At 43.8% G+C, this 230,686-nt stretch carries 175 protein-coding genes, 8 tRNA genes and 2 riboswitches (2 of these 185 only partly in view); of the genes, 53 read left to right on the top strand and 130 right to left on the bottom strand.

Annotated elements, in window-relative coordinates:
- From rpsR to orn, 7 genes are all read right to left on the bottom strand, one after another.
- Nucleotides 1-130: the 5' portion of a 30S ribosomal protein S18 gene (rpsR, locus tag GDK41_RS15280; protein ID WP_002962753.1), read on the bottom strand. 98 nt of this gene lie to the left of the window's left edge; only the first 130 of its 228 coding nucleotides appear in the window; it begins with the start codon at nt 128-130; its stop codon lies off the left edge, out of view.
- A gap of 11 nt (nt 131-141) precedes the next feature.
- Nucleotides 142-468 (bottom strand): primosomal replication protein N, encoded by a 327-nt coding sequence (gene priB, locus GDK41_RS15285; RefSeq protein ID WP_152087217.1) that lies wholly within the window; start codon nt 466-468, stop codon nt 142-144.
- Nucleotides 469-500: 32 nt separating this feature from the next.
- Complete coding sequence (rpsF, locus tag GDK41_RS15290; protein WP_070986357.1) at nt 501-842, bottom strand: 30S ribosomal protein S6; 342 nt, start codon at nt 840-842, stop codon at nt 501-503.
- A 184-nt stretch (nt 843-1,026) separates the two neighbouring features.
- Nucleotides 1,027-1,102: transfer RNA gene (locus tag GDK41_RS15295), tRNA-Gly, on the bottom strand.
- A gap of 166 nt (nt 1,103-1,268) precedes the next feature.
- Nucleotides 1,269-1,344 (bottom strand) — tRNA-Gly (locus GDK41_RS15300).
- A 166-nt stretch (nt 1,345-1,510) separates the two neighbouring features.
- A tRNA-Gly gene (locus GDK41_RS15305) sits at nt 1,511-1,586 on the bottom strand.
- 100 nt (nt 1,587-1,686) lie between these two features.
- Nucleotides 1,687-2,232 (bottom strand): oligoribonuclease, encoded by a 546-nt coding sequence (orn, locus tag GDK41_RS15310; protein ID WP_152087218.1) that lies wholly within the window; start codon nt 2,230-2,232, stop codon nt 1,687-1,689.
- 204 nt (nt 2,233-2,436) lie between these two features.
- Between orn and rsgA the strand changes: the two genes are divergently transcribed.
- Both rsgA and asd read left to right on the top strand, forming a co-directional pair.
- Entirely contained in the window at nt 2,437-3,495 is a 1,059-nt protein-coding gene (rsgA, locus tag GDK41_RS15315) for a small ribosomal subunit biogenesis GTPase RsgA (RefSeq protein WP_152087219.1), read from the top strand.
- 42 nt (nt 3,496-3,537) lie between these two features.
- Nucleotides 3,538-4,404 (top strand): archaetidylserine decarboxylase, encoded by an 867-nt coding sequence (gene asd, locus GDK41_RS15320; protein ID WP_152087220.1) that lies wholly within the window; start codon nt 3,538-3,540, stop codon nt 4,402-4,404.
- 59 nt (nt 4,405-4,463) lie between these two features.
- On the opposite strand, the gene GDK41_RS15325 is transcribed toward asd, so the two are convergent.
- The 8 genes from GDK41_RS15325 to GDK41_RS15360 all read right to left on the bottom strand — a co-directional run bounded on the left by GDK41_RS15325 (nt 4,464) and on the right by GDK41_RS15360 (nt 11,962).
- A complete protein-coding gene (locus GDK41_RS15325) occupies nt 4,464-5,204 on the bottom strand; it encodes a HesA/MoeB/ThiF family protein (RefSeq protein WP_152087221.1) in 741 nt (246 codons plus the stop codon).
- Between the two features lie 2 nt (nt 5,205-5,206).
- Nucleotides 5,207-6,727 (bottom strand): bifunctional hydroxymethylpyrimidine kinase/phosphomethylpyrimidine kinase, encoded by a 1,521-nt coding sequence (gene thiD / locus GDK41_RS15330; RefSeq protein ID WP_152087222.1) that lies wholly within the window; start codon nt 6,725-6,727, stop codon nt 5,207-5,209.
- Nucleotides 6,728-6,748: 21 nt separating this feature from the next.
- Complete coding sequence (locus GDK41_RS15335) at nt 6,749-7,543, bottom strand: thiazole synthase (RefSeq protein ID WP_152087223.1); 795 nt, start codon at nt 7,541-7,543, stop codon at nt 6,749-6,751.
- A gap of 3 nt (nt 7,544-7,546) precedes the next feature.
- Complete coding sequence (gene thiS, locus GDK41_RS15340) at nt 7,547-7,741, bottom strand: sulfur carrier protein ThiS (protein WP_152087224.1); 195 nt, start codon at nt 7,739-7,741, stop codon at nt 7,547-7,549.
- A complete protein-coding gene (locus GDK41_RS15345; RefSeq protein WP_152087225.1) occupies nt 7,738-8,763 on the bottom strand; it encodes an FAD-dependent oxidoreductase in 1,026 nt (341 codons plus the stop codon). The genes thiS and GDK41_RS15345 overlap by 4 nt, the downstream gene beginning before the upstream one ends.
- 102 nt (nt 8,764-8,865) lie before the next feature.
- Nucleotides 8,866-10,818: a phosphomethylpyrimidine synthase ThiC gene (gene thiC, locus GDK41_RS15350; RefSeq protein WP_152087226.1), complete on the bottom strand. Its 1,953-nt coding sequence runs from the start codon at nt 10,816-10,818 to the stop codon at nt 8,866-8,868.
- A gap of 121 nt (nt 10,819-10,939) precedes the next feature.
- A riboswitch (TPP riboswitch) is annotated at nt 10,940-11,039 on the bottom strand.
- Between the two features lie 29 nt (nt 11,040-11,068).
- Nucleotides 11,069-11,416 carry an META domain-containing protein gene (locus GDK41_RS15355; RefSeq protein WP_232056475.1) on the bottom strand — a complete coding sequence of 116 codons (348 nt, stop codon included), beginning with the start codon at nt 11,414-11,416 and terminating at the stop codon, nt 11,069-11,071.
- A gap of 156 nt (nt 11,417-11,572) precedes the next feature.
- A complete protein-coding gene (locus GDK41_RS15360; RefSeq protein ID WP_152087228.1) occupies nt 11,573-11,962 on the bottom strand; it encodes an acyl-CoA thioesterase in 390 nt (129 codons plus the stop codon).
- A gap of 127 nt (nt 11,963-12,089) precedes the next feature.
- Here GDK41_RS15360 and GDK41_RS15365 point away from each other — a divergent pair, with 127 nt between their 5' ends.
- A complete protein-coding gene (locus GDK41_RS15365) occupies nt 12,090-14,165 on the top strand; it encodes a TonB-dependent receptor (protein WP_152087229.1) in 2,076 nt (691 codons plus the stop codon).
- A gap of 221 nt (nt 14,166-14,386) precedes the next feature.
- Here GDK41_RS15365 and speD read toward each other — a convergent pair whose 3' ends face one another.
- From speD to rpe, 11 genes are all read right to left on the bottom strand, one after another.
- The gene (gene speD, locus GDK41_RS15370) at nt 14,387-15,196 is read right to left on the bottom strand and encodes an adenosylmethionine decarboxylase (RefSeq protein ID WP_152087230.1); all 810 of its coding nucleotides are present in this window, start codon (nt 15,194-15,196) and stop codon (nt 14,387-14,389) included.
- An 85-nt stretch (nt 15,197-15,281) separates the two neighbouring features.
- Nucleotides 15,282-15,695: an OsmC family protein gene (locus tag GDK41_RS15375; protein ID WP_152087231.1), complete on the bottom strand. Its 414-nt coding sequence runs from the start codon at nt 15,693-15,695 to the stop codon at nt 15,282-15,284.
- Between the two features lie 74 nt (nt 15,696-15,769).
- Nucleotides 15,770-16,105: a DUF3802 family protein gene (locus GDK41_RS15380; RefSeq protein ID WP_105166728.1), complete on the bottom strand. Its 336-nt coding sequence runs from the start codon at nt 16,103-16,105 to the stop codon at nt 15,770-15,772.
- 181 nt (nt 16,106-16,286) lie between these two features.
- On the bottom strand, nt 16,287-17,759 hold the full coding sequence (astD, locus tag GDK41_RS15385; protein WP_152087232.1) for a succinylglutamate-semialdehyde dehydrogenase: 1,473 nt from the start codon (nt 17,757-17,759) through the stop codon (nt 16,287-16,289).
- 16 nt (nt 17,760-17,775) lie between these two features.
- On the bottom strand, nt 17,776-18,792 hold the full coding sequence (gene astA / locus GDK41_RS15390) for an arginine N-succinyltransferase (protein ID WP_152087233.1): 1,017 nt from the start codon (nt 18,790-18,792) through the stop codon (nt 17,776-17,778).
- A gap of 70 nt (nt 18,793-18,862) precedes the next feature.
- Nucleotides 18,863-20,074: an aspartate aminotransferase family protein gene (locus GDK41_RS15395; RefSeq protein ID WP_152087234.1), complete on the bottom strand. Its 1,212-nt coding sequence runs from the start codon at nt 20,072-20,074 to the stop codon at nt 18,863-18,865.
- Nucleotides 20,075-20,382: 308 nt separating this feature from the next.
- On the bottom strand, nt 20,383-21,558 hold the full coding sequence (locus GDK41_RS15400; RefSeq protein ID WP_152087235.1) for an HDOD domain-containing protein: 1,176 nt from the start codon (nt 21,556-21,558) through the stop codon (nt 20,383-20,385).
- Between the two features lie 38 nt (nt 21,559-21,596).
- Nucleotides 21,597-22,178 (bottom strand): anthranilate synthase component II, encoded by a 582-nt coding sequence (locus tag GDK41_RS15405; RefSeq protein ID WP_152087236.1) that lies wholly within the window; start codon nt 22,176-22,178, stop codon nt 21,597-21,599.
- Nucleotides 22,179-22,232: 54 nt separating this feature from the next.
- A complete protein-coding gene (gene trpS, locus GDK41_RS15410; RefSeq protein WP_152087237.1) occupies nt 22,233-23,237 on the bottom strand; it encodes a tryptophan--tRNA ligase in 1,005 nt (334 codons plus the stop codon).
- A 25-nt stretch (nt 23,238-23,262) separates the two neighbouring features.
- The gene (locus GDK41_RS15415) at nt 23,263-23,928 is read right to left on the bottom strand and encodes an HAD family hydrolase (protein WP_152087238.1); all 666 of its coding nucleotides are present in this window, start codon (nt 23,926-23,928) and stop codon (nt 23,263-23,265) included.
- Between the two features lie 3 nt (nt 23,929-23,931).
- On the bottom strand, nt 23,932-24,612 hold the full coding sequence (gene rpe, locus GDK41_RS15420) for a ribulose-phosphate 3-epimerase (RefSeq protein WP_152087239.1): 681 nt from the start codon (nt 24,610-24,612) through the stop codon (nt 23,932-23,934).
- 197 nt (nt 24,613-24,809) lie between these two features.
- On the opposite strand from rpe, the gene GDK41_RS15425 reads away from it, so the two are divergent.
- Together GDK41_RS15425 and GDK41_RS15430 are read left to right on the top strand one after the other, a co-directional pair.
- Entirely contained in the window at nt 24,810-25,112 is a 303-nt protein-coding gene (locus tag GDK41_RS15425) for a hypothetical protein (protein ID WP_232056476.1), read from the top strand.
- A gap of 5 nt (nt 25,113-25,117) precedes the next feature.
- Nucleotides 25,118-25,297 carry a DUF2970 domain-containing protein gene (locus GDK41_RS15430; protein WP_152087240.1) on the top strand — a complete coding sequence of 60 codons (180 nt, stop codon included), beginning with the start codon at nt 25,118-25,120 and terminating at the stop codon, nt 25,295-25,297.
- Here GDK41_RS15430 and GDK41_RS15435 read toward each other — a convergent pair.
- The 9 genes from GDK41_RS15435 to GDK41_RS15475 all read right to left on the bottom strand — a co-directional run bounded on the left by GDK41_RS15435 (nt 25,282) and on the right by GDK41_RS15475 (nt 34,288).
- Nucleotides 25,282-26,133 carry a Dam family site-specific DNA-(adenine-N6)-methyltransferase gene (locus tag GDK41_RS15435; protein ID WP_152087241.1) on the bottom strand — a complete coding sequence of 284 codons (852 nt, stop codon included), beginning with the start codon at nt 26,131-26,133 and terminating at the stop codon, nt 25,282-25,284. The genes GDK41_RS15430 and GDK41_RS15435 overlap by 16 nt on opposite strands.
- A 52-nt stretch (nt 26,134-26,185) precedes the next feature.
- Complete coding sequence (locus GDK41_RS15440; protein WP_152087242.1) at nt 26,186-27,652, bottom strand: AAA family ATPase; 1,467 nt, start codon at nt 27,650-27,652, stop codon at nt 26,186-26,188.
- Nucleotides 27,652-28,722 (bottom strand): 3-dehydroquinate synthase, encoded by a 1,071-nt coding sequence (gene aroB / locus GDK41_RS15445; RefSeq protein WP_152087243.1) that lies wholly within the window; start codon nt 28,720-28,722, stop codon nt 27,652-27,654. The genes GDK41_RS15440 and aroB overlap by 1 nt, the downstream gene beginning before the upstream one ends.
- 23 nt (nt 28,723-28,745) lie before the next feature.
- Nucleotides 28,746-29,264 (bottom strand): shikimate kinase AroK, encoded by a 519-nt coding sequence (gene aroK / locus GDK41_RS15450; RefSeq protein ID WP_152087244.1) that lies wholly within the window; start codon nt 29,262-29,264, stop codon nt 28,746-28,748.
- A 162-nt stretch (nt 29,265-29,426) separates the two neighbouring features.
- Nucleotides 29,427-31,460 (bottom strand): type IV pilus secretin PilQ, encoded by a 2,034-nt coding sequence (pilQ, locus tag GDK41_RS15455; protein WP_152087607.1) that lies wholly within the window; start codon nt 31,458-31,460, stop codon nt 29,427-29,429.
- Nucleotides 31,461-31,479: 19 nt separating this feature from the next.
- Nucleotides 31,480-32,022, bottom strand: a complete 543-nt coding sequence (locus tag GDK41_RS15460; protein WP_152087245.1) for a pilus assembly protein PilP — start codon at nt 32,020-32,022, stop codon at nt 31,480-31,482.
- Entirely contained in the window at nt 32,019-32,624 is a 606-nt protein-coding gene (locus GDK41_RS15465; protein ID WP_152087246.1) for a type 4a pilus biogenesis protein PilO, read from the bottom strand. The genes GDK41_RS15460 and GDK41_RS15465 overlap by 4 nt, the downstream gene beginning before the upstream one ends.
- Nucleotides 32,625-32,648: 24 nt before the next feature.
- Complete coding sequence (locus GDK41_RS15470) at nt 32,649-33,221, bottom strand: PilN domain-containing protein (protein WP_152087247.1); 573 nt, start codon at nt 33,219-33,221, stop codon at nt 32,649-32,651.
- A complete protein-coding gene (locus tag GDK41_RS15475; protein WP_152087248.1) occupies nt 33,209-34,288 on the bottom strand; it encodes a pilus assembly protein PilM in 1,080 nt (359 codons plus the stop codon). Before GDK41_RS15475 ends, GDK41_RS15470 begins: the two co-directional genes overlap by 13 nt.
- Before the next feature lie 132 nt (nt 34,289-34,420).
- Between GDK41_RS15475 and GDK41_RS15480 the strand changes: the two genes are divergently transcribed.
- The gene (locus GDK41_RS15480) at nt 34,421-36,865 is read left to right on the top strand and encodes a penicillin-binding protein 1A (protein WP_152087249.1); all 2,445 of its coding nucleotides are present in this window, start codon (nt 34,421-34,423) and stop codon (nt 36,863-36,865) included.
- A 140-nt stretch (nt 36,866-37,005) separates the two neighbouring features.
- Here the strand turns inward: GDK41_RS15480 and metL are convergent, their stop codons facing one another.
- Entirely contained in the window at nt 37,006-39,354 is a 2,349-nt protein-coding gene (gene metL, locus GDK41_RS15485; protein WP_152087250.1) for a bifunctional aspartate kinase/homoserine dehydrogenase II, read from the bottom strand.
- 4 nt (nt 39,355-39,358) lie between these two features.
- Nucleotides 39,359-40,582 (bottom strand): cystathionine gamma-synthase, encoded by a 1,224-nt coding sequence (gene metB / locus GDK41_RS15490; RefSeq protein ID WP_152087251.1) that lies wholly within the window; start codon nt 40,580-40,582, stop codon nt 39,359-39,361.
- 287 nt (nt 40,583-40,869) lie between these two features.
- On the opposite strand from metB, the gene metJ reads away from it, so the two are divergent.
- Nucleotides 40,870-41,190 (top strand): met regulon transcriptional regulator MetJ, encoded by a 321-nt coding sequence (metJ, locus tag GDK41_RS15495; RefSeq protein ID WP_105166708.1) that lies wholly within the window; start codon nt 40,870-40,872, stop codon nt 41,188-41,190.
- A gap of 78 nt (nt 41,191-41,268) precedes the next feature.
- Here metJ and GDK41_RS15500 read toward each other — a convergent pair whose 3' ends face one another.
- From GDK41_RS15500 to rpsJ, 12 genes are all read right to left on the bottom strand, one after another.
- Nucleotides 41,269-42,222: a sulfite exporter TauE/SafE family protein gene (locus GDK41_RS15500; protein WP_152087252.1), complete on the bottom strand. Its 954-nt coding sequence runs from the start codon at nt 42,220-42,222 to the stop codon at nt 41,269-41,271.
- Between the two features lie 633 nt (nt 42,223-42,855).
- The gene (gene rpsQ / locus GDK41_RS15505) at nt 42,856-43,113 is read right to left on the bottom strand and encodes a 30S ribosomal protein S17 (RefSeq protein WP_152087253.1); all 258 of its coding nucleotides are present in this window, start codon (nt 43,111-43,113) and stop codon (nt 42,856-42,858) included.
- On the bottom strand, nt 43,113-43,304 hold the full coding sequence (gene rpmC / locus GDK41_RS15510; protein ID WP_070986408.1) for a 50S ribosomal protein L29: 192 nt from the start codon (nt 43,302-43,304) through the stop codon (nt 43,113-43,115). The genes rpsQ and rpmC overlap by 1 nt, the downstream gene beginning before the upstream one ends.
- Nucleotides 43,304-43,717, bottom strand: a complete 414-nt coding sequence (gene rplP / locus GDK41_RS15515; RefSeq protein WP_070986409.1) for a 50S ribosomal protein L16 — start codon at nt 43,715-43,717, stop codon at nt 43,304-43,306. The genes rpmC and rplP overlap by 1 nt, the downstream gene beginning before the upstream one ends.
- A 13-nt stretch (nt 43,718-43,730) precedes the next feature.
- Nucleotides 43,731-44,432, bottom strand: a complete 702-nt coding sequence (gene rpsC / locus GDK41_RS15520) for a 30S ribosomal protein S3 (protein ID WP_070986410.1) — start codon at nt 44,430-44,432, stop codon at nt 43,731-43,733.
- Nucleotides 44,433-44,444: 12 nt separating this feature from the next.
- A complete protein-coding gene (gene rplV / locus GDK41_RS15525) occupies nt 44,445-44,777 on the bottom strand; it encodes a 50S ribosomal protein L22 (RefSeq protein ID WP_058031283.1) in 333 nt (110 codons plus the stop codon).
- 12 nt (nt 44,778-44,789) lie between these two features.
- The gene (gene rpsS, locus GDK41_RS15530; RefSeq protein ID WP_010561269.1) at nt 44,790-45,068 is read right to left on the bottom strand and encodes a 30S ribosomal protein S19; all 279 of its coding nucleotides are present in this window, start codon (nt 45,066-45,068) and stop codon (nt 44,790-44,792) included.
- A gap of 16 nt (nt 45,069-45,084) precedes the next feature.
- Nucleotides 45,085-45,909: a 50S ribosomal protein L2 gene (gene rplB / locus GDK41_RS15535; RefSeq protein ID WP_070986411.1), complete on the bottom strand. Its 825-nt coding sequence runs from the start codon at nt 45,907-45,909 to the stop codon at nt 45,085-45,087.
- Nucleotides 45,910-45,926: 17 nt separating this feature from the next.
- Nucleotides 45,927-46,229 (bottom strand): 50S ribosomal protein L23, encoded by a 303-nt coding sequence (gene rplW / locus GDK41_RS15540; RefSeq protein WP_070986412.1) that lies wholly within the window; start codon nt 46,227-46,229, stop codon nt 45,927-45,929.
- Nucleotides 46,226-46,828, bottom strand: a complete 603-nt coding sequence (rplD, locus tag GDK41_RS15545) for a 50S ribosomal protein L4 (RefSeq protein ID WP_070991184.1) — start codon at nt 46,826-46,828, stop codon at nt 46,226-46,228. Before rplD ends, rplW begins: the two co-directional genes overlap by 4 nt.
- 17 nt (nt 46,829-46,845) lie before the next feature.
- Nucleotides 46,846-47,481: a 50S ribosomal protein L3 gene (gene rplC, locus GDK41_RS15550; protein WP_152087254.1), complete on the bottom strand. Its 636-nt coding sequence runs from the start codon at nt 47,479-47,481 to the stop codon at nt 46,846-46,848.
- A 27-nt stretch (nt 47,482-47,508) separates the two neighbouring features.
- Entirely contained in the window at nt 47,509-47,820 is a 312-nt protein-coding gene (rpsJ, locus tag GDK41_RS15555) for a 30S ribosomal protein S10 (RefSeq protein WP_005495349.1), read from the bottom strand.
- Nucleotides 47,821-48,232: 412 nt separating this feature from the next.
- On the opposite strand from rpsJ, the gene plsB reads away from it, so the two are divergent.
- Nucleotides 48,233-50,659 carry a glycerol-3-phosphate 1-O-acyltransferase PlsB gene (plsB, locus tag GDK41_RS15560; RefSeq protein WP_152087255.1) on the top strand — a complete coding sequence of 809 codons (2,427 nt, stop codon included), beginning with the start codon at nt 48,233-48,235 and terminating at the stop codon, nt 50,657-50,659.
- 46 nt (nt 50,660-50,705) lie between these two features.
- Here plsB and tesB read toward each other — a convergent pair whose 3' ends face one another.
- Nucleotides 50,706-51,569 carry an acyl-CoA thioesterase II gene (tesB, locus tag GDK41_RS15565; protein ID WP_152087256.1) on the bottom strand — a complete coding sequence of 288 codons (864 nt, stop codon included), beginning with the start codon at nt 51,567-51,569 and terminating at the stop codon, nt 50,706-50,708.
- A gap of 148 nt (nt 51,570-51,717) precedes the next feature.
- Between tesB and GDK41_RS15570 the strand changes: the two genes are divergently transcribed.
- Entirely contained in the window at nt 51,718-52,167 is a 450-nt protein-coding gene (locus GDK41_RS15570; protein WP_152087257.1) for an EVE domain-containing protein, read from the top strand.
- Here the strand turns inward: GDK41_RS15570 and GDK41_RS15575 are convergent.
- Nucleotides 52,164-52,385 carry a hypothetical protein gene (locus GDK41_RS15575; protein WP_152087608.1) on the bottom strand — a complete coding sequence of 74 codons (222 nt, stop codon included), beginning with the start codon at nt 52,383-52,385 and terminating at the stop codon, nt 52,164-52,166. The genes GDK41_RS15570 and GDK41_RS15575 overlap by 4 nt on opposite strands.
- Nucleotides 52,382-53,446 (bottom strand): potassium channel family protein, encoded by a 1,065-nt coding sequence (locus GDK41_RS15580; protein ID WP_152087258.1) that lies wholly within the window; start codon nt 53,444-53,446, stop codon nt 52,382-52,384. Before GDK41_RS15580 ends, GDK41_RS15575 begins: the two co-directional genes overlap by 4 nt.
- A gap of 203 nt (nt 53,447-53,649) precedes the next feature.
- On the opposite strand from GDK41_RS15580, the gene GDK41_RS15585 reads away from it, so the two are divergent.
- The 5 genes from GDK41_RS15585 (at nt 53,650) to GDK41_RS15605 (ending at nt 60,938) form a co-directional block, all read left to right on the top strand.
- A complete protein-coding gene (locus tag GDK41_RS15585; protein ID WP_152087259.1) occupies nt 53,650-54,597 on the top strand; it encodes a chemotaxis protein CheV in 948 nt (315 codons plus the stop codon).
- A gap of 149 nt (nt 54,598-54,746) precedes the next feature.
- A complete protein-coding gene (uvrD, locus tag GDK41_RS15590; protein WP_152087260.1) occupies nt 54,747-56,912 on the top strand; it encodes a DNA helicase II in 2,166 nt (721 codons plus the stop codon).
- Nucleotides 56,890-58,965 (top strand): GNAT family N-acetyltransferase, encoded by a 2,076-nt coding sequence (locus GDK41_RS15595; protein WP_152087261.1) that lies wholly within the window; start codon nt 56,890-56,892, stop codon nt 58,963-58,965. Before uvrD ends, GDK41_RS15595 begins: the two co-directional genes overlap by 23 nt.
- On the top strand, nt 58,931-60,046 hold the full coding sequence (locus GDK41_RS15600; protein WP_232056477.1) for an ABC transporter substrate-binding protein: 1,116 nt from the start codon (nt 58,931-58,933) through the stop codon (nt 60,044-60,046). Before GDK41_RS15595 ends, GDK41_RS15600 begins: the two co-directional genes overlap by 35 nt.
- Before the next feature lie 43 nt (nt 60,047-60,089).
- Nucleotides 60,090-60,938 carry a CZB domain-containing protein gene (locus tag GDK41_RS15605; RefSeq protein ID WP_152087262.1) on the top strand — a complete coding sequence of 283 codons (849 nt, stop codon included), beginning with the start codon at nt 60,090-60,092 and terminating at the stop codon, nt 60,936-60,938.
- A gap of 65 nt (nt 60,939-61,003) precedes the next feature.
- Here GDK41_RS15605 and typA read toward each other — a convergent pair whose 3' ends face one another.
- Nucleotides 61,004-62,827, bottom strand: a complete 1,824-nt coding sequence (gene typA, locus GDK41_RS15610) for a translational GTPase TypA (protein WP_152087263.1) — start codon at nt 62,825-62,827, stop codon at nt 61,004-61,006.
- 645 nt (nt 62,828-63,472) lie between these two features.
- On the opposite strand from typA, the gene glnA reads away from it, so the two are divergent.
- The 5 genes from glnA (at nt 63,473) to GDK41_RS15635 (ending at nt 68,643) form a co-directional block, all read left to right on the top strand.
- Nucleotides 63,473-64,879 (top strand): glutamate--ammonia ligase, encoded by a 1,407-nt coding sequence (gene glnA, locus GDK41_RS15615; RefSeq protein WP_152087264.1) that lies wholly within the window; start codon nt 63,473-63,475, stop codon nt 64,877-64,879.
- Between the two features lie 116 nt (nt 64,880-64,995).
- On the top strand, nt 64,996-65,505 hold the full coding sequence (locus GDK41_RS15620) for a DUF4124 domain-containing protein (RefSeq protein ID WP_152087265.1): 510 nt from the start codon (nt 64,996-64,998) through the stop codon (nt 65,503-65,505).
- Between the two features lie 65 nt (nt 65,506-65,570).
- Nucleotides 65,571-66,677, top strand: a complete 1,107-nt coding sequence (glnL, locus tag GDK41_RS15625; protein WP_152087266.1) for a nitrogen regulation protein NR(II) — start codon at nt 65,571-65,573, stop codon at nt 66,675-66,677.
- Entirely contained in the window at nt 66,655-68,049 is a 1,395-nt protein-coding gene (gene ntrC, locus GDK41_RS15630) for a nitrogen regulation protein NR(I) (protein WP_152087267.1), read from the top strand. The genes glnL and ntrC overlap by 23 nt, the downstream gene beginning before the upstream one ends.
- A gap of 135 nt (nt 68,050-68,184) precedes the next feature.
- Nucleotides 68,185-68,643, top strand: a complete 459-nt coding sequence (locus GDK41_RS15635) for a cyclic nucleotide-binding domain-containing protein (RefSeq protein ID WP_152087268.1) — start codon at nt 68,185-68,187, stop codon at nt 68,641-68,643.
- Between the two features lie 268 nt (nt 68,644-68,911).
- Here the strand turns inward: GDK41_RS15635 and GDK41_RS15640 are convergent, their stop codons facing one another.
- The 16 genes from GDK41_RS15640 to acnB all read right to left on the bottom strand — a co-directional run bounded on the left by GDK41_RS15640 (nt 68,912) and on the right by acnB (nt 126,993).
- A complete protein-coding gene (locus GDK41_RS15640) occupies nt 68,912-70,153 on the bottom strand; it encodes a cysteine desulfurase-like protein (RefSeq protein WP_152087269.1) in 1,242 nt (413 codons plus the stop codon).
- A 9-nt stretch (nt 70,154-70,162) separates the two neighbouring features.
- Nucleotides 70,163-70,795 carry a 2OG-Fe dioxygenase family protein gene (locus GDK41_RS15645; protein ID WP_152087270.1) on the bottom strand — a complete coding sequence of 211 codons (633 nt, stop codon included), beginning with the start codon at nt 70,793-70,795 and terminating at the stop codon, nt 70,163-70,165.
- Nucleotides 70,796-70,982: 187 nt separating this feature from the next.
- Entirely contained in the window at nt 70,983-71,702 is a 720-nt protein-coding gene (locus GDK41_RS15650) for a LytR/AlgR family response regulator transcription factor (RefSeq protein ID WP_152087271.1), read from the bottom strand.
- The gene (locus GDK41_RS15655; RefSeq protein ID WP_152087272.1) at nt 71,695-72,819 is read right to left on the bottom strand and encodes a sensor histidine kinase; all 1,125 of its coding nucleotides are present in this window, start codon (nt 72,817-72,819) and stop codon (nt 71,695-71,697) included. The genes GDK41_RS15650 and GDK41_RS15655 overlap by 8 nt, the downstream gene beginning before the upstream one ends.
- A complete protein-coding gene (locus tag GDK41_RS15660) occupies nt 72,812-74,053 on the bottom strand; it encodes an ABC transporter permease (RefSeq protein WP_152087273.1) in 1,242 nt (413 codons plus the stop codon). The genes GDK41_RS15655 and GDK41_RS15660 overlap by 8 nt, the downstream gene beginning before the upstream one ends.
- A complete protein-coding gene (locus GDK41_RS15665; protein WP_152087274.1) occupies nt 74,046-74,777 on the bottom strand; it encodes an ABC transporter ATP-binding protein in 732 nt (243 codons plus the stop codon). The genes GDK41_RS15660 and GDK41_RS15665 overlap by 8 nt, the downstream gene beginning before the upstream one ends.
- Before the next feature lie 8 nt (nt 74,778-74,785).
- Nucleotides 74,786-75,937, bottom strand: coding sequence for an efflux RND transporter periplasmic adaptor subunit (locus GDK41_RS15670; RefSeq protein ID WP_152087275.1), 1,152 nt, complete (start codon nt 75,935-75,937; stop codon nt 74,786-74,788).
- An 11-nt stretch (nt 75,938-75,948) separates the two neighbouring features.
- Nucleotides 75,949-76,659 (bottom strand): YIP1 family protein, encoded by a 711-nt coding sequence (locus GDK41_RS15675; protein ID WP_152087276.1) that lies wholly within the window; start codon nt 76,657-76,659, stop codon nt 75,949-75,951.
- Nucleotides 76,656-76,952, bottom strand: coding sequence for a superinfection immunity protein (locus tag GDK41_RS15680; protein ID WP_232056478.1), 297 nt, complete (start codon nt 76,950-76,952; stop codon nt 76,656-76,658). Before GDK41_RS15680 ends, GDK41_RS15675 begins: the two co-directional genes overlap by 4 nt.
- A gap of 113 nt (nt 76,953-77,065) precedes the next feature.
- Nucleotides 77,066-81,910, bottom strand: a complete 4,845-nt coding sequence (locus tag GDK41_RS15685; protein WP_152087277.1) for an FkbM family methyltransferase — start codon at nt 81,908-81,910, stop codon at nt 77,066-77,068.
- A 15-nt stretch (nt 81,911-81,925) separates the two neighbouring features.
- Nucleotides 81,926-82,699: an ABC transporter permease gene (locus GDK41_RS15690; protein ID WP_152087278.1), complete on the bottom strand. Its 774-nt coding sequence runs from the start codon at nt 82,697-82,699 to the stop codon at nt 81,926-81,928.
- Nucleotides 82,700-82,701: 2 nt separating this feature from the next.
- Nucleotides 82,702-83,592, bottom strand: a complete 891-nt coding sequence (locus GDK41_RS15695; protein ID WP_172971630.1) for an ABC transporter ATP-binding protein — start codon at nt 83,590-83,592, stop codon at nt 82,702-82,704.
- Entirely contained in the window at nt 83,589-85,214 is a 1,626-nt protein-coding gene (locus GDK41_RS15700; protein WP_152087280.1) for an MBL fold metallo-hydrolase, read from the bottom strand. The genes GDK41_RS15695 and GDK41_RS15700 overlap by 4 nt, the downstream gene beginning before the upstream one ends.
- 25 nt (nt 85,215-85,239) lie before the next feature.
- The gene (locus GDK41_RS15705; RefSeq protein ID WP_152087281.1) at nt 85,240-102,009 is read right to left on the bottom strand and encodes a non-ribosomal peptide synthetase; all 16,770 of its coding nucleotides are present in this window, start codon (nt 102,007-102,009) and stop codon (nt 85,240-85,242) included.
- 21 nt (nt 102,010-102,030) lie between these two features.
- The gene (locus tag GDK41_RS15710) at nt 102,031-123,648 is read right to left on the bottom strand and encodes a non-ribosomal peptide synthetase (RefSeq protein ID WP_152087282.1); all 21,618 of its coding nucleotides are present in this window, start codon (nt 123,646-123,648) and stop codon (nt 102,031-102,033) included.
- A 747-nt stretch (nt 123,649-124,395) separates the two neighbouring features.
- Nucleotides 124,396-126,993 (bottom strand): bifunctional aconitate hydratase 2/2-methylisocitrate dehydratase, encoded by a 2,598-nt coding sequence (gene acnB, locus GDK41_RS15715; protein WP_152087283.1) that lies wholly within the window; start codon nt 126,991-126,993, stop codon nt 124,396-124,398.
- Nucleotides 126,994-127,324: 331 nt separating this feature from the next.
- Here acnB and GDK41_RS20260 point away from each other — a divergent pair, with 331 nt between their 5' ends.
- Entirely contained in the window at nt 127,325-127,471 is a 147-nt protein-coding gene (locus GDK41_RS20260; protein ID WP_172971631.1) for a hypothetical protein, read from the top strand.
- A gap of 88 nt (nt 127,472-127,559) precedes the next feature.
- Here the strand turns inward: GDK41_RS20260 and GDK41_RS15720 are convergent, their stop codons facing one another.
- From GDK41_RS15720 to GDK41_RS15770, 11 genes are all read right to left on the bottom strand, one after another.
- On the bottom strand, nt 127,560-127,877 hold the full coding sequence (locus tag GDK41_RS15720) for a hypothetical protein (RefSeq protein WP_152087284.1): 318 nt from the start codon (nt 127,875-127,877) through the stop codon (nt 127,560-127,562).
- Nucleotides 127,878-128,513, bottom strand: a complete 636-nt coding sequence (locus tag GDK41_RS15725) for a DUF4178 domain-containing protein (protein WP_152087285.1) — start codon at nt 128,511-128,513, stop codon at nt 127,878-127,880.
- 59 nt (nt 128,514-128,572) lie between these two features.
- Nucleotides 128,573-129,265, bottom strand: coding sequence for a PspA/IM30 family protein (locus GDK41_RS15730; protein ID WP_152087286.1), 693 nt, complete (start codon nt 129,263-129,265; stop codon nt 128,573-128,575).
- Nucleotides 129,266-129,290: 25 nt separating this feature from the next.
- On the bottom strand, nt 129,291-129,704 hold the full coding sequence (locus GDK41_RS15735) for a YjfI family protein (RefSeq protein WP_152087287.1): 414 nt from the start codon (nt 129,702-129,704) through the stop codon (nt 129,291-129,293).
- A gap of 75 nt (nt 129,705-129,779) precedes the next feature.
- Nucleotides 129,780-131,432, bottom strand: coding sequence for a polyamine aminopropyltransferase (locus GDK41_RS15740; RefSeq protein ID WP_152087611.1), 1,653 nt, complete (start codon nt 131,430-131,432; stop codon nt 129,780-129,782).
- 71 nt (nt 131,433-131,503) lie between these two features.
- The gene (locus GDK41_RS15745) at nt 131,504-132,403 is read right to left on the bottom strand and encodes a DUF350 domain-containing protein (RefSeq protein WP_152087288.1); all 900 of its coding nucleotides are present in this window, start codon (nt 132,401-132,403) and stop codon (nt 131,504-131,506) included.
- Nucleotides 132,404-132,439: 36 nt separating this feature from the next.
- Complete coding sequence (locus tag GDK41_RS15750; RefSeq protein WP_152087289.1) at nt 132,440-133,375, bottom strand: CHAD domain-containing protein; 936 nt, start codon at nt 133,373-133,375, stop codon at nt 132,440-132,442.
- Nucleotides 133,376-133,801: 426 nt separating this feature from the next.
- Complete coding sequence (locus GDK41_RS15755) at nt 133,802-134,317, bottom strand: DUF2489 domain-containing protein (RefSeq protein WP_152087290.1); 516 nt, start codon at nt 134,315-134,317, stop codon at nt 133,802-133,804.
- The gene (gene yihI, locus GDK41_RS15760; protein WP_152087291.1) at nt 134,317-134,904 is read right to left on the bottom strand and encodes a Der GTPase-activating protein YihI; all 588 of its coding nucleotides are present in this window, start codon (nt 134,902-134,904) and stop codon (nt 134,317-134,319) included. The genes GDK41_RS15755 and yihI overlap by 1 nt, the downstream gene beginning before the upstream one ends.
- A complete protein-coding gene (locus tag GDK41_RS15765) occupies nt 134,901-135,578 on the bottom strand; it encodes a class I SAM-dependent methyltransferase (RefSeq protein ID WP_152087292.1) in 678 nt (225 codons plus the stop codon). The genes yihI and GDK41_RS15765 overlap by 4 nt, the downstream gene beginning before the upstream one ends.
- A 645-nt stretch (nt 135,579-136,223) precedes the next feature.
- Nucleotides 136,224-136,856 (bottom strand): c-type cytochrome, encoded by a 633-nt coding sequence (locus GDK41_RS15770; RefSeq protein ID WP_152087293.1) that lies wholly within the window; start codon nt 136,854-136,856, stop codon nt 136,224-136,226.
- Nucleotides 136,857-137,169: 313 nt separating this feature from the next.
- On the opposite strand from GDK41_RS15770, the gene yihA reads away from it, so the two are divergent.
- On the top strand, nt 137,170-137,823 hold the full coding sequence (gene yihA / locus GDK41_RS15775; protein ID WP_152087294.1) for a ribosome biogenesis GTP-binding protein YihA/YsxC: 654 nt from the start codon (nt 137,170-137,172) through the stop codon (nt 137,821-137,823).
- Between the two features lie 6 nt (nt 137,824-137,829).
- On the opposite strand, the gene GDK41_RS15780 is transcribed toward yihA, so the two are convergent.
- From GDK41_RS15780 to polA, 3 genes are all read right to left on the bottom strand, one after another.
- Nucleotides 137,830-138,357, bottom strand: a complete 528-nt coding sequence (locus GDK41_RS15780) for a DUF1285 domain-containing protein (protein WP_152087295.1) — start codon at nt 138,355-138,357, stop codon at nt 137,830-137,832.
- On the bottom strand, nt 138,341-138,913 hold the full coding sequence (locus tag GDK41_RS15785; protein ID WP_152087296.1) for a YceI family protein: 573 nt from the start codon (nt 138,911-138,913) through the stop codon (nt 138,341-138,343). Before GDK41_RS15785 ends, GDK41_RS15780 begins: the two co-directional genes overlap by 17 nt.
- A gap of 352 nt (nt 138,914-139,265) precedes the next feature.
- Nucleotides 139,266-142,031, bottom strand: coding sequence for a DNA polymerase I (gene polA, locus GDK41_RS15790; protein ID WP_152087297.1), 2,766 nt, complete (start codon nt 142,029-142,031; stop codon nt 139,266-139,268).
- A 430-nt stretch (nt 142,032-142,461) separates the two neighbouring features.
- Between polA and elbB the strand changes: the two genes are divergently transcribed.
- The 3 genes from elbB to GDK41_RS15805 all read left to right on the top strand — a co-directional run bounded on the left by elbB (nt 142,462) and on the right by GDK41_RS15805 (nt 146,403).
- Nucleotides 142,462-143,112, top strand: a complete 651-nt coding sequence (gene elbB, locus GDK41_RS15795; RefSeq protein ID WP_152087298.1) for an isoprenoid biosynthesis glyoxalase ElbB — start codon at nt 142,462-142,464, stop codon at nt 143,110-143,112.
- A gap of 164 nt (nt 143,113-143,276) precedes the next feature.
- Entirely contained in the window at nt 143,277-143,669 is a 393-nt protein-coding gene (locus tag GDK41_RS15800; protein ID WP_152087299.1) for a c-type cytochrome, read from the top strand.
- A 160-nt stretch (nt 143,670-143,829) separates the two neighbouring features.
- Nucleotides 143,830-146,403: a bifunctional diguanylate cyclase/phosphodiesterase gene (locus GDK41_RS15805; RefSeq protein WP_152087300.1), complete on the top strand. Its 2,574-nt coding sequence runs from the start codon at nt 143,830-143,832 to the stop codon at nt 146,401-146,403.
- Here the strand turns inward: GDK41_RS15805 and rep are convergent.
- The gene (gene rep / locus GDK41_RS15810) at nt 146,392-148,407 is read right to left on the bottom strand and encodes a DNA helicase Rep (protein ID WP_152087301.1); all 2,016 of its coding nucleotides are present in this window, start codon (nt 148,405-148,407) and stop codon (nt 146,392-146,394) included. The two genes, GDK41_RS15805 and rep, sit on opposite strands and share 12 nt — an antisense overlap.
- 117 nt (nt 148,408-148,524) lie before the next feature.
- Here rep and ubiK point away from each other — a divergent pair, with 117 nt between their 5' ends.
- On the top strand, nt 148,525-148,788 hold the full coding sequence (gene ubiK / locus GDK41_RS15815) for a ubiquinone biosynthesis accessory factor UbiK (protein ID WP_152087302.1): 264 nt from the start codon (nt 148,525-148,527) through the stop codon (nt 148,786-148,788).
- Between the two features lie 6 nt (nt 148,789-148,794).
- On the opposite strand, the gene can is transcribed toward ubiK, so the two are convergent.
- The 8 genes from can to ilvG form a co-directional block, all read right to left on the bottom strand.
- The gene (can, locus tag GDK41_RS15820) at nt 148,795-149,448 is read right to left on the bottom strand and encodes a carbonate dehydratase (RefSeq protein ID WP_152087303.1); all 654 of its coding nucleotides are present in this window, start codon (nt 149,446-149,448) and stop codon (nt 148,795-148,797) included.
- Complete coding sequence (locus GDK41_RS15825) at nt 149,436-150,638, bottom strand: methyltransferase (protein ID WP_152087304.1); 1,203 nt, start codon at nt 150,636-150,638, stop codon at nt 149,436-149,438. The genes can and GDK41_RS15825 overlap by 13 nt, the downstream gene beginning before the upstream one ends.
- Nucleotides 150,639-150,671: 33 nt before the next feature.
- Nucleotides 150,672-151,757: an ABC transporter substrate-binding protein gene (locus GDK41_RS15830; RefSeq protein ID WP_152087305.1), complete on the bottom strand. Its 1,086-nt coding sequence runs from the start codon at nt 151,755-151,757 to the stop codon at nt 150,672-150,674.
- 64 nt (nt 151,758-151,821) lie between these two features.
- The gene (gene ilvA / locus GDK41_RS15835) at nt 151,822-153,363 is read right to left on the bottom strand and encodes a threonine ammonia-lyase, biosynthetic (RefSeq protein ID WP_152087306.1); all 1,542 of its coding nucleotides are present in this window, start codon (nt 153,361-153,363) and stop codon (nt 151,822-151,824) included.
- A gap of 2 nt (nt 153,364-153,365) precedes the next feature.
- On the bottom strand, nt 153,366-155,222 hold the full coding sequence (gene ilvD, locus GDK41_RS15840; protein WP_152087307.1) for a dihydroxy-acid dehydratase: 1,857 nt from the start codon (nt 155,220-155,222) through the stop codon (nt 153,366-153,368).
- Nucleotides 155,223-155,319: 97 nt separating this feature from the next.
- Entirely contained in the window at nt 155,320-156,243 is a 924-nt protein-coding gene (locus GDK41_RS15845) for a branched-chain amino acid transaminase (RefSeq protein WP_152087308.1), read from the bottom strand.
- Between the two features lie 39 nt (nt 156,244-156,282).
- Nucleotides 156,283-156,525, bottom strand: coding sequence for an acetolactate synthase 2 small subunit (gene ilvM / locus GDK41_RS15850; RefSeq protein ID WP_152087309.1), 243 nt, complete (start codon nt 156,523-156,525; stop codon nt 156,283-156,285).
- On the bottom strand, nt 156,522-158,171 hold the full coding sequence (ilvG, locus tag GDK41_RS15855) for an acetolactate synthase 2 catalytic subunit (protein ID WP_152087310.1): 1,650 nt from the start codon (nt 158,169-158,171) through the stop codon (nt 156,522-156,524). The genes ilvM and ilvG overlap by 4 nt, the downstream gene beginning before the upstream one ends.
- A gap of 518 nt (nt 158,172-158,689) precedes the next feature.
- On the opposite strand from ilvG, the gene GDK41_RS15860 reads away from it, so the two are divergent.
- A complete protein-coding gene (locus tag GDK41_RS15860; protein ID WP_232056479.1) occupies nt 158,690-159,574 on the top strand; it encodes a TraB/GumN family protein in 885 nt (294 codons plus the stop codon).
- A 29-nt stretch (nt 159,575-159,603) separates the two neighbouring features.
- Here the strand turns inward: GDK41_RS15860 and GDK41_RS15865 are convergent, their stop codons facing one another.
- A complete protein-coding gene (locus tag GDK41_RS15865) occupies nt 159,604-161,253 on the bottom strand; it encodes a response regulator (protein ID WP_232056480.1) in 1,650 nt (549 codons plus the stop codon).
- Nucleotides 161,254-161,482: 229 nt separating this feature from the next.
- A riboswitch (Lysine riboswitch) is annotated at nt 161,483-161,686 on the top strand.
- 113 nt (nt 161,687-161,799) lie between these two features.
- Between GDK41_RS15865 and dapA the strand changes: the two genes are divergently transcribed.
- From dapA to GDK41_RS15890, 5 genes are all read left to right on the top strand, one after another.
- A complete protein-coding gene (dapA, locus tag GDK41_RS15870; RefSeq protein WP_152087312.1) occupies nt 161,800-162,684 on the top strand; it encodes a 4-hydroxy-tetrahydrodipicolinate synthase in 885 nt (294 codons plus the stop codon).
- Between the two features lie 10 nt (nt 162,685-162,694).
- Nucleotides 162,695-163,435: a 2,3,4,5-tetrahydropyridine-2,6-dicarboxylate N-succinyltransferase gene (locus GDK41_RS15875; RefSeq protein ID WP_152087313.1), complete on the top strand. Its 741-nt coding sequence runs from the start codon at nt 162,695-162,697 to the stop codon at nt 163,433-163,435.
- On the top strand, nt 163,435-164,640 hold the full coding sequence (locus tag GDK41_RS15880; protein ID WP_152087314.1) for a PLP-dependent decarboxylase: 1,206 nt from the start codon (nt 163,435-163,437) through the stop codon (nt 164,638-164,640). Before GDK41_RS15875 ends, GDK41_RS15880 begins: the two co-directional genes overlap by 1 nt.
- A gap of 7 nt (nt 164,641-164,647) precedes the next feature.
- Nucleotides 164,648-165,760: a succinylglutamate desuccinylase/aspartoacylase family protein gene (locus GDK41_RS15885; protein WP_152087315.1), complete on the top strand. Its 1,113-nt coding sequence runs from the start codon at nt 164,648-164,650 to the stop codon at nt 165,758-165,760.
- Between the two features lie 221 nt (nt 165,761-165,981).
- Entirely contained in the window at nt 165,982-166,971 is a 990-nt protein-coding gene (locus tag GDK41_RS15890) for a phospholipase A (RefSeq protein WP_232056481.1), read from the top strand.
- Nucleotides 166,972-167,004: 33 nt separating this feature from the next.
- Here the strand turns inward: GDK41_RS15890 and GDK41_RS15895 are convergent, their stop codons facing one another.
- Complete coding sequence (locus GDK41_RS15895; RefSeq protein ID WP_232056482.1) at nt 167,005-168,150, bottom strand: FAD-dependent monooxygenase; 1,146 nt, start codon at nt 168,148-168,150, stop codon at nt 167,005-167,007.
- Between the two features lie 70 nt (nt 168,151-168,220).
- Here GDK41_RS15895 and GDK41_RS15900 point away from each other — a divergent pair, with 70 nt between their 5' ends.
- On the top strand, nt 168,221-169,111 hold the full coding sequence (locus GDK41_RS15900) for a LysR family transcriptional regulator (protein ID WP_152087318.1): 891 nt from the start codon (nt 168,221-168,223) through the stop codon (nt 169,109-169,111).
- A 52-nt stretch (nt 169,112-169,163) separates the two neighbouring features.
- On the opposite strand, the gene GDK41_RS15905 is transcribed toward GDK41_RS15900, so the two are convergent.
- Nucleotides 169,164-170,420: a malic enzyme-like NAD(P)-binding protein gene (locus tag GDK41_RS15905; protein WP_152087319.1), complete on the bottom strand. Its 1,257-nt coding sequence runs from the start codon at nt 170,418-170,420 to the stop codon at nt 169,164-169,166.
- Nucleotides 170,421-171,051: 631 nt separating this feature from the next.
- Entirely contained in the window at nt 171,052-171,267 is a 216-nt protein-coding gene (gene rpmE / locus GDK41_RS15910) for a 50S ribosomal protein L31 (RefSeq protein ID WP_152087320.1), read from the bottom strand.
- Between the two features lie 230 nt (nt 171,268-171,497).
- Here rpmE and priA point away from each other — a divergent pair, with 230 nt between their 5' ends.
- From priA to GDK41_RS15935, 5 genes are all read left to right on the top strand, one after another.
- Nucleotides 171,498-173,669 (top strand): primosomal protein N', encoded by a 2,172-nt coding sequence (gene priA, locus GDK41_RS15915; RefSeq protein ID WP_152087321.1) that lies wholly within the window; start codon nt 171,498-171,500, stop codon nt 173,667-173,669.
- Between the two features lie 7 nt (nt 173,670-173,676).
- Nucleotides 173,677-174,204: an SPOR domain-containing protein gene (locus GDK41_RS15920; RefSeq protein WP_152087322.1), complete on the top strand. Its 528-nt coding sequence runs from the start codon at nt 173,677-173,679 to the stop codon at nt 174,202-174,204.
- A gap of 78 nt (nt 174,205-174,282) precedes the next feature.
- Nucleotides 174,283-174,801, top strand: coding sequence for an ATP-dependent protease subunit HslV (gene hslV / locus GDK41_RS15925; protein ID WP_152087323.1), 519 nt, complete (start codon nt 174,283-174,285; stop codon nt 174,799-174,801).
- A gap of 11 nt (nt 174,802-174,812) precedes the next feature.
- Nucleotides 174,813-176,141, top strand: coding sequence for an HslU--HslV peptidase ATPase subunit (gene hslU / locus GDK41_RS15930; protein ID WP_152087324.1), 1,329 nt, complete (start codon nt 174,813-174,815; stop codon nt 176,139-176,141).
- Between the two features lie 208 nt (nt 176,142-176,349).
- Nucleotides 176,350-176,721: a gamma-butyrobetaine hydroxylase-like domain-containing protein gene (locus GDK41_RS15935; RefSeq protein ID WP_152087325.1), complete on the top strand. Its 372-nt coding sequence runs from the start codon at nt 176,350-176,352 to the stop codon at nt 176,719-176,721.
- Between the two features lie 27 nt (nt 176,722-176,748).
- Here the strand turns inward: GDK41_RS15935 and GDK41_RS15940 are convergent, their stop codons facing one another.
- From GDK41_RS15940 to deoC, 20 genes are all read right to left on the bottom strand, one after another.
- Entirely contained in the window at nt 176,749-177,549 is an 801-nt protein-coding gene (locus GDK41_RS15940) for a VOC family protein (protein ID WP_152087326.1), read from the bottom strand.
- 188 nt (nt 177,550-177,737) lie between these two features.
- Nucleotides 177,738-178,403, bottom strand: coding sequence for a DUF799 domain-containing protein (locus tag GDK41_RS15945; RefSeq protein ID WP_442960190.1), 666 nt, complete (start codon nt 178,401-178,403; stop codon nt 177,738-177,740).
- On the bottom strand, nt 178,396-178,755 hold the full coding sequence (locus GDK41_RS15950) for a DUF4810 domain-containing protein (RefSeq protein WP_152087328.1): 360 nt from the start codon (nt 178,753-178,755) through the stop codon (nt 178,396-178,398). The genes GDK41_RS15945 and GDK41_RS15950 overlap by 8 nt, the downstream gene beginning before the upstream one ends.
- A 12-nt stretch (nt 178,756-178,767) precedes the next feature.
- Entirely contained in the window at nt 178,768-179,439 is a 672-nt protein-coding gene (locus GDK41_RS15955) for a CsgG/HfaB family protein (RefSeq protein ID WP_152087329.1), read from the bottom strand.
- Nucleotides 179,440-179,676: 237 nt separating this feature from the next.
- A complete protein-coding gene (locus tag GDK41_RS15960; protein WP_152087330.1) occupies nt 179,677-180,342 on the bottom strand; it encodes a CsgG/HfaB family protein in 666 nt (221 codons plus the stop codon).
- A gap of 479 nt (nt 180,343-180,821) precedes the next feature.
- Complete coding sequence (gene tuf, locus GDK41_RS15965; protein ID WP_152087331.1) at nt 180,822-182,006, bottom strand: elongation factor Tu; 1,185 nt, start codon at nt 182,004-182,006, stop codon at nt 180,822-180,824.
- Between the two features lie 60 nt (nt 182,007-182,066).
- Entirely contained in the window at nt 182,067-184,181 is a 2,115-nt protein-coding gene (fusA, locus tag GDK41_RS15970) for an elongation factor G (protein ID WP_152087332.1), read from the bottom strand.
- Nucleotides 184,182-184,208: 27 nt separating this feature from the next.
- The gene (gene rpsG / locus GDK41_RS15975) at nt 184,209-184,679 is read right to left on the bottom strand and encodes a 30S ribosomal protein S7 (RefSeq protein WP_152087333.1); all 471 of its coding nucleotides are present in this window, start codon (nt 184,677-184,679) and stop codon (nt 184,209-184,211) included.
- Nucleotides 184,680-184,781: 102 nt separating this feature from the next.
- Nucleotides 184,782-185,156, bottom strand: coding sequence for a 30S ribosomal protein S12 (gene rpsL, locus GDK41_RS15980; RefSeq protein WP_010367657.1), 375 nt, complete (start codon nt 185,154-185,156; stop codon nt 184,782-184,784).
- 556 nt (nt 185,157-185,712) lie between these two features.
- Entirely contained in the window at nt 185,713-189,894 is a 4,182-nt protein-coding gene (gene rpoC / locus GDK41_RS15985) for a DNA-directed RNA polymerase subunit beta' (protein WP_152087334.1), read from the bottom strand.
- 118 nt (nt 189,895-190,012) lie between these two features.
- Nucleotides 190,013-194,038, bottom strand: a complete 4,026-nt coding sequence (rpoB, locus tag GDK41_RS15990) for a DNA-directed RNA polymerase subunit beta (protein ID WP_152087335.1) — start codon at nt 194,036-194,038, stop codon at nt 190,013-190,015.
- A gap of 268 nt (nt 194,039-194,306) precedes the next feature.
- On the bottom strand, nt 194,307-194,669 hold the full coding sequence (gene rplL / locus GDK41_RS15995; protein WP_070982798.1) for a 50S ribosomal protein L7/L12: 363 nt from the start codon (nt 194,667-194,669) through the stop codon (nt 194,307-194,309).
- A 71-nt stretch (nt 194,670-194,740) separates the two neighbouring features.
- Nucleotides 194,741-195,235 (bottom strand): 50S ribosomal protein L10, encoded by a 495-nt coding sequence (rplJ, locus tag GDK41_RS16000; protein ID WP_152087336.1) that lies wholly within the window; start codon nt 195,233-195,235, stop codon nt 194,741-194,743.
- A gap of 336 nt (nt 195,236-195,571) precedes the next feature.
- Nucleotides 195,572-196,273 carry a 50S ribosomal protein L1 gene (gene rplA, locus GDK41_RS16005; protein ID WP_152087337.1) on the bottom strand — a complete coding sequence of 234 codons (702 nt, stop codon included), beginning with the start codon at nt 196,271-196,273 and terminating at the stop codon, nt 195,572-195,574.
- A 5-nt stretch (nt 196,274-196,278) separates the two neighbouring features.
- Nucleotides 196,279-196,707, bottom strand: coding sequence for a 50S ribosomal protein L11 (rplK, locus tag GDK41_RS16010; protein ID WP_152087338.1), 429 nt, complete (start codon nt 196,705-196,707; stop codon nt 196,279-196,281).
- Nucleotides 196,708-196,883: 176 nt separating this feature from the next.
- Nucleotides 196,884-197,441 carry a transcription termination/antitermination protein NusG gene (gene nusG / locus GDK41_RS16015; RefSeq protein ID WP_152087339.1) on the bottom strand — a complete coding sequence of 186 codons (558 nt, stop codon included), beginning with the start codon at nt 197,439-197,441 and terminating at the stop codon, nt 196,884-196,886.
- Nucleotides 197,442-197,445: 4 nt separating this feature from the next.
- Nucleotides 197,446-197,823, bottom strand: coding sequence for a preprotein translocase subunit SecE (gene secE, locus GDK41_RS16020; protein ID WP_152087340.1), 378 nt, complete (start codon nt 197,821-197,823; stop codon nt 197,446-197,448).
- Nucleotides 197,824-197,954: 131 nt separating this feature from the next.
- A tRNA-Trp gene (locus GDK41_RS16025) sits at nt 197,955-198,031 on the bottom strand.
- Nucleotides 198,032-198,151: 120 nt separating this feature from the next.
- Nucleotides 198,152-198,667: a hypothetical protein gene (locus tag GDK41_RS16030; protein WP_152087341.1), complete on the bottom strand. Its 516-nt coding sequence runs from the start codon at nt 198,665-198,667 to the stop codon at nt 198,152-198,154.
- Nucleotides 198,639-199,388 carry a deoxyribose-phosphate aldolase gene (gene deoC, locus GDK41_RS16035; protein ID WP_152087342.1) on the bottom strand — a complete coding sequence of 250 codons (750 nt, stop codon included), beginning with the start codon at nt 199,386-199,388 and terminating at the stop codon, nt 198,639-198,641. The genes GDK41_RS16030 and deoC overlap by 29 nt, the downstream gene beginning before the upstream one ends.
- 330 nt (nt 199,389-199,718) lie before the next feature.
- On the opposite strand from deoC, the gene cysG reads away from it, so the two are divergent.
- The 6 genes from cysG to cysQ are packed head-to-tail and all read left to right on the top strand — an operon-like array spanning nt 199,719 to nt 206,637.
- Nucleotides 199,719-201,140, top strand: a complete 1,422-nt coding sequence (gene cysG / locus GDK41_RS16040; protein WP_152087343.1) for a siroheme synthase CysG — start codon at nt 199,719-199,721, stop codon at nt 201,138-201,140.
- A 41-nt stretch (nt 201,141-201,181) separates the two neighbouring features.
- Nucleotides 201,182-202,081: a sulfate adenylyltransferase subunit CysD gene (gene cysD / locus GDK41_RS16045; protein ID WP_152087344.1), complete on the top strand. Its 900-nt coding sequence runs from the start codon at nt 201,182-201,184 to the stop codon at nt 202,079-202,081.
- Complete coding sequence (cysN, locus tag GDK41_RS16050; protein WP_152087345.1) at nt 202,081-203,496, top strand: sulfate adenylyltransferase subunit CysN; 1,416 nt, start codon at nt 202,081-202,083, stop codon at nt 203,494-203,496. The genes cysD and cysN overlap by 1 nt, the downstream gene beginning before the upstream one ends.
- A 33-nt stretch (nt 203,497-203,529) precedes the next feature.
- Nucleotides 203,530-205,254, top strand: coding sequence for an SLC13 family permease (locus GDK41_RS16055; RefSeq protein ID WP_152087346.1), 1,725 nt, complete (start codon nt 203,530-203,532; stop codon nt 205,252-205,254).
- A gap of 12 nt (nt 205,255-205,266) precedes the next feature.
- Nucleotides 205,267-205,863, top strand: a complete 597-nt coding sequence (cysC, locus tag GDK41_RS16060) for an adenylyl-sulfate kinase (RefSeq protein WP_152087347.1) — start codon at nt 205,267-205,269, stop codon at nt 205,861-205,863.
- 3 nt (nt 205,864-205,866) lie between these two features.
- Nucleotides 205,867-206,637 (top strand): 3'(2'),5'-bisphosphate nucleotidase CysQ, encoded by a 771-nt coding sequence (gene cysQ, locus GDK41_RS16065; protein ID WP_152087348.1) that lies wholly within the window; start codon nt 205,867-205,869, stop codon nt 206,635-206,637.
- 56 nt (nt 206,638-206,693) lie between these two features.
- Here cysQ and GDK41_RS16070 read toward each other — a convergent pair whose 3' ends face one another.
- Nucleotides 206,694-208,022 carry a tetratricopeptide repeat protein gene (locus GDK41_RS16070; protein WP_152087349.1) on the bottom strand — a complete coding sequence of 443 codons (1,329 nt, stop codon included), beginning with the start codon at nt 208,020-208,022 and terminating at the stop codon, nt 206,694-206,696.
- 156 nt (nt 208,023-208,178) lie between these two features.
- On the opposite strand from GDK41_RS16070, the gene GDK41_RS16075 reads away from it, so the two are divergent.
- Nucleotides 208,179-208,943, top strand: a complete 765-nt coding sequence (locus tag GDK41_RS16075; protein ID WP_152087350.1) for a substrate-binding periplasmic protein — start codon at nt 208,179-208,181, stop codon at nt 208,941-208,943.
- Here the strand turns inward: GDK41_RS16075 and GDK41_RS16080 are convergent, their stop codons facing one another.
- The gene (locus GDK41_RS16080) at nt 208,944-209,783 is read right to left on the bottom strand and encodes an arylamine N-acetyltransferase family protein (protein WP_152087351.1); all 840 of its coding nucleotides are present in this window, start codon (nt 209,781-209,783) and stop codon (nt 208,944-208,946) included.
- A 143-nt stretch (nt 209,784-209,926) separates the two neighbouring features.
- On the opposite strand from GDK41_RS16080, the gene GDK41_RS16085 reads away from it, so the two are divergent.
- Nucleotides 209,927-210,484: a GNAT family N-acetyltransferase gene (locus GDK41_RS16085; protein WP_152087352.1), complete on the top strand. Its 558-nt coding sequence runs from the start codon at nt 209,927-209,929 to the stop codon at nt 210,482-210,484.
- 368 nt (nt 210,485-210,852) lie between these two features.
- Here GDK41_RS16085 and tuf (GDK41_RS16090) read toward each other — a convergent pair whose 3' ends face one another.
- The 8 genes from tuf (GDK41_RS16090) to murB all read right to left on the bottom strand — a co-directional run bounded on the left by tuf (GDK41_RS16090) (nt 210,853) and on the right by murB (nt 215,399).
- Complete coding sequence (gene tuf / locus GDK41_RS16090; protein ID WP_152087331.1) at nt 210,853-212,037, bottom strand: elongation factor Tu; 1,185 nt, start codon at nt 212,035-212,037, stop codon at nt 210,853-210,855.
- 126 nt (nt 212,038-212,163) lie between these two features.
- A tRNA-Thr gene (locus tag GDK41_RS16095) sits at nt 212,164-212,239 on the bottom strand.
- A gap of 12 nt (nt 212,240-212,251) precedes the next feature.
- Nucleotides 212,252-212,326: transfer RNA gene (locus GDK41_RS16100), tRNA-Gly, on the bottom strand.
- 44 nt (nt 212,327-212,370) lie between these two features.
- Nucleotides 212,371-212,455, bottom strand: a tRNA-Tyr gene (locus GDK41_RS16105).
- A 47-nt stretch (nt 212,456-212,502) separates the two neighbouring features.
- A tRNA-Thr gene (locus GDK41_RS16110) sits at nt 212,503-212,578 on the bottom strand.
- Between the two features lie 121 nt (nt 212,579-212,699).
- Nucleotides 212,700-213,404, bottom strand: coding sequence for a type III pantothenate kinase (locus GDK41_RS16115; protein ID WP_152087353.1), 705 nt, complete (start codon nt 213,402-213,404; stop codon nt 212,700-212,702).
- Nucleotides 213,404-214,393, bottom strand: coding sequence for a bifunctional biotin--[acetyl-CoA-carboxylase] ligase/biotin operon repressor BirA (birA, locus tag GDK41_RS16120; protein WP_232056483.1), 990 nt, complete (start codon nt 214,391-214,393; stop codon nt 213,404-213,406). The genes GDK41_RS16115 and birA overlap by 1 nt, the downstream gene beginning before the upstream one ends.
- Complete coding sequence (murB, locus tag GDK41_RS16125; protein ID WP_152087355.1) at nt 214,386-215,399, bottom strand: UDP-N-acetylmuramate dehydrogenase; 1,014 nt, start codon at nt 215,397-215,399, stop codon at nt 214,386-214,388. Before murB ends, birA begins: the two co-directional genes overlap by 8 nt.
- 131 nt (nt 215,400-215,530) lie before the next feature.
- On the opposite strand from murB, the gene GDK41_RS16130 reads away from it, so the two are divergent.
- On the top strand, nt 215,531-217,375 hold the full coding sequence (locus GDK41_RS16130; protein WP_152087356.1) for a M1 family metallopeptidase: 1,845 nt from the start codon (nt 215,531-215,533) through the stop codon (nt 217,373-217,375).
- A gap of 26 nt (nt 217,376-217,401) precedes the next feature.
- On the opposite strand, the gene GDK41_RS16135 is transcribed toward GDK41_RS16130, so the two are convergent.
- Nucleotides 217,402-218,019 carry a DUF2057 family protein gene (locus GDK41_RS16135; protein ID WP_152087357.1) on the bottom strand — a complete coding sequence of 206 codons (618 nt, stop codon included), beginning with the start codon at nt 218,017-218,019 and terminating at the stop codon, nt 217,402-217,404.
- A 145-nt stretch (nt 218,020-218,164) separates the two neighbouring features.
- Here GDK41_RS16135 and GDK41_RS16140 point away from each other — a divergent pair, with 145 nt between their 5' ends.
- The 4 genes from GDK41_RS16140 (at nt 218,165) to GDK41_RS16155 (ending at nt 225,156) form a co-directional block, all read left to right on the top strand.
- Entirely contained in the window at nt 218,165-218,536 is a 372-nt protein-coding gene (locus tag GDK41_RS16140) for a histidine triad nucleotide-binding protein (RefSeq protein WP_152087358.1), read from the top strand.
- 228 nt (nt 218,537-218,764) lie between these two features.
- Complete coding sequence (locus tag GDK41_RS16145) at nt 218,765-219,421, top strand: helix-turn-helix transcriptional regulator (RefSeq protein WP_152087359.1); 657 nt, start codon at nt 218,765-218,767, stop codon at nt 219,419-219,421.
- Between the two features lie 108 nt (nt 219,422-219,529).
- Entirely contained in the window at nt 219,530-221,689 is a 2,160-nt protein-coding gene (locus GDK41_RS16150; protein WP_152087360.1) for an ATP-binding protein, read from the top strand.
- A 176-nt stretch (nt 221,690-221,865) separates the two neighbouring features.
- Nucleotides 221,866-225,156, top strand: a complete 3,291-nt coding sequence (locus GDK41_RS16155; protein WP_152087361.1) for a methyl-accepting chemotaxis protein — start codon at nt 221,866-221,868, stop codon at nt 225,154-225,156.
- A gap of 75 nt (nt 225,157-225,231) precedes the next feature.
- On the opposite strand, the gene GDK41_RS16160 is transcribed toward GDK41_RS16155, so the two are convergent.
- Nucleotides 225,232-226,326, bottom strand: coding sequence for a methionine aminotransferase (locus GDK41_RS16160; RefSeq protein ID WP_232056572.1), 1,095 nt, complete (start codon nt 226,324-226,326; stop codon nt 225,232-225,234).
- 156 nt (nt 226,327-226,482) lie between these two features.
- Here GDK41_RS16160 and GDK41_RS16165 point away from each other — a divergent pair, with 156 nt between their 5' ends.
- From GDK41_RS16165 to GDK41_RS16175, 3 genes are read left to right on the top strand one after another with little or no spacing between them, the layout of a single operon-like run.
- Nucleotides 226,483-227,097: a methylthioribulose 1-phosphate dehydratase gene (locus GDK41_RS16165; protein ID WP_152087363.1), complete on the top strand. Its 615-nt coding sequence runs from the start codon at nt 226,483-226,485 to the stop codon at nt 227,095-227,097.
- Complete coding sequence (gene mtnC / locus GDK41_RS16170) at nt 227,094-227,777, top strand: acireductone synthase (RefSeq protein WP_152087364.1); 684 nt, start codon at nt 227,094-227,096, stop codon at nt 227,775-227,777. The genes GDK41_RS16165 and mtnC overlap by 4 nt, the downstream gene beginning before the upstream one ends.
- Nucleotides 227,774-228,316 carry a 1,2-dihydroxy-3-keto-5-methylthiopentene dioxygenase gene (locus tag GDK41_RS16175; protein WP_152087365.1) on the top strand — a complete coding sequence of 181 codons (543 nt, stop codon included), beginning with the start codon at nt 227,774-227,776 and terminating at the stop codon, nt 228,314-228,316. The genes mtnC and GDK41_RS16175 overlap by 4 nt, the downstream gene beginning before the upstream one ends.
- A gap of 88 nt (nt 228,317-228,404) precedes the next feature.
- On the opposite strand, the gene GDK41_RS16180 is transcribed toward GDK41_RS16175, so the two are convergent.
- Both GDK41_RS16180 and mtnA read right to left on the bottom strand, forming a co-directional pair.
- Nucleotides 228,405-230,333: a S9 family peptidase gene (locus GDK41_RS16180; RefSeq protein ID WP_232056484.1), complete on the bottom strand. Its 1,929-nt coding sequence runs from the start codon at nt 230,331-230,333 to the stop codon at nt 228,405-228,407.
- 109 nt (nt 230,334-230,442) lie between these two features.
- Nucleotides 230,443-230,686, bottom strand: partial view of an S-methyl-5-thioribose-1-phosphate isomerase gene (mtnA, locus tag GDK41_RS16185; protein WP_152087367.1) — the 3' portion only. The gene runs 773 nt beyond the window's last position; only the last 244 of its 1,017 coding nucleotides appear in the window; the start codon falls outside the window, past its right edge; the stop codon is at nt 230,443-230,445.

Genomic DNA, 230,686 nt, shown 5'->3' on the forward strand with positions numbered 1-230,686 from the left:
TACGGCTAGGTACGATTTTGCCACTTTCTGTTACATAGTTTCTAAGAGTAGCGAGATCTTTGTAATCGATTTGTTGTACGCCTTCCGCTTTAAAACGGCAGAACTTACGACGTCTGAAATAACGTGCCATGAGTAATTTCCTCAATTAATTCTTTCAATATGTTGTGCGTGTAGTACCAGTTGACTCAAACCATTTCGGTTCTCGTGACGGTTTAAAAAACCTCTAACTTGTACTGCTTGCCCAACGTATAAATGCTGTGTTTGAGACTGGAACTGTTTCCCACTGGCGACCACTTGAAGACGGACATAACTATGACGGTTAAGATCTGCCTCTACTTGCATTGATTTGTGCTCAAGCACAAAAATACAATGTGGTATACCTGCTGGGCTTTGATTAAATTTGGGTGTTTTACAAATCACGCCCGAAAGCACATATTGATTTGTATACAGGTCAGCCTGTTGTTGCACCGCAAACCCTCAATGTCCAGAATCAATAACGATTAAGCAGTAGCTGCTTCTTTTTTCTCTTCTCTTACAAGAGGAGATGCTTCAGTTACAGCAGTTTTAGTACGCATAACTAAGTTACGTAGTACTGCATCGTTGTAGCGGAAAGAAGTCTCAAGCTCGTTGATTACTTCAGTTGGTGCTTCAACGTTCATAAGAACATAGTGTGCTTTGTGAAGCTTTTCGATTGGGTATGCCAATTGACGACGGCCCCAGTCTTCTAAACGGTGGATAGTACCGCCAGCTTCAGTGATAGAACCAGTATAACGCTCGATCATACCAGGTACTTGCTCACTTTGATCTGGGTGAACCATGAATACGATTTCGTAATGACGCATGGATATTCCTTACGGTTAATATAGCCTTTTCCCGTTTCGGCCAGTCGGGTGAAGGCAAGGAACTAAATGTGATAGCCGAAAGAGCGCGTATTTTACGTAGAGTTGGATTATTAAGCAATTAAAATTTTTGATATGAAGTAGGAATTTTAAAAAGAATTGATAAACAAGAGATTTGTTTTGGGATTGGAGCGGCACACGAGGTTCGAACTCGTGACCTCGACCTTGGCAAGGTCGCGCTCTACCAGCTGAGCTAGTGCCGCATTCCAGATTAGCCCGAGTTTTCCGCTGTGCGAGACCTAAAGGTCGCGTATAACGTTTTAACAGCTGAGCTACTGCTGCATTTCAGATTTGCCCGAACATTATCGTTAGATATTAAACTAACTAATTTGCTACTGAGCTAAGTCTCACTTGATAGTACTGAAAGGTTGGAGCGGCACACGAGGTTCGAACTCGTGACCTCGACCTTGGCAAGGTCGCGCTCTACCAGCTGAGCTAGTGCCGCATTCCAGATTAGCTCAAGTTTTCCGCTGTGCGAGACCTAAAGGTCGCGTATAACGTTTTAGCAGCTGAGCTAGTGCTGCATTTCAGATTTGCCCGAACATTATCGTTAGATATTAAACTAACTAATTTGCTACTGAGCTAAGTCTCATTTAATAGTACAGAAAGATTGGAGCGGCACACGAGGTTCGAACTCGTGACCTCGACCTTGGCAAGGTCGCGCTCTACCAGCTGAGCTAGTGCCGCATACAATTCTTCTAAGCTTTAGATTAAAAAACCCCGCAAGGCTTCTCGTCTTAAGCGGGGCAGGATTCTACAACATAGAAAATGCTTTGCAAGTATTTTTTTAAATATTGAAAAACTTTTCTTGGTAGATTTTCAGCTCCATAATGGAATCTTTGATGTCGTCCAGCGCTAAGTGTGAACTTTTCTTTTTCACTTCATCCAACAACTCTGGTTTCCAACGGCGAGCCAACTCTTTTACCGTACTAACATCAAGGTTACGGTAGTGAAAGTATGCCTCAAGTTCAGGCATATACTTATTTAGAAAGCGCCTATCTTGGCCAATCGAGTTGCCACACATTGGTGACTTAGCCGGAGGTAACCAACCTTTTAAAAAGTCTAGCGTTTGTTTGACTGCATCTTCTTCTGTAAATTTACTTGCTTTACAGCGTGCAGTAAGCCCTGAACGGCCATGTTGGTTGGTACACCACTCATCCATATTATCCAGCAACTCATCACTTTGATGAATGGCAATAACAGGGCCTTCAGCCAATATGTTCAAATCACAGTCGGTTATTACTGTGGCGATTTCGAGGATTTTATCTGTCTTCGGTTCTAGCCCCGTCATTTCGAGGTCAAGCCAGATCAAGTTAGATTCATTAAACGACATAGACTACCTTAGCGGTACTTTCCTTTAGATCCAATGCAATTAGATATATCATATTAGCTTCACCAGTTGACCTAAAGCTTTTTTTTAAAAAGCGGGGCATTTAATTGAGTTATAGACCAATTACATGCAGCTCACAAAACAAACAGTACAGGAATAGGCTAATTTAAACAAATTATCTTATTTTTGGCCGGTAGACCAAAAAATATGGCAAAAAAGAAAAAACTAAGTAAAGGCCAATCCAGACGGATCAGTGCCAATCACCAAAAGCGTTTGCATAAAGCAAAACAGCAAGAGGCTAACCAACAAGAAACCGCTTGGCAAAGCGATAACTTAGGAGCTATAGAGCCTGCCGTAGTGATCAGCCGTTTTGGCCAACACGCAGATATTGAAACATCACAAGGCGACATACTGCGTTGCAATATTAGGCGCACCATAAAAAGCTTGGTGTGCGGTGACGAAGTATTTTTCCGTCGCGCCAAGGTTAGCGATGGTGACTTAGCAGGTGTCATTGAGACCACCGAAGAGCGCCGTTCTCAATTAACGCGCCCTGATTTTTATGATGGCGTTAAAGTTGTTGCAGCCAACATTGATCAAATATTAATGGTATCTGCCGTACTGCCTGAGTTTACTCCCCATATAATTGACCGCTATCTGGTGGCCTGTGAGGACATGGGCATAGAGCCTATTCTCGTTCTCAATAAAGTCGATTTACTCGATGATGAAAGCCGACAATACATAGATGAAGTTTTAGATATATACCGAGAGCTCGGCTATCAAGTACTGTTAGTGAGTAACAAAACGGGTGAAGGTATTGATGTTTTGAAACAAACACTCGCAGGAAAAAACAATATCTTCGTCGGTCAATCAGGTGTTGGCAAATCAACTTTGGTTAATACCGTGCTACCTAATGCGGAAATTCTAACGAAAGAAGTGTCAGAAAATAGTGGTTTGGGGCAACATACAACAACGGTGTCTCGACTCCACCACTTGCCCAGTGGCGGCAATTTAATCGACTCCCCCGGGATCCGAGAGTTTGGTCTATGGCATTTAGAAGTTGAGCGCGTTACATGGTGCTTTAAAGAATTTAGAGCGTTTATTGGTGGTTGCCGTTTTAGGGATTGTAAACACCTGAATGACCCAGGATGCCTATTGGTAGAAGCAGTAAACGAAGGTAAGATCAGTGAATTGCGCTTTGATAGCTACCATCGCATACTTGAATCCATGGCAGATGGCAGAGCAGGCGCTCGCGCTCCTCGTGTTTAATTTTATGCTACTATCAGCAAAATTTTTTAGGAAAATAAAAAAGTGAACTTGGATAAATTTAAAATTGCCATGCAATATGCGCTGCCTAAACATGGGCTGTCGCGACTCGTTGGGAAACTCGCAGCAGCAGAAGCCGGCGCACTTACAACGCAATTAATTAAATTATTTATCAAGCAATACAAAATTGATATGAGCGAGGCGCTTCACGAAAACCCCGCCCATTACAAAACTTTTAATGAGTTTTTTACCCGTCCCTTAAAGCCGGGTATCCGCCCTCTCGCTGAAGATAATAATATTATTGCCCATCCGGTTGATGGCGCAATTAGCCAGTTAGGCGATGTTGTTGATGGTCAGATCATTCAAGCGAAGGGTCATGACTATAGTTTACAGACACTTTTAGGTGGTAAAGAAGAAGACTTTTTACCGTTTAGCGGCGGCAAGTTTGCGACTATTTACCTAGCCCCAAAAGATTATCATCGCATTCACATGCCGATAGATGGCACACTTAAGCGCATGATTTACGTGCCTGGTGACTTATTCTCGGTAAACCCGTTGACCGCACAGAATGTACCAAATTTATTTGCACGTAACGAACGTGTGGTTGCCATCTTTGATACCGAAATAGGCCCTCTGGCAATGGTATTGGTTGGTGCTACAATCGTTGCTAGTATTGAAACAATTTGGGCAGGCACTGTTACGCCACCAGCGGGGAAAGATGTGTTTAGTTGGGATTACCCAGCGACAGGTACTAATGCTATTACCTTGAAAAAAGGGGAAGAAATGGGCCGCTTTAAACTGGGCTCCACCGTGATCTTAGCGTGGGGTGCTAACCAAGCTGAGTTTTTGGAAAGTGAGCAACCGGAAACAGTGACACGCATGGGCACGGCGTTTGCCACCATAAACTCATAACGCAACTTTCCTAATAAGGGCTAATATAATTCATTGGCCCTTATACAATGAAACTCAACTTAAGCGCATACCGCACAGCGACAGTCTTTGCCGACTTTCCAAATATTCTGGCTTAATGTTAAACCATCAACACTGGCAAAAAAACTGCCATTGTGATGGCCTAAAATTGTATTCATTGCCAACAGCGCTTGCTGGGCACCAATTACCCCCAGAAGCGGGCTTAACACACCAAAATTATCACAGTTTGGATACTCAACTTTGTCGTTACTTGGAAAAATACAAGCATAACAAGGTCCACTTTCTCGAAAATCAAAGCACATGATTTGACCAGACGTTGCCATCGCAGCGCCAGAGATCAGCACTTTTTTATGTGTCATACAGTAACGGTTTAACAAATAACGGGTCTCGAAGTTGTCGCTACAATCAAGCACGATATCGGCATTTTTTAGCACAGCTTCCACATTGTCAGAGGTCAGTTTGGTACACACCGGATTGAGCCCAATGCTGTTATTAAGACTCGCCAACACTTTACTTGCAGCTTGGCTTTTTCGTTGCCCTATATGACTGACTTTATACAAAATCTGCCTTTGTAAATTCGACAACTCAACTTCATCATCATCAATAAAAGTGAGTGTACCTGCGCCACTGGCTGCCAAATAAAATAGTGCGGGGCTGCCCAAACCTCCACAGCCAACCACTGCTATGTGGCTACTTTTGAGCTTGAGCTGCCCTTGCTCTCCCACTTCTTTGAGTAACAAGTGACGGCTGTACCTCAGCCGCTCTTTATCATCTAACGCCATTGTTATGCACTCTTTAAACACGCTTGCAGCTGCTCGATTGCTTTGACATGGTTATCAGACTCAGTGATCGCCCTCACCACTGCAATACTGCCTACGCCTGTTTTTACCACTTCAGAGGCCACTGACAAATCAATTCCCCCAATTGCTACCGTTGGATAATGCTCAGCCATTAAAGGCACAAAGTGTGACAGTTTTTCTAAGCCTTGGATCTGCCCAGTCATATCTTTGGTGGCCGTTGGGTAAATCGCGCCAAATGCAAGGTAACTAGGTCGATAATTATGTGCTCTGAGCATTTCGTAAAAACCGTGCGTAGACACACCGAGTCTAAGCCCAGCTTCCTGAATGGCTTTTAAATTGGCTTCACTGAGATCTTCTTGTCCCAAGTGAACACCATAAGCACCATACTTAATCGCTAATTGCCAGTAGTCATTAATAAATACACGCGCTTGGTATTTTCGGCCTAAAGTAATGGCCGTCTGAATCTCGGCTTCAAGCGTCTCGGAGTCGGCATTTTTAACCCTAAGCTGTACTGTCTGTACACCTGCCAATAAACACTTTTCAACCCAATCAACACTATCAACAACGGCATAAAGACCGAGTTCACCACCGGTGTCAGCGAAACCCGCTGCAAAGTTAAATGGATTGGGCTGTGCAAAATCCAGCTCATCTGCAAGCCAACTGCCCGCTTCTATCACTTGTGGATAATACGCTAAGTTGGTAGGAAAACCTGTTTGTGCAACGGGGCCAATGCCTTCACCATAGCGAATTGCTTCATGCAAGCCTTGATTTATATAGGCTTTCGCCAATATAAAAGCGTCTTTTAATGGGTAACCTTTTGCTAAACACGCAGCGATCGCAGACGATAAACTACAGCCCGTACCATGCGTATGTGGGGTATTTATCGCTTCATTCCCAAGCCAATACTCTTGCCCTTGCCAAAGACAAAAGTCTACACAGTACCCTTTCGGATAATCCCAATGCCCGCCCTTTACTACGACAGATTTCACCCCCATTTCAACTAACTTTTGCGCAGCCTCTCGAACTGCATCAGGGCCTATTAAATACACCCCTGTTAAAAGCTGAATTTCATGGGTATTGGGTGTTATCACATCAACAAGCGGTAGCAAGTGTGTTTTTAGTGCATCAACCGTGTCTTCTTCAGTTAACTTATCGCCACTGGTTGCAATTGCAACCGGGTCATACACAACTATCGGAGGTTGCCCCCACTTTTGCTTATAGTGGTTAAGATGCTCAGCGATGAGTTGAATTTGCTGAACATTGGCCAACATACCAATTTTTATTACATGTGCAGGCATGTCTGTTGCCAAAGCTTGCAGTTGTGATTCGATGACATCTGTTGCCACCGAATTAATCGCCTCAACGCCGAGGCTATTTTGAGCAGTTAATGCGGTAATGGCCGTGCAAGCGTGCACGCCAAAGCTTTGCATCGCTTTTATATCCGCTTGAATACCAGCACCGCCACCCGAGTCTGATCCTGCAATACTCCAAACTACCTGTGCCATTTCAGACTCCTCATTTATTTGTTAGTTACTTTGATGCCAAAACGGCATACCCATCGTGGGTGTTGAAGGTGCTGCAACCTCTTTTTCAGGCATAGCTTGTGCAACATAGGCCGCGCGCCCTGCTCGTACTGCATGGTTAAATGCATTGGCCATTTTTACCGGACACCCTGCGCCCGCAATCGCCGAATTTAGTAATACCGCATCGTAGCCAATTTCAAGCGCTTGACAGGCATGTGAAGGTAAACCAAGTCCAGCATCAACAATAAGTGTCATATCTGGCAAACGCTGACGGATCATCGATAAATTATATGGGTTTAACAAGCCTTTACCAGTACCAATAGGTGCTCCCCAAGGCATTAATACTTCACACCCCAATGCGGCTAAACGCTGACACAATACTAAATCATCGGTACAGTAAGGGAGCACTTTAAAACCATCTTGTAACAGTATTTCCGTTGCCTCTAAAAGCGCAACCGGATCTGGTTGCAAATTATATTCGTCTCCAATCAACTCTAGTTTGATCCAATTCGTAGCGAATACTTCTCTGCACATCTGTGCCAATGTTACCGCCTCTTTAACGCTGTGGCATCCTGCTGTATTTGGAAGCACAGTCAACCCGGTATCTTTGATCAGTTGCCAAAAATCGCCCCCTGCAGAGACCGTGTTTTGACGGCGTAAAGACACCGTCACAATTTGCGATTGTGAGGCACAGATAGCTTCTTGCATAATCTGTGGGGATGGGTACAACGCAGAGCCAATCAACAAACGACTCTCAAAGCTTTCTCCATAAATATTAAGTGGTTTATCAGCTTTCATAACTTACCCACCTTGAATGGGTGATAGCAACTCTATACTATCCCCTTCACTCAATATCGTTGATTGGCACTGACTGCGTGGCACAAACTGACCATTTAAAGCCACTGCATAGGGCTCTTTTGCATCCGTTGCACTGATAAAAGCTTGCAGGCTTTGTGCATTACACTCCATCACCTGACCATTAAATGTTATTTTCACAATAACTCCTTACTAAGCGCTTGCTTAACTACCGCAGGGGCAAGCAAATAACCATGACGGTACAAGCCGTTAATGCTGATCACATTGCCCTTAACTGACACTTGTGGTCGATTGTCACTAAAAGCAGGTCTAAGTCCCGCCTTAATTGCCATAACGCGCGCTTCTGCAAAGCCACTATGAACTGTATAGGCCGCAGATAATAACTCTAAGGTTGAACGTACCGTTATTGGCCCATCATCTTGCGATTCAATTTCTGTTGCTCCAATCACAAACTCATTGTTCGGTTTTGGGGCAACATAAATAGGATAGCGAGGGTGCATCAGCCGCACAGGCCGATTAAGCACTACCTCTGGTGCATACACTCGTACCACTTCGCCTCGTACGCCACGTAAACCAGCAAGCTGCTTTTTAGCACCAATACCTCGACAGTCAATGATCCAATCAAATACCTGTCCATTAACTTGCGCTCTGCTGCGCTCATCATGCTGTACCTCTACAGACTGACCAAAGTAAAACTGACACTCTGTTTGTTTAAGATGCTCAAAACTGGCCTTATAAAAGGCCTGATTGTCTAACTGCCCTTCACTTGGCAAGTAGATCCCTTGGTGAAAACGTCCTGCCAGCTCAGGCTCAAGCTGGGCAATTTCTTGACTAAACACATGTTGTGCTTGATGCCCAGCGAGCGGTTTTAAGCGTTGCTCAAAGCTACGCAAATCACCCATATCTTGTTGATGTGCAACAATAAGCGTGCCTGTCTGTTGGTACATGACAGGCAAAGCAAGGGGTGCAAGTAACTTTGGCCATAATGCCATGGCTTCAACGCCAAGCGCGGCAATATCAACCTCACAGATAACTGACTCTGCCATCGGGGCAAGCATTGCCGCGGCAAGGGCCCCAGCACCATTGTTATCTGGCGTTTGCGCCGTTTCAAAAATGCTCAGTTGATATTGTTCATGCAGCATCAATGCAGCAATCCGACCCACTAGACCAAACCCGAGTATCGCTACCTTCGGCTTTTTCATGCTAACCATCTACCATATGCAATTGTTAGTTAAAAGGTGATGCCACATAAAGGCCACATCACCCAATTCACTTAGTGCACAGCGCACCAAGTACAAATAACCTTAAATTGCTTTGTGATACAGCTCAGAGCCTGATTGCTTGAACTCTTCAGACTTGGCTTGCATCTGGGCTTCTACATCGACCATTTTGATCTCAATTGCATCACCCACGTTATTTGGATCAATTCCTTTTGCTTCAAGATCTTTGGCATAATCCCGAACCTCTTGCGTGATCTTCATTGAACAGAATTTAGGACCACACATAGAGCAAAAATGCGCAACTTTACCTGATTCTTGCGGTAAGGTCTCATCGTGATATTCACGGGCACGCTCGGGGTCAAGACCTAAATTAAATTGGTCGTGCCAGCGGAATTCAAAACGTGCTTTTGACAAGGCATTATCACGGACTTGCGCGCCAGGGTGGCCTTTTGCTAAATCTGCTGCATGAGCCGCGATTTTATAGGTGATCAAGCCTTCTTTTACGTCTTCTTTATTTGGTAAGCCTAAATGCTCTTTGGGTGTCACATAACACAGCATCGCACAGCCATACCACGCAATTTGTGCCGCCCCAATACCCGATGTGAAATGGTCGTAACCTGGAGCAATATCGGTAGTCAGTGGGCCAAGGGTATAAAATGGCGCTTCATGACAGTGCTCTAACTGCTCTTTCATGTTTTGTTCAATCATGTGCATTGGTACGTGACCTGGGCCTTCGATGAATACTTGCACATCATGCTTCCAAGCAAGCTTGGTTAGCTCACCCAATGTACGTAATTCAGAGAACTGAGCTTCATCGTTCGCATCAGCAATTGACCCTGGACGTAAGCCATCCCCAAGCGAGAAGCACACATCGTATTGCTTCATGATCTCGCAGATATCTTCAAAGTGAGTGTATAGGAAGTTTTCTTTGTGGTGTGCCAAACACCATTTTGCCATGATCGAGCCACCACGAGAGACAATACCTGTCACGCGTTTTGCGGTCATGGGCACATAGCGTAGCAGTACACCCGCATGAATCGTAAAGTAGTCAACCCCCTGTTCCGCTTGTTCAATAAGCGTATCTCGGAAAATTTCCCACGTGAGATCTTCAGCAACACCATTAACTTTTTCAAGCGCTTGGTAAATTGGTACGGTACCGATTGGCACCGGAGAGTTACGCACTACCCATTCACGGGTTTCGTGAATGTATCGACCCGTCGACAAGTCCATCACCGTATCGGCCCCCCAGCGCGTAGACCAAACCAGCTTTTCTACTTCTTCTTCAATAGACGACGTAACCGAAGAATTACCAATATTGGCGTTTACTTTTACTAAAAAGTTACGGCCAACAATCATCGGTTCAGATTCTGGGTGATTAATATTGTTTGGTAAAATAGCGCGACCACGGGCTATTTCATCACGCACAAATTCAGGGGTAATAAACTCTGGAATTGAAGCCCCAAAAGATTGCCCTTTATGCTGCTGAGCGAGGATCTCTTCTTTGAGCTTAGCACGCCCCATATTCTCACGAATAGCAACATATTCCATTTCTGGGGTCACTATCCCTTGTCGCGCGTAGTGCATTTGCGTAACATTTTTACCCGCTTTTGCACGACGGATTTTGGGTAAGTGTTCAAAACGAATATGGTCCAGTCCCTCATCCGCCATGCGCTGTTGAGAAAATTTAGATGTAACCGAGTCAAGCCATTCAGTATCATCGCGCGCGTCAATCCACTCTTTACGCAACTTGGGTAAGCCCTCACGCACATTCAATTTAAAGTCGGGATCTGTATATGGACCAGATGTGTCGTATACCCGAACGGGTTCGTTTTTTTCATAAACAGGGTTATCTTCTGTGCCACCTACAAAACTATCTGATAGGGTGATCTCACGCATACCAACGCGCACACCAGCGTGCTCACCCTCTACGTATACTTTATGAGAACTAGGAAAAGGTTGACCTGTGAGGTTATAAATAAACTCAGATGCCGCGGCACGTGTTTCACGGCGAGATGGTTTGCTACTATTGTTTGACATGACTTGCCTCATTGTTATTTAAGGGGTCTTGTCAGATCTCCAAAAGGAGCGAGATGAGGTTAGCCTCAGATGATCGAGTTTTATGTAATATAAAACTTTGCAGCCTACAAACGTTGATTTGTAATACAGGCAGCTTGTTCCCTACGCAGGTTTTAACCTGATCAGGTTCACGGATCCCGCAAAATGCGATCTCAGCCCAAAGGGCACTCCGACAAGTAACGAATTGGCAACGAGTGTACTGGAGAAGAAGTTAACCTGCAACTTGAAAACGTAACTCAGGTTGACCTTTTAAAATAAGTGAGTTTTCAATCATTAATATAGGTACTCCACGTTTTAGCATGTTAAGCAGCATCTGTTCTTGCTGGTTGGTGTTTTCATCGCAGAGTTTGCGTGTCATCCCCATATGAGACACTGTCAGGGCACTATTACTGACTACCCCTTCGCCAAAAAATCGATTACATCCGCCGTTGCCGGCAACCTGCATTGCTTCTATGAACTCGATAGAAACGGGGTTACTGCCAACTAACTTGCCATCAATATGAGTCAGCTGCCATTTGGTATATTTAAGCTGTGTATCACCCACTTTTACAGTTGCCATACAGCCAGCTAAAAGTGCGCTAATCACGCAAGATAAAATAAAGGATTTCATGTCACATTATTGTTTACTAAACTCGTATAATTATACACATTTAACGGGATTTAGCGGCAATAAATAGCCATTTTGAATCAAAAAAGCGAATTTTTAACGCTATTTTTAAGAAAACAAACTCTCTATTTCCTTACATGGGAACGGACGTCCTTTTTCATTAACAGATGTACCTGTTACTGCAGCATCTAACATGAGCTTTTCATCTGACTTTCTAATCAATTTTTGTACAAAAACAAACTTCAGCTTGCTTTGTTGTTGTATTTCAACTTGCACATAAAACTCATCACCGGGCTTCAATGAAGCTTTAAAGTTCATTTCTGAGCGGATCACCACAAGGTTAATTTTTTCTTGAGCCAGTGCGGCAAAATCAACCCCTTTAGAGTGCAAAAATTCATGTCTCGCATGTTCTAAATAGTTAAAATAGACCCCATTGTTTACAATGCCCTGTAAATCACATTCATAATCACGAACCTTAAAATCTACGCTAAATACCACTTACGTCCCTCTAAACAAAGTAATCAGTTAATAATTGACAAGTTATATCATATTTAAGCGCTATTTAGGTTTTAACCTAGCAGCCATTTGCTAAAATGTGCGCAACTTCAACGATAACAACCAAACTATGAATTCAAAATACTCTCTACTCAGTGCGACGATAATATCCCTACTTTCTTATCCTGCCACAGCCAATGAAGCGGCGATTGAAACCATTGAGGTCACGGGCGACTTTAAAAGAGAAAATATTCAAACCCTAAGTGCTAGTGCTGTAGTTATGGGTGATGATGCTATCACCGCTCGGGGCGCAAATCACCTAGAGCAAATGCTAAATAGTGCAGCCAATACAAACTTTACAGCAGGCGCATCACGTGGACGCTTTGTCCAGATCCGAGGTATCGGACTTCGCTCTCAGTTTGTAGACCCCATTCATCCAAGTGTTGGTATGTTAGTAGACAATATCGATTACTCTGGCTTAGGCGGTAGCGCAATACTCTTTGATGCTGAGCAAGTCGCTGTGTATCGTGGACCTCAAGGCACACGCTTTGGAGCGGATGCCATGGCCGGGATGATAGATGTGAAGACTCAAGCTGCAACTGGCGATCCTGCCTTGAATCTCAAGCTTGGTATCGGTAACCACCAAAGTAAAGAAGCCGGTATTGCGATCGGTGGAGCAGTAACTGAAAGTACTGCAGCTCGAGGGAGTTATTACTTGCAGCAATCTGATGGCTATACAGACAACATCTATTTAAACTCCAACACGCAAAAGTTAGATGAACAGGTTGCCAGAGTAAAACTACATACTAATTGGAATAACTCACTCAGTACTGAGTTTGTTGCCCACCACATCAATATTGGTAATGGTTACGATGCGTTTTCGCTCTATAACAACCGCCAAAGTAGCGCTGATCAACCCGGTCAGGATGCACAACAGAGCAATGCTTTTGCGCTGACCACTCACTATACTGGTGCGCCACTGTTTGACGTATCGGTGTTGATCAGTCGCTTAGGTGGTGACACGCTGTACAGCTATGATGAAGATTGGACCTGCAATGACGTTACACGTCCTACGGTGTGTGCTGCAGGCCTTCATCCTGATGGCTACAGCTCTACAGACTCTTATCAGCGAGAGCATGAAAGAGGCACATTTGAGCTCACTTTTTCAGATAAACAAGAAAACTGGGTCGGCGGCCTTTCAGCTAAACGTAAGCAAGTTGAACTTACTCGTGTATATACTTGGCAAAACCAAGACTTTAACTCTCACTACGATGTCAGTCATCTAGCATTCTTTGGTCAGAAAATCACACACTTGTCTGACAAAACAGAGCTCATAACTGGACTGCGTGCAGAGCATTACAACACTGACTACTATGATACGAATGCCATTAATGGCGATACCAAGGATTGGATGTGGGGGGCAAAAGTAGCTCTAGAACACTATGTGGTGCCAAGAACGATGATATATACCAGCCTATCGCGAGGGTACAAAATTGGTGGTATCAATGGAGAGGCACTAGCGAGGGCCAAAGATGAAAATCTAACTGTCCAAACAACACAATATAACTTTGCACCTGAATACTTATGGAACGCTGAATTTGGTGTTAAAGGCAGTTCTGAAGACAATCGCCATACCGTTAGAGTCAGTGCTTTTTATATGCACAGAGACGATATGCAGGTTAAACGTTCTTTAGAGTTTGACCGAAAGTTTTTAGAGTTTATCGATAATGCATCAAAAGGCAGAAACTACGGTATCGAGGTAGAGGGTCAATTTCAGTATAACGACCGCTTAAACCTTAACTACAGTGTTGGCTATCTAGATACTAAAGTAGAGGGTGAATTTACTAACCTAAATTTAGATGGTCGAGAGCAAGCTCAAGCTCCAAAATACCAATATTCTTTCGGGGCGAATTATTTTATAACAGAGCAATTAGTTGCGACACTGTCTTTTGATGGTAAGGATGATTACTACCATTCTATAAACCACGATGCTAAAGCAGACAGTAGCAACTTAATCAATGCAAGCTTAAGCTACTATGCCGAGCAATGGTCTCTCACTGCATGGGGCAGAAACTTGGCCGATAAAGACATTGCGGTTCGTGGTTTTAGCTTCCCAAATAATCCATTGAACGGCTATACAACTCAAACCTACGTGCAATATGGTGAGCCTCGCGTTGTAGGATTAACATTTAAATATGAAATCTAAACAAAAGTGATAAAAAAAGCGCTTCATAGAGCGCTTTTTTTATAAACCAATATTGAAGTTATACCAATTGCATTAAATTGGTGATCAGATATTGCGACAGATAAATGACTTAGTAACAAGGCAAATATTTCACTATGTAGTTATTCTACATGAGAAATATTTAACGCAGTTAATGAGTTATTTAGCTCGCTAGAATGATCAATGTATTAATAAAATTGGTATTAATCAACCTCTGGCAGGTTACGCCCATAAAATACTTCTTGTATTTCACGATTCAAACGAGCGCGGATCTCAGCTTCTTCGTCTTCACTCAGATCGTCCGTGGTGATACCAAACAAATAGGTATTTAAATCCGTCTCTTTTAACATCATCTTAGTGTGGAACAAGTTTTCTTGATACACATTCACATCCAGCATTTGATACGCTTCTTTTGTATCTTCTGTCATATAATTCTGAATTGAATGAATAGCATGATCTATGTAATGTTTCACACCTGTAACGTCACGAGTAAATCCACGAACACGGTAATCAATAGTAACAACATCTGATTCCAAAGAGTGGATCAAGAAATTAAGTGCTTTAAGTGGCGAAATAATACCACATGTTGACACTTCAATATCTGCGCGGAACGTACAAATTCCATCATTCGGGTGCGCTTCCGGGTAAGTATGCACGCAAATGTGGCTCTTATCTAAGTGCGCAACAACAGACTCAGGTAACGGCCCTGGGGTTTCATTGCTATCGAAAGTCTGTTGTTCAACAGGCTCTTCGGATACCAAAATAGTTACACTTGCCCCTTGCGGCTCGTAATCTTGACGCGCAATATTCAATACGTTTGCACCAATAATATCAACAACGTCTTTTAAAATATCAGTTAAACGATCAGCGCTATATTGCTCATCAATATACTCTAAATATTCTTTACGTTGTTGTTCTGTTTTGGCGTAACAGATATCGTAAATGCTAAAGCTTAAACTCTTCGTTAAGTTGTTAAAGCCATGGAGTTTAATTTTATCAAAGGGCTTGTTCACGATAGGCCAACCTTCAAACTATAAATCTGCGTAGCAGAACCAAAAGTTCGCGGATTTTATACGAAAATCACGCTATGAAAAAGGGTTATTTTCCCTGACTTTCAACAACCTCATGGCTGTGAGTAATTTCTACTGATTTATCAAGCATTAATGCAACCGAACAGTACTTTTCTGCTGAAAGTTGAACGGCACGAGCTAAGTGCTTTTCAGAGACATTTCGGCCCGTAACAACAAAGTGTAGATTCATTTTAGTAAAGACTCTAGGTGCACTTTCAGCTCGTTCACTAGAGAGCTTGACCTCTACACTGTCAAAGTCCTGTTTTGCTTTCTTTAAGATGCTCACCACATCAACTGAAGAGCAACATCCAGCCGACATTAATACCATTTCCATTGGACTTGGCGCAGCACTATCAGAACCTGCGTCAAATACTACGTTATGTCCCGACTCAGAGCGACCAATAAAGGTATCTCCTTCTACCCACTTTACATCTGCTTGCATAGTTACCTCTTAAGAAACAATAACACCGCCGATGGGCGGTGTTATTGTCGATCATCATTATTAAACGTAAGTCGTCAAACGGCCGAATCAAACATGTTTTTAACTAGACCGGCAAATTCTTCGATAAATTCTCGTTGCTCTACCGTAACACGTTGCTCGGTCACGCTAGAAAGCACTTCTTGTAAGTCATAAACAATGCCATCAACTTCTCGGACAATCAAGCTACGTTGCTCAGTTGTCAGCTCACTATGTTGCTCACAGATACGTATTACATTTTCTGCGATGACATCTTCAATTAATTCCATTACTTTAGGAGCGCCAGGCTTTATCTCGCCGGGTTTTTCAAACAAGGCTAAATTTTGCGTAAGATACATGACTAGTTCGTCATAACCTTGTTTATCTAAAACCATCTTTTACCCACCTACGACTTTAAACTCACCTGTTATTGATTTAAGCAGAAACTCACTGCTAATGCTACTTTTGTCGCTTAGCTGAATACAAAAAAAGCAGCCTAAGCTGCTTTTTATAAGAACAAAGTATTAACTTTATAAGCCGATAGACGAACAAAGCTAACCCTTTGTATGTTAAACCTTAATCAATATTAAGACCTGGGCTCAACGTACCTGGCAACGTTACTTTTTCAAGTTCAACTGAGGCAACTGGATATGCACAGTAATCAGCAGCATAGTAAGCACTTGCTCTGTGATTACCTGACGCGCCTATACCACCAAATGGTGCTGCGCTTGATGCACCCGTGATTGGTCTGTTCCAATTCACGATACCTGCACGAATACGACGAAGGAAGTGATCATAATCTGCTTCACTATCGCCAAGTAAGCCTGCAGATAAACCAAAACTGGTGTCATTGGCTTTTTCAATAGCTGCATCAAAATCGCTATAGCGGAACACTTTTAATAATGGACCAAAATGCTCCTCATCCGGAAAATCAGTAATATTTGAACACTCAATGATCCCCGGTGTAACAAATCCAGTTCCTGTTGTGTGGCTCAGTTCAATTAAAGACTCACCACCTAGCGATTGTAATTGCTTTTGAGCGGCAACCATACCCGCAGCGGCCGCTTCTGAGATCATTGAGCCCATAAACGGTTGCTCAGCGTCATCAAAGTTACCCACTTTGATAGCTTTTGTCGCACGGATAAGATGTTCTAGGATTGCATCGCCTTGTGCGTCAGCCGGTAAAAACAACTTACGAGCACAAGTACAGCGTTGGCCACTTGAAATAAATGCCGATTGAATAATGTCATGTACAACCGCTTTAGTGTCTGAGGCATCTTTAACAATTAGAGGGTTATTTCCACCCATTTCTAAAGCAAGTATTTTACCCGGTTGACCTGCATACTGCTCATGCAATAAATGGCCAGTACGAGACGACCCTGTAAAGAACAGACCATCAATACCTTTGTGAGATGCCAGTGCTTTACCTGTTTCCACCTCACCTTGAACTAGGTTTATAACCCCGGCAGGCAGACCCGCTTGTTGCCAAAGCTTTAAAGTTAACTCAGCAACATATGGAGTCAATTCTGATGGCTTAAAGATAACCGTATTACCCGCTAATAGCGCAGGAACAATATGGCCATTCGGCAAGTGACCAGGGAAGTTATAAGGGCCAAATACAGCAACTACCCCATGCGCTTTGTGACGAATAACCGCACGCCCCACCGGCATAGGATTTTCAACAGTTCCTGTTCTTTCATGATAAGCTTTTTCTGAAATCGCAATTTTACCCACCATTGCGCCCGCTTCTGTACGGGTCTCCCAAAGTGGTTTACCGGTTTCTTTTGCAATCGCTATCGCCAGTTCTTCCGCATTTTCTTTCAATGCGTCGGCAAAACGTTTTACTATTTCCAAGCGCGCAGCAAAATCTAAATCGCTCCAAGTATAAAAAGCATTTCGTGCAGCTTTAACAGCAGCGTCTACTTGCTCTGCCGTCGCAGAGTTTGCACGCCAGATCACCTCATTGTTTGCTGGGTTTACTGATTTAAACTCGCTGCCAAGGCCTGCAGCCCATTCACCGTTTATCAGTTGAGCAGGATGTGTTGTCATAATTAATACCTACAAATTAAAGTGTTGCGATGCTAACTGAGTCACCACTAACAATGTTCAAAGCACTTGCTAATTCAGCCGAAATAACGATTTCATCACTAGCTGGATCAACTTGAAGTTCGGCAACTGTTGCCCGATAACCCGCAAGTTTATCATTTGCGACCATGACAGGGGAACCGCCTTGTGGTTGGCCAATGGTGACTTGCTTGTGTTGTACCGAGCGAACCGTACGAATGTTATCCACTTTGGCTTCCACGGTTGGGCCAGCATCAAAAATATCGACATAACCATTGAAGGTGAACCCTTCACTTTTTAGTAGCTCGATAGCAGGTCGGGTATTATTGTGCACTTGACCAATCACAGCTTGCGCGTCTTTACTCAGCAAATTCACATAAATCGGGTACTTAGGCATTAACTCAGCAATAAAAACTTTCTGTCCAATGCCAGTCAAATAATCTGCCGTTGGAAAGTCCATTGAAAAGAAATGCTCTTCTAACCATTGCCAAAATGGGCTTTTGCCATTTTCATCAGACACCCCACGCATTTCTGCAATCACCGTATCTGCAAAACGGTGCTGATGTTGCTTTATGAACATAAAACGTGACTTAGATAGCAGTTTTCCGTTTAGACCTTTGCGATAGCCATCTTTCAAAAATAATGTACACAGCTCAGTCGCTCCCGTGTAGTCATTACATAAAGTCAAGATATCCACAGCTTTATATACATCTAAAGTACGTGACGAGTGGATCACCTTACTTAGGTGGTAGTGATAGAAAGCATCATCTAAACCAACCGCAGCTTCGATTGCGCTAGTACCAACAACCTCTCCGGTTTCGTTGTCTTCGAGTACAAAAAGGTAACCTTCATCAAAAGGAATATCTGTCTCTTTCAAAAACGAAGCCTCTGAGCGGGCAATTTTATTTTGTAATAACTCTTCATTCACAGGAAGTGAAGTAAAGCCATGCCCCGATTCATGGGCAATATTTAAAAGCGCAGCATAGTCGCTTTTTTGGATTGGGCGAAGGATCATCATGAGCCCGCTTACTCCTCAATTATAAACCTAGACGGTAAATTAAGGCTCACAAAAGTGAGCCTTGCCAAGATTAATCGTTATTTGCTACCACACTAGCAACCGCTTTTTCAAAGCGTGCCATGCCTTCACGAATGTCAGCTTCAGGGATCACAAGAGATGGAGTAAAGCGCACGACATCAGCACCAGCAACTAGTGACATAACGCCTTCTTTAATACCTGCCACCAAAAACTCTTTAGCACGGCCTTTGTATTTATCTGCCATTACGCCACCTAATAATAGGCCTTTGCCTCTCACTTCGCTAAATACTTTATATTTGTCGTTGATTTCGTTTAACAGCTCACGGAACAGTGCTTCTCTGATTTTTACGCCTTCTAGCACCTCTGCACTATTAACGGTATCAAACGCTGCTTCAGCAACAGCACATGCTAACGGGTTGCCACCATACGTAGAGCCATGCGTACCAACTTTTAAGTGCTTCGCAATATCAGTTGTGGTGATCATTGCCCCAATAGGAAAGCCACCGCCAAGCGCTTTCGCGGTAGTCAAGATATCAGGTGTTACACCTAAACCTTGATATGCATAAAGATCACCGGTACGACCAACACCTGTTTGTACTTCATCGAAGATTAATAGCGCATTATGCTTAGTACAAAGCTCACGAACCCCTTTCACAAAATCTGCGTCAGGAGAAATGATACCGCCTTCACCTTGCAATGGTTCCATCATCACAGCACAAGTGCTGTCTGAAATTAGCGCTTCAAAAGCAGCTAAATCATTGTAGTCACAATGAACGATATCACCTGGCTTTGGACCAAAACCATCAGAGTAAGCAGCCTGACCACCCACAGTTACAGTAAAGAATGTACGACCGTGGAAACCTTTGTTAAAAGAAATAATCTGTGATTTATGCTCGCCATGGTTATCTAAAGCAAAGCGACGTGCTAGCTTCAATGCCGCTTCGTTTGCTTCAGCGCCCGAATTTGCAAAATAAACTTTATCTGCAAATGTAGCGTCAACTAGCTTTTTAGCTAAACGTAATGCTGGTTCGTTAGTCATTACATTAGATAAATGCCAAATTTTTTCGCCTTGCTCTTTAAGAGCAGAGACTAACGCTGGGTGACAATGCCCTAAGCAGTTAACTGCAATACCACCTGCAAAGTCGATGTATTCATGGCCTTCTTGATCCCATACGCGAGATCCCTCACCCTTTACTGGAATAACAGCAGAAGGTGCATAATTAGGCACCATTACTTGATCGAACAATTCACGATTAATAGTCATTTTAACTCCTCATTGATTTGAGTAGGGCACCGTTGAAAAGGCGTGATGAAGCCTTTACTTATTACACTGGGCGTAATAAAAAATATCACTTGGTGCAAAATTCATTCACTTATTATTTCAGAAAAAAAGCTGAAAGTCTCATAGAAAACTTTCATAGAGCCCTTGATATTCAAGGGATTGAGATAATTTTGCATGACCGGTGAATAACTATTTGAACAAAAAAAACGATAGAGCACTGCCGCAGGGTGTAGAGCCCTGCCCTGCAATTTCTCGGTTGAATGATTAGTCGTAAAAAATTTGTGTGAATATTACAAAATAGTCAACTGCATGCCGTGGAATGAGCACGTAGCGAGCACTTTTTGTTCCTCTTTCGTTAACCCTAAGTAAGAAAACCAAAGTGATGTTTCATCTTCCTCAATAAAATGGTTTTCTTTTAATAATAAATAAAGCGCATATCCATGAGCCTTTTTCAGAACCACGGTAAGCGGTAAAGGATCGCTTAATTTTTTATTCGAGTTTGGTAGATAAGTAGCCGCAAACTCTTCCATCGCAGCATTGAAGGGTAAGTAACGAAACGCCATTTTCTCGACTATTTGCTGCGTAACCGAGGCCGAGTGCTCTAGCAAAAGATTACGTAAAAATAGCGGATCAGGGGAAAGCTCAAGTAAGGCTGTATGAAGATCCTTATGGCCTTTATTTCTTGCCTTTAATACACGGTCTTGCCATACAGCCTCATAACTCCTTAAGTATAAACGAGTTAATGCTGCTTTACCTATATCTAGCATCATTCCTAACGTGTAGGCATGTTGCTCTTTTGCACCATTAAGCTCTGCAAGCACTTTTGCCGCTAAAGCTGTCGCCATACTCAACTCCCTTAACTTGCGCTTTAACAGTTGAAATGGCTCAGTTGAGTGAGGTAACCAATGACGCATTGCATAGGTCGGGATGACCCACTGTAAATTTTCAAGTCCCAGATACCGAAGTGCTAACGCTGGCGTATCGACTTTGACCGTAGTGCCCATCGTACTTTTTTTACGGTACTGCGGCATATTAACTAGGGACACAAGCTCTCGTCCCAACCATGATAAGTCATTAACCAGAGGTTCAAGTCGGCCTACCGAAGCAGACTTAACGGCCAACAAATCGAAAATAGCAGGTACACCATCTTCAATACCCATTACTTCATAGTACAAACAATCAATATCATTGATCTGCTTTGCAATGCTCGTTTCTATGGCTTGATGAATATGTTCGCTGGCTTTAGCAATATATTTGTGGTGACTGGTGCTGCTTTCTTTGCGCTTTGCGGATGCAGCAATTTCGACTTCTAGCAAGGTTCTCTGCGGTACCTTTTCGCCAAGGTTCATCTCCAAAGTATGAATGTATCCAAGCTGCTTCTGAGCAAAACTATGACTAATCAGCAAATCATGGGCACGCTCACATAGTGCCTGTGCCATCCTTAAGTCTAAATTTTTCTCAGTCATAAGCCCACTTATACTAAACCATTTACATTACCGAAAGATTAGAAGCGACGAATAAAGTTATCAAGTAAGTTCAAGCCATGTTGCGTTAAAATGGCTTCAGGATGGAACTGTACTCCCTCCAACGCCAGATCAGTATGGCACATTCCCATAATCTCATCCACATTCGACGCACTGGTTTGCGTCCAAGCAGTAACTTCCAAACACTCGGGAAGAGTCTGTTTATCGACTACAAGTGAGTGATATCGACAAACTGTTAAGGGGTCTGGTAGTCCTTCAAACACCCCCTTTGCGGTGTGTTTTATCTGAGATGTCTTGCCATGCATTACGGTATGCGCTCTTATCACTTTTGCACCCAGAGCTTGGGCAATAGCTTGATGCCCTAGACAAATTCCCAATATGGGAATCACTCCTTTGAATTGCTCAATAACAGATAAAGAAATTCCCGCTTCGTTTGGAGAGCATGGCCCTGGAGAGATCACGATATGCTCAGGGTTTAGCGCTTTTATTTCAGCTAAACTAATTGCATCATTGCGCTTTACTAAAACTTCTTGATCCAAACGTTGGAAATACTGCACTAAGTTATAAGTAAATGAGTCATAGTTATCGATCATTAATAACATAGAAATTTCCATAAAAAAGCCAGGCCTATGCCTGGCTAACTGCTATATGTCAGTTTACGGGCGAGGAATAAACCCTACCGCATCATAAACTGCTTTTAATGTTTTCTCAGCTCTTGCGCTCGCCTTTTCAGCACCTTGTTTCATGATACTATCAAGTAACGTTTGATCTTCACGGATCACCTTAAAGCGCTGCTGGATAGGTTCAATCATTGCAACCACGGCATCGGCAGTATCTTTTTTCAAGTGACCATACATTTTATCTTCATATTCAGGTACTAGCTGCTCAATAGAACGCTTTGTTGCAACTGACAGCAAAGTAAGTAAATTAGACACACCCGGTTTTTCATCACGATCAAAATAAATACGTGCCTGTTCGTCTGAGTCTGTCACCGCTTTTTTCAGCTTTTTCTCAATTTTCTTCGGCTCATCCAAAAGCATAATAAACGCATTTGGGTTGTCATCTGACTTAGACATTTTTTTCAACGGATCTTGAAGACTCATCACGCGAGCCCCAAGCTCAGGTATGTATGGCTCTGGAATTTTAAATACATCACCATAAAGATTATTAAAACGCGTAGCGATATCTCTAGTCAGCTCTAAATGCTGCTTCTGATCTTCACCAACAGGTACTTGATCTGCTTGGTATAGTAAAATATCTGCAGCCTGTAACACCGGATATGCAAACAATCCTACATTCACGTTATTAGCATGCTTTGACGACTTATCTTTAAACTGCGTCATACGGTTGAGCTCACCCATTTGTGCATAACAGTTTAAAACCCATCCAAGTTGAGCATGCTCAGGCACTTGAGATTGCACAAATAAAGCGGCTTTGTCTGGATCGATACCGCATGCTGTGTAAAGCGCGATACCGTCTAACACGCGTTCACGCAAAGCCTGTGGGTCTTGTCGAACGGTGATAGCATGTAAGTCAACCAGCATAAAGAAACTTTCATGATCTTCTTGTAAGTTAAGCCACTGGTTAATGGCGCCTACATAATTGCCTATCGTCATACCACCGGTTGGCTGAATGCCACTTAACACTACTGGTTTAGTCATGATGTTCCTTTATTAAAATATTGTATTATCGCTGAGTTAAAATAGGGATTATATCTAAGAAATTGTCACAGAGGTACTGCGGATTATAATCTTGCAAATTTACCCCTTGATGATAACCGTAGGTTAATGCCACTGCGTCAATATTAGCGTTTTGCGCAGCTAAGATATCACTCTTTGAATCACCGACCATTATCACTTCAGATGGTTTTAATTCCATTAGTTCACAAGCTTTGATTAAAGGCGCTGCAGCTGGTTTCTTGAGCCCATCATCTCCACAAACAACAGCATCAAAATACGCACTGAGCTTTAATTGTTCTAAAAGGGGCTCTGTGAACACTCTGTCTTTATTGGTGATCAGTGCCTTTGAAAAGCTGCTTAGTGACGCTAGGCCTATTTCAACATTTGGATAGAGGTTTGCATATTGCCCAGCTAGTTGCGCATAGTGCTCCCTAAAAGTCGCCGTTGCAAGGTCAATTAATGTTTGAGGCAGCTCAGGGTTAAGATCCATACCACCACTCAAACCACGCTTGACCAGCATATCAATGCCATTACCAACCCATGAGCACACTTGTGCATAGCTCACAATAGGAAACGCAACCTCGGTCAAAGTGAGATTCAGTGCGGTGTACATATCTTGAGCACTGTTTACCAGCGTTCCATCCAAATCAAATAAGACTCCTTTGTAACGCATTACCTATCTTACCTTCGCTAATTCTTCACGCATTTGCGTTATCACAGCTTTATAGTCTGGCTGATTAAAGATTGCAGAACCTGCTACAAACATGTCAGCGCCCGCAGCAGCAATTTGTGAGATATTATCAACTTTTACACCGCCATCGACTTCTAAGCGAATATCTTTGCCACTTTGATCAATCAAGGTTCTAACCTGCCTCAGCTTATCTAGTGTATGGGGAATAAAACTCTGTCCACCAAAACCTGGGTTAACCGACATCAACAAAATAACATCTAGCTTATCCATTACGTGGTCTAAATAGTGCAGTGGCGTAGCAGGGTTAAAAACTAAACCAGCTTGACAACCATTGTCTCGGATCAGACTAATTGTTCGATCAATATGCTCACTTGCTTCAGGGTGAAAGGTAATAATGTTAGCGCCCGCTTTTGCAAAATCCGGAATAAGTGAATCCACAGGCTTTACCATTAAATGTACATCAATTGGCGCATTAATACCGTAGTCTCTCAGAGCCTTACAGACCATAGGTCCAAATGTTAAATTAGGAACATAATGGTTATCCATTACATCAAAATGAACAACATCAGCACCCGCCTCAATCACTTTCTCTACATCCTCACCTAACCGCGCTAAGTCAGCAGACAAAATAGACGGTGCGATTAAATAGTCTAATTTTTTTTGCACAATAAAACCTCTGTTACTCGGTATTTTTAACACTACTTTACCGCATTTTAGGTAAGCGACACAGTGCTATGCTCTCTCAAATTAAGAACTATTCACTTTTTCTCCATTGCATCGGCGGTAAGCCTAATTTTTAGTTTGTTTAGTGAACAATTATTGTGTATTATTTGATGACAACCGTTAGGGTGAGGAGTAACACTATGGCTATGTTAGGTCAGTCGAAAACACGGATGCTTGTACTAAGTTCAGTTATGGTTATGTTAGCAGGCATTACATTCCATGACGAAGCTGCAATGGCACTAACCAAATTTGAGAATTGTACTTGTAAAACCACACAAAATAATGCACCGCAATTGTGTGGATCAGATTCTGATATCAATTGGTACTCATGGTTTATGGGTGAAAGTGGCAGTGCTCAATTTCATTACCTCGATCTATTGGAGCTTTTGTTGGGCTCTGGTAAGCAAAGCGATAGCGGCTTCACATCTAATTCTAGCATCTAATCACCATGAAGTTACTTCGAGTATTGCAAAGCGTTTTAGCGGCACTGTTCGGCGTGCAAAGTGAGCAAAAGTACCATGACGATTTTAGTAAGCCTGAGGTTGCTCCCTACTTAGTCGTCGGTATCATCTTGGTTGCAGCGCTAGTCGTTACTTTAGCCTTATTTGTCAATTACCTCGCACAATGACCTGTGTGCTTATGATACATAGCCATTAGCTCATTCACCTTATTTCTTCCAGCCCCCTTTGGACTGATAGTACGCTTAACCTGAATAACGTCTAAATGTGCCTGACTATATATTTTTCGCGTCCAAACTGTATCGTGGTTGGAAATAAGTACGGGTGTCCTATGCTCGAATGCGGTTTGCTCCGCTAAATTAGCAAGGTTCGCTTGATCATCTAAATCAAACCCACCCTTCGCGTAAGACGTAAATGAAGCAGTCTTACTTAAGGGAACATATGGAGGGTCGCAATATACAACAGCATTATTGGGGATGTTACGAAAAACATCGGTATAACTTTTACAAGTAAAAGTGGCTCTTTGCGCCTTACAAGCAAAAGCGTATAACTCTTTTTCGGGGAAATATGGACGTTTGTATTTTCCAAAGGGAACATTAAAAATGCCCTTCAAATTATATCTACACAACCCATTATAACCATGACGATTCATGTACAAAAATAAAATCGCACGCTCATAAATGTCTACACTCTCATTAAACTGTAAACGGTATGCGTAGTACGCATCAGGATGATTGTTTAGCTCAACAAACAGTTTCTTTGCGTCACTTACAAATTCTTCAGGCTGACGCTTAAGCTCGTTGTATAAATTGATCAAGTCTGCATTGATATCATTTAAATAATAATATTTAAAGTTAGTATTGAGAAATACCGACCCTGCACCAACAAACGGCTCAACTAACGTGTCTGCATCTTGACTTGCAGCCTTTAAGCGGCGGGCAATATCTTCAACCAAACTGTATTTTCCACCAGCCCATTTCAGGAAGGCGCGAGTCTTTTGCTGCATGTTGATTCTATTTATAAAAAATGTGGGCCGATTTTACACTAAAAGTCCATAATTACCGAGTCGGTGGACTAATTTCCTGTTTTATTTTATCTACTTTCTTAAAAAATGGCTGAGCATTTAATATTTGCTCTGGCAGCGCTAATTTGGCTTCTTGGGCCAACTCTAGAGTCGCAAAAGGCCCTAAAATAACTATCCACCACGCATGATCACTTCGGTTAGCTTCATATATTTTTACATTTCTCAGCCTATGCTGATCAATAAATTCTTTAGCAACCGCTTTATCTTTCACAGCCAATAACTGCAGCGCCCACTCGCTATCGTCTCGAGTCATGAGCCACGCACCATCATTCATTACTGGATCTGTACGACTAGGTGATAATCCATTTCCCTCATCCGTATCTTTATCACTCTGCGCCTCTTGTGCTGTGTCAGGCACCACTAACTCAACATTTTGCTGTACTTCTTGAGTGGATTGCTCAATGACTTTTTCTGACACTGAAGAAGCTGTATTTTGGCTTTCTTCAGGCTGATTGGTTTCTGCTGGTATGCTATTTTTTGCTAACGCGGATACGATGGCTGCAATGTCATGCTGTTGTGAACGATGGTTTTGCTTTTCAATCGGCAGCTCGTTACCTTCAGGGCTTTGTATTTGGGTATCATTAATAGTTGAGGAAGGCGTAGAAGTGCTTACTGCAGGGCCACTTTTGAGCGTTTCTGTTGCTTGCTCTGTACTTAGCACCTGAGCCGTAGGTAATACAGTATCTACTTGCGCATCTTGCTCCTCGCTCGGAAGTAAAGCAATTAGCTCCTTTTGATAGATAAAGGCAACCATCAATATCGCCAAAGTCACTGCCAGAAGAACGATATGCCAAGAGAGTCTCGACGTTTTCTCGGTATCCCCTCGCAAGTTTACTTGCTGATCACTTTGCCACTGCAGTAACACCGCAGGATTACCTTCACAACCACTGAGAAAAGCTTGAAATATAGGATCCTCAATAGGTGGAAGTTGAGCAAAAAACATTTCCATAAGACGACGTGACTCAACCATTGATAGTGGTTCAATATGAATGTCTAATGCATGTCTGAGCATATTTGGCGCCTGCGCAGTTGCCAATATATACAATGTTTCAGGGCACTTTTTTGATAGAATATACAGCTGCTCAATCATCTCATCAGATAAGTGTCGAGCACCATCTAATACCCACAAACATGGCCCACACGGGGCTTGCTGGTATAAATTATAAAAGTTCTGACTGAGAGATTGTTGCTGGTCAACTAAAGGACCACGAAAACTATTTTGGAGCAACTGTGCCGTTAGATCTGAGTCTTTCGTAGATGCAGAGAGTTGCACATATGCTTTGTTAAAATCAGGGTATTTATCAGTAATGAAAGATTCGGCGATGTAGCTTTTGCCTAAGCCGGAAGAACCCACTAAACAGATCAGGTTTTGTCCGTACTCAAATTGTAACGCTATACGATCCACCAATGCGGATCTACTCGGTAAGATTTGTGACTGCATTAGCGGCCTATTAGCAAACTCACTGTGTCATCAGATACATCGTCCACCAACGCACAAGACCCCAAGGAAGTTGGTAAAATAAAGCGAATGCGTCCCTTTTTATTCTTTTTATCTTTTCTCATATGCAACAAGAACTGCTCGGCATTCATCTGTGCTGGCACTTCTATTGGTAATCGATAACTTGCAATCAGCGCTTCGACTCGAGCCACTTCTTCGTTAGTCAGGGCTTCTCTAGTGGCTGCTAACCTAGCAGCTAATACCATTCCTGCGGCAACAGCTTCACCATGTAGCCAATTGCCATACCCCATTTGTGCTTCAATAGCATGCCCAAAAGTATGACCTAAATTTAATAATGCACGAACACCAGCTTCTTTTTCATCTTGCCCAACAATGTCAGCTTTAATTTGACAACACCGGAAAATGACCTGCATTAACACATCTTGCTGTAACTCTGTCAGCTCATGATGATGCTCTTCCAAAAATGTTAAGAAGTGCTCATCGTAAATAAGACCATACTTTATGACTTCAGCCATACCTGCTGCAAACTCTCTAGCAGGCAAAGTAGTTAAGCTATTTGTATCTATGAGTACCGCTTTAGGTTGGTAAAAAGCACCTATCATGTTTTTACCTAAAGGGTGATTAACTGCCGTTTTTCCACCGACTGAAGAGTCGACTTGAGACAATAAAGTAGTTGGTATTTGGATAAAGGGAACACCACGTTGATAACATGCTGCAACAAACCCTGTTAAGTCACCAATCACGCCACCGCCTAATGCGATTAAACAGGTATCTCGTCCACAATTATTTTCTAACAGGAAGGCGCTCACTTGTTCGAAATAAGTCAGCGTTTTGTATTGCTCACCATCTGGAAGAATAAAGTGCAAGGGCTCATAATCTCTAAGCGCACTCAGTAGGTTTTCCAGATACAGCGGTGCTACTGTATGGTTAGTAATGATGACAGGACGACACTGCCCGATGTGTTTGGTGAGTCGCCCTACATCCGCTAATAAATTTTGACCTATGTAGATAGGATAGCTTCGCTCGTTTAAATCTACCTTCAACTCAAGCATCTATCCCTCCTAGGTAATCAAAATTAAAAATCTAGCTTTTCTATAATTTGATTTGCTACAACCTTTGCACTTTGCTCGTCGGTGCGCACTACAAAATCTGCAACTTCTTTGTACAGAGGCTCTCTCTCCTCTGCTAAACGCTCTAATACATCTCGTGGCGCTTCTTCTGTTTGTAACAGAGGACGACGCTTATCACGTTGAGTACGAGCAACTTGTTTTTCAATTGGCGTTTCTAAGTAAACAACAATGCCGCGTGCCGACAATTTATTGCGCACTTCTTTGCTCACTACAGAACCACCACCTGTTGCTAAAACTATACCTTGCATTTCTGTAAGGTCCGAAATTACGCCTTCTTCACGCACTCGGAAACCTTCTTCGCCTTCAAGATCAAACACCCACGCAATATCTGCGCCTGTACGGCGTTCAATTTCTTGATCCGAGTCGAAAAATTCAAGGTGTAATTGGTCAGCTAGGTGACGACCAATTGTGCTCTTACCAGCCCCCATAGGGCCTACTAGAAATATATTACGTTTCTCAGCCATATCTTTTTAGTACTAACGAACTCTAAAATTTGAAATAAAACCCCGCCTAACGACCTGGCCCCAAAATTAAGGAGGGGATTATCTCAGTAATCCACGAACGATTTCAAGTCAAATAGTATAAAAAGCAACTACAGTACGTAAATTCGTTCAACTATTCACTTATTACTGACTGTCAATCATGATTTTGGGGGTCACGAAAATCAGTAATTCCTTTTTCTCATTTATTTCTCGGGTGTTTCTAAACATTGCACCTAGGTATGGAATATCACCCAAAAGTGGAATTTTACTCACAGCACTCGTAATTTCTTGCTGATAAATACCACCTAAGACGACGGTTTGACCATTATCTACCAATACTTGTGTCTGGATCTGCTGAGTATTGATAGCCACCGCAGGACCATTAGGAGTTTGTACATTATCTCCTCGAGTATCCTGTGTGATCACTAAGTCTAATATAATTTTGTTGTCAGGTGTAATTTGTGGCGTCACTTCTAGGCTCAAAACTGCTTTTTTAAAGCTCACCGAAGTCGCACCACTAGAAGCAGCTTCCACATAAGGTATCTCTGTACCCTGCTCAATTCTCGCTTTCTTTTGATTCGCTGTGGTAATACTTGGCGTGGCTATAATTTCACCTTTATTCTCTTGCTCAAGCGCCGAAAGCTCTAAATCTATCAACGTACCGTCAGCAAGTTTTGCGATGTGCATGCCTATTGTGCCCGCCGACGTACCTGAAACAGGCAAGTTCACATTTAAGCGATTAGCTAAATCAGGGATCTGGCCATTGGATAACTGCTGAGCACCCGCTAGGTTGCCTGAAATCGCATCCGTTCCTTGCTGATCACCAAAGCCCCAACGGACTCCTAAATCTTCTTGTACGTTATCTTTAACGGTGACCATACGTGACTCAATACGAACTTGCTTAACTGGAACATCCAGTGTTTCAACCATGCGCCTAATACTTTCGATGCTACGTGCACTGTCCTTAATAAGCAGCGTATTTGTGCGTTTATCAACTGACACACTGCCACGTTCGCTCACAATACTGTTAATGTCAGTTTTCAACAAATCCGCGAACTCTTCTGCTTTTGCGTAATTAAGCTGAATGTACTCACTATAAAGAGGCTCTAGCTCCTCAACTTGCTTACGAGCTTGAAGCTCCTTTGCCTCACGTGCAGCAAGCTCTTCTGATGGGGCAACCATCAAGATTGAGCCATCCATCCGCTTATCAAGCCCTTTAATGCGCAAAACGACATCCAACGCTTGATCCCAAGGCACACCATCTAAGCGCAAGGTAATATTGCCAGATACTGAGTCGCTGGTTACTAAATTGAAATTGTTTGTATCTGCGATAATTTGCAATACTGAACGTATCGGAATATCTTGAAAATTTAAGGTAATGGGCTGGCCTTGATAGTTTTTGCTTATACCAAAACTAGGCTCTTCGTCGTCTTTTTCTACTGTCAAAGTGAAGATATTACCAAGTTGTTGGTAGGTGTATTTAAATGCCTCATTAGGCTCTATAACAAGACGGCTTTTACCATCTTCACGAAAGGTTTCGATACGACTAACAACAGTCCCAAAATCAAGCACATCTAACTCATAGAGCAAGTCGTCCGGAATATCAATGTGGTGAAAGTCAGCATAGATCTTACCCCCACGTTCTTGTACATCTATTGCAGCTTGTGGCGTATTTAAAAATGCTAATACCTTAGCTTCGCCCTTATCGCCACGTCTAAAATCAATAGACTGAATTTGGTTTTGTTGCAGGTTGGTATTATCTCCCTCCCCTGAAGGCAACGGGTTATCAGACACCTGCAAGTAGGCGATGTTGTTTTTGACGTATGATTTATAAAGCTTTAGCTGCTCCATATTGATCGTAACAATCACACCATCGGCGGTTAACTGGCTTTCTATGTTAGTGATACCAGCTTTGTTAACTTTCAGAGCTTTAAGACTTTCTTCAAATTCTACAGCTGGGAAAAACATTTCGATCCTTGCCGGATCTGTCAGCGCTTTAACTTGTGGCTCCGCACTTAGCTGCTCGTCAAACACCAACTCCAACTGAGTTTCCCCCTCAGGAACTGGGTTATAACGCACATCATATAGCATAGGCAAAGCCTGAACCCAGCCTGTCATCACAAGCAATGTGCTATAAATGACCCCTTTAATACCGAAACTACTCCAAGCATGGGACATACTTTCACTACCTTTATTTTTATTCACTCACGCCACTCCCTTGTGCTTCTCGGATCTCGACTCTAGATAGACGTTCTTTCCAACAACCACTGCCATCAGGGATTAGTTCTAATAATTCAATATACCCTGGTTGTACCTTAATCACTTCACCATGGTAAAGCCCCATGTATTGGCCTCTTCTTACTTTATACAGACCTTGGTCAGATGCTTTAACCAAAGCCCACGTTACATTTTTGGTCGCTATTGTGCCTTTCATAGAGAGCGTATCTATTGGATACTTTTCGAGAGGATCTCGTGCTCTATCAGGATCTGGATGTAAACAATTTTGAACCTGTATCATTTTACTTTCTATAACCTCTGGCTCAGGCGCTACAAATGGGCTCCTGAGATTATGCGCCGTATAGGCAAAGTGCGTAAAATCACGCATTTGCGGAACAGGTTCAACTTGCGGTGTTGCACTGGCTTGAATTTGATCAATAAACTCCTTTTGCTCAGCGGTATCATCATTACAGCCGAGCAACACACTTAAACTGAGCACCACGTACAGGTAACGCTTTGTCATGACTCATCACCTTGACCATAACGGTAAGTTTTTGCCACAACGCTAAATATCAAAGCACTATTCCCCGCATTTTCGATGCGAAAGTCATGTAAACTGACGATACGTGGCAGTTGGGCAACTTTACTAACAAACTCACCAAACTCATGGTATGTTCCTACCACTTCTAACTTAATTGGTAACTCAGTGTAAAATTCTTTCTTATTTTCAGGCAACCAACCTATTTTTAAGAAAGTTAAGCCACTCGAAGTCCCTACGTACGTCAAATCATCTAACAAACCAGGCGTTTCATTCGATGATGGAAGCTGACGTAAAAGTAAAGAAAACTGCGCTTCCATATCTTTCATTTGCTGACGATATAGATCCAAGTTATTCGCTCGAGCATATTTAATCCTATAGCTGGTGCGTAATTGTGTTTCTTGTTGCACCACTCGCTCGTACCTTTCTATCGAGTTCGACACCAACAAACTGTAACCCACTACAAAAGTAATGATGACAACTAGCACGCAACACATGAACTTAACCACAAATGGCCATTCACCAATATTGTCTAGCTCAATCTCATTCCAATCAATGTTTTGTATAGATTTTAAATCAAAGTTCACGTTGCCATCTCGCAAGTACCAAATTTAATTATCACGCTCAGCCACCTGTATTTCACGAAACGGCTTAACATAAAAATGCATTGTAAAGTCACTCAGTAAACGGGCGTTTTGCTCACCAGTGACAATGCCCTGAATTGTTGGCCGCTCTAATAAATATGAGCTCTCAACTGAGCGCAACATTTGTGATAAACGATTATTAGATTCGCTACGTCCAATAACCTTGATCAAGTCCTCTTTACGTTCAAGACTTGTCAAATAGACCCCCGCAGGCACAACCCTAACAACTTCATCAATGATTTGAGTGCCAAGATTTCTATTACTTTGTAGCTCTTCAATAAGGCTTATCCGCCTTTGCAGACTGTCTTTTTGCTGACTCAAGTCATTGATCTCAACAATTCGGCTATCTAGTTTACCCACCTCGCGATTTAAGTAGTCATTCTTTATCTGTTGCCCTTGTGTCAAGCTATCGTAAAAAGAACCAATCAGGTACAAAATAAATAATACAGCGACAATATTAGCGGCAATAATCGAAAGAAATTTTTTCTGTGATGCCTGGCGCCGCTGCTCTCGCCAAGGTAGCAAGTTTATATGTGGCACGATGAAAAGCTCCTCAATGCTAAACCGGTAGCAATCGCAAACTGCGGTTTATGTCGCTCCAAAACATTGCGATCGACTTTAGGTGCAATTTCCATATCGGCAAATGGGTCTGCAACAATAGTATGAATTCCTAATTCTTCAATCAAAAGTCTATCTAAGCCTTCAACCAGCGCGGTTCCTCCAGTTAATACAATATAGTCAATTTGTTCTTTACCACTACTTGTTATAAACATTTGTACTGCTCGGCGAACTTGCTGTAATAGAGCTGTTTGAAACGGTGCTAGCACCTCGAATATGTAGTTAGGAGGCAGATCGCCCGTTGTTTTAGCTATCTCAGCTTCATCAAAAGATTTATTGTAATAAGCCACAATACTATTTGTATACTGCTCACCACCAAATACCTGATCGCGCGTGTAAATTGTTTTACCAGACAGTACCACGCTTACTAGACTAATGGCCGCGCCAATATCGATAATCGCCACAGTTTTATCAAATGCATCAGCAGGTAACTGACCATATAACACGGTTAACGCTCGACTTAATGCATAGTTCTCAACATCAACCACCTTGGCTTGATAACCGCCTTCTTCCAAAGCCCCAACCCTCGCTTCCACACTTTCAGTGCGAGCAGCTGATAGCAATACGTTGACCTTGGATGGATCCGCTTCATTCACAGACATCTTCTCAAAATCAATGCTCACTTCATCCAGTGAATAAGGTATCAGGCTATCCGCTTCTATTGCTATTTGCGACTCAAGTTCAGCATCTGTTAATGCCACATCCATGAATATAACTTTCGTGATCACACTTTGCCCAGAGACCGCAACTGCGCCAAACTGAGTCAACCTTGGGATACGCTTTTTAATTTTACCAATGACTCGGCCAATCGCTTCGATATCTTGAATTGTTCGCTCAGCAATTGCTCCTTTGGGCACAAGCTCTATCGCAACGGCCTCAACACGATAACCTGCAGAGGATTGCGACAGCAATACAGCCTTGACACAATGTGAGCCAATATCAATACCGATCATCATCGGGGCTTGCTTTTGAAAAAGGTTACTGAGCATGCGTTTGGTCTTTATCCTTTGTTTTAACTTTTAATAAGTTATAATTATAACGCGAAAGTTATTAATCGATTTTTATTCAAGATATACTAGCAGTGTCTACCTATAATTGGGAGTCTAACTAGGGAACATTCCGTGACTTTATTAAGAAGAGCAATACAATTTTTCATCGCAACAGGCGTTTTAGCCCTGCTAACGTTAATCAGTCTTTATTATTATGTCAAACCGGATATACCCAGTGTTGAAGTGTTGCGCGATGTGCAACTACAAACTCCAATGCAAGTATTTACTCAAGATGGCAAGTTAATAAACCAATTCGGCGAGAAACGTCGTATCCCAGTAAAAATAGACGACATTCCAAAACCTCTACTACAGGCCTTCCTTGCAACAGAAGATAACCGCTTTTATGAACATTTTGGCGTTGATCCAATTGGGATAATCCGCTCGGCAATGGTTCTAATTAGTACGGGGCAAAAAAAGCAAGGCGCTAGTACCATTACTATGCAGCTGGCTCGTAACTTCTTTCTGACTCGCGAAAAAGCGTATATCCGCAAAGTGAAAGAGATATTTATCGCATTGCATATTGAGCAACTGCTCACAAAAGATGAAATCTTTGAACTTTACCTAAATAAAATTGAACTTGGCAACCGAGCTTTTGGTATTGGCGCCGCAGCTCAAGTCTATTATGGTAAAAGCTTATCAGAACTGACTTTGGCGCAAATGGCGATGATTGCAGGTTTACCCAAAGCGCCTTCTGCCTTGAATCCTATCCGTAATCCAACACGCGCTAAACTACGCAGAAACGTGGTGCTCAGCCGTATGCTAAAAGAAAGATATATCTCACAAGCGCAATATGACGAAGCTCGCTTGGCACCTATCACCGCTAAATTCCATGGCGCAGAAATCGAACTGTACGCACCTTATATCGCCGAGATGGTAAGAAGCTACATGGTAGAGACCTATGGTGAAGATAAGGCCTATAACAGTGGCTTTAAAGTCTTTACTACGGTGGAATCTCATATCCAAGCAGCAGCACAGACAGCGCTCATAAATAATTTGCACAGCTATGATATGCGACATGGCTTTAGAGGCCCAGAACGCGTTTTATGGACAGCTGAAGAGCCCTCACTCAGTACCCAAGCTATTTTAGATAAGCTTCATGAAGTAAAAGAGCTTGAACCACTTAATGCCGCTGTGATCGTTGATGTTGCAGAGCGCAGTGCAACAGCGTTACTAAAATCAGGAGACTATATCTCTTTGCCATGGGATGGACTGAAATGGGCGCGAGCATACATTTCAGATACACGCCAAGCGATGCCACCTCAAACCGCATCTGAAATACTCTCACCTGGTATGCAAGTATGGGTTCGCCAAAAATCAGACTCTTGGCAGCTCAGCCAATATCCAAGGCCAGCAAGTGCTTTAGTTTCTATGGATCCAAAAAACGGTCGAATTAAAGCGCTAGTTGGAGGATATAGCTTTGCCCAAAGTCAATATAACCGTGCAACACAAGCTAAGCGCCAGGTTGGGTCTAACATCAAACCTTTCATTTACTCTGCCGCGTTTGAACACGGTTATACGCTTGCAACCATAATTAATGACGCTCCGATAAATCAATGGGACAAGAGCGTTGGTGTGGCTTGGCGTCCTAAAAATAGTCCAGAAATATATAATGGGCCTATCCGCATTCGTCGCGCATTAGCCCAATCTAAAAACGTCGTTTCTGTGCGCCTATTAAAGGGAGTTGGATTAGCTCGCACAGCCGATCACTTACTCAAGTTCGGCTTTGCAGATGAAGATATCAACCGCAGTGAATCCCTCGCGTTAGGCAGTGCAGCAATTACACCATTAGAAATGGCCCGTGGTATGAGCACATTTGCCAATGGCGGCCATTTGATCGAACCCTACTTTATCAATGAGCTTCAAGATGCTTTTGGTAATACTTTAGGGCAGGCACAACCTTTAATCGCTTGTGATGAAGAGCAGTTAGAAACACAACCACAAAAGTGCGCGCCACAAGTCGTATCACAGCAAAATGCCTTTTTAGTAGCCAGTGCTATGCATAGCGCTATTTGGGGAGGCGGCAGCTGGAAACATAAAACAGGGTGGACAGGGACTGGGTGGCGTGCACAAGCACTCAAGCGTCGCGACTTGGTCGGTAAGACGGGCACAACCAACGATTCAGTTGATACATGGTTTAGTGGTTTTAATCGCGATGTTTTGACAACCGTATGGGTTGGCTTTGACGACGCTGGCAAACCTTTAGGGCGGGCAGCGTACAATACCAACCTTGGTAGCAATCAAATCGTTGGCGCAGAGTCTGGTGCAACAACAGCACAACCCGCATGGGTTGAATTTATGAACGTGGCACTTGAGAATCAGCCTGATGCGCCCATTGAGCCTCCACCTGGGTTGATCTCAACACGGATAGATTTAAAGACGGGGTTACTCAGTAACAAAAATGACCATACCAGTCGTTTTGAGTACTTTATCTCTGGAACCGCTCCTACAAAGTATGCACTAGATGAAAACAACGGCACACCTTTTGATGATGAGCCCTTACAAGATGAGCTGTTCTGATGGTTTTTATATAAAATCAATGGTACTGGAAAGTACCTCACCAGAAAGAATGGCGCCAGTCACTCATGAGGGATGGGTGACCTGTTTTTGAAAACAAAAAAGAAGGCGATTTCCTAATCGCCTTCTTTTATAACCTTTCTCTATTTTAGCCTCTGAACTAACCAATAAAGATCAGAGTGTATACCTGCAGAAGTGACTTCTTTTCCCGCTCCAGGGCCTTGCAATACCAACGGGTTATTATCATACCAAAGACTTTTTATCACAAAGATATTGTCGCCTGGGGTTAAATTTGCAATGGCAGAGGACTTGTCCACAAAAGCTATCCCAACTTTAGCGGTCACATTACCATTTTCATGCAAGGTTAACGCCCCCGTATAACGTAGTACTTTGCCTTGCCCTACCGCACACTCATGCTGCTGATTATAAAATGCATCTAGTGTATCTCGACGCGTTAAAAATTCGTCCCAACTACCTTGCGCTAACTCAGCTGGCATCAACGGCTCTAATTGTATATCTTTTACATCCAAGTTAAGACCGATATCTCTGGCAAGTATCAACAGCTTGCGCTGCATATCCCGACCTGATAAGTCCTCTCTTGGATCAGGTTCCGTATAACCCATTTTTTGCGCCGCCAACACCAGCTCTGAGAACGGCTTACTACCATCAAAACTACTGCATAACCAAGACAATGTGCCCGAGAACACTCCCTCAATATGCGTTATCTTGTCACCGCTGTGCTGTAAATCAGCTAAAGCAAAGTTGACAGGCAAGCCCGCACCAACACTGGTATTATATCGCCAGTATAGCTCTCGCTCATTAAGCTGCTCACGAAGTGTTTGATACCATTGACTGTCAGCCGTGCCTGCATATTTATTGGCACTAATCAAATGACAATCCTGCTTGACAAAGCTGGGGTATAATTTACTGAACGATTCACTCGCAGTAATATCAACAACAACTTTATGCTCGTAGTCTAACTCAGCAATGCGCTCGATCAGTTCATCATTTTCATAGGCGACGGCTTCATTCTGCCATTGCTGCTGCCAATTATTTAAAGCAATACCACTGGCACAAAACAGCATTTCCTTTGAACGTACTAATGCAACTATTTTCACATCAAGCTGATCGTGTAGACGCGAAACTTGCTTGCGGCACTGTTCAACAAAAACTTCTCCGACATTGCCTAAACCGGCAATGATAACGCCAAGCTCCCGGCCTTTATTGATCAGCTTGTCATGGAGCAGTGCTAGGGTATCACTATCGATTGCTTGATCGGTTAAGAACAGTGCATATTTAGAGGCCGTGTGACTAAAACGCACTACAACATCTTGCCTACTCAAAATTTGACGCGCCTGGCTCTGTAAATACAGAATATCCGCGCTAGGTGCAACAATCGCACAACCTTGCAGGGCACTTTCCACAATATTCGCGCGCCCTGATAACGCTTGTAATACCGTGTGCGTGTTCGCTGCAGGCACAAGCAGATAAGCTTCTCCATCGGTCTCAAAATGATGGATACTATGCTGGATAAGCTGACTCAACTCCCCTACTTCACCTTGCCCCAATCCATCTACGCGTATTAGATCAAGCTCATTAAAAGTGGTGATAAAACGCTTTTCTTTGCTATACCCCTCTTTTACGACCTCAGTGGGTGATGCCTCAGGCTCAAAACTACTGCGCACTTGCAACTTAATCGCTGTATTTTTTAATGGCGATAAGGTTTTTGCATGTAATACTGGATTACCTAAACGTGCCAACAAATTAGCTTGTGAGCGACACACTTTACTATATTTGATTGCACTTGCTACTTTTCGTGGATCGGTGCTGTATACACCTTGCGTGTCCGTCCAAATAGACACAGCGCTCGCATCGATGTAATTTGCAAGTAAAGTCGCACTATAATCACTGCCATTGCGACCAAGTGTAACAGTTTGGCCCGCCATATTTGACGCGATGAACCCAGTGACGATATAAATCATTGGTTCGCTCAACAGCTCATTGCAGGTTTGCTTATTTTGCTGATGCAACAACTGACCATGGTGTAACTTAAATAAATTGCGAGCATCAATATTCAAAGCTTTAGTACCCAGCTGTGTTAAGTAGCTCGCTAAGATCCGTGCCGACCACACTTCACCATGTGCCAACAAACTCGCTTCATGTAAGGTATTATGTTTACAGGCTTCACCGATCGCTTGCAATTCTTGTCGCAAGCACCCAAGCAAAGCACGCTGTTCATCTGCGTTCAGTAAGGCACAGATCAACTCAATTTGATGATTCTCAATTTGTAGCAAGATATCACTAAATCCTTGATTATCATCTTGCTGATAACTGTCCCAAAGTTTAACAAGTGTATTTGTTGTTTTTCCTGCGGCTGATACAACAACACAATCTTTAGCTTGGCACTGACTCAACACTATTTGTGCAACAGCTTGATAACGAGCAGCAGAGCTAAGACTCGAGCCACCAAATTTATGAACTACTTTTGTCATTCTCTTACCATAAGGCCGTGTGAGCCGGCGTTAGTTTAAATGTTTTACCATCGTCTGATGCGCTGCCGCTGCCCGCTTGTAGCTGAACAAATGCCTGCTCCAAATCACTAAGTAAATCTTGCACATCTTCAATACCTACAGAGATGCGGATCAGCGTATCACCTACCCCTGCCTCTAAACGAGCCTGCGGCTCCATACCAGCATGGGTCATTGTCGCTGGATGACAAATTAAACTTTCAACTCCGCCGAGTGATTCGGCCAAAGAAAACTGTTTTAGGCTCGTCAAAAATTTAGCAGACTCATTTAATCCGCCTTTAATATCGAAGCTCACCATACCACCAAAGCCCTCTTGTTGTTGTTTTGCAAGCGCATGTTGAGGGTGAGATGTGAGCCCTGGGTAATACACTTGACTAACATAAGGAGACTGTTCAAGGTATGTTGCAATAGTCATTGCATTTTCTTGGTGTTGCTTCAAGCGGACATTTAATGTCCGCAACCCTCTTAGAGTTAAATAGCTGTCAAAAGGCGCACCTGTTATACCAATATTGTTGGCCCACCAAGCTAGTTCTTCACCCAGTTCAGCTGTTTTAGCGATCACAGCTCCACCTACAACATCTGAATGACCATTTATATACTTTGTCGTTGAGTGCACAACAATATCTACACCAAATTTAATTGGGTTTTGCAGTGCAGGTGAAAGAAACGTATTGTCTGCAGCAACCAAAGCTCCCACTTCTTTTGCAGCCTCAGTGACCGCTTTGATATCTGTTAACCTTAAAATAGGGTTGCTTGGTGTTTCTATCCAAACGAGCTTAGGTTTTATTGTTTTTATTTGCTCGTAACTTGCAGCTTGTGTAAGGTCAAGTACTTCTACTTTTAGCAACCCGCGCTTCTGTAAAGATGTAAATAGACGATAACTGCCACCATAGCAGTCATGAGGGATCACCAAGGTATCATCGTGATTCAACAGCTGTGTTACCAAATGTACTGCTGACATACCCGTTGCCGTAATTATCCCTCTTTCACCCCCTTCAAGCTGCGCAAGAGTTTGCGCTAAAGTGTCTCTATTAGGGTTACCGCTACGACCATAGTCATAGGCACGCTTAGTATCGAAATCGGCGAACGAATAGGTCGTCGACAAATATAGTGGAGGCACAACAGCACCATGATGCTTGTCAGCTTCGATACCATGACGCACTGCAATCGTCGATTTTTTACATTGACTCATTTCATCACCTAGATAATTGGATGTTTAGACGTCTAAAAGGTTAGATGATATGAAAAAGGAAGTCAAAACATTTATACTTCTAAATGGCTATTTAACTAGTATTTGACTATCTTTTTTAAACCGATAAAATTTCGCCACCTAACTAAATTAGTATTGCTAATAAGACTGCACTTTTGAATAAACTATAGCGATAGACTTATCAATATAGTTTATCGTGGAAAGTTCACTGATTAAGTTTACGAGTACAGTCTTATTGGCATTTCAAACACTGAGGCAACAACAATATTATGGCTAAATGGAATGGTGAATATATTCACCCTTACGCTGAGCACGGTAAGAAATCTGAACAAGTAAAAAAAATTACCGTCTCTATCCCGTTAAATGTACTTAAGGTTTTAACTGACGAACGCACGCGTCGCCAAGTTAATAACTTACGTCATGCAACCAATAGTGAGCTATTATGTGAAGCCTTTTTGCATGCATTTACAGGTCAACCATTACCCAGTGATGAAGACTTACGTAAGGATAATCCTGAAAAGGTACCTGAGGAAGTGCGTAAGATAATGGAAGATATGGGACTAGAAGTGCCAGTGATCAACGAAGAGTAACATACCTAAATACAGCCATGAATGTTACTCATGGCTGACTTACCTAATATGTTACCCGCTCTTCTCTAAGAAAGATGCTTATAAGTTACGTTTGTTTATCAATACCGTTTTTATTTTTAATGACAAAGCTGCGGCCACATAGATTAATAAACAACTAAGTAGAATGATTTTGACAGGATGAAGAGGTAATAATAGAAGCGTGCTGACCGACTCTACTAAAATCACCAAAATCACAAAACTTAAGATATATGATGCTTTCAACCTTGTTAATAGATAGCCACCTAATGGCGCTCCTAAAGCCACAACTGGTGCAGCAAAAAACCAACTGTTAATCACAAATTCTGATGGCTGTTTACCTAGAATAAAAAACAAAACCGCACCAAGCTGGGCATTCAAAGCCATGAATGTCACTGTTGTGGGTATCATTTTCCTAGCATGGATCCCAAACAGCAGTACAAAATAAAAGAATAATACAGTATCAGCCCCCGAGCCTAAGTAACCGGTTATCATTCCACCTGAAAAAGTGAGTAGTGAAAAAATAAGGTGTTGTTTTCTCTTACTGAGGTCAAGAACAAGCGTTTTTTTATCATGTATGAGTAAAGTAGCAACCAGTAACAAAAAGCAACTAAATGAGTACTTCAGTAATATTCCGTCTGTAACTGAAAAGGTCACGGCGCATAACTGACCTACAAAGGCATAGCGCATACCTCGAGCAATCGAAGTCCAGTCGATAAAAACCCGCCTACTAATAAAGTAGAGAGCGGCAAAAGCCATTCCGACCGATTGTATAAAAAGAGAAAAAACGCGCGCCTCATCAGCGCTTACTTGCAATACCTTGGTGAATACTGGGAACGCGACAGCTCCACCACCTAACGGTGTAGAGCCTGCGACAAAAGAGCCAAAAAGCATAGTCAGGCTGGTTTTCCAGCTAGATAACAACGCTGTCATATCCCACAACAATAAAAATGCAATTAACCAGACACCAGCGCCAAAGAGCAAAGTCAGCCAAAAAAGATTGCTGCGGTAGCGCATAATAAGAACATCTCTTTAAAAGTTGGTATATATACTCTGCGCCTAATCTAATCAATCAAGCACGAAATTGAGTATATTTTACACTAGCACTACCAATAACCACACATATAGTTTCACGTTATGCCCATTCCTTAAATAGATGTTCTATTTTTCGATATGGAAACCTTACGATAACTAAGCCCTATTTCGTTATTAATAAAAACTTTTAACGTAACTAACGCCAAATTGAATACCAATTCACTTATACCAATTGCATTAAATTGGTGATCAGATATTGCGACAGATAAATGGCTTAGTAACAAGGCAAATATTTCGCTATGTAGTTATTCTACATGAGAAATATTTAACGCAGTTAATGAGTTATTTAGCTCGCTAGAATGATCAATGTATTAATAAAATTGGTATTAATTAAGTGATCTCTTTTTAGGCGATAAAATATATCGGTAGCAAGACAAAAATATCGCTATGCAGTTGTTCTACATGAGCAGTTTTTAACGCAGCTTGTGTTAGGCTTTATCCCTCAAAATGATTCTAGGTTATTACGAACTGGCCTAATCCCCTTAAAACGCAAAAAGCCCCGACCCAAGGGCCGAGGCTTTTGAAAACAAAGTTTAATCTAGTATAAAACTAAAATTAAGCTTGCTTTGGACGTGAAACTACTTCAACTAAAGTCCATGATTTCTTTTTAGAAATCGGCGCACATTCACTGATAGTAACTGTATCGCCTGCTTTAGCTGTGTTGCTTTCGTCGTGTGCGTGCAACTTAGTTGTACGCTTGATGAATTTACCGTAGATCGGGTGCTTCACCTGACGCTCGATTGCAACAACGATAGATTTGTCCATCTTGTCGCTTAGTACACGACCTTGAAGAGTACGGATCTTATCGCTCATTATGCACCTGCCTTCTGGTTGATAACCGTTTTAACACGCGCAATATTGCGGCGTACTTTTTTCAGCTCGTGAGTTTGAGCTAGCTGACCAGTGCTCACTTGCATGCGCAGGTTGAACTGCTCACGTAGTAGCTCTAGAAGTTCAGCATTTAGCTCTTCTACGCTTTTGTCTTTAAGTTCGCTAGCTTTCATCACATTACCGTCCGAGTTACAAATGTTGTTTTGAAAGGTAATTTACGAGCAGCTAGGTTGAATGCTTCACGAGCAAGCTCTTCAGAAACACCTTCCATCTCGTAAAGTACTTTGCCTGGCTGGATTTCAGCAACCCAGTACTCAACAGAGCCTTTACCTTTACCCATACGAACTTCAAGCGGCTTTTCAGTGATTGGCTTATCTGGGAATACACGGATCCAGATTTTACCTTGACGCTTGATGTGACGTGTCATAGCACGACGAGCTGCTTCGATTTGACGAGCAGTCATACGACCACGACCTGTTGCTTTCAAGCCGAAAGAACCGAAGCTTACTTTGTTACCGCTGTTTGCAAGACCACGGTTGCGGCCTTTATGCACTTTACGGAATTTTGTACGTTTTGGCTGTAACATTAATCGCTACCTCTTACTTAGCACTTTTTTTGGCTTTCTTCGGCGCACGTTTAGCTGGCTTCTCTTGCTCTTGAACTAGTGGTAAACCACCAATTACTTCGCCTTTGAAGATCCAAACTTTAACACCGATGATACCGTAAGTGGTTAACGCTTCAGAAGTTGCATAATCGATATCAGCACGTAGAGTATGTAGAGGTACACGACCTTCACGATACCACTCAGAACGTGCGATTTCAGCGCCGCCTAAACGACCGCTTACTTCAACTTTGATACCTTTAGCACCAATGCGCATTGCATTTTGTACCGAACGCTTCATAGCGCGACGGAACATAACACGACGCTCAAGCTGAGATGCGATGCCATCTGCAACTAATTGTGCATCTAGCTCTGGTTTACGTACTTCAGAAATGTTGATCTGAGCAGGTACACCCGCAATCTTTGTTACAGCTTGACGAAGCTTTTCTACGTCTTCGCCTTTTTTACCGATAACAACACCAGGACGAGCTGTGTGAATTGTTACACGGATTGATTTAGCTGGACGCTCGATAACGATTTTAGACACAGAAGCTGCTTTCAATTCCTTAGTAAGGTATTGACGCACTTTGTGATCGCCAAAAAGCTGTGCAGAGAAATCTTTTGTATTCGCGTACCAGGTAGAAACCCAAGGTTTAGAGATACCTAGGCGAATACCAGTAGGATGAACTTTTTGTCCCATTACTTATATCTCCTAGCTATCCGAAACCACAACAGTGATGTGGCTTGTACGCTTAAGGATGCGGTCAGCGCGTCCTTTAGCACGTGGCATGATACGTTTCATTGTAGGACCATCGTCCACAAAAATCGTAGCTACACGTAGCTCATCAATGTCAGCACCTTCGTTGTGCTCTGCGTTCGCAATAGCAGACTCAAGTACTTTTTTAACTAATACAGCCGCTTTCTTTGGGCTGTACGCCAGGATTTCTAGAGCGCGATCTACCGGTAGTCCGCGGATCTGATCAGCTACTAGACGTGCTTTTTGCGCCGAACCAGAGGCGAATTTGTGTTTAGCTAATGCTTCCATCATACCCTCCGATTAACGTTTTTTAGCTTTCTTATCCGCAGCGTGACCGCGGTAAGTACGTGTAGGTGCAAATTCACCTAGTTTGTGACCGATCATTTCGTCCGAAACAAATACAGGGACGTGCTGACGACCATTATGGACTGCGATGGTCAATCCGATCATATTAGGGATGATCATTGAACGACGGCTCCAAGTCTTGATAGGCTTCTTGTCACCGCTTTCCAACGCCTTCTCTACCTTCTTCAGCAAGTGTAGGTCAATGAATGGACCCTTCTTGAGAGAACGTGGCATGGCAATTCCTCAACTATTACTTAGTACGACGACGTACGATTAATTTATCTGTACGCTTGTTCTTACGTGTTTTAGCACCTTTGGTAGGCTTGCCCCATGGAGACACAGGGTGACGACCACCAGAAGTACGACCTTCACCACCACCGTGTGGGTGATCAACCGGGTTCATGGCAACACCACGAACTGTCGGACGAATACCACGCCAGCGGTTAGCACCAGCTTTACCTAGTGAACGAAGCATATGCTCAGCATTGCCTACTTCACCTAAGGTAGCGCGACAGTCAGACTCAACTTTACGAACTTCGCCTGAACGAAGACGTAGAGTCACGTATTGACCTTCACGTGCTAGGATTTGAACGTATGCACCAGCAGAACGTGCGATTTGAGCACCTTTACCTGGCTTTAATTCTACGTTGTGTACAGTCGAACCTACAGGCATATTACGCATTGGCAATGTGTTACCAGCTTTGATTGGTGCGTCAACACCAGACTGGATTTGATCGCCTGCTTTTAAACCTTTAGGTGCAATGATGTAACGACGCTCACCGTCTGCATATAATACAAGAGCGATGTTTGCGCTACGGTTTGGATCGTACTCTAGACGCTCAACAGTGGCTGGAATGCCATCTTTAGTGCGTTTAAAGTCAATTACACGGTAGTGCTGCTTGTGACCACCACCGATGTGACGAACCGTGATACGACCGTTATTGTTACGACCACCTGATTTAGAGTTTTTCTCTAATAGCGGAGCGTAAGGCTTACCCTTGTGTAGATCAGGGTTAACCACTTTAACGACGTGACGACGACCCGCAGAAGTTGGTTTACACTTTTGAAGTGCCATAATTCTAACTCCCCTTATTACTCGGCGCCGCCGACAAAGTCTAGCTCGCTACCTTCTTTAAGAGTAACGTAGGCTTTTTTCCAGTCTGAACGACGACCGAAACGCATACCAGTACGCTTTGTTTTACCCTTAACATTCAAAGTACGAACACCAGTTACTTCTACTTCAAAAAGCTTCTCAACTGCTGCTTTAACTTCAGCTTTAGTTGCGTCTTTAGCTACTTTGAAAACGATCGTGTTGTTTTCTTCAGCAGCAATCGTGCTTTTTTCAGAGATGTGTGGAGCAAGAATCACTTTTAAAAGACGTTCTTCACGGATCATGCTAGCGCCTCCTCAAGTTGCTTAACAGCACCTGCAGTAATAAGTACCTTATCGAAAGCGATTAGGCTTACTGGGTCAATGCCAGCTACATCACGCGTGTCAACCTTGTACAGGTTACGTGCAGAAAGGAATAGATTCTCATCTACTTCTTCAGTCACGATAAGCACGTCTTTAAGCTCAAGCTCTTTAAGCTTAGCTACTAGCTCTTTAGTTTTAGGTGCTTCTAAACCGAAGTTTTCAACAACCACTAAACGCTCTTGACGAACAAGCTCAGACAAGATGCTCTTAATCGCACCGCGATACATCTTACGGTTAACTTTTTGGCTGTGATCTTGCGGCTTAGCTGCAAAGCTCACACCACCGCTGCGCCAGATTGGGCTGCGGATTGTACCAGCACGAGCACGGCCAGTACCTTTTTGAGCGAATGGCTTCTTACCACCGCCTCTTACTTCAGAACGTGTCTTCTGAGCACGAGTACCTTGACGAGCACCTGCTGCATAAGCAACAACTACCTGGTGTACTAATGCTTCGTTAAACTCACGTCCAAAAGTAGCTTCGGAAACTTCAAGCGCGCCAGCGCCTTTAATTGCTAATTCCATCACTAAATCTCCAGGACTTATGCTTTAACAGCTGGTTTAACGACTACGTCACCGCCGATAGCGCCAGGTACTGCACCTTTAACTAAAAGCAGGTTACGCTCAGCGTCAACACGTACTAGTTCTAGGTTCTGAGTAGTAGTTTGCACATTACCCATTTGACCAGCCATTTTCTTACCTTTAAACACCTTACCAGGTGATTGGTTTTGACCGATTGAACCAGGAGCACGGTGAGACAAAGAGTTACCGTGTGTAGCGTCTTGCATGCTGAAGTTCCAGCGCTTAACACCACCTTGGAAACCTTTACCTTTTGAAGTACCAGTAACGTCTACTTTGTTTACATCGTTGAATAGTTCAACAGTAAGCTCAGCACCTACTTCAAAATCGCCTTCACCACCATTTAGGCGGAATTCCCACAGGCCACGACCCGCTTCAACACCCGCTTTAGCGAAGTGACCCGCTGCAGCTTTGTTTACACGGCTTGCTTTTTTCTCGCCTGCAGTAACTTGAAGCGCTTCATAACCGTCTGTTGCTTCAGATTTGATCTGAGTAACACGGTTAGGCGTCGCTTCGATAACTGTCACAGGGATAGATACACCATCTTCAGTGAAGATACGTGTCATACCCACTTTACGACCGACTAGACCTAATGCCATTTTCCTAAAACCTCTCTAATCTTCCGATTAACCCAGGCTGATTTGAACATCAACACCAGCAGCAAGGTCTAGGCGCATTAGAGCGTCTACTGTCTTGTCTGTTGGTTCTACGATGTCGATCAGACGTTTGTGGGTGCGGATTTCATACTGATCACGCGCATCTTTGTTTACGTGCGGAGAGATCAATACAGTAAAACGTTCAAAGCGCGTAGGAAGTGGGATTGGACCACGTACCTGAGCACCAGTGCGTTTCGCAGTTTCCACGATTTCCGCCGTTGATTGGTCAATCAAACGGTGGTCAAAAGCTTTTAGGCGAATACGAATGCGTTGATTTGACATTCTTAAACCTCAATTAAAAGAGCATTTAAAAAGAGCATAAAAAAACATCCAGGTCGAATTAAAACTAATTCGCTGGTTGCTTCCTTATTTCTACCATTGAATTCCAAATCGGAATTCCTGTTTGTTGGCTTGAAATCCAAGCCCTATATTTAATCTTTCTGACTACACTGTAGTAAGAAAGTCCGCACATTATAATGATATTGGTGATAAATGCAACAACTAATACTACGTTATTTTTGGTATGGATTGCTAAGCTACGTGTAGCTACGATTTTTGTGGGCCATGGTCCTACAAGTTGTTGTACTTATTCTTTGCATCTTTAACCTAGTTAGTAGCTCATCCAAAATGCTATAAATGGTCAGTCCAGTTAAAGCTTGGTATGCTATTGCAAAATTTTAAATATGGTGTTGTCATGAGAATCGTTTCTCGTATATTAAATCTATTCGCCCAGTGGGCTAATCTATTATTTGTCAAAACAAAATTACTACCAGACAACCCAGTAACACAGTTCAGCCTAAATCCCGAACAGCCTACTTTTTATGTTACTAGGCTTAATTCTCGTGCCGACCTTGCTGCATTAGATGCCGTTTGTAAAAAGCTGGGATTACCAAGAGCAACTCAACCACAACTCCTGGCTGGTAAAGAAATTGACCGCTTTATTGGTTTGCAAAATCCTACCCCTTTGTTTGCAAAAGTTGCAAAACCTAGCAACGCCCTTGCCACTGGTAAAGCGATCTTTACTGCCTTAAACAGTGATCCCAAGGCTCAGGCTCAAATTGTACCTGTTACCATTTTATGGGGTCGCAATCCAGGTAAAGAAAAACCAGGCATTGGCACGTTATTTTCGCATTCATTAACCCCCAGTTGGCTCCGGAAATTTTTTGTTGTACTGTTTTCGGGACGCGATAATTTAGTACGCTTTAGCCAACCTATCGATCTCAATCAATTAATCAACGACAAATCGGACGTAGAGGAATTGCCTCAAAAACTAGTGCGTGTTGCACGTGTGCACTTTCGCCGCCAGAAACTTGCCGCTACAGGCCCTAAACTGCCTTCTAGGGATCAGTTATTTAGCTCTTTACTCGCAGCACCCGCAATAAAAAAGGCGATTGCTGATGAGGCAAAAAGTAAAGGATTAAGTTATGAAGAGGCACGTCTCAATGCACAAGAGCTGCTTGAAGAAATTGCCGCAAACTACTCCGATGCGATGGTTCGCGTTGGCGATCGTATTCTGACCTGGCTTTGGAATAAACTCTACAATGGTATTGAGGTCAAATATGCAGAGCGAGTTCATCAATTAGCAGATAAGGGTCATGAAATAATTTACGTACCTTGTCATCGCAGTCATATGGACTATCTGTTGTTAACCTATGTTATCTATCATCAAGGACTTGTACCACCGCATATAGCCGCTGGAGTCAATCTTAATTTCTTCCCTGCTGGGGGGGTTTTCCGTCGTTCTGGAGCATTCTTTATTCGTCGTTCGTTTGCTGGCAACAAGCTTTACTCAGCCGTATTCAAAGAATATTTAAGTCAACTGTTTATCAAAGGCTACTCAGTAAAGTTTTACACTGAAGGAGGACGCAGTCGAACGGGACGTTTGCTGCCACCTAAAACGGGCATGCTGGCAATGACAATTCAGTCTATGCTGCGCGGTATCGACCGCCCGATCTCAATAGTGCCTGTGTATATTGGTTACGAGCATGTGATGGAAATTAATACCTACTTAAAAGAGTTGGCTGGCAATCACAAAAAGAATGAATCAATCTTTGCCGTCTTTAAAGCTATCAAGAATCTCAAAAATTACGGGCGTGGCTATCTAAACTTTGGCGAACCAATCAATGTTAATCAGTATTTAAACGAGCACCAAAGTAATTGGCGAGAGGCTATTCACCCTACAGACATTCAAAAGCCTCTGTGGCTGAACACCCAAGTGGCAGAGCTTGCTGATACAGTCATGATCAATATCAACAGTGCTGCAGCGCTCAATGCAATTAATCTATTAGCGACAATATTATTGAGTAATAGTCAATTCGCACTCAGTAAACGTAAGCTGTTAGAGCAGATGTCTTTTTATCTCACCCTACAACGCAGTGCCAAATATAATGAACAAGTCACAGTACCGGAAGATTCTGCTGAGCAGTTGCTTAGTCATGCATTAAAACTCAATAAGCTTGATGTATTATCAGATGAACTAGGGGAAATAATCGCCATCAAAGAAAAAGAGCGAACCTTGTTCAATTACTACCGTAACAACATTGTTCACCTATTCGCTGTGCCTAGCATCATCGCTCAGCAGCTATTCAATCGCTTTAGCGTAACAGTACAAGAGTACCAACAATTATTTGATGTAATTTACCCACTATTTGCCAAAGAGTGGTTCCTTACACCGATGCGCGAAGACTATATTACAGACATCTTAACATGCTTCGCACAGCAAGGGCTGATTGAGTTTGACGGTAAAACAGCTCACGTTATTAAAGGCAGTACAGGTCTAGCGCAATTAGAAATGCTAGGCAAAGTTAGTCAGTTAACACTCGAGCGTTATGCAATAACCGCCAGTTTAATACTAAAGAAACATGGCTGTACCCGCAAAACTCTTGAATCTGAAACTGAAGTCATTGCAAATCGACTCGGCACATTGCATGGCATTAAAAGCCCTGAGTTTTTTGATAAGAAAGTCCTCGTTGCATTTATCAATAGCCTCAAAGAGCAAGGGTTTATCAACGTGTCTGATGAGCAGTGCATTCACGCGCAAGAGAAGTTAAAAGTGCTACAGCAACACCTCAATGACTTATTGCCAGCACGCATTGGTGAGTCAATTCAAGATGCGCTCTGAGCAACCAAGAAGTAAAAGATGCCGCCGATAACTCGGCGGCTTAATTTTACTCGCCGCGCTGGCGCATCACCCCTTCTTGTATAGTTGAAGCAACGAGTTCACCTTGACGATTAAAAAACTGCCCGCGCACTAAACCACGGCCATTAGATGCACTAGGGCTATCTACGCTATATAAAATCCATTCATCCATTCGAAACGGTCTGTGAAACCACATAGCATGATCTATGGTAGCAACCTGCATACTTGGATGCAAAAACGATAGACCATGTGGCTGCAACGCCGTTGGCAAAAATTCAAAATCTGATGCATACGCCAACAAATAATTGTGTATACGCCTGTCATCAGGCAAGGGACCATTGCTTTTAAACCAAACATGGCGCTGCGGCTCTGTTATCTCTGGCTGGAATGGGTTTTGAAATTCTACTGGGCGCGTTTCAAGCGGCATATCACAGGTGAACTTATTACGCAGTTTTTCAGGGATCAATGCTTTATTTTCACGATAGAAGTCGATGGAAGACTTTAACTCTTCCGGCCCTGGCACATTAGGCATAGTGCTTTGATGTGACACCCCCGGTTCATCACCTTGAAAAGAGGCGGTCATATAAAAGATAGGCTTTCCATATTGAATTGCCCGTACCCGTCGAGTACTAAAACTGCGTCCGTCACGGATCACCTCTACATCATATACAATCGGCTTTTTTGCATCCCCCGGGCGCAAAAAATAGGAGTGTAATGAGTTCACATAACGACCCTCTGGCAAGGTGTATTTTGCCGCAGAAAGAGCTTGCCCCATCACCTGCCCACCAAATACCTGTGGAAACCCTAAATCTTGGCTTTGCCCTCGGTAAATACCTTGCTCTATCTCTTCAAGTTTTAAAAGCGATAGTAGATCAGTAAGAACCTGACTCATCGGGCCCCCTTATTTTCATCAGCTTAATTCAATAATCATAGTATAATAGTCAGCGCGATGAGTCACCTTCACACAAGCGGTAGCAACAATTATGTAGAAGCGTCGATTTACAGCTATTTCAGTATTAACAACAGCACGCAGGTAAAGCATGGCATATTGGTTATTTAAAACAGAACCCGACACATTCTCCATTGACGATCTTAGAGATGCAGGAAAACAAGGTGCTTTTTGGGAAGGGGTGAGAAATTACCAAGCCCGCAACTTTTTGCGTGATCAAGTTAAGTTGCATGACTTCGTTTTTATTTATCATTCGAGTTGTAAAATACCAGCCATTGTTGGTGTCGCTAAAGTCATAAAATCAGCGCAACCCGATCCGTACCAATTTGACAGCAAAAGTGACTACTTTGATGCTAAATCACGCACTGATGATCCGAGGTGGTACGGTGTAACGCTTGAGTATGTGAAACATGTCAGGCCAATCACCCTATCGTCTATTAAGGCAAACGTAAACATTACGGAGCTTGCTTTAAAAAAGGCAGGTAGACTTTCAATTATGCCAGTAAGCGGTCAAGAATGGCGATTACTTTGCCAAGATTAACGACGAGAACGTCGCTTACCTCTGCGTGGCTTGTGTGGATGGATACCTTCTTTAGGTATCATAGAAAAATATAACAGCAGCGCCAGCCATGAAAAAAGTAATGTGCCAAGTAGCCATCCATTCTTTTCATGGCCTTTTGTCCGTTTACTATTGAGGATCATTGCAAACGGAGCTAAATAAGCGCATACGCCAATAAATAATAAAATCAGCTCACTCATGATAAGCTTTGCCATGCAACTTCATCTGGTAATACCCGTTCAGTAGCAATGTAATGAAGAATGTCCCCCGCATTTACTGGGTAGTCCAAGGGCGGGTTTAATTCCATCGCTTGCGCACTCAAATCATGCGCAACACCCAACAAAATTGCATCATGTTTTTCTTTAAAATAATGAAATAATGCGCCAAATTGACACGTTTTTATACCAGAGGGTAACCGTAAACTAAATTGCGTATCGCCATGCAAAGTTGACAGTAACTCTTCTTGCACTCGACTAGAACCTGGGTCTTGCATCGCCCTAACCAAAATTTCTGCTGACTTACTAGACGAGCACTCCACATTTTGGCAATGAGCACGTAGCAAACTCACCTTGCTCTCATCCACAAAATGAGCACTAATGTGTGCCCCAGCTTGAACCATAGGACTTAGCTTTAAAGCGGTCGTAAATGTTTGATCGTCATCTTGCCCATCAATGATAATTTTATCCGCTTGAGCGATACCTATGCGAGCCAATTCTTCGTCATCTGTGAAACTTGATAACTTAGCAAAATCAACCTGAGAATAGCTCAATAAAGGATGCTCTATATCGTCAACGACAGCCAAAACGATACGTCTGTCTTGACGTTTTACATCTGCTAAAATGTAGTCAATCATCTTCTTGGTTCGAGTGGGATGCCAGCCAAAAATAATGATATGGTTACGTAAATGGTAAAAGTCTTTATCGCCAGTCATTGATCTTCTTATCCAAAATGTCATAAATTGACCCGCTTTGCCGAGTAAAATACCAAACAAAGCTAGCCCAAACGGGATCTGCACCAACGCAACAACCCAGCGGCCCAATTCCGTGGTTGCACTAAAATCACCATAGCCAACAGTAGAGGTGGTCACTATATAATAATAAATAAATGTGTTGGGTTCTATTAAGGCCTGCTCTCCTGCATAGTTCAGCAACCCCCAAACTAATGTTAAATGGCCAAGAGTCACGGTACTTAACAGTTGCCAACTTGCCTTATCCACATGCGCCTGCAACAGTACCAGTAAACGTTTAAATATGATTGGCATAGTATAATGCTGTTTATGATTCTATAACGTTACCTTACTTGATATCTATATGCTTGAAAACCTCATTAATTCAAACTACTTGGCAAACTAATAAGTAAAAACATCAGTACATTTGCTCTGGCGCTTACCTATTTTGCAAAGCTCGTATTTTGTTGCAACTTCAGTATACTGATGCATAATGCTTAGAAATAGGAAGGTGTCGTATGGCTGGCGTATTAGCTTCGGTAGATCAAAGAACGCAACTGGTTGGTGAAAACCGATTAGAGCTTTTATTGTTTCATCTACATAGCCGCCATTTTTTTGCGCTTAATGTCTTTAAAGTTAAAGAAGTCGTAAAACTACCACACCTAAATATCATGCCAAACGCTCACCCTAAAGTGTGTGGTGTGACCACGATTCGGGGAGAGTCGATCCCTGTTATTGATCTGCGCCGTGCGATTTGTATGCCTGAATGTGAGCGTGATGCAGACTGCAATTTAGTGATCACAGAATACAACCGCTCAGTACAGGCCTTCTTAGTTGGTAAAGTTGATCAAATCGTTAATACCACTTGGCAAGATATCATGCCAACTCCAAGCTCCGTCGGTAAGAACCACTATCTGACAGCTTTGACCAAAATCAAACGCGATAGCATCGAGCACATTGTTGAGATCATTGACGTCGAAAAAGTGCTTGCTGAAATTGTCGCCTACGATGTCGTTATCTCTGAAGATGTATTAGATAAAAGCATTATTGATGAGTTTCATGGGCGCAAGATTTTACATGCGGACGATTCACCTACTGCACGCCGTCAAGTTTCAGACACACTGGCACAACTAGGCATTGAAATCATTCCAGCAACAGATGGGCAAGAAGCGCTTAATGTGCTTAAACACTGGGCCGATGAAGGAATAGATGTAAATAAAGAGCTACTGGCGGTGATCACGGATGCTGAGATGCCCTCTATGGATGGATACCGACTCACCTATGAAATACGCAATGATAGCCGTTTAAAAGACTTATATGTGATCTTAAACACGTCGCTCAGCGGTAGCTTTAATAATGCCATGGTCGAAAAAGTGGGCTGTAACGCATTTTTATCTAAATTTCAGCCTGATCTGCTGGTTGAAGAAATACAAAACCGACTCAAAGCAGTACTAGACAAGGAATAACTGGTTATTTGTACAGTTAAACTTTGGTTTTTTATTCTTTAAAATCAAAGCGATAAATTTGTGTTGCACGCTTTTTAAAGCGCACAACTGGGCAACCCCCCCCTAACACAGGTATACTTTGCGTTCATTTTACTGAAATAGGCGTGGTAATGGACGTTTCTGAATTAATCGATGGCTTAAACGACAAACAACGTGAGGCAGTGGCTGCCCCGTTGCAAAATATGTTGGTTCTAGCGGGTGCTGGCTCGGGTAAAACCCGCGTCTTAGTGCACCGTATTGCTTGGTTAATGCAGGTAGAACATGCCTCAGCTTACAGTATCTTTGCTGTTACGTTTACAAACAAAGCAGCTAAAGAAATGCGAACTCGCGTAGAAGAAACATTACGCTCACCAGTAGGTGGCATGTGGATTGGCACTTTCCATGGCTTGTCGCATCGAATTTTACGCGCGCACCACCGTGAAGCGAACTTACCAGAAGCATTTCAGATTTTAGACACCGACGACCAAGTTCGTATGATCCGCCGCCTGCTGAAAGCGATGAATATTGATGAAAAGAAATGGCCAGCAAAACAAATCGCATGGTATATCAGCGCCCGGAAAGATGAAGGCCAACGTCCAAAAGATATTCAAGCCTATGATGTGAATGAACAACTATTACTGCGTGTGTACACAGCGTACCAAGATGCATGCGATCGAGCTGGGTTAGTCGACTTTGCTGAGATCCTACTACGCTGTTATGAGTTGCTACAACGACAACCCACCCTACTACGTCACTATCAACAGCGTTTTCGACACATGCTGGTCGACGAGTTCCAAGATACCAATAGCATTCAATATCGCTGGTTAAAACTCCTCGCGGGTCAGGAGAATACCATGATGATTGTTGGCGATGACGATCAGAGTATTTACGGTTGGCGTGGCGCAAAAATTGAAAATATCAAACGCTTCCTAGACGATTTCTCAGCTGAAACCATTCGCCTTGAACAAAACTATCGTTCAACCGCTACCATCCTAAAAGCATCAAATGCGCTTATTCAAAATAATGCTGAGCGTATGGGTAAAAGCTTGTGGACCGACGGCAACCAAGGTGAGCCTATCTCCATTTATGCCGCTTTTAATGAATTAGATGAAGCACGCTTTGTGGTAAGTAAAATTCGTACTTGGCTAAACGGCGGAAACGCCCTACAAGATTGTGCCATTTTATACAGAAACAATGCGCAATCTCGGGTACTTGAAGAGGCGATGTTACAAGAAGGCTTAAAGTATCGTATTTATGGCGGTATGCGATTTTTTGAACGCCAAGAAATAAAAGACGCACTCGCTTATCTACGTTTGCTCAGCAACCGCCAAGACGATGCCGCGTTTGAACGTGTGATCAACACACCTGCACGTGGCATTGGCGACAAGACCCTAAGCCACATTCGCGATTGTGCGCGCCATGAATCAATGCCGCTATGGTATGCTGCAAAAGCCGTGATAGAGCAAAAACATTTAGCTGGCAGAGCGGCAACCGCTGTGTCGCGCTTTATTGAGCTAATTGAGCAGCTGGATGACAAGCTCACTGAACTAGAATTATCAGAGCAAGCAAAAACAACCATTGAACTATCCGGTTTGATGGCCATGTACCAAGCAGAAAAAGGCGAAAAAGGCCGTGCTCGCGTAGAAAACTTGGAAGAACTGATCAGCGCCTGTGGTCAATACGAGCCGCCCATTGACGAAGACTTCAGTTCGCCATTACAAGGCTTTTTGGCTTATACCTCATTGGAGTCTGGCGAAGGACAGGCTGACGAACATGAAGATGCCGTACAAATGATGACCTTACACTCAGCAAAAGGCCTAGAATTTCCATTGGTATTTATGGTGGGGGTTGAAGAAGGTATGTTCCCTTCTCAACAAAGCCACGAAGAGTCAGGCCGCCTCGAAGAAGAGCGCCGCCTATGCTACGTAGGAATGACGCGGGCAATGGATAAACTGTATATTAGCCATGCTGAAAGCCGTCGCCTTTATGGCCAAGAAAAACATCATAGCCCTTCACGCTTTTTGCGAGAGTTACCACAAGAGTGTGTGGAAGAAATACGCATAAAAACGCAAGTCTCTAGACCCGCTAATAGTGGTCGCTTCGGTGCCTCTGTTACCCATGCGGCTTTTGAAGAAAGTGGCTATAACCTAGGACAACGTGTTCTACACGCAAAGTTTGGCGCAGGTACGGTATTAAACTACGAAGGCAGTGGCGCGCAATCTCGAATTCAGGTGAACTTTGATGATGTTGGCAGTAAATGGTTGGTAACAACGTATGCCCGTTTGCAAAGCCTCTAGCTTAGCGCCATTATTTGATGAGTTAGCTCATAACCAACATCGTCAACTTTTTTTACTGTGCGGCGAACATGACTGGGCCATTGAACAAGCTCAACGTTTGTTTACACCATCAACATCAGACTGCTTAGCGCTATCGAAGCATCCAAAGTTGGCCTGTGCATGCTGGCCCGAACACCTACACCAGATCCTTGGCCAAGAGTTTAAACTGGCTCTTTATGATGGATATGCTGGCATCGAACCAAATAAGCTGGCCGCGCTCAGTGGCACGGTTAAAGCGGGCGGACTTTTAATATTAATCCTTCCTGAGCTTAGTGACTTATCCCACTGGCAAGATCCGAGCCTTGCCATGTGGTGCTCTTATGGTTTTTCTGCGCAACAGAGTCCATTTTTGCAGCGTTGGCAAGCATTGCTCGCAACGCTAGATACCTCAATTCTCTCTCAGCGCGATGGCTTATCCTTGTCTTTGAAGGGATACGCTTCACAAAAACACATCGACTTTAGCGAGCAGCGCAATACGCTTGCCCAGCTTAAGAGGCAGCTAGAAAGCAAGAAGTCACAGCCCATTTTACTCAGTGCCGACCGTGGGCGCGGAAAATCGGCAGTTCTTGGTATGTTAGCAGCAGCAATGCATGAACAAACTTTCGTTATTTGTGCTTTGCAATACAGGGCGGTAAAAAACAGCTTTAAGCATCTAGCCGAACAGCTAGATATCACATATCAAGGCAATGAAAAACAAGTGGCCAATTTGCGTTTTATGCCACCCGATCAACTCTTAACAACGCCGTTAAGCGACCAGATATTACTTATCGACGAAGCCGCAGCGATCCCCGTCCCCGTGCTAATTGCACTAGTAAAAAAGGCAAAACGTTGCGTTTTTTCCAGTACTATCATTGGCTATGAGGGAAATGGACGGGGCTATACCCTTAGATTTAAACGCTATCTGTCTCAGCACTACCCTAACTTTCTATCGTTACAAATGCGTCAGCCGATCCGTTATCAGCTGCATGACCCACTAGAAGCACATATAAACCAATTATTTGCTTTAGATTGTCAATATCCAACCCCACAAGCGCTTGGCGAGTTAACTTATTCACGCCTTACGGTGAAAGAGCTAGCGCTCAATGAACCTTTGTTACATCAGGCTTTTTCGCTTCTCGTACTCGCGCATTATCAAACTACGGTAAACGATCTGCGGCAACTACTCGATAGTCCTTCACAAGCTATTTTCGTGATCAGAAACTCGCAACAACTGTTAGGTCTTAGCCTTGTTAATCTTGAAGGGCAGATTGGACATGAGCTACATAACGATATTGCCCAAGGCAAGCGCCGCCCAAAAGGGCACTTACTGCCTCAGCAACTGTTTGCATCGCAAGGTGACTCACAATTTTTAAACACGAAAATCGCCCGTATAGTGCGCATTGCGATTGCCCCAAATGTGCATAATCAAGGCCTAGGCACACAACTACTCAACTATGTAGAACAGCAGTTGGCTCAATCGGTAGATTATTTTGGCAGTAGTTTTGGCGCAACGCAAAAGTTACTTAATTTTTGGCAAAAGAGTGGCTACAAAGTGGTTCGGCTGGGGTATAAACAAGATAAAGCCAGTGGTGAATATGCCGCAATGGTAATAAAAAGTACGAGCAAAAACGACTCTCACCTTGATAGGCTTTGCCAACATTTTAGGATGAACTTTACCTATCAGCTAAGCAACCTCTACCAGCAACTACCTTGGCAATTAGTAAAATGTATTCTCGTTAGCATGCCAAACCAACACATCCCCAAGCATATAGAAGTGCAGTTAGACTATATGGTGAACAAAAATACGATGCTGGAGCAAGATAGTGCAACAGTATGGCAAATATTGCTTGCTTGTCCGACATTATTAAATGGATTATCAGACAGTTCACAGCAATTAGGTATTAGGCTATTATTACAAAATAATACTAAAGAGCTGCTTAAAGCAGAGTTACCTTCAAGCACCAATAAAGTGTTTGCTGCAGCCTTCAAAGCCCTGGTACATGAAATACATGAACAGCTTCAACTGCTACATTAAACTATTTTTTGCTGCCGCACTCTCTCTATTGAGTGTAAATGGATATGCAGATCAGCAACCAATAAAACTAGGTATGTCAATTGCGTTAAGCGGGCCAGCTCAGGAAATAGGTAAGCAACTACGCGACGGTGCATTATTGCATTTTGAAACCATCAATCAACAAGGTGGCATTGTAGGGCGAGCCATTGATCTACAGATTCGCGATGATGGGTATGAGCCAAACCGTACAGTACTCAACACTCGGCAATTCATTTACGAAAAAAAGGTTGATGCTCTTTTTGGCTACATGGGCACCCCCACCACTGCGGCAATACGCCCACTACTGGAACACAGTAAAACGCCTTTGCTTATGCCATTTACTGGGGCTGACTTTTTGCATAAAGCCGCTAACTATCGAGTTTTTAACTTAAGAGCGAGTTATCAAGATGAAGCAAACGAGCATGTTACCTATTTAATTAACGAGAAAAAAAATCACCAAATCGCACTGCTTATTCAGGCTGATGAGTTTGGCATCACGGTAGAGAAAAGTTTAACAATCGCACTTGCCAAAAAAAGCTTAAAGCCTAGTACCATTGCGCGCTTTAGACGTAATACAAACGATGTGCATAAAGCCTACGAGCAGATACGCAATAGTAATGCCACAGCCGTTATCATGATTGGCACCTACGACCCCTTAGCAACGTTTGTTAAATTGGCGGATGACGTGGAAGAAAAGCTCGAATTTACCAGCGTATCATTTGTTTCCAGTAAAGAGCTGTTTGCTCGGGTTAACTCTAAACATCCAATAATGGTAACCGAAGTCGTCCCAAACCCCTTGTTATGCCAAGCCATGTTATGTAAAACATTTCGTCGCATGGTTAAGCTCAAACCACACTTAAAAGTCGATCACATTTTATTTGAGGGCTACCTTAACGCACTGGTCTTTACACGTGCAGCAGCACAGTGCAAAGAGTCATACTCGGTGCAATGCTTACTCGATAAGTTACCTTGGGTTCTTGAGCATGACCGTGACTTGAAAATGCTTTTTAAACTCTCAAAACAGCAAAAGAAATTGCCGGTATATCGTTCATATTCACCATAATGTTCTATTCTTTAACAATACCATTGTGCTTGTTGAGGAAAATATGGATTTAATCAACTTTCGAGTCGGACAAAAAACCATTTCACTGAAAATTTTGGACATTCTGCTTACAGAGCGCTATGAGGGAAACCTAACATCTTTACCCAACGGTAACCCCAGTTTTTTAGGTGTAAAAGATTATATGGGCACCCCAACACCCATTTTTGATCTAAGTATTATCTTAAACAATCAATCATCTTACGAAATAAATACCGCATTGGTAGAGCTTTTACGTAGCAAAGAAGAAGAACACAAAAGCTGGTTACATGCGCTAGAGAGAAGTGTGATGAAAGGTGATGCTTTTGATAAAGCAAGAGACCCAAAACAATGTGCATTTGGACAGTGGCTTGATAATTTTAAAACTGAAAATGAAGATTTGAAAGCCATACTACATCGCTTTGAAGAGCCGCATAATCGCCTACATTCACTGGCAGACAAATTGCTTTTATTATGCGAGCAAGATAAGCAACAAGAAGCCATTGTAATGCTGGAAAAAGAGCGCTCAACAACCTATGTCAAACTAATGCGCTTGTTTGAGTCTGCAAGAGAGCAAATTAGCCTAGACCATAAGCCAATCATTGTATTTACTACACAAGATGGACAAAAGCCTCACATCGGCCTGTTAGTGGATCAAGTTGAAGACAACATGCATTGTGAAGAAGAAGAAATTAAATCTCTCAGTGAAATTACCAACATTGGTTTTGAAATAGACCCACAAACCAGAAAAATGATGCAAGGATTAATTAAGCGCGGAGATACGCATACGGTGTTAATTGATCCGAGTGCGATATTTAGACCCGAACATTTGCAAGGTTATGAGCCAGAAGAAACCGAAAGCTACGGCTTGTTTTAAATTTATATTTTGCGAGCAAACAAAAACGCCGCTGTCACAGCGGCGTTTTTTTTATTCTAACCAAATTAGTCTTTTGCTTGACGACTTGCGCGCTTACGCTCACTTTCAGTTAGTAACTTCTTACGAATACGGATATTCTCAGGAGTTACTTCAACTAGTTCATCATCATCAATGAATTCAAGTGCTTGCTCAAGTGACATTTTAATAGGCGGCACAAGTGTTTGTGCTTCATCTGTACCTGATGCACGTACGTTTGTTAACTGCTTACCTTTCAAAGCGTTTACCGTTAGGTCGTTATCACGGCTATGAATACCAATAACCATACCTTCGTAGACTTCTACACCGTGACCGATGAAAAGTTTACCACGTTCTTGTAGGTTAAATAGTGCGTTAGTCAGTGCCTTACCCGTTGCATTGGCGATCAATACACCATTCTTACGTTTACCGATTGAGCCACCTTTATGAGGACCGTAATGATCAAAAGTGTGATACATCAAGCCAGAACCTGAAGTCAACGTCATGAAATCAGTTTGGAAACCAATTAAACCACGGCTAGGCATCATGAAGTCTAAACGTACACGGCCTTTACCATCAGGGGCCATATCCGTCATTTCAGCTTTACGCAGACCAAGCTGTTCCATGATAGAACCTTGGTGCTCTTCTTGTACGTCAACCGTTACTGTCTCGAATGGTTCTTCTAATTGACCATCAACGTCACGTAAAATTACTTCAGGACGTGAAACTGCCAATTCATAGCCTTCACGACGCATGTTTTCGATCAAAATACCTAAGTGCAATTCACCACGACCAGATACGCGGAAGCTATCAGGGTTATCCGTCTCTTCAACACGAAGTGCAACGTTGTGTACTAGCTCATTTTGCAAACGCTCAAGAATATTACGTGAAGTCACGAATTTACCTTCTTGACCTGCAAATGGTGAAGTGTTCACAGAGAACGTCATGGTTACTGTTGGTTCGTCAACAGACAATGCTGGCAATGCTTCAACCGTATTCACATCACAAATTGTGTCTGAAATTTTCAGCTCACCTAAACCAGTAATAGCGATGATGTCGCCAGCCTGTGCTTGCTGTGCTTCGTGACGGTCTAGACCAAGATATGTTAATACCTGACCTACTTTACCGTTACGTGTTTTACCATCAGCGCCTACCACAGTTACCTGTTGGTTTACTTTAACAGTACCGCGCTTGATACGGCCTACACCAATAACACCAATGTAAGAGTTATAGTCAAGTTGCGAAATCTGCATCTGGAAGCCACCATCAGGATCGGCATCTGGCGCAGCTACTTGCTCAACAATCGCTTCAAACATTGGTTGCATATTGTCTGAAGGCTCGTCTAGGTCAAGCGTGGCCCAACCATTGATAGCAGATGCGTAAATCACTTGGAAGTCCAATTGATCATCCGTTGCACCTAAGTTATCAAATAGGTCAAATACCTGATCCATAACCCAATCAGGGCGTGCACCTGGCTTATCAATTTTGTTGATAACAACAATAGGCTTAAGACCTAACGCGAATGCCTTTTGCGTTACGAAACGCGTTTGTGGCATAGGGCCTTCTTGTGCATCAACCAGTAGCAATACTGAGTCAACCATTGAAAGAACACGTTCTACTTCACCACCGAAGTCAGCGTGTCCCGGAGTGTCTACGATGTTAATGTGGTAATCGTTCCACTCAATCGCGGTGTTTTTAGCTAGGATGGTGATACCGCGCTCTTTTTCGATATCGTTTGAATCCATTACACGCTCTTCGTTACCGCCGCGTGTCTCTAGCGTACCTGATTGCTCAAGCAACTTATCAACTAGGGTTGTTTTACCGTGGTCTACGTGGGCGATAATCGCGATATTACGTAATTTTTCAATGCTCATGTTTATAACTCAGATAATTACTCAAAAGAGTGGGTTAATCCTATACACCTAATTGTGCAAAACAGTCTATAAATTGACCGCTAGGATTTATAAAGTGGCGTATTATCCCCTAATAACGTCATAGATGAAAGTTTATGCAGCATTATTTTTTTGTTACGAGCTGCAAATTACCTATTTTTAGGCATTATTAACAATATTAAGCAGCTTTTCTGGGATAGTTAGGGGTTTATAGTACGATGTTAAATAAGGAAAATCGCTATAGAGTACATGAAAGTGAAGACTGCGCTGTAATTAAATCGAAGCGCTTAATTGTCACCTTGATATTTCATAAATAAATCATCAATACCGCTTAGAATACAACAACACTCAGATCATAATAACTCATCTATTTTACATGCCACACAATGCGCCAAATAATGACGTGTCGCAATGAAAAAGCACTCAAGTCAGCTATACTCAAAGCGCACCATAGGTGTGCATATGCGGATCATTTTGGTGCACCATAGCAGTGCGAGTGATAACATCAAAAAAACAAAGTGTTATTTTTCAATATATTGCAAAATTGGCACATATTAAGCTTACAAAAACCGCAATCGCATTAAGTTAATGCAGCAAGCATAAAAAACCCAACGAGTCGGAGGACACATGTCACAATCGGTTTTAGATTTTATCAAAGAAAATGACGTTAAATTCGTAGATTTACGTTTTACAGATACCAAAGGTAAAGAGCAGCACGTTTCTATTCCTCATCATCAAGCCGATGAAGACTTCTTCGAAGACGGTAAAATGTTTGATGGCTCTTCAATTGCTGGTTGGAAAGGCATTAACGAATCTGACATGGTATTAATGCCAGACGCTGCATCAGCAAAGCTTGACCCATTCGCTGAAGAAACAACCATGATCGTTCGTTGTGACGTTGTTGAGCCAAACACTCACCAAGGCTATGAGCGCGACCCTCGCTCTGTTGCTAAACGTGCTGAAGAATATATGCGCTCAACGGGCATCGCTGACACCGTATTGTTTGGTCCAGAGCCTGAATTCTTCCTATTTGATGATGTTAAGTTCAAAACTGACATGTCTGGCTCTATGTACAAAATTGATGCACAAGAAGCATCTTGGAACTCAGATAGAGACTATGAAGGTGGTAACACTGGTCACCGTCCTGGCGTTAAAGGTGGTTACTTTCCAGTTGCCCCCGTTGATTCATCACAAGACTGGCGTTCTGCGACCTGTTTAGTACTTGAAGAGCTTGGTCAAGTTGTTGAAGCACACCACCACGAAGTGGCAACGGCGGGTCAAAACGAAATCGCTACGCGCTTTAATACCATGGTATTAAAAGCAGACGAAATTCAAGAAATGAAATACGTTATTCACAACATGGCGCACCTTTACGGTAAAACGGCAACTTTCATGCCTAAGCCAATCGTGGGTGATAACGGTTCTGGTATGCACTGTCACCAGTCTTTAGCTAAAGATGGCAAAAACATCTTCGCAGGCGACAAGTACGGCGGCCTTTCTGAAGAAGCGCTTTACTACATCGGTGGTATCATCAAGCATGCTAAAGCAATCAATGCATTTGCTAACGCGTCAACTAACTCATACAAGCGTTTAGTACCAGGCTTTGAAGCCCCTGTTATGCTTGCATACTCTGCACGTAACCGTTCAGCTTCTATTCGTATTCCTGTAGTACCTTCAGAGAAAGCTCGTCGTATCGAAGTGCGCTTCCCTGATCCAACAGCAAACCCATACCTTGCATTCTCAGCAATGTTAATGGCTGGCCTTGACGGTATCAAAAACAAGATCCACCCTGGCGATGCGATGGACAAAGATTTATACGACTTACCAGCTGAAGAAGCTGCTGAGATCCCAACTGTTGCGTCTTCACTAGACGAAGCATTGGCATGTCTTGACGCAGACCGTGAGTTCTTAACTCAAGGCGGCGTATTCACTGACGACTTAATCGATGCTTACATTAAGCTTAAGTCTCAAGAAGTGGAAAAACTGAACATGACAACTCACCCTGTTGAGTTTGAAATGTACTACAGCGTTTAATCGCGCAAATTAAATCATATGTGTTCTCAAGCCCGCTTAAGCGGGCTTTTTTGTAGTAAAACAACATGTTTAATACTAAAGTATAGCTGTGTTAAATAAATTAAGGGACGCTGAAGATGAGACGTATTTTGTTGGTATCATGCCTTGTACTAACTTTTTGCGCCATGGCTTCGCAGCCAAAAGTTTACCGATGGAAAGATGAAAACGGTAACTGGGTATTTTCAGATGTGCCCCGTCAAGGCTCAGAGCGAGTCAACCTCAATAAGCCCATCAGTATACCCACAGCAGATACATCCGTCTTAAGCACCACAAAAGAAAAAAAAGCGATAGCATACGAAGTTAAAATATCCTCCCCTGGGAGCGAGCAAACACTCAGAGAAAACACAGGTACCGTGTATGTGACTGGTCAAGTAAAGCCTGTATTTAGCAAAGGTCTCACCGTACAATTATCTTTAGATGGCAAAATTGTCAGTGATAGACAAACCAACACCACCTTTGCACTGAAAAATGTTGATCGAGGCGAGCATAAACTCATTATGTATTTATTCGACGAGCACGGCGCAAGAATTGCAACTAGTCCCGCAAGTACATTTTATTTACACCGAGCAAACCGCATTAATCCATAGCTCAGGGTATATACACGTGATATAGTGCACCAACTTGGTGCAAAAAAAGTAGTAGGTGATCCATCATGGTACAAAGTACCCACCCATTTTTAAATGCGCTTTGGCATAACTTATCAACTTGCGTATTCTTACTCGACAGCAAATTTGTAATTCAATATGCCAACAACAGCTGCAGCGAACTCGTTGGCTTGGGCCTAAAACGCCTAATCGGATTACCAATTAATGATATCTTCAGCCATCATCATATTGACTTTGAACGCCTCGCTCAATACGCCTTAAACGATGGTGTTGACTGCCAACAGCATAGAGTTGACGTGGTGTTTATCGATAATCGCGCAGCCACGCTTAACCTGCATGCTAGGCGCTTAAACCATCAAGATGATGCCTATATTTTACTCGAGTGCCGCCGCATCGATGATGAAGTACGCTTTGACCAAGCATCAAATCAAATGCATCAATACCAAGCTGCACGCACTTTGATCCGTGGACTTGCACATGAAATAAAAAATCCTTTAGGCGGGATCAGAGGAGCGGCGCAATTATTGCAGTACGAGACCTGCCAGCAAGAACGCGATCAATGCGCACAGCTGATAATAGAACAAGCAGACCGATTAACCGAGTTGGTAGATAAATTACTGGGTCCAAATCAGTTACCAAATAGAGCACCATGTAATATCCATCAAACGCTCGAGTCGGTCATAAAACTCAGTATGTTAGATAACGCGAGTCAAATAGCGTTGCTAAAAGACTACGACCCTAGCATACCCGACATTGTTATCGATCAGTCTAAAATTCAGCAGGTTGTATTAAACATTGTGAGAAATGCACAACAAGCGTTAGAACACACTGTTGAGGGCTGTATTACATTAACCACGCGGATTAAACATCGCATGCGCCGTGGTGAGAGGTTAATGAAAAAGGCGTTGCTCATTCAAATTACCGATAATGGTCCGGGTATCGCAGAAGAGTTAAAAGATACTTTGTTCTATCCGATGATCACCAACAAAGATGGTGGCTCAGGACTAGGCTTATCCATTGCGCAAACCATTGTTGAACAACATGGTGGCTTGATCGATTACGATAGTTGGCCTGGACATACCGAATTTAATATTTACTTGCCGTTTGACAACAGCGGCACGGGAGCAAGTAATGAAAACAGTCTGGCTCGTTGATGATGATGCCTCAATCAGGTTTGTATTAGATAAAGCACTGTCGCGTGCAGGTTTCACCACTGAAAGTTTTGCCAATGCGCAAGATGTATTAACAGCGTTATCTTATAGCCAGCCCGCAGTATTGATCTCTGACGTGCGCATGCCCGGTATGGACGGTATGGCTCTGCTTGATGAAATCTCTACGCAATATCCAAACCTGCCGGTGATCATCATTACTGCTCACTCGGACTTAGATTCTGCCGTTAACGCCTTCCAAAAAGGGGCATTTGAGTATTTGGCTAAACCATTTGATTTAAACGAAGCGACGGCGCTCGTCGAACGTGCCTATCAAGCAAGTCAGCAAGCACGCAAAACTAAACGCCAGGTGCAAGAGCAAAATCATCCAGATATCATAGGTGAAGCCCCTGCAATGCAAGAAGTCTTTCGCGCGATTGGAAAGCTCTCAGCCTCCAGCATGAGTGTGTTGATCAATGGTGAATCAGGCACGGGTAAAGAGTTAGTCGCTGGTGCATTACATAATCACAGCCCAAGAAAAGAAAAAGAGTTTATTGCCCTTAATATGGCAGCCATTCCAAAAGACCTTGTTGAATCAGAACTATTTGGCCACGAAAAAGGCGCCTTCACTGGCGCTGATAGCATGCGCCGAGGGCGTTTTGAGCAAGCCAACGGTGGCACCTTATTTTTAGACGAAATCGGGGATATGCCACTCGATGTGCAAACGCGTTTATTGCGAGTACTTGCAGATGGTGAGTTCTATCGCGTTGGGGGGCACCAAAGTGTCAAAGTAGATGTGCGTATTATTGCCGCCACACACCAAGACTTAGAAACGCTGGTTAAAAAAGGCCAATTCCGTGAAGATCTCTTTCACCGGCTAAATGTTGTGCGCTTAAAGCTACCAGCGCTGCGCGAGAGAACCGAAGATATTCCAAAACTAGCGCAACACTTTTTGGCTCGCAGTGCCAAAGAACTGCAGGCAGACTCTAAAATCCTAAGTAATGAAGCAATTGAAGTCATGCGCCTTTATCATTGGCCTGGTAATGTACGTCAGTTAGAAAATACCTGCCGCTGGTTAACTGTTATGGCACCAGGGGAGCTGATCAGTGCCCATGATTTGCCCGAAGAGCTATCAGTACATACCCCTAGTGAAGAGGCCCAAGGGGATTGGCTGGACGCTTTCCAACAATGGTTAAACCTGGAACTTAAACAAGGTAAAGAGAATATTTGGCCAGCTGTACAAGCCCAACTAGAAGTGCGCCTGATCAAAACCGCCCTCAATGCTTGTCATGGCCATAAGCAAGATGCTGCACTTAAAATTGGCTGGGGTCGAAATACCCTAACCAGAAAGCTTAAAGAGCGCAATATCCACGAATAACAACAGCTAGGCTGCATAAACTGTGCAGCCACATTTATCTTATATCGTTAATATCTATCAGATATCGCGTTAAAGGTATTGATCGAAAGTGAAAAAGTCGACACTATTTGGCTAAATAGTTCATAAGTCTACATCATGAAATTACTTGAAAATGTGCCGCTGTTCAAACAAATGGAAATCATTAATAGACTGGCGTTTTTTAATGACTTTACGATTTCAGAAAGGCAAGTATTGCTAGAGTCTTTCAGTCACTTGTACCTGGTACATAGCGGGCGTTATGCTTTTAAACGCTTTGAGTTAGATAATCGATTATTTATTGTTCTCAGTGGCGAGCTTATTATCTTTAATAAGAACGAACTGTTAGAACTTGGCCGTATTACCCCTGGAGAATTTATTGGTGAAGGCGCGTTTATTTGTAAACGTGAGCATTCAATCAGCGCCAAAGCGATCAAAGACAGCATTTTGCTGGCGATAACCCCTGATGCTATGACCCGCCTACCAAACGTCATTCGTGAAAAGGTCAAAGATAAAATCATTGAGGGAATGAGTTTACGTATTAATAAACTCAGTGGTTTTATTGAAGACAATATGTAATTAACCTCAGCTGCACATAAGAGAATTTGCCCAATAAAGCTATTTCACTCACTCTCTTCGTTATTTTCATTTGTAATAGCTCGCTATTACTTCACGAAAATGCCTTGATAGTGAGCGAAATATCGTCATTGGATATTGAAGGGGTTGCAATATCTCTCTTCTGAGCTATCAAAACTCTTATCCGCAGCTGAGGTTAATTAATCAGTTTTGACAATGAAGGACAAAAGGCCGAATAAATTCGACCTTTTTGGTTACAAACTTGCGATCTTTACGATTCTGCTAATAATTGCTCAAAAGCATTAAACAGTCGTTCTAGCTCTTCTATCGTGTTGTAATGCATACAGCCGATACGCACAACGCCGCCTTTATCCATCACGCCCAATTGCTCGCATAAGCCTTGTGCATAAAAGTTGCCATCCCAGACACACATATGCTGTTTGCCTAAAAACTCAGACACAGCTCTGGGTGCCAAACCTACAAATGTAAGTGCGAACGTAGGCGTACGCTCTGCCAAGCGCGCTTTATCAGCAATACCAAATAGTGAGATCTGCGGAAACTGTTCAAGACGCGTTAGGAAGTATTCACTCAACGCCATTTCATGCTGCTTGGTTTTCACAAACGCGGTGGTTAAACGCTCACGTCGCGGCGTGTCTTCGCTCATACCACTGAGTGAAGCAATATAGTCAATCGCTGCAATTACACCCGCTAAGCCTTCAAAGCTTTGTGTACCCGTCTCCCAACGACCTGGGATAACATCTTTAGCAGGCTCCACCTTGTATGGCGTAAACCCTTCTAAGTGCTCGCGCTTGCCATAAACAATCCCCACATGTGGACCAAAGAACTTATAGGCTGAGCATGCTAAAAAGTCACAATCAAGCGCTTGTACATCGACAAGTTCATGCGGCGCATAGTGCACAGCGTCCACATAAACCAGCGCACCAACTTGGTGCGCAAGTTCCACTATTTGCTTGATGTCATTAATCGAGCCGGTGGTGTTTGAGGCGTAAGTGACCGCCACCAATTTTGTGTTATTGTTCAGCAAGCTTTTATAGTGCGCCAAATCAAGTGTGCAATCATCTTCATTAATTCGCACAGCGTGCACACTGGCACCTTTATCTTCTGCAGCTTGTCGCCACGAAGAGACATTCGAATAGTGATCTGCATTGGTCACGATAACCTCGTCACCCGTTTGCCAATCACGAGAAATTGCGCGACTAAAGCTAAAAGTTAAACTCGTCATATTCGCACCGAACACAATCTGCTCTTTGCACGGTGCATTTAATAAATCAGCCACTGCTTGACGTGCATCATTCATCAAGTTGACCGTTTTATCACTTGAGAAAAAAGCACCACCTAAATTTGAGTTGTAATAACCCAAGTAGGCCGACATAGCGCTCAGTACAGACTGTGGCACCTGCGCCCCACCCGGCCCATCTAAAAACAGAGGTGCCTGACCATTTACTCGCTGCATAAGTGCCGGGAATTGACGTCTTACTTGTATAAGATCCATAGCATACTCTTAAGCTGTAAATACAAAGCAATCTAGGTAGCCGACTTTATCAGCATCTAGCTTGTTCATTGGCGTAGCGTTATGCCAAACCTGGCGGTCATTGATCAAGGCAAATAGGCCATCTTTGATCTCCATTTTAAAGCATGGCTCTGACTCTTTGTTTTCGTAAACAAGTAGCTCACCACCTGCGATATTTTCGTGAGACACCCCACATACACAAACATGATCAAAGCCATCTTGGTGAATACCTTCAGGCGCAGGAGGCGTATCTGATTCAATCGCTAACATGCGAAACTGATGCACTTCAATATTGCGCTCATCGCCAATGCCTGTCATTTGTTTGAATTCACTTAGTAAATGCTTAAAGCCATCGCTGTTGAGTAAGTCGGTGTCGAGATTTTCATATACTCGCTCAACATTACCTTGAAAGGTATTTATTGAATCATCTTGAACAAATGCTTTGGTTGGCTGCACTGAAACCGTGTTATCTGCAAATTTTAAAACCGAATAACGGCGCTTTCTAAATGCACCATCTGCGTAAGGGTTGTCAGGAAGTTGATTAAATGAGGGCTTAACTGCTTCGATATGCGCTTGTTGGATAAAACGCAGTTGAAGCAGATTCTGGTTGTTTACTGCTGTCATTTCGCTGCCGCCTATTAATGTAAAATTAGCGACAATTCTAATCGAAATGGAAATAAATACTGCCTAATTTACCCGTCATTTGTCATAAAAATTAAATTACTAAACTAAAAAAATACCGAAAACAGGCAATCTAATCCAAGCTACAACCTTTCTCCCGAGAGTACCAATAGATAATCCCAAAAACAGTTTAAAACGCCCCGAATAGCTTGTCACCATGTAAACGTTTCAGCTCTTTTACCTGCCGGCGACTTATACTCACCTGAACTGTCGATTGCATCGTCGCAATCATCGTCGACGAGGAGCTTGCCTCAAAGCGCACCACTTTATCTAAACGAATAATTTCAGAGCGATTAGCTTTAAAGTATTTGTTATTGTCAAGGCGTTGCTCAATACGGCTAATGGGGGAGCGTAGGTAAGTTTTTCCGTAAGTCGTGTAAAGCGCAACATCATTGCCTACGACCTCAAACCTTTCCACCTGATCTAACCGTGTCATACGCTGAACTTCGCTAAATTTAAGTAATAATTGATAGTTATCAGGTAATGGGGGATCTCCTCGTTCAGTAAAGTCACACCGCTCAATTGCTTGCTTTAAACGCTCGACGCGCACCGGCTTAACCAAATAGTCGACCGCTTTTAAATCGAATGCATCAACAGCATACTGTGCGTAGGCTGTACAAAATATAAACTGTGTTTTGCCTCTCAATTGCACCGCGGCTTGGATCCCCGATATATTTGGCATATGAATATCTAAAAAAACCAAGTCAGGTTCAAGTTCATCGAAGTTATCGATAAGCCCTTGCGCGTTTTCATACTCGGCAATAATTTGTATATCATCAAAGTTGGCAAGTAACCTTTTCAAGTCTGCTCTTGCCAATCTTTCATCGTCAACGACTACCGTTTTAATCACGATTTAGCTCCAAGGTTACTATGAAATTCTGATGTTGCTTTGTATATGTTAAATATCCGGAATTACCATAGAGTAAACGCATTCTTCGCTTTAGATTCTTCAACCCAGTCCCCGTACCATGGACGTTACTCACATTGGCAATTGGGTTTTCAATCGTTAATTGCCAACGGCGCTCATTAATATGCTTCGCAGTCACCGTTATAGCCCCTTGCACATTAAAACCCACTCCATACTTAATTGCATTTTCGAGCAAGCACAACAAGGTAAAAGTGGGTAAGCTATACTGCCAACAACTCGGCGCTATATCCATTGTGAGATTTAACTGTTCATCAAATCTAATTTTCTCAATGTCGACATATCGTTTCGCGATTTTCCACTCATCTTGCAAGCTTGATATAGGCGCCCTATCAAACTGCAATTGATCACGAAACAGCTCAGCCAAACATAAAAGCATTTCTTCGGCTTGTTCTTTATCTTCATGAATAAGCGCACGAATAGAGTTGAATGAGTTAAACAAAAAGTGGGGGTTAAGTTGATTAAGCAATAAAGTACTCTGTAAGTGTTTTAATTGCTGAATCATTGTTTTTCGATCCGCATAAACACACGCCAAGCTATAACAGACACTCCAGGCAACAAACAGTAAAACGTAGTTTGAAATTGGCAACATCAAAGTAAAGAGCCACTGCTGCAACCCCATTGAACTTGATAATAAACTCATGTTCATCTGCTGCCACATCGACAATAGCAATGAATTCCACATCATGCCATGCCCTGTGGTCAGGCCTACTTGCAGCAGTGATACAAGAATAATTAATATCACACTACTCAATGAACTCAGTGCACTGATAGGCTTTTGGAATACGTATACATGAATAAAAGGCCTTAGCAATAAGTGAGAAAGAAGCAAAAAATGTAAGGCGTCCGTTATTGCAAGTAGCCACAACTTAACACTTTGCCCGGTTAGCTGCTCGTCAACCAACGTATAGCCATGTTGCACATACACAAAGGCCACAACAATACCGACAATCCCTTGCAATACAAAGTATTCTTTAGAAGCCTGCAATAAAGACATCGCCTTGCTTGCCAGCAACACAATGTCTTGTCTAACTCTATTCATACCTAAGGGCGTCTATCGGGTCGAGCCTAGATGCTTTAATCGCTGGCGCTAAACCAAAAAATACGCCGACAAAAGTGGTAAAACCAAATGACAACCAGATAGCCCAAGCAGGCACTAAATCGAGCGCAGAAGAGGAAGGTAACAATATTGCAAACATCGCGGCAGCTGACAGGCCGATCAGTAACCCGACCACGCCACCAAGAATAGACAACATCAATGATTCGATTAAAAATTGCATCATGATAAATTGTGGTGTCGCGCCCAATGACTTAACGATACCAATTTCTTTGGTTCGTTCCGTCACCGATACCAGCATAATATTCATAACACCAATGCCGCCCACAAAAAGGCTTAAACCAACAACACCGGAGGTCACCATCAACACCATATTTACGATGCTATCAAACTTCTCCTGCATCTTTTCTGCTGTGATAAACTCGAAAGTATCTTGCTCACCGGGTTGCACGCCCATACGATAACGAACTAATTCACTGATTTGCCCTTTAATCGCATCAAAGTGAACGCCTTCTTTTGGTCGAAATAGAATGGTTAAATTATTAGAAATCGAATCCCCATAAATCGACCTCAAGGTATTGAGTGGCACAATAATATAATTATCTTGGTCAAACCCAAACAAAGACCCGCGTCGCTCACCCACCCCAATTACTCGCAGCCAATCGTCATTGAGGCGCACAAAATGCCCCACAGGGTCTTTTGGCAAGTTAAGATTTTTCAACACAGTAGCGCCTAAAAATACAACACGTCTGCGATACTGATCATCACTTGGTGACAAGAACCGTCCAAATTCAGGGTACACCTTGACCACTCTTTGATACACACTGTCAGTACCTATCAATTGCGTTGAGATACTCTTTCCTGAATATTCTATATTTGCAGAAAACTCAGTCGGTTGCATAGACGGTGATATATCTCTTATAAAATCAGCTTTATTTTTCAACCAGATATAATCATCATAATTAAGTTCTTTTTGCTGACCAAGTAGCCTCTGTTGTTCTGACGTTTTCGCTGTCAAAGTCACCATATCGCTGGCAAAATCATTGAGCTGATTACCAATCATCGAACTCATACCATTCATAACAGCAACCACGGTTACTACCGCAGCAACACCAATCACAATGCCTAAGGTCGTTAATATACTCCTCAGCCCATTACTGTATATCGATATCGCGGATGCTTTTAAACACTGCCAAAGCATATTCAGAAACTTAAACATATAACACCGCCTTTTCAGAATTAGCTTGAGGCACCATCGTCAACGTATCTTGAGACACTTCGCCATCAACAATACGAATCGTTCTTTGACAATGCTCGGCTATGTGCTGCTCATGTGTCACAAGTACAATGGTGTGTCCCTCTTGGTGCAATTCATCAAACAACTGCATAATTTCATCGGTCGTTTTGCTATCAAGGTTACCCGTTGGCTCATCGCCCAATAGTATTGTTGGTCTAGTAACCAAAGCACGCGCAATCGCTATTCGCTGCCGTTGTCCACCAGATAGCTGGTTTGGTAATAAGTTCGCTTTATGCGCTAAACCAACTCGCTCCAAAGCATAAAATGCCGCTTCCTTGCGCGCGTTATCAGACATCCCTCTATAAATCAGAGGCTGCATTACATTTGCCAAAGCCGTCACTTTAGGTAGAAGATTAAAGCTTTGAAAAATAAACCCTATCTCTTTATTCCGAACGCTTGCTAGCCGGCTCTGACTCAATCCCGCAACATGCTCATCATTTAAAATATATTCACCTTTAGAGGGTGAATCTAAGCAACCCAAAATGTTCATTAATGTTGACTTGCCAGAGCCTGATGGTCCGATAATTGCGTTGTAGCTATTTTCATAAATTTCTAAATCGATACCATTTAACGCGTAGAATACTTCATCGCCAAGCTGGTATGATTTACAAATATTTTGTAATTGAATGACCGCCCTGCCGTTCATGTTCTCTCCTATAAACTGCTGGTATTCACGCGCACATTATCTCGCAATGAATAAAGTGTTCGCCCAGGACCGGTAATAACAAGTTGATCTTGATCTAAACCTTCTAACACAACTTGCTGTGTATCGTTTGAAATCCCCAAACTAACAGGTTGACGCATCGCTCGGTCATCTTTCACAGTCCAAACATAGTGATCTGACTCATCAGCCGCGTTTTGCTGCACTGCAGCGATGGGAATATGGATCGCTGGATTCGAGTGATTGTGAATGATCTCTGCACGGCAACTCATACCAGCAAACAGTTTTTGTTCGTGCTCACCAAGCTCAAGCTTCAACAACATCACTAAGCCTCGGTTTTTATCAATACGCTTTGCAAGCGGGCTTATTTCAGCAACCTTTGCCATGATCGGCTTTTGAGGTTGCGTTGCCGAGAAAACCTTAACCTGTTGACCTAGTTGAATATTGCCAATGTCAGCTTCATCTACACGCAACTCAACTTCTAAAGAGTCAGGGTCGGCCAACTCTAACAATGCAGAACCAATAATATTTGTCGTACCGGCTACCACGGTTTCACCTTTTTTCACGCCAACCTGCGTGATCACCCCTGAAATTGGCGCCCTAAACTCTGTTTTTGCCAACTCTTGCTTTGCCTCTTTTAATGATGCTTGAGCTTGTCCTAACCCTTGCTTGGCAACTTGTATATCAAACTTGGCTATTTGCAGTTCGGTACTCAATTCATCAATTAAGTCTTGCCCAACCAAGTTCTTTGCAAACAACTCGTTGTAACGCTTAAGTTTGCGCTCAGTATTTCGATAGACTTCCTGGTTGCGTTTTAACGATATTTGCTCAGAGCGTACTTGCGCCTCGGCACGGTTTGCTCGTGCACTAAACGCACTATCATCCAAGCGAATTAACAAATCTCCGGCTTCTACATGCTGACCTTCTCTTACTAACACTTCTATAACTCGCCCTGTCACTTCAGAACGAATTTGCACATTAGAGCCATAAACAAAGTTACCTGAGGCAAGGATGCTTTGCTCCAGCACGCCTTTTTGAGTTGCTGTCACTACCACATCGAGCGTTTCTGATTTTTGTGATTTTTTAACCCCAACCAAAACCGCGATGCCAATTACGATACCCAATCCAATTATTAGCTTCTTCATAATTTTTCCCTTTAAATCAACAGTAACCAAGTGATAAATATGGCTAAGTAAGGGGCTGATGCTAATGCAACCGACTTAGAGTAAGAAAACTGACACCAAATATGCAGCCCAACAGCAGCCAAAGCTATTTGCCAGAGGTAGAAGATATCGAGATATTCTGCCCATTGATAAAGCACATCAGTGCTGTTAAGCCCGAGGAACAACTGATTAAGAGATGAATAACCAGCTAGGTTCAGTTCCAGCTCATGTGATGGTGTTACAAAGAACAACAATAAAAAGCCAAGATATTTCACAACAATGGGCAGCTGAGTACACAAGGTAAATAGAAACCAATCATTGAACTCTATTTTGCGATCTGCGCTGTTGCCAATAACCATGTAATAACCAGCTAAGGCCAACGACGCTAACAAAGTCATTATCATAGAGATAATGCCACCTGAAACGCCTGAATACTCAGCAAACTTTCTGAAAACTCGACCCAGTTCTTCTCGCTCACTCTGAGATAACTCACCTGCTGCCGCGAGTTGCTTGTTAACCACCCAATCAGGGTCAATTGCACCAAAAAACACCAAGTTACTGATCATATACATTGCGAATATCAGTAAAAACACAAGCCAGCTTAGGTGGCGAGAGTCTGTTAACTTACGAAATACATCACTGGGGGATACGTAAATTAGCATTAAAGCTTGTGGCGCTTGTAACGCTGAAGATGGCGTTCTCATTGCTGCCCCCCATTGCTTTGTGCGTCTTCATTGTCTTTTTTCAAACTACTTTTAATTTTACCGGTAAATGCCCAAACAATAAGTGCCCCCCAAACCGCCCATGACAAACCAGCAGGAATGTTTGTAACGAAGATCTTTACAAGGCTCTTACGGTTAAAAAATGCCGCTAAAATAGTCGGTAAAAACCATACCGCTAAAAATATAGCGAGGAATGCAGCTGCATTTGCAGGGTTCATTGAACTGATCGTATTGGTGATCAAATCTATTTGTTCTTTAAAATCAAAATCCATCATCGTTCTCCTAATAATGTGTAAGTATGATTTAACCAAGCCGTCAGCTGCATCTCAAAAAAAGATGGCTAACGGTCATATGCTGGTGTGAGCGGTCAAATCATGACTTTTATCGCCTATAGCGACTCCAAGCTTTTTATAAACTCATCGGCAAAATGCAAGGCATCTTGCTGTTTGATAAGCTGCGTGTCGTACTTAACGTTTACGTGTAACTGGCCTTCAATATCCAAACACTCTATTGCTATGTCGACTTGTCCACATTGCTGAATTAAACCTTGGAGTGTTGCTTTATATGGGCCCAAGTTGAACTCGGGGCTGTGCATTCCTTGCGCAAATGCATACTCAATATGAGCCTGAGACATATGCGATTGGTGTAACGCAAAGGTTGTTTGCGCAAGAGCAGCTCTGCCCGATGTTGGTTGCTTACAAAATTGTCTAACTAAAGTAGAAAAAGGGATCTCTCTATATTGCAGGCTTGCATATACCTCCTTGGATGTGTCCTCTAAAACCTGTGCCCAGCTTGTTGTATTATCAATGTGCAGTGTGACTGGCACTTGGTTTACAAAGTTGCCAATACTGTGATGCTCATTGCCTTGACGAAGTGATACTGGTGTACCGACCACCATTTTCTCATCGCCACAATATTGATTTAAAAACCTAAAGTAGGCTGCTAACAAGAACACGTACGCACTTTGATCACTGCTACGTATTTTTTCATTCAAGATGGCTGAACTTTCTCGTGACAAAGACACGACAAACCCTGCACCATCTAAGCTTTGTCTTTCACTATTATCATGAACGGGTAATGACAGTAACGGTGCATCGGATAATCGAGTCTGCCAATGTTGCATCGCTTCATTGATAAACGACGGTTCTAGTCTTGTGAGTCGCTGAGAAAACGCGCTTTGAACACCGCTTTCATGCGTGATAGCTTGTCCTGACAATACCTGCTTTAATCGCTCTATCAGCAGTTCCATACTCTGTAAATCAACCGACAAATGATGCATTACAAGCAGTATATCCGTGCACCGTTGTGTGCTTAGCGTATGTAAGTGAACTAGCGGTCCTTGCTTTATATTAATTGCAGCTACCGCGGCCTTCTGCACATACCCGCTGATATCTCGCTCTGTCCAGGTGCGCGCATCATGATGCTGAACTAACACACTCTGCTCTACATTTACAGCCTTGGTCTCTCGCCCTGCCTGCTTATAACCTGTAGATAAATTAGGTGCACTGTCAATTACTTGCCTCACTGCTCGTTCAATCGTTTCAATACATACATTGCCCTGCAATTGGAGGTGTACAGGTACGTTGTAAGCTGATGTCGCGGGATTCAATAACGCAGAAAAGTATAAGCCTTGTAATGTTGGCGCTATATCAGGCACAGCCACTTCATTAAACTCGCTCTTGGCACACGAATTCAACTGCTCATGACTTTGCAATTCATGCTCAAGTTTATCAGCTAAGGTGCGCAGCGTATTAAACTTAATCCCATCAAATAACGATAGTTTCACACCAAACTTCTGATAAATAAGCTCTAAAACGCGTACCAATAATAATGAGCGACCACCCAGTGACGTAAACTCATCATCAATACTGCTTGGCGATACACCTAATGCAGTCGCCCAAATTTCACCGAGTGTCTGTTGCAATTCGCTAGCGCCTTTAATCTTCACTTTGGACCCATCCAGTGCAGGCCACGCTTGTTCAACCAATTGCGTCAGATCTGAAGTTCGCTCGAAAAGCACGTTCAACGCTTGTAGCGGCAAGCCTTGAGGCTTTGAGGTTGGCTTTTGTTGAGTCGTGTCACTGAGTGAAGTTTCAGCACGATGCTGCGGATTAAAACTTAAATTAAGCAGTTTTTCACTTGCCACCTCAAGCGGGCTTTGTGTGTTAGTTTGACCGCAGATTTGAGCTACATCATCATAAAACTGCCTTAGTGGTAAGTTGCGCTCAGTCGTGCACCACTGTAAACATACATTGTTACAGCCATGCTCAGCAGCACTGTGCGCAATTGCGCGTAAAAACTGATGCTCAATCCCCTTATTAAGTGCTCGGCAACTCAATAAAATATTTTCGACTTCACAGCTATCACCAACAAAGCGGTAAAGCGCCACACCAACTAGGCCATAGTCACCAAATTTATCAGAGGCACTCAAAGTGAGGACAACATCACCTTGGCGTTGTTTGTGGATCAGTTCGTTCACAGAGTAACTTTGCTTATTGGCATTGAATTGATTTGTTCTGCTTGTAAGCTGGCTCACTCGCTCTATCTGCTGATCAGTAACAGTACAGATCTCAACAGTCACTGCGAGTTCCCGAATAAAGTCAGCGTAGGTTTTACTGTTCTTAAGAGCCGCATCTCGCTGGCCCTGATCAATGTAAAGCTGATGACGTGTGGCATCAAACTCACTGCCATCTGAGTCATTAAACAGCCAATGCTGATTGATCAATTGCAACGCTTCGTTCTCACTTGCAGGAAATTGCAAACATAGCGTTTGTGGATGATGCGCAGCAACCTCTGCACATTCAGCTTCATTGTCATCAATAAAAATAAAGGAGTTGGCGCTAAGAGAAAGAGCTTGCTCGATATCAGTAATATTTTGCGACTTAGCCTGCCAATTCACCTTTTTAATAATAAAGTCGTCTGGAGACAAAAGCATATCTGGATGCTGCTGCAATGCATCAACCACATCCTTCTCTATATTTTTACTACATAGCGCAAGTAACACACCTTGCTGCTTTTGTTTTAATAAGCGGCTTTGCAGTGCTTTGTGTTGCGCATTGACTGTAATACCTTCAATCCCAAGCTCACCAACAACACCATTCCAAAGCGTATTATCGGCATCGACCACTATCACCTTGTGAGGTTGTTTTTGCGATAAACTCAGGTGCTTTAGGCTCGTACTTGCTGCCGCTGCATACCAGGACTGACTAAAAGGGATCATCGCCTCAGTTACAACGTTATCACTAAACTCCTGTATCTGTGGGTAGATATCCTTTAAATCGCTAGGCAGTACAACGTTCACTCGCTTTGGTGTAATTAATTTCTGTGCCCATGCATTGACTGCATCACCAATCGGCTCTTTGGCTTGAGTAGGTGTTAGTAACAGCGTGAGTGGCACTTGAGATTGCGATGAATAACTATTAAGTACTTGCTCAAAGTCTGCAAAATCCAGCTCAATACCATACTGTTCATATGGCTTGCGCTTTGATGGCGTCGCCTGATGGGCTTCGCGTTTGGCTGTCACGGTATAAAGGCCGGTATTTGATAACTCAGACTCCACTTCAACTAATACAGAAAAGCCATTTTGCTCTAATATGTTAAGCGCCGCTTTTAGGTTATCTCCCTGTTCATCGTGCACTTCTAGACAGATCTGTCTGACTTTAGAAAAGTCATCCTTTGTCATCGCTTGCAAAATACCCAGCTCTGCTTTTTCAGCGTCAATTTTTAACAAACCAATTTGGTCTATATTTTGCTCTTTAATAAACGCTGAAAGTCCAATTAAATCACAATCAATATCTTGCTTTTCTAACCTATCTTTTAGCATTTGCTCTGTAAGGTCATTCAAAAATGACTCATCGTCGCTTTTGGTAATGCGCTTAACTTGGTTGTAGATAACATGACGCACAGCTTCAGTGTCTGCTTCACCATCAGTAAAAAACCCCGAAAACACCGATGTTTTTGGATAGAAAGTAAAACATGCATGACCGTGATGACCTGAAACACCACTTTGATATACATTGACATTTCCTCGACCAGCCACATTGGCAGCTAAACATTGCGCTGCCATAGGAGAAGGCTCAAAGGCGTGAACAGTAACATTGTTCGCTTGATTGATAGCATATAAAGAGAACATCCCGATGTTTGCACCTACATCAATAACAACATCGTTATCCTCTATAATCACACCGTTTCTGGCGTAGCACCTATCGATGAATATTTCTTTGTACAAATAATCCGTTTCATACTCGTTAATTTGCGCAACCTGCAATCCATTTGGTAGATAATGGGTGGCCAAGTTGTCAGGCTCTTGGCTGAGTAAATGACGCTTTATCAGGTCTTCTGGACGAACAACCAGCACGTTCATTAGGCTACTGGTCGAGTGAATACTCGGGTCTAACAAAAAGTGCTGCCAGTGCCTATATTCATAAAGCGCTACACCAACACGTAAAGGAGAATCAGCGCTAAGTGCGTTAAACGCTTCAGCAATAGGCTGCAACGTAAACGAACCACCAATGTTCATTGATTGCACAGCTTTGCTATCAACAGCGACAAAAGATAAACCACTCATCAGGCTGACTAACTCGCCTGTGCGCGCATAAATACTTAAGTCTGCGCTAAGTGTTGTATTGGTACTTTGTATATTTGCAAACTCTACTTTTAAAGGCGCAGTAAACGGCTCATTAGTAAGCCAAACCTTATCTATATGACTCAATACCATAGTGGTTTTTAACGACTCACTATTACGTACCAACAAACTATGAATACAGGCATCAAGTAGCTGAGTTTGCGTCAGCAGCTGCGTTTGCGAATCAACAATGCAAGTATCTGGCTGCTGCGTTAGAAGGTGCACACTTCGATAGCCGTCAGTAAACTTGTTGCCAATAGCCTCAAGTTGTTGATACTGCTGCTCTGCAAGAGCATGTTTACTGTCATGCCAAGGCTGCTTTTGCATCCCTACAGGTACAAAAGAATCTCGCTGCGCATGTAAACATGCTTGATTATTGTGTGCCAATGAAACCGTTATATCTTGCAAAGCGCAATCAACAACAGTGCTTGATAGATCATGTTCAAGGCATAAACTAGGAAAGCGTACATCTCGTAGGCATGTTCCTTGTGTATTGTCCGTGTCATTCGCACTTGCTTTTAACACAAAATATGCACCAGGGACTACAGACTCTCCGTTCACCATGTGCCCTGAAAATATCTCATCTGGCGTTATTCTATTGTTAATCACTGCTTTGCTCCTAAATTAATGCTGTGACAATAAGCCCAGCTTCTGAGCTCGGCGTGTTGCTAAAGAAAACATGAAGTAACCCAATAGGAAGTACAAAACACCGCTTGCAAAAGCGAAAATATGTTCGTTTCCTAATGAGATTAAGTTACCCGACATCATTTGCTTGATTTGTGAGGCGCTTGAGGTCAAAGGCAAGAAATAACCTGCGATCTTGCTGGTTTCATTCCAGCTCTCCCAAGGCAAGGTAATAAGAAATAAAAGCACCAACTGAAGTATTCCTATCAACCCCATTGCTCGCTTAGCCAATAACGTGATAGAACCGACCAACATACCTAGACCTATACCACCAAGAACACACGCCACTATTGGTACAAGCGCCTCAGCAGGAAATTGCAAATCAACGCCGGTGCCTATAACAACCGCAGCGAGCGTCACTAATGTCAGCACAATACTGACACCTAGGTTGGCAATCGCACGGATAAAAATAAGGACTGGTAAATTCACTCTCGCTATTAGTAGTTGCTCCAATGTTCCCGTATCAGACTCTTTTTGCAGCTCACCACTGACGCCAGCAAAAACAGACACAACCAACGTCCAAGTAACATATAGAATAACGATGGACTGCAGCCTATCTCCAAATTTTTCGGCTCCTCCGGCAAGATATTCCGCACCCAAAAACAGCCCAAAAAACATGAACAACATGACGAAAATTAATGCAAAAGCATCGACTGGATAACGTAAAAACATTCTCCAAGCACGCAAAGTTTCGATTCTTAATAACTGAAACATAGTTAGCTCCTTGCATAGCTCAAAAAGACTTTTTCAAAGTCAGGAGCTACTCTTGTTAGGCTAATTACCGGACGGGGTTTAGCTAAATTCATCACCTCATATATGTGCTCATCTGCGATACCCGATACGCTTCGTTGCGACACATCTACACTCAAAGCAGACAATTGAGCTTTCAGCGTTTCATCTATGTCTACACCCAACTCTAACTGATAAAAATCTTTTACATTTTCATTGAGTAACTTTGGCTTAATGTTGTCTGCAACGAGTTGACCCTTAGTGATAATGGCAACGCGATCTGATAACTTTTCCGCCACAGATAACTCATGCGTCGTGATTAGTATGCTCGTGCCCTGCTCTTTTAATTTATTAATGGACTCCACCAATGCTTGGGTATTGTCAAAGTCTATGCCCAAAGTAGGTTCGTCTAAGAGCAAAACTTGTGGGTTATGTACCATTGCAACGCACACAGCTAACCGTTGCTGCATGCCTCGCGATAACTTCTGAACATATTGCTCAGCCTTATCTGATAGATTAAACATCTGCAAAAGCTCCTCGGCCCGTTGCCGAGCTGCTTTTGCACTCAAACCACGCAGTACGCCAAAATACTCCAAGTTTTCCATCGCACTCATACGCCAATACAAGTTGCGGTGCCCTTCTAAAAGAGCACTTACTTGCAGCTTGCCAGCACTTTTCACCCCATTTATTGAGATACTGCCTTCGTCTGGTTCAATCAGACCCGCTAAGATTTTTATCATGGTGGTTTTGCCGGCCCCATTGAGACCGAGAAAGCCAAGTATCTCACCATCTTCAATCGTCAATGAGACGTCAGACACCGCGTTAACGGTGCCCTCCGAACTTTTATAGCGTTTACTGATATTTTCAGCTTTAATCACGACGCTTGACTCCACTGCTGTTTTTCATGAATGTCGATACGCTCAACACCGTTTAGACGTCGAACCTCAATACCTCTGTGCTTGCACGTTGCCATTAGCTTATTTGATTCAATAATTGGCAACGATTCTGCTTCATACTCAATACTTGAGATGTAAGTTAACCAAGGCTCCATACCCATTGCGTATACATACACATTCGATGGGTTAAACTGATTTACAATCCCAAGCGCTCTTTCATAATCAGAGCCATTTAAGCGACGAGACTGATCCATTTTGCGCTCCACAGGCTTGCTATATAACGGGCCATATAACCATGACATCGGCGCCCCCTTACATTCCATACCGATAAAGATGTGATCAATCTCTCCCACCATGCCGTGAACATGCTCATACATCTTCGGTTCAATATTGTTTGAATCAGCGGCACATAAAATTTTCTTGCCTTGTAATTCAAAGAAAAATGCCAACTTACTCTTAATGTGTAAGTCACCGTGCTCACCAAAGAATGGTAGCCCCAAAATACGTCCTCCCGGTACTGCAAAATCTTCCAGTTCATCCAACTCAATAACGTTGTTGAACCCTACAGCATTGAGTAAAAGCTTCATTGATGGGTCTTGTAATGAGCCGCCATTATTTTTAGGAACTAAAATGGTGCCAATCTTATGGCGGATCTGAAGTAACGTCTCGAACATCACGTGATCTTGGTGATTGTGAGTCAACACAACGTAATCAAGTTTTTCAGGTAAGTTCTCGTAGGTATAACGCGGACTTGCGCCTTCAAAATCGTAGGCTATCACCGGATCTGTCATGATGCTGATCTCATCAGTTTGGATCAGAATGGTTGCGTGACCATAGTAGTCAACCCGCACACCTGACTCTGGCAGAGGCGTTGCTTTTTGCTCTTTTTGTTCTACGAAGAACGACTTAAGTAGCTCGTTTTCTTGAGCTGATAAATCAAAGCGCTCTGTGATCTCTTCAATAATATCGGTAGAGCCTGCCTCATAACGCATCTTGAATAAGCGATCGACTAACGGATCGTTGTACGCCAAAGGAAGGTGTAACTCGCCCTCTAGAGGGAAGCGAGGCGTACTCAATACAAAAGGACGGTCATCAGCATGAATAAACGACAAACTGATACTTTGTAGCTCAGGACGATACAATGAGCTGTTGTACAATAGCGGCTCAATGAAACGGATAGACGCATGATGATTGAGGTCATAACCGATTTCTACAAATCCCTTTAGGTTCTCAGGTACTTTTTCATACAACTCTTCAATTGAGAAGCCTTTCGCCTCATCTTCAAGCAGCTGATTTACTTCTTTAATTGAATCACATAGTGCAATAAGGTCACCTAGGTCCGTTTTAGTCTTATCGACATGCTTGCTCACTAAATCAATACTGCCCGAGAAATCCATGAATGGACCACCACGCATAGCAGGGTTCTTGGCTGCTGCTTTATGTAGGTGTGGCGCTTGTAAGAATGACTCCAAAATACGCAAGTGTAATTTACTGGTTAAACAGCCTGCTGTTGCTGGTTGCAACATGTACGGCCATGCATACCATTGGTTCCAAAGCGGCTCAACTTTAATGTTAGAACGTAGAAATACAGTATTTGCTTTCATGATAATTTCCTTTCTTTTAAGATAATTAGTTAATTTTTGATTCAATATTGTTTACTAGCTCTGTCAGTGACTGAGCCAATGAAGTTACGCGTGGGTACGCCATGATTGAGAAGTGATCTCCATCAACATAAGCGCACTTAAACGGCTGATCAGAACGTTGCGCCCAACGCTCAATCGCTTTTGATAAAACAGGGTGTGTCTTGCTTTGCTCAACAAACACACCAAAGATTTGAGGCACGGAGCCTGTTGGAATATAGCTATCAAGCGCTTGCTGATTAGCATGTAAAACACGCTCTTCGGTGTTAGACATATGCGCTGCATCTTGAACCATCGGCGTGTCGCTATTTGGCGATATAAACTCGCTGGTGACATAACTATCAACCAAACCAACCCACTCAACCGCATAGCCTTTTGCTATTAGCTTTTGTGCCACAGCGAAAGCTATCACTCCCCCCATTGACCAACCCAGCATTCTGATTGGCTGTACAACAGAGCGTGCTAGCAATGATTGAGCGTAGTAGTCGCTTAATTGCTCAATTGATGCGTCAAGCCAACCTGATTCACCAGCAAACTCTGGATGTTGAACACCTAACACCGTGCTTGTCGGTGAGAGTGATTCAAGCAGCTCACGGTAACAGTAGGCACCGCCACCTACAGGATGAAAGAGTACTAACGTACACTCACTTTCTTGAACTTGAGATAGCGGCAGAACAACGCTGCTATCTTGGGGTTCGTTCGCCAATTCAAGCGCCATTTTTCGGATGCTGCTATGGCGTAAAACAAAATCGATAGATAGCTTAATAGCGAGCTTCTTCTCGATAAGCCTCACGACTTTCACAGCTTTCAGTGAACTGCCGCCTAGGTTAAAGAAGTCTTCAATTACGCTGATGGTAGTTGCTTCTATTTCAAGTACTTCTGCCCATATTTCAGCTAACTGTTCCTCAACAAAGGTACTCGGTGGGCAGTACTCAGCACGGTGCTCAAGTGCGCTTGGCACAGGCAAAGCACGTTTGTCTAATTTGCCATTCGTAGTGAGCGGTAACTTGTCTAAGATATAAATATGTCGAGGTACCATGTAAGCAGGTAGTATCGTCAGTAACGCATTGATAACCATTTCTTTATCAAGTGCAAAATCGGCTTTTGGTACGACGTAAGCGACCAGTTGTGCATCACCAGAATCGGATACAATGACCGCTGACTGTTGAACCCCAGACAATGAATTTATTTGCGCTACAATTTCACCAAGTTCAACCCTTGCCCCATTGAGTTGTACCTGTTCGTCTTCACGTCCAACGAACATAAACTCGCCGGAGGTATTTTGCAGTACCTTGTCTCCTGTACAGTACATACGTTGGTATTCGATACCATCACCAGCTGCAACAAATGGGTTGTTGATAAACTTCTCTTGCGTCAGCTCAGGCTGATTTAAATAACCGCGTGATAAGCCAATTCCACTGATGTACAACGTACCCGGACAGCCCACTGGCAGCATATTGAGCTCATCATCTAAAACATAACACCGTAAGTTCGACACCACTTTGCCAATCGATACGCTGCTTGCTCTATCCGACAGACTTGAGCAGTGATATTGGTGACTGCCGACGGTGGTTTCCGTTGGCCCATACTCATTGATTAACTTATGTGACCAGCGCTTCGCAAAAGAGATAGGTGTAACTTCACCACCCGAGACAATGCGCGATAACTTCTCCAATGCACTTTCATCTAGCATTTGCAATACGCTGGCTGTGGTATCTAAGTGTGTAATGCCGTATTGATGTATCGCATGCTCAATAGTCGTGTTGTCATCAATCACCACCAAACTGGCACCATTAAGCAATGCGGTAAAAATCAGCCCTGCGGTTGTATCAAAGGCATAATTCTCTATGATAACGGCAAATTTTTCATTGCGTTGCAATCGATAACCATGCTTGTTGTGATGTGCCAAGTTGCTCATTGAGGCGTGCTCTATCATCACCCCTTTAGGTTGACCTGTGGTACCTGAGGTATAGATCACATAAGCTAGGTCTTTAGGATTACCCACCTCCAATGGCGCAGATACGGCATAACAACTTGTAGCATCAAGGTTGATAGTGTCGATACCTTGCTTTTGTATCTCTTGCTCTAATGCAGATTGCGTCAACACAACTTTGGCAGCAATATCTTGAAGGATATATTGCACCCTTGCTTGCGGCAGCTTTGTCGAGATAGGCACATACGCTGCCCCCGCTTTGAGTACCGCCATTTTTGCAACAATGGCGTGTAATCCACTATTAAAGTAAAGCGCGATGCAAGTCCCTTCGGGCAGTCGACCTCGGTGAGAGAACTGCTGACATATATGTGTTGCAAGTGCATCTGAGCGCTCGTCAAGCTGTTTATATGTGAGCGTGATTTCATCACTTTCAATGGCGATTGCATCAGGCTGCTTAGCCGCTAGCGCTTTAAACTGCTCAGCTAATGTTGCCGTACATTGCACCTGTTGAGCGAGATACTCAGACTCTAATTGCATCTGGCTCGGAGCAGCCAGTTTAAGGTCAGTACAACGCTTAAACTGCGCTTGACACATTTGTTGCAACACGCGGTGATATATCTCAAGCATATTGGCTGCACTTTGGCGACTAAATAAATCCGTTGCATAATTCAACGAAATCTCAAGTTGCTCATGAACCATTGATACATCAAGCGTCAAATCAAATTTTGCAGGGGTGTAGTCCAGTACCTTTTCGTTCAGATCCGGTGCAAAACATTCAGAACCTTGTTCTGCTTCGTTTGCATCTGCAAATTGATTCAGTGTAAAGAACACTTGATATAGGGGATGTCTAGAAGCATCACGAGCCGTGTTAGCTAAACCAACAATTTGCTCAAACGGCAGCATTTGATAACGCTTTGCTTCAACATTTAAGTGATGTACCTGGCGAACAAGTTCACTCACTGTCATGTCATTATCAAGCTTACAACGCATCGGCACACTGTTAACGAAATAACCAATCAGCGATTGTGTTTGCGCTAAAGCACGATTGTCCATCGGTGTACCAATCATGATATCCGATTGGCCTGACAGTCGAGACAAAGTAATAAAGTACGCACTCATTAACACTGAATACATCGTGGTACTGTTTGCTGCTGCAAGTGCTTTTAACTCAGTGGCAAGTTCATCTGCAACAAAGCGAGACTCCTCTGCTCCCACAAAGCTAGGTATTGCAGGACGCGTGTAATCAGTTGGAATAGAGAGTACTTCAACCTCTTGCACTTGTTGCTGCCAGTATTTTTGATGCGATGCCAATACATCGCCTTGCATATATTCACGTTGCCACAATGCATAATCTGCATACTGAATCGATAAGGGTGATAGCTCAACACCTTGTGAACGGTAATACTGTTCCACTTCCGAGAAGAATAGGCCGCTTGACCAACCGTCGAATATGATGTGATGCCAAACAACCAACAAGTAACTGTCATATTCTGTATTGATAATAAAACCGCGCATTGCAGGAGATTTATCTAGCTCAAATTTATTCGCTACTTGTTGTGATACAAAGGTATTCAGTTGTTCAGTATGAACCGCTACAGTTTGTATTTCTGCGCCTTTTGTTAACGGCGTTTGATAGCTCTCGCCGTCTTCATCAAAGTTAAACGTACTTCTGAGTACTTCATGGCGTGATATCACCGCGTCAATAGCGAGTACTAACTTTTGCGTATCGATATTGCGATTTAGTTTTGTAAATACAGGAACTTGATAGCTTCCTTGGCTTTCAGGCAAACGTTCAAGCAACAGCATTTGCTCTTGAGCAAAAGACAAAGGGTAGCGCGCTTGTCTTGGCACTGAACTTGGGATCCGTATTTCGTCTGTCTGCGCTAAATTTTCCGCCAGTGACGCTATCGTTTTATGCTCAAATAACTTAGCTAGGCTAAACTCCAACGCTAATTCATCACGCACTTTTGCTGCCATGCGCACCGCATGGATTGAGTTACCCCCAAGCTTGAAGAAGTCATCATATACCGACACTTGCTCAACATTTAACAGTGCTGACCAGATATCACACAAGGTTGCTTCTATTTCATTGCGCGGTTCGACATACTCAGCTCGAGCTTGCAAATCCACCTCAGGTAAAGCGGCTAAATCCGCTTTGCCATTCGCCGTTAATGGTAACTTATCTAATAGCACCCAGTGACTCGGTAACTGGTAGCTGGCTAATTGCGATTTTAACGCTTCCTCGAATGCCAACTCATCCCATCGCTCAGCGTCTTGTGCAACGATGTAAGCCACTAAGCTTGCATCTTTACCACGCGTTTTTACTTGAACTAAGGCATGTTGCACATTGTCTTGTGCCATCAACACCGACTCTATTTCTTCAAGCTCGATTCGGTAGCCTCTGATTTTGACTTGCTTGTCGTCTCTGCCTAAGTATTCCAATTCACCTGATTCTAACCAGCGCACTTTATCGCCGGTTTTATACAGCACCGCATCAGGCTCTATCCCCGCTATTTGAAACTCAGAACCACGAATAAACGCTTGCTCCGTAAGAGCCGGCTTATTCAAATATCCCCGAGCAAGCCCTGCACCACTGATATAAAGTTCACCGACGCATCCAACCGGCAATAAGCTACGAGAAGGCGATAACACATACACTTGACGACCATTCGCTGGTTTACCTATCGGAACACTGCCTTCAGTGACTTGGCATTCATAGGTGCTCGCAATGGTTGTACTTTCTGTCGGTCCGTAACAATTTAAGATATGTTTTGGCCGAGTAGGTTGACTCACCAAACGGTTCATGATCGCAGGCGTCAGTGCCTCACCGCCGACCATTAAGTACCTCAGCGCACTAAACATGTCAGGAGACTGGCTGTATATAGAATCAAATAAAGCGCGTGTCAGCAGTACAATACTCACTTGGTTACGGCTCAGGAGCGCTTCAATTTCAAAAGCATCAAGCGCCATATCTGAGTTTGGGATCACGAGACTTGCACCTTGTGTTAATGCCCCCCAAATCTCAAATGTCGCGGCATCAAACGCTGGATTAGCTAATTGTACAAACACGTCTTGCGTCGTGATATCAACATAATCTGTGTTGTTTACCAACGACACCACACCGCGCTGCGTAACCATAGCTCCTTTAGGCTTTCCTGTGGTGCCAGAGGTATACATGATGTACGCCAAATCATCGAGAGTGCTGTTCACATGTAAGTTGTCTGCACTGTATTGCGCACTATCAAATACATCGACGTTCATACACACTGGCTTAGATATGCTTTGAGACAGCGCATCATCAAGCACATCGTTTTGAGCACTATCACTGAGCACTAAACTCAACTGACAATCATCTATGATATACACCAAGCGTGACATCGGTGTGCCCATCGCAAATGGCACATAAGCGGCCCCCACTTTGAGCGCTGCTAACATACTCAACACCATGTCTAGTCGTGAACTATGATAGACACCTATCATCTGTGGCTTACCCGCCACATTGGCCAATATCATCGCCGCACGACGATTCGCCATCGCATTTAACTCACCATAGCTGTAAGTTTTCTCTTGCGTGATTAAAGCGACTGCATCGGGTGTACGCGCTGCATGTTGCTCAAATAACTCCGTAATAGTTTGCTCACCAAAACTGACTGTGTGGCCATTCCATTGTACAAGCTGTTGATATTGCTCAGCCTCTTCTAATACTTGGTGATGAGACGCCGTGGCATCTTGCAACATCATCTCAATAATTCGCTGATATAGCTTCGCATAACTCACACCTACCCCAGCCTTATAGTGACTGCGTAGCGTGCTCAAAGAACACATGATTTCATCGGTGTTTTGCGAGGTCTGAACATTCAAACTCAGTGGTAAACTGTTCTCCGCTATCCCCATTCGCCCTGCAAGTAAGTCCTCTGCCGCAACGCTGTCTTGCTGCCAGTAAGCATTAAAACTGGTGTAGTTAAAGGCTGCATGGAAAGGCTCATCACCCACCAGTTCCTTAACCACCTCTAGTGGGAAGAAACGCTGTGCTTCCACTGCATTCATTTGCCCATGCACCGCTTGGATAAACTCAAGCCATGACCCAGTCCGATGAGGCCCAACCTGACAAGAAACTGTAACTGGTAGAATATTGACAAACAGCCCAAGTAATTTGTCGCTGTCTAACACTTCAGGTCTACCATGAACCGATAATCCTGATACTACTTGCTCATACCCTGTCGCCAACGACAAAGCCTTACTGTGCGCTGCGAACATTACCGCTTTCAATGACACATCACATCGTGCCGCCAATGCTTGCAAAGCCTTCGCTTGTGTCGCATTAAAAGAGAACATCAGATAGTCACTCTCTGGCGCGGTATGGCTTGGTAAGCTGTCATCATCACTCGGTGCCAATAACACCGGCTGTGCCGCCACCTGCTCAAACTGGTTACGCCAAAATGTATGGTTATCTGTATCACTTAACGCCGCTTGCTCTTGCGCAATAAAGTCTCGGTAGCTCGCCGCCAACGCCGGCTGCACCAGTGATTTACCCGCCAGTGCTTTACCGTATAATGCCGCCACTTCTGCCGTTAACGCCGCCTCACTCCAACCATCAATGATGGCGTGATGAACACTAAAGCTTAAGTGAAAGCGCTCTGCATCAATGCGGTGTGCCGCAACGCGCAGTAACGGGTATTCATTATCTGCAAACCCTCTTTGGTGCTCTTGTTTATACCACGCATGCACAGCTTGTAAGTCTTCCTCTGTGTTACCAATGAACAGCTCTATCTGCGCTTGCTCATGCACCAATTGCAATGGTTCGCTAAAACCACTTAGCGCAATTTGAGTACGTAATATTGAATGGCGTGCACAAATTGCTGCTAATGTGTCACGTAAACATGATTCATCAAGTGGCAAGGTAAATGAGTAGCTGATCAGATCATGGTATAGACTGCCCGCACTCGCTTGAGTGTGATACAACATACCGAGCTGCAATCGGCTCACCGGATAAGCATCTTCAATGCCTTCAGGTAACAGGGCTTTATCGGCCTCGCTGATCAAGGAAAATGCACTGCTTGCGACTGTTTGCTGTACTTTGGCTTCCCCTGCATCAACGCATTGTGCCAACAAGGACACGGTTTGGGTTGCCAACAAATCAGCTAAACTGAACTCAACCCCTGCCTGTCTGGCTCGTGTCACTAACTTAATACTGATGATTGAGTCACCACCAAGCTCATAGTAGTTATCGTTCACGCCCACTTGCTCAACCTGCAGCACTTCTTGCCATACGGAGCATAAGATCTGCTCCGTTTTCGTGCTCGGGGCGATATAGGTGCGCGCTTCAACTTGGCTTGGACGAGGCAGCGCAGCTCTGTCTAACTTACCATTCACTGTCAAAGGAAGCTGAGCTAGCACCGTGATGTGTGCTGGGATCATGTAACTTGGTAAGACATGCGCCAGTGCTCCTTTTAACGTCGCTCCTAACTGGGCATCATCGCTGACCACATAAGCTAGTAAACGCGCATGGCCTTCTGAGTCGTCAATCAATAGAGCAGCCTGCTGGACACCATCTTGTTGCAGTAAGGCCGCTTCAATTTCACCCAACTCGATACGATAACCTCTAATTTTCACTTGGTTATCGTTACGACCTAGATACTCAAGCGTGCCATCGGCCAACCAACGAACCACATCGCCAGTTTTATACATACGGGTATAGCCCAACGCTTGCATTGACTCATCCGCAAATGGGTTATCAATAAAACGCTCAGCAGTTAGCTCTGGGCGATTTAAATAACCCGGTGATAAACCCGCCCCACCGATATACAGCTCACCAGGTACACCTGGCGGTACCAGTTGCATCTGCTCATTGAGTACATAAGCTTGCATGTCGCGCAGTACACGCCCTATGGTCGAACACTCTGAGGCATGCTCTGCGTATAATGGCTGATAAGTCGTGTGTACCGTGGTTTCTGTGATCCCGTACATATTCACCAGCTGCGGTTGACTATCACCGAATCGCGCCCACCAACGCTTTAGACTTGCGGGGTTAAGTTTGTCGCCACCGAAAATGACATATCTCAGTGCCGGAAAATCAAGCTCAAGGGTCAACGCCGCTTCAGCAAACCCTAAGAAAGCACCAGGTGTTTGATTTAATACAGTGACCGCTTCTTGTTGGCATAATTTGGCAACCGCTGCAAAGTCACGTACGAGGCTCTGCTCAGGAATAACTAAGCGTCCACCATGGAGCAACGCGCCCCACATTTCCCATACGGTAAAATCAAAGGTGTAAGCGTGATAGAGCATCCACACATCTTGTGCATTAAATTGATAGTCCGCTGCCGTCGCTTTAAACAAGCGCATAACATTGGCATGGTTTTGTAACACCCCTTTGGCTTTACCCGTTGTGCCAGAGGTATAAATCACATAAGCCAAATCATCAGCACCGTGCATCACACCTGGTGTTGTGGTTGCGCATGCAGACACCGCATCATCATCCATCACCAACAAAGGCGCTTCACTGTTGAGCTGAGTTTGATAAGCAGACTGAGACTGCGCTGTTGTTAGCACCAACGCGGGAGCACTGTCATCCAACACATGCTGATTACGCAATGCGGGATTAGACGGTGCCATAGGGACATAGGCTGCGCCCGCTTTAAGGACTGCTAATACACTGATCATCAGCTCAAGGCTTGGCTCAACATATAACGCAATCAACGTATTGGCAGCTAAGGGTTGGCCATAGTGTGCTTGGTAACTTGCACGCAACCAATTCGCCAGTTGATTTGCACGCTCATTCAGTGCTTGGTAGCTGAGCTGTTGCTGGCCACAGGTCAAGGCAATGGCTTGCGGACAAGTTGCTACTTGCGCTTCAAATGCACTGACTAAGGTATCTGTTGATGCAAACTCTTCTCTGAGCATTATCGATTGCTGCAACAGCTCTTGCTGTTTAACGTCGCTCATCAATGGGATCTCGCCTACTGTATGAGTGCGCGCATCAATGAGTCCAACTAGAATATTGGTATAGAGCTCGCTGATTGCTTCAATCGTATTATGTTCAAACAAACTAACGGCATAGTTCAATGTGATATTGATACCTTCTTGTGAACGTGTTGCCATTAAACTTAAGTCAAACTTTGCAGGGCAAAAGTCTACGTCACCATCCAGCGGTGCTGGTGTCATTGGCAGCGCAACAACATCATCAACTACATCTTGTAAATCTTGTAGACCAAATACCACCTGAAATAATGGGTGACGAGACGCATCTCGCTCAACACCTAGTAGCTCAACAATTTGCTCAAATGGTAGCTCTTGATGAGCCTTGGCCTGACCAACACACTGGTGCACATTTTGAATAAACTGGCTTGTTGACATCGACCAATCAACTTGCATTCTCAAAGGCAGCGTATTAACAAAAAAGCCAATTACGCCTTGGGTTTGATGATGATGTCGATTATCAGAAGGCGTCCCAACAATAATATCTTGCTGATCACACAGGTGTGCCAACGTCAGGTAGAATGCGCTCAGCAACACGCTATTAAGAGAGCTATCATTCTCTTTGGCAAGTGCAACTAACGCTTTTGAAGTGCCACTATCGATGTTTGTATACAGCTCCCGGCCTTGATGGCGTGCCACTGCTGGACGATTATGATCAAGCGGTAAAGAGAGTGTTTCAACGTCTTGCAGCTGAGTTTGCCAATATGTTCGATATGTCTCTAAGGTATCCCCTTGTAAATAATCGCGTTGCCATACTGAGTAATCAATATAATCAATTGGCCAAGTAGGTGACGTGCATGGCACGCCATTGATACCGTTGTGATAGTGCTCAGCTAACTCTTTTAAGAACAAGCTCGTTGACCAACCATCAAATGCAATATGATGCCAAACAATAAGCAAATATCTCTGTTCACCGGTATTGTAAAAGCTGGCGCGCATCACTTCACGCTCTAGGTCAAAAGGCGTATCAACCTGCTTTTGTACACTAACTGCCAATGCATCTGCCGAGCAATCATGATTTGCGATAGTCAATGTGTTTGCCATCACTTGCTGGACAACATGACCACTTTCATTTGTTAGGTAGCGCGTTCTTAGAATGGGGTGTCTATCAACGAGCTGCATCACTGATTGTTGCAGTTGCTCAAGCGCGACATCCTCATTCAAAGCAAGCAATAAAGGAATGTGATAGGCGCTACTAGGCTGTAATTGCTCAATATAAAACAAACGTTCCTGCGCAAAAGAGAGCGGATAATGGTCACGCTTCTCGCCTAGGCTTGGGATCACAATCTCGTCTGACTGCATTAGATTAGCCGCCAATGACGCTATCGTTTTATGTTCAAATAACTTCGCTAGACTAAAGTCTAATGACAACTCATCACGCACTTTTGCCGCCATGCGCACTGCATGGATTGAGTTACCTCCAAGCTTGAAAAAGTCATCGAATACAGAGACAGGCTCACCATCCAATAGCTCCGACCAAATAGCACATAGACCCGCTTCAATTTCATTACGTGGCGCAACATAATCATCACGTGCTTGCAAATCCACCTCAGGTAAAGCGGCTAAGTCCATTTTGCCATTGGCGGTTAATGGCAATGCTGGCAATGTCACAAAATGATGTGGTAACTGATAACTTGCGAGAGATTTTTGTAAATTAGCCTGAAGCATTGCCTCATCAAAGGCCTGCATATTTTCAGGCACAACATAAGCCACCAAACAAGCATCTCGACCTGACTCTTTTACCTGTACCAAAGCATGTTGAATGTTGGGTTGTGTCATCAACACCGACTCTATTTCTTCAAGCTCAACTCGGTAGCCTCTGATTTTGATTTGCTGGTCGTCTCTGCCTAAGTATTCCAATTCACCTGATTCTAACCAGCGCACTTTATCGCCAGTTTTATACAGCACCGCATCAGGCTCTATACCCGCAATTTGAAACTCTGAACCACGAATAAACGCTTGCTCAGTGAGAGTCGGCTTATTCAAATATCCCTGGGCAAGCCCTGCACCGCCAATATATAGCTCACCCACACATCCTGTTGGTAGCAATGTACGAGATGGAGACAACACATAAACCTGTCGACCATTGATAGGCTTACCTATCGGTACACTACCTACTTCACCTTGGCACTCATGTGTCGTTGCAAATGTTGTACTTTCGGTAGGTCCATAACCATTAAGAATATGCACAGGACGTTCTACTTGGCTGACCAAACGCGCCATGATGGCACTCGTCAAGGCCTCGCCACCGACGAGTAGATAGCGTAATCCGGCAAACATGGTCGTTGATTCACTGTATACAGAATCAAATAATGCCCGTGTCAGCCATAAAATACTCACGTGATGACGCGTTAACACATCACAAATCGACTCTGCGTCTAACATCATGTCATCATTGGGCACAACTAAACTTGCCCCCTGTGTCAACGCCCCCCAAATCTCAAATGTCGCCGCATCAAACGCTGGATTAGCTAATTGTACAAACACGTCTTGCGTCGTGATATCAACATAATCTGTGTTGTTTACCAACGACACGACCCCCCGATGTGGGATCATCGCCCCCTTTGGCTGCCCAGTGGTGCCCGAGGTGTACATAATGTAAGCTAAATCATTCAGCGTGGTATGTTGCGCGATATTTTGGGCTGAAAACTGATGTGCATCTTCTTTATCCACATAAAGACAAACTGGGTTAGATGTCGCGCTAGCTAGGCCTTGTGTTAACACCTTTTCTGAGTGACTATCACAGAGCATTATGTCCAACTGACAGTCGTCCACAATATAGCTCACGCGAGATGCTGGCGTGCCCATCGCAAATGGCACATAAGCGGCCCCCACTTTGAGCGCTGCTAACATACTCAACACCATGTCTAATCGTGAACTATGATAGACACCTATCATCTGTGGCTTACCCGCCACATTGGCCAATATCATCGCCGCACGACGATTCGCCATCGCATTTAACTCACCATAGCTGTAAGTTTTCTCTTGCGTGATTAAAGCGACTGCATCGGGTGTACGCGCTGCATGTTGCTCAAATAACTCCGTAATAGTTTGTTCGCCAAAACTGACTGTGTGGCCATTCCATTGTACAAGCTGTTGATATTGCTCAGCCTCTTCTAATACTTGGTGATGAGACGCCGTGGCATCTTGCAACATCATCTCAATAATTCGCTGATATAGCTTCGCATAACTCACACCTACCCCAGCCTTATAGTGACTGCGTAGCGTGCTCAAAGAACACATGATTTCATCGGTGTTTTGCGAAGTCTGAACATTCAAACTCAGTGGTAAACTGTTCTCCGCTATCCCCATTCGCCCTGCAAGTAAGTCCTCTGCCGCAACGCTGTCTTGCTGCCAGTAAGCATTAAAACTGGTGTAGTTAAAGGCTGCATGGAAAGGCTCATCACCCACCAGTTCCTTAACCACCTCTAGTGGGAAGAAGCGCTGTGCTTCCACTGCATTCATTTGCCCATGCACCGCTTGGATAAACTCAAGCCATGACCCAGTCCGGCGAGACCCAACCTGACAAGACACTGTAACTGGTAGAATATTGACAAACAGCCCAAGTAATTTGTCGCTGTCTAACACTTCAGGTCTACCATGAACCGATAATCCTGATACTACTTGCTCATACCCTGTCGCCAACGACAAAGCCTTACTGTGCGCTGCAAACATTACCGCTTTCAATGACACATCACATCGTGCCGCCAATGCTTGCAAAGCCTTCGCTTGTGTCGCATTAAAAGAGAACATCAGATAGTCACTCTCTGGCGCGGTATGGCTTGGTAAGCTGTCATCATCACTCGGTGCCAATAACACCGGCTGTGCCGCCACCTGCTCAAACTGGTTACGCCAAAATGTATGGTTATCTGTATCACTTAACGCCGCTTGCTCTTGCGCAATGAAGTCTCGATAGCTCGCCGCCAACGCCGGCTGCACCAGTGATTTACCCGCCAGTGCTTTACCGTATAATGCCGCCACTTCTGCCGTTAACGCCGCCTCACTCCAACCATCAATGATGGCGTGATGAACACTAAAGCTTAAGTGAAAGCGCTCTGCATCAATGCGGTGTGCCGCAACGCGCAGTAACGGGTATTCATTATCTGCAAACCCTCTTTGGTGCTCTTGTTTATACCACGCATGCACAGCTTGTAAGTCTTCATCTGTGTTACCAATGAATAGCTCTATCTGTGCTTGCTCATGCACCAATTGCAATGGCTTACTAAAGCCACTTAGCGCAATTTGAGTACGTAATATTGAATGGCGTGCACAAATTGCTGCTAATGTGTCACGTAAACATGATTCATCAAGTGGCAAGGTAAATGGATAACTGATCAGATCATGATATAAACAACTGTCATTAGACTGTGTGTGAAACAACATACCGAGCTGCAATCGGCTCACCGGATAAGCATCTTCAATGCCTTCAGGTAACAGGGCTTTATCGGCCTCGCTGATCAAGGAAAATGCACTGCTTGCGACTGTTTGCTGTACTTTGGCTTCCCCTGCATCAACGCATTGTGCCAACAAGGACACGGTTTGGGTTGCCAACAAATCAGCTAAACTGAACTCAACCCCTGCCTGTCTGGCTCGTGTCACTAACTTAATACTGATGATTGAGTCACCACCAAGCTCATAGTAGTTATCGTTCACGCCCACTTGCTCAACCTGCAGCACTTCTTGCCATACGGAGCATAAGATCTGCTCCGTTTTCGTGCTCGGGGCGATATAGGTGCGCGCTTCAACTTGGCTTGGACGAGGCAGCGCAGCTCTGTCTAACTTACCATTCACTGTCAAAGGAAGCTGAGCTAGCACCGTGATGTGTGCTGGGATCATGTAACTTGGTAAGACATGCGCCAGTGCTCCTTTTAACGTCGCTCCTAACTGGGCATCATCGCTGACCACATAAGCTAGTAAACGCGCATGGCCTTCTGAGTCGTCAATCAATAGAGCAGCCTGCTGGACACCATCTTGTTGCAGTAAGGCCGCTTCAATTTCACCCAACTCGATACGATAACCTCTAATTTTCACTTGGTTATCGTTACGACCTAGATACTCAAGCGTGCCATCGGCCAACCAACGAACCACATCGCCAGTTTTATACATACGGGTATAGCCCAACGCTTGCATTGACTCATCCGCAAATGGGTTATCAATAAAACGCTCAGCAGTTAGCTCTGGGCGATTTAAATAACCCGGTGATAAACCCGCCCCACCGATATACAGCTCACCAGGTACACCTGGCGGTACCAGTTGCATCTGCTCATTGAGTACATAAGCTTGCATGTCGCGCAGTACACGCCCTATGGTCGAACACTCTGAGGCATGCTCTGCGTATAATGGCTGATAAGTCGTGTGTACCGTGGTTTCTGTGATCCCGTACATATTCACCAGCTGCGGTTGACTATCACCGAATCGCGCCCACCAACGCTTTAGACTTGCGGGGTTAAGTTTGTCGCCACCGAAAATGACATATCTCAGTGCCGGAAAATCAAGCTCAAGGGTCAACGCCGCTTCAGCAAACCCTAAGAAAGCACCAGGTGTTTGATTTAATACAGTGACCGCTTCTTGTTGGCATAATTTGGCAACCGCTGCAAAGTCACGTACGAGGCTCTGCTCAGGAATAACTAAGCGTCCACCATGGAGCAACGCGCCCCACATTTCCCATACGGTAAAATCAAAGGTGTAAGCGTGATAGAGCATCCACACATCTTGTGCATTAAATTGATAGTCCGCTGCCGTCGCTTTAAACAAGCGCATAACATTGGCATGGTTTTGTAATACCCCTTTGGCTTTACCCGTTGTGCCAGAGGTATAAATCACATAAGCCAAATCATCAGCACCGTGCATCACATCTGGTGTTGTGGTTGCGCATGCAGACACCGAATCATCATCCATCACCAACAAAGGCGCTTCACTGTTGAGCTGAGTTTGATAAGCAGACTGAGACTGCGCTGTTGTTAGCACCAACGTGGGAGCACTGTCATCCAACACATGCTGATTACGCAATGCGGGATTAGACGGTGCCATAGGGACATAGGCTGCGCCCGCTTTAAGGACTGCTAATACACTGATCATCAACTCAAGGCTTGGCTCAACATATAACGCAATCAACGTATTGGCAGCTAAGGGTTGGCCATAATGTGCTTGGTAACTTGCTCGCAACCAATTCGCCAGTTGATTTGCACGCTCATTCAGTGCTTGGTAGCTGAGCTGTTGCTGGCCACAGGTCAAGGCAATGGCTTGCGGACAAGCTGCTACCTGCGCTTCAAATGCATCGACCAGACTATGCTCGCTATCGGCTTGCGCACGAATAAAATCTACATCGCTCTTAGCCCATTCAAGGAGACGTTCATTGTCTTGAGCAGATAATAACGCGTATTCTTTTAAGCATGTCAAAGTGCATTGCGCGACCTGTTTCAAAACATGGTGATACGCCTTTGCAATACGCTCAATGCTGGCTTTTTCAAATAAGCTCGTTGCATAATTGAAGGTTGCTTTAAGGCCTTCTTCGCCCTCACTCATAATCAAAGTTAAGTCAAACTTTGCTGGCGAATATGCTTGCGACTGTGTCTGTTCATCCAAAGGCGTCAACGGCAACGCCCAATTTGCTTTTTCAGCATTATTTTGCTGAAGACTAAACAGCACTTGAAATATAGGGTGGCGTGATAGGTCTCGCTCTAAGCCGAGTGCATGCACCATTTGCTCAAAAGGGATATCCTGATTTACTTTTGCAGCCGCAACTTGTTGATGGCTTTGCTCTATTAACTGTGCCATCGATGATTCATCATCTAGCTGTAAACGTATTGGCAAAGAATTGACAAAAAAGCCAATCATGTCTTGCACTTGTGCGTTATGTCTATTGTCAGAAGGTGTACCAATGACGACATCTGACTGATTAGCAAATCTTCCCAGTACCAATGAGAAAGCACCCAGCAATACGGTATAAAGAGTTGTGTTGTATTGCTTTGCAACTTGCTTTAAGTCATGTGCAAGTTCCGACTCAAACGCCACATGCAGATCTTGCCCAATGTAATCACTTTGCATTGGTCTTGGAAAATCAGTCAGCAAAGCAAGTGGCTGCAAGTCAGCAAGATTTTTCTGCCAATAAGCGAGCTGTTGCTCCCCAACATCACCAGACATAAGCTCCCTTTGCCAACATGCATAGTCTGCATACTGTAACTCTGGCATGGGTAATGCTTCTTGGCTTTGGTAGGCAAGCTCTAAGTCTTTTAAAAAGACCCCCACTGACCAGCCATCAAATGCAATGTGATGCCATACAAATAGCAAGTAGCGTAAGTTGCCCTGCTGTAATACACACGCTCTCATCACTTCTTGATTGAGATCGAATGAAGCTGATTGTTTTGCCGCTAGTGCTTGACGCAACTCCTCTTCAGTCTCGAAATGTTCAAGTTCAATGACAACGTTCTGATCTGTAATTTGTTGATAGTCGTCACCCTGTGCATCTTGCTCAAAGACAGTGCGCAAACTTGCGTGCTTTGCAACAACTGCATCAAGTGCGCGCTGCAAACGCGCCAGCTCAGCATCTTCCTCGAGTGAGAAACATACTGGAATTAAGTATGCCGCTCCTGAGCTGATGCGTTCAACATACAGCAATCGCTGTTGAGCGAACGACAATGGATAGCGATGCCACTGCGGCATTTTTTCAAATGCCTCTTGAGAGATAATTTCAGAACGCGATAAGAAGCTTTTCAGTTCCTGCTTTTTATCCCTGATTTTGATGATCAACTCATCGTTCAGTTCGTCCGAGTCGTAGGCAAGACGAATGTCTTGCCCCTCCAACCACACAGCTGCCTGTGAATTTTTAATTTCCGTCAATAAATCAAACATTTTAAAACCGTCCCCAGTAGCTTAAACCGTGATAACTTTTTTCTTTTGTGTCATCGCTTGAGATGTAATTGAGGTATCAATCGCTTGCTGCTTCATTTGCGCAATATTTTCTGCTATTGCACCGATATTTTGATGCTCATATAAAGCGGCAATGGGCAACTCGAAGTCCAACAACGCACGGAGTTTCGCCATAATGCGTACCGCGTTGATTGAGTTACCTCCCAACCTAAAGAAGTTGTCTTCAATACCAATACGCTCAACCCCCAAGTTTTCTTGCCATATCTCACACAACTGAGCTTCTAGCTCATTACGAGGTGCGACATAGTCAGATACTTGAACATCTTCAATGCTCGGCAAGGCTTCTAAGTTCACTTTTCCGTTTGCAGTCAAAGGAATTGATTCCATAAACATAAAGTGACTTGGGATTTGATAACTAAACAGCTTATTGCGCAGTGCTTGCTGTAGAGACTTCTCGTTCAATTCACGACCAGAGTTAGTTACTACATAGGCAACCAATGCCGCCTCTGAGTTAACCTGTTGCAACTTAACAATGGCATGCTTGACTTCAGACAATTCCATCAGCACCTCTTCAATACCCGACAGCTCAATTCGATAACCACGGATCTTCACTTGAGCATCATCTCGTCCTATGTACTCTAAGTTTCCATCCGGCAACCAACGAACTTTGTCGCCAGTACGGTATAAAGTGGTATATCCATTGCTCAGGTCTTGCTCGCTGGCAAACGAGTTACGCACAAAGCGCGTCGCTGTCAGCTCAGGCTGATTTAGATAACCTCTTGCCAGTCCGGCACCTGAAATATACAACTCGCCTACGGCGCCTGTTGGCAGTAACGTTTTGTTTTCAGACAACACGTACACCTGACGACCATTAATTGGCTTACCGATTGGCACAGCCCCTGAGGTTGTCTGCGTACATTCGAACGTTGTCGCAAACGTCGTGCTTTCTGTAGGACCATATCCGTTTAAAATATGCATTGGACGATGTGTTTGGCTAACCAGACGATTCATAATCGCAGGGGTTAATGCTTCGCCCCCAATTATCAAGTAGCGTAGCGATGCAAACATGTCTGGTAATTGACTATAAACAGAATCAAACAGCGCTCGCGTAAGCCACAGTGTCGTAACCTGCTCTACACGCAACAGCTTCTCTATTTGCTGCGCTTCTAGTGCAAAATCACTACTCGGTACAACTAAGGTGGCACCTTGTGTCAATGCTCCCCAGACTTCTAGTGTAGCCGCGTCAAATGCAGGGTTTGCAAGCTGTGCAAATACATCTGATGCCGTTATTTGCATAAAGTCTGTATTGTTAACCAAGGACGTAACACCCTGGTGTGGGATCAACACACCTTTAGGAACACCCGTTGTGCCCGAGGTATACATCACATAGGCCAAGCTCTGTGCATTAACGTCGCTTGTTGGTTTTTCTGTTGAACATTGCTGTACATCACTGTCGTCAACCAACACTACCTTAGGCTGGTTTGAGCAATACTCTAAAACAGCTCTCATTGCTCTTGCTTGCTGAGCGTCTGTTAATACAACTGGTAGGGCACAGTCATCAACAATATGTGCTATACGCTCAATAGGGCTATCTGTTGAAATTGGTACATAGGCAGCCCCCATCTTCAATACCGCTAACATACTGACTACCATGTCAACTCTTTCGTGGTGATAGATACCCACTGCTATTGGTGACTTCTCTGTCTTTGATAGCAAGTACTGCGCACGTTGATTAGCCAGTGTGTTTAACTGAGCATAAGTTATGCTGCCTTGCGCTGTTTTAAGTGCAATTGCATCAGGCATAGCAGCAACTTGAGATTCAAATAGCTCATGGATAGTTGCATTACCAAAATCACTCTTCGCTTGATTCCATAACGACAACTGCACTTCACGCTCTTGTTCATTCACAATATCAGTGTGCAATGAGTCAATGTCATTGAGCATGCACGCCACGATACGTTTGAACAACCTTGCGTAAGTTACACCAACCCCAGTTTCATAATGGCTACGTAACGTACTCAGTGAGCCATTGATCTCATCCCTGTCTTGGTACGCTTGAATATTCAAGTTAAATGGCAAGCTATTTTCGCCTTCCCCCATGCGACTATTCAGTACACTGGTTCCATCAACTGACTTTTCCTGCCAATAATTTCTAAAGTTAGTGTAGTTAAACGACGTCACATACGGCTCTTGTCCACCGAGTACTTGTTTGATGGCCTCTACCGGGTAGAATCGCTGACTTTCAACTTGCTTGCTCATTGCGTGTACACTTGTGACAAGGTCACGCCAAGACATTTTCTGCACATCAATCGCAAATGGCAGCATATTAACGAACAAGCCCAAGATTTTTTCACTGTCTAGTGTTTCAGGTCGACCATGCAAAGACGTACCTGTTACAACTTGGTTATAGCCAGTTGCCACTGCAAGTGCCTTAACATGAGCTGTAAATAACAGTGTTTTTAAAGACACGTCTAGTTCACTTGTAAGCGCTCTAAGTGCACTGGCTTGCTCTGCTGAAATAGAGAAACTTGCATAGTCCGTGTCTGTTCCCGTCAGCATTTCTATATCCTGATGTTGTTCAGGCAATAGATTAACCGCACGCGCCTCTGTACCACTTAATGTCTCTTTCCAGAACTGCGCATTATCTTCATCCGCCAATACAGCTAACTCTTTGGCGATGTAGTCACGATAACAAGCTGAAATTGGTTCAACCGTTAACGAGTTTCCTTTAAGGGCTGCGTCATACTTGGACAATATTTCTGAAATAAGTGCCGCTTCACTCCAGCCATCTAAAATTGCATGATGGAAGCTCAAACTAATATAGAAGCTGTGCTCATTCACTTTATGTGCTGCAATTCTTAGCATTGGGAAATCAGCATCAGAGAACCCTTGCTGCTTCTGTTGTGTATACCAACTTCTAACGGCTTCAGCATCCTGCCCTGTCTCACTAATAAATAATGGGATCTGAGCCTGTTTGTGCACCAACTGTAGCGGTTCACTAAACTCATCACTCACAATTTGTGTGCGTAGAATTTCGTGACGAGCACCAACCGTCTCAAGCACATACGTTAAAGCGGCGCTATCAAGTGGCAACTCAACTTTATAGCTCAGCAAGTCATGGTAGACGCTGCTGTTCGCGATACGACTATGATAAATAAGTCCAAGCTGTAAACGACTTACCGGATATGCATCTTCAATATGCTCGGGCATTAAGGCTCTGTCCGCTTCACTAATCAAAGAGAATACTTCACTATCTACCGCACTTAATTCGCCCGCATCGCCGCCATCAATGGTCGCCGCTAACTCTGCTAGCGTGTCACACTCAAATAAGTCTTCTAGCGCAAAGTTAACGCCTTCCGCTTGTGCCCGTGCTGCCAGCTGGATACTCAAAATCGAGTCGCCACCAAGCTCAAAGAAGTTGTCGTAAATACTGACCGACGCCACCTCTAGTACTTCTTGCCAAATCTCACATAACTGAGCTTCTAACGCCGTACGTGGTGTGCCATCTTCTTGGTCCGATGTCCCCGCCTCTGCACTCAGTGACATGCCTTTGAGTGCTTTACGGTCTACCTTGCCATTCACATTCAGTGGTAACTCTTCCATCACCAACATGTGTTGTGGATGCATGTAGCTGGGTAGTCTATCCACTAAGTAAGCTTGGATATCAGCCTGCGTCAGCGTACTGGCCACATATGCCGCCAGCTGCTTTTGCCCGCCTACTTCATGCACTAATATCGCTGCATCGGTGATAGCTGCATGCTCACACAACGCTGATTCAATCTCACCCGGCTCGATACGGTAACCTCTGATCTTCACCTGCTGGTCAATTCGACCTAAGAACTCAATCAAGCCTGACGCGTTGAAGCACACCTTATCGCCTGTGCGGTACATACGTGCATCGTTGCCCACAAATGGGTCTGCAAGGAACTGCTCTGCCGTTTTACTCGACTCACCCAAGTAACCTTGTGCAAGCGCTGCACCACCGATGAACAATTCACCCGGTGTGCCCGGTGCGACTGGGTTTAACTCACTGTCTAAGATGTAACATAGCGTGTTGTCCAGTGGCTTACCGATTGGCACCGACTGACCCTCATCCCAGCTTTGCATCGCATAGAAACAGGTAAATGTCGTCGCTTCTGTGGGGCCATAACCATTCACTAAGCACTCACTCCACGGCGCCGCTAGGTACGTCGCCACATGACGAGGTGACAATGCGTCGCCCCCGGCCACTAAGGCCCGTAGACCTTTCAGTGCTTCTAGTTTTTCATCAACAACCACATGGAATAGCGACGCCGTTAGCCACAAGACACTCACCTGATGGCGCGCAAGCTCTTGTTCAATACGCTCAACCGTAACTTTGCCCGCATCTGCCACGGCCACCGTCGCACCATTTAATAGTGCACTCCAAATCTCAAAGCTAGATGCATCGAATACCAGTGGAGCAAGTTGCAACAACACATCGTCTGACTCAATCGCCAATTCACTGCGGTTTGCCGCCAGTCTCAGTAGACCTTGGTCAATCACTTGCACGCCTTTTGGTGTGCCTGTTGAGCCTGAGGTATACATCACATAACTGGCACTGTGAGCGTGTCGTGCACTGACACTCACTGGTGTGCTGTGCTGCGACTGTGCCACTAAGCTTGACCACGCCAGTACCTGACACACTTCTAAGCCTGCCGTTGCACATAACTCATCGGCACTGATAACACGGGTTACTTGCGCATCTTCCAGCATGAAGCGAATACGCTCCTGCGGATACTGTGCATCCACGGGCACATAACAACCACCCGCTTGTACAACCGCTAAAATAGCAAGTACCGCATCCACTGACCGTTCGAATAGCATCGCTACGCGCTCGCCCGGCTGTACACCGTGGGCCGCTAATGCGCCCGCCAAGGCTTGTGTCTGCGCTTGTAACTGTGCATAGCTATAGGTGGTGTGTGCATCTTGCAACGCAATGGCATCACCATACTTCGCCGTCACATCAGCCAGCTTGTCAACCAAGCTAATATCTTGAGCCAGCGGCGTATAAGTGCCTGACCACTGTGCTAATTGTTGCTGCTCGTGTGGCTGTAGTAATGGCTTGTCACACAGTGTTTGCGGTGCATTGAGCATCTGCATAAAGCTGTGACGATAACACGCTACAAAACGCGCTAAGTCCTGCTCGGTATAAAGACTCGTATCTGTTTCTAACATCAGGTATATCGACGACCCTGTTGGCGTCATACCCGCTTGCAAGATGAATGGGTAGTTTGAATGCTCAAAACCGGCATCCGTTACACCATCTGCACCCCGTTCGAACAGCAATGCTTCGCCAACACTTTCTTGCGCATACGCTCTAAAGTGGGTGTAGTTGAATAAGGTGCTAAAGAGCTCCTCACCATCACGCTCACGCTTTAGTGTCGCCAGAGGGTAACGGCGATGACGCCACAACTGGTGCTCTTGCTCAGCCAATTGCTTCACCCACGCTGACCAATCCAAAGCTGGGGCTTGGGTGCTAAATGGTAAGCTGTTTAGGAACAAGCCTAATAACTGATCGCCTCCCACCGCTTCTGGACGACCATTGGTTACCATGCCAGTCACCAATTGCTGTTGACCACTTAATGCATGCAACGCTCTGAGGTGTACCGCAAGCAACACGCTTTTTAGTGACACGCCCAATGAGGCCGCGTATGCCTTCGCCTGCTCAGTTTCTTGCTCCGTTACCGGTACCATGGCACGCTCAATACTCGACTCAGTATTTGCTGGTGCATTGCCTTTAAGCTTTAAGACATCTAACTGAGCAACCACTGACTGCCAGTAATGAAGCGTTTCTTCGCTTGCTAATGTCTCTTGCTCTAGCGCTATAAAGTCACGATAACTGGTTGTCAGCGCCTCTTTATTAACCAAGTTGCCTGCCAGTGCTGCCTGGTAATAGCTCACCAAATCAGACATCAGGATCGATGTACTCCAACCATCTAATAAGGCATGGTGGAAACTCAGCCCCAACACAAAGGCGTTATCTGCATGGGCAAACACCTTCGCTCTAAATACACCCGGCGATTTAAAGTCTAGGCCTTGTGCTCTTTCTTCTGCGAGCCATGCCTCCATTGCTGCCTGACGTGTTGCCAGATCCCAGCCTTGCTGATATTCAGTGGTTAACGGTACTTCAACTTGCTCATACACTAACTGCAGAGGCTGTGAGTACTGACCAAAATCAAACGCGGTGCGCAAGATCTCATGGCGCGCCATCAAGGCCGACATTGCCTGTGCAAATGCCGTTTCGTTGTACGCTAAACGCACTGTGTGCGTCATAATGTCGTGATAAGCCGACTCTTCTCGCTCACGCTCAGAGTGATACAACATACCCAACTGAGTTTGTGCAATCGGATATGCATCCACCACACCGACAGGTAGCTTCGCTCTGTCCGCATCCGTAATTAAACTAAATGCGTCGGTGCGCGTATCTTTAAGCTCACTGGCCTCGCCGCCATCAATGGTCGCCGCTAACTCTGCTAGCGTGTCACACTCAAATAAGTCTTCTAGCGCAAAGTTAACGCCTTCCGCTTGTGCCCGTGCTGCCAGCTGGATACTCAAAATCGAGTCGCCACCAAGCTCAAAGAAGTTGTCGTAAATACTGACCGACGCCACCTCTAGCACTTCTTGCCAAATCTCACATAACTGCGCTTCTAACGCCGTACGAGGTGTGCCATCTTCTTGCTCCGATGTCCCCGCTTCTGCACTCAATGACATGCCTTTGAGTGCTTTACGGTCTACCTTGCCATTCACATTCAGTGGTAACTCTTCCATCACCAACATGTGTTGTGGATGCATGTAGCTGGGTAGTCTATCCACTAAGTAAGCTTGGATATCAGCCTGCGTCAGCGTACTGGCCACATATGCCGCCAGCTGCTTTTGCCCGCCTACTTCATGCACTAATATCGCTGCATCGGTGATAGCAGCATGCTCACACAACGCTGATTCAATCTCACCCGGCTCGATACGGTAACCTCTGATCTTCACCTGCTGGTCAATTCGACCTAAGAACTCAATCAAGCCTGACGCGTTGAAGCACACCTTATCGCCTGTGCGGTACATACGTGCATCGTTGCCCACAAATGGGTCTGCAAGGAACTGCTCTGCCGTTTTACTCGGCTCACCCAAGTAACCTTGTGCAAGCGCTGCACCACCGATGAACAATTCACCCGGTGTGCCCGGTGCGACTGGGTTTAACTCACTGTCTAAGATGTAACATAGCGTGTTGTCCAGTGGCTTACCGATTGGCACCGACTGGCCCTCATCCCAGCTTTGCATCGCATAGAAACAGGTAAATGTCGTCGCTTCTGTGGGGCCATAACCATTCACTAAGCACTCACTCCACGGCGCCGCTAGGTACGTCGCCACATGACGCGGTGACAATGCGTCGCCCCCGGCCACTAAGGCCCGTAGACCTTTCAGTGCTTCTAGTTTTTCATCAACAACCACATGGAATAGCGACGCCGTTAGCCACAAGACACTCACCTGATGGCGCGCAAGCTCTTGCTCAATACGCTCAACCGTGACTTTGCCCGCGTCTGCCACGGCCACCGTCGCACCATTTAATAGTGCACTCCAAATCTCAAAGCTAGATGCATCGAATACCAGTGGAGCAAGTTGCAACAACACATCGTCTGACTCAATCGCCAATTCACTGCGGTTTGCCGCCAGTCTCAGTAGACCTTGGTCAATCACTTGCACGCCTTTTGGTGTGCCTGTTGAGCCTGAGGTATACATCACATAACTGGCACTGTGAGCGTGTCGTGCACTGACACTCACTGGTGTGCTGTGCTGCGACTGTGCCACTAAGCTTGACCACGCCAGTACCTGACACACTTCTAAGCCTGCCGTTGCACATAACTCATCGGCACTGATAACACGGGTTACTTGCGCATCTTCCAGCATGAAGCGAATACGCTCCTGCGGATACTGTGCATCCACGGGCACATAACAACCACCCGCTTGTACAACCGCTAAAATAGCAAGTACCGCATCCACTGACCGTTCGAATAGCATCGCTACGCGCTCGCCCGGCTGTACACCGTGGGCCGCTAATGCGCCCGCCAAGGCTTGTGTCTGCGCTTGTAACTGTGCATAGCTATAGGTGGTGTGTGCATCTTGCAACGCAATGGCATCACCATACTTCGCCGTCACATCAGCCAGCTTGTCAACCAAGCTAATATCTTGAGCCAGCGGCGTATAAGTGCCTGACCACTGTGCTAATTGTTGCTGCTCGTGTGGCTGTAGTAATGGCTTGTCACACAGTGTTTGCGGTGCATTGAGCATCTGCATAAAGCTGTGACGATAACACGCTACAAAACGCGCTAAGTCCTGCTCGGTATAAAGACTCGTATCTGTTTCTAACATCAGGTATATCGACGACCCTGTTGGCGTCATACCCGCTTGCAAGATGAATGGGTAGTTTGAATGCTCAAAACCGGCATCCGTTACACCATCTGCACCCCGTTCGAACAGCAATGCTTCGCCAACACTTTCTTGCGCATACGCTCTAAAGTGGGTGTAGTTGAATAAGGTGCTAAAGAGCTCCTCACCATCACGCTCACGCTTTAGTGTCGCCAGAGGGTAACGGCGATGACGCCACAACTGGTGCTCTTGCTCAGCCAATTGCTTCACCCACGCTGACCAATCCAAAGCTGGGGCTTGGGTGCTAAATGGTAAGCTGTTTAGGAACAAGCCTAATAACTGATCGCCTCCCACCGCTTCTGGACGACCATTGGTTACCATGCCAGTCACCAATTGCTGTTGACCACTTAATGCATGCAACGCTCTGAGGTGTACCGCAAGCAACACGCTTTTTAGTGACACGCCCAATGAGGCCGCGTATGCCTTCGCCTGCTCAGTTTCTTGCTCCGTTACCGGTACCATGGCACGCTCAATACTCGACTCAGTATTTGCTGGTGCATTGCCTTTAAGCTTTAAGACATCTAACTGAGCAACCACTGACTGCCAGTAATGAAGCGTTTCTTCGCTTGCTAATGTCTCTTGCTCTAGCGCTATAAAGTCACGATAACTGGTTGTCAGCGCCTCTTTATTAACCAAGTTGCCTGCCAGTGCTGCCTGGTAATAGCTCACCAAATCAGACATCAAGATAGATGTACTCCAACCATCTAATAAGGCATGGTGGAAACTCAGCCCCAACACAAAGGCGTTATCTGCATGGGCAAACACCTTCGCTCTAAATACACCCGGCGATTTGAAATCTAGGCCTTGTGCTCTTTCCTCTGCGAGCCATGCCTCCATTGCCGCCTGACGTGTTGCCAGATCCCAGCCTTGCTGATATTCAGTGCTTAACGGTACTTCAACTTGCTCATACACTAACTGCAGAGGCTGTGAGTACTGACCAAAATCAAACGCGGTGCGCAAGATCTCATGGCGCGCCATCAAGGCCGACATTGCCTGTGCAAATGCCGTTTCGTTGTACGCTAAACGCACCGTGTGCGTCATAATGTCGTGATAAGCCGACTCTTCTCGCTCACGCTCAGAGTGATACAACATACCCAACTGAGTTTGTGCAATCGGATATGCATCCACCACACCGTCAGGTAGCTTCGCTCTGTCCGCATCCGTAATTAAGCTAAATGCGTCGGTGCGCGTATCTTTAAGCTCACTGGCCTCGCCGCCATCAATGGTCGCCGCTAACTCTGCTAACGTGTCACACTCAAATAAGTCTTCTAGCGCAAAGTTAACGCCTTCCGCTTGTGCCCGTGCTGCCAGCTGGATACTCAAAATCGAGTCGCCACCAAGCTCAAAGAAGTTGTCGTAAATACTGACCGACGCCACCTCTAGCACTTCTTGCCAAATCTCACATAACTGAGCTTCTAACGCCGTACGTGGTGTGCCATCTTCTTGGTCCGATGTCCCTGCCTCTGCACTCAGTGACATGCCTTTGAGTGCTTTACGGTCTACCTTGCCATTCACATTCAGTGGTAACTCTTCCATCACCAACATATATTGTGGATGCATATAGCTTGGTAAACGCTGTGCTAGAAATACATTGATCTGCGCATGCGTCAGCGTACTGGCCACATATGCCGCCAGCTGCTTTTGCCCGCCCACTTCATGCACTAATATCGCTGCATCGGTGATAGCTGCATGCTCACACAACGCTGATTCAATCTCACCCGGCTCGATACGGTAACCTCTGATCTTCACCTGCTGGTCAATTCGACCTAAGAACTCAATCAAGCCTGACGTGTTGAAGCACACCTTATCGCCTGTGCGGTACATACGTGCATCGTTGCCCACAAATGGATCTGCAAGGAACTGCTCTGCCGTTTTACTCGGCTCACCCAAGTAACCTTGTGCAAGTGCTGCACCACCGATGAACAATTCACCCGGTGTGCCCGGTGCGACAGGGTTTAACTCACTGTCTAAGATGTAACATAGCGTGTTGTCCAGTGGCTTACCGATTGGCACCGACTGGCCCTCATCCCAGCTTTGCATCGCATAGAAACAGGTAAATGTCGTCGCTTCTGTGGGGCCATAACCATTCACTAAGCACTCACTCCACGGCGCCGCTAGGTACGTCGCCACATGACGCGGTGACAATGCGTCGCCCCCGGCCACTAAGGCCCGTAGACCTTTCAGTGCTTCTAGTTTTTCATCAACAACCACATGGAATAGCGACGCCGTTAGCCACAAGACACTCACCTGATGGCGCGCAAGCTCTTGCTCAATACGCTCAACCGTGACTTTGCCCGCGTCTGCCACGGCCACCGTCGCACCATTTAATAGTGCACTCCAAATCTCAAAGCTAGATGCATCGAATACCAGTGGAGCAAGTTGCAACAACACATCGTCTGACTCAATCGCCAATTCACTGCGGTTTGCCGCCAGTCTCAGTAGACCTTGGTCAATCACTTGCACGCCTTTTGGTGTGCCTGTTGAGCCTGAGGTATACATCACATAACTGGCACTGTGAGCGTGTCGTGCACTGACACTCACTGGTGTGCTGTGCTGCGACTGTGCCACTAAGCTTGACCACGCCAGTACCTGACACACTTCTAAGCCTGCCGTTGCACATAACTCATCGGCACTGATAACACGGGTTACTTGCGCATCTTCCAGCATGAAGCGAATACGCTCCTGCGGATACTGTGCATCCACGGGCACATAACAACCACCCGCTTGTACAACCGCTAAAATAGCAAGTACCGCATCCACTGACCGTTCGAATAGCATCGCTACGCGCTCGCCCGGCTGTACACCGTGGGCCGCTAATGCGCCCGCCAAGGCTTGTGTCTGCGCTTGTAACTGTGCATAGCTATAGGTGGTGTGTGCATCTTGCAACGCAATGGCATCACCATACTTCGCCGTCACATCAGCCAGCTTGTCAACCAAGCTAATATCTTGAGCCAGCGGCGTATAAGTGCCTGACCACTGTGCTAATTGTTGCTGCTCGTGTGGCTGTAGTAATGGCTTGTCACACAGTGTTTGCGGTGCATTGAGCATCTGCATAAAGCTGTGACGATAACACGCTACAAAACGCGCTAAGTCCTGCTCGGTATAACGACTTGTATCTATTTCAAGCGTCATATAGATGTTGTCGCCCGTGGGCGTCATACCCGCTTGCAAGATGAATGGGTAGTTTGAATGCTCAAAACCGGCATCCGTTACACCATCTGCACCCCGTTCGAACAGCAATGCTTCGCCAACACTTTCTTGCGCATACGCTCTAAAGTGGGTGTAGTTGAATAAGGTGCTAAAGAGCTCCTCACCATCACGCTCACGCTTTAGTGTCGCCAGAGGGTAACGGCGATGACGCCACAACTGGTGCTCTTGCTCAGCCAATTGCTTCACCCACGCTGACCAATCCAAAGCTGGGGCTTGGGTGCTAAATGGTAAGCTGTTTAGGAACAAGCCTAATAACTGATCGCCTCCCACTGTCTCTGGACGACCATTGGTTACCATGCCAGTCACCAATTGCTGTTGACCACTTAGTGCATGCAACGCTCTGAGGTGTACCGCAAGCAACACACTTTTTAGTGACACGCCCAATGAGGCCGCGTATGCCTTCGCCTGCTCGGTCTCCTTTTCATTGATCCCCAAGTCTTGTCTTACAATTTCAGCTTTATCTTGTGCTTTGGCATGACCTATCAGCTGCATTGGTTCGAGCTTTGAGATCACTTGTTGCCAGTAACTCTGAGTTTCTTCACTTGTAAGTGCTTCACGCTCTAACCCTATAAAGTCACGATAACTGGTTGTCAGTGCCTCTTTATTGACCAAGTTGCCTGCCAGTGCTGCCTGGTAATAGCTCACCAAATCAGACATTAGGATCGATGTACTCCAACCATCTAATAAGGCATGGTGGAAACTCAGCCCCAACACAAAGGCGTTATCTGCATGGGCAAACACCTTCGCTCTAAATACACCCGGCGATTTGAAATCTAGGCCTTGTGCTCTTTCCTCTGCGAGCCATGCCTCCATTGCCGCCTGACGTGTTGCCAGATCCCAGCCTTGCTGATATTCAGTGGTTAACGGTACTTCAACTTGCTCATACACTAACTGCAGAGGCTGTGAGTACTGACCTATATCAAACGCGGTGCGCAAGATCTCATGGCGCGCCATCAAGGCCGACATTGCCTGTGCAAATGCCGTTTCGTTGTACGCTAAACGCACCGTGTGCGTCATAATGTCGTGATAAGCCGACTCTGCTCGCTCACGCTCAGAGTGATACAACATACCCAACTGAGTTTGTGCAATCGGATATGCATCCACCACATCGGCAGGTAGCTTCGCTCTGTCCATATCCGTAATTAAGCTAAATGCGTCGGTGCGCGTATCTTTAAGCTCACTGGCCTCGCCGCCATCAATGGTCGCCGCTAACTCTGCTAACGTGTCACACTCAAATAAGTCTTCTAGCGCAAAGTTAACGCCTTCCGCTTGTGCCCGTGCTGCCAGCTGGATACTCAAAATCGAGTCGCCACCAAGCTCAAAGAAGTTGTCGTAAATACTGACCGACGCCACCTCGAGCACTTCTTGCCAAATCTCACATAACTGCGCTTCTAACGCCGTACGAGGTGTGCCATCTTCTTGCTCCGATGTCCCCGCTTCTGCGCTCAATGACATGCCTTTGAGTGCTTTACGGTCTACCTTGCCATTCACATTCAGTGGTAACTCTTCCATCACCAACATGTGTTGTGGATGCATGTAGCTTGGTAGTCTATCCACTAAGTAAGCTTGGATATCAGCCTGCGTCAGCGTACTGGCCACATATGCCGCCAGCTGCTTTTGCCCGCCCACTTCATGCACTAATATCGCTGCATCGGTGATAGCAGCATGCTCACACAACGCTGATTCAATCTCACCCGGCTCGATACGGTAACCTCTGATCTTCACCTGCTGGTCAATTCGACCTAAGAACTCAATCAAGCCTGACGCGTTGAAGCACACCTTATCGCCTGTGCGGTACATACGTGCATCGTTGCCCACAAATGGGTCTGCAAGGAACTGCTCTGCCGTTTTACTCGGCTCACCCAAGTAACCTTGTGCAAGCGCTGCACCACCGATGAACAATTCACCCGGTGTGCCCGGTGCGACTGGGTTTAACTCACTGTCTAAGATGTAACATAGCGTGTTATCCAGTGGCTTACCGATTGGCACCGACTGACCCTCATCCCAGCTTTGCATCGCATAGAAACAGGTAAATGTCGTCGCTTCTGTGGGGCCATAACCATTCACTAAGCACTCACTCCACGGCGCCGCTAGGTACGTCGCCACATGACGCGGTGACAATGCGTCGCCCCCGGCCACTAAGGCCCGTAGACCTTTCAGTGCTTCTAGTTTTTCATCAACAACCACATGGAATAGCGACGCCGTTAGCCACAAGACACTCACCTGATGGCGCGCAAGCTCTTGCTCAATACGCTCAACCGTGACTTTGCCCGCGTCTGCCACGGCCACCGTCGCACCATTTAATAGTGCACTCCAAATCTCAAAGCTAGATGCATCGAATACCAGTGGAGCAAGTTGCAACAACACATCGTCTGACTCAATCGCCAATTCACTGCGGTTTGCCGCCAGTCTCAGTAGACCTTGGTCAATCACTTGCACGCCTTTTGGTGTGCCTGTTGAGCCTGAGGTATACATCACATAACTGGCACTGTGAGCGTGTCGTGCACTGACACTCACTGGTGTGCTGTGCTGCGACTGTGCCACTAAGCTTGACCACGCCAGTACCTGACACACTTCTAAGCCTGCCGTTGCACATAACTCATCGGCACTGATAACACGGGTTACTTGCGCATCTTCCAGCATGAAGCGAATACGCTCCTGCGGATACTGTGCATCCACGGGCACATAACAACCACCCGCTTGTACAACCGCTAAAATAGCAAGTACGGCGTCGATAGAGCGGTCAAACAATATGCCCACACGCTCGCCCGGTTGCACACCTTGGGCCGCTAATGCGCCCGCCAATGATTGTGTCTGCGCTTGTAACTGTGCATAGCTATAGGTGGTGTGTGCATCTTGCAACGCAATGGCATCACCGTACTTCGCCGTCACATCAGCCAGCTTGTCAACCAAGCTGATATCTTGAGCCAGCGGCGTATAAGTGCCTGACCACTGTGCTAATTGTTGCTGCTCGTGTGGCTGTAGTAATGGCTTGTCACACAGTGTTTGCGGCGCATTGAGCATCTGCATAAAGCTGTGACGATAACACGCTACAAAACGCGCTAAGTCCTGCTCGGTGTAACGGCTTGTATCCACTTCTAGCGTTAAGTAAATGCTATCGCCCGCAGGCGTCATACCCGCTTGCAAGATGAATGGGTAGTTTGAATGCTCAAACAATGAATTGCTCAACCCTTCCGCACCCCGTTCAAACAGTAATGCTTCGCCAACACTTTCTTGCGCATACGCTCTAAAGTGGGTGTAGTTAAATAAGGTGCTAAAGAGCTCTTCACCATCACGCTCACGTTTTAGTGCCGCCATGGGATAGCGGCGGTGCTGCCACAACTCAAGCTCTTGCTCAGCCAGTTGCTTCACCCAGGCTGACCAATCTAAAGCTGCAGCCTGCGTGCTAAGCGGTAAACTGTTTAAGAACAAGCCTAATAACTGCTCCCCACCCACCGCTTCTGGACGACCATTGGTTACCATGCCAGTCACCAATTGCTGTTGACCACTTAGTGCATGCAACGCTCTGAGATGTACCGCAAGCAATACACTTTTTAGTGACACGCCTAATGATGCAGCAAAGTCCTTCGCCATTGCAGTTTCACTTTTAGACACGGAAACATCACAGCGCAAAATGCTCGATTTTTCACCACTTCTGGCATTGCCAGGGATAACAAGCGGCTCAAGCTCATTGCTCAGTTCGCGCCAATAGTTTTGAGAAGGCTCGTTATTGAGCTCTTTTTGCTCAAGCTCGATATAATCACGATAACAAGTCTCTATTTTTGGCAAGTTCGCCGTCTCACCAGACATCGCAGCGCCATACAATGCGACTAAGTCTGACATTAATACGGATACACTCCAGCCATCGAGTAATGCATGGTGGAAACTAAACCCAAAGACAAAAGCAGATTCATCATGTACAAACACTTGTGCACGAAATACCCCCGCCTTTTGCCAGTTTAAGCCTGCTTTTTTCTCTTGTTCAAACCAGGTATCTAATGCCTGTTGACGTGCTTCAACTGACCAACCTAACTGATCTTGCGTATCAAACGATGTATCTATGCGGTCAAATACCAGCTGTAGAGGTTGTAAATAATCACCAACGTTAAACGCTGTTCTTAATATTTCATGGCGCTCTACCAATGCCATGAACGCTTTAGTAAATGCACCTTCGTGATAGGGCATACGAATGGTATGCGTCATGATGTCATGATAAGCAGATTCTTCTCGTCCTCGGTCTGAGTGGTAAAGCATACCCAACTGCGTTTGAGCGATAGGATAAGCATCCACAACACCTTGCGGCATACGCACACGATCTTGCTCGGCAATTAAAGAAAACGCCGTGCTGCTAGTCCCACCTGAAGCACGTACTTCTCCGGAAGAGATTTTTGCAGCCAAGCTCGCAATCGATTTACAGTTCATCAAGTCCATTAAGCTAAAATCAATGCCTACAGCCCTTGCTTTTGCCGCAACTTGAATACTTAAAATCGAATCCCCACCTAACTCAAAGTAGCTATCATTTATACCGACTTTTTCGACTTTTAATATGTCTTGCCATATTTCACATAACTGCTGCTCTAGTGCCGTTGTTGGCGCAACATACGCTCGACTTCCATTGACAAAAGGCTTAGGTAACGCCGCACGGTTCAATTTACCGTTACTGGTAAGCGGTACAGCGTCGATTTGCATAATATGAGCTGGCACCATATAGGTTGGTAGTGCCTGACTCAAAGCCATATGAAGTGCGTTAACGTCAACGACTTCGCCTTCAGCGACTATGTAAGCGAGGATCCTTGCATGGCCACCTTCATTTTCAGTCACCACAATCGCTTGTTTCACAAAGTTTTGTTGCAGTAAAGCAGCTTCAATCTCACCCAGCTCAATACGATAACCACGAACTTTTATCTGATTATCATTTCGCCCTAAGTACTCTAAATCACCATTTTCTAACCAACGAACCACATCACCAGTCTTATACATGCGGTCATAACCAAGTGCTTTCATCTGTGCATCAGCAAATGGGTTTTCAACAAAACGCTCTGCCGTTAATGAGTCACGATTCAAATAGCCTTTTGCCAAACCAGCGCCACCGATATACAGCTCACCAGGGACACCTGGCGCCACCAGCTGGAGCTGCTCGTTAAGTACATAGGCTTGCATATCGCGCAGTACTTTACCGATAGTCGAAAACTCAGTAGCGTTGTGCTTATAAAGCGGGTGATAAGTCGTGTGAACCGTCGTTTCAGTAATACCATACATGTTAACTAACTGAGGCTGCGTATCACCATGATGGGCCCACCACTCTTTTAAACTAGCAGGATTTAGTTTGTCACCACCAAATATGACATAGCGTAATGACGGGAAGGCCACTTTTTGAGCTAGCGCTGCATCAGTAAACCCTTGGAATGCCCCTGGAGTTTGGTTTAATACCGTCACCGACTCTTGCAAACACAGTTTAACCACTTCAGGAAAATCTCTGATGATGTTGGCCTGTGGAATAACCAAGCGGCCACCATGTAGCAGCGCCCCCCACATTTCCCATACACTGAAGTCAAAGGTATAGGCGTGATAGAGCAGCCATACATCTTGCTCGCCAAATTGGTAATCTTCGTTAGTTGCCGCAAATAAGCGCATGACATTTTGGTGCGTTTGTAACACGCCTTTTGCTTTACCTGTTGTGCCTGACGTGTAAATAACATAAGCCACATCATTCACTGAGCTTGCTAATTGCAAGTCACTGTCGGGTTGATCATTCAGTGCATTGTTTTGGTCAACAACCACCACATCACAATGGAAGTTGCTGTCATACAACGCGTCTTCCAGTTGCGCCTGATAGGCTGTGCTAGTAATCGCAAGCTTTGCAGCGGTGTCTTCCAGAATATGGGATATCCTAGACTTAGGTAAGTCAGTATTAATCGGTACGTATGCACCGCCGGCTTTCAGCACTGCCAAAATACTCACTATTTGCTCAATACCACTTTGTTGATAAAGCAATACTAAACTTTGACTTACCATCTCAGAGCCAAACTCTTGCTCATGACGCGCTCTTAATAAATGCGCTAGACGGTTTGCACGACGATTAAGATCAGCGTACGTGACTGATTCAGTGTTTGTCGTTAAAGCGGTTGCATTTGGAGTTAACTCAACTTGCTTCTCAAAGGTGTGGTGAATGCCCATAGGCGTGTGATAGTGCTCACGCTCTGTGTGCCATTGACTGGTAATGTTGTCAAAGTCTTCCGCTAACACAAGTTGCTGTGTGCTTGTAGAGCGCTGTGCGGTAGCTTGGCAGCTTGCATCTGGATCCGCGAGTAATGCACCTATCTGCGCACTGTATATTTGAGCAAAACGGGCTCTATCAAGCTCACTATATTTACTCGCATCGGATTCAATTACCAAATACGCACGAGAGTTATCTGGCAATAAACCCGCTTGAATACTCATTGCAAAGTTTGAAGACTCATGGTCAAGTGCCAATAAGTCTTCTTCTTCACTTAACAACTGTGAAAATGCACCACGCTGAACTAAGTATTGACCGTTGCTTTGCTTTTTGTCGTAATTTCTAAAGTGCGTAAAGTTGAAGAGTATGTCGAATAACTCAGCCCCCCCTAAATCACTTTTAGTTGCCGCAAGCGGATAGCGACGATGCTTTAAAAGTTCATACTCTGTTCTTGCCACCTGCGTGATAAAGGCTTTCCAACTGATATCCGACAAGTTAACTCGAAATGCAAGTGTGTTAATAAACATACCAACGAGTTTGTCGCCATCTAATGCTTCAGGTCGGCCATTGGTTACCAAACCAGTAATAACATCCGTTCTTCCTGAAAGCAGACTCATCGCTTTCAAGTGCACAGCCATAAATACAGTTTTTAGCGTAACACCAAGCTCGCGAGCAATTTTTGCCAACTGGGCTGTTTTCTCTACATCGAGCTCAACTGAAACACGCTCCATGCCACGCCCGTTTGCTTGACCTAACGGTAAGATTTCAGTTTTTTCAGCGTCTCTTAGAGTATCTAACCAGTAGTCTTTTGATTGCGGGTTGACAAGAGCTTGCTGCTCTAGGTCGATATAGTCTTGATAGCGACAGGCAAGCTTATCATTAAACTGCCCAGCCTCTTGCTCATCAATGAGCAATGTTGCTAAATCAGAGATTAAGTTTGATGCACTCCAGCCATCGAGGATCGCATGGTGGAAACTCAAACCAAGGACAAAGCAATCATCGCTAAATACAAAAACTTTAGCTCTAAACAGGCCTGGACGATGCCATTCAAAGTCGCGATTTATTTCATCGTCAATCCATTTTTTGTGCATAGCACGCTGCTGCTGTTCATCAACAGATTGTGCAAAAGTAATATCCACTTCAGGTGTGATACGTTCATGTACCTGCTGCATGACAACTGGATAACTATCAACGTCAAAAGCGGTACGTAGAATTTCATGCTTGGCAATCACTTTCTCTAGAGCGGTATTAAAGTGCGCTTGCTCAAAAGGAATGTGAATGGTATGGCTTAAAATATCGTGATAGACGCCTTTGCCTTGCTCTACATCACTGTGATAGAGCATACCTATTTGCGCTTGACTTGCAGGGTAAATTGCAGACACGCCGTTGGGTAAAGGAAGCGTCTGATAATCAGTAAATGCAGCATCACTGTGCAACTGAGGCGTTGTAGATGGTTCGTTGTGGTAAGTTTTCGCTAAGTCTGACAGCTTGCTGTGATCAAACATATCCGCGACAGAGAAATGAAACCCCTGCTCTTCCGCCAAGCCTGCCACTTGAACACACAGTAAAGAATCACCACCGATTTCAAAAAAATCATCTTCAGCGCTGACATACTCGACACCTAGCACCGTTTGCCAAATTGTCTTCAATGCTTCAACAGGATCAAGTTCAGTAGGAGCTCGCTCACTCGATAGGTGGTTTGCTAGTTGAGCAATCGTGGGGTAATCAAAAATGTCACCAATCTCAATGGTGTACCCTTGCTCCTCTGCCAGTCCTGCAACTTGAATACAAAGAATTGAATCCCCTCCCAATTGGAAGAAATCATCGTCAACAGAGATATTTTTAACATTTAAGACATCTTGCCAAATTGTAGTAAGTAGCTGCTCTAGATCATCGCTCGGTACAACGGCTGTAGCAGCTTTGCCCGACAAGTAGCCAGATAATTGCTTAATAGTGGGAAAGTCAAACATGTCCCCAATATCCACTTTATGACCTTGAAGCTCAGCTAAACCAGCGACTTGAATGCATAAAATAGAATCACCACCGAGTTCAAAGAAATTATCTTCAAGACCGACTTCCTCCAACCCAAGCACTTCTTTCCAAATAGCTACCAGCGCAGACTCTAACGAGCTGGCACCATCTTGATTATTTATTGCCGGGCTTTGCTGTTGAGCAAAGGTATGTAGCAGTGCTTGCTTGTCTACTTTGCCGTTGAGGGTGGTTGGCCAATTACTCACTTGCTGATAAAAGTGTGGCAGCATATATTCAGGTAAGGACTGCTGCAGATGCGATTTAATATCAACATTGCTTTCATCGTCGCTGCAGTAAAATGCAATGAGCTGCTTTTGTAGCTTGTTTTCTCTGACCACGACACTGCATTTAGTAACTTGGTCTAGCTCATCAATTCTATTTTCAATTTCACCGAGTTCGATTCGATAACCACGGATCTTGACCTGATCGTCAATTCGACCCTGATAGATAATACGTCCATCCTCTAAGCGCGTTACTTTATCTCCCGTCGCATACAGTTTTTCACCTGTTGTTGAAAATGGAGATGCGATGAACTTAGCCTGTGTGTTTTCCTCATCATTGATATAACCTAGCGCTAAACCCAGGCCACCAATAAACAATTGACCCGACTCACCCTGCGCCACTTCATTCATATTTTCATCAAGAATGTAAGTAGTGGTGTTATCTAGCGCATGGCCAATAGGGAAAGTACCTTGTGCAAGTTCGGTATCAGTTTGCGTCCAGCTAGTTACCGGATAATATGTACTGAATGTAGTGGCTTCTGTTGGGCCATACCCATTGATGAGCGTTTGCTCTCCTTCAAGCGCCAAGAAACGAGCGACTCGTTTAGGAGAGATCACCTCCCCGCCTACAACTAACAGTCGTAAATTAGATAACACCTGCACATCTTGATCAGCAATAATGTGGAATAGCGTACCCGTTAGCCAAAGAACCGAGATATTATTCTGTCGTAGGTCTTCAGACAGAGTACGTAAACTCACTCGTTCTTGAGTGGATAAAACAAGTGTTGCCCCACTGAGCAATGCGCCCCAAATCTCGTAAGTTGAGGCATCAAACACGATAGGCGCTTGATGTAAAACGATATCATCGCTGCGGATAGCGAGTTCGTTATTTTGCTGCACCAAACGCAAAATTGCTTGATCAGGCACCAGCACGCCTTTTGGCTGGCCGGTTGAACCAGACGTAAAAATTACATAAGCTGCAGAGTTAGGCGTTCTTGCAGGTAGCGGCTCACTCTTGGCGGTGGAATGAGACTCTAAAAGCCCCTGCAATGACAAAGTTTTCACGACACCAAACTCAATATCAGCATCACTGATAACAAGTTTGATATCACTTGTTTGACACATAAGCGCGATGCGCTCAGATGGATAGGTTCTATCTAAAGGAACGAACACTCCTCCTGCTTTGACAATTGCCAGTACAAGACAGATCTGCTCAATTGAACGAGTCAAACATATGCCAATGGCTTGTCCGCTACATACGCCTTGTTCGACCAAAGCTTGCGCCCAGGCATCACTGGTTGCCGCAAGCTCCTTATAAGTTATTGTGTGGCTCTTATCGCTTGATTGAACTGCAACTTTATCTGGGTAACGTGATGCAATACGATCAAATGCTTCAACAATAGAATCATGATATAAGTCAAATTCAACACCTTTGTTCAAGTCAATAGATGCATCATTTGCAGTAGCGTTTTTATTTATATTTGTTCCGTTATCACTGTTCATGATAATTGAATCCTTTTCCTAATTTAATATTTTCAAAACCACCAAAAAGACCAAAAAATCAATCAATCAAGGATGGTAAAACCAACTAAACCCAGCTATAAAACCGGGGCGCACAATGAACTTTTATAAAATTCAATAAATTAGATTTAGAAATCACTAAAACCAGACAAAGGAAAAGAACCAACCAAACAAATATATGGGCGCTCTAAATCAACTCTTAATTCAACCTCTTATTTATTGTCTGGAGGTTAATGATCCGTTGATTCAAACAATAATGTTTTTCAGAGTTGCCACCAACCTGTAATAGCTGACAGCACGCTGCAAATACATGATAAACAAAGGTTTTATATGAGCACCTGTAACTTATTACTGGCTCTGAATACGCTTTTCGGGAGAGGGATGTATCAATAAAAGTTGCATCTTAAGTAATGAAGTAATTAACCTCAGCTGCGGATAAGAGTTTTGATAGCTCAGAATAGAGACATTGCAACCCCTTCAATATCCAATGACGATATTTCGCTCACTATCAAGGCATTTTCGTGAAGTAATAGCGAGCTATTACAAATGAAAATAACGAAGAGAGTGGGTGAAATAGCTTTATTGGGCAAATTCTCTTATGTGCAGCTGAGGTTAATTAATAAGATGAGTATTAGCTATGAGATGAACGAGAAGAAGGTTGTGGGAACAATTAGCAAACGCACACAAAAAAGCCGGTGAATTCACCGGCCTTTTTAGCAAACTAGGGTATTAAACCGCTTGCTGAATGATCACACCGTCAGCCTTTTTAGTGTACTGAGGCATTTTGTGGAAGTTCAAGTAACGGTATGTATCTGCCGCCGTTGCATTGATCTTCGCAGCATACTCTTGGTATTCAGCAGGAGTAGGTAGTTTACCTAAAATTGCCGCTACTGCCGCAAGCTCTGCTGACGCTAAGAATACGTTAGCGCCTGTACCTAGACGGTTAGGGAAGTTACGCGTAGAGGTAGAGACAACCGTTGCTTTGTCAGCAACACGTGCTTGGTTACCCATACATAGTGAACACCCTGGTGTTTCGATACGCGCACCAACACGACCAAAGATACCGTAGTAACCTTCGTCAGTTAGCTGATCTTTATCCATCTTAGTTGGTGGTGCAACCCAAAGTTGAGTTGGGATACGACCAGTGAAACCATCAAGTAGTTTACCTGCGGCACGGAAGTGACCAATGTTAGTCATACAAGAACCAATGAATACTTCATCGATTTTCTCGCCCGTAACGTCCGAAAGTAAACGTGCATCATCAGGATCGTTCGGTGCACACAAGATAGGCTCTTTGATTTCAGCAAGATCGATTTCTAGTACGTGCTTGTACTCAGCATCTTTATCCGCTTCCATCAATTCAGGGTTCGCTAACCACTCTTGCATTGCAGTAATACGACGTTCAATCGTACGTACATCACCGTAACCTTCAGAGATCATCCACTTGAGCATCACGATGTTTGACTCAAGATACTCAGAGATAGACTCTTTAGATAGCTTAACGGTACAACCTGCCGCTGAACGCTCTGCTGAAGCGTCTGATAATTCAAATGCTTGTTCAACTGTTAGGTGCTCAACACCTTCGATTTCTAGAACACGGCCAGAGAATTCGTTGATCTTGCCTTTTTTCTCAACCGTTAATAAGCCTTCTTTGATACCGTAGTAAGGGATAGCATGTACTAGGTCACGTAATGTGATACCCGGCTGCATTTCACCTTTAAAACGAACCAAAATTGATTCAGGCATATCCAGTGGCATTACACCTGTTGCTGCTGCGAATGCAACCGCACCAGAACCCGCTGGGAATGAAATACCTAGTGGGAAACGCGTATGAGAGTCACCACCAGTACCTACTGTATCTGGCAATAACATACGGTTTAACCAAGAGTGGATAACACCGTCACCTGGACGTAGTGATACACCGCCACGGTTCATGATGAAATCAGGTAATGTGTGGTGTGTGTTTACGTCGATTGGTTTTGGATATGCTGACGTGTGACAGAATGACTGCATCGTTAAATCAGCAGAGAAACCTAAACATGCTAAATCTTTTAACTCATCACGTGTCATAGGACCGGTGGTATCTTGTGAACCAACAGTCGTCATTTTCGGCTCACAGTATTGACCTGGGCGTACGCCTGGCATGTTACACGCTTTACCTACCATCTTCTGAGCAAGGGTAAAGCCTTTGCCTGAATCAGTAATAAGTGCAGGTTTACGGAAAATATCTTCAGCTTCCATACCTAAAGATGTACGTGCTTTATCAGTTAAACCACGACCGATGATCAATGGAATACGGCCACCTGCGCGTACTTCGTCTAGGATCACATCTGACTTAAGTGAGAACGTTGAAATCACTTCATCAGTACCGTGGCGTTTAACAACACCTTCGTACGGGTAAATGTCTATTTGATCGCCCATATTGAACTCATCAACATTTAGCTCAATAGGTAATGCACCTGAATCTTCCATAGTGTTGAAGAAAATAGGTGCAATTTTGCCACCTAGGCATATACCACCAACGCGCTTGTTTGGTACGAATGGGATATCATCTCCCATGAACCAAAGTACTGAGTTAGTTGCTGATTTACGAGAAGAACCAGTACCAACTACATCACCAACGTAAGCCAGTGGTAAGCCTTTACCTTTTAACTCTTCTAATTGTGAAATTGGACCAACTTCACCGTCTTTTTCAGGATTGATGCCATCACGCGCGTTTTTAAGCATTGCTAATGCGTGTAGTGGGATATCCGGACGAGACCATGCATCTGGTGCTGGTGAAAGGTCATCCGTATTCGTCTCACCTGTTACTTTAAATACAGTCACAGAGATTTTTTCAGCAACTGCAGGTTTGTTTAAGAACCACTCTGCATTTGCCCATGATTCAATAACCTGTTGCGCGAACTTGTTGCCAGCTTTTGCTTTTTCTTCTACATCGTAGAACGCATCAAACATCAATAATGTGTTTGAAAGACCTTTAACAACGATAGGTGCAAGTGCTTCGTCGTCAAGTAGCTCAACCATAGGTGCGATGTTATAACCACCTAGCATAGTACCTAGCAACTCAGCTGCATACTCTTTACTTACCAATGGTGATGTTGCCTCGCCTTTTGCAACAGCGGCTAAAAAGCCAGCTTTAATATAAGCGGCATCATCTACACCTGGTGGTACGCGATTTACTAAAAGGTCTAAGATAAATTCTTCTTCACCTGCTACAGGTGATTTTACTAATTCAATAAGATCTGCAGTTTGTTGTGCGTCTAACGGCTTAGGAACGATCCCTTGCTGTGCGCGCTCTTCTACATGTTTACGATATTCTTGAAGCACAATTTTGCCCTCTTGGTGACGTGAATCGGACTGCCATTATGTTAACTAAACAGCAAAACCCGATAAATTCCGGTGACTAATTATAAAGCCTTTGAGTATAGATGAAAATCTCGCAACTGAAACGACTCTAAATAGTCACTATAAATACTATGAATGGCTAACTACAAACAAGTATATTTTCATGAATATTTAGTAAGTAGTAATCATTCGCAATAAAAAATTCTAAAAAGGTTTCCTTTTGATTACTCAATATTTATTTTTTCATTTTTTTCTAGGTTAGGGTTATTTAGGTACAAAGGCACTGTATCTATCAACACAAAAGGAAGTCGTTATGAAACTAAAAAAGAAACAACTTAAATCACTAACACAACAACAGTCAGCTTTGGTGAAAGGCGCTTGCAATTCTAACGTACCGCCGCCTAATGCGCGATATCAAGCACAGCAAATTATCACAGAGCCACCGCTTCAATCGCGTTAACGATTTAATTGATTTATACAAAAGACAGTAAAGCATTCCCTTGTGCTGTCTTTTTGTTGTCAGAAAATTCACTGCCTCAGTGCTGGGCTTAGCTAAATTTGGCCTGCTCAATAAGCAATTCGGCAACGCGCTGCTTAACCGCGCGCTTATCATCGGCAGGCACTTCAAACCTCGCCGCTAACAGTTCAATCTCTTCGTTGCTTAAATTAAAGGATAAGCGTTGGCGAGTCTTTTTTGATTTTACTTCGAGACCGAGAATTTTTCGGATCATATCCGATGGCGTAAGCTCTTGATCAATCGCTTGCTTTTTAATTGATTTTTGCACTTCGCTACTGAGATCAAACGCCATTTGCGTTGCCCTGACGGCTTGCTCCTGACGCTGCCACTTGGCTTTCGCATCACTCACTCAATCGCTCCCAGGGAATAGCTCAACAATATCTGATACCGGCCTTGTAAGAGTCAACGACACATCCGTTTCGCCCCCTTCCCAAATTTCAATATTGAGCGCGTGTTTTCCATCATCAGATGCCAAGCTGATCACCTCACAAGGTTCGCCACCTTGTTGTTCAAATTGGGGAAGTGACTGACCACGGTAGTCTCTTTCATGGAAGTAACTCACATACGGTGCTTCCGTTTGCTTGTAACTGGTCGCTAAAAACTGACTAAACTGCTCAGGGGTATTGGCAACGGTAATTTCGGTTAAAGACTCTTCGTCAAAAATTCTCGCAAATTCGTCTAATGTAAAGATAGCCTCGACATCATTACGCTGTATTTTTATGGATAAATTAGCCCATTGCTCGCCATCTTCTTGTTCAATCTGTAAAAAAACAATTTGACCAGAGTTACTTTCAAGTACCATTTCATACTCAGCATTGTGCTCATACTGGTACGTATTGACCGAAACAACTCTCAATGTTTGTCCTTTTAACCATTGAGGGTAAGCAAACGAATCTATCAAAGTCAGCATATCGCCCACTTTTAATTGACTTGGTTCACTTAGCTGCCTTGTAGGCTTAGACTTTTTTTTGAAAAAATTAAACATATTGTCACCTATAAAAAAGCAAAAGAGGTAATCTAGTTACCTATTTGACGTGGCTTAAATTAACCGCCTTTTTTTGCTTTAATGCGGGCTAATATATCTGCACTGTTGGAACTCGTCGCACCAATGCCTGCATCAGCCAGTTTTGCTTTTAGGTCGTCACCGTTGGTTTCAGCTTCTAGCGATTTCGCAGCACCAAGTTGATCTTGACGGTCTTGCTGACGCTGTCTGATCCTCTCTAAAGACGCTTTTGCAGAGGTCATTGAAGAGCTATTGGTGTTTAAAGTGCTATTCACCGCCATGGTTGCTTGTTGAACACTTTCTGTGGTTTTTACCATGCTTAACTGACGCTGGTTTTCTTTAATCGACTTTTCGGCATCTTTAATTTGCTGCTTCAGAACCACAATGTGTTGGCTAAAACCGTTTAGCACTTCTTCATGCTCCGCTTTTTCTGTTTCGAAATCACCAATTTTTTCAGCGATTTCCAGCGCCAATGCTTCATTACCTTTTTCAAGCGCCTGACCAGCATAGTTTTCATGCTCTGCTATAGAGTCATTCAATGCGCTGATCTTACGGGTTGTCTGCATTTCCTTCGCCATAACTTCAGTGAGACTGCGCTTTGCTTTTTGTAAGGCATTTTTGGCATCAGCGATTTCTTGTTCAAAAATACGGATCCCATTAGCATCTACGATGGCTTCACCAACCTCACGTGCACCACCTCGAACTGCTGTAAATAATTTTTTCAAAATACTCATAATCTTAACTCCTAAAAATACCTATTTAGTCATTTAAATAAGGCGTAACAGCATCCAGTGCTTCAATCGCATTATCAGCAAGGGTGACTAACTCATGGGTAATATCATCAAATGAAGAGTTAACAGATAACGCACCAAATATGGCATAACGGTTATCTATTTTCGCAAATGCACTCAGTGGAATTGGCAAATTTAAGCGCAATAATGTCTCGTTTAACTCATTTTTAAGATCATCTTTCACTTCTTCGTCTGCGAATAAGTAACTAATACATAATAATTGCTCTTCTGTTTTGGTAACAAAAATAGGCAACTCATCATTACCATCTACAATTACTTGCAATACGTCTTGCTCACCAGGGTTCGCTATCATAAAAGATTCAAAGCCTACCCCTTCTGTTTCAAAAGAGGCTAGTTTTATTGAAAGTTCATCTAATTCCATTTTATCACCTTATTAAGTTGACATATTATGTCTTAGTTAAGATTTGCACGGTTGACATAATATGTCAACCATAAACTAATTTTTATACAATTCACTTTCTAATTGCCACGCTTGTCGATAGTAATCATACAGCCTGCCCGAACCTAACTGGTTCGCTTCAATTGTGTTCTCTAGCTCAAAAAAACGGTTTGGAAAAATAAAGGCGGCCAGTAAATAATCTCGACTAGCCCAGCGAGATGATACTGGCAGTTGTGCTACTCTGGCGATCCGAGTGCTCGCAGCGCCCCCTGCTTTAGTGGCAATCGTCCACCCCCACTGCCCAAATGACGGAACATTTTGCTGATACTGCTCAACAAAACTAAAACCAGCCGCTTTTACCGTTTTCGCGATACTGATAAAGGCTCTTTTAGCGTGATAAGGCGAGGTAGATTGCACCACCATTGCTCCATCTGCCGCGAGTAATTGCCGTAAATGATTATAAAAATAATCACTGTACAACTTGTTAAGATCAGGGTGATTGGGGTCTGGTAAGTCAACAATGATGGTATCAAACAGCTCACCTTGTGCCAGTAAGCGCTCCACCTCTAAAAATGCATCTGCTACCGTTATCTTTGCTCTTGGGTCTAACATGGCATAATTGTTGAGTTTACTGAGTCGCTGCACAATATCGTCAGCCGGTTCATAACGTGAGTCTGGATGACCAAACAAACTCAATAATTGCGCGTCTAAATCGACCAATGTAGCCTTTTTTACAGGCCATTTTAAAACATCTCGCAGTGCCAACCCATCTCCACCGCCAATAATCAGCACGTTGTCATGCCGGTTTGAAGCAAGCATCGCGGGATAGACGAGCATGGTATGATAAATTTGCTCATCAACGCTTGAAAACTGCAGGCGACCATTTAGATATAAGTCGGTAATAGGCTCGCTTTGGTTGCGACTTAAACGCTCTGTCAACACGACATGCTGATACTTAGTCGCTTGTGAATAAATAACTTTATCTTTATAAAGCACATTACTGAGCTCTTTCATCCAATTGCTGCCAAAGTGCAAAATAAAGGCAAACAACACTAGCAATAACGCATGACAAAACACCAGCAAACGAGCAAAACGCACATGCTGGTGATATCGCCAAAGAAACACTAACCCTGCAATAATATTAAACAAAGCCGTCCATGCAGCGGCCTGCATAATCGGCATGGCCAACATAATGCTCACCCAAATTGCGGCACCAATACCCGCGCCAATATAATCAGCGCCATAAATGGTTCCAGCATTATTTTCCAAAAATCGACCATAAACCTGCTGACGAATACGCGCGATCAGAGGAATTTCCATCCCAATGAGCATTCCCAGCAGTAACCCAAATACATAAGGCAAAAAGCGCGACACCGCTTGTAGTTGTTCAAATACGTAGCCATTTAATATGACATCTGGAGGTAAGTTGAAGATTTCGGAAAACATATGCGGCAAAGAATAGCTCACCGCTATCACACTGGCGATTGCTAAAATACAACCCATGCCAAGCAACGCGATAATACTTTCTAACCAGGCAAAAGCAGTGAACGCGTCTTTAAACCAACGCGCCATAAATGCACCAATTCCCATCGCGACAATCATAGTGCCAATCATGGCATAAATCGCACTTTCTACGGAGCCCAGTACCCGGCCAGCATAATGAGAAAGTAAGTACTCATAAATAAGGCCACACCCAGCAAGTACAGCCATCACAGAAATAAGTAAAATATCATGCCCAAGCAAGCCACGCCGGCTTGGGCTAAGAATAGGCTCAGACAAGATTACGCACCTAGCAATGATGCCATTGTTACGCCAATTGCAAACGAAACCGCTGCGGAAATGGTCGCAACACCAACATTTTTCTGTCGATTCACTTCATCAGAAATATCACATCCGGATAAAATGATCTTAATGGTGACTAAATGCAACAAAATGAATGCCAAACTACTAACGGCCGCACAAACAGCCCAATACCCCAAACTTGCAACTAAGTTATCTGGCGCGTAAGGGGCTAATCCCGACGCAGCAGTGATAGCCAGTGCACTACCTATCAAAAAGCCAGCATACCGAATACCAACAGCCAAATTATCTTCCAATATGGCTTGCGCTAAACAGTCTCCGCTGCGATTCGTGCGTTTAAACAATTGCACTCGATACTGGCTCACCGCCAATAACACAATGTTAGCAATAATAAATGATGCTACCACCACTGGCAGACCATGCCAGCCCTCTGTTGCCACCCAAAATAGCGCCGAGCGGATCACGATGGCGACGCTGACTACATGACCAAAATCAATCAACGACGCGGTTGTATTACCTTTTACAATTTCATTATGTAAACTCACTTTTCTCAATGCGACTTTATCTTGAAAAAAGTGACCTAGTTTAATCAACACAATAGCCAATAACCCATAACCGCCCATTTGCAATGCTTCTTGCTGCAATGTGGGTGCGAACGCCCCGCTGCTGATCCCTGTTAACACTATTGCTAAAGCGACCAACCCACCGGCAAAACTTATTCCAAACGCAAAGTTGTCACGCTCTGTGATCTCATCATTGGCGTGCAAATTAGATACCCAGCCTTTAATAAATTTGAGGCTAACAAATAACGCGATAATAATCGCAAAGTCTATGGCCAACGCTTGTAAAGACCACATGGTTATTCCATTAAATTCATACATTTTCAAAACTCCAATCGCTGTTCTTTACACAACACATTATTTACCTCGACTCACACCACGAGAGGTCCGACTGCTGCTATTGCGCACCGTTCCTGCATTACGCTTACTATATGAGCTACTTGTTGCATAACTACTACGGGTGCTCGTTGGGGTGTAACTACTACGACTTAAACCTGATGCGCCACTGCGCCGCTTTGCATATGGGCTGGTAAATTGCTTTCCTTGACGCGCATAAGACTGACGCGTGCGCGTTTCTAACGCAGTTTGCGCTTTGATTTGTTTTGGACTGGAATACCGATAACGGCCATAGTCATTGTAATAGCTGTATTTACGGCGCTTGCTCCAACGGCCATATTCTACAGCATCGAAAACATCACCGAGAATTCGATACATGCCGTACCATTGCCAAAAACTGATGCCATCGTTGTTAGTCTGCCATTGGCCATAATTTGGGTTACCGACGAGTTGATTGCCTTCCCCCGCCCCCTGCGCAGCTTGGCTGATCGCTCCAACTCTGGCCAACTCACCATTAGACATATCAGCAAGCATATTAATTGGATCGGTTAAAGCATCACCAAACAAACTGGGCTTCATTGCTTCGCGCAATACCTCTAAGCGTTGCAAAGTTTGCACGTCAGGGGGTGAAGTAGGTAGACTTTTTATTTCCTCAAGGCGTTTGGCGAGTCCCTGAAAAAGAGGTCCATTGGTGGTCGCATCTTGCGCAATAACGTTGCTTATCTGAGCAAGCTCAGGTCGTTGCTCCTTTAAAACTTTACTGTACTCTTTTAGCAAATAAGCGTTACGGATCTGACCTTGTGAGAGTTCACGCTCAAGCTGGCTGAGTTCTTGTTCTGCATTTTGTATGGCTTGTGCAATAGATTGCTGCAGTTGCTCTTCTTTTGAAGAGCAACCACTTACTAAGCAAACTATGCAAAACAAGCAGATTAATTCCCATACTTTTATTTTCGACATTCATGTCACCGTTTGATTAAAAAAATCATGTTAAATGAATTCCCTATGTTAGTGTCACATAGGTTCTTAGTGATGCCAAGCGAGGAATTGCAATAAAATAAGTCACCTAAGCTGTGGATAAGCGTTTTGATAGTTCACAATAGAGACGTTGTAACCTCTTCAACATCCAATGATGATATTTTGCTCAATATCAAGGCCTTTTCGCAAAGTAATAGCGCGCTATTACAAGTAAAAATAACGCAGAGAGTGAGCGGAATAGCTTTATTGGGCAAATTCACTTATGTGCAGCTGAGGTTACGCACATAAAGAAGAAACTAATGATTTATAAAGCCGGGGGTTGCCACTAGTTAGCAACGACTATGTTGCCTCCAACCTATGCACAGATGTAAAAAAAGCGACCTTGCGGTCGCCTTCGCTATGCTGCTGTTATTGAAACACGATGTTTTCACTGCCAGGCAAAGATTGAAACTCTTTGACTAGGCGTTCACAGTCATCGAGAATTTCTTGCTCTAACCGTTGCTCCGCACGCCACCGTTCGTTGTCCATTTTGAATATTTCTTTTTTAGAGTATTTTTTACGGGCATCATGCGTGGGCATGTCTTTTACAACTTCGTACATCTGATGAACACCAGGATAAACACTGTGTAATTCGATTTCTTCAGAAAAACTATATTGGGAGATCAACACCCACACTCTGAGGCACCCTTCGGAATACTCACATTGCTTTTCTTTCATCGCTCTAGCGAGCAAGTTGATGCTATCGGCCAGCTTAGCATTACGCTGCTGGCGGGCTTTTATTTGCTTTTCATTATGCTCAGCCTGGCGCTTCGCTAGCATTTGCTTTTGTGCTTTTACTTGCCACAGTAATTTGCCCGCATAAAACGATAGTCCAGCAATGATCAGTGCACCTAAAGTGACCGCTATCACCAACCACATAGACATTATTTCTCCTCATCCTCGTCATCCGCTAACCATTCATCAGCAAGGTCATTACTCATAAAAGTCGCAAGTGGATCATCATCGATGATATCTTGCTCCTCAAACTCGTCATCCTCCAAGCCCAGTTGCTCACATAACTCTTGGTGACGCGCCACACAACGATTAAAGTATTTTGCATCTTTACCGGTCAACAACTCACCTCGTTCATGACGCTCGAGCAAAGCCATCAAACGTTCATCGTTTTCAAGTTGCTCTAATTCTTGTTCAGGCGTTAGTGTCTCTTTGACCTTTTTCAACTCTACTTGCGGTTGCAAATGGCGCTGTAATACCGGCTGATGTGACTCTTGCGTTTGCTCTGTAGCAAGCAGTGCGACAGGTTTTTTACTACCGACACGACTATCTTTAACAACGTTAGCACCGCTCTTTTCTTGATTTACTTTCGCTTCTTGCGCATTGCGAGAACCAGGCTTTGCACCTTTCTTCTTTTTGGTGCGCTGCTCTTTCATTGCTCTTAATTCTTGCAACTTGTCTTTGCTGAGTCTGGGTGTACCATTACTAGCAACTTTACGGGTTTTCTTCTTTCTGGTCATAATGCTTCTTCACTCGGTGCTGCTTGCACCTCAGGTTTTGTTAAGACAATGACATCGTTGCCGATAAACTCGACCTCGCTATCATAAATTTGTGCCACATAATCGAATGTCTTACGACTAAAAAAAGCGATATGCGTTAAATCATTTTTATAGTGCCAAGTGCGAAATCGCTCTCTATCAATTACCAACTTCGTCATTAACACCAATGGTGCACCGGGTTTCAATAAACTAAACAGCTGTGTTAATACTTTTTCAGGCTCTGCAATATGCTCTATCACTTCTGTGCAAGTAATAAAATCATACTGTCCTGTCAGCACCTCTGGTTTATTAGCATAGTATAGGTCATAGAGTGCCACTTCATGCCCAGCTTCTTTGAGCATCTTTGCCAGTAAGGGACCGGGACCACAGCCAAAATCAAGGCCACTGCTAGGTGCCTCTAAACGAGCCAATAATGGTTCACTCACGCGAGATAAAAAGCGCCTATAGCCTAAGTCAGCCAAATCATTTTCGTGACTATCATAGATTTCTTTCTCTTGTTGCGCTGTTAGATGCTCGCTGGCATCTACAAACACCAAGCCACACTGATGACACTGCCAATAGTGCCTATATTTGTCTTGATGATAGTGAAATACCTTTACACTAGCGCATAAACCACAAGATGGGCTCGATTGCACGGCAAACTCACAGGACGTTATTATTGGAGGGGTATTGTAGCAGGTCTATGGATAGGCATAAATAAAAAGACGGTAGAGATTGCTCCCTACCGTCTACTAATCTGAGCGTCTCAAACTGGACACTTCTCCCTTCGACTTTTAAGTCTTTATTATTTTTATTATGCTGTGTTCCATTTTGTTTTTATTTTTACTTCCATGCGCCTTTCCATATTGTTTTTATTTTTAAACTTCCATGGGGCTTTTATTATTCTCGGTCAATCCTGACACTTTATTGTTATTTCCATGATAAAAGTACCAAATTTAGTACTAAACTTGTCACCTACGCTTCCATCGCGAAATTTCCATGTTGTTTTGTTGTCTTGGCGACACCGAATAATCTACGCCTTAATGAAATAGTTACAACTGGTTAATAGTAAATTTCCTAAAGTTTCTCATAAGAAAATATTGTAATACCACTCATTACAAATACTTACAATTCAAAAAAAATCAAAATTAGGAAAATTCTCACATTTTTATATGGCAAATGTCTCACAAAGGAAAAAGGTAATATCGCAATTAAAAAGCAGGATCAAAAAAGGCAGCGTCAGCTGCCTTTTTGCTCTATCTGAACAGTTTACAATCAAATAATAAACTGACAATCAGACTTTAGTGGAGTCCACCTAAATACTTAGAGAGTACCTCGATGTCTTTATCTGTCAGCTTTTTCGCAATATCTTGCATCATGCCGTTCAGATCATTCGCACGCGTACCGTCGCGGAACTTTTCGAGCTGAGCCTTAATATACTCTGGGTGTTGGAACGAAATTTTAGGGAATTTAGATAACGAAGTGCCATTACCTCGAGGACCATGACACGCAGCACATGATGGAATACCACGCTCAGCGTCACCAGCTTTGAAAAGCTTTTGTCCAACTTCTACCACATCTTCTGGTGTCGTACCTTCACTCATATTTAGTGATGCAAAATATGCTGATAAGTCTTTCATATCTTGATCAGACAAAGGCATAGCCATTCCGCTCATTACTGGATCCATACGACCTTCACTACCGCCAGAAGTCATACCAAGCTTAAATTCTTTCAATTGCTTGTAAAGGTACTCAGCATGTTGACCTGCAATTTTTGGATACATAGTCACAGGTGCATTGCCATCCGGGCCGTGACATGCTGCACATGTTGCAGACTTTGCTTTACCCGCTTCTGCGTCGCCATCAAATGCTGTTGCGTTGCTTGCTGACAACGTACCAAGCAACATTGTTAAAGTTAATGCTATTTTTTTCATGGTAAATTCTCTGTTTCGACCCTGTAATATTTTCGTCCCAAGACACGATGATACACAATTTCAGCGTAGCTTGATTAGACAATCTATCTATTTACGTTGCAATTTTTACATTCTACACGATATTAAATTTTCTGGCACGTTTTCTGCCCACATTAAGCTTATAAATTATGGGGTTTTGACATAGATTAAGTTGTAGCAATGCTAAAAATCAACTTTTTGAGCACGGCGATTCAATAATGCCTGCTTTTGCAATGTAGTTAAGTGTTATAAACTACGCTTGTTTTAGCCATTTGTCTTATTGTTAGGAGAGCCAGTGCTCAAATCTCGAATTAAATACCACACTGCAAGTTTTATCACCAGTGCCCCCGATATTTCTAAGTTACCCGCCGACGAGGGTATCGAAGTTGCATTTGCTGGTCGCTCTAATGCGGGTAAATCGAGCGCTTTGAATGCCCTAACAGATCAAAAACTGGCACGCACCAGTAAAACCCCTGGTCGAACCCAATTAATTAATACATTTGAACTTGATGCGCAAAGAAGGCTTATTGACCTACCCGGATATGGCTTTGCAAAAGTGCCTATCGAAATGAAAAAGAAATGGCAGCGTTCATTAGGTGAATACCTACAAAAGCGAAAGAGCTTAAAGGGGCTAGTTGTATTAATGGACATTCGTCACCCTCTGAAGGATCTAGATATGGACCTGATCAATTGGGCTGTCGATAGTGAGATCCCCATACTCGCATTGCTCACCAAAGCCGATAAATTGAAGCAAGGCAAACGCAAGGCTGAAGTACTGCAAGTGAGAAAAGCGTTAGCTGATTTAGATGCCGATATCACGGTACATGCTTTTTCTTCTTTAAAAGGCATAGGTTTGAATGAGCTTGCTTGGAAACTGGATGACTGGTATCTCGGTCCATTTATCAAGCCTGAAGCAAACCAAGATGAAGATGAAACACACAGCGAGTAACGTGCTTTAAACTTCGCCTAGATAAAAGTTGATCCCTGCTGAGCGAATATAAACGCCCTGTTTATCTTGCTCAGCAAGCTCCTCTATCCACTGATAATAGACATTTCGAGCAACTCGGGCTTGTAAACCATTTCCGACATTAACATATGGCAGTAGCTGCCCCTGAAAACATTTCAATTGCACTGAAAACCGCTCACAGATGGGCCATTTGCGTCCTAAGTTATCCTCTACAACAATAACCGTACTTTTATCTAGCGAATGGTGGTACCAGCTACAAATCATAAACGCAACATCAGCCACTTGCACTTCACATCGCTCAACAGGAGTTGTTAACCAATGACGTTGCTGTTCACAACTTAATACACTGGCAAAAAGCCGAAGTAGCCCCAGCCGTTTTATTTCTCCGCCTTGATGAAACCAACGTCCCTGCTCATCAATGTGCATATCGAGCATACCGCACTCTTGCCCCGACCATTGTTCCGTCGGAGCATGTGGTGTCACTAATTCCGCGATTAGATCAGTCAGGCTGCTCATTGAAAACCAAACTAAAAGTCACTGGCACAGCTGTGGCAATACTATCTAGACCCGCAACTTTACGAAGCGCTTCAATACCAGCTCCCAAGTTATAGTCACTTGCATTAATTAATACAGCTCTCAAAGAAGTGACATGAAGCTGATCCATTTGTTTATTCACCACCAAGTCTAGCTTCAATGCTTTGTGCTGGCCATGTAATGACAGCTCTACTGGTATCGATTTCAAGACTTGCACACCCGTATTCAGCGCTTTGAGATATGAAGAAAGATCAGCGGTCACTTGCGCTTGTGGGAATTGAGCAACATTAAATAGCAAAGACTGCATACGCTGGTTTCGGATCGGGATTAAGGTTTCGATACTACTTAGCTCGATGCTGAAGGTAAGTTTTCCCTCATCAGACAAGTGACCCGAGAGCTGTTTAAAATGATGGTTTTCAGCAATGCTATTTTTCTTTATCGAGGTGATACTTAATTCACTTTGAGCATTATCTAATTGCCAAGCCGCAAATGCGGAAGAAGAAAGCAAACTTGCACAGAGTAACAAAGGCTTAAGCATAAAGAGATCCTTTTAAAAACTGAGAGTACTAATACTAACATGCAATTTAAGTGGATACTAAAAGAGAAGAAAAACACGGCTCACTAAGTTATGTGAGCCGTTATAGCAATCTGGGGAGAAGCTATCAATACGCTGTATCCTCTTGCGAGAGATACATCATCAACAGGATGTCCTACAGGATGAGGACGCGCGCACTGTAACAAAACCCAAACTAGAAATAAATGCCCGAACGCAAAAACTGGGCCAATTTGATGTTTTTTAAACATTCCATTGTTCCTATTTACGCTTTCTTTACGCAAAGACCAATAAAAAAGGGCGCTACACGCCCTTTTATAAAAATATTAATTTTTCATCAATGGGCCTGTTCCCAGTTTTCGCCATAGTCTGCTTCAACCAATAAAGGCACATCCAACGTTGCTGCTTGGCTCATCAGTTCACAAATTATTTCACTGAATTGCGCCACTTTGTCCGCAGCCACTTCAAATACCAATTCATCGTGCACCTGCATCAATAACTTAATATCGTCACTAGATTGGGTATGTAACCAGTCACTTACCTTAAGCATTGCTTTTTTGATGATATCAGCAGCAGTTCCTTGCATCGGCGCATTGATAGCCGCACGTTCGGCCGCTTTGCGACGTGCACCATTACGCGCTTTAATATCTGGTAAATGTAGTCGACGTCCAAATAACGTTTCCACATAACCTTTCTCACCGGCCTCTTCACGAGTACGCTCCATATATTCCAATACACCGGGGAAGCGCTCGAAGTACTTATCCATATAATGTTGCGCCTCATGACGCGGAATATCAAGCTGTCTAGACAAGCCAAATGCGCTCATGCCGTAAATAAGACCAAAGTTTACTGCTTTCGCTTTACGACGCATATCAGAGGTAACATCATCAAGCGGCACAGAGAATACCTCTGATGCTGTTGCACTGTGCACATCTTTGCCTTGTGCAAACGCACTAAGTAGCCCTTGATCTTGAGACAGATGCGCCATAATACGCAGCTCAATTTGGCTATAATCGGCAGCCAGAATTTGCTTACCTTCATCCGCTATAAACGCTTGACGGATACGACGACCAGCTTCATTACGGATCGGAATGTTTTGCAAATTAGGATCACTTGAGCTAAGTCGCCCAGTGGCCGTCACAGCTTGATGATATGAAGTATGAACACGTCCGGTTACAGGGTTAACCAATTTTGGTAACTTGTCTGTATAGGTTGACTTGAGCTTTGCTAACCCTCGATGCTCTATAATGAGCTTAGGTAAAGGGTAATCATGTGCCAATTCTTGCAGTACTTCTTCAGCCGTAGAAGGCGCTCCCTTGGGCGTTTTCTTGATAACAGGTAAGCCCTGCTTTTCAAACAATATTACCTGTAACTGTTTTGGTGAGCTCAAATTGAACTCTTCTCCCGCCAGCTCAAATGCTTCTTTTTCTATCTCTGCTAAACGTTTAGTTAATTCAACGCTCTGTTTGGCAAGCATGTCAGAATCGATTTTAACACCGGTGCGCTCTATCTCTGAAAGAACAGCGAGTAGGGGTAATTCAATATCATTGAAAACCGTTAATAACTCTTCATGCTGTTGTAAAAGCGGCCATAAATGTTGATGCAAACGCAAAGTAATATCTGCATCTTCAGCTGCATAAGGTGCTGCTTTTTCTAACTCAATTTGGTTAAATGTCAGTTGGCTTTTACCTTTACCTGCAATATCTTCAAAGCTGATATTTTTGTGCCCTAAAAATTTAAGTGCCAAAGAGTCCATATCATGACGCGTGCCTACACTGTTAAATACATAAGACTCGAGCATAGTATCAAACGCAATGCCATTTAATTCCAAACCTGCACGCGCTAAGACACTTTTGTCATATTTAAGGTTCTGACCCACCTTTTTCACCGCAGGGTCGGCCAATACGGCCCCTATTTTTTCAAATACTAGCGCTTTTGAAAGTTGCTCAGGAGCACCCACATAATCGTGGGCAATAGGAAGATAAGCCGCTTCTCCTGGCTCGACGGCAAAGCTCATACCGACCAAATCAGCTTGCATATAATCAAGACTCGTGGTTTCAGTATCAAATGCCATCAAATTTGACGAACGTAACTTTGCGATCCAGTTATCAAGTTGCGCTTCGGTTAAAATCGTTTCATAGTGCGCCTCCACCTGATTAATCGCTGGTGCACTACTTTGACTCTCTATATCTGTAATATCAGCTGTTGCTTTAGCTGTTGCACCATCGAGCAATTCACTTAGCCAACGCTTAAATTCACATTCTGCGTAAAGCTCAATTAGCTTGTCTTTGTTCACTTCACCAATGGCGAACTGTTCTAAATCTTGTTCAACATCAACATCTAATTTGATAGTGGCTAGCTCATAAGACAACACAAGTTGCTCTTTGTGTTCTTCGAGTTTTTTAGCCATTGTTTTAGAGCCTCTAAAACCCAAACCTGCAATATCATCAAGACGTTCATAGAGTGAGTCTATTGAGCCAATTCCCTGCAGCATAGCCAGTGCGGTTTTTTCACCTACACCTGGTACGCCGGGAATATTATCCACCTTGTCGCCCATCAAAGCTAAGTAGTCAATAATAAGCTCTGGACCAATACCAAACTTTTCAACCACGCCATTGGGGTCAAGCACTGTATTCGTCATAGTATTGATCAACGTGACATGTTCATTCACCAACTGCGCCATATCTTTATCACCGGTACTGATTAAAACATGACGCTTTTGCTCTGATGCAATACGCGCAAATGTACCAATAACATCGTCAGCTTCTACCCCGCTGATACTAACAAGTGGTAGGCCCATCGCTTCAATAATGTCGTGGATCGGTTTGATCTGAGTGCGCAGATCGTCTGGCATCGGTGGTCGATGTGCTTTGTACTCACTGTACATTTCGTTTCGAAAAGTTGGCCCTTTCGCGTCAAACACCACTACCATGTGACTAGGCTGATACTGCTTTAACAAACTTTTTAGCATGTTTACCACGCCATAAATGGCCCCCGTGGCTTCACCTTTTGAATTGGTAAGGTGGGGTGGCGCATGATAGGCACGAAAAAGATAAGAAGAACCATCAACCAAGATCAAGGGATTTTCAGGGATCGAAGACATAATAAAGGGGATCCTAAATGAGCTTTAAAAAAACAGCATAAGCATGCCATAAGGGCACAGATAAAACGAGGGATAAAAATAACTCACACAAAACTTGTTATATCTAATAAACTGTGGATAACTTTGTAGATAAACACGAAAAATTGCAGCGGGTATTTTCAAAAACACTCACTGTAAAAGTTAAAGTACTGATAGTATTGAAGAAAAAACAGTCTTTTATTATTGTTATTTGGGCGCAAAATGTGGAAAAACATTCTGACGCTCACAAAGATTAGAACACTTTGTACAAAAATCAAGCGCTCAATTTTGAGCGGACGGGTATACTAACACATTTGATCAAAGATCAAATAAGATCCTTTATAATATTTTTCTTCTGGCTTAATGACGATTAAGCATAAGCCAATTAATACCGATACTAGAGGGAGTAAAAATGAAAAAAATTGCAATAATTTTGAGTGGTTGTGGAGTCTTTGATGGAGCAGAGATCCATGAGTCAGTTTTAACACTGTTACATTTGGAGCAACTCGGAGCGAGTTATCAGTGTTTTGCACCCGATATCCCACAGCATCATGTTGTCAACCACTTAACAGGCGAAGAACAAGCTCAACAACGTAACGTTTTAGAAGAATCAGCCCGCATTGCCAGAGGCAACATTAAAGCATTATCACAACTTAATGCTGATGACTTTGACGCTTTGGTGTTACCTGGGGGATTTGGTGTAGCTAAAAACCTCAGCAGTTTCGCATTTGAAGGCGCTGACTCTCATATTCATGAACCACTCAAACAGTGCTGCCAACTGTTTGCACAACAGCAAAAACCAATCGCTTACTTGTGTATCGCACCTGCCCTAATCGGTCATATTCACCCAGCAGGTACGCTTGCGACAATTGGTAACGATGAACAAACAGCCGCAGCCGTTAACCAACTAGGCGCGAAACATGTTGTTTGTACTGTTGAAGACATTGTCGTCGACGCTGAGCAAAAAGTCATCAGCACACCTGCATATATGCTCGCCCAATCGGTCAGTGATGCCTCTAAAGGTATTCAAAAAGCAATGCAGGCGTTGCTTGAAATGGCGTAATGACACCATGTCCAATTTTAAATTTGCGCCATCGCAATAAATTGGCCATTTTTAAGCGAATATGTGCAAGATTAGTTTTATAAATTAATTGGTGGCGTTATAATCGCTAGAAATTCCGTCATCTTATCGTGATTGATCACGCCCAAATGAAGTGAGCTAGACACATGAAAAAACTTTCGGCAGCACTTTTATTGCTATCAACGGCCGCTGTTGCGCAGCCTTATGACAACGCTTTAACTGAAGAAGCAATCCAAAAACGCATCGCTCCTGTTGGTGACGTTTACTTAGCTGGCGCAGCAAGCGCAGCCGAAGCGGCTCCAACAGGACCACGCTCTGGTGAACAAGTATATCAAGCCTCATGTTTTGCATGTCACGGCACAGGAGCGCTAGGCGCACCAAAAACAACCGAAGATTGGGCTGCTCGTTTAAGCAAAGGCAATGATGTGCTACTCGACCACGCTATTAATGGTTTCAATGCAATGCCGCCACGTGGTACATGTATGGATTGTTCTGATGACGAAATTGCGGCCGCAATTGATTTTATGACATCTCAATAACGCTAATTAATCCGAAGGGAACAATTTATTCCCTTCGGATTATTCTAGTGTATTAAAAAAGCTCAACTACCACCTGCCAGATTGCACTTGACCCCTAACAATAAAAATGAAAATATACGAATAATAATTGAGCAAATAATAATAACTATGGGTTAAATCATTGGAAGATCCCGCGTCTTTGCTTCGTAAGCTTGAGCGTAATAACAAAAGACTCAAGTTTCTACTAAAAAAGCACAAGCAGAACAATAACCTACAACACGCCCTGATCTTGCTGTCAGAGCGAGCAAGCACCGTTGCTGAGCTGACTTTGCTCTACCCTGCCATTCATGACATCTTGGTACAATATCTTCCTAGCCGCAGTTTTTATGTTGTTTTACAAAATCAATATACCCAAGCATTAGAACTATCCTATTTTGTTGACGAAAAAGATGGTATCGCTGTCCCACTAAACGAGAAAAGCCACTTTTCTGAGGGGGTGACGGGCTATGTATTTAGAACAGGTAAAACTGTTTACCTAACCAAAGAAACGATGCTTGAACAGACCCAGAAAGGCTTTTTTAAAGCACTTGGTAGCCAAGCTGAACATTGGGTGGGCGTACCCATTTATCGTGATAATCACATCATTGGTGTGATGGTGTCACAAAGCTATCAAGCTCAGCAAGGTTATAGCGAGCAACAGATCGAGCTGCTTGAAGTTATGTCACTTTATTTAGCGACGGCAATTGAACGAGTGAAAAAGCGTGAATTGCTAGAGTCTGAAGTTAAAATTCGTACACGTGCATTAATGCAAAGTAATGAAGCGCTCAATAAAGAAATCGAACATCGTAAAAAGGCCCTAGAACGCCAACAAATCTTGTTCAAAATATCCGAACTGGCGACTCAGTTTAATGACATTGACGATGTGTACAAACAAGTACACTACATTATTCGCTCTATTACGTTTGCCGAGAACTTGTATATTGCATTGTATGACAAACATGCTGGCTGGTTAAGCTTTCCTTACAGTGTGGATGAAGTAACGCAGTACAAACCTCGTCCGTTTGCCAAAGGGTACAGTGAATTGGTAATACGCACGGAACAAAGCCAGTTAATCGATACTAATCGTGCCAAGACACTGATCAGCGATGGTACTGTTGAGCGAGCAAAAGACTATAATAAAATTCAATTAGCAACCAGCTGGATGGGCGCCCCCCTGAAAACCGCTAATGGAGTCATTGGACTTATAGCATGCCAAGCATACAACCATAAATATGAATTTGATTATGATGATGTTGAGTTAATTTCCTTTGTATCTAATCAAATTGCTTCGGTATTACAAACCCACTTGGCTAATCAGGCGTTAAAAACCAGCCACCAAGAGCTTGAGCATCGCGTTGCAGAAAAAACCAAGGCACTGCAACAAACCAACTTGCATCTACAAATGCAAATTGAAGAACGTAAAAAAATAGAGCAGCAGCTGTACCATGATGCCCATCATGATCCGTTAACCAGTTTACCTAATAGAAGCTTATTCCTCACACAATTAGAAAAAACACTGCATAAATACCAGCGCCACCCTGATCACCATTTTGCGGTCTTATTTATTGATCTAGACAAGTTTAAAATGATCAATGATGAATTAGGGCATCAGGCTGGCGATCAGTTTTTAATTTGGGTCAGTAAAGCCTTCTCTGATTGTATTAGAGATCATGACCTATTAGCACGTTTAGCCGGCGATGAATTTGTTATTTTACTTGATCACTTGAGTGATAAGCAGCAAGCTGAAGATGTAGCCAAGCGCATTATTAGTATCATGCAACAACCATTTTGTATGAAAGGGATCTGCGTTCAAAGTGGCGCAAGTATTGGCATTACATACAGTAATAAACGCTACAATAATATCGATGAAATTATTCGTGATGCCGATGCTGCTATGTATTATGCAAAAAATGCAGGTCGAGGCCGTTATGAGTTTTATCACCCTTTGTTAACGGCAGGAAATAACAATAACAAACATATCGAGCATCATCATTTAGGGGCCCTCCCAACACACTTCAGACGTACTGAAGTGATTTCAATGACTGATAAAGCAGATAATATAAGCCTGTTGAATGCTTTTGGTGAGCATCCAGTGCTGGGCAGTACGAGCTTCGACATATTGAAAAAATTTGCCGCAGAAAGCGCAGAACAATTAGAGATTGAGTTACAACTTATTCAGCAGGTTATTCAAATTGGTAACACCCAGTCGCAAAATTTATTGTTTTCCTGTTCGGTGAGTGTGTTGGACCATCAAGCCTTTTCACCTCTATGCAAATTGTTAAAAACGGCAACACAACAACTGTGCTTACTATTTGATGAAGCTGAATTACGCCATGCATCCAGCCAACAACTAGAGAATTTAAAAAGTCTCAGTGATATGGGTAGCTCCATAGGGCTTAATGATTTTGCTAAAGATCGCTGTGACTTAGCGATGCTGACCCAGTTTGACTTTAGCTATGTGCTATTAAGCTCAACATTCAGTAAACGCGTACTTCAACAACACAGTTATGATTTACAGCTGCAAGGCATCTTGGCCGTCACAAAATTAAAACACACTCAAGTCATTGCCAAAGGTCCTGCTATTTTAAACTTTCGCGGATTACTTGAGAGCCATGGCATTAGGTTATTTTTTGGCAAACAGCACACGATTGGCCATGAGCCTGAGCTGTCTTGCAAAAAGCTTCAGGGTATCAACCAAGAAACGCTATCGTTTTAACATAGCCCTTAAATTAGCCACCCTCGCTTGGCCTTTCTCCATTCGTTCAGATTGCGAAGCGATGGTTTTTTTCTGCCCTTCATAGCTCAAGTCATCTTGTGGAAGCTCTTGTACAAAACGACTGATTTCAGGGGTTGCAACTTCACCAAATTGTCGACGGTTTTTTGCATGAGTCAACGTCAATGTTTGTTGCGCGCGAGTGATACCAACGTAAGCAAGACGGCGCTCCTCTTCAACGTTATCCTCATCTATGCTGGTTTGATGCGGCAAAAACCCTTCTTCCATTCCCACCATAAATACATGCGGATATTCCAGGCCTTTGGACGCATGCAAAGTGAGTAACTGCACCGCATCCGAATCATCTTCCTCTTCATTACGCTCTAGCATGTCTCTAAGCGTTAATTTACTGACAACCTCAGGCAATGTCATAGCTGGATTATCAGCATCCCCCGTAAGCATATCTGTGATCCAACGATACAGCTCCGAGACATTTTTCATACGCATTTCTGCAGCTTTAGCGCTTGGCGACGACTCATATAAATAGGCTTCATAATGCGTCTGACGAACCATGTCTTTCACCGCCTCTAATGTGTCACCGCGAGCCGCTCTATCAGACAATTCGACTACCCAACGAGCAAAGCCCATTAACGCATTCAAACCTCGACCAGCTAAACGTTCAGCCAATTGCGAGTCAAAGCACGCTTCAAACAAGCTGATGTGTTTTTCATTTGCCAAGCTGCCCAATTTCTCCAAGGTCACGGGACCTATTTCTCGCCTTGGCGTGTTCACGATCCGCAAAAATGCGTTGTCATCATCTTGGTTAACCAATAACCGCAGGTAAGCCATAATATCTTTAATTTCACTGCGCGAGAAAAACGACATACCACCACTGATCTTATACGGAATACGGTTGCTCATTAGAGATTTTTCAAACACTCTAGCTTGGTGGTTACCTCGATATAAAATCGCATAATCTTTATAGCTCGTACGCTTCATGAATTTATGGGAGATGATCTCGGCCACCACCCGCTCAGCTTCGTGCTCTTCATCACGTGTTGCGATCACACGAATTGGCTCACCATTTTCAAGCTCACTAAATAATTGTTTATCAAATTCATGCGGATTATTCGCGATAAGAATATTCGCTGCTTTTAAAATACGTTTAAAACTACGATAGTTTTGTTCTAATTTGATCAACCGTAATCCGGGAAAGTCTTTAGACAGTAACACCAAGTTTTGGGGTTTTGCACCACGCCATGAATAAATAGATTGGTCATCGTCACCGACTACAGTAAAGCGTGCTCGCTCACCAACTAATAGTTTAACCAGTTGATACTGACTCGTATTCGTGTCTTGATATTCATCCACCAGCAAGTAACGAAAGCGCGCTTGCCAGCGCTCCCTGACATCTGCACTTTGCGACAATAATAATGTGGGTACCATGATCAAATCATCAAAATCGAAGGCATTGTAAGCCCTCAATTGAGTTTGATAACGGGCATATAATTGTGCAAATAAGGCTTTTTGTGGCTCTCTGGCTTGAGCAATCGCTTGCTGCGGTAAAATAAGTTCATTTTTCCAATTGCCAATTTGCATCTTAAGCAAGTTGAGTAAGTCTTTATCTTTTTCTAGCTCTTTTTCCGTCAGTTCACTGAGCAATTGGTTGGTATCTTGGTCGTCCAATAAAGAGAAATTCGCTTTATATCCAAGTGTTTTAAGCTCTTTCTTTATAATTTCTAAGCCCAAAGTATGAAATGTCGAAACCCACAACCCCTTAGATTCTCGCTTACCTAATGTCTGCGCTACGCGCTCGCGCATTTCTTTAGCTGCTTTATTAGTAAAAGTTACCGCCGCGATATTTTTTGCTTGGTACTCACATTGCTGCACTAGGTAGGCAATTTTATTTGTAATTACACGTGTTTTGCCCGACCCAGCACCTGCTAGGACTAAACAGGGGCCACTGATATACTTAACGGCTTCATCTTGTTTGGGGTTGAGTTTCATTATTGCGCCAGTTGAACTACCAAACCACTATTTTAACGCAAAGCACAATGCGCGCCTAGGCGCTAAGCAAAGCATTTGCTAATATGGTTGCAAGCCTATTTGAATAAGGGATCTAAAGTGATTAACCCAGCAAAAATTGAAGAAATCGCCAAGCAAATTTCCAGCAACATGCCACAAGGTGTGAAAAATTTAGCCGACACATTTGAAGCAAAGACCAAACAGGTCATTCAGAATAAACTGGCGGAGATGGACTTTGTTAGCCGAGAAGAGTTTGATATTCAAAGTAAAGTGCTTATTCGCACCCGTGAAAAATTAACAGAATTAGAAGCAAAAGTCGCTGCTCTAGAAGCTAAACTAGAGCAAGCTGACGATTCAGAGTAAGTCGTACTATAAGTATCGTTTTGCCACTTGCTCAACTGCTTGAGTATATCCTGCATTGATATGCTCTGGCAGTGACGTTTGCGCTTGCACCTCATGTAATAAGCCATCTTCTAGGCCATACACCCAGCCGTGAATAGTTAAGGCTTGCTCACGAGCCCATGCGTCTTGCACCACATTGGTCAAACAAACATTGCGTACTTGATCAATCACATTAAGCTCACACAAGGCCGCACAACGCTTACGTTGTGTAATTGATGTCAGTAATGCTTGATGTTTCTCTTTTACATCTGCCACATGACGCAACCAATTGTCGATAAGACCAAAGCGCGCTTCATCTAAAACCGCTTGCACACCGCCACACCCATAGTGCCCTACCACCATAATGTGCTCAACTTTAAGCACTTCAACGGCATACTGCATAACAGACAAACAGTTATGATCTGTGTGCACAACCACATTAGCAACATTACGGTGCACAAATAACTCGCCAGGCATTAAGTCAACGATTTCATTGGCAGGCACGCGAGAGTCAGAGCAGCCAATCCATAGATAATCAGGGTTCTGCTGCCTAGAGAGCTTTGTAAAAAACTCAGGATCTCTTTGCTGGGTGCGTTTTGCCCATTGTTGATTATTACTTAAAAGATGATCTAGCGAGCACATCGGCTTTCCTTATCTTTAGCCTTCGCTTGGATCAAAATATTCCTCGGCGTTAGCTGTTTATCACAAAATTCTCTAAGAGCAACATCATACCCTGATGCCTCTAAATATAAAGCCCTATCAAGGACTAGCCATATCTCAATGGCACGTCGAAAAGCATGACGTACGAGCTCAATTCTATCTGTTATTTTTTTACGTTGCTGGCCCTTTTGAAGATACAACTCATAGTTACACTCACGAGGCAGTACCACTTTCTTCTGTTTGGCCGCCCACTGACAAAATTGCTCAAACGACCCTGAGAAAATAGCTTTATTCACAGAAGGTACGCTGACATACTCGCTTATTCCTGTTATATCGCGGCGCAAAGCATCAAAACCTAAGCGCCAAGTAACTTCCTTTTTGCGCACTTTTGCGACCCGCCCAGGGGCTGTCACAGTTTCTTGTAATGCCAGTTTCATATCACTATGCGTTAGCGCCAATGTGCTATGCTTGCCCACTTCACTCATGGCTTGATAGCTATCATCAGTGAACAAATGATAACAACATGGCGATAAGCTGATTTTTTCACAGCCAGCTTGTACCGCGTTCGCCATGAAAACTTGATGCAGTCGCCCACAGGCGTGCAGGGCTACAGCATGCTGTTCAGGTTCAAAACATGTTCGAGTGTCATCTTTTAACACATCAGCGCAACTAAAAGTCATTGCTAAATTTTGTGTTTCAGCACTGTGTCGACCTTGCTCACACAAAGCCGCCTGTAGCTCAATACTATGAACATGTGGCGCACCATTGAATGCGAGAATACGCCCTAAATGCCCCTTTCCAGCACACCACTCCAAAACTGGTAGCTGTTGCTCATCAATGTGGTTAACAAAGTCCTGCAACTGCAGTAACTTTCTTCCTTTGATCCCATTGCTTAACCAAAACGGTAACGGCATTACATCGCGCTTTTGATAAGGTAATTGCAGCAACGAATTCAATTGAGCAAGCTCTGGTATGAAAGCGATTAAAGCATGTTGCAACTGAGTCGGATCATTATCTAATTGAGAGACTTGCTCATCACTGAGCGACATCAACCAAGCGTTTAACTGACCACTCCATGGTAAATCATATGCTTCAAAAGCCACTAGTTGCCAGAAAGCTTTCGTCTTAGAAAGTAAGGCATCGAGGCTATTAAATCGGGTCTGTAACTGCATACTCAAAGGCGTAAAACACACATTGCAAAAACGCTATTCTACCTCTTTTTTGCCCGGTTGTGTTTTATGCTTGAGGCGGTACTTCAAATTACGCGAAAAAATCAAATGCAGATATAAAGGAATACACAAAAAAGTCAAAATAGAGGCTGCTATCAGCATCCATGACCACTGATTAGATTCTTGATTGGTTTTTGGATGATACACGAAATTATCCAAAAGGCTTTCATCACTGCCTTGTGAGTAACCATAGAGCTGTGCAATCCACTGCCAGCGAGCCACAGACATACTACCTATTGAAATACCCGCTTGAGTAATAAAGGGGCGCAACGTATCCGCTTCATAGGCAAGCTGCTCCTTACTCTTGTCGGGGTTATACTTACTTCTGATCACATCAATGCTTTCATTCATATTCAGCATCGCGTAACGCCAACCTCTTAAACTTGCCTGACGAAATTTTTCTACCATCGCGGGCTTTTGTGCAATGAGGTTTTGGCTGGTAAACAAGATATCGCCATAAACATTGATACCATATTGTTTTGGACATATCTGCCGTGTTGCAACCCCCTTTTGCCGCATCTTAAATGGCTCATTGGTCACATAAACTTGCAAGGCATCAAAGAGTCCTTTTTCAAAGTCTGCCATTGGATACAAGCCAGAATAAAGTGGCAACTGCGCAATATCGACTCCAGCCTGCCTTAGCATCACTATCAATTCAGCATTTTCAGCCTTACCCAAATAACTGATACGCTTACCTTTGAAATCTTTAGGTGTATATATCTGAGAGTCTTCTTTGACCATCCAACAATAGGGCGAAGATTGTAAAATAGCAGCCAGTGCGACCAATGGCTTACCTTGTATGCGTGATTGTAATATGCCTGAGTGTGTCACTCCAAAGTGCGCTTGACCTGCTAGTACTTTAAAGTGCGTATCTGGACTGCTGGTATCGGCTGGCAGAATAGTTACGTTTAGCCCTGCCTGCTCGTAAAAGCCTTTCTCTTTGGCCATGTAATACCCTGCAAATTGAAATTGATGAACCCACTTCAATTGCAGCACGACGTTTTCCTTGGCACTGCTAAAGCAGCTGAATAGCAGTACCATAATATACGCTAAGCCGCGCATACTCTTCCTTGCTTTGTTATGATGGTGTAATCATAACTATAGAAAAGCACACCTTAATTGCAAACTAACCCGCTTTTCTTTGTGCTGCGACAGGCTTTTGCAAATACCGCGCAAAACACGGGTTATACGTTTCTTCGCTGTAGTGATACCCAAGCTTTGAGAGGTGACTATCAAACAAGGCATAATCTTGAGTCGGAACATCAAAAGCAGCCAATACATTCCCCTCAGCGGCGCCATGATTACGATAATGAAACAGCGTAATATTCCATTCACTACCCAACGTATCTAAAAACCGTGCCAACGCGCCAGGATATTCAGGAAAATCAAAACGGAACAATCGCTCATGAATGGCGACGGGCGGTTTACCACCGACCATATAACGCAAGTGCAGCTTGGCCAACTCATTGTCAGAAAAGTCCTCAAATGCATAGCCATTTTTATAAAGTTGACTCTTTAGTTCATCTAATTCTATCTGCCCACCACGTAAACCAACACCCACAAAAATTTGTGCGTCCCCTTCACCGGCATAGCGATAATTGAACTCTGTGATTGAACGACCACCTAAAGATTGGCAAAAGCGCTTAAAGCTGCCTTTTTCTTCGGCAATAGTCACCCCGAACAACGCCTCATTTTTTGCACCAAGCGCTGTGCGCTCCGCGATGTAGCGTAACCTATCAAAGTTCAAATTGGCACCAGAAAGCACCGCGGCCAAATTAAGGCCTGCACGTTTACCTTGTTGGCTCCATTTTTTTAAACCAGCCAGAGATAACGCTCCTGATGGCTCTGCTATGGCGCGTGTTTCTACAAAAATATCTTGTACGGCAGCACAGATCTCATCACTGGTTACGGTAACCACCTGATCGCAAAACTTCTGAGCGAGCCGAAAAGTCTCACTACCGATAATTTTTACTGCAACACCATCCGCAAACCCCCCGACTTGCTCAAGTTCAACAGGCTCTCCCGCTTCCATCGCCGCTTTCAAGCAGGCGCTTTCTTGCGCCTCTACACCGATAACTTGGATATCGGGTCGTAATGACTTGATGTATACCGCCATTCCCGCCAGTAAGCCTCCGCCGCCAACAGGCACAAATACGGCATCAAGTTCATGTAACTGCTGCATTAATTCACGGGCCACCGTACCTTGGCCGACAATCACATCTTTGTCATCAAAAGGAGGGATAAACACCGCCCCATACTCTTCAATTAACTCAAACGCATGCGCTTTGGCAGCATCAAAGTTATGACCATGCAGCACAACTTCTCCCCCCAAATTACGTACTGAGTTCACCTTGATCTCTGGGGTGGTTACTGGCATCACTATAATTGCTCTATGCCCTAAATGCGCAGCACTAAGCGCGACGCCTTGTGCATGATTTCCCGCTGACGCGGTGATCACTAAGCTATTTTCGGGTAACTGGCGAAGCTTGTTATATGCGCCACGCAGTTTAAAAGAATACACAGGTTGCTGATCTTCACGCTTAAGCCATACCTGTTGACCTAAACGCTCTGACAAGCCTTTCATTTCGCTAACTTCTGTGACTTTAGCCAAAGGCGACATATCCGCTTGGATAATCGCTCTAAAGTAATCTAATTCTTGCGATACCATGGCTAGCTTAGCTCCTCTAACTTAGCCAAATCACGTACCGCACCTTTATCTGCACTGGTTGCTAATAATGCATAAGCCTTCAAGGCCGACGACACTACACGCTGACGGTCTAATGGCTTGTATGCATCTTTACCACGCGCTTCTTGTTTTGCTCTACGCTGCGCCATTTGCTGCTCGTCAAGCAATAGGTGGATCCCACGATTAGGTATGTCAATTTGAATTAAGTCCCCATCTTCCACCAATGCCAATGCACCACCACTGGCAGCCTCTGGAGAAGCATGACCAATAGATAACCCTGATGTACCACCAGAAAAACGGCCATCGGTTAACAGAGCACAGTCTTTATCTAATCCCATAGACTTGAGGTAACTGGTAGGATAGAGCATTTCTTGCATGCCTGGTCCGCCTTTTGGACCTTCGTAACGAATAACAACCACATCGCCTTTTTTCACACGGCCATTTAAAATGCCATCTACAGCGTCATCTTGTGACTCAAATACCACGGCCGGCCCGGTGAAATTTAGCATTTCATCTACCACACCCGCGCTTTTTACAATACACCCATCGGGAGTGAGGTTACCCGACAGCACAGCAAGGCCACCATCTTGTCTAAATGCATGCTCAATACTGCGTATGCAGCCATTTTCTCGGTCTAAATCTAACTCATCCCAACGGTACTCTTGGCTCATCGCTTTGGTTGTACGAATCCCCGCAGGACCCGCGCGATAAAACGTTTGCGCTTTGCTATTGCTGCTGTCTGAGGCGTCCCAACGTTTGATCACCTCGCCCAAAGTGCCTCCAGCAACATGACCCACACTTAAATCAAGTCGCTCACCTTTTGCAAGCTCGTTTAACAGCCCCATGATGCCACCTGCACGGTGTACATCTTCAATGTGATATTGCTGGGTGGCTGGGGCAACTTTACATAAAAATGGGGTATTTCGAGATAGTCGGTCAATATCACTCATATCAAAATCGACACCACCTTCTTGTGCCGCAGCGAGTAAATGCAGCACCGTATTCGAAGATCCGCCCATCGCAATGTCTAACGTCATCGCATTCACAAAAGCGGCTTGGTTCGCTATGTTTCTTGGTAATACGCCATCATTATCTTTGCGATAATATTCATCGCAAAGTGCCAAAATACGTTTGCCAGCGGCTTCATAAAGTTGCTGTCTGTCTTTGTGAGTGGCCAGTGTTGTGCCATTACCCGGTAATGCGAGACCCAGAGCCTCTAACAAACAATTCATAGAGTTAGCAGTAAACATTCCTGAGCATGAACCGCACGTCGGGCAGGCTGAGCGCTCTACTTGATCGGAATCTTCATCGCTAACACTCGGATCAGCGCCTTTCACCATCGCGTCGACTAAATCTAGTTTGATATCAATATCTGCTAGACGTGTCTTTCCTGCTTCCATTGGTCCACCAGAAACAAACACCACTGGAATATTTAAACGCAGCGCAGCAAGTAACATCCCCGGCGTGATTTTGTCGCAGTTAGAGATACAGACCATGGCATCGGCACAATGAGCATTGACCATGTATTCAACTGAGTCGGCAATCAAGTCTCTAGAGGGAAGAGAATAAAGCATACCGCCGTGGCCCATTGCGATACCATCATCTATCGCGATGGTATTAAACTCTCTAGGTACACCGCCTGCGTCTCGAATCGTTTCTGCCATTAGTTCACTGAGCTGGTTTAAATGAACGTGGCCTGGTACAAATTGGGTATACGAATTCACCACGGCTATAATTGGTTTTTCAAAGTCACTATCGGTCATCCCGGTTGCTCGCCACAGGGCGCGAGCACCTGCACGTTGTCTGCCTTCAGTGGTGGTTTTGCTTCTCAATTTAGCCATGGTTTTTACCCTTTAATTATGCGATGCCTCACTTAGCAACGACTTTTCCTCATTCCCAAAAAGTGGGTCACCCGATGATGACCCTACCAATTTTTTATTACTCGTTGATATAGTCTAACCAGCCATTGCTGTCTTCGCTTTGGCCTTTCACTAAATCAAAATATGCTTGTTGTAGCTCTGCGGTGATAGGTCCGCGCTTACCGTCACCAATTTGAATTTGGTCAACGCTACGTACTGGTGTCACCTCTGCCGCGGTACCTGTCATAAAGAACTCATCTGCAAGATACAGTGCTTCACGTGCAATCGCTTCTTCACGCACTTCATAGCCACGCGCTCTTGCAAGTTGCATAATAGTGTCACGCGTTAAACCAGGTAAGATACAAGCCGTAGTTGGTGGAGTGAATAGCACGCCATTTTTAATAACAAATAGATTTTCGCCCGCCCCCTCACTTAAGTAACCGTTGACGTCAAGGGCGATACCTTCAACATAACCGTGGCGCTTTGCTTCAGCCGTAATAAGTTGTGATGACAAATAATTACCACCCGCTTTAGCACCTGTAGGCATGGTATTTGGCGCAAGTCGTGTCCACGATGAAATACACGCATCCACCCCTTCTTCTAAGCTTCCATCACCTAAGTATGTGCCCCACTCCATTGCAGCAACGCTTACATCCGCTTTATGAGATTTAGGATGAACTCCTAAACCCACATTACCCAAAAATGCGAAAGGACGTAAATAAGCGTTAGTAAAACCGTTGGCTTTTACTGCATCTTTACATGCCTGCATCAGTTCATCTTCAGTGAACGGGATCTCAATGCGGTAGATTTTCGCTGAATCATAAAGACGCTTAATGTGATCTTTAAGACGGAAAATCGCCGGACCTTTTGGCGTATCATATGCGCGAACGCCTTCAAACACTGAGCTACCATAATGTATCGCATGGCTTAAAATATGTGTTGTTGCTTGCTCATATGGGATCATCTCACCGTTATGCCAAATTAATTCCGATGTTTTTGTCATTATGTAATACCTTGATTATTCTTTTCTGAAATAAATTATTTAAATTGCCTGTTGCTGTAGTGTGTGCAAATTCACATGCTGCACCTCTACAAGCTTACTCAGTTGTGACGTCAATAGATAGATAGGCCTGTCACTATCTACAGTCATTTTGACTTGAAATTGTTCATCTTTTGTCTCTAACTCTAAATGCGTAAGACGAAAGCCACGATGTCGTGCCACACGCAAAAAGCGCTCTACCGCGATGGCTTGGTTCTTTACTGCAACAGTTAATTGGTGTTTCATTGGGCTTTCTCCGTCATCATTTCATCATTTGCAGCGCCCGGTGGAACCAGAGGCCATACATTTTCTTTATCATCAATACAGGCATGCAATATATAAGGCCCCTTACTGCTAACTAGCGCATCTATCGCATCATCAACCTCATTAGCATGAGTAATAGTTTGACCTGGAATACCAAAAACAGCAGCTAATGCCACAAAGTCAGGGTTATCAGATAAATTGGTTTCGCTATAACGCTCTTCAAAAAAGAGCTGTTGCCACTGACGAACCATTCCCAACCGTTGATTATCCAAAATCACAATTTTTACCGGTAAATTATTACGGCGAATAGTCGCTAGTTCTTGAATGTTCATCATGATTGAGCCATCGCCAGACACCGTGATCACCATGTCATCGGGGCGAGCGATTTGAGCACCAATTGCAGCGGGTAGGCCGAAACCCATGGTGCCCGCGCCACCACTGCTTAAGTGATTAGATGGATGGGTAAACTTCATATGCTGTGCAACCCACATCTGGTGCTGGCCTACATCACAGCAAACCACACCAGTATTGGGCATTTTTTGGCTCAGCTGATTCAGTAAACGCGGTGCAAATACGCGCTCGCCTGGGTAGTCGTAACGCCACGCGTGCTGCTTTTTAAGATCAGAAATTGTGGCTAACCACTGGCTGTCGGTCACAAAACAAGCAAGCTGAGGGATAGACTCTTTAAGATCAGCGATCAGTGACGCTTGCGCAGGCTTACGTTTACCAACTTCAGCGGGGTCTATATCCAAGTGAATAACATCCGCTTTGGCTGCAAACTTTGCTAAGTTACCAGTGACACGGTCATCAAAACGCGCACCAATACACACCAATAAATCGCACTCTTGCACAGCAATATTTGCCGCTTGACCCCCATGCATACCCAGCATACCTAAGTCGTATTCGTAATCGGGGAGTACACTGCCAAGGGCTTTGAGTGTCGACACTGCTGGCATATGTGTTTTTTCTAAAAATTGCATAAGTTGCGCTTGTGCATCTGCATTTTGTACGCCGCCGCCAACATACGCCACGGGCCTTTTAGCTTGCGATAATAGTGACTCTGCTTTTTGCACTTCTAAAGCAGACACCTTTGGAAGCGACTCGTCAAGCGCCAACCAGGGATGAAATGGCACTTGTGCCAGCTGGATATCTTTTGGGATATCAACCAGTACTGGTCCTGGTCTACCTGACTGCGCAAGATGCATTGCCTCTTGTAACACCTCAGCCAAGTCTTCTGCTTTTTCAACCATGTAGCTGTGTTTCGTACACGATAATGACATCCCCAGTACATCCACTTCTTGAAACGCATCGGAGCCGATAGCCGCTGTAGGTACCTGACCGGTGATAGCAAGTAATGGCACAGAGTCCAGCATCGCATCAGCAAGCGCGGTGACTAGGTTAGTTGCTCCTGGGCCTGAAGTTGCAAAACACACTCCTAATTTACCCGTACTGCGAGCGTAGCCTACAGCTGCAAACCCAGCCCCTTGCTCATGACGCGTCAGATAGTGCTTTACAGGCGCACCATACAAAGCGTCATAAATTGGCATGATCGCGCCACCTGGATAGCCGAATACCTCTTTAACGCCATGCTTGGCTAATAAATCGATTAAAAGTTGTGCGCCTGTCATTGTCATCCCCACTGCCAATTGCTTGCTGATTGTTAACTTAATTTTTGCCTTAAAACAAAAAAGCCCCCCGAACTTTTCAGTGCGGGGGGCTTTTACTAATACTTTTCTTACAGCACTAGTTCGCCCCCGCGGTAATAATAATCACCACGTTGATAATCACGACTAGAGTAAGTGCTGTGTTTAGCATTCTTTGTATCACCAAATAAATTTTTTACTACAGGCAACTCTTCGTATTGTAGAGCCCATCCTGTTCCTTTTTCTATTAGTAACCCGCACACACTTTTAAGTCAACCATAAATACTATGCTTATTTAAAATGAAAAATAACAAAAACTAGTAAATAATTCCAAATATTGAGCCCAAAGAGAATTGATTAACCCAAGCGGGGCTGCATTGTTTAATAATTACTTGTAAAAGCTAGGTTTACGGCAGAGCTAATTTTACAAAAATAAAATGATTTTTATGCACTTTCCCGCTATATGCGTAAGATACTTCTACTATCAAATTGTCAGGACGCTTATGTTTTACAGGTTACGTAGAAGCTGTTTTATCAGCCTCATGTTTTTTGGGTTGCTATTTAGTCAACTGAGCAATGCGACCCCAGCACTTTTTCAAGTTGAAAAAAATGGTATCAAGTCACACTTATTCGGCACTGTCCATGTTGGTACTGCAGATATGCAAAAATTACCAAAACAGGTACTAAAAGCCATTGAGTCGAGTGAACTTATTGCCGTAGAGGTTGACCTTGACTCACTTAGCGCCTCTCAAATACAGCAGATTTCCGCTCCTTTTATGTTGCTGCCTGAAGGAACTGCGCTAGCTGATGTGATGAATCCTACGCACTATCAAAAATTAAAACATTACTTGAGCACAGCAGGCCTCAGTATCTCACGCTTTCATCGGCACCGCCCTTGGGCCGTGATGATCACTCTTCTACAAATGGAGTATAAGAAGCTAGGCTTTAGTGAACAATATGGTATCGATAAGCAAGTACTCACCTACTCAAAAAAATTGCGTAAAAAAGTAATCGGGCTAGAAACCTTACAACAACAATTGGCCATGCTGAGCGCACTCGAAATACAAAACGAGGCTATGTTTGAAGAAACGTTTGAGCACTTAGACGATATTAACTTCTACTTTCTTGATTTAGTAAATGCTTGGAAAGCGGGTGATATGAACAAGTTATCACAATACTACGCACGCAGTTTTGACGACTCTACATATGGTAAATACTCCGAGCAGGTCATGCTGGTTGAGCGTAATAAGCAATGGCTTGAAACGCTCAGCGCTTTACTCCGAAAGCAACCTACTTTTATAGCTGTTGGTGCACTACATCTACCAGAACAACACGGACTAATTAACTTACTAAAACAAGCGGGCTTTAAAGTAAGTAAATTAAATTAATATAAACAAGCATTTAGATTACTAAACTTTTAAGCTGCCGTTAAAAATCCCATGTCACTTAATACTTTAATAAGGGCTTCTTGTTGCAGCGGTTTGATCAGGTGTTCATCAGCACCAAGCGCTATAGCTTTAGCTAAATCTTGCTGCTCATCATTGGCTGTTACAACAATGATTATCGTGTCGAGATGAAGCTGTGTGCGTATATGCGCTATTGCTTGATAACCGTCCATATGGGGCATGTTCAGATCCATAAAAATGATATCAAAAGACTGTGATGTCAAAACATCCACCGCTTCTTTGCCATGATGAACATGCAGTACGTTAAAGCCCAGAGTGTCTAACTGTCTAGACAGTACAAGCGCATTCACTTTATTATCTTCAACTAATAACGCAGTTTTTCCATCAGCACTAAGCTGTTTCTCTGCGACGCTTGGCGCTTTAGTAGAAACGGGAATACGAAAACTCACGCAGGCACCACCTTGAGCCAAGTTATTAAATGTAATCTCACCAGATAGCGCATTAACCAGCCATTGGCACCGAACAAGGCCCAACTGCATACCTTGAAAGTGATTATTACCCTCTTCGTAGACTTCCAATGATGTAAGTAGCTCTTTTCCAAACCCAGGCCCATGATCTCTTACTTGCACAAACAAATGCGCGGGCAAAGGGCTGAGATGCAATTCGACGATTAGTTCAATTTCACCTTTATCATTAAATTTAATTGCATTATCAATTAGCTGGGAGCATACCCACGCTAAGTGATGGTGGTCACACAACAAATGTATATCATCTTTTTGCGACAATTTTACGGTGAGAGACAGACCTTTTTGATGCGCCGCAAACCGATAAGGTGCAACAACTGTTTCAAGCGTATCACCCAAACTGGCATAGCTATTTTGAATTTTAATTTTCTCGTTAGACCAACGGCTAAAATCTTGCATTTCATTAATTAAAATATGTAGTTGGTTAACCGATGTAACGGCCTGCTCTAACTGATAGGTTTGCCGCTCTTTTTTATACAGATCAAGATACCCTAAAATGGATTGCAGTGGCGTACGCAACTCATGACTGGCGCGAGCCAAAAAACGAGACTTCATACCCAGTGCTTGTTCCGTTTTGGCTTTCTGTTGCTTTAGTTCATTGAGTCCATCCAGAACTTGCTGCTCCATCGGGCGAAAGATGAACTTCGCCTCCAGTAGTAGCAATAACATGGCGAGAGCCCAAATAGCGATCTCAATATACCGCAAACGCTCAATCCCCAGATTTGAGCGCGCTTCAAATAACGTAACGGCATGATCAAGGTCAGCTAAAAGTGTTTGTGATACCAAATACAAATCATGCAGCTCTGCGGGGTCTTTAAGTTGAATTTCTCGGATACGCTCAACAAACAGCTTACTGCGCTGGTTAAGCATCGTCGGCTCAGAAAAATACCAAGCACTTAAACTTTTAGAAGAAAACTGCTGCTTAACTAACAAATCAGTTAAAAAGTCATGATTTTGCGAGAACAGATCAATAGCTGCTTGTAACTGATTGTAAACTTCACTGGATGAGTCGGGTTGGCCCTCAAGCGTCTCTAGCCGATAGGCATGAAGCAGCACTTTTTGCGATAGCATCCGTTGCATACCCGCTACATTTATAACTTCGGCATCTATTTGTTTTTTATATAATAGTGCCTGCATTAACCCGGCAGCTATAGAAACCAATAGTGCCATAGCCAGCAGTGCAAAAATGTACCGGAATCGAATAGATTTAATAAGTTTTAACATAAATGGGCTTACCCTATACACGCTCTCAAAGTGTAGTCTAATTTATATCGAATGGGATTTAGCCACTTGACACCCAGACGGCTAAAATGTTTCAATGCGCGCTCACCCTATTTTAAGGCCAAGAGACAGAGTCGCTTGGCCTAGGGCTGGAAGAGGTGCGTTATTCAGGTAATTGTGTGGAGGGGAGCAAACCCTAATGATACACAATGAGGGGAATTAACGCCGAGAAGTTTAGCGTATTTGCGTTGCGTTAACTTCGGGCGACTGGGCTGAATCCCAGCGACTGTCACCAATTATTTTGTGTTAAACACAAAATAACTCAGTTTGGTGGAGAGCTTCTGGTCTTAGAATAATAAGGCCATTTGCCTTGTCATTTTTAAGTCCATTGCTCTTCGAATTTTAACTGTTCGAAGTTTGGACTCCCTCCAAAACTCCGGACACGATATAAGTTCGGTAGAGATGAAATCACAATTCGATTTATCCAACTATCCGTTATGGACGGCTTTAGTAACGCCTTTTGACGCGCAAGGTCAAGTTGACTATGACACTTTAAGCACACTGGTCGCAGAGCAGCAAAGTGCCAACAATGGTCTATTAATTTTAGGCAGCACGGGGGAAGGGCTTGCGCTTAGCCAAGGTGAGCAACGTACGATTGTTGAACATGTTTGCGCTTTATCTCCGTCAGTACCCATTATGGTCGCTGTGGGCGGCTTTAACCTAGCAGAGCAACTTGAGTGGCTCGCATTTTGCGATACTTTACCGATTGATGCCTACTTACTTGGCTCCCCACTTTACGCAAAACCAGGCATCGTTGGGCAAACTCAGTGGTTTGATGCCTTGCTTGGTGCAACAGAACGCCCATGTATGATTTACAACGTACCGGGGCGCAGTGCAGTCGCAATCAGTCCACAAGTCCTAAACAACCTAAAACATCACCACAACCTTTGGGCTGTAAAAGAAGCCAGTGGTGACATTGCCACCTTTGAAGCGTTTCGCCAAGCTGCGCCCAATGTAGCCATTTTTAGTGGCGACGATGCGCTTATGCCCTACTTTGCCCAAGCGGGTGCTGCGGGTTTAGTATCAGTGGCTGCCAATGCTTGGCCAGAACAAACTGCCGAATTTGTGCGACGCTCATTAGCAGGCACTTTCCCAAACTTATTCGCAACCTGGACGGACGCGGTTAACAGCCTATTTGCTGTGGCAAACCCAATTCCCGTTAAAGTGCTGATGCATGCGCAAGGTAAATTGGCCACGCCAAACCTACGCCCTCCTTTGACACACCTTGAGCTGCCTTGCAGCCAAGCACTGAACAACGCAAACGAATCAATTTTATCTTGGAACTAAGGCAATCATTATGAGCTGGTTAGAACTATTAAATAATTTAGAAAACGGCAGTGTGCGTGCTGCAACGCAAGACGAAAATGGCAATTGGCACGCCAACGTAGAAGTAAAGCAAGGTATTTTAGAGGCATTCAAAAACGGCACTAATACCGAGTTTCCGGGTGGCTTTGTTGATAAGCACAATTTAGCACCGCAAGGCTTTGCTGCCGATGCAGGTGTGCGTATGGTACCAGGTGGCACCAGTGTACGTCGTGGCGCTCATGTTGCTGCGGGCACCATTATCATGCCACCAGCGTACGTAAACATCGGTGCGTTCATTGATGAGGGCACGATGGTGGATAGCCACGCGTTAGTCGGCTCATGTGCACAAGTAGGTAAAAATGTGCATTTAAGCGCCGCTGTACAACTAGGTGGAGTATTAGAGCCAATCGGTGCAAGCCCAGTAGTGATTGAAGACGATGCTTTTATTGGCGCGGGTTGTGTGATTGTTGAGGGCGTAGTCGTTAAAAAAGGCGCGGTACTGGCGCCGGGTGTACGTTTGTCGGCAACTATTCCAGTATACGACTGCGTGAATGAACGAGTGCTGGACAAAGGCGAGCCAATTCCAGAAAACGCCATTGTGATCCCAGGCTCTCGCCCATCATCAAGTGCATGGGGCCGCGAGCAAGGCTTAAGCATGTCATGTGCACTTATCGTCAAATACCGCGATGAGAAAAGTGATGCCTCACTAGAGCTGGAAGAGGTATTACGCTAATGCCCTTTTTGAGCACCGCCCATCGTCAGGTGATTGAAAATATCACCCAAACCGAGCAAACACCGTTTTTTATTTACGACTTAGATGCGCTATTGGCACACCTAAAACCACTTACAGAGCAATCGGTAGTGAAGTTATGGTACGCCGTAAAGGCCAACCCATTGTCAAAAATAGTGCAAACGTTGGATAAAGCAGGGTTTGATTTTGACGTAGCAAGTTCTGGCGAGTTAAACCAAGTTTTAGCTCAAGGTGTTTGCCCCTCACGCGTGCTCAACACTGGACCTGCCAAATCTAAAAGGCAGATCCAACACTTTTTGTCACAAGGGGTTCGCACCTTTGTGGCAGAAAGTCACAATCAAGTGGCTTGGCTCAACCAAGCTGCCAGCGACCATAATATTCAGTTACGTGTTTTACTGCGCGTGCAATTACGCTGGCCAGAAGGCGAAAAAAACCCATTAGGTGGTGATAGCTTAACGCCATTTGGGCTCGGTACAGAGCAATGGCAATCTTTGGATATTACCTCATTCAGCTCACTTGAGTTTGTTGGCCTACATATTTTCCAATGGGGTAATATGCTCAGCACCGATAAACTAGCAAGCCTGTGGTCACAAATGGTGCCACCTCTAACTCAGCTGGCTGACGACCTTGGCTTTAAGTTACGCATTTTAGATTTGGGCGGCGGTTTAGGCATTCCTTATACTAAAGATGAACCTGCTCTTGCGTGGCCGCAATTAGTTGATGCCCTAGCCACCATCAAAGCCTCATCGGGTGTTGAAGAGTTATGGATGGAGCTTGGCCGCTATGCCGTAGGCGAATGCGGTCATTATGTAAATTCAGTTGTAGAACAAAAACAAAACTACAATGAACACCAATTGATCGTTGCAGGCGGCATTAACCATATTCTGCGCCCCGCAGTGACCAATCAAGCTTTTCCATGCACCTTATTGCGTGAATCAAACGCCCATGCGAGAAGCTATCTGATCCATGGGCCATTGTGTACTGCACTCGATCATCTTGGCCGCCACACTTTACCCTGTGATATCAATGAAGATGACTGGCTAGTGTTCAGCCAATGTGGTGCCTACGGCTTTACCGAAAGTATGCCGTACTTTTTGTGTCACGAATTGCCAGCTGAATATGTGATAGAGCAAGGCCAAATAACGTGCGTTCGCGCATCACAAGCGGCCAGTGAGTACTTGAGGTAATCAGAACATGAACCAAATCAGCCAAGAAAATATCCTAGTGGGCGAAATCGCCAATGGCTTACCGCTGACCATTCCTGTTTATCGACTAACAGGAAACGGCAGTGGTCCAAAAGTGTATATTCAGGCCAATATGCATGGTGCTGAGGTGCAAGGTAACGCGGTTATTTACCAATTGCTTGAGCAGCTAAAGCAACAAACACTGGCCAGCGATATCACCTTAGTACCGTATGCCAACCCAATTGGCTGTAACCAAAAATCAGGGGAGTTTACCCTCGGTCGATTTGACCCCATAACGGGCACCAACTGGAACCGCATGTACCACAACCACACCAAGCTGGTTGATGAATTTGTTACAACGCACTTAAATAGCTCGCTTGCAGAAATCAAACAAGCATTTAAGCACTTACTCGTGCAAAGCACTCAAGCTGTATTAGATGGCCCAGCCCACAGTATCAATACCGGCAAACGTATTGCACTTAATTTGCAGCGCTTGGCACACGAGGCAGATATTGTGCTCGACTTACACACCGGACCAATTTCAGCAAAACACTTATACTGTCCTGAATATGCTAAACCAAGCGCAAGTTATTTTGATATTGAGCATGTCTTATTGATCCCTAACGAATTTGACGGCGCAATGGACGAAGCCTGCTTTTGTCCATGGTGGTCACTCAGTGAAGCGTTTAAGCAGCATGGCCGCGATATCCCCGTATTGGTGGAGGCGTTCACTGTGGAACTAGGCTCACAAGAAAAAATCGACTTAGCTGAGGCCAAAAACGACGCCAACAGTATACTTAGTTACTTAACCCACAAAGAGGCATTGCTTAATTCACCCTACCAGCCAAAAGCAATGGCCCGCTATGGCTGTATGTTGACAGATTACTTAGCCTTTTATGCGCCAATGGGCGGCATGGTAGAGTATGTGGCGCCTTTAGGTGCGCATATTAAAGCGGGTGATACCATCGCACATATTTTGCGTATGGAGCGCTATTTAAGCGAGCAACCACTGCAAGTCATTACTCTAGATACAGATGCCATCGCTATTTTGCATTTTGCCTCAGCATCGGTGAATCAAGGCACCGAGCTCTATAAGTTTTTTACCAACTACTTTGAACTCTAGTTGGCACCCTTTTATTGCGTGAGAGTAAGCAGGCTTTGGCAAGCTTACTAAGGTATGGCGGCATTCGCCGCCAGCCTTTTTCTTGCTAATTTCTACTACCACCTTTACTCACGGCACTATTTGGTTAACCGCAATTTCATTTAAAAAGTGTATACTATTGCGACAACCACCAAATAAAACAAGCAATTATGAAACTGCATTCAATACTATACAGTCTTGTTATGAGCGCTATCGCTTTCAGTTCAAAGGGTTTTGCCCAAGAAGAGCAACAAGATGAAATCGATTTGGTACAACAATGCATAATGAATGAAATATTAGCAGGAGACCAGAGTAGAACCGTTGCACAACTTAGAAAAGCCTGTGCTAAGGTAACTAAAAAGCTCAGCGTACTTGATAAAAGAATGGCCCGAGAGAGAGTCACACAGACTAATCGTAATGTGATCACGCCACACCATCGCAATTATATTCTACCCGTTTCATATATCACCAACCCCAATAGCCGCCCTTTCAGTGGCTTAAAAGCGCTCAATGACAAACAGGGCGAGCCACTTGATAATTTTGAAGTAAAATACCAAATATCGTTAAAAGTGCCGATTTACACGGGGTTTGCAGACAAAGATCAAGCCGTGTATCTAGGTTTTACACTGCAATCTTTTTGGCAATTTTATAATAAAGAGATCTCTTCACCATTTCGTGAAACCAACTATGAGCCCGAGCTATTTTGGCTCAACTTTTTAGATGATGACAATGTCTTGTGGGGCGATGAAATGGCCTTTGCCCTAGGCATTAGTCACCAATCAAACGGCCGCAGTCAACCCAACTCTCGCTCTTGGAACCGCATTTTCGCCAACTTTATCTGGGAAAACCGCGGTTTTGTATTTAGCTTTAAACCTTGGTATCGACTACCTGAAGATAAAAAAACAGACGTACTCGCGGCTAAAGGCGACGATAACCCAGATATCTACAAATATATGGGCTATTTTGAGCTCCGTGGCGTTTATCGCTATGAAGAACATGAATTTGGCTTTATGACCCGCAACAACCTAAATAGTGATAACAAAGGTGCGATTCAATTAGATTGGTCCTTTCCAATTTGGGGCAGACTGCGCGGTTATGCCCAATATTTTAACGGCTACGGCGAAAGCATGATTGACTATAACGCCCATATTCAGCGCTTTGGTGTAGGGATTTTGCTTACTGACATCCTCTAGCAAAACGGTGCAATGCGTATAGTTTGTTGCAACTCATACCTCTAACCCTTGCATCCAAAAATCTTTCAATTGGCTAGGTGAAGCGCTAGATAATGACAGAGCAAATTTTTCACTATGAAAAATTTGCTCTGCAATCTGCCTACCGATTGTTTGTATAGTGGTTGTTTTGTGAATTCTCAGCTGATAAAACGCACGTAACTTGTGTTCTAGTATTCCCGGTCCACTAAGTAACCGAGCTAAATGCCACGCATCTTCAAGCGCTTGACATGCCCCTTGCCCTGAGGTTGGCAAAGGCCCATGAGCCGCATCACCAATGATGACTAAATTATCTTGATGCCAGTAAGGCAAAGGCTCCACATCGTGCACAAAAATGCGTTTGAGAGATTGTGGATGATAATGACTAAGCACATGCTGCACGGGTTTAGCCCAATGTGCAAATCGCTGCTGCATGTCATCCAACCAGCTCGATTCGTTGCGTGTTCGGTCCATTGGTGTCTGCCACCCCGCCGCCCAATAGCACAACCCCGGTTTGGCTGGCACTACACCAAATCGCATGTGGGGCGCTCGATAATCTGCAATGGCATGACCCATTGTGCCGCCCAAACAGTCACTGATACCAATAATATTAATAAAGTGGTGATAACGCAGCGGCCGACTATTTGGGAATAATAGCGCTCGGGTGCAAGACGCCATGCGCCCATCAGCGCCGACTACTAGGTCATACTCTTGCTGCAGTTCTTTAAGCTCGACAACGGATACTGAGCGATTAAATTGTGGGTAAATGCCCAACTTTTCGAGCCTTTGTGCTATGAGATACGCCAAATCGCGGCGCAATATGGTGACGCATGGGTAACCACTATTATCGGCAATCGCAGATAAATCCAACTCCCCCAGTAGCTGACCTTGGCTATCATACTGCTTGAGCTGCAATGGTTGCCCACCTAAACGCAACGCCATGCTAGAGAGGCCCATCTTATCGAGCACCCACATTGCATTAGGCCACAACGTCACCCCTGCGCCCATCACAGAAATTTGGCTGTGCCGCTCAAATAATGTTACTGCCATTCCTTGTTGTTTAGCTAAAATAGCCAGTGCCATCCCAGCAACACCGGCCCCCACAATTGCTATACTACAGCTCTTTCTCATCACCAATCCTGCAACAAATAAATTGATAGTCATTGTTACAAAACCAATTATTGAGATAAATTAGAGAATATTACGTTGTTAATCCCATTTTTTGGGAGAATATATGATTGAGAAAGTAGAACTTCCGTGGCTGCTGAGCTTTTTATCGGTATATAACAAACTGAGCTTCAAGCAAGCAGCCTGTGATTTACAGTTGCCTACCTCCAATGTGAGTCGTCATGTTGCCCTACTCGAAGAGCAGTTGGCGGTAAGGTTGTTCGAGCGCACGACACGCAAAATGGTCGCCACAGAGGCAGGCATACGTTTATATGATGCAGTTGCACCACTGCTGCAAACACTCAACGACAGCCTCAACTTAGTCTCAAAACAAGGTCAAACGCTATCAGGGCCTTTAAAGCTCATCATGCCAGATTTACCTTTTTTGGCACAGTGTATTGCTGATTTTTGCGCTGAGCACCCTTTGTTGGAACTGCGTTGTGATACGCAGCTGGTGCCTTCCCAAGGATTACTGGATGGTTTTGATCTAGTGCTAAGCTTTGCCCGAGGTGCTTTGCCTGACTCTAACTGGGTAGCTAAAGAGCTAGCCCGCTGGCCAAGTGTGATAGTGGCATCCCCAGCGCTTTTAGCCAATCACCCAGCGCCTGATAATCTTGCTGCGCTCAGTCAAAGCCCCTGCATCACCACGTTTACAGCGTTGCAGGGTATGCCTTGGAAGTTTAAGCAAAAGCGCACTGTTCACGTTCATTCGAGTTTTAAAGTAAACAGTGGCCATATGGCAAAAGCCGCGGCGCTGCGTGGTTTAGGGTTTGCCATATTACCCTTACATACTTGTCACACACAGCTTAAAAATGGTCAGTTGCAGCGCATAAACTTAGAACTGGAGCCAGAAGATCTGGTGCTTTATGCCTACTACTCAGGCAGACATTACCCACAGTTTAAAATCCAAGCCCTCATAACTCATCTCTGTAAACAATTTGAGAAAAACGTTCTATAAACAAAAAGGCCATCAATCAAATTGATGGCCTATAAGCTTAAATAAGCGGGTGTTATTGCGCTTTATGGTGTGCCATATAATTGTCTGGCAAATCGATTTGTGCAACACCTGATTCAATTGCAGCATGCGCTACCGCTTTGGCAATACGTGGCAGTAAACGCGGATCCATTGGTTTTGGAATAATATACTCTGGTCCAAACTCTAAGCTTTCAACATCCGCAGCTTTTAGCACCTCCGCAGATACTGGCTCTTTGGCAATACTACGAATAGCTTCTACCGCGGCTATTTTCATCTCATCGTTAATTGTCGTTGCACGCACATCAAGCGCACCACGGAAAATAAACGGAAAACACAATACGTTGTTCACTTGGTTTGGATAGTCAGAACGACCGGTTGCCATGATCAAGTCTTGACGCGCACTATGCGCCACTTCTGGATTAATTTCAGGATCAGGATTTGAGCAAGCAAACACAACTGGCTTATCGGCCATCAACTTTAACTCTTCTGGCTTTAATAAGTCAGGTCCAGATACCCCCACAAATACATCCGCTTCGGCAATCACGTCCTGCAAAGTACGTTTATCAGTGTTGTTGGCAAACAGTTTTTTATACTCGTTTAAATCATCGCGACGGGTATGAATAACGCCTTTACGGTCAAGCATATAAATATGCTCACGCTGAGCACCACACTTAATCAATAACTCCATACAGGCAATCGCTGCAGCACCGGCACCCAAACAAACAATAATCGCATCGTGAATATCTTTGCCTTGAATTTCCAACGCATTCAACATACCAGCGGCAGTAACAATGGCTGTACCGTGTTGGTCATCATGAAACACCGGAATATCACAACGTTCAATCAACGCCTTTTCGATTTCAAAACACTCTGGCGCTTTAATGTCTTCTAGGTTAATACCACCAAAGGTATCCGCGATATTGGCAACCGTATTGATAAAGTCTTCCGTTGTACGGTGTTTTACTTCAATATCAATCGAATCAAGGCCAGCAAAACGCTTAAATAATAACGCCTTTCCTTCCATTACAGGCTTTGAAGCTAACGGGCCTAAATTACCTAAACCAAGGATCGCCGTACCATTACTGATCACCGCGACCATATTACCTTTACCTGTATACTGATAGGCAGCAGCGGGATCGGCGGCAATTTCTCGAACTGGTTCAGCCACACCTGGGCTATAAGCCAGCGCTAAGTCCTTGACGGTTTCCGCAGGCTTGGTCAACTCAACGCTGATTTTACCTGGAACGGGATGAGCATGATAATGTAGTGCTTTTTCACGAAAGTCTGACATGACGCGATTTTTTCCTGCAAGAAGTTAAAAGTGAGAGTGAGATAAAATTCGCTAACTGGGTTAAACCATACCTACTTTATAAATATATTCAAGCAATTTGAGGTCGATCCACTTAAACACATTTTAGCTGCAGATCACCGCCATTTTACCGACATTTAACTTAAATTAATCAAATTAAAGCCATGATAAAGAAGCTTAACATTGCTCTTTTTTGCCTAGTTCATGTGCAATTTTATTTAATTTTGTAAAAACCCATCAAAAATAACAAGAAGACAATATATAATGAACTTTAGCAGCTAGATAACCAACTTTAGTAACATTTAACACATAAATTCAGCTTAAAAGAACCATTTTAACTGGAATTTTTATGCAATAAACGATTTTAGCTAAGCAAATTTAACCCCGTGCAACGCTTAAAATATAGCCTCACAAGATAAGAAAACAAATGCATAACTGTGAATAATGGAGATAAAAGCAAGAAATTAGAGTTAAAACTCTACTCACGATATCTTGTCAAAACCTTTTAGGAAGTGCAGAGCGAGTAATTATTTATGATGTTGATAAAGTTAAATAATAGAATGAAGTAGGCACAAAAAAAGCACCCGAAGGTGCTTTTTTAGTCAAACATTTCTTATTTTTTGCTGCTAAGCGCACCGAAACGTTTGTTGAAGCGGTCAACACGACCACCTGTATCAAGAATTTTTTGCTTACCAGTATAGAACGGGTGACACTCAGAACATACGTCTAAGTGAATGTCTTTACATAGTGTTGAACGAGTTTGGAACTTGTTACCACATGAACAAGTAGCGTTAATCGTTTCGTAATTAGGGTGAATACCTTCTTTCATAGCAACCTCTGGTTAGGCCGTATCGCTCTCCAAACCCGAAGTTTGGCACCATACGTAGTTTATACAAATTAGTGGACGCGTATTTTAAGTAACTCTAAAACGATCCACAAGCAATAAATCACCGATTTTGGTATTTTTTGTACAACTAAAACGCTAGCAACGCTATTACGCTAGGTTTTTTGGTGCGCCTTTAGTACATTACTCGTATATATCGTCTACCACAAAGGCTCATGATGTTTGCTGAAGTTGCCATTAAAGTGCCTTTATTTCGCACTTTTGACTACCAAATCCCCGATAACTGCAACGTTCAAGCGGGCTGTCGTGTCAAAGTGCCATTTGGTAACCGCAAACTACTGGCCATTGTTATGGCTGTCAAACCTGATACGCAAATACCCCAAAGCAAGTTAAAGTCGCTTTGCGATGTGTTAGACAACACTCCCATTTTGTCACACCAACATCTGCAATTTTTGCGTTTTTGCGCCCAGTATTACTCACACCCTATTGGCGAGACACTGTTTACCGCGTTACCTGGTGCACTGCGCGATGGAGAGCACCCAGATAAAACAACTGTTGCAACCTATTCACTGACTGACGCTGGTAAACAATTACCCACACTTAGGGCTAAAAAACAAATGGCCCTACTCAAACAACTCAGTGGCTCTGGTGAGTCGAGCTTAACAGAGCTCAAAGCGTTAGGTTTTAGTAAACAACAGATCAATGCCTTACTCGAAAAAAAACTCATCTGTGAACAGGTCAAGCATGACACACAGTGGCAAAGTCAGGCCATTGCGATTGCTCAGAAGCCGCGCTTAAATGAAGAGCAAGCAACAGCATGCAGTGCCATCAACCAGCAACCTGGTTATCGATGCTTCTTACTTGAGGGGATCACTGGTAGCGGTAAAACTGAAGTATACCTGCAAAGTTTAGAGCGTATTGTAGAAAGTGGAAAACAAGCACTGATCTTGGTGCCAGAGATAGGCTTAACACCGCAAACCGTCAATCGTTTTAGACGCCGCTTCGCCAACCTGCCTATCGACCTGTGGCATTCGAACTTGACCGATAACGAACGTTTGCATACCTGGCGACGCGCAGAGCAAGGCAGTAGTGCATTAGTGATTGGCACGCGCTCCAGCGTTTTTCTGCCTTTTAAGAACTTAGGTATGATAATTGTTGATGAAGAGCATGACGGCTCTTTTAAACAGCAAGAAGGGTTGCGCTACCATGCCCGAGATTTAGCGGCATACCGTTGTGCTAACTTGCACCTTCCCTTAGTACTGGGTACCGCCACCCCGGCCTTGGAAACACTACAAAAAGCAATCGCGGGGAAGTATCAGCTACTCACTCTAAGTCAGCGGGCACAAACTGCCACGGATAATCAGTTTTTGTTAGTTGATATGAAAGGCCAAAAAGAGCAAGCAGGTATCGCACCAAACACGCTCCAGCATATTGAAGCAACGCTTAAGCGTGCTAAGCAAGTGATGATATTTTTGAATCGTCGCGGCTTCGCTCCCACATTATTGTGTCATGAATGCGGCTGGCTTAGTCAGTGCCAACATTGCAGCGCCAGTGCCACATATCACCGCGCAATGAATCGGTTGGTATGTCATCACTGTGGCGAGCAAACGTTCATTCCACCGCAATGTCCTGATTGCGGTAGTACACAAATCATGCCAACTGGAATGGGTACCGAGCAACTCGAGAGTTTCTTTTCTGAACACTTTCCCGATACCCCTCTAAGTCGTATAGACCGAGACACAACGAGGCGAAAAGGTGCCTTAGAAGATGCGCTGGAAGACATTAATCAAGGTGGCGCTCGCATTTTGATAGGCACGCAAATGTTGGCCAAAGGCCATCACTTTGCCGATGTGAATTTAGTGGTTATTTTGGATGTGGACAGCGGCTTATACTCAAGTGATTTTCGCGCAACCGAACACATGGCACAATTAATCACTCAAGTGGCCGGCCGAGCTGGGCGCAGTGGCGAAGCAGGTAAAGTACTGTTGCAGACTCACTTTCCCGAACACCCTCTATTGCAAGATTTAGTAAATAATGGTTATCAAGACTTTGCTCGGTTCGCTTTAAAAGAACGAGAAGAAGTACAACTACCGCCGTTTAGTCATTTAGCCATACTTAGAGCGCAGGCCACCAATGCCAAGCTGGTATTCGACTTTTTATCAGATCTTATTCCCGCTACCCCCTTCAGTGGTATACAATTGCTCGGGCCGATACCTGCACCTATGGAGCGGCTAGCGGGTAAGTATCGCTATCAATTACATATTCAGGCTTCGCAGCGAGTAGTTTTGCATAACTATATCAGTCAGTTAATGCAATACATTAGCGACCATAAACTGGCCAATCGCGTGCGCTGGAGCATAGACATCGATCCTATGGATACCTACTAAATAAGTTATGGCACAACACGATTACATAAATAGAAAGCCGAAGAATAACAAAGGTGGCAAGAACACAGCCGCCAAAAAACCATTTCCAATTTTTTTGTCACTTGCGGCTTTCGTACTGGTTGGCGGCTTTGCGTATGGCTTGTGGTACATAAAGAATAATGCCGAGCCAAGCAAACTTGAAGCCGTCAACAAGCCAGTCAAAAAAGAACCGCAAAAACTAGAAAAACCCGTGATTAAGCCTTTCCTTGAAGAAATCAAACAACATGAGGTTAAGGTTGAAGTTAAAGAGATCAAGAGCAAGGGTCCTTATCAAATGCAGTGCGGCTCTTTCAGAACGCATGAGCAAGCCGAAGAAATGAAAGCAAAAATGGCTTTTTCGGGCTTAATTGCAGAAATTCGTCGTACCGAAGGCAGCAATGGTGTTTGGTATCGTGTCCGCCTAGGTCCATACGAAACATTGCGACAAGCAGAGAGTGACAAAAATAAACTCAAGCGTATCAAAATTGTCGGATGTGGTATCTGGGGCTGGACTTGATTTTAGCGCATTAGCCCATATCTTTTAACAATCTCATATTAAAAGGCGCCCAGAGCGCCTTCGTTTTTAAGGAATACTATGACTACCATCGTAAGCGTACGTCGTGACAATAAAGTTGTCATTGGTGGAGATGGCCAAGTATCGCTTGGTAACACAGTAATGAAGGGCAATGCCCGTAAAGTTCGCCGCTTGTATAACGGCAAAGTATTAGCAGGGTTTGCCGGTGGCACCGCAGATGCATTTACGTTATTTGAACGCTTTGAAAGCAAACTAGAAATGCACCAAGGGCACCTCACCAAAGCTGCCGTTGAAATGGCCAAAGATTGGCGCAGTGACCGCGCCCTGCGTAAACTTGAAGCACTGTTAGCGGTGGCCGACGAAACGGCATCGTTGATTATCACCGGAAATGGTGATGTGGTGCAGCCAGAGAACGACTTAATTGCCATTGGCAGTGGTGGCAATTTTGCGCAATCAGCCGCCATCGCTTTGCTAGAAAATACTGATTTAAGCGCCCGTGAAATTGTTGAGAAAAGCCTGAAAATTGCGGGTGATATCTGCGTATTTACCAATAATTTCCAAACTATCGAAGAATTGTAAGAGGAATTGCCATGACAGCAATGACCCCAAGAGAAATCGTCCACGAATTAGATCAACACATTATTGGCCAAGACAAGGCAAAAAAAGCCGTTGCCATTGCTCTACGTAATCGCTGGCGTCGTATGCAGCTAGAAGATGATTTGCGCGCAGAAGTTACCCCAAAAAATATCTTGATGATAGGTCCCACCGGTGTCGGTAAAACAGAAATTGCACGCCGTTTAGCAAAGCTTGCTAATGCGCCATTTATTAAGGTAGAAGCCACTAAATTCACCGAAGTCGGTTATGTAGGTAAAGAAGTAGAATCTATCATCAAAGACTTGGTCGACATTTCGTTCAAAATGACTCGTGAGCAGCAAGCCAAAAAGCACCAACACCGTGCCGAAGAGGCGGCTGAAGAGCGTATTCTTGATGCACTATTACCACCTGCAAAAGACGCATGGGGTGAATCGCAGCCAAACGAAAATAACTCAACTCGCCAAGTTTTTCGTAAAAAACTGCGCGAAGGCCAGCTAGACGACAAAGAAATCGACATTGATATCGCTGAAGCCGCGCCTAATGTGGAGATCATGGCCCCTCCTGGCATGGAAGAAATGACCAATCAGTTGCAAGGCATGTTTCAAAACATGACTGGCGAGAAAAAGAAAAAGCGCAAGCTAAAAATCAAAGATGCATTTAAGCTACTAGTTGAAGAAGAAGCCGCTCGCATGGTCAACCCAGAGGAGCTTAAAGAGCAAGCTGTCTTCTCGGTTGAACAAAATGGTATCGTCTTTATCGACGAAATTGACAAGATCTGTAAACGTGGTGAAGCGCAAGGTCCTGATGTGAGCCGTGAAGGCGTGCAACGTGACCTACTGCCATTAATTGAAGGTTCTACCGTCAATACCAAGCATGGCATGGTTAAAACAGACCACATCTTGTTTATTGCCTCAGGCGCATTCCAAATGGCGAAACCTTCGGATCTCATCCCTGAGTTACAAGGTCGTTTGCCTATTCGTGTTGAACTTGAAGCATTAAGCGCGGGTGATTTCAAACGCATTCTCACAGAACCGCATGCATCTCTAAGTGAGCAACAAGAAGCCTTAATGAAAACCGAACAAGTTGATATTAGCTTCACCGATGATGCAATTACACGCCTTGCGGAAGCTGCATGGCAAGTAAATGAAAAAACAGAAAACATTGGTGCTCGTCGTCTTCACACCATCATGGAAAAACTGATGGAAGAGTTATCTTACGACGCGTCAGAAAAGGCAGGTGAAAGTTTTGTGATTGATGCAGCTTATGTAGAAAAGCACTTAGATGCATTAGTACAAGACGAGGACTTGTCTCGCTTTATCCTATAACACACATAAAGCGGAGCTGTGTGCTCCGCTTTATGCCAATCCGCTTAACTAAGTGGTCTATTTTGAGGCAAGAAAACCTTGTCGATAGCAAAGCAAAAATTTTGTGATTTAGTTGTTCTAAATAAGAAATTTTTAACCAGCTAGCGTCAGGTGTAATCCCCAAAAATGATTAAGTGTTATTGCGGATTGGTATTACTCTAGGCCAGTTATGTATATAGTCACCAAATTACACTACCATCGAAAGAGTAAAAAGCTGGATATCGTATTTGACGATGGTCTAGAGTGCTCATTAACCAGTGAGTTTTTGCGCACGCACTCACCCAGTGCACAAGTGCAAGGCCACGGTACGGGTATGAAGTTAGTGTTGAATAAACAGCATGTGGCAATTACTAAACTTGAGCCTGTCGGTCACTATGCTGTACGTTTGAGCTTTGATGATGGCCATAATAGTGGCTTATACAGCTGGCAATATCTCAGAACCTTATCTACTGATCATGACACTCTTTGGGAAAGCTATCAGCAACGCGTTCAAGAGCACAACGAAACCGAGCATACCGTTCCCATTAAGTTTGTACCTTAGTAACGCTTCCACCCGCGCCATAGTCTACTATGGCGTTATCGTGTCCATATAAGACTCAATAATAGAAAAAAACGCCCCTTGCGGATCACAAATGACGGCATAACGTCCAACATCAGGCACATCAGTTGGCGGCACACATACTTTTGCCCCTAAACCCGCGGCTTTCTTAGCCACTCTATCACAGTCCAGTACAGCAAAGTACATCATCCAATGGGGTGGCGTTTTTGACCCCCATGCCTCATTCATTTCAATCATTCCAGCCAATGCATGGTCGTCGTTACTGAAAATTACATAATCCACACCCAGTACATTCTGATGGATAGAATGCCAACCAAATAGGGCACTATAAAACGCCTCTTTAACATCTCGGTTGCGACAAGCCAGTTCATGCCAGTAGGGAGTATTCGCTTCAAACGCTCTGCGACTGCCAATATGCTGCTTTGCTTGCCAAAGCGTGAGCTGCGCACCACCTGGGTCGGCAATAATGGCCATGCTGCCCGCTTCTCCAATATCATACGGTCCACGAACCAGCGCCCCACCCAACGCCTGTGCTGTGGCAACTGACGCCTCAACATCTAATACAGCGACATAAGCTTGCCAAACACTTTGCTCTCGCGCTGCCTTCTTATTCTCACCCATTTCATACATGCCAGCGATAATGTCGCCTTGTTTGTTGAAGTTAGTATAAAAATCCCCATTGGCAGCACGCTCATCCTCAAACTCCCAACCGAATAATGCGCAATAGAATGGCTTGGCAATACGCCAATCTGCAGCCCGTAACTCCGCCCAGCAAAACTCATGGGTGTGTGCATAGGTTAATTTACTCATGTTTGTCCGCCTTTTAAGAGCACCTATATGGGTGATAGTAGAGATTATTGGAATATGCAATCTGAATACTTGATAGAGCAGAAAATTATAACTAGAGAACGCCGTTAAACTGGTTCTAACAGTGGCGAAAATAGAGAACAAAAAAACAGCAAGGTTATAAGGGCTACTATTGTAGCCCAAAACTAAACTTATAGTTTTACTGGTTGACCATACTTTGGCGAGCGTGGTCCATGCAATATGCCATTATACATATCTGCAGACAGTAATCGTTGAGTTGCTAATACCGATACATTGAACCCAGCATCTGTGGTTGTTTCAATTATCTGAGTCAAAGCAGCAGACACCAATGCACCCACAAGGCCACCCCCAGAGTTAGAGCGTTGTTCACTGCTCGCAGCTCGTGCACTGCCTTGCCATAGCAATGTACCTGTCTCTAAGTCGACCAACTTAGCATCCACTTGCACTACAGTATCACTAGAGATAACAACGTAGGATGTACCATATTCTTTAATATCTATGTATAAACCAGCATCAGCGCCGAAAATTTCGTGCAACTTCTGCGTAGGTACCGCATGGATATCTTGAGCAACTGTTAAACCATTGCTTTTAAATGTTTCATCTACTAAAGAAACAGGGAATACGTAATATCCTGATTCAGACAACGGCTTAACCACATTTGATAAAAGGCTATAAGGTGCAATCACTTCCGATGAATTATTAATAGGTGGAACCACTAGTACAGAACGTGGATCACTATTCTTATATTCAGTGTAATCATATGGTTTAGACTTCGATGCACAACCACTCAGTGTTATCGCGACAATAAACGCAAATAGAGTCTTAATATTATTCACCTTGCTCTCCTTTTGCATTTTTGATCAAAAAATCAATGTACTTTGCCGATTCAGGAAATAAGGTCTTCTCTTGTTCAAGGTAGCCAAACCCAGACTCCAAATTGCCTTGTTTTAGGTGTAGGTACCCAAGATGTGCAAGTATTCCAGGAGCAATTGGCATGCTGTTGTTCTCAGCCATCTGAACTGTCTCTTCAAGCTGATTAATTTGCTCGCCTACATCCGTTTCATCTGTTTTAAAATGTTGATATAGGTTCTGGTTATAGGAACCATGATAATAAAGTGGCTTAACTGTTTTACAACCCGCCAGAGTAGCAGCTGCAATTACTGCTAATATTGTAACTGTATTTTTCATCTTCATTCTCAATTATGGCTGCCAGTGACCTGAGTTAATACCATTGACCAAATTGTTAACTGCTTCTCTGATTGCTAAATCTAACACTTTACCATTGAGTGTTGAATCATAGCCTGAGGTACCACCAAAACCTATTACTTCACGGCTTGATAAGCTGTATTCACCAGCACCTTGTACTGAATACACAACTTCTGACGTAGTTACATCAACAATATTCAGATTGACTTTTGCATATGCAATTTGCGATTTTCCTTTGCCTAAAATACCAAACAGCTGCTTGTCACCTTGTTCTTTACGACCGAATTCACTTACATCGCCAGTGACAACAAAGTTTGCACCCGTAATTTCTTGTTGGGCACCAGAAAAACCCGCCTCTTGTGCTATTTCAGACATATTTGCTCTGTCTAATACAGTAAAGCGGTTACTTTGCTGAAGGTGAGTTATTAGAATTGTTTTTGCTTGAGAGCCCAACTTGTCGACACCCGAGCTAAAAATACCGTTTTGAAAGTTAGAACGGTTTTGTAACTTTCCAACAGATAGTTTGCTTTTGGGTCCTGAGTAAGCCATTTGATATGACTGCACCTTAGGTGCCTCAATTGCTCTAGACGATTCAGTAGCAGCACATCCAGATAATAACAACGCAGCTACTGTTGCACTCAATATTACAAGCTTATTTTTAAGCATACTTCTTCCTTTTAGTTAATTCCGCGGTTTTTGTACAAAAAACCGCGCCGAATGATAATGTATGATTATCAACGATAGAACTATTTTATTGCTTTATTTGCAAAAAATAGATTTCTTTAACCTTGTCAGGAGTATATAGCGAAACTTTCAATAAGTTGTATTACGAACATGCTGCGCCTAGATAATATGCATTTTTACGTTTACTTATACGCAAAAGTGGACTGTCCCTCGAACCAACTAATTAGGCCGCCACTTGCCACTATCAACACTCACAACCAAATTATCAACAGCTTCTCGAATAGCTAAATCAAGTATTTTGCCATTCAATGTTGAGTCGTAACTTGCTGTACTGCCAAACCCAATAACTTCACGTGTAGACAAACTGTATTCACCAGCACCTTGTACTGAGTAGACAACCTCCGAGGTGGTAACATCAATAACATTTAAGTTTACCTTTGCATAAGCAACTTGTGATTTGCCTTTTCCAAGAAGGCCAAACAATTGCCTGTCACCTTCTTGCTTTCGACCAAATTCAGATAAAGCTCCGGTCACCACATATTTGGCACCGGTAATATTTTGCTCTACGCCTGAAAAGTCAGCCTCTTGACTAATCTCGCTTAAATTAGTTCTTTCTAGAACGGAAAAACGATTACTTTGCTGTAAGTGAGTTAACAAAATAGTTTTTGCTTGTGAACCTAACCTATCTCCACTACTAAATATACCATTTTGGAAGCTAGACTGATTTTGAAACTTGCCCACTGATAACTTACTTTTCTCACCGCTATAGACAGAGTTGAACGCTTTGACCTTTTTGGTTTCAAGTGCTCTTGATGATTCTGTTGCCGAACAACCACTGAGCAGTAAAGATACCACTACACCTAAGATTAGTTTATTTTGATACATGGTTTCACCCTGATTAACGAGATCCAACTCACACATTTGTGAGCGATAAAACTGCCAAACTTCTTAGATTCAAGTATAAGTACGCCACTCAAATTATCTGTAAGTTCATGTAATCGTTTGTGAGAACCATCCACACATACTTACATAAATATTGAGTATCTGAGCGAAAATGAAATGGTAAACAGCCTAAAAGCGTGTACGTTAGGTGACGTTAGATTTAACCCACCAAAATGATTGAGTGTTCGTGCAAGTTGCTACAATCTCGGTTCTAATGGCTCACGTGATTGAAGCAAAAATAGTTACTTTGCATCAGGTGAGGTGAGCTGGTTTACCGACTGGCGAGAAACTCACCGCTAAAATAGATTCGCTTCAAGCGTTTGATGGCGCGCCGCTTATCCTACCTTGCCCCAAATTTCAGGCATTAAAAAAGGCCACCGAAGTGACCTTTTTTACAATGCTTATTGCATCACTATTGTTGATTACTCAACGATAGTTGCTACAACACCAGCACCAACTGTACGGCCACCTTCACGGATAGCGAAACGTAGACCTTCGTCCATCGCGATTGGTACGATTAGGTCAACAGTCATCTTGATGTTGTCACCTGGCATTACCATTTCTACGCCTTCTGGTAACTCAACGTTACCTGTTACGTCAGTTGTACGGAAGTAGAACTGTGGACGGTAGCCTTTGAAGAATGGCGTGTGACGACCACCTTCATCTTTAGAAAGTACGTATACTTCTGAAGTGAACTTCGTGTGAGGTGTGATTGAACCAGGCTTCGCTAGTACTTGACCACGCTCAACTTCGTCACGCTTAGTACCACGTAGAAGTGCACCAATGTTCTCACCCGCACGACCTTCGTCTAGAAGCTTACGGAACATCTCAACACCTGTACAAGTTGTCTTCGTTGTATCTTTGATACCTACGATTTCAACTTCGTCGTTCACGTTGATGATACCCGCTTCAACACGACCTGTTACTACTGTACCACGACCCTGGATTGAGAATACGTCTTCGATAGGCATGATGAATGGCTTATCGATGTCACGCTCTGGCTCTGGGATGTAAGTGTCTAGTGCTTCTGCAAGCTCAACAATTTTGTCTTCCCACTCTTTCTCGCCTTCTAACGCCTTAAGCGCAGAACCTTGGATTAGAGGTAGGTCATCACCTGGGAAGTCATACTCAGAAAGTAGTTCACGTACTTCCATCTCTACTAGCTCTAGAAGCTCTTCGTCGTCAACCATGTCACATTTGTTCATGAATACGATGATGTAAGGTACACCAACCTGACGAGAAAGTAGGATGTGCTCACGTGTTTGAGGCATAGGACCGTCAGTAGCAGCAACTACTAGGATCGCGCCGTCCATCTGTGCAGCACCAGTGATCATGTTTTTAACATAGTCAGCGTGTCCTGGACAGTCTACGTGTGCGTAGTGACGAGTTGGTGTATCGTACTCAACGTGTGAAGTTGAGATTGTGATACCACGCTCACGCTCTTCTGGAGCGTTATCGATTGATGCGAAGTCTTTTGCTTCACCACCGTATACTTTTGCAAGTACGTTAGTGATTGCTGCTGTTAGAGTTGTTTTACCGTGGTCAACGTGGCCGATTGTACCAACGTTTACGTGCGGTTTTACGCGTTCAAACTTTTCTTTTGCCATCTTAAAAAATTCCTATAAAGAAATTAAAGTCCAGCCCTTAGAGACCGGACCGAACTAAAATTACTTAACAGCGCGAGCTGCAATAATTGTATCGGCTACACTCTTTGCCGCTTCAGCGTACTTGGAAAATTCCATTGAGTACGATGCACGGCCCTGCGTAGCAGAACGAAGATCGGTTGCATAACCAAACATTTCTGAAAGCGGTACTTGTGCATTAACTTGCTTCAAGCCACCAAATGCTTCTTCCATGCCTTCGATTATGCCACGACGACGATTTAAATCACCTACTACATCACCCATGTTACCTTCAGGGGTGATAACTTCAACCTTCATGATTGGTTCTAAAATAATTGGCTTTGCTTCAAGCGCACCATTTTTAAAACCAATTGAACCTGCGATTTTAAATGCCATCTCGTTTGAGTCTACGTCATGGAACGAGCCATCAAACAATGTTGCTTTAACACCCAATAGCGGATAGCCGGCAAGGACACCTTGTCGCATCTGCTCTTGAATACCTTTATCAACCGCTGGAATATACTCTTTTGGAACCGCACCACCGACGATTTCATTTACGAACTCGTATGTAGGTGCTTCATCATCAGAAATATCCATCGGTTCAAGCTTAAGCCAAACATGACCATATTGACCACGACCACCAGATTGACGTACAAATTTACCCTCTGCTTTTACCGAGTTACGAATTGTCTCACGGTAAGCTACTTGAGGTTTACCAACGTTACATTCAACGCTGAATTCACGTTTCATACGATCAACAATGATGTCTAGGTGAAGCTCACCCATACCAGAGATAATCGTTTGACCTGATTCTTCATCCGTTTCTACACGGAATGATGGATCCTCTGCAGCTAGTTTACCTAGTGCAATACCCATTTTGTCTTGGTCGGCCACAGTTCTTGGCTCTACCGCAACCGAAATCACCGGCTCAGGAAATTCCATGCGCTCTAAAGTGATAACAGCTTCTTGTGAACATAATGTGTCACCGGTGGTGACATCTTTAAGACCAATTGCTGCAGCGATGTCGCCAGCGCGTACTTCTTTGATCTCTTCACGAGAATTTGCGTGCATTTGAACAATACGGCCCAAACGCTCTTTTTTGCTCTTAATCGGGTTGTATACCGCATCACCCTGCTTAACTGTACCAGAGTAAACACGGAAGAAAGTTAAAGTACCTACAAATGGGTCTGTGGCAATTTTAAATGCCAACGCCGAGAACGGCGCATTATCATCTGCAGGACGGGTAGCCTCAGAGTCATCCTCTAAGATACCTTGGATTTCTTTAACTTCAGTAGGTGACGGCATGTACTCAATAACCGCGTCAAGCACTGCTTGAACGCCTTTGTTTTTGAATGCACTACCACAGGTCATTGGCACAATTTCGTTGGCCAATGTCTGCTGACGAAGGGCTGATTTAATCTCAGCTTCGCTTAATTCGCCGCCTTCTAAATATTTATCCATTAGCTCTTCAGAAGCCTCAGCTGCACTCTCAACTAAGTGAGAGCGCCACTCTTCGGCTAAATCCTGAAGCTCTGCTGGGATCTCTTCATAATTAAACGTCATCCCCTGGTCATTATTATTCCAGTTGATGGCTTTCATTTTGATGAGATCAATAACACCTTTAAATTCGTCTTCAGCACCAATTGGTAGCTGAATAGGCACAGGTGTGGCGCCCAGGCGAGATTTCACCTGTTCCACAACAGCAAGGAAGTCTGCGCCAGTGCGATCCATTTTATTTACGAAGACCATTCGAGGTACTGCGTATTTGTTCGCCTGACGCCAAACTGTTTCTGTCTGTGGCTGTACACCTGATGAAGCACACAACACGACAACCGCACCATCGAGTACACGTAAAGAACGTTCTACTTCGATAGTAAAGTCAACGTGTCCTGGAGTATCAATGATATTGATACGATGGTCGTCAAATTGCGCGTCCATTCCTTTCCAGAAACACGTGGTTGCAGCAGACGTGATAGTGATACCACGCTCCTGCTCCTGCTCCATCCAGTCCATAGTTGCAGCACCATCGTGAACTTCACCGATCTTATGAGAAAGACCCGTGTAGAACAGAACACGTTCTGTCGTGGTGGTTTTACCTGCATCTACGTGAGCACAAATACCGATGTTACGATAGCGCTCAATAGGAGTTGTACGTGCCATATTATCCTCTTAAAGGGTGTTAGCAGATTACCAACGGTAGTGAGCGAATGCTTTGTTCGCTTCAGCCATACGGTGAACGTCTTCACGTTTCTTAACCGCAGTGCCTTTGTTTTCAGCAGCGTCAACGATTTCTTGAGCTAAACGTAAGCCCATAGATTTTTCGCCACGCTTACGTGCAGCTTCAACCAACCAACGCATACCTAATGCGTTGCGACGAACTGGACGTACTTCAACTGGTACTTGGTATGTAGAACCACCAACACGGCGAGATTTAACCTCTACCGCAGGGCGTACATTTTCAAGTGCAGATTCAAAGATTTCTAGGTGCGACTTGCCTGATTTCTCAGCAGCCACGTCTAACGCACCGTATACGATTTTTTCAGCAGTAGATTTCTTGCCGTCTAACATTACTACGTTAACGAATTTAGCAAGAAGTTCTGATCCGAACTTAGGATCTGGAAGAATTTTACGTTGACCTATTACGCGTCTTCTAGGCATTTTATATCTCCGGTATCTTCAGGTTCGCATTAAAAGCGAATCCCCAAAACAAATTATTTAAAAATTAAAACTTAAGTGCTTGGCCTTACTAACGGAGAACCATTAGCCCTTAGGGCGTTTTGCACCGTACTTAGAACGAGCCTGTCTACGGTCGTTTACGCCGGCACAGTCAAGTGCACCACGAACAGTGTGGAAACGTACACCTGGTAAGTCTTTAACACGACCACCACGGATTAGGATTACACTGTGCTCTTGTAAGTTGTGACCTTCACCACCAATGTATGAAGTTACTTCGAAACCGTTCGTTAAACGTACACGCGCTACTTTACGTAATGCAGAGTTTGGTTTCTTAGGTGTAGTTGTATATACGCGAGTACATACACCACGCTTTTGCGGACAAGCTTTAAGCGCAGCTGAGTTACTTTTTGTAACCTTGCTACGACGTGGCTTACGCACTAGCTGGTTAATAGTTGCCATTAAATAGCTCCTGATTAGTTAAAAATTACTACTGAAAAAATATAAAAATCGTCCCAAATCTTTCGCCACTTTCGTGGAACGAATAAATGGGTGGCCGAATTTTAATGAGCAAAGATTAACCTGTCAATAAAAACCGCGCTTTGAGTGGAAAATTTGCAGTATTTAATCGTGATTTTAGCTTTATTGGTAAAAATCGCTTCTAACAGGTTAAGTAGATTTGGAATTTGATACGTTCCGATTGTATTGCTTATGGATCATACTTAGAATAACATTTCTCGTAATTCGAAGCTATCAAACAAACGCAATTACCTCGGCCAATCATACCAACCCGCTTAACTAAGTGGTCTATTTTGAAGCAAGAAAACCTTGTCGATAGCAAGGCTAAAATTTCGTTATTTAGTTGTTCTAAATGAGAAATTTTTAACGCAGCTGTCGTCAGGTTTAATCCTTCAAAAGGATTAAGTGTTATTGCGGATTGGTATCAGTATAAAACACAGACAAAAAAGCAGCTCTTATGAGCTGCTTTTAGTTTTTTACTTACCAATGCGGTGACGATTTAATCGTTGCCGCCGAGTAAATCAGCGTTCAGTGCATCAGTTAATGCTTGAGTTGCCTCTTCAGCACTTACTGTTTGCTCTTCAACTGGCATTTCAGGCTGCTTACGACGGTTGATGCGATCTTGGTGATATGCAAAACCAGTACCCGCCGGAATTAGACGACCTACGATTACGTTTTCTTTCAGACCACGTAACTCATCGCTCTTACCATTTACAGCCGCTTCCGTAAGAACACGTGTTGTTTCTTGGAACGATGCAGCTGAGATAAACGACTCAGTCGCAAGTGATGCTTTAGTAATACCCATCAGCTGAATTTCAAACTTCGCTGGGATCTTACCTTGCTTTTCAAGCTCACGGTTAGAAATGTTAACACGTGCTACTTCTACCTGCTCACCTGCTAAGAACTCAGTGTCGCCCCCATCTAGGATGATACACTTACGTAGCATCTGACGGATGATAGTCTCAATGTGCTTATCGTTAATCTTTACACCCTGCAAACGATATACTTCTTGTACTTCGTTTACGATGTAGTTAGATACATCAGTCACACCTCGTAGACGCAAGATGTCATGTGGAGACTCAGGACCATCGGCAATCACTTCACCTTTAGATACCTGCTCACCTTCGAACACGTTAAGCTGACGCCATTTAGGGATCATCTCTTCGTATGCATCACCCTGATCTGGTGTGATAACTAAACGCTTCTTACCCTTGGTCTCTTTACCGAAGCTGATAGTACCTGTGATCTCAGCAAGAATTGCAGGATCTTTAGGCTTACGAGCTTCGAATAAGTCCGCAACGCGCGGTAGACCACCGGTGATGTCACGTGTTTTCGAACCTTCTTGAGGAATACGCGCAAGTACCGCACCAGGTAGTGCTTTCGCACCGTCGGTGATTTCAATCGTAGTAAACGAAGGAAGACGGATTTCTTGCAGACCACGCTCATCATTTTCAACGATTAGCTTAGGCTCTTTCGCATTTACCTTAGCAAGGTCTTTAACAACCACACGAGTCAAACCAGTTAATTCATCAGTTTGTGCTTCGGTGTTGCTATCATCGATGTCAGAGAAGGATACCTTAGACTCATGCTCGATGATGATTGGGTGACTATGCGGGTCCCAAGTAGCGACAATGTCGTTACCTTTAACGTCTGCACCGTCTTGAACTGTTAATACCGCACCGTAAGGTACTTTATAACGTTCTTTCTCACGACCATGTTCATCAATGATAGTGATTTCGGTTGAACGCGAGGTAATAACAATCTTGCCATCAGTATTTAATACATACTTAGCATTATGTAGTTTTAGACTACCGTTAGTCTTAACTTGTACGCTGTTCTCTGCTGATGCTCGTGATGCCGCACCACCGATGTGGAACGTACGCATCGTAAGCTGTGTACCCGGCTCACCGATTGATTGAGCAGCGATAACACCGACAGACTCACCCGCATTGATCAAGTGACCACGTGCTAGATCACGACCATAACACTTAGCACATACACCAAAGTCGTTATCACAGGTGATAACTGAGCGTACACGAACTTCGTCCACTGAGTGCTCTTCTAAAAGGTCACACAGTTTTTCGTCAAGCATGATGTTACGCTCAACCAGTACATCATTAGTACCAGGTATAACCACATCTTCAGCAACAACACGACCTAATACACGCTCGCGCAGCGGCTCAACAACATCACCACCTTCAATCAGCGGCTTCATTGTTAGACCGTCTAATGTGCCACAATCGTCATCATTGATAACTAAGTCTTGTGCCACGTCTACTAGACGACGAGTCAAGTAACCCGAGTTCGCTGTCTTAAGTGCCGTATCGGCAAGACCTTTACGCGCACCGTGGGTTGAGATGAAGTACTGTAGTACGTTTAGACCTTCACGGAAGTTCGCCGTGATAGGTGTTTCGATGATTGAACCATCTGGACGTGCCATTAGACCACGCATACCAGCTAGCTGACGGATCTGAGCGGCACTACCACGAGCACCCGAGTCGGCCATCATAAACACAGAGTTAAATGACGGTTGCTCTTCTTGTTCACCTTGCGCGTTGATAACAGTGTCTTTTGACAAGTTAGCCATCATCTCACGTGATAAGTTTTCGTTAACACGTGACCAGATATCGATAACTTTGTTGTATTTCTCACCCGCAGTTACAAGACCAGATTGGAACTGTTGGTTAATTTCGTTTACTTCTGCTTCGGCATTTTCAATGATTTCAGCTTTAATTGGCGGGATAACTAAGTCATCAATACCAATTGAAACACCAGACTTCATCGCATAATGGAAACCGGTATACATCACTTGGTCAGCAAATACCACCGTATCTTTTAGACCAAGACGACGGTAACACTCGTTTAATAGACCAGAAATTTGCTTCTTACCTAGTGCTTTATTGATAAGCTCAAACGGTAAGCCTTCAGGTAACACAAGTGATAAAATCGCACGACCAACTGTCGTGTCAATGATCTCTGTTACTTCTGAACGTTCTTTGGTTTCTTCGTCGATACGCGTTTCAGTAATACGCACTTTTACGCGAGCGTGCAGCTCAGCAGTACCTGTACGGTATGCTTTTTCTGCTTCTTTAGGATCTTTGAATACAATGCCTTCGCCTTTACCGTTAATACGGTCACGCGTCATGTAATACAGACCTAATACAACGTCCTGTGAAGGTACGATGATTGGCTCACCGTTTGCAGGCGATAGAATGTTGTTCGTAGACATCATTAATGCACGCGCTTCAAGCTGTGCTTCAATTGTCAACGGCACGTGTACCGCCATTTGGTCACCATCGAAGTCAGCGTTATACGCCGCACACACTAGTGGGTGCAGGTGAATCGCTTTACCTTCAATAAGTACTGGCTCAAATGCTTGGATACCAAGACGGTGAAGTGTTGGTGCACGGTTCAAAAGAACAGGGTGCTCACGGATCACTTCATCTAATACGTCCCAAACTTCTGGTACTTCGCGCTCAACCATCTTCTTCGCAGCTTTGATGGTTGTTGCCATGCCACGACGCTCTAGCTTGCCGTAGATGAATGGCTTGAATAGCTCAAGTGCCATCTTCTTAGGAAGACCACACTGGTGCAATTTAAGCGTAGGACCAACGGTGATAACAGAACGGCCTGAGTAGTCAACACGCTTACCAAGAAGGTTTTGACGGAAACGACCCTGCTTACCTTTGATCATGTCTGCAAGCGACTTAAGTGGACGCTTGTTAGAGCCTGTGATCGCACGACCGCGACGACCGTTATCAAGTAGCGCATCAACCGCTTCTTGTAACATACGCTTTTCGTTACGTACGATGATATCTGGTGCCGCTAGGTCTAAAAGACGCTTCAAACGGTTATTACGGTTGATAACACGACGGTATAAGTCGTTCAGATCAGACGTCGCAAAACGACCACCATCTAGTGGTACTAATGGACGCAAATCTGGTGGTAGAACCGGAAGCACACTCATGATCATCCACTCAGGGTTGTTACCTGATTGGTGGAAAGATTCCATCAGCTTAAGGCGCTTAGTGATTTTCTTACGCTTAGTCTCAGAGTTAATTGTTGGTAACTCTTCACGCATTTCTGCAATTAATTGACCAAGGTCTAGTTCGCGTAGCAAATCAAGTACAGCTTCTGCACCCATCTTCGCTTCGAACTCATCACCGTGCTCTTCTAGTGCATCTAGGTACTCTTCTTCACCTAGCAATTGACCACGTTCAAGCGTTGTCATACCAGGCTCAGTTACTACGAACGATTCGAAGTAAAGTACACGTTCGATATCACGTAACGTCATATCTAGCATTAAACCGATACGCGATGGTAATGATTTTAAGAACCAGATATGCGCAACTGGGCTCGCCAGTTCGATGTGACCCATACGGTCACGACGCACTTTAGTAAGCGTTACTTCAACGCCACATTTTTCACAGATCACACCACGGTGTTTTAAGCGCTTATATTTACCACATAAACACTCATAATCTTTCACTGGGCCGAAAATACGGGCACAGAATAAGCCGTCACGCTCAGGCTTGAAAGTACGGTAGTTGATTGTCTCAGGTTTCTTTACCTCACCGTAAGACCATGAACGCACCATGTCTGGTGAAGCAAGACCAATGCGAATTGCATCAAATTCTTCGGTCTTATTTTGTTGCTTCAGAAACTTAAGTAAGTCTTTCACCTTAGCTCTCCTGTCGGAGGTTAATCTTGAGGACAAGCGACGCTTGCCCCTTCATTCTTTCAGTCCGGCTACCCACTGGGAGGGTAACTGCCGCAGCTAAGTTGCCGCGGCGGTCGGATTAATTTTCTTCCAACTCGATGTTGATACCCAGTGAGCGGATTTCTTTGAGCAATACGTTGAATGACTCAGGCATACCCGGTTCCATCTTGTGGTTACCGTCAACGATGTTCTTATACATCTTAGTACGACCGTTTACGTCATCCGACTTAACTGTCAACATTTCCTGTAGTGTATAGGCAGCACCGTATGCTTCTAATGCCCATACCTCCATCTCACCGAAGCGCTGTCCACCGAACTGTGCTTTACCACCCAGCGGCTGCTGAGTAACTAAGCTGTAAGAACCTGTTGAACGTGCGTGCATCTTGTCATCAACCAAGTGGTTAAGTTTAAGCATGTACATGTAACCAACAGTTACTTGACGTTCAAATGCATCACCAGTACGGCCATCATAAAGGGTTACCTGACCGCTTGATGGATAACCACCTAGCTCAAGTAGCTCTTTAATTTCGCTTTCTTTAGCACCGTCAAACGCTGGTGTTGCAATAGGTAAACCACCTTTAAGGTTTTCAGCTAAGCGACGAATTTCATCATCAGAGAAACTTGCAATATCTACTTTCTGACGACAATCACCTACTTCGTAGGCCTTCTTGATGAATTCACGCAGCTCTGCAAGCTCACGTTGTTCTTTCATCATCTCTTCGATACGCTCACCGATACCACGTGCAGCAAGACCCATGTGAGTTTCTAGGATCTGACCGATGTTCATACGTGAAGGTACACCTAGTGGGTTCAATACGATGTCTACAGTACGACCTTTCTCATCGTATGGCATGTCTTCAACAGGCACGATAGTAGAGATTACACCCTTGTTACCGTGACGACCCGCCATCTTATCACCAGGTTGGATACGACGTTTAACCGCTAGGTAAACTTTAACAATCTTCAATACACCCGGTGCTAAGTCATCACCTTGAGTTATCTTGCGACGCTTGTTTTCAAACTTTTTGTCGTATTCAGCTTTAAGCTCGTCATACTGTGCAGCTAACTGCTCAAGCTCAGATTGCTGCTCTTCATCTGCAAGGCTTTGAGTAAGCAACTTATCAGTTGAAAGGCCTGCAATGCGGCTTTCGTCGAAACCAGCTTTAGCAAGTAAGTTACGTGCACGTGTTAACACACCGCCTTCAAGGATCTTGAACTCTTCGTTGAAGTCTTTCTTCGCTTCGCGAAGCTGCATGTCTTCAACTTCTAAGGCACGCTTGTCTTTTTCAACGCCATCACGTGTGAATACTTGAACATCAATAACAGTACCTGTTACAGAGTTTGGTACACGTAGCGAGCTGTCTTTAACATCTGATGCTTTTTCACCGAAGATAGCACGTAGTAGCTTTTCTTCAGGAGTAAGCTGCGTTTCACCTTTAGGCGTAACTTTACCTACTAGGATATCGCCGCCTTTTACTTCAGCACCAATGTATACAACACCTGATTCATCTAGCTTACCAAGCGCAGACTCACCTACGTTTGGAATGTCCGCTGTAATTTCTTCAGGACCTAACTTAGTATCACGTGCAATACACTGTAACTCTTGAATGTGGATAGTCGTTAGACGATCTTCTTCAACCACGCGCTCAGATAACAAGATCGAGTCTTCGAAGTTGTAACCATTCCAAGGCATGAATGCTACACGTAAGTTTTGACCAAGTGCTAAGTCACCTAAATCTGTAGATGGACCATCAGCAAGTACGTCACCACGTACAACCGGCTCACCAACCATACAAGTTGGCTTTTGGTTGATACAGGTGTTTTGGTTTGAACGTGTGTACTTAGTTAAGTTGTAAATATCGATGCCCGCTTCGCCTGGAACACGCTCATCTTCATTTACGTTAACAACAATACGGCTTGCATCAGCATACTTAACTACACCACCACGCTTAGCAACAATGGTTACACCAGAGTCTTTAGCAAGTGTTAGCTCAATACCAGTACCTACTAGCGGCTTATCTGCTTTTAACGTCGGAACTGCCTGACGTTGCATGTTCGATCCCATCAATGCACGGTTCGCATCATCGTGCTCTAGGAATGGAATAAGTGCCGCTGCCACAGAGATAACCTGCTGTGGAGATACATCCATATATTGAATGTCAGAACGACCCATAAATGTCGATTCACCTTTGTGACGACATGGGATCTGCTCATCAATAAATTCGTTATTTTCGTCTAAGTTTGTGTTTGCCTGTGCAATTACAAACTGACCTTCTTCGATTGCTGATAGGTAATCAACCTCGTCTGTTACAACACCGTCAGCAACTTTGCGATATGGCGTTTCTAAGAAGCCATAATCATTCGTACGCGCATAAGTTGATAGTGAGTTGATCAGACCGATGTTTGGACCTTCAGGCGTTTCGATTGGACATACGCGACCATAGTGCGTTACGTGTACGTCACGTACTTCGAAGCCTGCACGCTCACGTGTTAAACCACCCGGACCTAATGCAGAAATACGACGCTTGTGCGTCACTTCTGATAACGGGTTGTTTTGGTCCATAAACTGAGATAGCTGTGAAGAACCGAAGAACTCTTTAACTGCCGCTGAAATTGGCTTGGCGTTGATTAAGTCTTGTGGCATTACTGCATCAAGATCGCCTAAGCTCAAGCGTTCACGAACAGCACGCTCAACACGTACAAGACCTACGCGAAATTGGTTTTCAGCCATCTCGCCTACTGAACGAATACGACGGTTGCCTAAGTGGTCGATATCGTCCACTTCGCCTTTACCGTTACGGATATCGATCAATACACGCATTACAGAAACAATATCTTCTTTGCTCAGCGTACCTGGGCCTGTATCCGTATCATAGCCAACACGGCTGTTGAACTTCATACGACCAACTGTTGACAAATCATAACGCTCTTCAGAGAAGAACAAGTTGTCAAATAGTGCTTCTGCAGCTTCTTTTGTTGGCGGCTCACCAGGGCGCATCATGCGGTAAATTTCTACCAATGCTTCTAAGCGGTTGCTTGTTGAGTCGATACGCACGGTATCTGACATGTACGCACCACTGTCAACGTCATTGATGTAAAGCGTTGCAATTTTCGTATGGCCCGCTTTAACAAGCTCAGCCATTAGCTCTAGCGACAGTTCATCGTTCGCGTTCGCGATCACTTCGCCAGTTGACTCATCAATGTAGTTTTTAGCAACAACACGACCAATGATATATTCGTGTGGTACTTCTAATTGTTTAATTTCTTTCTTTTCTAGTGTTTTGATGTGGCGCGCAGTAATACGACGACCAGATTCAATCACTACTTCACCGTCAGCATCTTTAATATCGAAAGCAGCTGTTTCACCACGTAGACGTGAAGGTACAAGCTCCATCATCACTTTACCGTCAGTTACTTCGAAGGTTGTGGTTTCGAAGAACAACGCAAGAATTTCTTCAGTTGAGAACTCTAGCGCACGTAAAATAATTGATGCAGGCAGTTTACGACGGCGGTCTATACGAACGTAAAGATTATCTTTAACGTCAAATTCAAAGTCTAACCATGAACCACGGTAAGGAATAACACGAGCGTTATAAAGCACTTTACCAGAAGAGTGCGACTTACCACGGTCGTTATCAAAGAATACACCAGGTGAACGGTGTAGCTGAGAAACGATAACACGCTCTGTCCCGTTGATAACAAAAGTACCGGTATCAGTCATGAGCGGGATTTCGCCCATATAAACTTCTTGCTCTTTAATGTCTTTAACTGTGCCTGGTGCGTCTTTATCCATTAACACAAGACGTAATTTAACGCGAAGTGGAGCAGAATAAGTCACGCCGCGAATTTGACATTCTTTTACATCGAATACTGGCTCACCAATACGATAACTTACGTATTGTAGCTCAGAATTACCCGAGTAGCTTTTGATCGGAAACACAGAACGGAAAGCAGCTTCCAAACCGTGGTCGCCATCAGCGTCCGGATTCAAGAACTTTTTGAACGATTCTAACTGCGTCGACAGTAAGAAAGGTATGTCCAAAACTTGTGGACGTTTACCAAAATCCTTACGGATACGTTTCTTTTCAGAATAAGAGTAAGCCATGGGGTTCCTCAGCTTGCTGATCTTTGACCCAACCTGTTCTTGTAAGAACAGACTTAACTGGCATTCAAGCCATGATAACAACATCTAATTGTTGTACTAAATGTCATTGATATTATCAAAAAACAGCTAAGCCATTGAAAATACCAGTGAAATTTAGAGTTTTATTGCGCGATAGAAAGGCATCTCGCTATAGCGCAAAAGGGCCGGTGATTAAATAATCACCAGCCCTTGCCTGATTGCTCAGGCAGCGAACCTAGCGTTAGCTAGATTACTTGATCTCAACTTCAGCACCAGCTTCTTCAAGATCTTTCTTAAGTGCTTCAGCTTCTTCCTTAGATACACCTTCTTTGATAGGTGCAGGAGCAGACTCAACAAGAGCCTTAGCTTCTTTAAGGCCTAGGCCTGTCGCGCCACGTACCGCTTTGATTGCAGCAACTTTGTTACCGCCAGCAGCAGCTAGGATTACGTCGAACTCAGTCTTTTCTTCAGCAGCTTCAGCAGGACCCGCAGCAACAACAGCAGCAGCTGCAGTTACACCGAACTTTTCTTCCATTGCTTCTACTAGTTCAACAACTTCCATTACTGACATTTCAGCAATAGCGTCAAGGATTTGGTCTTTAGTTACAGACATTTCAAATTTCCTAATTATTTACGAACCCATGTGGTTCAAAAAATTTATTAAAGAAAGGAGCGGGGCTTAAATTAAGCAGCTTGCTCAGCTTTCTGTACACGTACCGCTTCAATTGTTTTACACAATTTGCCAGCAGACGCTTCTTTCATAGCGCTCATTAAGCGTGCAACAGCTTCGTCGTATGTAGGTAGCTTAGCAAGCATGTCTACATCTACAACTTTACCTTCGAATGCAGCAGTTTTAAGCTCGAATGCTTCGTTCTTTTTCGCGAAATCTGAGAAGATACGCGCAGCAGCACCAGGGTGCTCTGAAGAGAAAGCGATAAGGCTTGGACCAACTAATGATTCGTTTAGGCATTCGTACTCAGTGCCTTCAACAGCACGTTTAGCTAGCGTGTTACGGACAACTTTCATCCATACACCAGCTTCACGAGCTTCTTTACGAAGAGCAGTGATAGCACCTACTGTTACACCACGAGAATCAGCAACAACGGCTGAAAGAGCACCTTTGGCAGCTTCGTTGACTTCAGCAACAATTGCTTTTTTGTCTTGAAGGTTTAAAGCCATGGGTGTTACTCCTGGTTTATAGAAAAACAAATATGTTTTTCAGTTCTACTCTACCCTGCTAAAAACTTAGCAGAGATGCTTTTTACGGCGAGAGCCAGAAGATTAGGAAAATCTAGCTGGGATTCACACCGTCTACGTAGGACGATTAAGGTTTAAAAAACCACCTACGGTCTTGGACGGAAGCGTAATTTATCGCTTTACTTAAAAAGTGTTGCGAAATTATACGCTTCAACCCGAATTCTTGCTTTGTTGAAATTTTCGATACGAAATAATCAACAAAATGGCGCAAAATTATAGTTCAAAAATTACGCCATGTAAATGCTAATCTCTAATTAATTATACTTGCGTATTTAGAGTAGCTTGGTCAACAGCAACACCTGCGCCCATAGTTGTTGAGATGCTTACTTTCTTCAAGTAAGTACCTTTTGCTTGAGAAGGCTTAGCTTTCTTAAGCGCAACAAGAAGAGACTCAAGGTTTTGTTGCAACTGCTCAGCAGTGAAGTCCACTTTACCGATAGTAGTGTGGATGATACCGTTCTTATCATTACGGTAACGAACCTGACCAGCTTTAGCATTTTTAACTGCTTCTGCAACGTTAGGTGTCACAGTACCAGTTTTAGGGTTTGGCATAAGACCACGTGGACCTAGGATTTGACCTAGTTGACCAACAACGCGCATTGCATCTGGAGAAGCAACAACAACGTCAAAGTTCATTTCGCCTTTTTTCACTAGTTCAGCAAGGTCTTCCATACCAACTAAATCAGCACCAGCTTCTTTAGCAGCATCAGCGTTAGCACCTTGAGTGAATACAGCTACGCGAACGTCACGACCAGTACCGTGTGGTAGTACAGTTGCACCACGTACGTTTTGGTCTGATTTACGTGCATCGATACCAAGGTTAACAGCAACGTCAACACTTTCAACGAACTTAGCTGTTGCTAATTCTTTAAGCAATGCAACTGCTTCATTGATTTCGTAATCTTTAGTAACATCCACTTTTTCGCGGATAGTACGCATACGTTTAGTAAGTTTAGCCATTTCTATTAACCCTCTACGTTCAAGCCCATTGCACGTGCAGAACCTGCAATCGTGCGAACCGCAGCTTCTAAATCAGCTGCTGTTAAATCTGGACGTTTAGTCTCAACGATCTCTTCAAGTTGAGCACGTGTAACAGTACCCACTTTCTCAGTGTTAGGACGGCCAGAACCAGACTTGATACCTGCAGCCTTCTTAAGAAGGTAAGATGCAGGAGGTGTCTTCATGTCGAACGTGAAAGAACGATCATTGTATACAGAAATAACAACAGGAACTGGTGCACCTTTCTCGATAGACTCTGTACGTGCGTTGAACGCTTTACAGAATTCCATGATGTTTACACCGTGTTGACCTAGTGCAGGACCTACTGGAGGACTAGGGTTAGCCATACCAGCAGCAACTTGTAGCTTGATTAGAGCTTCAACTTTTTTAGCCATGATAATACCTCATTAGGTGGGTCTTAGCCTTGTGCGCGCGAGGACGCGTACTCAAACGGCTTCCCAATTAATAAAAAACTTTTTGCTTTTACAAAGACTTTAAGTCTTCGTGTACAAAAAGGCCGCTGATTATAAGTTAACCAGCGGCCTTTTTCAATAGCTCTCGCTTGAAAGAATTATTTATCTTTCTCAACTTGACCAAATTCTAGGTCAACCGGCGTAGAACGACCGAAGATCAGTACCGATACTTTTAAACGGCTCTTTTCGTAATCGACTTCTTCAACCACACCACTGAAGTCAGCGAATGGGCCATCAGTAACACGAACCACTTCGCCCACTTCAAATAAAGTCGCAGGTTTAGGTGCTTCGGCGTTTTCTTGTAGGCGGTTAAGAATACGGTCAGCTTCTTTTTTGCTAATCGGTGCTGGGCGGTCAGAAGTACCACCAATAAAGCCCATAACACGCGGCGTGCTGTTCACTAAGTGCCAGCTCGCATCATTCATATCCATCTCAACCAGTACATAACCTGGGAAGAATTTACGCTCAGATTTACGCTTTTGACCCGCTCTCATTTCAACTACTTCTTCAGTAGGGACCAGAACTTCACCAAAGCTATCTTCTAAGCCTTCAATCTTAATGTGCTCAATGATGGTTTGAGCTACGCGCTTTTCAAAACCCGAAAACGCCTGAATTACGTACCAGCGTAATTTCTTTTCTTTGTTCTCATCCGACATGGGATCAGATCTCCAATCCAGTTAAAAAGCCAACAACTCTGAATAAAATGCCGTCGAGACCCCAAAGGATCAACGCCATTACTACTGTCGCAGCCATTACGATAAATGTAGTGTGAGTTGTTTCTTGACGCGTAGGCCAAACAACTTTACGTACTTCAATGCGAGACTCTTTTGCAAAGGCAATAAAAGTACGCCCTTTCTCAGTGGTAGCTGCTACACCTAGTGCAGCGGCTATCGCAACAACCACACCGATGGCTCTTACCAACACAGACATATCTGCATAAAGATAGTTGCCAACTACTGCGCCCGTAAGTAGCGTGATTGCAATTAGCCATTTTACCATGTCTAAAGAGGTAGACTGGTTTTCTACATTAGTGCTCATAATTTATTTTACCTTAAATACAGACACAACAACCCTGCATATAACAGGGTTAATCCATTAAATCCAAATTTATAAATAAGCGCTCAACGTTGAAAACACATTATTTTAGATTTGGACTCTACTGTATGAATTGGCAGGGGCGGCAGGACTCGAACCCGCAACCATCGGTTTTGGAGACCGCTGTTCTACCAATTGGAACTACGCCCCTGCAAAGTGGATGCCCATTATACTGACGAACAATTTGAAAACAAGAGTAAAAGATGTGCAAACACAAAAATCATCAAAACTCTCCGCTGTCATTGATAGGATGGGTCCAAAAATATGCGTTTCAAATGTCTAATCTAAGTAAATCTGGGTTATAAAAATCTGTTAATAACCAAATTTGTTCAAAAGCATGATCACTTGGGCAATCGAGTCGGCCAACAATGGCGGTAAAATCTTCATGATGCCACAAAGTACTGGCGTTTCGGATCAGCAGCCAAGTTCGCTTTGAATGATATCGTTTGAGTGCCTTTTGTTTTAACAAGCGCTCTAAGGCAAATTGCAAACGCCTTTCTGTTGGCGCTTGCGCCATTGCTGCAAGCTCTCTTTGGGTTTGTAACGATAAGGGTCTACCTAACACCGCCATCGCTTCTTTTTCACTGCCGTATAGGTGGGCAACTTCTATATCCAGTCGCTCTTCCCCTTGGTAGCAACTAATATCGGGCATATTGGGTTCATTGTGCCAAATATGCCGCATAGGAACACCGTAGTGTTGCTCATAGCAACGTAAAAATAACTTTGCAGCTTGGTGCTCCAAATGTAACTTTTCTAAATCACTTTCGCGCAGCGGTGATTGTTTCATGTATATCCGTTAGCAAACTTGAGGCACCAAAGCGAAAATGCTCCGCAGTGAGCCAATCAGAACCCATTATTTGCTCTGTCAGCCTTAAGTAATCACCAGCTTGAGCAACCGTTTTAACGCCACCGGCAGCCTTGAAGCTAACCGCTTTTTCAGAGCGTTTAATACAGTTAAGTATAGTCTTAGTTGCATCAAGTGTGGCATTTATAGGCACTTTTCCCGTGCTGGTTTTTATAAAATCCGCCCCAGCCAGAATTGCAACGTCACAAGCTTGCGTGATGAGTGCTTCAGTCTCAAGTACACCACTTTCGATGATCACTTTTAACTTAGCTTTGCCTTTACACAAGGCTTTGCTTGAATTGACATATTGCCAAGGAGTATCAGGGTCTCCGGCAATCAACTGCTGATAAGGTAGCACCAAATCAATTTCGTCAGCACCCGCATCGAGTGCTAGTTCCGTCTGGGCTAGCACCGTCTTCAAAGGCTGCTTCCCATCAGCAAAATTGGTCACGGTAGCCACTCTGACGTGCTCTAAACGGCGTTCAGCCAACAGATGCTTTGCCAAAGCAATAAACTTGGGAAACACACAAACCGCCGCTGGAACACCCAATGTAGGGTCTATACTATTAATCAGTGACGCGATGGCCTGCTCATCATCGTTTTCATTTAACGATGTCAAATCCATTAAGCTTAATGCCAACTTAGCATCTTCGTACAATGCCATAATTTTATTCTCATTTGGTCAATCTCATGGTTAGTTAAAAGCATAAGGCCAAATCCCCACAGGACATATGTCCGCAAAGCTGTTTGACAAATAAATGTTATGCTGAATAACTCATAACCAAACACTATAAGCAGGATATAAAACAAACTTTTGTGGCGCAATGCACTGTAAATAAAGCCTTAAGCCATTTTGAAAGTCAATATATAACTTTTGGTTATATAAACTAGGTTTTAATTATTTTTTACTCTGCTTGTACCACTATATTCTGCTTCCCTGTTCACCACTTTGAGTGCATCGTGGTCACGTAAACATAGTGTTTTGGAGCTAACCGTGCAGTATTTACCCATTTTCACCAAACTAGACAATAAACCGGTTCTCATCGTCGGTGGCGGTGATGTTGCGCTTAGGAAATGCCGTGCATTTATTAAAGCGCGCGCCCACATTACCCTTGTCGCTCCACAATTTTGTGACGAATTGAAAGCACATGCAAATAGTGGTGAAGTGGTTTTAGTAACTGACTTTTTCACAGCAAAGCACCTTGAGGGGAAAATGCTTGTCATTGCAGCAACTGACAACGATGAAGTAAATAACCTGGTCTTTGAGCTGGCCAATGCACAAAACATTTTTGTTAACGTGGTTGATGACCAACCAAAGTGCACGTTTATTTTTCCCTCTATCGTTGATAGAGATCCAATCACCATTGCCATTTCCAGTGCTGGCACCGCTCCCGTGCTTGCAAGACGTTTGCGCGAAAAACTTGAGACCTTGATCCCACAGCATATTGGTCCACTCGCCAAGTTAGTGGGCAGCTTTAGGGAGCATGTTAAAGCGCGCTTTAAGCATTTTGCAGACAGAAGACAGTTTTGGGAAAGCGTGTTCGATTCGAGTGTGGTGAGTAAAGTGCAAGCAGGTGACACACCAGGTGCAACGCAACAATTACACGACATGCTTGAGGCCAAGCCAGAACCTGAAGGCGAAGTTTATATTGTTGGTGCTGGTCCGGGCGATCCCGAATTATTAACCTTAAAGGCATTACAGTTAATGCAACAAGCCGATGTGGTGGTTTATGATTATCTTGTTTCAGATGAAATAATGGACTTAGTGCGCCGAGACGCAGATTTAGTCTGTGTTGGTAAACGTCTGGGGAATCATAGTGTAAAACAAGAAGATACCAATCAAATGCTGGTCGATTTCGCAAAACAGGGTAAAAAAGTGTGCCGCATCAAAGGTGGCGACCCATTTATTTATGGCCGTGGCGGAGAAGAAGTACAAGTGCTTGCAGCAAATCAGGTACGCTATCAAATTGTGCCAGGTATCACCGCCGCTGCTGGCTGTAGCGCCTATGCTGGGATCCCGCTCACTCATCGAGATCATGCTCAAGCAATCCAGTTTGTTACAGGGCACTGTAAAAAAGATGGCCAAGAGCTTGACTGGCCTGCTTTAGCTAAACCAAATCAAACTTTGGCCATTTATATGGGCGTGATAAAATCGCCACATATTCAAGCACAATTGCTGAAGTATGGCCGCGCAGGTTCAACCCCGGTCGCTATCATCGAAAACGGTACCCGTAAAGAACAACGGGTAGTTAGAACGCAGCTGAGTCAATTAGCAGAGCAAATAGAAGCACATAAAATTGTCTCCCCCGCGTTACTCATTATTGGCGAAGTTGCTGCGCTCCATGAGCAACTGGCCTGGTTCGGACAAACAGCTCAAACCAGTAGCTTTGCCCAGCCAATTACTGATGTGGCATAAACAAATTATTTAATTTTAATATTTAATGTAGGACGACTACCATGGCTTTGACACACCTTCAGCAGCTTGAAGCTGAGAGTATAAAGATAATTCGCGAAGTCGCCGCTGAGTTCGAGAACCCAGTTATGCTTTACTCTATCGGTAAAGATTCCTCGGTACTTTTGCACCTAGCTCGTAAAGCGTTTTATCCCGCTAAAATTCCATTTCCATTGTTGCATGTAGACACTGACTGGAAATTTCGCGAAATGATTGAGTTTCGAGACCGCCTAGCAAAAGAGTATGGCTTTGAGCTATTAGTACACAAAAATCCAGAAGGCATAGCAATGGGTGTGGGGCCATTTACGCATGGCTCAGCAAAACACACTGATATCATGAAAACCCAAGCACTAAAACAGGCGCTAGATAAGTATGGTTTTGATGCCGCTTTTGGAGGAGCTCGTCGTGATGAAGAGAAGTCTCGAGCAAAAGAGCGAGTTTATTCATTCCGTGACAAACATCATCGTTGGGATCCTAAAAACCAACGTCCAGAACTGTGGAATACGTATAACAGCCAAGTTAATCCGGGTGAGAGCATCCGTGTATTTCCTTTATCAAACTGGACTGAACTAGACATTTGGCAATATATCTATCAAGAGAATATTGAAATGGTACCGCTATATTTGGCTAAAGAGCGTCCTGTTGTTGAGCGTGATGGTACCTTGATCATGGTAGATGATGAACGTATGCCACTAGAAGAAGGCGAAGTACCGCAAATGAAATCGGTACGTTTTCGTACCTTAGGCTGCTATCCACTTACAGGGGCGGTTGAGTCAACGGCCAGTACATTAACAGAAATTATTGAAGAAATGCTGCTATCAACATCGTCTGAGCGCGAAGGTCGAGTCATTGACCACGACTCATCAGGTTCGATGGAGAAGAAAAAACGTGAGGGGTACTTCTAATGTCGACAGCCAATGAAGTTAGAGAGTTAGGAATTGACGCATATCTTGCTCGTCAGCAAGATAAAAGCTTATTACGCATGATGACTTGCGGCAGCGTAGATGACGGTAAGTCGACCCTGATCGGCCGATTACTACACGATAGTCATCAAATCTATGAAGACCAACTAGCAGCACTTCATAAAGACAATGAAAAGGTCGGTAACGCAGGCGAAGAGCTTGATCTTGCCCTGTTAGTGGATGGATTACAGGCTGAGCGTGAACAAGGGATCACGATTGACGTTGCTTACCGTTATTTCTCTACGGCAAAACGCAAATTTATTATTGCCGATACCCCTGGGCACGAACAGTATACCCGCAATATGGTGACCGGTGCTTCAACCAGTGATCTGGCTATTATTCTTGTCGATGCTCGTTTCGGTGTGCAGGTGCAAACCAAACGCCACAGCTTCATTTGTGATTCATTGGGTATAAAACAGTTTGTTGTTGCCATTAACAAGATGGATATCTGCGACTTTGATGAAGCTGTTTTCAATCGGATCAAAACGCAATATTTAGAATTCGCGAAGCAATTAAATGTAACGGACATTAAATTTGTACCGATGTCTGCGCTTAAAGGTGATAACGTGGTCATGCGTTCAGAGCACACACCTTACTACACCGACAAACCACTGCTTGAGTTATTAGAAGACTCACCTGCAGCGGCGGCCAATACTGAGTTTGAAGCTCGCTTCCCGGTGCAGTATGTGGTGCGTCCTAACCTTGATTTTAGAGGCTTTCAAGGCACATTGACCTCAGGAACGTTACAAGTTGGTCAGGCTGTAAAAGTATTACCATCAGGAAAAAGCTCTAGCATCAAAGAGCTGGTAACCTTTGATGGCAATTTAGAACAAGCTGAAACAGGTCAAGCATTTACCATTACATTAAACGACGAGATTGATGTAAGTCGCGGAGATGTCATTGTAACAGCTGATTCAACGGCCGAGGTGACTAATCTTATTCAAGCGAAACTTGTTTGGATGCACGAAGCACCTCTGGTGTTAGGTAAGAGCTATAACTTTAAGCTAGGCAGCAAAAATACCTCTGCCATCGTCAAGCGCATCGATCATACAATTGATGTCAATACACTTGAGCACGGCCAAGCAGATTCACTGCAACTAAATGAAATTGCTGTCGTTACGCTCGAACTAACAGAAACGATTGTAGCCGATATCTATCGCAATAATCGCGAAACTGGTGCATTCATTCTGATTGATAGGCTGAGCAACCTAACGGTGGGTGCCGGTATGGTTGAGGCTTTATTGGCAGCACAAGAAGCATCACAGTCTCAATTTAGTGAGTTTGAAATTGAACTTAATGCATTGGTACGCAAGCACTTCCCACATTGGCAAGCGCTGGATATCAGTCAACTTAAGTAAACAAGTAACGCCTGTTATTAGGAGCGTCTTTAGATGTATGAACAAATCGTTTTAACAGGCATTATGTTAGCGTTAGTCGGCTGCCTTTTTGGCACCCGACTCAAACCAGCGTGGTTATTTGTCGGCGCGATAAGCGTAAGCTACCTAGCAGGTTTAATCGACCTTGAAGGGATGTTAGTTAATTACGCTAACCCCTCACTGATCACGCTTGTACTGCTTATATTGGTGTCAATTGCCATTGAAAAGACCACACTGATCCAAGCTTTAGCACACTCTCTTGCGAAAGGGAGCTTGTCACGTTCGGTCATGAAACTGGGGCTATCGACCGCCTTTTTGTCATCTTTTACCAATAATACTGCCGTCGTGGCATCGCTCATATCGGCCATTAAAGAAAGCCCAACGCATTCGCCCTCTAAGCTCTTACTTCCTTTGTCCTATACTGCTATTTTAGGGGGGACACTAACTCTTATCGGCACTTCCACCAATTTAATCGTCAATGGCTTTGCAATTGATGCAGGTATGGCGCCACTGGGCTTTTTTGATTTTACCCTCATTGGCTTGGGCGCTCTTTTTGTTGGCCTGATCACCATTATGATATTGCTGAAGTACCTACCCGATCATGGCACTGATGACAAAGAAGTGGTGCCTTTTTATTTAGAAGGCAAAGTGCAAGCAGGCTCCAAACTGATTGGTCGCACCGTCGAGGAAAACGGTCTTCGTGACTTAAAAGATTTATTTCTCGCCGAGATCATTCATGGCGATCGCCGTATTTGCGCGGTCACCCCACAGCAAGTGATCCAAAAAGGTGATGTTTTATTGTTCGTGGGTGATATCAAATCGGTGCCTTTATTATCACGCTTTGACGGCCTTAAAATCGTTCATGATAAGCATGAAAAAGATGTCGAACATTTGGTAGAAGTGGTCATGAGCCAGTCTTCTAAATACATTGGTAAAACGGTAAAAGAAGTGCGCTTTCGCGAGCAATTTCATGCTGCTGTTATTGCTATCCGCCGTGGCCACGACCGCTTACAAGGCGGACTTGGGCAGGTACGACTACAAGCTGGTGACTCATTAATACTCGCTCCTGGCAGCCAGTTTTATGAGCTTCCTGATTTAAAGCGTGAATTTGTTTATATTTCAGGCTTAGATCTGCAAACACACTTAAAACCTAAACAATCAAACTTTGTATTAGCAGCTTTTGGCAGTGTATTAGCATTAAGTATTTTTGACGTTGTGCCACTGGTGAAAGGCCTAATGGTGTTACTGCTTTGCTTATTTTTAATGGGCACAATTAAGGTCAGTGAGCTAAAGCGTCGCTTTCCTATCGAACTGCTTGCCATCGTAGGCAGTGCTATAGGACTGGCTAAGCTCATGATCAATACCGGGCTGGCTGGACAAATTTCCGACGCCTTATTTTATGTGCTGGGTGATTTTGGACCTTACGGCGCTTTCATCGCTATTTTTGTGATGACAGTTGTATTTACAGAGCTCATTACAAACAACGCCGCTGCCGCATTGTCTTTCCCTGTTGCGTACGCGCTAGCGATTGGCTTTGATGTCAGCCCATTACCTTTTGTAATGGCGGTAGCATTTGGTGCATCTGCGAGCTTTATTTCCCCGTTTGGCTACCAAACTAATTTAATGGTTTATAGTGCAGGAAACTATCGCATTAAAGATTACGTGACGATGGGACTACCCTTATCGATCATTTATTCAATCACCGTTTTAACCTTAATCCCTTTGGTTTTCCCTTTTTAATAGGCAAGTAATATGGACGAGAATATAGTTTGGCATAACTATGCCGTTGACAAAGTACAGCGTAGCGAGCAAAAGCGCCATAAGCCTTGCGTATTGTGGTTTACTGGCTACTCAGGCTCTGGTAAAAGCACGGTTGCAGGTGCACTTGAAAGTGCCTTACATCAACAAGGCGTTCATACATATTTACTCGATGGTGATAATGTTCGCCACGGTCTGTGTAAAGACTTAGGATTTAGTGACGAAGACCGAGTTGAAAATATTCGCCGCGTGGGTGAACTCAGCAAGCTCATGGCTGATGCTGGTTTGGTCGTCTTAACCGCCTTTATTTCACCGTTTCAAGCAGAACGTGATATGGTACGTTCGCTGTTAGACGACGGCGAGTTTATTGAGGTATTTTTAGATACGCCATTAGATGTATGTGAACAACGCGACCCTAAAGGCTTATATAAAAAAGCCAGAGCAGGTGAAATCAAGCACTTCACGGGCATTGATTCAGACTATCAAGTACCCGTTAATCCAGAAGTAATTCTTGATACCAGTAAAAACTCGTTATCTGACTCTGTGGAGCAATTAGTCGCCTACCTAAAAACTAGAAACATCATAGGATAAGTTATGAACCAGACCGATCTGTTGGAAGAGATCTTGTTACTAGCGCGTAAAGCGGGTGACGCCATCATGCCAATTTATGCCAAAGATTTTAATATCGAGTACAAAGCTGATCAAAGCCCAGTAACCGATGCCGACTTAGCGGCCCATAAAGTGATAGTCAAAGGTTTAAAAGCGCTTACCCCTGATTTGCCCATTTTGAGTGAAGAGAGCGCAAATATAGACTGGCCAACAAGACAGACTTGGCAGGAATACTGGCTGGTCGACCCCATTGATGGCACCAAAGAGTTTATTAAGAAAAATGGTGAGTTTACAGTGAACATAGCGCTTATTAAAAATGGCAAGCCTATTTTAGGTGTAGTTCACGCCCCTGCACTCAACGAGAGTTACTTGGCTGCCGAGGCCATTGGCGCATTTAAAGAGTGCGGTGAGGCACGGATTGAGCTTAAGGTGACTGAAAAAGCCAATAAAGGCACAATCAATGTTGTTGGCTCTCGTTCTCATCCGTCCCCCGATTTAGCCGCCTACCTGGAACAATTTGATGATGTTGAGATGGTACCTAAAGGTAGTTCACTGAAGTTATGCTTGGTTGCCGAAGGGCAAGCGGATATATACCCAAGATTAGGCCCTACCAGTGAATGGGATACCGGTGCAGGTCATGCCATTGCTGCTATTGCCGGCGCTAAAGTAACTCAAGTTGACGGTAGTCCATTACTGTATAATCAAAAAGAAAGCTACTTAAATCCCTACTTTATCGTTTCTCGATTAGCAGATTAACTAAAGCCTAAATTTAACCCGCAATACAGCGGGTTAAATTTATACATTCCAGCTTTTTAAATACCATATAAAGTACGCATCGCTTGATGATCAATGCCAAACTGACGCTCAAACCAGCTGTTAACATAGTTGTTGCTTGGCTCAACTTTGGCGCATCTTAGAACATTTTCCGCATTCAGATCCGCTCGCTGTACCTGACAATACTGTTGCTGCCATAGCTGGGTTAACGACTGTTCAAAATCCTGAGTTAAGTACGATAAATATGAAGAAAACAGCGCTTTTTGATCTAGAAATACGGCTGCCTTAGGTTGCAAATCAGCCTCGGCGAAATTAGCGCTATGACTTGTTGTTTGGTTGCTTTTACTATCCATGTGTTGGTTAGATAGCAACATGCCCGCAAGCTTCCCTCGATAACTTAATCGCGCAGAGTATGACTCATGATAATCAACTAGGGGATAAATATACACACGCTCAACATCAACCTTCACTTGTTTATTACTATCATTTGGGTCTTGTCTTAGCTCTTGCACTAGATAGCGCTTTTCTTGCTGCTTGTGGGTACTGCGTCGCTGATATTCAACATCGGCTGTAATGGTCATATTGAGTGCTTGCGTACTTTTTGGTGAGTACCAGATGCTACGTTGAAAGCTGTCTTGCAACTGACTAATCGCCCCATCAATTAATTGCTGATGAGCACGCCTCTGCGACGTATTGAGTTGGAGGTTTTTGTTCAGAGTGAGGCTTGCAAAACGCGCATTATCATATTGATCCACGGATAAGTTTTGTTTAACTTGCCATACTGAACAATATTTTTGCGTTAGCTCATATAAAAAGAATCGCTGCCCCTGCACTTGCTCAGCCAACGCTGCACATTTATGCCTTGCTACTTGCTTTAACTGCTCCTGATACAGAGTAAAAGACGAACCGAGTTGCGCATTTGCAATTAAAAGCGCGTATTTGTGCTCAAACCATCGAAACTGATCTGGGTAGGTGCCATTGGCCAAGCTTTCCCCCCGCGCTTTGAGAAATTGCTCCGCGTAGCGAACTTCTTCGCTTTGTGTAGCCGCCTGCGCGCCCATAGCTTCTAAATGCCAAATACTCTGATTACGTAAAATTGACTCAAGCTTGTCTGCCGCACCGACATGATTTGAGGCAAGCCTAAGCATGCGAACTTCGATAAGACCTCTATCAATGATTTTATGACGAGCCTGATTGAGGCGCTGTTGCGCTTCTACATCATTGCTGTCTTCCTCTAAAGCTTTTTGATAAAACTCAGCGGCTTGCTGATACATCCCTTGCTCGTACAGTTTGTCACCCTTTTCAACTAAACTGGTACAGGCACTGAGCAATAAGAAACTCCCCAAAAATACTAGAGCTCGAGCCATAAAATATTTCCCTTTTAAGTTCAAACTTATTCATTCTTTATCATGACTTTAAAAATCATTGTAGCTAATCGAGGCCCATTAAGCGATGACTAAAATAGCGCCAAATTACAACTTTTTGGCTAAGCTTACAAAATACAAGTAATAGAGGGTTGAACTATGCAACAATTCTGGCGCCGCATTACACTCTGCTGTTGTTTTTTATTCTCAACCAACTTACTTGCTAATGATCCCACAGGTAAAGCTCATATCTACACTGAAGACTTTCCGCCTTATCAAAAATTCATGGGTCCCGGGAAAATTGGAGGAGTTGCCACTGAATTAGTCAAATCACTGTTCGAACATAGTAAGATTGATTACAAAATTCATGTATTACCGTGGTTTAGAACCAATCATATCGTGACTCATACTCCAAACACCTTCATTTATTCACTCGCGCGCACCAAAGAGCGTGAGAAACTCTATCATTGGATTGCTCCCCTGTGTCAGATAAACGTGTCTTTCTACAAATTAAAAGCAAGAAAAGACATTGAAATCAATAACATTGAAGATGTTAAGCAATACATCGTTGCGGTCGCATCTGGACAGCCCACAGAGCAACACTTGATTGAGCAAGGCTTTAGCCAAGATGATAACCTTGTTATTTTAGCCAGCCACCAACAAGGTGGATTAATGCTCAACAAAGCACGTGTTGATTTATTGTTTGGTGCCGACTTGTTTATAAAAAACGTCGAAAGGTCTCTGGGCCGAACTGACGAGTGGGAACGCGCTTACATTTCTACCCATTTGAGTAAGCGCATGTATTTAGCGGCTAATATTGAGACTGATGAAACGCTTATAAGTCGGTTACGTAAAAGCTACAGCGTACTGAGCAATAAACTTAAAACCAATTCACGCTGTGAACAAGCGCTCACAAAACAATAGTTACGCTTTAGAAGCCATCCGCGTTTGTACTTTATCAAACGCATGCGTCAGATACGTATCACTTGCCTGCACGCCAAAGTAGCGCGTTAGTAAAGTTCGCAGCTGTGTAACATCAGCTATCACTTGCTCTGTTTGAGTATCTGTTTGCTCGTTGGTATAAATAAAGCAATTGTTGCGAATCAAATAGCGCTGCCCATCTTCAATGCGTGATACAACTAAGTTATTCACAAAAGCGGCGTCAGGATGTTGATGACTATAAAAGTGGCCGACTTCGCAATCGCTCTCAAATACTTGTGCCAAATCGATTTGATACAAAGCGATAGCCTCTGGCACATTTTGCGCAATAGTCACAAGCCCCTCACTACAGGTGACCTGATATTGATTTACACCTTCAATCACAATTTGACTGCGGTCGATCTCAATAGGAATAATCGGTGCTTTTACACCAAACCCGACTTCAATCGTATAGGTCTTTTCGCCAAAGCACAGTAAGGTTACACGATGCGTACGAGGATTGTCTGCTCGTCCATTTAACATTACTCGCGCCAACGCTGGCCTTACGTCATAACCGAGTGCCTCTAACACTAAATACATGATCCGGTTATGTTCAAAGCAATACCCGCCTTGGCGTTTGGTGACTAACCTTTCAAACAATGACTCTGCCTCAAGTGATAAGTAAATACCTTGCATCGCGTTAATGCTGCTAAAGCTGAAGGTTGCTAAATGTTGCTGCTGTAATTGTTCGACGAGCTCAAAACTACCAATGGGGGCGGTGAGTTTTAAGCTTTCTAAATAGTGTTTTATATAGCTTGGCAAAGTGTGAGTGTGTGTATTTAACATTGTTATGTCCTTGAGTATGTGTCAGTCTGTTTGCCAAGATAAAAGCTAAAGTTAAGTTGAGGTCAATATTTTTTTTGTGCCTTTTTCTGAGATTAGGCATACTAGGTTTCAACTGTAAAAGACTAACATTAATTACAAAAAACATGACATTAGAAACAGATAGGCTATTCATCAAGAGACCTGAAGTCGGCTTTGCTCATGCCGTTGCATCGTTTTATACAAGAAATAAAACCTTCTTTGCTCTTTCTCAACCAGCGCGAGATGAGTATTTTTTCACTCGTGAATATTGGCATGAGAATTTGGCAAATTTACAAACAAGTTTTGCAAATAATACCCAGTATCAGTTTTATCTTTTTGAAAAAAACAATCCTGACATCATAATTGGCCAAACTAACATTTCGGGTATTCAAAGAGGACCATTCCAAGCTTGTTTTCTCGGTTATCAACTTGATGAACAAAAAAATGGTTTAGGCTTGATGAATGAAGCACTTGATAGTGTGATCACATGGCTTTTTCAAGAAAAGCACATGCATCGAATTATGGCTAACTACATGCCATCCAACGAAAGAAGTGCCTCACTTCTAAAAGCGCTAGGCTTTTCAGTAGAAGGTTATGCTCGAGATTACTTACATTTAAACGGTCAATGGCAGGACCACATCTTAACCGCGCTTATTAATGATGAATATAGTGCAAAAGGTTAGCGACTTGAGTGAAGCGAATACGCTCTTTTTGCGCAAGGTGAAGTGAGCCGTTCTAACAATCGCTGAGGGATTCACTAACGACCGCCACGAGACTCACAACGCCAGAAGGCACTTCGCTTATACCAGTCCGCTTAACTAAGTAGTCTATTTTGAAGCAAGAAAACCTTGTCGATAGCAAGGCAAAAATTTCGTTATTTAGTTGTTCTAAATGAGAAGTTTTTTACGCAGCTGTCGTCAGGTTTAATCCTTCAAAAGGATTAAGTGTTATTGCGGATTGGTATTATACCTACCTTGCCCCAAATTTCAGGCATTAAAAAAGGCCACCGAAGTGACCTTTTTTACAATGCTTATTGCATCACTATTGTTGATTACTCAACGATAGTTGCTACAACACCAGCACCAACTGTACGGCCACCTTCACGGATAGCGAAACGTAGACCTTCGTCCATCGCGATTGGTACGATTAGGTCAACAGTCATCTTGATGTTGTCACCTGGCATTACCATTTCTACGCCTTCTGGTAACTCAACGTTACCTGTTACGTCAGTTGTACGGAAGTAGAACTGTGGACGGTAGCCTTTGAAGAATGGCGTGTGACGACCACCTTCATCTTTAGAAAGTACGTATACTTCTGAAGTGAACTTCGTGTGAGGTGTGATTGAACCAGGCTTCGCTAGTACTTGACCACGCTCAACTTCGTCACGCTTAGTACCACGTAGAAGTGCACCAATGTTCTCACCCGCACGACCTTCGTCTAGAAGCTTACGGAACATCTCAACACCTGTACAAGTTGTCTTCGTTGTATCTTTGATACCTACGATTTCAACTTCGTCGTTCACGTTGATGATACCCGCTTCAACACGACCTGTTACTACTGTACCACGACCCTGGATTGAGAATACGTCTTCGATAGGCATGATGAATGGCTTATCGATGTCACGCTCTGGCTCTGGGATGTAAGTGTCTAGTGCTTCTGCAAGCTCAACAATTTTGTCTTCCCACTCTTTCTCGCCTTCTAACGCCTTAAGCGCAGAACCTTGGATTAGAGGTAGGTCATCACCTGGGAAGTCATACTCAGAAAGTAGTTCACGTACTTCCATCTCTACTAGCTCTAGAAGCTCTTCGTCGTCAACCATGTCACATTTGTTCATGAATACGATGATGTAAGGTACACCAACCTGACGAGAAAGTAGGATGTGCTCACGTGTTTGAGGCATAGGACCGTCAGTAGCAGCAACTACTAGGATCGCGCCGTCCATCTGTGCAGCACCAGTGATCATGTTTTTAACATAGTCAGCGTGTCCTGGACAGTCTACGTGTGCGTAGTGACGAGTTGGTGTATCGTACTCAACGTGTGAAGTTGAGATTGTGATACCACGCTCACGCTCTTCTGGAGCGTTATCGATTGATGCGAAGTCTTTTGCTTCACCACCGTATACTTTTGCAAGTACGTTAGTGATTGCTGCTGTTAGAGTTGTTTTACCGTGGTCAACGTGGCCGATTGTACCAACGTTTACGTGTGGTTTTACGCGTTCAAACTTTTCTTTTGCCATGACGGAACCTATCAGTTTTGTGTATCTAGATTACATATAAAAATAACCCGCCATACGCGAGCTAAGATTATTCTTTCAAGTTTTTAATGACAAATCAAAGGAAGTATTTGGGAAGATTCTTGAGACTGGTGCTGATAGGCAGATTTGAACTGCCGACCTCACCCTTACCAAGGGTGCGCTCTACCAACTGAGCTATATCAGCACACCAGAATACTGGAGCGGGCAGCGGGAATCGAACCCGCATCATCAGCTTGGAAGGCTGAGGTAATAGCCATTATACGATGCCCGCTTTAGGAACCTGTTCTTAACTACCTCGAACCGTCAAGAATAAAGTGGTGGAGGGGGCTGGATTCGAACCAGCGAAGGCAGTGCCGTCAGATTTACAGTCTGATCCCTTTGGCCGCTCGGGAACCCCTCCACGAAACAATTCTTTCCTAAAGCACCTGCATATTGCAGTGTAAAAAATGGTGCCGACTATCCGAGTCGAACGGATGACCTACTGATTACAAGTCAGTTGCTCTACCAACTGAGCTAAGTCGGCACTGCTTTAGTACGGGGCGAGATTCTAGAGCAAGGTTTAGGGCGATGCAACAACAATCTGCAAAAAATTGATAAATTCTTGCCTAAGTGCTCACATTTGCGGCAATAGTGCGCTAATACATTCAAATTTGAATGCTTTTACGCCAGAATGCTAAGCCCTGCAACACTAAAAAATCATGATATCGTGCGTCACAATTCAATTGCTGGGAAATTAATTCACCATACCCACCAGCACAGATGACCTTCAAATTGCCTTTGTCGTCTCCAACTTGCTCAATAGCAGCATAGACAGCACCTAAAGTCGCCACTAGTGCGCCGTTTTTAACCGCGTTAGGGGTGTTTTTTCCAAGCTCATTGGCAAAAGGGCTCTGATGATCGCTAAATACTTTCTGCGTATTGGCTACCAAACTATCAATCATCATATCTAACCCTGGTAAGATCCATCCCCCTAGGTGGTGTCCTTCGGCGTTCAGAATATCCACTTTTGATGCTGTGCCCGAATCAACTATTACGCAATTTTGTTTAGGGTATAAGTTGTAGCATGCAACAACAGTCAACCACCTATCGATACCAAGGTTGTGATAATGTTCATAAGCACATTGCAATGGTCCCAAATTAGGCGTTACATACGCCTGTATTACATCAATACCCAACGCTTGAGCTTTATCTATGTAAGGTGATAATGCATCCGACTTACCTACTTGGGCCACCAGCACCTCTGATATATCAGCCCAAGGCACTTGCTCATCAGATATAATTTGAATATCGTCATCACGCGCAATAGCCAACTTTACCGCAGTATTGCCCACATCAATTAATAAGCGCATTATTCATCCTTACGCAGTGAAATTTCACCACCAAAATAACTTTTTAACACGCCGTCTTGGCGCAGTACGATACCACCTTGCTCATCAATACCCTCACACACACCCCGCCACTGACGTTGTCCTGTGCTAAGAGTGACCATCTCGCCGACAAAGGCATTGAGTGAATTCCATTGCGCGCTCATCTGAGTAAGCCCACTAAGTTGATATTTCGCTAAGCGTGCAGCTAATCGTTGAGTCAGCACGGCAACCAACTGATTCTTGTCTATGCTACCGACATGGCTTGATAAGTCGGTCCAAGGCTGATTTATTTGCGCTGATGCCCCATCTGGCATCAATAAATTAATGCCAATACCAATGACTAAATGACAGGGCCCCTCAACCTGGCCATCCAGTTCAACCAACACCCCAGCCAATTTCTTATTGTTAAGGTAGATATCATTTGGCCACTTCAGTGCCACATCTAAGTTATAGAGCACCTTGATTGCATCATATACCGCCAATCCAACCGCAATAGACACGCCCATTGCCGCCTGCAATCCATCATCTAAGCGCCAATAATAGCTGTAATAAAGATTCGCCCCAAATGGTGATTGCCAAGTACGTCCCCGTCGCCCGCGTCCTGCTTGTTGCATCTCAGAAACGAGGATTTGCCCAGACTTCAAGGGCTGTCCATTTTGAACTCGGCGCATCAACTCACTATTTGTCGAATCTATAATAGCCTCAACTTCCACCAAGTTATCGCACTCTAAATGTGCTAGCTGCTCAATAATTTGTGTTTTTTCCAGCAAAGGTAAGCTGTGGTTTAAACAATACCCTTTACCACTGACGGTAAAAATATCAATGCCCATTTCTTGTAGCGACGCGATATGTTTTGATACTGCGGCGCGGCTAATTCCCAGCTGCTCGCCCAACACCTGCCCCGACACAAAGCCTCCTTGGTTTAGTGCGTTTAAAATAGCTAATTTATTTCCTTCCGGTGCTTTACTCACACACAACTCCTTGAATATGCACTTCGTTATCATGGCCGAGTAAACGTACTTCGTGCTCTAACCTTACTGCAAATCTTTCCCATACTTGCTGCTGAATATACTTAATCATCGTGACTAACTCATCTGCACTACCGTTACCTTGGTTAACCAGCACCAATGCTTGCTGGTGATACACCGCTATGCCACCTATTTGATGTCCTTTAAGTCCTGCTTGTTCTATCAACCATCCAGCCGCTAGTTTTTGCTGAGCATCATTAACATAATAAGTAGGTATATCAGCAAATTGCTGCTTTAACTTACTCGCATGCTCATTACTCACCACGGGGTTTTTGAAAAAGCTGCCTGCATTTGCCAGCACACTGGGATCAGGTAGTTTACTTTGCCTGATAGCAATCACTGCCTGACACACCTGCCAAGCACTAGGGTGGGTATGTTTGAGGTGTTGCAATGGTCCGTAGCTAAGTTCAGGCTGCCATTGTTTAGTTATTTTTAAGCCCACCTGTGTGATCACAAAACAACCCTTTAATGCATGCTTAAAGATTGAGTCGCGATAGCCAAACTGACATTGCTCTGTGTTGAGCCTCACTCGTTGTTTTGTTTTTATATCAAACCCTTCAACATACTCAACGAACTTTGCCAGTTCCACACCATAAGCACCGATATTTTGCACTGGCGCAGCGCCCACTGTGCCTGGTATGAGGGCTAGGTTTTCTAGCCCTGCAATCCCCTTTTCAAGCAACTGTAGCACCAGTTGATGCCAATTTTCTCCTGCACCCACCTCAATTGACCAGTACTCGTCATGCTCATGAATGGCTATGCCTTTAAGCCCTAGTTTGATCACCACCCCGGCAAAGTCCTCAATAAAAACGCTATTGCTACCCTCTCCAAGTAAACAAAATGGCTTTGAAAAATCTATCTCCATGAGTTGCTGCCAACGAGAGATTGTTATTAGCTGCAAACACTGGCTGGGTAACGCAAAGGTATGTAGAGACTGTAAAGCGTGCACTCGATGGCCTTAACAAATAATCTAAGTTGCGCTAGTTTACCTGATCACTTCACTAGGCGCATCCATGTGTGATCTTCTCAGCAAGCGTGTTATAACATGCGCACTAACACTCAATAATGAGCAAGGATATTATGAAATTAACTGCCTTCGCGACCAGCTTAGCCCTGGCCGGACTCTCACATACTGTTATGGCAACCGCTGTTGACCAACATACTTACGCCAACCTCAATGATGTGATCTCCACGCACTTACATTTAGATTTAGATGTAGATTTTGCTGATAAGCAACTCGAAGGCTTTGTTGAGCACACATTAGCATGGCAAAATGCCAGCGCACGCACCTTAGTGCTTGATACCCGTGACTTAGAAATCGACAAAGTTATGTACCAAGGTCGCAATGGACAATGGCACAAAGCCAATTTTTCTCTTGCAAAGCGTGATGATGTAAAAGGTGCCAAGCTCACCATTACATTCAACGAACAAGCTAAAAAAGCACGCATTTACTACAATAGTTTGCCAAAAGCATCTGGCCTGCAATGGCTAACCCCTGTGCAGACAGCAAGTAAAACGCATCCATTTATGTACAGCCAATCACAAGCTATCCACGCACGCAGTTGGATCCCAGTACAAGACACACCCGCGATGCGTGTTACCTACTCTGCACGCATTCAAACACCAGATGATGTGCGCGCAGTAATGAGTGCTGACAACAGCGGTGCACTCATTAAAGATGGTGACTATTGGTTTGATATGCCACAAGCGATCCCACCTTACCTCATTGCAATTGGTGCTGGTAACTTAGAATATAAAGAAATGTCGCATCAGACGGCGATTTTTGCTGAGCCACAAATACTTGACGCATCGGTTGCTGAGTTTAACGACACACAAACCATGATCAACAAAACCAACGCCATGTATGGTGAATATGCTTGGGGCCGCTACGACTTATTAATGCTGCCGCCAAGTTTCCCATTTGGTGGTATGGAAAATCCTCGCTTATCTTTTATCACCCCAACAGTCGTTGCCGGTGATAAAAGTTTAGTAAACCTTATTGCTCATGAACTGGCACACTCTTGGTCTGGTAACTTAGTGACTAATGCCACATGGGAAGATTTATGGCTTAACGAAGGTTTCACCTCATATGTTGAAAACCGTATTATGGAAGAAGTTTTTGGTCGCGAGCGCGCAGTCATGGAACAAGCACTGGATGCGGCAGGTTTAAAAGAGTTACTCAAAACCATCGACGAGCCGGATACGCGCCTCAATTTAAAACTTAATGGCCGTGATCCTGACGATGCATTTAGCTCTGTGCCTTATACTAAAGGGCAATTATTCTTAATGTATTTAGAAGAAAAATTTGGCCGCGAGAAATTTGATGAGTTCGTTAAAGGATATTTTAAAACATACTCATTTAAATCTCTGACAACGGCTGAGTTTGTTCAGTACCTCAATAAGCATTTACTAGAAAAACACCCAGGCGTTGTTAGTTTAGAAAAAGCAAAAGAGTGGATCTTCGCACCAGGTTTACCTAGTGATGCACCCAATCCAACATCTGATGCATTCGAGAAAGTCGATGCACTGACTCAAGCGTGGCTAAAAGGTGACAAGTCATTAACTGAGTTACCTACAGATCAATGGACAGTCCATGAGTGGTTACACTTTATCAATAACCTACCCAGAGATTTGGACGTTACACGCATGGCTGAGCTAGACAATGCCTTTAACTTAACTCACTCAACAAATGCTGAACGTGCTTTTGCTTGGTATATGCTTGCGGTTGGCAATGGCTACGAGGCAATCTACCCTGCACTTGAAAAGCACCTCACCAGTATTGGTCGTCGAAAACTCATTGTTCGCCTGTACAAAGCACTGGTTGAAAATGGCAAACGTGATTGGGCCTACGATGTGTATCAAAAAGCACGCCCGGGTTATCACTCACTTGCACAAGGTTCAATTGACGCTATTTTCAAAAAATAGGCGTTTAACCCCCTCTCAAAGGGCCTTCATTGGCCCTTTATTTTTTCTAAGAATGCTGCGCGCTGTGAATCATTCGCTTGTTGCCACCAAAACTCTAGCATTGAATACGCATCAGGGTGTGACACTCCTTTTGGCTGGCGCACTGCGCTTACGGATGGTGTTACAGTATCGCTGGGTTGCGCGGCCAAAGAAGCGACTGGTTGGTGTTGAGTGCCATCATTGATGTTCACTGGCATTTGCTTGATATGTTGTAATGATACCACTTGATTATCTGGGCCCTGTATCTTAACACTCGGCTTTTTGGCAAATTGCTTAGCCAGTTCAACGTCAGCAGGGCGTTTGAACAACACTTGATAGATCCCCTGCTGGCTTATCGTCATGGTCACCCAAAACGGTTCTGACTCAACCACCTCATGTTCATCATAATCGAGTTCATACAAGTCACTATACTTAAGCTTTAGTGCGTATTTCCCTGGCGTCAGAGTTAACTCGGTAACCTTACTAAATAATGAGTGTTCCACTGCTTCATCGTTAACCTGCAGTGGGTAAAGCTCTTGTGAAAAGTTCACTGTAGCGCTGTGCGCATCCGCTAAGTAACCACTGCTCCAAAAGGCCAAGAACAAAAAAGCTGCCCGAATATTCATACCATCCCCTATCAATTTAACCCACTGTTATGACATGCAGTTTGACAGTGCGAGTAAACTTTGTCATTAGTGTAACGATTAAACCTTAGTATACTTGATATGCATAAGTAACAATTTAATAACCACTTTTTTAGTAGGACCTAACATGACCGATAGCACCATTTTTGACAAAATTATCAACAAGGAAATACCGGCCGACGTCGTATATGAAGATGAACATACACTCGCGTTTAAAGACATTAATCCGCAAGCACCCTTTCATGTTTTGGTGATCCCAAAACAGCGCATAGCAACAATCAATGATGTTAATGAACACAACTCACATCTCATTGGTAATCTGTATGTTGTGGCAGCTAAACTTGCCAAAGAGCACGGCTTTGCCGATGATGGTTACCGCGTAGTCATGAACTGCAACGAAGATGGCGGACAAACGGTATATCATATCCACCTTCATCTATTAGCAGGCAAACCAATGGGTTGGCCACCATATCAGGATAGGAAAAAAGAACTAATCTAAAATATTCTATGTTAAATAATGTAAACAGTTAAGTTATTATTTATAAAAACAAAACTTTATTTATTTCAAACCGTTAACTTTACATAGAGATAAGTTGTTACTGTTCATGGATTTATTGAACAGTAACATATAGCAAATACTTCTAAATTGTGATGAAAATACTAATACAAAAGGGCGGAATGCCATGTTAGCATTAGGACATCAGTGTGAATAAGAGTGTTAGTATCAATGAGCAGTTCTGCCTTTTTGTTATTAGACAAAGACCCAATTAATACTATAGGGATCAATGTTCTACAGCCACTATTGAAAACCCAAGGGTTAGATGTGATAACCAGCACAGATATTGAAGATGTGCCAGAAGGAACACGTATCCTTTTTATCGAAACTGCATCAAAGGATGCTTGGAGTAAGTTAAAAGAACAACTAAGCCGACTTCAAGTCAACTGCGATATCGTTTTATTTAATCTAGACGAAAACCCAGAATTAGCTAACCGCGCCTTATTAAGTGGCATTAGAGGCGTTTTTTATACTACCGACAATGCAGATGTATTGATGAAAGGCATTCGGTTACTAATGGAAAACCAGTTGTGGTATCGCCGTGAGATTATGTGCAACGCCCTTAATCGCATGTTGCAATTTAACAAAGATGCCCTTCATAAGCTGACCGAAGGTGATATTGAGCCAGTCAAGCTAACAAAACGTGAAAAAGCAATCATCTCGTTGATGAGTAAGGGTGCAAAAAATAAAGAAATCGCCGAGGATTTAAACATTAGCCCGCATACGGTGAAAACTCACTTGTATAGTGCGTTCAGAAAAACCAAATGCCGCAACCGAATTGAGTTACTCTCTTGGGCACAACAAAATATCCCTGACGAAATTCGCTAATATCTAAACCTATACAGCCGCAATAAAGCGGCTGTTTTGTTTCTTTACTCACCTACAACAAATCTCTATGCTTGATTATTAAGTACCTATATAAAAATAATAACGCGCATGTTCGATCCAAAAACTCTGTATATCACTAGCATAGCCATGATGGCGATGATGGTTTTGCTAAACTTCCTCACTTGGCGAACCAACAAAGACACACCCGGTACCCTACTTTATATTTTTTATCCGCTGGTATTGCTTGGAGCAATTATTGGCTTTGCAGCACATAGTCAGCTAGATATGTGGCAAAGTATTGGCAGCGCAAATGCTTTGTTATTTACCGCCTCGATTATTCACTGCTTTGCTATCTCACAATTTTTGGGTTATCGGGGCCGTGAGCTAAAACTATTTTTATCTATTACCGCTATGCTATTTATTGGATTGATCTACTTCAGCATAGTTAACGACAACTTGCGTTACCGCATCCTCGTTTCTGACTTACAACACATCACTGAGACAATTTTTTTACTCTATCTGTTTTTACGTTTTGCTAGGCATCTATACCCTAACGGGACCATCGTTTATTCCATCATATTATGCCTAGTCATGTGTGCATTTACCGCTCGCACTTTCCTAATGGGAGATGTCACACACTTTGAGCTGCTCAATGACAACTGGTTTGTCACCACATTATTTATTAACGGCGTGCTCGCCCCTATCTTTTATGCCACGGGTATGGCCTTATTATGTAATGAACGCAGAGAGTTAAACTTAAATCGTCTGACCGAAAAAGCGCAAAAAGACCTTGAGATCAGAGGGTTATTTTTATCAACAATCAGTCATGAAATTCGAACGCCACTTAATGGGATTTTAGGCAGTGCGCAATTGGTCCTAAACCGCACAACTAATCACCGCAATAAAGCTTACTGCGAAGCCATTATCAACTCAGCAGAGTCGCTAAATTTGTTAATCGATAAAGTGCTTGACTATGCAAGCCTCGATCAAAGTGATGAGGCGCTATATGAAGAAGATGTTGAACTTAAAAGTTGGTTAAACAACTTATGTTTATTGCTGAGCCCCTTGGCTGAACAAAAAAAATTATCTTTTGAAATGATATATGATTTACCTGAGCAAGCTTGCTACTACTGCGATCAACAAAAGCTTCGTCAAATCGTCATCAATTTGGTTGGCAATGCCATAAAGTTCACAGATAAAGGCAGTGTGAAAATTCGCGTTGAACTTGTAAATGAAAACAATATGAGTCACAAAGTGAGATTTAGCGTAATAGACTCGGGACCTGGTATTGAAAGTGAAGACATTGATAAGCTGACTGAACCGTATGTGCAAAGCAATGCCGGAAAAATCAAGGGAGGCACCGGGCTTGGGCTTGCGATCACGAGTCGCTTGTTAGAGCGCTTAGGGTCCAAGTTAAACATTCAAAGTTCGCTAGGACAAGGCAGTGTATTTAGCTTTGATGTCACATTAGCGCTGGGGGAGCTGAGCCTAGTCGAGCAGCGCCATCATAACCCCGACTGCTTACTTGGCTTAAATGTGTTACTGGTTGAAGATTTGGATCTCAACCAAAAAATTGCCATTGAGTTTATGGCCGCCGACGAACATAAAGTAAAGCTTGCCACCGACGGCCAAAGTGCCATAGCCCTTTTGCAACAGCACCAATTTGATGTTGTATTGCTCGATATGAACTTGCCAGATCTCTCCGGCCAAGAAGTTATGCGCAAACTAAAGACTATGGACCATAAAAATAAGCGCACGCCATTTTTAGCCTTTACGGCTAGCTTAAGTCCCGACGAAATAAAAGAGTACCTAGCACTCGGCATAAAAGACATTGTTGGTAAGCCCATCAAACAAGAAAAATTGCGCCGGGCATTAAGCGACTCTCAAAGTGCGCAAAAACCAACGATTAGTGTGGAATTGACCGACACGCTATATGATGACACAGCAGTTAACTCTCTAAAGGGCGGCTTTAGTGAAGACGAAATATCTTCTGTCTATAATGAATTTGTGCTGTCTGCTCGTAACAAGCTCATTCATATACAGCAGTTAGAAGGCGCGAATAATGAGCAATGTATTAAGCTTTTGCATCGCCAAGCGGGTACCGCTCTGCAACTTGGCTTCAATCGATATGGTATTGCATTGAAAAAAGTTGAACGACGGCTCTTAGACGGAAAATCAAGTGACGGCGAGCTCACTCAAGCGATGACGCTATGGCAACAAAGCCTCGAAGCCTATCTAAGCTTTGTTCGTAAGAATACAATGGGATAATAGCTAGGTGCAGATGGTGTGTTCACAGTAATTTGAGCACACCTATTAATACTTTCTTTTTACTTAAAAAACAGTAACACATCCTATATTCGTAGTGAAAAAGTATATAAATTGATAGACGCGAACAAGAATTGTTCTACACTTTTTAGCAACACTTAGAGAACAAGGATTAGGTTATGCGCAGGTTTTCTCATCTTTTTGCTAAACTCAATTTGGCTAAAAAACTCAATATCGCCTTTTTATCGGTCGCGCTGTTGCCCATGGCCGGTATTATCAGCATCGCTCTATATCAAGCTTCAGATGCACTACAAGCACAATCTTATGCGCAACTGCATGCCGTCAGCGAAGTGAAAAAAAATGCCGTTATCCGACATTTTCAAGGCGTGCGAGATGAATTACAGTCGGTTGCCATCAGCCCTTATACTGCTCGGGCAGCGCAATCGTTTACTTATGCCATTGCAAATCTTGATACACCCATTTACAAATCGGATAATCTAACGCAGTTTTATGATACACAGTTCACTGAAAAGTTTCTTCAGGAAAACCCTGATACGCAACCACCTAGTGGTCTGTATAACCAGCTTTCTCCAGAAGCCGCCGCCTTGCAAACACGTTATATCGTTGATAATACATATCCCTTGGGTGAAAAGCTGCGCCTAGTCAGTACAGGCCACCAAGATGACTATGACATAACCCACCAGCAATACCATGCCTACTTCTCTAAACTTGCAGACGTATTTGAATTGTATGATTTGTTCATTATCGATAATGACACCGGCATTGTTGTCTACTCTGTCTACAAAGAGCTCGATTTTGCATCCTCTTTGATAACGGGACCATTTTCTGACAGTGGCCTTGCAAAAGCTTTTAATAGCGCAAAGCAGCTAGACGATACGTCACAGTTTGCTTTTGTTGATTACGAACCCTACTTACCTTCATACAATGCACCAGCAAGCTTTCTTGCTGCACCTATTAATATTGCAGGGACCAACGGAGCAACATTGGTGTTTCAGTTATCCATTGAAGCGCTGAACACGATTATGACGGAACGTGAAGGTCTCGGCGAAAGCGGTGAAACTTACCTTGTCGGCCCTGAAGGCTTAATGCGCTCAGATTCATATCTCGATCCAATTAAACACTCTGTTGAGTATGCTTTTAAACATCCTGACCAAAGTCGTATAGATACCCAAGCATTTCGCCTTGCCATTAAGGGTGAGCAAGGTCAAAAAATAATCACCGACTATAATGGCCATCAAGTGCTCTCTGCTTACACCCCCGTGAATGTACTCGGTGTCAGGTGGGCTCTGCTATCGGAGATAGATGAAGCTGAAGCATTCTCGGCAGTTACCTATCTGACGAAGATACTAGGAGTCATTCTTGTTATTTGCATTGGGGTTATTATTGTTGCTGCCATTTGGTTTGCCAAAACACTTACCCGCCCAGTACAAGCATTAGTAAAAACCATGCGCCGCGTTGAGCATGAAGGAGATTTTTCACTGCGTGCGCCCATTTACTCCAAGGATGAAATTGGCGAGTCGGCACAGGCATTCAACTCTCTGTTAGATGCTCTACAACTGTCACTACATGAAACCAATCAAGTTATGAACCAAATGGCTGAGGGCCGCTTTTCCAGCCGAATTACAGTTGCCTGCAAAGGGGAGTTAAATACTTTAAAACAAGCAACCAACCATTGCGCTGATACGCTAGACATCGCACTTGGAGAGATCAATATCGTAATTAAAGAGATGGCTCAAGGGCACTTCCACCATCAACTCCAAACACCGATGTCTGGAGATTTAGCGCAGCTAAAAGACAACATTAATTACTCTTTAAGCAGTTTAAATACCACGATGAATGAAATTGTTCATGTTATGGAGAACGTAGAACAAGGTAACTTCAAAGAACAAATCCATATCAATGCCGGTGGCAAACTAGAACAACTCAAAAACAGCGTTAATAACTCTGTACTCAGCTTGTCGGGTGCCATTGATGACATTAGCCATGTTATGAGCGCAATTCGAAATGGTGACTTTTCAAAACGAATAGACCAACCACTACAAGGGCAACTTGAAGAACTTAAAAATGACATCAACTTTAGCGTTGCCAACTTAGCCAACATCATAAAAGACATAGGTGCTGTCATGGCAGAAGTTAGCCAAGGTGATTTCAAGCACACTGTCAACTGTGAAGCCCAAGGACAATTAGGTCAGTTAAAGAATGATATTAATCTATCTATTGAGTCGTTAGATGATGCGGTCAGTGAAATTTCATCAGTGATGACAGCCATAAGTTATGGTCGCTTCGACCGCACGATAGAAACTCCCATGAAAGGGCAATTGAATAACTTAAAAACGGATATCAACCGCTCTGTTAATAACCTAAATCAGGTCATCGCAGATCTCGGCAGTGTCATGAGTGCAATGTGCCAAGGTGACTTTAGTCTACAAATAACCTCTGATCTACAAGGTCAATTACATCAATTAAAAGAGGATGTGAACGGCTCTACAGCAATTATCAACGATGCGATTAGCGAGGTAACCCAAGTATTAAGCGCCTTGGCGAAAGGAGATTTAACCCACACAGTACAAAGTGATTATGATGGTGTTTTTGCAACGCTTAAACAGGATGTCAATACAACGATTCAAAAGCTTACAGAGGTCATTGAAGGCATCCAGCTATCAGCCAATAACGTCTCACAAAGCGCATCAGAGATAGCCGATAGCAATACCGAAATAAGCGCTCGCACAGAAGAGCAGGCCGCTAACTTGGAAGAAGCAAGTGCAAGCACCAGTCAAATGCTCGAGGCACTGACCCTTGTCTCTGAACAATCTGGATCGGCTGTAAAACTAGCGCATAGAGCTGAAGAAACGGCGAAAGAAGGCGGAAAACTTTCAAAAGATACCGTCAGCGCTATCGACGAAGTAGATAAAGCCAGTAAAAACATTAATGAAATTGTTTCTGTGATTGATGGACTGGCATTTCAAACCAATTTACTTGCCTTAAATGCCGCGGTTGAAGCGGCAAGAGCCGGTGAAAATGGCAAAGGCTTTGCGGTCGTCGCCAATGAAGTGAGAGACTTAGCCGGACGTAGCGCAGCGTCAGCTAAACAAATAAAAGACATCATTGCGAACAGCAACGATAAAGTAGGTCAAGGCATAGAAATGGCGAATAGCTCGGGTTTAAAACTAGAGCACATTGTTGCCGCAGTATTGGAGGTTAGCGATACCATTGTAAAAATTAATCAAGCGACCACCAATCAGCAACTTGCCATTAAGGAGGTCGACCAAGTGGTGCAACGCCTAACAGACTTAATACAAGAAAACTCAGCCATCACCGAAGAAACCATGGCCGCGGCGAAACAACTAGCAGAGCAATCTCATGAAATGCGCCGTTTGCTTGGCTACTTCAATATAGAAAAACCCGCACCACATGCAGCTTTACTGGTTCACCAATACAATGCGTCGTGATGGTGTATGACGAGCACAGGCCCCACTTAGTGTAAACGCGTAAGTGGGGCAAACTTTTACCGGATAGTATCTACACTATAACGCACATAACTTATGTGCCGCGTTTAATAACGTCTGAGTATGCTTTGCAAAGCATAAACGAATAATCTTATCTCTCGGTGGCGAGTCATAGAACACACTTAAAGGGATCGCTGCCACACCAACTTCTTTCACTAGATACTCACAAAATGCCACATCATCCATTGAAGATATTGCAGAGTAGTCAAGTAGTAAGAAGTAAGTTCCTTCGCTCGGAAGGATCTTAAAACGACTATCACCTAATGCCTTTACAAGCGTATCTCGCTTTTGTTGATAAAATTGTGCCAGCTCATCAACGTGCTCTGGGTGTACGTTCAGCATATCCGCTAGCGCTAACTGCGCAGGTGTAAAGCTTGAGAAAGTCACGTATTGATGTACTTTGCGAAACTCGCTTGATAAATTTGGCGGTGCCACACAATAACCCATTTTCCACCCAGTGCAATGGAAGGTCTTGCCAAAGCTAGAGATCACAAAACTACGCGAAAAAATCTCGTCATCTATGAGCGCACTAAAATGGCGGTGATTATCAAATGTAATATGTTCATACACTTCGTCACTGATAAGCAAAAGATCGTGTTCTATTAGCACACCTTTGAGCTCATTAATGTCCTGTTCCGAGATCACTTTGGCACTCGGATTATGAGGCGTGTTAATAATAATTGCTCGGGTTTTAGCGCTCAGTACGCGAGTTACTTCTTGCCAGTCGATGCGAAAGTCTGGTGCACGCAGCGCAATGTGAACAGCCTTGCCGCCAGCCAATTCAATAGCGGGCGCGTAACTATCGTAAGCGGGGTCAAATACTATCACCTCATCACCGGGCTGTGTGATAGCTTGAATAGCAACAAAGAGTGCTTCGGTGGCACCACTGGTGACCGTCACGGTACTTTCAGGCTCAACGGTTTGCTTATAACGACGCGCGATCAGTGCGGCTATTTGGTTTTGTAATGCACTTATGCCAGATGACGGGGAGTACTGGTTAAAGCCCTGTTCACTATATTCCGCCAACCGTTTCTTAAGAAAATCAGGGGCATCAAATTCAGGGAAACCTTGAGACAAATTAATTGCTTGATATTGATTTGCCAGCCCAGTCATTTGACTAAAAATGCTGGTGCCAACGTGGGGTAGTTTACTTTCCAATGTCCTTCTCTCTTTGATGATGGTGCAAAACTAAAAGCAATGTTATTATTACACAAATAGATGTATAGCCGTCTAAATAATTATCTTATTTCAAGTACAAGGTAACATAGGATGAATAGTGATGCTGCTAAATCAGCGCTAATTGAGGCCGGAAAGTGGATTAGCCATAAAGGTTGGGTACCTGCAACTGGGGGGAACTTTTCAATAAAAACCCATAATGGCTTTGTCGTTACAGCAAGTGGGCATGACAAAGGCTGCCTAAGCCCTCAAGATTTCTTAGAGCTAGACAACAAGGGTAATATTCTTTCAGGGCAGGGCAAACCCTCTGCTGAAACCGCATTACATTTAAAGCTCTACCATCTTGTTCCGAGCACAGGTTGTGTACTGCACACCCATTCTGTTGCTGCGACAGTGTTATCTCGTTTTGAAAAAAGCGACGTTTTACAGATCAACGGCTACGAAATGCAAAAATCATTATCAGGTATTGCCTGTCACCATACGCCTGTGAGCATCGCCATTTTTGATAATGACCAAAACATCGAACGTTTAGCGCAGCAGGTAGCCCAATACCATCAGCTACATCCTATTACTCATGCAGTATTGATCCGCGGTCATGGACTGTATGCATTAGGGACGAACATCAATGAAACTCGTCGACACATCGAAGGATTAGAGTTTTTATTTGCCTGCGAGTTAGAGCGCATCAAATTGGAGTCAATTAAATGATCAAAGCCATTGTGACAGATATAGAGGGCACCATCACTCGTATCTCTTTTGTTAAAGATGTACTATTTCCCTATGCTAGCAACCACTTAGCAGAGTTTGTCCATAACAATCAACAACGTGATGACGTAAAGGCACAAATTGACGCGGTTTGTAACGAGCTTGATAACCCTCAAGCCAGCGTAGACGATGTGATAGCTGCACTATTAGGTTGGATTGAAGCAGATAAAAAGGTGACGCCCTTAAAGCAACTGCAAGGCTTTATTTGGCAAGCGGGCTATGAGCATGGCGACTTTACCGGTCATATTTATCCCGATGCGTATGCTTTTTTAACTGAGCAAAGCACGCAGAATATCGATCTATATGTTTATTCATCAGGCTCAGTAAAAGCGCAACAGCTGTTGTTTGCACATTCTGATTATGGTGATATTCGTCATTTGTTTAAGGGCTATTTCGATACTCATATCGGCGCTAAACAAGATGCAAACTCGTATAGAGCCATCGCGTCGCAACTCCCTTATGATGCACAGCATATTCTATTTCTCAGTGATGTGGTTGCTGAACTTGACGCAGCAAAAGCAGCAGGCATGAAAACCTTACAACTATGGCGCGACAACCAAGCGCAATCAGACTTGCACCCTACCATTGAGAGCTTTGCGCAATTTGAGGCGTTATCATTATGAGCCAATTAACTGTTTTTAAAGACCAAAACCCAAATAATGCGCTTTTAAAATGCACAGACGCAAACGACATTAAGCAACATCTAGCACACGTTGGCGTTAACTTTGAGCAATGGCAAGCCCAGCAAGTTATCACTTCAGCGATGACGCATTCAGACATTTTGCAAAGCTACCAATTTGATATTGAACGTGTTCAAGCCAATGGCGGATACCAAACGGTGGATGTAATTGCGCTTGAAAAAGGCAACCCCAATGCCGCCCAGCTACGTGAAAAGTTCTTATTTGAGCATACCCATAATGAAGATGAAGTACGCTTTTTTGTCAAAGGGCAAGGTCTATTTTGCTTACATGTTGATGACAAGGTTTATCAAATTCTATGCCAGCAAGGTGACTTAATCTCTGTGCCTGCCAACACAGCACATTGGTTTGATATGGGCAGTGACCCTGAGTTTACTGCTATTCGCTTTTTCAATAATGAAGCGGGTTGGGTTGCACAAAGTACACATAGCGATATTGCCACCCGATTCCCACTACTTGATTAGCTGCATATTTGAATAGCCTTATTACTTAGGCTAAAACAGTTAGAACAAAGGCAGTATTTAACAGATATACTGCCTTTGCTTCATTAGCTTACAGCTTTAAATGTTCACCTAAAAAAGCCATAACCGTTTCATAATACTGTGCTCTATGTTTAGGCTTATAAAAACCATGACCTTCATCATCCAGCTGTTTATATTGATACGGATGCTCAGCTGCCTGCAACGCTCTAATGATTGATTCTGCTTGCTCTATCGGTGCGCGTTCATCTTCACCACCATGTACAATCAACACGGGCGCTTTAAGTTGCGCAACATTATGGCTAGGAGAAAAAGCTTTTAGCTTGCGCTTATCTTTCCCAAGAACCTGAGTTAAGTAATTCAAGCCTGATTGACGTAGTGCAATATCCCCTTCGTCAAACATCAGAGGCAAGTCATAAACCCCCATAACGCCAACAGCACATTTGAATAAATCTGGTGCTAAGATTGCACTTTGTAGTGCCGAATAACCCCCAAAACTGGCCCCCATTACACAAATGTTATCTTTGTTTGCATAACCTTGTGATACGACATACTGAACACCATCGATGATGTCATGCTGTATTTTACCACCCCACTGCTGATAGCCTGCCGACTGAAAAGCCACGCCATAACCGCCTGAACCTCTAAAATTAACTTGCAATACAGCAATACCACGACTGGCCAACATCTGAACCTCAGGATTAAACTCCCACCAATCACGCTCAAAATGAGGGCCACCGTGTGGCATCACAACCAAAGGTAAGTTTTTATGTTGTTTGCTTACAGGTAGAGTTAAATAACCATGAATCGTTAGCTTGTCACGAGATTGAAAAGTAATGGGTTTGGTTTGCGACATCAAATCAGGATGTAACCACTCTCGCGCTGAAAACAGTTGCTGTAATTGACTGGTTTTTGAATCATATAAATAATATTGACCAGCATTAATATCACTCGAAGCGAAAAATACACTTTTTTTACCATCTCGCGTCGTTGATACCAGGTGCACCTGATCACCTTGCAGGACTCGAATGATGTTTTTTAATCGCTTCGCTTTGATTGAATCTTCATCTGGAAATACATAGGTAGGATAACCATTATCAATTTCTATCGCGTAAAGCGCTTTGTCATATTCGCTTATCCAAGCTGTTTTGGGTGACACCACCTCATCTTGGTAGATTTTTGTTGCTTTACCGGTGCCAAGATCTAACTTAAATACTCCTTCAGGCTCCCCCTTTCGAGAAGCTAAAATGTAAACTTGTTGACCATTTTTATCAAATGTCAGTAGCTTTATGCTTCGAAAAACACCATTTAACTTTAACATTTTCCACGTAGTCTCATCCTCACCACGTACATAAACTTGTGTATTGATGCCGTTTTTAGACGCAGAAGCAACACGCACGTTACCTTGGTGGTCGGTTAAGAAGTTCGCCATTTTTTCTGGTGATCTTGCTCGCAAGGCACGGTTGCCTTTTTCCACATTGACTCTATATACCTTAGTGGTTGGCTCATTCGTGCCAGTATCAGGAATGTTAAAAACCAACATATGTTTAGGATCATCATGAAGTGGGTCTAAAATATATGAAATCCCCCCTAATGGCGTTGCTTTTTTGATATTGGACCCGACTTGTTGTTCGCCTTGAACACCTACCAGATAGCGCGCATTGGAGCCATCTACATCAACGCCAAATAACTCTCCCGCATAACCGGGCTGGCTTTTCCAACCACGTAAATATTGTTTCTCCATCACTACGCGCTCATCGTTGACCCATTCATAGTCCCCAACTTGACCGTTAGCGTTAAATGCAACTGCATGGCTTAGCTTAAAGGTGCTAGCATCAAGGATAAACAAAGCATTTTTATCATCTTGCTTAGCAATAAAAGAAATATAATCCCCTTTTGGAGATAGCTTTACATTTTGATAGGCAACATCTTTTGCAAAGTCAGCTAAAGTTATAGTCGGTGAACCAGCTGCAAAACTGAATTGACATATAACACTGCTCATAAAGAGCAGTATAGTTGTGAGTGTACGCATAAAGTCCTTTTCTTGATTTAGATAAAATAAACACGACCTCTATTGTACCAAGCTTAGTACCAAGTGTTAAATTGATGTTCTATTTAAAAGCCCCATTTTTCACTTGCTCTGGTGTATAAATACCAGAGTTCAACACCCACCCTGTGACAAGTTCAGCCGGTGTAACATCAAATGCAGGGTTGTATACCTTGGCATTGTCAGGTGCCCACTGACACTGACCAAAACTACCACTGACTCCTGTCACCTCTTGTGGGTTGCGCTGTTCAATCGGAATTGCTTCGCCATTTGGGCAAGCACTATCAAGCGTGGTCTCTGGCGCTACG

It is taken from the genome of Pseudoalteromonas sp. A25 (genome assembly GCF_009176705.1).
Classification (GTDB): domain Bacteria; phylum Pseudomonadota; class Gammaproteobacteria; order Enterobacterales; family Alteromonadaceae; genus Pseudoalteromonas.

Excerpts from the sequence above, each read along its gene's own strand:
- GDK41_RS15440 (WP_152087242.1), bottom strand. The coding sequence starts at position 27,652 with ATGCAGTCACAAATCTTACCGAGTAGATCCGCATTGGTGGATCGTATA.
- GDK41_RS15700 (WP_152087280.1), bottom strand. The coding sequence starts at position 85,214 with ATGAAAGCAAATACTGTATTTCTACGTTCTAACATTAAAGTTGAGCCG.
- priA (WP_152087321.1), top strand. The coding sequence starts at position 171,498 with ATGATGTTTGCTGAAGTTGCCATTAAAGTGCCTTTATTTCGCACTTTT.
- GDK41_RS15400 (WP_152087235.1), bottom strand. The coding sequence starts at position 21,558 with ATGACTGAGAAAAATTTAGACTTAAGGATGGCACAGGCACTATGTGAG.
- GDK41_RS15935 (WP_152087325.1), top strand. The coding sequence starts at position 176,350 with ATGTATATAGTCACCAAATTACACTACCATCGAAAGAGTAAAAAGCTG.
- plsB (WP_152087255.1), top strand. The coding sequence starts at position 48,233 with ATGAGAATCGTTTCTCGTATATTAAATCTATTCGCCCAGTGGGCTAAT.
- GDK41_RS15755 (WP_152087290.1), bottom strand. The coding sequence starts at position 134,317 with ATGTCTATGTGGTTGGTGATAGCGGTCACTTTAGGTGCACTGATCATT.
- astD (WP_152087232.1), bottom strand. The coding sequence starts at position 17,759 with ATGACAACACATCCTGCTCAACTGATAAACGGTGAATGGGCTGCAGGC.
- GDK41_RS16150 (WP_152087360.1), top strand. The coding sequence starts at position 219,530 with ATGTTCGATCCAAAAACTCTGTATATCACTAGCATAGCCATGATGGCG.
- ilvG (WP_152087310.1), bottom strand. The coding sequence starts at position 158,171 with ATGACAGGCGCACAACTTTTAATCGATTTATTAGCCAAGCATGGCGTT.
- GDK41_RS15865 (WP_232056480.1), bottom strand. The coding sequence starts at position 161,253 with ATGCAGGCACTATTATATAAAAAACAAATAGATGCCGAAGTTATAAAT.
- GDK41_RS16175 (WP_152087365.1), top strand. The coding sequence starts at position 227,774 with ATGAGCCAATTAACTGTTTTTAAAGACCAAAACCCAAATAATGCGCTT.
- GDK41_RS15750 (WP_152087289.1), bottom strand. The coding sequence starts at position 133,375 with ATGTCGAAAATAAAAGTATGGGAATTAATCTGCTTGTTTTGCATAGTT.
- GDK41_RS15895 (WP_232056482.1), bottom strand. The coding sequence starts at position 168,150 with ATGACTATCAATTTATTTGTTGCAGGATTGGTGATGAGAAAGAGCTGT.
- rpsJ (WP_005495349.1), bottom strand. The coding sequence starts at position 47,820 with ATGTCAAATCAACGCATTCGTATTCGCCTAAAAGCTTTTGACCACCGT.
- GDK41_RS15645 (WP_152087270.1), bottom strand. The coding sequence starts at position 70,795 with ATGACAGCAGTAAACAACCAGAATCTGCTTCAACTGCGTTTTATCCAA.
- rpsC (WP_070986410.1), bottom strand. The coding sequence starts at position 44,432 with ATGGGACAAAAAGTTCATCCTACTGGTATTCGCCTAGGTATCTCTAAA.
- GDK41_RS16115 (WP_152087353.1), bottom strand. The coding sequence starts at position 213,404 with ATGCGCTTATTAATTGATGTGGGCAATACTGCGGTAAAGTTGGCTATT.
- GDK41_RS15375 (WP_152087231.1), bottom strand. The coding sequence starts at position 15,695 with ATGCAAGCAGATGTAAAGTGGGTAGAAGGAGATACCTTTATTGGTCGC.
- GDK41_RS15425 (WP_232056476.1), top strand. The coding sequence starts at position 24,810 with ATGGCTATGTTAGGTCAGTCGAAAACACGGATGCTTGTACTAAGTTCA.
- GDK41_RS15500 (WP_152087252.1), bottom strand. The coding sequence starts at position 42,222 with ATGCGCTACCGCAGCAATCTTTTTTGGCTGACTTTGCTCTTTGGCGCT.
- GDK41_RS15595 (WP_152087261.1), top strand. The coding sequence starts at position 56,890 with ATGCCCGTTTGCAAAGCCTCTAGCTTAGCGCCATTATTTGATGAGTTA.
- rpmE (WP_152087320.1), bottom strand. The coding sequence starts at position 171,267 with ATGAAAGAAGGTATTCACCCTAATTACGAAACGATTAACGCTACTTGT.
- GDK41_RS15740 (WP_152087611.1), bottom strand. The coding sequence starts at position 131,432 with ATGGCTGTACTTGCTGGGTGTGGCCTTATTTATGAGTACTTACTTTCT.
- GDK41_RS16130 (WP_152087356.1), top strand. The coding sequence starts at position 215,531 with ATGAAATTAACTGCCTTCGCGACCAGCTTAGCCCTGGCCGGACTCTCA.
- dapA (WP_152087312.1), top strand. The coding sequence starts at position 161,800 with ATGAAATCACAATTCGATTTATCCAACTATCCGTTATGGACGGCTTTA.
- GDK41_RS15355 (WP_232056475.1), bottom strand. The coding sequence starts at position 11,416 with ATGGCAACTGTAAAAGTGGGTGATACACAGCTTAAATATACCAAATGG.
- GDK41_RS15335 (WP_152087223.1), bottom strand. The coding sequence starts at position 7,543 with ATGAAAGCTGATAAACCACTTAATATTTATGGAGAAAGCTTTGAGAGT.
- GDK41_RS15600 (WP_232056477.1), top strand. The coding sequence starts at position 58,931 with ATGAAATACATGAACAGCTTCAACTGCTACATTAAACTATTTTTTGCT.
- GDK41_RS15585 (WP_152087259.1), top strand. The coding sequence starts at position 53,650 with ATGGCTGGCGTATTAGCTTCGGTAGATCAAAGAACGCAACTGGTTGGT.
- hslU (WP_152087324.1), top strand. The coding sequence starts at position 174,813 with ATGACAGCAATGACCCCAAGAGAAATCGTCCACGAATTAGATCAACAC.
- trpS (WP_152087237.1), bottom strand. The coding sequence starts at position 23,237 with ATGACTAAACCAGTAGTGTTAAGTGGCATTCAGCCAACCGGTGGTATG.
- ilvA (WP_152087306.1), bottom strand. The coding sequence starts at position 153,363 with ATGGTATCGCAAGAATTAGATTACTTTAGAGCGATTATCCAAGCGGAT.
- GDK41_RS15920 (WP_152087322.1), top strand. The coding sequence starts at position 173,677 with ATGGCACAACACGATTACATAAATAGAAAGCCGAAGAATAACAAAGGT.
- GDK41_RS15885 (WP_152087315.1), top strand. The coding sequence starts at position 164,648 with ATGAACCAAATCAGCCAAGAAAATATCCTAGTGGGCGAAATCGCCAAT.
- GDK41_RS15845 (WP_152087308.1), bottom strand. The coding sequence starts at position 156,243 with ATGACAAAAACATCGGAATTAATTTGGCATAACGGTGAGATGATCCCA.
- deoC (WP_152087342.1), bottom strand. The coding sequence starts at position 199,388 with ATGGCATTGTACGAAGATGCTAAGTTGGCATTAAGCTTAATGGATTTG.
- GDK41_RS15905 (WP_152087319.1), bottom strand. The coding sequence starts at position 170,420 with ATGTCAGACTTTCGTGAAAAAGCACTACATTATCATGCTCATCCCGTT.
- GDK41_RS15780 (WP_152087295.1), bottom strand. The coding sequence starts at position 138,357 with ATGAGCAGCCTGACTGATCTAATCGCGGAATTAGTGACACCACATGCT.
- GDK41_RS15785 (WP_152087296.1), bottom strand. The coding sequence starts at position 138,913 with ATGCTTAAGCCTTTGTTACTCTGTGCAAGTTTGCTTTCTTCTTCCGCA.
- GDK41_RS15605 (WP_152087262.1), top strand. The coding sequence starts at position 60,090 with ATGGATTTAATCAACTTTCGAGTCGGACAAAAAACCATTTCACTGAAA.
- rpoB (WP_152087335.1), bottom strand. The coding sequence starts at position 194,038 with ATGGCTTACTCTTATTCTGAAAAGAAACGTATCCGTAAGGATTTTGGT.
- GDK41_RS16140 (WP_152087358.1), top strand. The coding sequence starts at position 218,165 with ATGACCGATAGCACCATTTTTGACAAAATTATCAACAAGGAAATACCG.
- GDK41_RS15950 (WP_152087328.1), bottom strand. The coding sequence starts at position 178,755 with ATGAAAAATACAGTTACAATATTAGCAGTAATTGCAGCTGCTACTCTG.
- glnA (WP_152087264.1), top strand. The coding sequence starts at position 63,473 with ATGTCACAATCGGTTTTAGATTTTATCAAAGAAAATGACGTTAAATTC.
- GDK41_RS16165 (WP_152087363.1), top strand. The coding sequence starts at position 226,483 with ATGAATAGTGATGCTGCTAAATCAGCGCTAATTGAGGCCGGAAAGTGG.
- cysD (WP_152087344.1), top strand. The coding sequence starts at position 201,182 with ATGGCTTTGACACACCTTCAGCAGCTTGAAGCTGAGAGTATAAAGATA.
- GDK41_RS15860 (WP_232056479.1), top strand. The coding sequence starts at position 158,690 with ATGTTTTACAGGTTACGTAGAAGCTGTTTTATCAGCCTCATGTTTTTT.
- rplJ (WP_152087336.1), bottom strand. The coding sequence starts at position 195,235 with ATGGCTTTAAACCTTCAAGACAAAAAAGCAATTGTTGCTGAAGTCAAC.
- aroK (WP_152087244.1), bottom strand. The coding sequence starts at position 29,264 with ATGGCTGAGAAACGTAATATATTTCTAGTAGGCCCTATGGGGGCTGGT.
- pilQ (WP_152087607.1), bottom strand. The coding sequence starts at position 31,460 with ATGTCCCATGCTTGGAGTAGTTTCGGTATTAAAGGGGTCATTTATAGC.
- GDK41_RS15460 (WP_152087245.1), bottom strand. The coding sequence starts at position 32,022 with ATGACAAAGCGTTACCTGTACGTGGTGCTCAGTTTAAGTGTGTTGCTC.
- GDK41_RS15395 (WP_152087234.1), bottom strand. The coding sequence starts at position 20,074 with ATGACTATTAATCGTGAATTGTTCGATCAAGTAATGGTGCCTAATTAT.
- GDK41_RS16030 (WP_152087341.1), bottom strand. The coding sequence starts at position 198,667 with ATGAAACAATCACCGCTGCGCGAAAGTGATTTAGAAAAGTTACATTTG.
- rplK (WP_152087338.1), bottom strand. The coding sequence starts at position 196,707 with ATGGCTAAAAAAGTTGAAGCTCTAATCAAGCTACAAGTTGCTGCTGGT.
- orn (WP_152087218.1), bottom strand. The coding sequence starts at position 2,232 with ATGTCGTTTAATGAATCTAACTTGATCTGGCTTGACCTCGAAATGACG.
- GDK41_RS15675 (WP_152087276.1), bottom strand. The coding sequence starts at position 76,659 with ATGAGAACGCCATCTTCAGCGTTACAAGCGCCACAAGCTTTAATGCTA.
- rpsS (WP_010561269.1), bottom strand. The coding sequence starts at position 45,068 with ATGCCACGTTCTCTCAAGAAGGGTCCATTCATTGACCTACACTTGCTG.
- GDK41_RS15640 (WP_152087269.1), bottom strand. The coding sequence starts at position 70,153 with ATGGATCTTATACAAGTAAGACGTCAATTCCCGGCACTTATGCAGCGA.
- GDK41_RS16055 (WP_152087346.1), top strand. The coding sequence starts at position 203,530 with ATGTATGAACAAATCGTTTTAACAGGCATTATGTTAGCGTTAGTCGGC.
- rplD (WP_070991184.1), bottom strand. The coding sequence starts at position 46,828 with ATGGAATTAGCAATTAAAGGCGCTGGCGCGCTTGAAGTTTCCGAAGCT.
- nusG (WP_152087339.1), bottom strand. The coding sequence starts at position 197,441 with ATGTCGGATGAGAACAAAGAAAAGAAATTACGCTGGTACGTAATTCAG.
- hslV (WP_152087323.1), top strand. The coding sequence starts at position 174,283 with ATGACTACCATCGTAAGCGTACGTCGTGACAATAAAGTTGTCATTGGT.
- rsgA (WP_152087219.1), top strand. The coding sequence starts at position 2,437 with ATGGCAAAAAAGAAAAAACTAAGTAAAGGCCAATCCAGACGGATCAGT.
- GDK41_RS15580 (WP_152087258.1), bottom strand. The coding sequence starts at position 53,446 with ATGCCAATCATATTTAAACGTTTACTGGTACTGTTGCAGGCGCATGTG.
- GDK41_RS15325 (WP_152087221.1), bottom strand. The coding sequence starts at position 5,204 with ATGGCGTTAGATGATAAAGAGCGGCTGAGGTACAGCCGTCACTTGTTA.
- GDK41_RS15620 (WP_152087265.1), top strand. The coding sequence starts at position 64,996 with ATGAGACGTATTTTGTTGGTATCATGCCTTGTACTAACTTTTTGCGCC.
- GDK41_RS16075 (WP_152087350.1), top strand. The coding sequence starts at position 208,179 with ATGCAACAATTCTGGCGCCGCATTACACTCTGCTGTTGTTTTTTATTC.
- elbB (WP_152087298.1), top strand. The coding sequence starts at position 142,462 with ATGAAAAAAATTGCAATAATTTTGAGTGGTTGTGGAGTCTTTGATGGA.
- rpsF (WP_070986357.1), bottom strand. The coding sequence starts at position 842 with ATGCGTCATTACGAAATCGTATTCATGGTTCACCCAGATCAAAGTGAG.
- GDK41_RS16085 (WP_152087352.1), top strand. The coding sequence starts at position 209,927 with ATGACATTAGAAACAGATAGGCTATTCATCAAGAGACCTGAAGTCGGC.
- GDK41_RS15710 (WP_152087282.1), bottom strand. The coding sequence starts at position 123,648 with ATGAACAGTGATAACGGAACAAATATAAATAAAAACGCTACTGCAAAT.
- rplW (WP_070986412.1), bottom strand. The coding sequence starts at position 46,229 with ATGATCCGTGAAGAACGTCTTTTAAAAGTGATTCTTGCTCCACACATC.
- cysC (WP_152087347.1), top strand. The coding sequence starts at position 205,267 with ATGGACGAGAATATAGTTTGGCATAACTATGCCGTTGACAAAGTACAG.
- GDK41_RS15435 (WP_152087241.1), bottom strand. The coding sequence starts at position 26,133 with ATGCAGCAAAAGACTCGCGCCTTCCTGAAATGGGCTGGTGGAAAATAC.
- GDK41_RS15900 (WP_152087318.1), top strand. The coding sequence starts at position 168,221 with ATGATTGAGAAAGTAGAACTTCCGTGGCTGCTGAGCTTTTTATCGGTA.
- ntrC (WP_152087267.1), top strand. The coding sequence starts at position 66,655 with ATGAAAACAGTCTGGCTCGTTGATGATGATGCCTCAATCAGGTTTGTA.
- GDK41_RS16160 (WP_232056572.1), bottom strand. The coding sequence starts at position 226,326 with ATGACTGGGCTGGCAAATCAATATCAAGCAATTAATTTGTCTCAAGGT.
- GDK41_RS15345 (WP_152087225.1), bottom strand. The coding sequence starts at position 8,763 with ATGAAAAAGCCGAAGGTAGCGATACTCGGGTTTGGTCTAGTGGGTCGG.
- fusA (WP_152087332.1), bottom strand. The coding sequence starts at position 184,181 with ATGGCACGTACAACTCCTATTGAGCGCTATCGTAACATCGGTATTTGT.
- rpsL (WP_010367657.1), bottom strand. The coding sequence starts at position 185,156 with ATGGCAACTATTAACCAGCTAGTGCGTAAGCCACGTCGTAGCAAGGTT.
- GDK41_RS15890 (WP_232056481.1), top strand. The coding sequence starts at position 165,982 with ATGAGCGCTATCGCTTTCAGTTCAAAGGGTTTTGCCCAAGAAGAGCAA.
- GDK41_RS15825 (WP_152087304.1), bottom strand. The coding sequence starts at position 150,638 with ATGCAGTTACAGACCCGATTTAATAGCCTCGATGCCTTACTTTCTAAG.
- GDK41_RS15735 (WP_152087287.1), bottom strand. The coding sequence starts at position 129,704 with ATGGAATTAGATGAACTTTCAATAAAACTAGCCTCTTTTGAAACAGAA.
- metL (WP_152087250.1), bottom strand. The coding sequence starts at position 39,354 with ATGACAAAAGTAGTTCATAAATTTGGTGGCTCGAGTCTTAGCTCTGCT.
- GDK41_RS16070 (WP_152087349.1), bottom strand. The coding sequence starts at position 208,022 with ATGGCTCGAGCTCTAGTATTTTTGGGGAGTTTCTTATTGCTCAGTGCC.
- GDK41_RS16135 (WP_152087357.1), bottom strand. The coding sequence starts at position 218,019 with ATGAATATTCGGGCAGCTTTTTTGTTCTTGGCCTTTTGGAGCAGTGGT.
- astA (WP_152087233.1), bottom strand. The coding sequence starts at position 18,792 with ATGATGATCCTTCGCCCAATCCAAAAAAGCGACTATGCTGCGCTTTTA.
- GDK41_RS15745 (WP_152087288.1), bottom strand. The coding sequence starts at position 132,403 with ATGTATGAATTTAATGGAATAACCATGTGGTCTTTACAAGCGTTGGCC.
- GDK41_RS15960 (WP_152087330.1), bottom strand. The coding sequence starts at position 180,342 with ATGTATCAAAATAAACTAATCTTAGGTGTAGTGGTATCTTTACTGCTC.
- metB (WP_152087251.1), bottom strand. The coding sequence starts at position 40,582 with ATGAGTCAATGTAAAAAATCGACGATTGCAGTGCGTCATGGTATCGAA.
- GDK41_RS16080 (WP_152087351.1), bottom strand. The coding sequence starts at position 209,783 with ATGTTAAATACACACACTCACACTTTGCCAAGCTATATAAAACACTAT.
- GDK41_RS15680 (WP_232056478.1), bottom strand. The coding sequence starts at position 76,952 with ATGATGGATTTTGATTTTAAAGAACAAATAGATTTGATCACCAATACG.
- tesB (WP_152087256.1), bottom strand. The coding sequence starts at position 51,569 with ATGAGTCAGGTTCTTACTGATCTACTATCGCTTTTAAAACTTGAAGAG.
- GDK41_RS15635 (WP_152087268.1), top strand. The coding sequence starts at position 68,185 with ATGAAATTACTTGAAAATGTGCCGCTGTTCAAACAAATGGAAATCATT.
- rplB (WP_070986411.1), bottom strand. The coding sequence starts at position 45,909 with ATGGCACTTCAAAAGTGTAAACCAACTTCTGCGGGTCGTCGTCACGTC.
- GDK41_RS20260 (WP_172971631.1), top strand. The coding sequence starts at position 127,325 with ATGAAACTAAAAAAGAAACAACTTAAATCACTAACACAACAACAGTCA.
- rplC (WP_152087254.1), bottom strand. The coding sequence starts at position 47,481 with ATGGCATTAGGTCTAGTCGGTCGTAAAGTGGGTATGACACGTATCTTC.
- GDK41_RS15570 (WP_152087257.1), top strand. The coding sequence starts at position 51,718 with ATGGCATATTGGTTATTTAAAACAGAACCCGACACATTCTCCATTGAC.
- rep (WP_152087301.1), bottom strand. The coding sequence starts at position 148,407 with ATGAAACTCAACCCCAAACAAGATGAAGCCGTTAAGTATATCAGTGGC.
- secE (WP_152087340.1), bottom strand. The coding sequence starts at position 197,823 with ATGAGCACTAATGTAGAAAACCAGTCTACCTCTTTAGACATGGTAAAA.
- GDK41_RS15875 (WP_152087313.1), top strand. The coding sequence starts at position 162,695 with ATGAGCTGGTTAGAACTATTAAATAATTTAGAAAACGGCAGTGTGCGT.
- GDK41_RS15405 (WP_152087236.1), bottom strand. The coding sequence starts at position 22,178 with ATGTTATTAATGATCGATAACTATGACTCATTTACTTATAACTTAGTG.
- mtnC (WP_152087364.1), top strand. The coding sequence starts at position 227,094 with ATGATCAAAGCCATTGTGACAGATATAGAGGGCACCATCACTCGTATC.
- GDK41_RS15955 (WP_152087329.1), bottom strand. The coding sequence starts at position 179,439 with ATGCTTAAAAATAAGCTTGTAATATTGAGTGCAACAGTAGCTGCGTTG.
- GDK41_RS15830 (WP_152087305.1), bottom strand. The coding sequence starts at position 151,757 with ATGCGCGGCTTAGCGTATATTATGGTACTGCTATTCAGCTGCTTTAGC.
- rplV (WP_058031283.1), bottom strand. The coding sequence starts at position 44,777 with ATGGAAGCATTAGCTAAACACAAATTCGCCTCTGGTTCGGCGCAAAAA.
- GDK41_RS15725 (WP_152087285.1), bottom strand. The coding sequence starts at position 128,513 with ATGTTTAATTTTTTCAAAAAAAAGTCTAAGCCTACAAGGCAGCTAAGT.
- GDK41_RS15800 (WP_152087299.1), top strand. The coding sequence starts at position 143,277 with ATGAAAAAACTTTCGGCAGCACTTTTATTGCTATCAACGGCCGCTGTT.
- GDK41_RS15660 (WP_152087273.1), bottom strand. The coding sequence starts at position 74,053 with ATGTTTAAGTTTCTGAATATGCTTTGGCAGTGTTTAAAAGCATCCGCG.
- GDK41_RS15365 (WP_152087229.1), top strand. The coding sequence starts at position 12,090 with ATGAATTCAAAATACTCTCTACTCAGTGCGACGATAATATCCCTACTT.
- GDK41_RS15655 (WP_152087272.1), bottom strand. The coding sequence starts at position 72,819 with ATGAATAGAGTTAGACAAGACATTGTGTTGCTGGCAAGCAAGGCGATG.
- GDK41_RS15575 (WP_152087608.1), bottom strand. The coding sequence starts at position 52,385 with ATGAGTGAGCTGATTTTATTATTTATTGGCGTATGCGCTTATTTAGCT.
- rpmC (WP_070986408.1), bottom strand. The coding sequence starts at position 43,304 with ATGAAAGCTAGCGAACTTAAAGACAAAAGCGTAGAAGAGCTAAATGCT.
- rplL (WP_070982798.1), bottom strand. The coding sequence starts at position 194,669 with ATGTCTGTAACTAAAGACCAAATCCTTGACGCTATTGCTGAAATGTCA.
- rpsQ (WP_152087253.1), bottom strand. The coding sequence starts at position 43,113 with ATGAGCGATAAGATCCGTACTCTTCAAGGTCGTGTACTAAGCGACAAG.
- uvrD (WP_152087260.1), top strand. The coding sequence starts at position 54,747 with ATGGACGTTTCTGAATTAATCGATGGCTTAAACGACAAACAACGTGAG.
- polA (WP_152087297.1), bottom strand. The coding sequence starts at position 142,031 with ATGTCTTCGATCCCTGAAAATCCCTTGATCTTGGTTGATGGTTCTTCT.
- GDK41_RS15940 (WP_152087326.1), bottom strand. The coding sequence starts at position 177,549 with ATGAGTAAATTAACCTATGCACACACCCATGAGTTTTGCTGGGCGGAG.
- rplA (WP_152087337.1), bottom strand. The coding sequence starts at position 196,273 with ATGGCTAAACTTACTAAACGTATGCGTACTATCCGCGAAAAAGTGGAT.
- rpsG (WP_152087333.1), bottom strand. The coding sequence starts at position 184,679 with ATGCCTAGAAGACGCGTAATAGGTCAACGTAAAATTCTTCCAGATCCT.
- thiC (WP_152087226.1), bottom strand. The coding sequence starts at position 10,818 with ATGTCAAACAATAGTAGCAAACCATCTCGCCGTGAAACACGTGCCGCG.
- GDK41_RS15475 (WP_152087248.1), bottom strand. The coding sequence starts at position 34,288 with ATGCTCAGTAACCTTTTTCAAAAGCAAGCCCCGATGATGATCGGTATT.
- GDK41_RS15415 (WP_152087238.1), bottom strand. The coding sequence starts at position 23,928 with ATGCGTTACAAAGGAGTCTTATTTGATTTGGATGGAACGCTGGTAAAC.
- GDK41_RS15665 (WP_152087274.1), bottom strand. The coding sequence starts at position 74,777 with ATGAACGGCAGGGCGGTCATTCAATTACAAAATATTTGTAAATCATAC.
- ilvD (WP_152087307.1), bottom strand. The coding sequence starts at position 155,222 with ATGGCTAAATTGAGAAGCAAAACCACCACTGAAGGCAGACAACGTGCA.
- rplP (WP_070986409.1), bottom strand. The coding sequence starts at position 43,717 with ATGTTACAGCCAAAACGTACAAAATTCCGTAAAGTGCATAAAGGCCGC.
- GDK41_RS15430 (WP_152087240.1), top strand. The coding sequence starts at position 25,118 with ATGAAGTTACTTCGAGTATTGCAAAGCGTTTTAGCGGCACTGTTCGGC.
- GDK41_RS15730 (WP_152087286.1), bottom strand. The coding sequence starts at position 129,265 with ATGAGTATTTTGAAAAAATTATTTACAGCAGTTCGAGGTGGTGCACGT.
- cysN (WP_152087345.1), top strand. The coding sequence starts at position 202,081 with ATGTCGACAGCCAATGAAGTTAGAGAGTTAGGAATTGACGCATATCTT.
- yihI (WP_152087291.1), bottom strand. The coding sequence starts at position 134,904 with ATGACCAGAAAGAAGAAAACCCGTAAAGTTGCTAGTAATGGTACACCC.
- GDK41_RS15880 (WP_152087314.1), top strand. The coding sequence starts at position 163,435 with ATGCCCTTTTTGAGCACCGCCCATCGTCAGGTGATTGAAAATATCACC.
- GDK41_RS16180 (WP_232056484.1), bottom strand. The coding sequence starts at position 230,333 with ATGAGCAGTGTTATATGTCAATTCAGTTTTGCAGCTGGTTCACCGACT.
- GDK41_RS15380 (WP_105166728.1), bottom strand. The coding sequence starts at position 16,105 with ATGGTTTTAGATAAACAAGGTTATGACGAACTAGTCATGTATCTTACG.
- cysQ (WP_152087348.1), top strand. The coding sequence starts at position 205,867 with ATGAACCAGACCGATCTGTTGGAAGAGATCTTGTTACTAGCGCGTAAA.
- can (WP_152087303.1), bottom strand. The coding sequence starts at position 149,448 with ATGTGCTCGCTAGATCATCTTTTAAGTAATAATCAACAATGGGCAAAA.
- ilvM (WP_152087309.1), bottom strand. The coding sequence starts at position 156,525 with ATGAAACACCAATTAACTGTTGCAGTAAAGAACCAAGCCATCGCGGTA.
- GDK41_RS15705 (WP_152087281.1), bottom strand. The coding sequence starts at position 102,009 with ATGTTTGATTTATTGACGGAAATTAAAAATTCACAGGCAGCTGTGTGG.
- metJ (WP_105166708.1), top strand. The coding sequence starts at position 40,870 with ATGGCTAAATGGAATGGTGAATATATTCACCCTTACGCTGAGCACGGT.
- GDK41_RS15690 (WP_152087278.1), bottom strand. The coding sequence starts at position 82,699 with ATGTTTCAGTTATTAAGAATCGAAACTTTGCGTGCTTGGAGAATGTTT.
- tuf (WP_152087331.1), bottom strand. The coding sequence starts at position 212,037 with ATGGCAAAAGAAAAGTTTGAACGCGTAAAACCACACGTAAACGTTGGT.
- GDK41_RS15770 (WP_152087293.1), bottom strand. The coding sequence starts at position 136,856 with ATGAAAAAAATAGCATTAACTTTAACAATGTTGCTTGGTACGTTGTCA.
- GDK41_RS16155 (WP_152087361.1), top strand. The coding sequence starts at position 221,866 with ATGCGCAGGTTTTCTCATCTTTTTGCTAAACTCAATTTGGCTAAAAAA.
- aroB (WP_152087243.1), bottom strand. The coding sequence starts at position 28,722 with ATGCTTGAGTTGAAGGTAGATTTAAACGAGCGAAGCTATCCTATCTAC.
- GDK41_RS15670 (WP_152087275.1), bottom strand. The coding sequence starts at position 75,937 with ATGAAGAAGCTAATAATTGGATTGGGTATCGTAATTGGCATCGCGGTT.
- glnL (WP_152087266.1), top strand. The coding sequence starts at position 65,571 with ATGGTACAAAGTACCCACCCATTTTTAAATGCGCTTTGGCATAACTTA.
- thiD (WP_152087222.1), bottom strand. The coding sequence starts at position 6,727 with ATGGCACAGGTAGTTTGGAGTATTGCAGGATCAGACTCGGGTGGCGGT.
- typA (WP_152087263.1), bottom strand. The coding sequence starts at position 62,827 with ATGAGCATTGAAAAATTACGTAATATCGCGATTATCGCCCACGTAGAC.
- GDK41_RS16145 (WP_152087359.1), top strand. The coding sequence starts at position 218,765 with ATGAGCAGTTCTGCCTTTTTGTTATTAGACAAAGACCCAATTAATACT.
- tuf (WP_152087331.1), bottom strand. The coding sequence starts at position 182,006 with ATGGCAAAAGAAAAGTTTGAACGCGTAAAACCGCACGTAAACGTTGGT.